Raw genomic sequence first — 226,402 nt, 5'->3', positions numbered from 1 at the left:
GCTGTCGCCGTACAAGACGCCGAGCACCAAGGGCAAGCAGGTCTTCAACGCCCAGCAGATGTCCGACGAGCTCGGCGTGCTGCAGCAGATCCCGGCGCACGCCGAGAACACCCTGCGCAACGGCCGTGAGGCCGCCGCCAAGAGTGGCTCGTGGGAGTACAAGGAGGGCAACGGCGACGCCTGGTTCGTCGGTGGCATCCCACAACTCGCGGCCACGGTCTGGGTCGGTGGCGCCAAGGACAAGGTCGAGTTGACCGAGTCCGGCGGCGGCAAGATGTTCGGCTCGGGCACCCCGGCCGCGATCTGGGAGAAGTTCATCAACACGGTGACCGCCGAGCTCAACTGGGACAAGGAGAGCTTCCCGACCCGGGTGAAGGGCGGCGACTCGTCGCTCGGTAACGGTGTCGCCCCGGTGGTCGTCACCCAGCCGACCGAGGACCCGAACCAGAGCGCGATCTGCCAGCAGTTCCCGACCCTGGACGTCTGCGGCGGCACCAGCTCGGACGACAGCGACGACTCGGACGACAGCGACGACGACAACAGCAATAACAACAACAACGGTAATAACAACGGCGGTAATAACAACGGCGGTAACGGCGGTTGACGCCTGACCCAGGCCGATGACGGCGCCCACCTCTTCGCGAGGTGGGCGCCGTTCTCTTTAGACCCAAGGGCGGGCAAACTCCACACTCCGAGGTTCATGCGGCATGATGCCAAGACATGAGCACGCAACCGTCCACCGAACGGCCAGACGCCCCGAACGCGACCTCGGACGGTTTCGTGCGGGGACTGTCGCAGTTCATCGGCGGGCCGCTCGGCTCGCACGCGACCCGGCCCGACGCCCGGCCCAACCGCTTCTGGACCGCGCCACGCATCATCATGGCTCTGACCTGCATGATCCTGGCGTTCTCCTGGGTGCAGAAATCGCCCTGCATGAGCGGCGACTGGCAGAAGAACATCCAGTACACCCGGTACTGCTACACCGACGTGCTGGCCCTCTACTACGCCGAGGGGCTCAGCGACGGCCAGGTGCCGTACGTGGACCACCAGGTGGAGTACCCGGTCGTCACCGGCTACTTCATGGGCGCCCTGGGCCTGCCGGTGCACTGGTACGGCGAGCAGCACCCGGAGATCAACCAGGGCAGCTGGTTCTACAACGCCAACGCGCTGGTCCTCTCCCTGCTCGCGGTCGCCACCGCGGCGGTGATCCTCGCGCTGCGGCGACGACGGCCCTGGGATGCGGCGATCTTCGCGCTCTCGCCGATCGTGCTGGTCACCGCCACCATCAACTGGGACTTCCTGGCGATCGGGCTGGCCGCCATCGGCCTCTACCTCTGGGCCCGCCGGCACCCGGTCTGGGCCGGGATCTTCCTGGGACTGGGCGCCGCCGCGAAACTCTGGCCGCTGTTCATCCTCGGCCCGTTGCTGGTGCTCGCGCTCCGGCAGGGCAGGGTGATCCCCTGGCTCTCCTCGTTCGTCGCCGCCGCGATCACCTGGGGCGTGGTCAACTTCCCGGTGTACTACTGGTACCACGAGAGTTGGCTGCGGTTCTTCCGCCTGAACTCGGAGCGCCCGATCGACTGGGGCACGTTCTGGTACATCGGGCGTTACCTCGACGGCAAGTGGATGAGCGGCACCGACGGGGACCAGGGCGTCTTCCAATGGCTGAGCAACAACATCCCCACCCTCAACATCGTCACGTACGCCCTGTTCGGCCTCTGCTGCCTGGGCATCGTGATCCTGGGCCTGCTGGCGCCGAAGCCGCCGCGCCTCGCGCAGATGGCGTTCCTGGTGGTCGCCGCGTTCCTGATCTTCAGCAAGGTCTGGTCGCAGCAGTACGTGCTCTGGCTCGTCCCGCTGATCGTCATGGCCCGCCCGAAGTGGGGCGCGATCATCGCGTGGACGGTGGCCGAGATCGGGTACCTCGCCGCGTTCTACGCCGAGCTGATCGGTGCGGGCGGCAAGTCGGTGATCCCGGAGGGGACCTTCGTCCTCGCCTCCACGGCGCGCGTGGTCACCGTGGCGATCCTCTGCGGCCTGGTGATCCGGGAGATCTGGAAGCCCGAGCTGGACGCCGTCCGCCAGACCTACGCCGGTGACGACCCGGACGCCGGCGTGCTGGACGGGCCGGACGCGGGCTGGGTGACCCGGTTCCGCAACAGCTTCGGCTTCGGTCTGGAGAAGAAGAAGCCGGTCGAGGACGAGCCGGAGCCGGCCGTCCTGGTCTAGAGCAACGGCAGAAGAGACAGCGGGCCGTCCCCCTCTCGGTTCTCGAGGGGGACGGCCCGCTGTCTCAGTTCAGGTGGAAGACCACCGCGTCGGTGAGGTCCTCGCGCCGGATCCCGAGCAGGTCGACCGGGATGTCCCCGGCCCGCTCCCACGGCGTGCCCGCGACCTCGGTACGCAGCAGCAGCACCGTCCCGATCCCGACCGAGCGCAGGTACTCGATGCTGGCCGTGTCCGGGAACGAGGCCACCTTCGACCGGAGCTCGGCCTGCCGGGCCTCCGCGACCGTGCCGCCGCCGTTCGCCACCTGGGGGTAGGTGGAGGTCGACCAGAGCTGCACGACCGGGTCGGTGAGCGAGCCGGTCGGCAGGACCAGCATCGGCCCGCCCACGGTCCGCATCGCCTCCGGCTGGGTGGGCACCACCGGGTGGGCGGTCGCGCTCCAGCCCTCCAGGAGCACCAGCAGGAGAGGCACGAGCGTCGCCATCCGCAGCCACGGCCCGGGCCACGGCGGGACGCGCTGCTCGGCGAGACGCCACGCGCGCCCGACGAAGTCGTCCACCGCACCGGCGGCCAGGATCGCCAGCAGCAGCGTCACCCAGAGCATCAGGCGCCCGGAGATCCGCAGGTCGAACGAGGCCGGCAGGTGCCCGAAGAGCGGCAGGTAGGTCCAGCGGCCGCCCGCGAACGTGGTGCCCAGGGTCAGGATCACCGCGGCGGCCAGCCCGAGCAGCAGGACCAGCCGCTGCCGCAGCCGCCAGATGGAGAAGAGCAGGCCGGCCAGCGCGAGGGCGTAGAGCACGAAGCCGGGGAGCAGCGACTGCTCGGCGGCCCAGCCCAGCGAGGTGCGGGCGGTCTCGTGCGCGGAACCCCAGATCCGGGACTCGGCCGGGCCGATCAGCAGGCTGCGCACCGGCGGCGAGAAGAAGTCGGTCTCCGTGCCGCGGGTGGCCGAGTCGGGGACGCGCAGGTAGGGGATGGCGATCACCGCGCCCACCCCGGCGAAGATCAGCGCGCCGAGCACGTCGGCGGTGATCAGGCGCCACCCGAGGACCGGCTTGACCCTGGTCGTCCGGCGGGCGAACCAGCGCCGCCCGCCCGCCGAGTGCCGGGCCGGCGCCCCGCGCTCGCGCTCGCGTCGGCGCCGGCGTCGGCGGAAGCGCTTGATCGGGACCGCGATCAGCAGGAACACCAGGATTCCGGCGAGTACGTACGCGAACGGCAGCCCGAGCGAGAACCCGAGGCTCAGCTGCCAGGTCGCGAGGAGCCAGCCGAGTACCGCCCAGCCGGTGCGGCGGCGGCGCGGCCGGAAACCGTACCGCAGGGACCAGCCGTGACCGCGCGCCAGCATCGCCAGGGCCAGCGGGATCGCACCGGCCGAGACGATGTCGAGGTGGCCCTCCTGGGCAAGCCTCCAGGGCGCGTACGCGAACGCCGCCGCGGCCACCGCCGCGCCGGTGCGCCGGGCGCCGAGCTGACGTACCAGGGCGTACCCGCCGATCAGCAGCAGCGCGTGCGCGACCACGTAGAGGATGTTGTACCGCAGCACCGCCGCGTCCGGACCGTCGCCGATCATCCCGAACAGCGCGTACCCGAGCAGACTGTCGCCGTACGCCGAGCTGTCGGTGACCGGGTAGTACGCGTTCGACTGCCAGAGCAGCACCGGGTCGGTCCGCAGTACGTGCCCGAGCCAGGAGATCTGCCACGCCTGCCGGGCCGGGTCGCCCAGGTCCTGCGGGAGGGTGTGCAGCGGGTACCGCAGGGCGGGCCAGCTCATCAGCACGGCGAGCACCGCGCCGGCATACGTGACCAGGGCGTACTCGTGGATCAGCGCACGGCCGACGGCTCGCAGCCCGCGCCGGATCCGGCCGGGCTGCTGCTCGGGTGTGGTGGCGAAGGCCGTCCAGGGGTCGACCGGCACGCCCTCGGGCCGTTCGTCCGGCAGCTTCCCGGCGGCGGTCGCGGTCTCCTCAGGCTTCTTGCTGGTGGACGTATCGGACGTATCCGATGAGCTCGATGTGCCCGCCGCGGCCTTCGCCGTGGCCGAGATGTCCGTCGTGGGTTCGGCCTCGACCGGCGGACTGTCCACCTTGTCCGAAGTTCCGTCGACGGTCCGCGGCGGCTTTCGCCCGAAAAGTCGGAATCTCCGCTTCCCTGATGGGCGGGACGGCGGCGGTGCCCCGTGTCGTGGCGACTCGGGAACCGCCCGTTCCTCCACCGAGGAGCCCGCTGTCGAAGCCGACCGCGAACCGCCTGGTTCGCCGCCTGCGGGCACGGACGATTGCGACTGCTCGGTCATGACCCTCCCCCGGTCGCCGGTGCGTCAGGTGCCCGCCCGCTCCCGCAGAAGGGCGATGTCGGCGGCCTGCCCCGCCACGCCGCCCGGCGTCTCCACAATGGCGGGAGCGCCGGAGGCCCGGATCGCGGCGACCACCAACTCGGGGTCGATCTTCCCACTACCGAGGTTGTCGTGCCGGTCCTGGCCCGAGTCGAAACCACCCTTCGAGTCGTTGGCATGGATCAGGTCGATCCGTCCGGTGATCGCCTTCACCCGGTCGACGATGCCGGTCAGATCCTCGCCGCCGGCGAACGCGTGGCAGGTGTCCAGGCAGAAGCCCGCGCCGAACGAACCCACCGCGTCCCAGAGCCGGGCCAGATCGTCGAAGCGGCGGGCGCACGCGTTGTCCCCGCCGGCGGTGTTCTCGATCAGGACCGGGATCGGGAGACCGCCTTCGCTCTCCGCGTACTCGAAGGCCTTCTTCCAATTGAGGAAACCGGCACTGAGGTCCGCACCGGCGCCGACGTGGCCGCCGTGCACGATCAGGCCCTTCGCACCGATCTCGGCGGCCGCCCTGGCGTGCGCCACCAGGAGCTTGCGGCTGGGGATCCGGATCCGGTTGTTCGGTGAGGCGACGTTGATGATGTACGGCGCGTGGATGTAGATGTCGACCTCGGCGGCCCGGAGTGCGGCCGCGTCCTCCCGCGGTTGGGGCGTCTTGTACCCCTGTGGATCGGTGAGGAAGAACTGCACCGCCTCGGCGCCGCGGGCGGCGGCCTCGGCCAGCGGTTCGGCGGGATCGACGTGGGCTCCGATGCGCATGGGACGAGCCTACGACGCCGGTCCGACAGTTCTGCCGGGCGTCACCGGCCTCCCCCGCGTCTCGTTAGCCCCGTCGATCACGTTTGACCGATACCGGTCACGGCCGGTGGCGAACTGGGGGATGGGGCATGTCGCGGCGGTTCCGATGGCGGGTGGCGGCGCTGGTGGCGAGTGGGCTGATCTTCGGCGGGCCGCTGCTGACGAGCGGGACGGCCAGTGCCGACCAGTTCGAGCCGGGTGAGCGCCGGGTGAACTTCGACGGCGGCGGGGTCTTCGGGCTCTCCTGCGACTCGACGCCCGAGGTGGAGTCGCTCACCGTTCCGCCGCGCAGCGTGGTGCACATGGTCAACCGCACCGGCCGCCCGGCGCGACTGGAATTGGCCGGTACCCCACAGGGGATCATTCCGGACAACGGCACCGCCGAGGTGTTCTTCCGCCGCGGCGTCACCTCGGTCCTGCTCGACCCGGACTGCTCGGACGACGACGACGCGGTCCCGTTGATGGTCACCGCGTCCCCGTCGGCCGCCGAGGCACCCTCCGACTCCGTGCCCTCCGACCTGCTCGGCACCCCCGCACCCGCGAAATCCCTGCTCCCCGACCCGCTCGCACCACCCGTCACCCGCTCACACCGCCCACGTTCAAAACCTTCACACCCCATCAAGACCTCCTCCCGTACGCCCACCGCACCCGCCTCCTCGCCGGCGACGCCGCCGCCGAGCTCGCCCGCCGCGCGGGAGAGCCTGGCCGCCGCGGTCCCGACGACGATCCCGCCGGTCGCGGCCGCCCCGCTCTCCGGGCCGTTCTCGGTGCCGGAGGAGGGCCAGCCGCTGAGCGAGGCCACCGAGCCGGTCGCCGCCGTCGCCTCGATTCGGGAGGGCCGCCCACTCGGGATGCTCGGGATGGTCGCGGTGGTCTGCCTCCTCGGGGTGTCAACCGCCGCTATTCGGGCAATCGTGTCGCAACGTGCATCACGGGCAAATTTGGCGTAAGCTCTTCTTCGAAAGCTCCGCGGGGCGACCGCGTCCACCTCATCGGTGTGGTCGTTCCTCCCCAGGTCCCACCCAACGAACCGGACCGGACGCCCCGCGGCTCTCCCCGGCGAAGACCCCGTCCACGGACGGGGTCTTCGTTTTGGGCCAGTGGCACCCGGGTGGGTATGCTGGCTCGGTTCGCGGACTGTTCGCCGTGGGGCACTGTGTCTCCCACGGCTTTCTTCTGCGTACGACACAAGACCTCCTGCCACGGAGAGACCGTGGCCGTTTAGCCCACAGGAGGTGAATGTCTTGCGTCATTACGAACTGATGGTGATCCTCGACCCTTCGCTCGAGGAGCGCACCGTCGCACCGTCGCTCGACCAGTACCTGAACGTGATCAGGACCGCGGGTGGCTCGGTGGAGAAGCTCGACGTCTGGGGCCGCCGCCGGCTCTCGTTCGAGATCAACAAGAAGGCTGAAGGCATCTACGCGGTCGTCGACCTGCAGGCGACGCCCGAGGCCGTGGCCGAGCTGGACCGTCAGCTGCGGCTGAACGAGTCCATCCTGCGTACCAAGGTCATCCGTCCCGAGACCCGCTGAGGCGTTTTTGTCAGGGGGTCCTGAGACCCTTTGTCACAACGACCTATGCGGCGAGGAGAAGTTCAATGGCAGGCGAAACCACCATCACGGTCATCGGCAATCTGACCGATGACCCTGAGCTGCGCTTCACCCCGTCGGGTGCGGCGGTCGCCAAGTTCCGCATCGCTTCGACGCCGCGGACCTTGGACCGGCAATCGGGCGAGTGGAAAGACGGCGAGCCACTGTTCCTCGCGTGCAACATCTGGCGTGACGCCGCCGAGCACGTCGCCGAGTCGCTGCAGCGTGGCGCTCGGGTGATCGTGCAGGGCCGGCTGCGCCAGCGGTCTTACGAGACCCGCGAGGGAGAGAAGCGCACCGTCTACGAGCTCGAGGTCGACGAGATCGGCCCGTCCCTGCGCTACGCCACGGCCAAGGTGCAGAAGGCGAACCGGTCCGGCGGCGGGGGTGGCGGCTTCGGCGCCTCCGGTGGTGGCGGCAACCGGCAGCCCAGCAACGGTGGCGGCGGCGGTCGCGGTAACAGCGACTTCGACGACCCGTGGGCGACGGCTGCTCCGGCCTCCAACAGCGGCAACCGCTCCGGCGGTGGCGGCAACTCCTCGTTCGACGACGAGCCTCCCTTCTAAGCCCTCGGGCTTTCTTCGCCGCCGGGCGGTGTGCCGCCCGGCGATGATCACGATCAGGAGTTAGAGAGCAATGGCTAAGGCTGCTGCGCTTCGCAAGCCGAAGAAGAAGGTGAACCCGCTCGACAAGGACGGGATCACCTACATCGACTACAAGGACACCGCGCTGCTGCGCAAGTTCATCTCCGACCGCGGCAAGATCCGTGCCCGCCGCGTCACGGGTGTGACCTCCCAGCAGCAGCGACAGATCGCCCGCGCGGTCAAGAACGCCCGCGAGATGGCGCTCCTGCCGTACACGGCCACGGCGCGCTGAGGAGGATCACGAACATGAAGATCATCCTCACGCAGGAGGTCTCGGGCCTCGGTACCCCCGGCGACATCGTCGAGGTGAAGAACGGCTACGGCCGCAACTACCTGCTCCCGCAGGGCTTCGCGATCCTGTGGAGCAAGGGCGCCGAGAAGCAGGTCGTCGTCATCAAGCGGGCCCGTGAGGCCCGTGAGATCCGCGACCTGGGCCAGGCCACCGAGGTCAAGGGCCAGCTCTCCGGCCTCAAGGTCACCCTGAGCGCCCGTTCCGGCAACGGCGGCCGCCTCTTCGGTTCGATCACCCCGGCCGAGATCGTCGACGCGGTCAAGGCCGCCGGCGGCCCGGCCCTCGACCGTCGTCGTCTCGAGCTCCCGGGTCACATCAAGACCACGGGCTCGTACAACGTCCAGGTCAAGCTCCACCCCGAGGTGACCGCCACCTTCCCGGTGAACGTCGTCGCCGCCAAGTAACACCCAGCTCCACCTTCCAGGCGCGCCAGGCTCCGGCTTGGCGCGCCTGTGGCGTACCCGCCTATCCCCGCCGCCCGGCGCCTCGCGCCCGCCACTCGGCCACTCACGCCTCTTGCCCGCCGCCCGGCCACTCACGCCTCGCGCCCGCCACTCGGCCGCCCTCGGGCCCGCCGCCCGGCTACCCGTGCCTCGCGCCCGCCACGCGGCCGCCCTCGGGCCCGCCGCCCGGCTACCCGTGCCTCGCGCCCGCCGCCCGGCCGCCTGGTCCCGCGTCTCGGCCTCGTCTTCGTCGCTGCCGGGCGCGCTGCCGGCGGGAAATCCCCACGCCACGGTGGATGGCGGGCCGGCGTGGGGAGCTCGGTGCCGCAGCGAACCGGAACCCCACGCGTGAGGCCCGGCCGGTCCGCCGGCGGGGGTCAGCTGAGGCTGTTGCCGGTGATGGCGGAGGCGAGCACCGTGGCGAGGCCGCCGCCGACGACCGCGGCGGCCAAGCCGACGCTGGCGGCCTTCCACGCGCTGGTGGCGAAGCGGAGGCCGACCGCCACCAGGATGCTCAGGGCCAGCGAGATGCCGAACTCGGGGGCCGCGCCGGCCAGGGTCTGCAGGGCGTGCGTGCGCTGACCGCTGTTGAGCAGCAGGATGCCGAGGACGAAGAGGACGACCGGGACGCCGTACCAGACGACCGTGTAGCCGACCGCGGCGAGCGGGCCGCCGGTGGACTCCTCTTCCTCGTCGTCGTCCGGGTCGAGCAGGTCGTTGGGCTGGCCGGCGGCGGCGAGAAGTCCGGAACTGACCGGCCGGCGCTCATAGGCGCCGCTGCTCTCGAAGAGCGCGCTGCTGACACCGCGGCGCGGCGGCCAGGAGGTGTCGACCTCCTCGGGGGCCTGCTCAGGCGCGCGGACCGAAGCGGCCGCCGTAGCCGTCGCCGGGCTCGCTACGGAACCGGGAGCGGGGGCCGCCATCACCGAGGTCGCGCTCAGTGCCAGATTGTCCGTACCCCCATTGACCGCGGCTGAGCCGCTCGGCCGAAAAGGGGGGAAGTCCGAGGTGCTGAATCGTTGTGGCGTGCCGTCGGTGGGTGGAGCGCCCTGTGCCATCTCGCGGCGCCAGTCGTCGGCGCCCGGGGCGGAACGGTAGGCGCTGCCGCTGACCGGGGCGACGCCGCCGTTCATCGGGGCGGTGCCGGTCAGGTCGTTGCGCCAGTCGGCACCGTTGGCGGGTGCCGCGGCCGTGAGGTCGTTGCGCCAGTCCGCGCCAGCCGCGGGTGCCGCGGCGGTGAGATCCCCGCGCCAGTCGGCGCCGGCCGCGGGGGCGGTGCCGGTGAGGCCGCTGCGCCAGTCGGTGCCGTTCATCGGGGCACCGCCGGGGGAGGCGATGCCGCTGACCGGGCTGATGTCGGTGGAGGTGCCGGCCGGGTTGACGTTGGCCCGGTAGGCCGCGCCGGAGACCGGGCTCGCGCCGGGTGCCTGGCCCATGGCCGTACGCCAATCGGAGCCGCTCTGTCCGGGAGCGGCCATGCCACTGACCGGGGCGGCGCCGGGGCCCTGTGCCAGCTCGCGGCGCCAGTCGGAACCGCCCTGGCCGGGGGAGGCGATGCCGCTGACCGGGCCGGCGTCGGGGGAGACGCCGGAACGGTACGCCGCACCGCTGACCGGGGTGTTCCCGGGCGGGAGCGGTGCCGCGGGGGTGACGTTGGCGCGGTACGCCGAACCCGACACGGGCGCGGTGCCGCCGACGTTGGCGCGGTACGCGGCGCCGCTGACCGGGCTGGCCGTGGCGCTCGCCCGGTAGGTCCCGTTGTCCGGGCCGCCGCCGTTGCCGCGCCAGTCGTCGCCGTTCTGGGCGGAGCCGCCGCGCCAGTCGCCCTCGGGGGAGCCGCCGCTGCGGTAACCGGCCGATCCGCCGCCGCCTCCGGGGTTCCACGAACCGGTGTCGTAGCCGGCACCGCCGTACGGCGCCGCGGAACGCCAGTCGCCCTGACCGCCGCGGGCACCGCCGCCACCGCCACCACCGGGAGGCGGCGGGTCGTCGTCACGCTCGCGGCGCTGGGTCGCGTACGGATCCTGCTCGTCCTCGGGCCGGGGCCAGTCGCCCGCGGGTAACTCCCGCTGCGCGGGCGGGTAGCCGCCCGGCGAGCGCAGGTCGGTGTCGCCCCACGGGGACTCGTCGGCGGGCCGGCGGCCGTTGCCGCCGGCAGGGAGCTCACGCTGCTGGTACGCCTGCTGCTCGTACGCCTGGCGCGGGGACGGCTCCTGCTGCTCCGGACGGCGGCCGGAACCGCCGGCGGGCAGCTCACGGCGGGGCTCGGGCTGCCGCGGGGAACCTCCGGCCGGCAGCGCGCGCTGGACGCCGGTGTCGTACGCGGGACGCTCCTGCGGCTCGGCCCGGCGACCGGGCTGCTCGCCGTAGCCGCCGCGACGCGGGTCCTCCGGCTCGGGCCACTGCTGGCCACGGCCGGCGGGCAGCTCGCGGGGCGGGTTCTGGCGCGGCGGGAGCGGTCCCTGGCGCCAGCCCTCAGCCGGGTACCCCTCCTCGGGCCCGGGGCCTCCACGGCGGCCCTGACGGCCCTGCCGGGGCTCCTGCTGCGCGCGCCAGTCGTCCGCGGAGATCTGTTCGTCGCCGGGTTCGAGGGCACGGCGACGGCCACCCCCGCCGTTCGGCGCCGGGGGGTAGCCGCGCGGGGCCTCGTCCGCGTACGGGTCCTGAGCCGCCCGGGCCGGACGGTAGCCGTCGGGCTCCGGTGCACCGGAGCGCCACGAACCGGTCTCGGACGGGCTGGGCATGGCACTGCGCGGACCGGGCAGCTCGCCGTTCGACCAGCCACCGCCGCTGCCGGGCATGGGTCCGCCGGGCGCGCCGCCCATCGGGCCGGTCTCCTCGCGACGGCTCCGGCGGCCACCGGACGACTGCTGCTCCACCGGCTCGGTGGCGCCGCCCTCCTGCTTGGTCGCCTCCCGGCGCGCGGCCTCGGCCCGCCAGGCGAGCACCCGCGGGTCGTCGTCGGCGCGGCTCCACTGGCCGGTGTCCGGGTCGCGGGTCCAGTTGCTGGTGTCCGGCTCGGCGTCCCACGAGGAGGTGTCCTCGCGCCAGTTCGTCGGGTTCGCGTTGTACCGCTGCGGCTTGCGCGCCCGCCGGCCGGCGCCGTCTCGCGGCTGCTGCTCGCCGGGACCGCCGCGCTGCTGCTCGGGCACACCGCCGCCGCGGGACGGCTGCTCCATCCCACTGCGGGGCTGCTGCGCCATGCCGCCGCGGGAGGACTGGTCCATGCCGCCGCGGGGCTGCTGCTCGACCATGCCGCCGGAGGCGGCGCCGTCGTACCGGATCCGGCCACTCGCGGCGGGGGACTCCGGCTCGGCGGACCTGCCCTGGCGGCTGTCGTTCGGGTTGACCGGGCGCTGACCGGGACGGATCGGGGTGGCGCCGCCGAGGTCGCGCGACGGACCGTCGAACGACCGGCGGCCGCCCCGGGTGTCCTCGAAGCGCTGAGGATCGTCGGCGTACCGCCCGGGTGACTCGGAACGACCACCCCAGGACGGGCCGGGGGCGCCGTAACCGGGCGCGGGCGAACGCGGGACGGGCGGCATGCTGCCGGTGTCGGTGTGCCGGGCCCAGTTGTCCGAGTCCGCATCCGCACCCCAGCCGGAGCCACCCATCGGGGCGGCGTCGGGCTCGGGTGCGCGGCGGCGCCCGGGACGGGACGACCACGAGTCGGCGTCCCGGCGCCAGGCGGCCCGGTCGTCCTCGCGGACGAAGTGCCGGCCGTCGTCTCGCGGGGACTGCCAGCCGGGGCCGTCGGAGCGTTCCCAGCCGCCGACGTCGGTGGTGTTCTCGCCCGGCGTACGGCGCGCCCAGCCGCCGCTGGAGACCTGGTCGGTGGCCCAGCTGGGCTTACCCGACTCGCCCGGGGCGGGGCTGTTGGAGGCCGAGGGCGACCAGGGCTCGGCGGCCGGCGCGGAGCGCTGCCACGAGCTGGACTGCTGCTGCCACGAGGGCGGCTGCTGGGCCGGCTCCTGCTGCTGCCAGGACGGGGTCGGGCTGGACGGCTGCTGCCACGACGGGGTGCTCGAGCCGCCCCAGGTCTGCTCGACCGGGGTGGTCGCGGAGCGGCCGGTGTCGGCCGAGCGCTGCCACGACGGCGTCTCCGGCTCCTGCTGCCGCCAGGACGGGGTCGGGCTGGACGGCTGCTGCCAGGAGGGTGTGTCGGAGCCGCGCTCGGTGGACGAGGACCAGCTGCTCGACGGAGTGTCCCGGTAGCTCTCGGTGCCCGCCGCCGGGGTCGGCCAGGACGTGCCCTGGATCGCCGGGCGGCCGCCGGGGGACGCGTCGTACTCCTGCTGTTCCTGGTCGCCGTTCCACGCCTCGGTGGTGGAGCGCCAGACGTGCGATCCGGTGGACGAACGCCACTCGGTGGTCTGCCGCCAGCGGGCGCCGGTCGCGCGCCACTCCGCGGTCTGGCTGCGCCAGCCCACACCGTCCGGGGGGAAGGTGGGACGGCCGGTGGACGCGACGTCGGACCAGCGGTTGCCCGCCGGCTCGATCTCCTGCCCACCGCCGCCGGAGTACGGCTCCACCTCGCCGCTCTGCTGCGCCCAGGCGTCCGCGCGGCGCTGCCACGTGAGTGCCTCGGGGCTCGGCGCCATGCTGCCGGTGTCGGTCAGAGCGGACCAGCGGGTGCCGGATTCGTCGATCTCCGGTTCCCGGGTGGGCCAAGGGTCCGCAGCGCGCCTGTCGCGCGACATGCGGGCACCGTAGTCCCACTCCCGTTGGTCCACCTGAAAAGGGTGACGTGCCTGAGACGGAACCGCAACGCCTCACAGCGACAGCTTGCTCACCCGACTCGGTATTTCCGCTGATCCATCTGCCTTTCTGCCTTCCACAGGTCGGGCCGAGAAAAGTGCTGATGACAGCCTCCTCACAGAAGTTGTCCACATGGTGTGCACAGGCCTACCCACAGGAATGGCCGAGATGTCCACAGGTTGTCCCAAGACTCGTCCACCGAGGCAGTTGGGCAGGTGGCAGCCAGGTTCGTAGAGTGGTCCCGCCTTACGTACGGACTTTGATCGACGGGTTCTGCTGAAGTCGGACCCCGATCGGCCGAAGTGACCTACCCGGGTTGTTCGATCGTGACGGCGACAGTGCCAGTGGAGGGGGAGTCCCGGTGTCGATCACCGACGACGCGCGGCCGGAGCCCCGGCCCCCATCTCAGCCGTCCGGCGGACCCCCGGGGGGTGACGGCGGCGGCAAGAAGTCCGGCCCGCCCGGTGGCGGTGGTGGCGGTGGCGGCGGTGGTTACGACAAGGCCCCGCCGCAGGACGTCGGCGCCGAGCAGGGCGTGCTCGGCGGCATGCTGCTGTCCAAGGACGCCATCGCCGACGTGGTCGAGATCCTGAAGACCAACGACTTCTACCGCCCGGTCCACTCGACGATCTACGACATCATTCTCGATCTGTACGGTCGTGGTGAGCCCGCCGACGCCCTCACCGTCGCGGCGGCGCTGGCCGACTCCGGCGACCTGGGCCGGATCGGCGGTGTGCCGTACCTGCACACACTGATCGAGAGCGTGCCGACCGCGGCCAACGCCTCCTACTACGCCCGGATCGTCTCCGAGCGGGCGATCCTGCGCCGCCTGGTCGAGGCCGGCACCAAGATCGTGCAGCTCGGGTACGGTGCGAACGGCAACGGCGGGCGTGACGTCGACGACATCGTCGACCTCGCCCAGCAGGCGATCTACGACGTGACCGAGAAGCGGGTCAGCGAGGACTTCGCGGCCCTGGGCGACATGCTCCAGCCCACCCTCGACGAGATCGAGGCGGTCGGCGCGTCGGGCGGCGTGATGCAGGGCGTCCCGACCGGCTTCCAGGACCTGGACCGCCTGCTCAACGGCCTGCACGCCGGCCAGCTGATCATCGTGGCCGGCCGTCCCGGTCTGGGGAAGGCACTGGCGTTGGACACCCCGTTGCCGACTCCGGTGGGCTGGACGACGATGGCGAACGTCGAGGTCGGTGACCTGCTCCTCGATGCCGATGGCCGGCCGACCACGGTGACGGCGGTCAGTCCGATCATGGACGAGCGCCCCTGCTACGAGGTCGAGTTCTCGGACGGCAGTGTGATCGTGGCCGATGCGGAGCACCGATGGCTGACGCAGACCCGCAAGTCGCGGCGGTCGTCGGCCCCTGGCGAGGTCGTGACGACCGAGGAGATCTTTGCCACGTTGCGTACGGAAACGGCTGACCGCCGGCTGAATCACTCCGTGGTCAACGCCGGTGCGCTCCAGCTACCTGAGCGGGATCTCCTGATCCCGCCGTACACACTCGGCGCCTGGCTTGGCGGCGGGCATGCGGATGGGGCACGGCTGACCAGCGCCGACCCGGAGATCGCCGCCTATGTCGAGGCTGACGGTTTCGTGGTCCGCCCTTCCGGCCCGATGCTGTACACGATCCAGGTGCCGGAGCCTGAACCGTTGGATGAGCGGATCTGCGTGGCGTGCGGGTCGGCGTTCGTTCCACGGGCATCGAGTGTGTTGACCTGCGGCGGCAGTTGTGGGCGGACGAAGGCCTCGACGGTGATCCCCCGTGAGTCGCCGGCGTGCGTCAGCTGTGGCACGGTCACCGCGGCGACAGCCAACGGCGGTATCCGGTGTTCTGGCTGCCATTCCCGTTTCGGGACGGTGACAGGGCTTCTGCGTGAGGCCGGTGTGCTCGCCAACAAACACATTCCGGTTGACTACCTACGGGCCTCCGAGACCCAGCGACGTGCTCTTCTGGCCGGTCTGCTGGACACCGACGGAACCGTGACCTCGACCGGTAATGCCCAGTACTGTTCGACCTCGCAGGCACTTGCCAACGATGTTTTCGAGCTCGTCGTGAGCCTGGGGTACCGCTGCACGATCACTACCAAGGCAGTGCATGGCCGCAGGCCGGAGACCTCGACGGCGTACGTTCTGAACGTCACCACCGACGACCAGGTCTTCCGCCTGCATCGGAAAAATCTCGCGCACAAGGAGCGCCTGCGGGGCAACGGCGTTCGCACCGGTGCCAGGTTCATCGTTGACGTACGGCCCGTGGTCAGTGTTCCGGTCAAGTGTGTCTCTGTGGACAATGCCAACCACCTCTATTTGGCCGGTCGCGCCATGATCCCCACTCACAACTCCACGGTAAGTATGGATTTCGCCCGTAATGCGGCGATTCAGAGCGGCTGTGCCAGTGCGATCTTCTCGCTGGAAATGAGCAAGATCGAGATGGTGATGCGACTGCTCTCCGCCGAGGCGCGGGTGCCGTTGCACACCCTCCGGTCCGGGCAGCTCTCCGACGACGACTGGACCAAGCTGGCCCGGCGGATGGGCGAGATCAGTCAGGCCCCGATCTTCGTCGACGACACGCCCAACATGAACCTGATGGAGATCCGGGCCAAGGCGCGACGGCTCAAGCAGCGCCACAACCTGCGCCTCCTGGTGATCGACTACCTCCAGCTGATGTCCTCGCCGAAGAAGACCGAGAGCCGTCAGCAGGAGGTCTCCGAGCTCTCCCGGGGCCTGAAGCTGCTGGCCAAGGAGATCGAGTGCCCGGTCATCGCGGTGAGCCAGCTGAACCGTGGTCCCGAGCAGCGCACCGACAAGCGCCCCCAGCTCTCCGACCTGCGTGAATCCGGCTGCCTGACGGCCGCGACGCGGGTGATGCGGGCGGACGACAACAGCGAGACGACACTGGGTGAGCTGCTGGCCGGCGGCTATCGGGACATTCCGGTCTGGGCACTCAACGAGCGCCTGCAGTACACGGTCCGCACGATGACGCACGTCTTCCCCAGCGGGCACCGGCCCGTCTACCGGCTCACCCTCACGTCGGGCCGGGAGATCGAGGCGACCGCCAACCATCCGTTCCTGACCTTCGGTGGATGGAAGGCTCTGGGCGATCTCGCGGCCGGGGACCGTCTGGCCGCGCCGCGTCACGTGCCCCCGCCGTTGCTGATCCGTCCGTGGGAGGAGGCGGAGGTGGTGCTCCTGGCGCACCTTCTCGGCGACGGTTCGTTCGTTCGGCGCCAGCCGCTGCGGTACGCGAGCGGCGACGAGCTCAGCCTGACGGCGGTGGCCGAGGCCGCGAAGCACTTCGGTGTGACCGCGGTCCGCGACGAGTACCCGGCCGCCCGGGTGACCACGCTACGCCTTCCCGCGCCGTACCGGCTGGCTCGCGGGCGCCGCAATCCGATCACCGAGTGGCTCGACGGCCTCGGTCTGTTCGGGCTCCGCTCGCATGAGAAGTTCCTGCCAGAGAAACTCTTCGCGCTGCCGAAGGAGCAGGTCAAGCTCTTCCTGAAGCATCTGTGGGCGACCGACGGTTCGGTGACGGTCAACAAGGCCGGCACGGGCGGCCGCGTCTACTTCTCCTCGACGAGCCGCCGGATGCTGGAGGGCGTGTCCCGCCTTCTCCTGCGGTTCGGCATCACCGGCCGCCTCCGTGCCGTTGCGGTCAAGGAGCAGCGCCCTCAGTTCACCCTCGACGTCTCGGGCCGGGACGACCAACTTCGGTTCTTGCGGGAGATCGGCGTGTTCGGTGCCCGCGCCGAGCAGTGCGATCGGCTCCGGACGGTCCTGGAGTCGTCGCGGAGCAACACGAACGTGGACACCGTGCCGCGCGAGGTCTGGGGCGATGTCCGGCGGATCCTGGTCGACAAGGAGATGTCGCACCGAGAGTTCGCCGAGGCCATCGGCACCGAGTTCTGCGGCAGTGCCCTGTGGACGGGTGCACCGAGCCGGCAGCGTCTGGCACGCATCGCCGACGTACTCGGGAACGCCGACCTGGAGCTCCACGCCACCAACGACGTCTTCTGGGATGAGATCAAGTCGATCGAGTATGTGGGCGAGCAGGACGTCTTCGACGCCACCGTGATGGGAACCCACAACTTCATCGCGAACGGCATCGCGACGCACAACTCGATCGAGCAGGACGCCGACGTGGTGATCCTGTTGCACCGTGACGACTACTACGACAAGGAGTCACCGCGGGCGGGTGAGGCGGACTTCATCGTCGCCAAGCACCGTAACGGCCCGACCGATACGGTCACCGTCGCCGCCCAGCTGCACCTGTCCCGCTTCGTCGACATGGCCATCTGAGTTCGGCACGGCCATGTGAGTTCGACATGGCCGCCTGGGTTCGGCACGGCCATGTGAGTTCGGCACGGCCGCCTGGGTTCGGCACGGCCATGTGAGTTCGGCACGGCCATCTGGGCTGGCATGGCCCTGTGAGTGGCGACCGCCACGCCGGGCCCCCTCCGGCGGTGGCGGGACGCATCCCGGCGATCGCGTGGGCGGACGCGGCCGGGGATACGGGGGGGAGCGATCAGGCCGCCTCGTCGTCGGACGGGCGGTGGTTGGTCACCAGGTGCTCGACCTGGCGGTGCTTGCCGGCCGACGCGTTCTGCACGGTCTCGACGATGACCCGGGCCAGGGTGTCGACGTTCCACTCCCGGCAGGCCGTCTCGTCGAGCCGGAGGCCGACCAGGTCACCGTCGGCGTTCACGGTGGCGTGGACGGCCCCGTCCGGGGAGGCCGCGCTCACCTGCATGGTGGCCAGGCTCCGCTGCAGTTCGTCCACTCCGGAGCGTAGTTCCTCATATCGGCCGTAAACGTCTTCGAGGTCGTTGCGCAGCGCCTGATCCGCCACGCCATCAGCAGTTTCAGTCACGGTTCCTCCTCCGTTCGCCGTGACAGGGGCGTCGTGACAATACCCAAGATCCGCGACGTTGCGTATTCTGTCGACTTCGTAACGCAAACGTAAAAAGAGCCTTATCGAAATAGCTCGCTCTACAGTGACGGGAAGACTCCGTCTGGTGATCACTGTGCGTGAGTAGCGCCACGGATCGCCGATCCGGGTAACCGGCCGGCGAGACAGCCGACCAGCGGAAACCCGGAGCGCGCCGCCGCCGACCGGAACGGCGCCGGCGCGGGATTCCAACGCTGCGCGATCGGCCCCGGCCGGGGTCTCCCGCTCCGTCCACTCGCACGGAGCCGTCACGCCGTCCCAGTGGTCGGGCAGCCCGCCGAACCCGAGCAGACCGGGCCACGCCGACCGGCGGGGACACGCCCGCGGGAGAGACCGGGCGGGCGGCGAAGCAAGAAGGCAGCGCGGCCATCGCCACGCTGCCTTCGTATCCCGGACCGTCAGCGGTCGGTGCGAGCGGTCCGTCCGGGGTTTGCGGACGAGTCAGTCGGTGCGAACGGTCCGTCCGGGGAGGGCGGACGAGCGGCCCGGAGCACGCCGGCGTCGTCCGCGAGGACGGTCAGTCGAAGAGGTTGTGCAGGAAGCTGCGCCGGCGGTAGTGGCCGTGGTGGCGGTAGTGACCGTGATGCCCGTAGTGCACCGCCGGTGCCGGCGGATAGTGCGGTGCCGGCGTGTGGTGGACCGGCGCGCCGTAGGCCGGCGGCGGCGGGGGCGGCGGCACGTACCCGTGCTGCTGGGGGTGCTGCTGGTGCTGCTGCGGCGGAGGCGGCGCCGAGCTGCGGCTGCTGCTGTTGAAGGTGGCCTCGGCGGCGAAGAGTTTCTCCAGCTCGCCACGGTCGAGGAAGATGCCGCGGCACTCCGTGCACTGGTCGATAGTCACGCCGCTGCGCTCGTAGACCCGCATCTCACCGTGGCACTTGGGACACGTCATCTGCATCTCAATGACGGTACAAGGCGGTGTCATCCTGTGGGCTGGAAGTACCTGTGTGGTTGCTGAGGACCGGGGGTGGATGACCGGAGCGCGGGTGACCAGAGCAGCAGCGCGGCCGGGTAGAGCAGGTAACCGAACCGGGTGGTGGGCATCAGCAGGATCGCGGCGAGCAGGCCGTACCCGCAGATCAGCGCGGCGGTGGCGGCGGTCCGGGGCGGGCGGCGCAGCAGGTGGACGCCGATCGCGAGGGCGGCGCCGACCAGCAGGGCGGCGGCGAGGAGGCGGCCGCCGGGCAGGTTCTGCGCGATCAGATAGCCCGGAAAGGGTGACTGCGCGGGACTGGTGACCAGGCCGTGGCCGAGCGGGAAGCGCAGCACGTTCTCGATCAGCGCGTCGGCGTTCACCAGTAGGGGCGGCAGCAGCGCCAGCACCGGCAGGCCCAGTGCGAACGGCAGGTAGCGGCGGCCCCTCCCGGAGACCACGGCCAGCACCGCCAGGACGGCCACCACCGGGAAGGCGAAGAGCTTGGCCGAGGCCGCGACGCCGACCGCCACGCCCGACCAGCCGAAACGCCCGATCGCGGCGAGGGTCAGGGCGAGCAGGCAGAGCGCCAGCACCGGGATGTCGTCCCCGCCGGTCGCCAGCGTCAGCGCGGTCACCGGCAGCACGGTCGCCGCCTGCAGCGCCCGCACGACGGCCGGGGACGGCGTGACCCCACCCGCCGGGACGCCGGAACGCGAGGACCACGCCAGCAGTGCCCGTACCGAGAAAAGCAGTGTGAAGAGAGTGGTGAGAGCGAACCAGACCCGAGCATCCGTCCAGAAATGATCACCGGCGAGCGCCCGCGGCAGGCCGAAGACCGCCATACCGGGCTGGTAGGGGCGGTAGCCCGTCAGCCGGTCGTCGAGAGGCAGTGCGGCGATCTCCGCACGGCTCAGATAGGGCGTTCCGGTCTCCAGCAGCGACCGGCCCATCTCCTCGACGACCAGGACCTCCTCCTGTGCCCGGTCGGTGCGCCCGGCGGCACGCTGCACCGCCTCGACGTTCAGGGGAAGAGCCGCGACCGAGGCCCAGGTCAGCCAGGTCAGCGCGAGGCGAGCTCGGTCCCTGGTCAGTGGGCTTTCCGGTACGCCGAATCGCCGCACCATCATCTGACCGAAAACCACCGCCGCCGCGAGGAGGTAGCCCGCTCCCGCGATCGTCCCCCACGCCCGATGCGGCAGGAGGGTCGACGTCCCCGCCGTGACCAGCGCGAAGACCGCCGAGACCAGATACAGCCCGAGATCCGCAGCCAGCCCACCCGCCGCCCGGTCGACCCGCCGCAGCAGCCGGACGGCCGGGCCGCCGGTGGGGGGAGAGCCGGCCTGGTCAGCCGCGGTGGAGGCGGGGGTGGAGTCGGCCGCGTTCGTCACGCGGGCAAGTGTGGCAGAGGCGGTCGTCCCGCCCCGGCGGCCCGGCGTGCCGGCATCCGGACGACGGACCCCACCTCGTGCAGGGCCGTGGCCAGCACACCCGGCCGGCCCCCGGATCCGCGCTGCAGGGTGCTGAGCAGGCGTACCGCGGAGTGCGGCCGGGCGAAGAGGTGCCCCTGCCCGGCGACGCAGCCCAGCTCCCAGAGCGCCCGGCGCTGCGGCTCGCTCTCCACGCCCTCGGCGACCACCGTGAGATGAAGGTTCCGGGCGAGGTCGACGGTGGTGCGGACCACGGCGGCCGCCTCCGCCGAGGTCTCCACCGCGGCGACGAACTCCCGGTCGATCTTGAGTTGGTGCACCGGGATGCGGGAGAGCACCGAGAGCGACGAGACGCCGGTGCCGAAGTCGTCGATCGCCAGCCGGACGCCGGCGTTGCGCAGCTCGGCCAGGGTGCGCTCGACGACGTCGACCTGACTGATGGTGAGCGTCTCGGTGAGCTCCAGCACCAGCCGGTGCGCGGGCACGCCGTGCTGCTCCAGCCGGGCCAGCACGGCGCGCGGGAAACCCGGGTCGAGCAGGCTGCGCGGCGACACGTTGACCGCGACCGGTAGGTCGAACCCGCCCTCACGCCAGGCCTGCATGGCCCGCAGCGACTGCTCCAGCACCGCGTCGACGAAGGCCGGCAGCTGACCGGAGCGCTCCACCGACTCCAGGAACCGCATCGGGTCGACGCTGCCCTGCTCGGGGTGGTGCCAGCGGGTCAGCGCCTCGGCCGAGACGACCTCGCCGCTGCCCAGGTCGACGATCGGCTGGAAGTCGACGGTGAACTCGTGCTCGCTGACCGCGCGGCGCAGCTCGCCGGGGAGCAGCAGCCGCTCGACGTCCGCGGTGTCCCGCGCGTGCGCGTAGAGCATGGTCGGCTCGCCGGCGCGTTTCGCCTGGTACATGGCGATGTCGGCGCGGCGCATCAGCTCCTCGACGCTGCCGGTGCCGGCGGCCAGGGCGATCCCGCCGGCCGCCTCGACGGTGAGCGTCATCCCCTCGACCTCGATGCCGGGCTCCAGCGCGCCGAGCATGCCGGCCGCCCGGTGCCCGGCCAGCGCCGGGGTGGGCAGGCCGGTGAGCAGCACCGCGAACTCGTCGCCGCCGAGCCGGGCGACCAGGTCGCCGGGGGTGGCGGCCTTGCTCAGCCGCCGGGCCACCTCGCGGAGCACGTCGTCGCCGGCGGCGTGGCCGAGCGTGTCGTTGACCTCCTTGAAGTGGTTGAGGTCGATCAGCAGCAGCGCGACCAAGCCGTCGCTGCCCGCGTCGGAGCAGAGCGCGGTGGCCCGGTCGTAGAGGCGGCGCCGGTTGGCCAGCCCGGTGAGCGGGTCGTGCGCGGCGGCGTACGCGTTCTCCTCGGCGATCCGCGCGAGTTCCGCGTACGCCAGGGCGTTCCGGATCGCGGTGCAGACGGCCGACGCGAAGGTCCGGAGTTTGTACTGCTCCACCTCGGTGAGCTTGACCGCGCCGCCGAACCGTAGCCGGAGCAGCCCGACCCGGACCCCGCCGTCGTGCGCGACGAGGTCCACAGTGGTCTCGTCCGGCGGCATCGGTGCCGCGATCAGCCGCCCGTCGAAGAGGATCCGCTTCTCGGTGGCCCGCACCGTGCGCCCGGCGTTCGCCGCGTGCAGGTCGATGGCGGCCTCGACGGCGGAGAAGATCTGCGCGGCGCGGGTCGCCGCGGAGTGCAGCACCTGGGTGAGGTCGACGGCGTTGAGCTCGTCGGTGGCCTTGGCCAGGCGCTGCCACGACTCGCGCTCCTCACGGGTCCTGGCGCTGCGGGACTGCCACAGGTGCATGCAAGCCACAACGAGCGGGGCGACGAGCAGAAGTAGCACGTTCGCGTCGGTGGAGAGCACCCAGAGGACCAGCAGGCTGGCGGCGAGCTGGCCGAGGAAGCCGATGACCTTGCCGATCCAGTGCCGCCGGGCCGCCTGCATGATGCTGGTCCGGGTGTCGGTGGCCAGCACCGGCAGGAAGGCCATCTGGTCGACGAGGGTGAAGACGGCGAGCGCCGCGACCACCGTGATCGCCGGGACGTCGGGGTCGGTGAGGACCGGTTCGACCCCGGAGACGAGGAAGACCGCGGCGGCGGCGGCACTCGTCAGGGCCGCCTTGCCCGCGGCGAACGCGGTCTTCAGGGTCCCGGCGCGGGCCCAGATCTTGAGCCCGGTGATCGCGGTGATCGAGCAGAGCAGCACCCAGGGGGCCGGCACCAGGGCCAGGCCGACCAGTACCGGGATCTCGTCCCAGGCGAGACTGTCCAGGCTGGACCGGACGCGGACCGAGATGCGGAGCCGGTAGGCCGCGATCATCGCGAGGCAGAGCACCGTCAGCACGATGACGGGCGGCGCGGGCTCGGGGTGGCGGTGTGCCCACCCGATCCAGGCGGCGGACGCGCCGACCCCCAACACGACGACGAGACCGATGAGCAGCCGTAGCTGCCGATCGGTCGCGTCGTCGTTGGTGCCGGTCTCAGGCATGGTGTCCTTGTCGCCGAACGCAACTGAGCCGTCGCTCAGGGTTCAAGGCTATTCATCTGCGCCGTTTCGCGCATCCCTGTCTTTTTTAGCCCCAGTCACTGCTACCGCGCATGGCGATTTCTCCTCATCCTCCGCGCTTGTGGGTTTCGCCCGATCGCTCGGGTCGTTCCACTAACGACGTTGTGCATCAGTGCGTCGCGACAGGACGGAACGTTAGGCGCGGATCGGCCCGATTTCCAGTAGATCGTGTCGTTATGCGCATAATGCGGAAAGGCACCGGAAGTCAGTTACCGACAGTTTCCGAATGGCAACTGAAAGCAATGGAAATGATTGTTTCGATTTCTATTTTCATTGCCACCGGATCGACCGCCGGATCAGCCACCGGACCGGCCCTGAGCAGTGGCGGGACTGTACGAAGCCGGTGTGGACAAAGTGTGAAGCCAATCGGGCCCACATGCGAACGCGCTACCCCCAAAGGCTCTATAAGCTCCCGGTATGCCCGAGGAAACACACCTCACACATGTCGACGAGACGGGCGCGGCCCGCATGGTTGACGTTTCCGCCAAGGCGGTGAGTGACAGGCGTGCGATCGCCGCCGGAGTGGTGCGCACCACCCCCGAGGTGATCGCCCTGTTGCACGCCGACGAACTGCCGAAAGGCGACGCGCTGGCGGTCGCCCGGCTCGCCGGGATCATGGGTGCCAAGCGCACCCCGGACCTGATCCCGCTCTGTCACCCGATCGGCCTGCACGGCGTCCGGGTCGAGCTGGAGCTGACCGGGAGCACCGTGGAGATCACCGCGACCACCAAGACCGCGGACCGGACCGGCGTCGAGATGGAGGCCCTCACCGCGGTCGCCACCGCCGGCCTCGCGATGGTCGACATGATCAAGGCGGTGGACCCGGCGGCCAGCATCGAGGCGGTCCGGGTGCTGCGCAAGGAGGGCGGCAAGACCGGTCTCTGGGTACGCCCGGCGGACCGCCCGTGAGGGCCCGGGTGATCGTCGCCTCGAACCGCGCCGCGGCCGGGGTCTACGCCGACACCAGTGGCCCCCGCCTGGTCGCCGGCCTCCGCGAACTGGGCTGCGAGGTGGGCGACCCGGTCGTGGTCCCGGACGGCGACCCGGTGGCCGTGGCCCTGCGCGCCGCGGTCGCCGACGGCGTGGACGTGGTCCTGACCAGCGGCGGCACCGGCGTCACCCCGACCGACCGGACGCCGGAGGCCACCCGCGGGCTGCTCGACTTCGAGATCCCGGGCATCGCCGAGGCGATCCGCGCGTACAGCCGGGACCGGGTGCCGGCGGCGGCCCTCTCCCGAGGGCTGGCCGGGGTCGCCGGGCGCACCCTGATCGTCAATCTGCCCGGGTCCACCGGCGGGGCGAAGGACGGGCTGGCCGTGCTGGGCCCCCTGCTCGCCCACACGGTCGACCAGATCCGGGGCGGCGACCACTGATGGCTAGGCTCGACAACCGTGAGCTCTGACCAGAACGTCCCGGTCGGCTGGGACCAGGCGCGTGACGTGGCATACCGGGCGGGCGCGGCCGCGGCGACCGGGGCCGAACGGATCCCGCTGGCGCTGGCCGACGGGCGTACCCTCGCCGAACCGCTGCGCGCCCTCACCGACCTGCCGGCCTTCCCCACCTCCAGCATCGACGGCTGGGCGGTGCGGGGGACCGGGCCGTGGCGCCCGGTGGGCCGGGTGCTCGCCGGGGGCACGCCGCCGCCGCTCGCCGCGGATGGCACCTGCGTCGAGATCGCCACCGGCGCGATGGTCCCGGAGAACACCATCGCCCTGGTCCGGATCGAGGACTCGGCGACCGAGGCGGACGGGCGGATCAGCGGCGAGCCGCGCCACCCGCTGCCGGTGCCGGACTGGCGGATGCCCGGCGAGGAGGCCCGCGAGGGCGAGGAACTGCTGCCCGCCGGGACGGCCGTCGACCCCGCGGTGATCGGCGTGGCGGCCACCTGCGGCTATGAGGCTCTGCACGTACGACCGGAACCCCGGGCCGCCCTCCTCGTCTTCGGCGACGAACTGCTGACCGCCGGTCCCCCCGGTGGAGGGCGGGTCCGTGACTCGCTGGGCCCGCAGATCCCCGGCTGGCTCCGCCGGCTCGGCGCGACCGTGGAGACGGTGACCGGCCCGGTCAAGGACACCCTGGCCGCGCACACCGAGGCGATCCGGGCCGCGCTGGAGACCGCCGACCTGATCTGCACCACCGGCGGGACCATGCACGGCCCGGTCGACCACCTGCACCCGGCGCTCGCCGAACTCGGCGCGGAATACCTGGTCAACACGGTCGGCGTACGCCCGGGCTTCCCGATGCTGCTGGCCCGGATCCCCGGGACGGACGGGCGGCCGAGGTTCCTGGCCGGCCTGCCGGGCAACCCGCAGTCCGCGGTGATCGCGCTGATCTCGCTGGTCGCGCCGCTGCTGGCCGGGCTCGCGGGACGCCCGCTCGGCGACCTGCCCCGGGTGGAGGCGGGCACGGCGGTCCGCGGCCGGGGCCGGGACACCCACCTGGCGCTGGCCCGGCTGGACGCGACCGGCCGGGTGGCGACACCGGTCGGTCACGTCGGGTCGGCGATGCTGCGCGGGCTGGCCAACGCGCACGGCTTCCTGGTGGTACGGCCGGGCGGTGCGGTCGCCCCCGGCGATCTGGTGCCGTTCCTGCCGCTGCCGCTGCTGGCCGGGGAGCGTCCGTTCACACAGGAGCGCTCATGACCACCGGAACCGTGGTGATCGCCGAGGTCGTCGACGAGTCCCTGGACCTGTCGGCACACGAGGCGGCGGTGGCGGACCGCCGGGCCGGCGCGGTCGTCTCCTTCCAGGGCGTGGTCCGCGACCACGACCACGGACGTGGGGTGACGCTGCTGGAGTACGAGGGCCACCCGTCTGCTGCCGCCGTGCTCCGCGAGGTGGCCGAGGAGATCGCGGCGGATCCCGCGGTCTACGCGGTCGCGATCTCGCACCGGATCGGCACGCTGCAGATCGGCGACGTGGCGCTGGTCGCCTCGGTCTCCACCGCCCACCGGGCCGCCGCCTTCGAGGCCTGCGCCCGGCTGGTGGACGAGGCGAAGGCCCGGCTGCCGATCTGGAAGCGCCAGGTCTTCGGCGACGGCACCGAGGAGTGGGTCAACTGTCCCTGAGCAGGCCGGCGAGGGATCCCGCCAGCAGGGCGGGCCCGAACGGGAAGGCACCGGGACGCCCGCCGATCAGCAGGCCGACCGCGAGCACGCCGCCGATCAGGTGTGCCACCGCGAGGGAGACCAGGACCGCGGGCCATCCGCCGGCCAGCCCGGTCAGCAGGGCCAGCGCGGCGCCGAGCTTCACGTCGCCGAGCCCGAGACCGTGCGCGGGGAGCAGCGCGACCGTCAGATAGCCGGCACCCACGGCTGCGGCCGCGAGCAGAGCCGGGATCACCCGCGCCGGGTGCTGCGCCGCCAGCGGCAGGCCGGCGCTGATCGTCAGCACGGTGACGAGGGCGTCCGGCAGCCGCAGGCAGCGCAGGTCGACCACGGCCAGCAGCACGCCGACCGGGACCGCGGGGAGCAGGACCAGCCGCTCGGGGACGGTGCCCAGCACACCGGCCGCGACGGCGGAGCAGACCACGGTCACCCCGCGCCGGGCTCGTCGCGCCGGTGCCCAGCGGTCCGCCAGGCGGGGAAGGACGAGTCCGGCCGCGGCACCGAAGACCGCTGACATGATCACCAAGGAGGACGACACGGGGGTGGACCGTAACGGTTTGCGTCCTGGGGCGGTGGTCTGGCTGTGGACGGCGCGATTCCGGCAGGGCCGCCGTCCGCTGCGCACGCTACCGTGACAGGCAGCAAAGAGGAGGATTCCCCGATGTCCCACAACGGCCCTTATTCCGGCCCGCCCTGGAGTGGGCGGCCCGAGGAGCCGTACGCGGAGCCCTCCGATCCCTGGGGTGAGCACGATCCGGGCTGGCAGTCGCAGATCCCGCACCAGCCCTCGTGGAACGCCCCGCCGCCGGCCCCACCCGCTCCCGCCCCGGGCACTGGTCCCGGTACTGGCTCCGGCCCGCGTCGCGGCTTCGCGATGGGTGCCCTCGTCGCGGTGATCAGCGTGCTCGTCGGCGGCGGACTGGCCACCACGGTCTGGTTCCTGGTCGGCCGGGACAAGCCGGCGGAGACCCCGGCGGCGGTCGCGACCACCACGGGGGTGACCGGCCCTCAGCCCCGGACCAGCGAGGACGCGCGGTTCGCGGCGAAGGGCCAGTGCGTACGCAACGAAGGGTCCAACACCGAGCCGGAGCTGCGCATCGTGGTGTGCGCGGCGAACACCTACGAGGTGTTGAAGCGGATCGACGGCAAGACGACCGGGGAGAAGGACGCGGTGTCGAAGTGTGCCCAGGTGACCGGGTACACGAAGTGGTACTACTACGACACCGAGTACGACGACGTGGATTTCGTGCTTTGCCTGCGCGAGTACCAGCCGCAGTGACAGGCTGAATGCCCGAACAGATGTTCGACTCTGCGCGACCGCTAGGCGACTCTCGGTTGCTCTAGCTCGCTCTAGCGTCTGAGCTAGACAACCTTAGAGCGACATATCGAGCCGTCTCTAGCATTCGTCCTAGACGGCCCGATACGGTGCTACGTCATGGATCCGGTGCGGAACCCGTACGCCCCCGGCGCCGGTCAGCGCCCACCCGAGCTGGCCGGGCGCAACCGTGAGCTGGACGCCTTCGACGTGGTCCTGGAGCGCGTCGCCCGCGGCCGCCCCGAGCGCAGCCTGGTCCTCACCGGCCTGCGCGGCGTCGGCAAGACCGTGCTACTCAACACGCTGCGCTCGGCGGCGATCGGCCGGCTCTGGGGCACCGGCAAGATCGAGGCCCGGCCGGACCAGTCGCTGCGCCGCCCGGTCTCCGGCGCGCTGCACATGGCGATCCGCGAACTGGCCCCGCACCACCGCGACCCGGACCGGGTGGACGAGGTGCTCGGCGTGCTCAAGGCGTTCGCGCTGCGGGCCAACGAGCCCAACGGCAGGATCCGGGACCGCTGGACGCCCGGCATCGACGTACCGCCGGCGCGCGGCCGGGCCGACTCCGGCGACATCGAGATCGACCTGGTCGAGCTCTTCACCGACGCCGCCTCGCTCGCCACCGACGTGGGCACCGGGATCGCCCTCTTCATCGACGAGATGCAGGACCTGAGCGCCACCGACGTCTCCGCGCTCTGCGCCGCCTGCCATGAACTGTCGCAGCTCGGGGCGCCGCTGATCGTGGTCGGCGCCGGGCTGCCGCACCTGCCGGCGGTGCTCTCCGCGGCCAAGTCGTACTCCGAGCGCCTCTTCCGGTACCAGCGGATCGACCGGCTGGACCGGGAGGCCGCCGACCTCGCGCTGGGCGTGCCGGCCGAACGGGAGGAGGTCGACTACGACGCCGGGGCGCTCGACCTGCTCTACGAGAAGTCCGGCGGATATCCGTACTTCGTGCAGGCGTACGGGAAGGCGACCTGGGACCATGCGCCGCAGTCGCCGATCACCGCCGACGACGTCACCATGGCCGCGCCCGAGGCGGAGAGCGAGCTCGCGGTCGGCTTCTTCGGTTCCCGGTTCGAGCGGGCCACCCCGGCCGAGCGGGAGTACATGCGGGCGATGGCGGCGCTCTCCAACGACCCCGGCAACGACATGGACGCCGCGGTGCCGACCTCGGACATCGCCACATCGCTGGGTCGCAAGCCGGCCAGCCTCTCCCCGGCCCGGGACGCCCTGATCAAAAAGGGACTCATCTACTCGGGCGAACGGGGCACGGTCGCCTTCACGGTGCCGCACTTCGGCCGCTACCTCCGCACGCAGCCGGTGTAGCCACCCGGTTACGGGTATAACGGGACTCATGAAGCCGGTTCGCACCGCAGCTCGGGCCATGCTCGCGTCGATCTTCGTGGTCAGCGGCGTCAAAGTGCTGATCAGCCCCGGTGAGGGCCGGATCGCGGCGGCCCGCAAGGTCACCGATCACGTCACGCCGCTGCTGGAGCGGGCCGACCCGCGCCTGCCCACCGACCCGGCGACGCTGGTCCGGCTCAAGGCCGCCGCCGACGTGCTGGCCGGCCTGGCCCTGGCCACCGGCCGGTTCAGCCGTCCCGCCGCGGCGGTGCTGGCCGCGGGCCTGGTGCCGACCACGATCGTGGGTCACCCGTTCTGGGCCGCCCCGCCGGACCAGCGTGCCAACCAGCAGAACCACTTCCTCAAGAACCTCGGCCTGCTCGGCGGCCTGCTGCTCGCCGCCGCCGACACCGAGGGCCGCCCCGGCCTCCGCTACCGCGCATCGCATGCGGTCTCGGCGCAGCAGCGCTCCCTCACCGACGCGGTCGACCGTTCCCAGCGCTCGGTCAAGGACGCGGTGGACCGTTCGCAGCGCTCGGTCCTGGGCGCCGTGGGCCGTTCCCAGCGCTCGGTCCGGCGGGCCGTGCGCACCGCCCGGCGCGAGGCCCGCATCGCCGCCCGCGCCGCTTCCGCCGCCCGCAAACTCCCCGTCTGACGCCGCCGACGGCGGGTGCGTTTCTCCTGAACTGAGCGGCCGCCGCCCAGCGCCGCACCGGTCCGGGTCACACGCCCTGCGACGAAACGGCTCGGCCTGCCCGGGGCGCCGCGCGTGCACAGGCACGGAGGTTGGGGCGCCGCGCGTGCACAGGCACGGAGGTTGGGGCGCCGCGCGTGCACAGGCACCGAGGTTGGGGCGCCGCGCGCACACGATCGACCACGAGTAGGGGCGGCAGGCGCCCACGATCCGCGACCGTGTACTCGCACAGCCGCCAGAGGGGCACCAGAACGACCCGATCAGCGCTCGCGGACTCCCCGTCGTCCCGGCAAGCCATGATCGTGAACCCGGATCGCCCACGGCATCCCCTGCCCATCGATCGAAGACCACGAGTTTGTGCGGAATCTCCAGCCGACCTCTTCGGTGGCGCGCCCAGTCCCACGACCGGGTGCGGTTTGTCCGGATAACAACCTCTTAGGGCCATTTGCGTTAAAGCGGACGAGGGGCCGCACGGTCGTTCTGCGCCACCTAAGCTCGCTCTCGCCCGGCTACAACCCTGCCGCCGCACCCTCGGTCCGCACCCGCGCCGAGGGCCGACGACGGGCCGCGCCGTGCCCGGAGGACGAGACGGGGGTCGCGCCATGCCGGCAAACTTCATCCGCGCACTGTCCAGCCGCGCACTGTCCAGCCGCGCACTGTCCAGCCGTGTTCTTGCCAGCTGCGTTCGTGCGGGCCGCACGCTGTCCCACCGCGCCTTCCGCGCAACACCCACCCGGTTCGTGCTGATCACCCTGGGCGTGTCGCTCACCCTCGGTCTCCTCACCAGCTTCCTCCTCACGTACGACCTCAGCACGCTCGCCGTCGACCACGCCGCTGTCCGTGGTTGGCTCACCGGCGACGACCTCTACGCCTACCGCGCTCCGCGAACCCAGGCGGCCCCGTCGCTCCCGCCCGCCCTGGCGATGCTGCTCGTCCCGCTGGCGCTCGTTCCGCTCCCGGTCGCCGGCTGCCTGCTCGCCCTCACCGGCGTCGGGGCCCTCTTCCTGGCCCTGCGCGTCCTGACCACGCCACTCGCCCGGCTACTCGGCTACCCTCGACTGCTGCTCGCCCTGATCGCGACCGCCCTGGCCCTGGTAACCGAGCCGGTACGCGCCTGCCTGGGCTCGGGCCGCGCCGACGTCATCGTCTTCACCCTGGTCATCGCCGACCTGGTAGCCCTCCGCCGCGCCGACCGCTCCCGCTGGTGGCCCGCCGCCCCGCGCCCGGTGCCCCCGCAGTCCCGCGCCGCCACCCGCCGCTTCGTCAGCCTCGACATCCCCACCAGCAGCCAAGATCCAACCCCAGCCGGCTTCCGCTTCCCTGCCGCAGGGGCCCCCTCCCCCTCCCCCACCTCCGCCACTTCCCCGCCCCGACCCCCGACCCTCGACGGGGCGTGGCCGACTGCCGGGCAGCCGGGCGCGCGCTTCCCGTCCGTCCCCCTGGGCAGCCGCCTGTTCCCCTCCGGACCGGTCGCGGGCATGTGGTTCACGTTCGGGCCGCTCGCCCTTCGCCGGCCCGCGGTCACTCCCCGGGAGACACTGCGCTGTGTCGTGCACCGTCTCCAGCGGGCGTGGGCCGAGGGCGGCTGGGCGGGGGTGGGCACCGGGGTGGCCGCGGCACTGGCCATCACCCCGGTGCTCTTCATCCCGGGTCTGCTGCTGTTCAGGCGGCGGCGTGCGGGGCTGGTTGCCCTTGTTACCGCGACCTTGGTCAGCCTCGCCGGCTTTGCCGTGGCGCCTCGGGAGAGCATGTCGTGGTTCGGCACCGCTCTCTGGCAGCCCGACCACGCCGAGGCCCTGAGCACTCCGGTCAACCAGTCTCTGGCCGGTCTTCTGGCGCGCCTCTATGACGTCGCCGCTCCACCTGTTCTGGTATGGCTCTCCTTCGCAGCGCTGCTTCTGGCCGTCGGCTTCATCCGCTGCCGCACGGCGTACACGTCCGGCGATCCCGTCGCCGCTTTCACTCTGGTCGGCCTGACCACTGCCGTGATCGCACTCTCGACGACGCCCGCGGAGCTCGTCTGGTTGGTTCCGGCGGTTCTGATCCTTGTGGAGAGGGGGGTTGGGCGCTACCGGGGAGGCCCTCGAGTTTCGCGATGGGTAGCCCCCCTGGTGGGGGTGGGGGCAGCCCTGGGGTACCTGCTGTTGGTGGTCCCGGCCGGGTATCTCGTCGGCGGGAACGTCTACGCCATCGCCCTGATTCTGGTGATCACGACACTGCCGTGGCGGGATCGGGAGACGCCGGTGAAGCCGCCACGTACGCCGATCCAGCGGTCGGTCGCGATCCCGATGCCCCGAAACAGCTGACCGCCCGGCCGCTTCTGATCGCGGAGGGGGGTTCGAGTCCACGGCCGCCGTCGAAGGGGCGGTACGGGGTCACGGCGACGGGCGAAGGGGCAGAACGTCCGAGCGCTCTCCGAGCCACGGGGCACAAGGCCGATGAGTTACGAGGTCACAGGGCCGAGGCGGATCAGATCAGGCGGAGTTGGCGGTCCTTCGGGCGGCTGGGAGCGGCCTCGCCCAGCCTCTCGAACAGGCCGGAATCGATCACGTCCAGGAACGGTGTCGGAGACTGCTCCCGTTCGCTTCCGTGGCGGAACCGCTTCGCCGAGTGGCTGATGTAGAGCCGATCCTGCGCCCTGGTCAACCCGACGAAGAACAACCGGCGCTCCTCGGCGATCTCGTCGTCCGTCGGGGTCGAGCCCGGCCACCGCAGCGGCAGTAGCCCGTCCTCGCAGCCGACCAGGAAGACCACCGGGAACTCGAGGCCCTTCGCGGCGTGCAGGGTCAGCAGGTTGACCGCCTCGGCGCGCGGGTCGAGCGCGTCCACCTCCGCGCCGGTGTCCAGCTGTTGGAGCAGCTGGGGCAGGTCGTCGCCGACCCGTTCGGCGAGTGGGGTGAGCAGGTCCGCGGCCGACCAGATGTCCTCGGGCGCCAGCTGGCCGCCGTCCAGGGTGGGTGCCGCGTACCGCGGGGCCAGGGACTGCGCGGCGGACCGTACCCGAGCGCGCAGGTCGCCTCCACCGCCGGCGTGCCGGAGTTCGCGGGCGATCGCCTGGACGCCGGGCCGGTCGCGGAGGCGGTTGTGCGAGCGCTTCTGCACCGGCACACCGGCCCGGGAGAGCGCGTCCAGGACCGCCCCGGACTGCGCGTCGGTCCGGTAGAGCACCGCGATGTCCGAGAACGACAGCGAGCCGGCGTTGGCGACGCGGGAGTCCACCCGGCCCGAGTCGTGTGAGCGGTGGGAGAGGCCGCCGACCAGTTCGTCGACGGTGCGTACCACGAAGTCGGCCTCGTCGGCGACGCTGCGGGCCGGGTAGCGCCCGACCAGCGGGGCCTCCGGGTCGAGGCGGGCCGGGTCGAGGCGGCGTCCGCGTACGAGAGTGGTCGGCGCGATCGCCTGCACCGCCGCGGCCAGGATCGGCGCCGACGACCGGTAGTTGCGGGTCAGCCGGACCAGCCGGGCGTCCTCGAAGTCCTGGTTGAAGCGGAGGAAATAGCGCACGTCGGCGCCGCGGAACGAGTAGATCGCCTGGTCCGGGTCGCCGATCGCGCAGAGGTTGCCGTTCGGTGGGGAGAGCAGCCGAAGCAGTTCGTACTGCAGCTCGTCGACGTCCTGGTACTCGTCCACGAAGATCCACTGCCAGCGGCGGCGGTACCTCTCCACCATCGCGGCGTCCTCGCGGAGCAGCGCCACCGGCACGCCGATCAGGTCGTCCAGGTCGACCAGGTCCTGCTGGCGGAGCAGTTTCCGGTACGCCACGTCGTCCTCGCCGGCCTGCTCGCGGGCGGCCGCCTGCTCCGGTTCGTCGGCGATCCGCCAGCCCGAGCCGAGCCCGGCGGCCTTGGCGTTCTCCTTCAGGATGGTCAGGCCGAGCGAGTGGAACGTACCCACGGTGATGTCCTCGGCCACGTCGCCGAGCAGGGCCTCCAGGCGTTCCCGCAGCTCGGTCGCGGCCCGCCGGGTGAACGTGATGGCCAGGCAGCGCTCCGGGAAGACACCGAGCTCGGCGCAGAGGTACGCCATCCGGTGGGTCAGGGTGCGGGTCTTGCCGGTGCCGGGACCGGCCACGATCAGCAGCGGCCCGCCCGGTGCGGAGGCGGCCACCCGCTGCATCGCGTCGAGGCGGTCCAGCAGCCCGGTGCCGACCTCCTCCATCCCGGCCAGCATCGGCTCGAATGGCTCGTGCGGGCTGGGCGGCGGCGCGATCGGCGGCGGTGCCGGCTTCTCCTTCGCGGGCTTGGCCTTCGGCTTCGGGGAGTCGGCCTTGGGCGAGCTCTTGGACGCCTTCGCCGGTACGGGCGTGGGCGCCGACGAGGGGAACATGTCGAACAGCGTCTCCACCTGCGGGGCCGACGACCTGTTCCGCAGTTCGCCGGGCTCGAACAGGGTGATCACGCCGTACTCACCGTCGTACCCGGGAATGCGGTTGACCCTGCCCTGTCGCAGCCGGGTGATCGCCTCGCGGAGCTCCTCGCCGCCGGCCTTGCCGATCTCGTCGACCGGGATCTTGCGGAGGATGTCCAGTTCGGCGCCGAGCGTGGCGACCAGGTGGTTGAGCTGCGACTCGACGGTCTTCGACTTCGGGCCGACACCGTTGATCTCACCGAGGATCTCGTGCAGCTGGATCAGGTGCTCGACGTGCGTGTCCCTGGTGAAGCCCTCGGGACGGTCGGCGAGGTCCTCGACCCGGCTCAGCACGCCGACGGTCAGCGGCTTGCCGCACTCCGGGCAGCGTCCGCCGGCCTGCCGGGTGCGCTCCGGCTCCCAGTTGATCCCGCAGACCCGGTGCCCGTCGGCGTGGTACTTGCCCTCCTCGGGGAAGAACTCGAGGGTGCCGGCCAGGCCGACGCCGTCCTTGACCGCGAAGTAGTCGGGGGTGCCGGTGAAGAGCGTCGCCTCGCGGGCCAGGGCGGCGGGCGAGTGCGCGTCCGAGTTCGAGACCAGGCGGTACCGGTCGAGGCTGGAGACCCGCCAGTTCATCGCCGGGTCGGAGGAGAGGCCGGTCTCCACCGCGGTGACGTGGTCGGCCAGGTCGGCGTAGCAGTCGGCGATCGCGTCGAAGCCGGACTTCGAGCCGAGCGCGGAGAACCAGGGCGTCCAGATGTGCGCGGGGATCAGGTAGCCGCCGGCCTCCAGCGTGATCTCCAGCAGGTTGCGGGAGTCCAGGCCAAGGATGGGGCGGCCGTCGGCGGTCAGGTTGCCGATCCGGGCCAGCGCCGTGTTGATCCGGGCGGCCGCGTCGAAGTCGGGCGCGTACAGCAGGTGGTGGACCTTGCGCGTACGGTCGTCCCGCTTGTAGATCGTGGAGATCTCCACGCTGAGCATGAAGCGCGCCGGGTCGGTGGCGCTCAGCGAGCCGGGCAGCCGCTTGGTCACCGGCGTCTCGTCGCCCAGCCGGTACAGACCCGGCTCGGCCGGCTCCAGGCTCTCCCGGAGGTGCTCGAACCAGGCCGGGTGGGTGAAGTCACCGGTGCCCAGCAGCGCGATGCCCTTGCGCCGCGCCCACCAGGCGAGGTTGGGCAGCGTCAGGTCGCGACTGCACGCCCGCGAGAATCGCGAGTGAATGTGAAGGTCCGCGACGTATGTGTCCGGGGCGACCTCCACGTCACGCATCCTGTCACGGCTCTCGGTACCACCACGAATCGCCACGCTCAAACACACTTACCGATCTTGATGAGTTACGCCACGCGGAGTTCGACCACCGTGACCTGCGGTGGCGCGCCCACGCGGACCGGTGGTCCCCAGAAACCCGCACCGTTGGTCACGTAAACCGGCACTCCGTCCACCCGTCCGAAGCCGGAGACTACCGGTTGCCGCAACCTCTCGACGAGGTTGACGGGAGCCATCTGGCCCCCGTGGGTGTGCCCGGAGACCTGAAGGTCGACGCCGTAGGGCGCCGCCCGCACCGCGGCGGCCGGTTGGTGTGCCATCAGCACAACCGGCCGAGTGGTGTCCCGGTCACCCAGAGCCCTGCCGAAGTCGGCGGGATCACCGAACTCCGCCCCGCCGAGGTCGTTCACCCCGGCCAGATCGAGTCCGTCGATCTCCACCCGTTCGTTCCGGAGCGGCCGCATGCCGAGCTGGGCCACCTCCTCGATCCAGGGCGCGTACCCGGAGTAGTACTCGTGGTTACCGGTCACGAAGTAGGTGCCCCTCCGCGACTCGATCCCTCGCAGCGGCTCGGCGAGCCGTCCCAGCTCGGCGACAGTGCCGTCGACAAGGTCACCCACGACGCACACCACGTCCGCGTCCACCGAATTGATCACGCGGGTGATCCGCTCGGTGTGACCGATCCCGTTCAGCGGCCCCAGATGGATATCCGACACCACCGCGAGCCGTGTTCCGTCCATCGTGCGCGGCAGCTTCCCGATCGGGATCCGGATCCGGTCGATCCGTGGCGCCCCGAACGCCGTCCGCATCCCATGACCGGTCACGCCGGCGGCCGTCAGTCCCGCGACGATCGCCGCGCCGCGCGCCACCACGAGCCGTCGTTCGACGCCCCCGGACTTCGCCGGCTCCTCCGCCGCATCGCCGACTTCCACGGCGTTTCTTCCCGTACGCCCATCGCGCACCCACCACCGCGAGAGCCCCCACCGCGGCAATTCGATGATCACGAGCGCCAGCAGCAGGTAGAAGAACAGTCCGATCCAGACGTATCCCGGCCAGGCCAGCCACTTGAGGTGCCCCGCGCTGATCCCGATCAGCGTCGCCGAGGTCATCACGCTGAGCCCGCCGGCTACCCACGCTCCGATCCGCCGCACCCGCCGTGACCGCGAGGTGTCCCGGACGAACCGCCACCACAGGTAGCCGTGGAGCACCGCGACGATCGACTGCACCACGGCCTCGTAGGCCACCGTCGCCGCCACCGATGCTCCCTTCCCGGACGGCACCGCCCCCGCCGCAGTCCACCCATCCTGCCCGACCACGGGGCCGCCACCACGTCGGCCATGACCACCGTTGGGACAGACCCGCATCGTCCACCCGGCCAGCACCCGGCCAGCACCCGGCCAACACCCGGCCAACACCCGGCCAACACCGGGCCTGGCCCGCCCGCTCCCGTGCCGAGGCAACGGGTGCTCCCGCACGGACGGCGACCGTCAGCCCCGCGCCGGCGACGCCGGATGCTCCCGCATCGACGGCGGGTGAGGGCTTGGCAGACGTATCGGCATGGATACGACGTGACTGGTGACCCGTACCGAGGCCTCGACGGCGACGAGCACGCTCGGCTGGCGGTACCTGGTCGGAGGGACGGTCCGGTCAGCCGCCGGCGAAGGGCGGGAGGATGTCGATCGTGGCGCTCGCCGGGAGTGGGGCCCGGCGGTCGTGGCAGTTCAGCCCGTCGACCAGGAAGCTGGCGGCCTTGAGTACCAGCCCCAGCCGCTCGCCGTGGCGGTCGGTGAGCAGCTGGGCCAGGTCGTCCAGGCTCGCGGCCGTGACGGACTCGCTGGAGATGCCGTTGGCGGCGGCGCGGGCGCCGGCGAAGTAGCGGACGGTCAGCATGCGGGAGTCAGCCTCCGATGGCGGACATCGGGCGAGCGGGTTGCAGGAACGCCGGGTCGTCGATCCCGTGGCCGGCGCGTTTGCCGGACATCGCGACCCGCCACGCCTCGGCGATCTCCGCGTCCGGCGCATCGTCGCGCAGCAGTTTGCGCAGGTCACTCTCTTCCGTGGCGAAGAGGCAGTTGCGGATCTGGCCGTCGGCGGTGAGGCGGGTCCGGTCGCAGTCCCCGCAGAACGGCCGGGTCACACTGGCGATCACGCCGACCCGGGCGGGCTCGCCGGCGGCGTCGGTCCACCCCGGGACCAGCCAGGTCTCGGCGGGCGCCGTTCCACGTGAAACATCATCGGGGCGCAGTGCGTACGGCTCCAGGGCGGCCAGGATCTCCTCGGCGGTGACCATGGTGTGCCGGTCCCACTGGTGCTGGGCGTCGAGCGGCATCTGCTCGATGAAGCGGAGTTGATACCCGTGATCCAGGGCGAACTGCAGCAGGGCCGGGGCCTCGTCGTCGTTCACACCGCGCATCAGCACGGTATTGATCTTCACGGGGGTGAGTCCGGCCTCGGCGGCGGCGCGCAGGCCGGCCAGGACGTCGGCGTGCCGGTCGCGGCGGGTCAGCGTGTGGAAGCGGGCCGGGTCCAGGGTGTCGAGCGAGACGTTCACCCGGTCGAGCCCGGCGTCCCGGAGGGCCGGGGCGAGGCGGTCCAGGCCGATGCCGTTGGTGGTGACCGAGAGGCGGGGCCGCGGGTCGAGCCGTGCGGCGGCCGCGACGATGCCGACCAGACCGCGGCGGATCAGCGGCTCGCCGCCGGTGAAGCGGATCTCGGTGATGCCGAGGCGCTCGACCGCGATCCGGACTAGCCGGTTCACCTCGTCGTCGGTGAGCTGATCGGGCTGCGGCATCCACGCCAGGCCCTCGGCGGGCATGCAGTAGGTGCAGCGCAGATTGCACCGATCGGTCAGTGACACGCGAAGATCGGTCGCAACCCGGCCGAACCGGTCGGCGAGCGCGATGACTGATCTCCGGGACACCGTCACAGATCGAATCTAGCCGGTCGATGGCCCACTTGCCGCTAGGCAATTCGACCTGTGGACACCCGGTGGGCGACCGGTGGCGTGCGGTCGGCTACCAGAGTGGCGGCCGGTCGGCTGCGGAGAGCGGCGGCGCCGGCTACCGGAACGGCGGGCGGTCAGCTGCGGAGGACGGCGTCGGCGGCGGCGCGGACCGATCCGCGGTACGCCGCGCCGAAGGCCGCGGTGTGCACGAGCAGCAGGTGCAGCTGGTGCAGCGGGATGCGCGCCCGCCAGCCGTCGGCGAGCGGCCACTCCGCACGGTAGCCCGCGAGGATCGCGTCGAGGTGCGGTACGCCGCCGAAGAGCGCGAGCGTGGCCAGGTCCGTCTCCCGGTGGCCACCGTGGGCGGCGGGGTCCACGAGCCAGCCCCGGCCGTCGGCCGCCCAATGAACGTTTCCGGGCCAGAGGTCGCCGTGAATGCGCGCCGGGGGCTCCTCCGGGGCGTACCCGGAGATCTGGCTCAGAAGGCGCTCGACGGCCGTCACGTCCTCGCCGGAGAGTGCGCCGCGGTCTGCGGAGATCCGCAGATAGGGCAGCAGGCGGCGCTCCGCGAACCAGGGGGCCCAGGGACCCGCGGAGGGGGTGTTGTCGAGCGGCAGCGGGCCGATCCATCCCGGCCACGAAGCGCCGAAAGTGTCGGCACCGCCGCGATGTGTCCGGGCCAGCCCACGTCCGAAGGCCTCGGCCTGCGGCCGCGTGGCCTCACCCGGTTCGACCCATTCCATGGCGATCAGCTCGGGCAGTGCGACGATGACCTCGGGTACGGCCACCGCCCGCGCCTCGCCGAGCCATCGCAGGCCGGCGGCCTCGGAGGTGAACATGCCGTCCGGTGCCGGTGGGGAGGGCCACGTCTTCGCGAAGAGCGAGGTGCCGTCGTCGAGGGTCAGCCGGGACGCCGAACAGACGCCACCACCGACCGGCGTCTCCCGGATCCGCTGGTGCCGGAGAAATGTCGGGAGCTGCTCTGGATGCGCGCGAAGGTACGCCATGTCCACGTGGTTATCTTCCGCTTCTGGTGACGGACGTCCCAATTCAGAGGCAAAATGTCGGCATGGCCCCTGTCGCAGTGCGTTCGTACCGCCCGAGTGACCACTCCTCGGGCCGTCGCCTCTGGGGCGAACTCACCCGGCAGCACAGCGAGATGTACGGCGAGAGCGACGACGACGGCGGGGCGGGATTCGAGGAGTACCTGACCCGGCTGGACCTGAGCGGCCTCTGGGTCGCCGACCACGCCGACGACGGGGTGATCGGAATGGTCGGGCTGATCATGCGGGGCCGGGCCGGCGAGGTCGACCCGGTCGTCGTCACGGTCACCCACCGGCACAAGGGCGTGGGCCGCAAGCTGCTGCAGCACGTCGCCGCCGAGGCCAAGAAGCGGAACATGGCCTCGCTGACCATCTCGCCGTCGTCGCGCAACGTGGACGCCATCCGCAGCCTGCACGCCGCCGGCTACGACGTGGTCTCCTCGATCGAGCTCACCATGGACCTGGACCGGCACGCGCACGCCTGGCAGCAGGAGGGCCTGCAGCTGCACGAACTGCCCTTCCGGAGCTGATCCGGCCGTCCTCCACAGCCGGGCGCTCATCCACAGCCGGTCGTTGTCCACAGGCGCCGGGCGGGTGCCGCCGCGATGAGCGCCACGCTTCCGGGCATGTCAGCGACCAGCCTTAAGATCCGTACGCCCGCCGAGCTCATCGCCGTCCTGCCCTACATGATGGGCTACCACCCGAGCGACGCGGTCGCCGTGGTCGGTTTCACCGGGCATCGGGTCGACTTCGGTGCCTGCCATCCGCTGCCGCCGCCGGACTACGGCGAGCAGGAGTTGCGGGAGGCCACCGCCGCCGTCGCCCAGACGGTGTCGATGCAGGGCGCCTCCTCGGTCGTGGTGATCGGTTTCGGTCCGGCCACCCGGGTCACCCCGGCGGTCATGCGCGCCACCCGGGAGCTGCAGGCCGTCGGCGTACGCGTGGAGGACGTCCTGCGGGTCACCGGCGACCGCTGGTGGTCCTACCTCTGCCCGGACCCCGCCTGCTGCTCGCCGGAGGGGATGCCCTGCCTGCCGCCGGACAGCGTGATCGCGGCGGAGGCGACGTATCGGGGCCACGTCGCGCTGCCCCGCCGGGAGGACGTGGTCGCGCAGGTGGAGCCGGTGGCGGGGCCGGATCGGGCGGAGATGGTCGCGGCCACCGAGCGGGCCCGGCGGCGGTTCGACGAGCTGCTCGACCCGGTGCCCGCCGACCGGTACGCCAGGACCATCCGGAGCGCCGGCCGGATCGCCGTCCGCGGTGCCGAGAAGCGGTACCGGTCCGGCGGCACGCTCGACGCGGACGGGTTCGCCTGGCTCGGCGTGCTGCTGGCCGACGTGATGGTCCGGGACTACGCGCTGGACCGGGCCGGCGGGCAGGAGTGGAGCCTGCGGCTGTGGACCGAGGCGCTGCGCCGGGCCGAGCCGGTACACGTGCCGTCGGTGGCCTGCGTGCTCGGCTTCACCGCGTGGCGGGCCGGGTTCGGGGCGCTGGCCCGGGCGGCGGTGGAGCGGGCGCTCGAGACGGAGCCGGAGCACAACCTGGCCGGGCTGCTGTACAACGTGCTGGCGTACGGGCTGCCACCGCACCTGCTGCCGGAGCGCTCCCTGGCGGGGTCCCGCGGCCCGCGCTTCGGCCGCCGCCGGAAAGCCCGCTGAGCGGTCCGGGCCGCGGCCCGCCGAGCCCAGGCCGCCGAGCCCAGGCCGCCGAGCCCAGGCCGCCGAGCCCAGGCCGCCGAGCCCAGGCCGCGGCAGGACGGGCAGGCGCGGCAGGCCCAGGGCTGGGGCGGCGGGCGGGCGGCGTAGGGCGGGGTGGGTCAGACCGTGACGCGCTGGGCGCCGGCGTAGACGTTCATGGTCTCGCCGCGGAGGAAGCCGACCAGGGTCATCCCGGCCTCCTCGGCGAGCTCGACCGCGAGCGTGCTCGGTGCCGAGACCGCGGCGAGCAGCGGCAGCCCGGCCATCCACGCCTTCTGGGTGAGCTCGAAGCTGGCCCGCCCGGAGACCATCAGCACGTGCCCGGCGAGCGGCAGCCGGCCCTCGCGCAGCGCCCAGCCCAGCACCTTGTCGACCGCGTTGTGCCGGCCCACGTCCTCGCGCAGCACCAGCAGCTCGCCGACGGCGGTGAAGAGGCCGGCCGCGTGCAGCCCGCCGGTGCGGTCGAAGGCGCGCTGCGCGGTCCGCAGCCGGCCGGGCAGCTCGGCGAGGGCCCGGGCCGGGACGCTGAGGGGGTCGGCGGCGACGTCGAAGCGCGAGCGCGTCCGGATCGCGTCGATGCTGGCCTTGCCGCAGACGCCGCACGAGCTGGTGGTGTAGAAGTTCCGGCTCGGGTCGGTCACCGGCGGCGGCACCAGCGGGTCGAGCACCACGTCCACCACGTTGTAGGTGTTCGGTGTGTCGGTGCCCGCGCAGAGCTGTGCGGTGGTCACGTCCTCGGCGGTCCGGATCACGCCCTCGCTGAGCAGGAAGCCCATCGCCAGGTCGATGTCGTGGCCGGGTGTGCGCATCGTCACGGCGAGCGGCTGCTTGCGGATCCGGATCTCCAGCGGCTCCTCGGCGGCGAGCTCGTCCGGCCTCCTGCGCAGCGTGGTGGAGGCACCGAGATCTATGCGTACGACCGGTCGCCGCGTGGTGCTCCTCGCCATGGCGGAAGCCTAGTCTCCCCCCGCCCGGACGCCGAAGGCTGAGCGCGCGGTCACGCCGGTGGTCCGGTCGGGATACGGTACTCACGTGGGGGGATTTGCGGCGGTGGTCCTGGCCGGTGGTGCGGCGCGTCGGATGGGTGGTGCCGACAAGCCGACGCTCGCGGTGGCCGGGCAGTCGATGCTGACCCGGGTCCTCGCCGCGGTGCACGACGCGGACCCACGGGTCGTGGTCGGCCGGGTCTCGCCCGAGCTGCCCGTCCCGGTGCACGTGACCAGGGAGGAACCGTCCGGCGGAGGCCCGGTGGCGGCCGCCGCGGCCGGGCTCGCCCTGGTGCCCGACACGGTCACCTACACCGCGCTGCTCGCCGCCGACCTGCCGTTCCTGACCGGCGAGGCGATCGACGTACTGCGGCTCACCCTGGAGTCGGCGCCGATGGAGGGCGCGGTCTACCGGGACACCGACGGCCGGTTGCAGTTCCTCTGCGGTGTCTGGCGGACGAGGGCGCTGCGCGCGGCGATCGACCGGCTCGCCACCGCGCGCGGCGGGCTGCACGGCGCGCCGGTCCGTGCGCTGATGGATCAGCTCGGCGTCATCGAGGTCTCCTGGCGACGCCCCGGTCCACCGCCCTGGTTCGACTGCGACACCGACGACGACCTGCGTACGGCGGAGGAGTGGGCCCGGTGAACGAGCTGGAGGACTGGATCGCGGCGGCCGGCGCCGAGCTGGGCGTGCCGCCGGAGGACGTGCCGGTCACGGCGGTGCTGGACATGGCCCGCGACGTCGCGCACAACGTGCTCCGGCCGGGTGCGCCGGTCACGGCGTACCTGATGGGCCTCGCCGTGGGCCGTGGCGCCGACCCCGCCGAGGTGGCGGGAAAGGTGACGGCTTTGGCCCTGGATTGGCCGTCCCGCACCTAGGACGCACCTAGGGCGTCCACAGTCCGCTCTCGCTCGATAGGGTGACGGGAACGGAGGTGCGATCATGACGGCAGAGGGCGCGGCGGGCGAACAGTCCGAGGGTGTGTTGCTCGAGGAACCGACCACGGCCGACCTGCGGGCCAAGGTCACTCAGGCGTGGCGCGAGTTCGCGACGGCGCTGGCCGGTGTGCTGCCCGGCCTGCCGCCCGGCGCGCAGATCGACGTCACGCTGGACCCGACCGCGTCCGGTACCGGGTCCGCGGTCTACTCGGTCAGCATCCGGGTCCTGGCGGACGGCGTCATCGAGGCGCTCGCGGTCGGCAACGCGGCCCTGCCCCAGGAGTACCGGATGGACCGGGCCACGGTCGCCGACATGGTGGCGCTCGGCTGGTCGCCGCCGGGCGTGCTGGCCGGCTCCGGCGAGTCGTTCGGCCTCCGCTCCGAGCAGGACAGGTCGGCCCAGCTCGCCACGGTCGTCACCCGGACGCTGCGCGACGTCTACGGCGCCCCGCACCCGGCGTTCCTCGTCTACCTGGTCCACGACGAGCAGGACGAGCCGATCGAGGCCGCGCCCCTGGCCACCGCCCGGCACGAGCCCGGCCTCGACGCGGGTCTGAGCCTGGCGGACCTGGACGACGAGGAGGCGCTCGCCGAGGCGATGGCGGGCGTGGCGGCCGACGAGATCGTGCCGCTCGACGAGCGGGTGCGCACCGTGGTCGCGACGATGTCCAAGACCACCGTCGACCAGCTTCAGGTCGACACCGACGGCGACATCGGCATCCGGGCCGGTTCCGCCATGGTCTTCGTCCGGGTACGCGACAATCCGCCGCTGGTCGACGTCTTCTCGCCGATCCTGACCGAGGTCGAGCCGACCGAGCAGCTCTACGTGAAGCTCTCCGAGCTGACCAACCGGATGCCGATCGGCCGGCTGTACTGCGCGCAGGACACGGTCTGGGCCTCGATCCCGGTCTTCGGCCGCAACTTCCAGGCGATCCACCTGATGCTCGCCGTCCAGGTGATGACGGGTCTCGCCGACGAGCTGGACGACCGCCTGCACGGCGAGTTCGGCGGCAAGCGCTTCTTCGGCGAGGGCGACAAGCCCACCGCGCCGAAGTCCGAGAAGTCCGACGAGGACGAGGGCCACCGCCCCGGCATGTACCTCTAGCCCGGGTTCCGCGACACGGGCTGGACATCACAGCTGGGCCGCGTTCGGGATTGCGAAACGCGGCCTAGTCGGGCAGGACCGGGACCGCCGCCGGGGTGTCGACCAGGCGGGACAGGACGACCATGCTGCGGGTCGAGGTCACGAAGGATTCGGCCCGCAGTCGTTCCAGCGCCTGTTCCAGGTGACCGATATCGGCCGCCCGGAGGTGGACCAGCGCGTCCGCCTGGCCGGAGACCGTGTACGCGCCGATCACCTCGGGGTGCCGCCGCGTCGCGACCGCGATCTGTGCCGGGGTGGTCCGCCCGGTGCAGAAGAGCTCGACGAACGCCTCGGTCGTCCAGCCCACCGCGGCCGGTTCGATGACCGTGGTGAAGCCCTTGATCACCCCGCTGGCGCGCAGCCGGTCGACGCGGCGTTTGACGGCCGGGGCGGAGAGGGAGACCTTGGCGCCGATCTCCGCGTACGAAGCGCGAGCGTCGGCGACGAGCAGCGCAATGATTCGCTGGTCGACCGCGTCCATCTGCAACGATTCGCCTCCGAGGAGCAAGAATTAGAGCTGTTTGCAAAAGCGCAGCCTACCTACGCTAAATGCTCATGAGCCACCTGGAGCGTTTGCCGCGAATCCGGACATACCTTATGTGTCCGCCCGAGCATTTCACGGTCGAGTACACCATCAACCCCTGGATGGACACGACCGTCGCGGTGGACACCGTGCGGGCGCTCAAGCAGTGGGAGTCGCTCCGCGCCACCCTGGTCGATCTCGGTCACCGGGTGCACGTCCTGGACGCCCGCCCGGGGCTGCCGGACATGGTCTACTCGGCGAACGGCGCGTTCTCGGTCGACGGCACCGTCTACGGCGCGCGCTTCCGCTATCCGCAGCGCTCCGACGAGGCCGAGGCGCACCGGGCCTTCTACGCCACCGACGGCACCTGGCGGTTCGTCGCTCCGGAGCACGTCAACGAGGGTGAGGGTGACTTCGCCTACCTGCCCGCGGCGTACGGCGGACTGGTCCTCGCCGGGTACGGCTTCCGCACCGACCCGGCCGCGCACGCCGAGGCGCAGGAGGTGCTCGGCCGGCCGGTGATCTCGCTGCACCTGGTCGACCCGGCCTTCTATCACCTGGACACCGCGCTCGCCGCCCTCGACGACCGCAACGTCACCTACTACCCCGGCGCGTTCTCGGCGGCGTCGCAGCGGGTGCTCGCCCAGCTCTTCCCGGACGCGGTGCTCGCCGACCGGGGTGACGCGGAGGCGTTCGGCCTCAACCTGGTCAGCGACGGCCGCCATGTGATCCTGAACACCGACGCGACCGGGATGGGGCGCAAGGTGCGGGATGCCGGGTATCAGCCGGTGCACGTCGACCTCTCCGAGCTCAAGCGCGGCGGCGGCAGCGTGAAGTGCGCGGTCGCCGAGTTGCGCGCCTGAGAAGCCTGCACCGCGCCGATCCGCCACCGCGTTGCGGTGATTGCCGCGTTGCGGTGATGCCGCGCCGAGCTGCGTGCCTGAGGTCGTCCACAGGGCCGGACCGCGGTCGGCGATCGTCGTACCGGTGCGCAAAGATGGAGCCATGACCGACGACACCCGCACCACCGAGCACAAGGAAGACGGCTCCGTCATCGTCGTGGGCCCGGAGGGACGCCCGATGGGCACGATCGAGCCCGACGGTTCGCTCACCCCGGAGGAGCCGGGCAACCTCATCGAGCAGCCCGCCAAGGTCATGCGCATCGGCAGCATGATCAAGCAGCTGCTGGAGGAGGTGCGGGCCGCTCCGCTGGACGAGGCGAGCCGCAGCCGGCTGCGGGAGATCCACCAGCGCTCGATCACCGAGCTGGAGGACGGTCTCGCGCCGGAGCTGCGCGAGGAGCTGGAGCGCCTCTCCCTGCCGTTCGAGGGCGAGACCCCGCCGAGCGAGGCCGAGCTCCGGATCGCCCAGGCCCAGCTGGTCGGCTGGCTGGAGGGGCTCTTCCACGGCATCCAGGCGGCGCTGGTCGCCCAGCAGATGGCGGCTCGCCTGCAGCTGGAGCAGATGCGTGGCGGCGTTCCGGGTCGTCCGGCACTGCCGATGGGCACGCTTCCCGGCAAGCAGGCGGCGGCCGGCGAGTTCCACGGCTCCGCGGGTCAATACCTCTGAATTCTCCGGGTACGCCCCCGGGCGTACCCGAGCAGGGTCTTAAAGGTCGAAGACCCTGCTCAGGTACTGTGCGACGCCGTCCTCGTCGTTCGATGCCGTGACCTCGTCGGCGATCGAGCGCAGGGCGGGGTGCGCGTTGCCCATCGCGACCGCCCGGCCGGCCCAGGTCAGCAGCGGGATGTCGTTGGGCATGTCGCCGAAGGCCAGCACCTCCGGCGCGGTGACGCCCTCCCGCTCGCAGACCCAGGCGAGCCCGGCCGCCTTGGTCACCCCGGCGGCCGAGATCTCCACCAGCGCGGACGACGACGACCGGGTGGCCTCCGCGCTGTCGCCCAGGATCTTGCTGCAGAGCTCCAGGAAGTCGTCCGGGTCGGCGGTCGCGGAGCGGGCCAGCAGCTTGACGGCGGGGGCCGAGGTCAGCTCCTCCGGGGTGGCGATCACCCGGACCTGGTGGTCGGTCTCCCAGCGGATCGTCCACGCCTCCTCATGCCGGAACACCCGGCCCTCGTCGACCTCGACGGCCAGGACGATGTCCGGTACGGCCTCGCGCAGCCGGCGGACGACGTCGACCAGCAGGTCGGTGGCGAGGGTGTCGGCCCGCAGGACCTCGTCGGTGTGCGGGTCGTAGACGACGGCCCCGTTCGCGCAGACCGCCGGGAGCGGGGCCGGCAGCTGGTCGTAGAGCTGGTCGAGCCAGCGCAGCGGGCGGCCGGTCACCAGGACCACCGGCACCGGCACCGCGGCCAGGACCTCGATGGTGCGGGGGCTGAGCGTGCGGTCGCTGCGGATGAGCGTGCCGTCGATGTCGGTGGCGACGAGCCGGATAGATCGCATCACCGCGACAGTAGCCGGTCCAGGAAGACCGCCACCCCGTCCTGGTCATTGGTGAGCGTCACATCATCGGCGACGGCGAGCAGCTCGGGGTGGGCGTTCGCGACCGCGACCCGGCCCCAGCCGGCCCAGCCGAACATCGGCAGGTCGTTCGGCATGTCCCCGAAGACCAGCACGTCGGCCGGGTCGACGCCGACCGCCTCGGCGACCACGGCGAGACCGGTGCCCTTGTCCACGTTCGCCGGGCAGATCTCCACGTAGTCGAGGCCCGCCTGGGTCACCGTGGCCACGTCGGCCGGCACCACCCGGCGGGCGATCGCCAGCAGGTCGTCGACGCCCATCCGGAACGACCGGGCGAACGCCTTGATCACCTCGCCGCTGCAGCACTCCACGCGGGTCCGCGCCTCGACGGTGACCGGGTAGCGCCAGGTCGGGTCGAAGTCGCCCCAGAGCGGGGAGTCGTCGTGCTCCAGGGCCTCGAACATCACCGAGAGCGGCCCGGCCACCGACTCCATCCGGGCCAGCACGTCGGCGAGTACCCAGCCGGGCAGCCGGGACTGGCGCAGGTAGCGGGATTCGGCCTGGTCGAGCACCCAGCCGCCCTGGGCGAGCACCAGGTAGTCGGCGACCCGGATGTCGTTGCGGACCAGCGAGGTGAGGCGGGGGCCGCGCCCGGTGGCGGCCACGATCCGGATACCGGCGGAGCGGACCTTCTCCAGGACCTCGTGGGTGTACGCGGAGACGGTGTCGTCACTGCGTACCAGAGTGCCGTCCAGGTCCGTGGCGATCAGCTTGGGAAGACCGGGCTTGAGCATCGATACCTCCGAGGGTGATGAAACCCCCGCGGAGGGCGGAAGGAGAACGGTACACCCGCCTGGCTAGCAGCAGCTATGACTTCTGGTAGCCGGGCGGTTGCTAGATCGTTACTTGGCGGGCTCCAGGATCTCCCGGCCCAGGAAGGGCTGGAGAGCCTTCGGCACGCGTACCGAGCCGTCCGGCTGCTGGTGGTTCTCCAGGATCGGGATCAGCCAGCGGGTGGTGGCCAGCGTGCCGTTCAGCGTCGCGGCGGTCTGCGACTTCCCGTCCTCGTCGCGGTACCGGATGTTGAGCCGGCGGGCCTGGAACGTGGTGCAGTTCGAGGTCGAGGTGACCTCGCGGTACCGGCTCTGCGACGGAACCCACGCCTCGCAGTCGTACTTGCGGGCCGCGCTGGAACCGAGGTCACCGCCCGCCACGTCGATCACCCGGTACGGGATCTCGACCTTGGCCAGCATCTCCTCCTCCATCGCGAGCAGGCGCTGGTGCTCGGCGAGCGCGTCCTCCGGCTTGCAGAACGAGAACATCTCCACCTTGTCGAACTGGTGGACCCGCAGGATGCCGCGGACGTCCTTGCCGTGCGAGCCGGCCTCGCGCCGGTAGCAGGTCGACCAGCCGGCGAACCGGGCCGGACCCTGCGACAGGTCGATGATCTCGTTCGAGTGGTAGGACGCGAGCGGCACCTCCGACGTGCCGACCAGGTAGAGGTCGTCCGCCTCGAGCCGGTAGATCTCGCTGGCGTGCGCGCCGAGGAAGCCGGTGCCCTCCATCGACTCCGGCCGGACCAGCGACGGCGTGATCGACGGCGTGAAGCCGTGCTCGACCGCCTGCGCGATGGCGAGCTGGAGCAGGCCGAGCTGGAGCAGCGCGCCGACGCCGGTCAGGAAGTAGAACCGCGAGCCGGACACCTTCGCGCCGCGCTCGGTGTCGATCGCGCGCAGTGCCTCGCCGATCTCCAGGTGATCCTTCGGGTTCGCGATCTCGGGGATCTCGCCGACCTCGCGCAGCACGACGAAGTCGTCCTCACCGCCGGCCGGCACGCCCGCCTCGACGACGTTCGGCACGGCCAGGTGCGCGCGGCGCAGTGCCTGGTCGGCCTCGCCGGCCGCGGCCTCGGCCGCCTTCACCTCGAGAGCGATCTCCTTGGTACGCGCGAGAAGTGCCGCCCGCTCGTCCCCGGAGGCCTTCGCGACCTCTTTCCCGATGGACTTCTGCTCGCCCCGGATCGCCTCGAACCGCTGGGTCGCGGAACGGCGCTCCTCGTCGGCGCGCAGCAGCGTGTCCACCAGCTCGGGGGACTCGCCGCGCTGTCGCTGGCTGGCGCGGATCAGTTCGGGGTCGTCGCGAAGCAGACGCAGGTCAATCACGGTTGTCGAGCCTACCGGTTGGTGACCCCGTCGTTCACTCGGCTTTCGACCGCGGTGACGGTCAACTCCAACGGGGACTCCGGCAGCGGATCGTCGGATCTGCCTCGCCGCCACCGTGGTTCGTTCACCGGCTCGGTCTCGCGGCCGGCGAGCCAGAGGGCGGCCAGCGCGAGGGATACCCCGGCGAGGGCACACCAAACACCGCGTCCATATGTCACCCGAAGGTGCTCAGTGGTGAGTTCCACCGTGTAGAAGCGGGACACCAGCCGGCTCTGGTCGCCGAGCAGCCGGACCAGGGCGAGCAGCGCGGCGAGCAGGGTGCCGCCGACGGCGTACCCGCAGAGGCGGGCGTACACCCGGCCGGAGAGGGGGCCGAAGACGGCCAGGACCACCGTCGTGACCAGGAGGAGGAGGCCCACCAGATAGGCCGCGCCGAGCCCGCCGAGATCGACCAGGTCGGTCGGGAGCATCCGCGAGGAGTCCAGCTCGTCGTCGCCGAACGCCATCCCGTCCACCGTGGTGACCTGCCACTCGGAGACCAGCGAGGCGAAGGCCGCGACCCCGCCGAGCGCGGCGGTCAGCGGGGTGATCCGCCGGTCGGTGGCGAGGTCCCGCAGGAGGGTGAGGCGCGGCATGTGATCCATGATGGCCCGCGCGCGGTCGGCCTTCCAGCGCGCCACGAATGGGCTAGCGTTTCCTTCATGCCTATTCGTTCCGCTACAGCCCGCTGGGAAGGGAACCTCACCGAGGGTTCCGGCACTGTGAAGACCGGTAAGGGTGGTCTCTCCGGGAACTACTCGTTCAAGTCGCGCTTCGAGGAGGGCGAGGGCACCAACCCCGAGGAGCTCATCGCGGCGGCCCACTCCGGCTGCTTCTCGATGGCGTTCTCCAAGGGGCTCGCCGACGCGGGCTTCACGCCCACCTCGGTGGAGACCGTGGCCAAGGTGCACATGGACAAGACCGACGCCGGCTTCGGGGTCTCCCGCATCGACCTGGAGACCGTCGGCGTCGTGCCCGGCATCGACGACGCGACCTTCCAGAAGATCGCGGCGGACGCCAAGGAGAACTGCCCGATCTCGCGCCTGCTCTCGCCGGGCGCCGCGATCAGCCTCTCCGCCACGCTGTCCTGATCTCTCCTGTCCTGTCGGCACGGCCGGGTGACGGACACTCGTGCCGTGTCGGCTCATAACCGCGACACAGCATCACGAGGCACAATGGTGATCGTGCCGGTGGACATGGGTCGAGAGCGCTTCGAGGAACTGGTGGGCGAGGCGCTCGACGAGGTGCCCAACGAGTTGCTCTCCCTGATGAACAACGTGGTCTTCCTGGTCGAGGACGCCCCGCCGGACGGCAGCGACGACCTGCTCGGCCTCTACGAGGGCACCGCGCTGACCGAGCGCGGCTGGGACTACGCCGGCGCGCTGCCCGACCGGATCACCGTGTACCGCCTGCCGACCCTCAAGGTCTGCGAGTCGGAGGACGACGTGATCGACGAGGTCGCGGTCACCGTGGTCCACGAGATCGCCCACCACTTCGGCATCGACGACCAGCGCCTGCACGACCTGGGCTGGGGTTAGATTTTCCCGGAACGGATGCGCTCCAGCCAGGTGGCGGAGCCGTCGAAGTCGGTGTCGGAGAGGCCCGCGGGGGCCGGGACCGGCTCCTCGGGCTGCAGACGGTGCCGGGCGTAACTGCCCAGGAAGCGGACCTCGGCGCAGATCCGGCGCAGGCCCTGCAGCGCCTCGCCGACCCGGGCCTCGGCCACGTGGCCGGTGCAGTCCAGGAAGAAGAAGTACGTCCCCAGCTGCTCGCCGGTCGGGCGGGACTCGATCCGGGACAGGTTGACACCCCGGACGGCGAGCTCGGTCAGCACCGCGAGCAGCGCGCCCACCTGGTCGTGCCGAATCGAGACGGCCAGCGAGGTCACGTCGTCGCCGGTCGGCGGCGCGGGCGGGGCGGGGCGGGTGAGCAGGGCGAACCGGGTGACCGCGTCGGCCCGGTCGGCCACCTTCTCGGCGAGCACGGTCAGCCCGTTCTGCGGTACGCCGATCGGCGCGCAGAGGGCCGCGTCGTACTCCCCGGCGGCGGCGTTGATCGCGGCGGTCGCGTTGGAGAGCACGTCGACCACGACCGCGTCCGGCACGTTCGACTCCAGCCAGCGCCGGCACTGGGCCGAGGCCTGCGGGTGCGCCGCGATGTGCCGCAGCCCGGCGAGCGGCTTGGGCCCGTCGGCGGCGAGCACGAACTCGACCGGCAGCAGCACCTCCCGGGTGATCATCAGCGGGCTGCCGGTGACCAGCTCGTCCAGGGTGACCGGGATGGCGCCGCCCACCGAGTTCTCCAGGGGGACCAGCGCGGCGTCCACGTCGCCCGAGCGGACCGCCTCGACGGCCTCGGGCACGCTCCGGGCCGGGATGCGCACGCCCTGCTCGGCGGCGGGGAGCGTGCGCAGGGCCGCCTCGGTGAAGGTGCCCTCGGGGCCGAGGTAGGTGAAGCGCATGACGTGCAGTTTAGGCCGTCAGAAGCCGCAGGCCATGACCCGGATCCCGGCGGGCGCGCTCTGCACCCGGGAGTTGCAGACGTCGGTACCGGCCGCGACGAAGGTCAGCGTGCTGCCCTTGCCGGTGGCGACCACCATCAGCGGCTCCAGCTCGTCGGCGCTCTTGCCGGCGATCTCCACCGTGGTGAACGACCACTCACCCGAGCAGAACGGCCCGTCCTGCACCTGCAATGTCTCGTCCGGTACGCCGTCCTTCCCCTTGATCATGGTGAGGATCTCGGTGCCGGTCGGCTGGCCGGTGCACGTGGCGGCGTGCGAGGGGGTGGGCGTCGGCGTGGGTGACGTGGTGGTCGCGAGGGTGGTCGGCACCTGAAAAGTCGGATATGTCACGGTATATCCGGGAAGGGCGGTCGCGACGGCGGAGGGTGCCGCATAGGACGGCAGCGGTGGTGCGATCGGGGATGCCGAGAGGCTTCCGGCTGCGCGGGGCGCGCTGGTGGGTAGGACCTTCGGCGGCGCACCGCAGGCGCCGATCATCAATAGGGCGCCCGTGGCCAGGGCGAGGCGATGTGTGCGGGGGGACACCCGACCATGGTAGGAGCCGGACGTATCGTCAGCCAGCTATTCGATGCCCGGCGGCGGTCAGCGTGTTGACCGCCTCGGTCAGCCGTACCGTCGGCACCAGCAGATAGTCGGTGTCGAACGTGGAGAACGTGACGATGTTGACCCGGGCCTCGGCGAGCGGCCCGACCAGCGAGGCCAGCACGCCGGTCATGGCGAGCTCGAGCCCGGCGACGCGCAGACATCGCCAGGCCGTGTCGACCTCGGCCCCCTCCGGTACGCGCCCGGCCGGGCAGATGATCGAGATCTCGTCGAGGCCCCAGGTCACCGAGATGACGCTCTTGTCGTCCGGACCTGCGGTGAGGGCGCCGGGCAGGGTGGAGCCGGCCGGCAGGCGGCACACCGAGTACTCATCCGGTAACAGGTCTAGATCGAGCATGACGGCAGACTACGTTACGGATCGGTAACACCCAATGGTTGCCTCATGCGGCAAACGCCACACCGCCATGGACAAACCGGGTGTCAGTAGCGAACCGGGGACAGGAAGGTCAGCGAACCGGCCACCCGGGCGCCCGCGAGCAGCGGCGTGGAGACCGCGTCGAGGGTCAGCGGCGGCTCGCCCGGACCCGGGAGAACCCGCATCAGGCCACGGGCCAGGCGCTCGCTGCGGACCGCGAGCAGCGGCGGGATCTTGTCCGCTTCCGGTCCTTCCAGCGGCCCGGCCAGCCCGGTGAAGTCGATCAGCTCCAGCGCGGTGCTCAGCCGCTTGCCCAGCGCCTCGACCGGCTTGCCCAGGCCGAGCAGCTCGCTGCAGGACGGTGAGACGGCCAGGATCAGTCCGCTGGCGTCGATGATCAGGCAGGGCTCCTCGGCCGCGGCCACGGTGCCGGCCCAGCGCTCGACGCTGGAGACGAACTCGGCCTCGGCCGGTGTGCGTGCCTGGGGGACGAACGCTCCCGAGAGGGAGAGCTCAACATGCGCCACCCGCTCCTCCTCGCTTCCATCGCATCGACCGGGGCGCCCCGGTCTCGTCACCACGAGGCCGGAGCGCGCCGTCGACGGCGTTCGCAAGGAACGTTACCGGCGGGTCGACCGCTTGTCAGCGGCCGTCTGTCCGTTGCTGTACCAACGGTAGTCACCCGCCGGCCGGTAGGGCGCGTTGGCCCAGGTGGACGGGTTCTGAGCCACGGCTGAAAGTTTGCTCGCCGTGGCCGGGGAGAGGCGCGCACCCCCGGCGATCAGCAGCCGGTCGAGCTCCTTGTCGGTGGCGACCAGGCAGTCCTTCGGGAGGCCGTGGACGCTGATCACACCGGAGCCGACGAAGGCCAGGACCGGGGTGACGGGTACGTTCAGCCCGACCACGGCGGTGAGCGCCTTGGCGGCCCGGCGGGCGTCACGGCGCGCCTCGGCCACGTAGTTCGGGCGCTTCCCGTTGATCTGGACGACGTCCCCGGCGATCAGGACGCGGGAGCGGCCGTGGTCGGCCACGCTCACGGCGTAGACGCCGCCCGGGCCGATCGCGAGGAAGCCCGCGCGGTCGTCGGTCGGGTCGGGCTCGTAGTACGACTGGGTCATGTCGTAACGCGGCCAGTCGATGATGTGCCAGTTGGGCCCGAGGCGGTCGAGCCGGGTCAGCGCGCGGGCGCTCGCGGCTTCGACGCGGCGGGCCTCCCGGTCGGCACGGCGGCGGCGGGCCCACTCGGCGGGCGTCAGGCGCGGACCCTCGAGTGCGGGCGGACCGGACGTGAGTGCGGCTCGGGATGTCGTGGTGGGCAGGGCAGGGCGGGCGGGGAAGACAGTCACTGCGACCTCCGGCAAAAGGTCAGACGGGCTCTCTTTTCCAACTACCGTACGTGCTCGACCCCCTACGGAAAAGGTCGGGAGGTAGGAAGGAAAGAGGAAGGAAGGTGGGTGAATGCCGCATTCACGGACAACGTCTTCTTGCTAATGGCGCATCTCGCGCGGTCTACACCCACGGTTCTCAAGCTAACGCGGTAGTTCATTCGACGCATGGGCGTCCCAAGATCTAGTCATAACGTCACCACCCGATCGCGGTCGGTACGGGCTAACGTCGGACCGTGTACGTCGACAGTGAAGTCAGCCGGCTCCGTACCGTCCTGCTCCACCGCCCCGGCCCCGAACTGGCCAGATTGACGCCGAGGAACAGCGGCTCCCTCCTCTTCGACGGCATCCCGTGGGTGGGCCGGGCCCAGGAGGAGCACGACGGATTCGCCGAGGCGCTCCGCTCCCGGGACGTGGAAGTGATCTATCTCAACGATCTGATCGCCGAGACGCTGACCGTCCCCGAGGCCCGCGCCGAGCTGACCGCCGGGGTGCTGGACGATCCCCGGCTCGGCGACGCGCTGCGGGCCGGCGTCGCCGACTACCTCGCCGACCAGCCGCCCGAGGGCCTGGCCCGGGTGCTTGTCGCCGGCCTGGCACACGAGGAGATGAAGCCCAGCCCGGGCAGCCTCGTCTACGCGATGCTCGACAAGCACGACTTCGTCATCGATCCGCTCCCCAACCTGCTCTTCACCCGGGACTCCGCGGTCTGGGTCCGCGACCGGGTCGCCGTCACCAGCCTGGCGATGCCCGCCCGGCGCCGGGAGACCACCCTCACCCACGCGATCTACCGCTTCCACCCGCGCTTCGCCGGCGTGAAGCTCCTGTACGACCCCACGCTGGAACCGGTCGAGGGCGGCGACGTCCTGGTGCTCGCCCCCGACGTGCTCGCCGTCGGCGTCGGCGAACGCACCACCCCGGCCGGCGCCGAACGTCTCGCCCGCCGGGCCATCGGCGCCGGGCTCGCGCATACCGTGCTGGTGGTCCCGATCGCCCAGGAACGCGCCACCATGCACCTCGACACGGTCTGCACCATGGTGGACGTCGACGCCGTCGTCATGTACCCGAACGTCGCCCACGACCTGCGCGCCTGGACGATCACCGACACCTCGATCCGCCCGCTCCGCCCGTTCCTGGAGGCCGCCGCCGAGGCGATGGGCATCGACCACCTGCGCGTCATCGACACCGGCCTCGACCCGGTCACCGCCGAACGCGAACAGTGGGACGACGGCAACAACACGCTCGCCATCGCCCCGCGCCTCTGCGTCGCCTACGAGCGCAACATCGAGACGAACGCCCAGCTCGAGCGCGCCGGCATCGAGGTGGTCCGGATCAGCGGCTCCGAGCTGGGCTCCGGCCGCGGCGGCCCCCGATGCATGAGCTGCCCGATCACGAGAGACCCATTGTCGTAGCGGGGCGGCAGCCTTCAGTCCGTTTCAAGGGTGGCGGGAGGGCGGTTGGACGGGGTGCGGACCGTCCCTCCCGCCGAGGGCCCCTGCGGTCTTCGCCGGCCGCTGGCGCGTCCAGAGCGCTCAGCCCTCCGGGGCGACGTGCGTGAGTGGTTGCGCCCCACGCGACGACCGTGCCCACTCGAGGCCGTAGCGCGGCGCGAGGTTCTGGCTGGTGCTCAGGGGTCTCTCGCTGCGCTCGAGACACCCTGGAGCACCAGCCAGAACCTGGCAGCGCGGTACGGCCCCGGCCACGTGCCGGGCTTGCGGGTGGGTCAGCGGAGGGTGAGCTGGCGGCCGATCAGGCCCTGCTTGGCGCGGCGGGCGGCGGCGTCGAGCGGCTCGTCAACGGCGAGGGTGTCCGCGTAGCGCTTGGCGAAGTCGGCGAGCGGGGCCTCCCAGTCGGCGCCCTCCGGCTCGCCCGGGATGTCCCAGACCGGGACCAGCAGGCCGTGCGCGCGGAACATGCCGGCGAACTTGGTCTCCTCGCCGAGCAGCAGGTCGCCGGCGGCGGAGAGCCGGGCCAGCGCGTCGAGTGCCCGGTCCTCGTCGTCGGCGAGCACCCAGCGGACGTGACCCTTGTCCGGGGCGATCCGGCACCAGTAGGCGGCCTTCGCGGCGGTGAGCCGGACCGTCGGGTAGATCGAGGCGTTGGCGCGCTCCAGCGAGGCCTTGACGTTGGCGTCCTGGATCTGGTCGGCGTCGAGCCAGTACTCGAAGCCGTCGTGCATGGTCACGTCGAGCGGGCCGTCGGCGAGGATGTCCTGCAGCCGGAGACCCTCGCCGGGCAGCGACGGGACCGCGACCGGCTCGCCCGGCTCGGTACGCAACGCGGCCAGGATCGCCACGGCCAGGTCGCGGGAGACGTCACCGGACTGGACGTGCCGCTGCAGCCCGACGAAGACCTCGCCGTCGCGGCGGATCATGGCGGGCCACGCCATCGGCAGGACGGTCGACAGGGTGACCGGGCGGTCGCCGTACTCGGCGGTGATCTCGGGCTTGAGGGTCAGCGATGCCGAGGCGGCCGGGACCAGCTCACGGAGGGCGACCCATTCGGGCTCGTCGGCCAGACCCTCGAACGGGCGGGCGACGAAGATGTCCCGGACCTTGGTCTTCGGGGCGGTCTCGCGGGGCTTGCGACGCTTGCTCACGAGGAACCAGCCTAGGCGGTCTTCCCCGGCGGGTGGTGACGCGGGCCACCCTCGCCGCCCCGGCAGCCTGGTCACCTGCGGCTTCCCGGAAGCCGAACGCACCGGACGCGCGTGGCTTCCCGGGGGACGGACGCACGGGACGCGCGTGGCTTCCCGGGGGGACGGACGAGCGGGGCGTGCGTGGTCTCGCGGGCGGCGGGCGAGCAGGTCACGCGCGGGGGAAACGGACCTCGGCGATCGTGCCGCCGCCCTCGCGCGGGCGCAGCGAGACCCAGCCGTTCTGGCGCTCGACCAGCCGGCGGACGAGGTAGAGGCCGAGCCCCGCGCCCGGCTGGCGATGATCGCCGGACTCCGACTGCCAGTACCGCTCGAAGGCCCGCTCCACGTGCTCCGGGGCGATCCCGGCGCCGCGGTCGGAGACCCGGAAGCGCAGCGTGTCCTCGTCGGTGCCGGCGCAGACCTCGACCGTGGTCTCCGGCGGCGAGTACTTCTCGGCGTTGGTGGCGAGCTCGGTGAGGATGGTGGCGATCGAATCCCGGTTCCCGTACGCCTTAGGCAGCCCCTCGGGCAGCTCGCCCAGGTGCAGGCGTGCCCGGAGCACGGCGGGCAACTCGCCGACCGCCTCACGAAGCGTCCCGACGAGGTCGAACGGGCCCGCCGGGCTGGCGCCGACCGCGCCGTCGTCACTGGCCGCGGAGAGCAGCCGGTCGACCAGCCGGGCCAGCTCGCCGGCGCGGTTGCCGATCACGCGTACGGCATCGCGCCGCCCCGCATCGGTGAGCGTCTCCCAGTGGTTGGTGAGCGTGTCCGCGTACCCCTTGATCACGGTGACCGGGGTACGCAGCTCGTGGCTGGTGACCGCGACCCAGAGGTTCTGGTTCTCCTGGCCCGGGTCCCGGCCGTGCGAGGGCAGCCCGTTGGACGAGCGGTAGAGCCGCCCGACCAGCCCGGCCAGCAGCTCCAGCACGGCCTGGTGCTCGGGCTCCGGCTGCCCGCTCTCCGCGCCGAAGAAGACGTGCAGCGACCCGGCGAACCGGCCGCCCGCCTCGCACCGGGCGCCGAGCATGTGCCGCGGGTCGCCGCCCTCGATCCGGCGGGCGAACTCGTCGTTGACCGAGTCGAGCGGAACCAGCAGGGGCCGGCCGCCGCGCCGCTGGTCGTCGGGGCTCTTCACCCGGCGCCCGATCGCGGCCTCGCCGACCCCGGTGGCCGCGATGATCCGGCCGTGGCCGTCGGAGTACTCCGCGAAGCCGGCGCCGCGCGCGCCGAGCACGTCCTGGGCGAGCCGGACCAGGTGTTGCAGCACGGCGAGCCCGGTCTCCCCGGCGTTGACGCGGTCGAGGATCGCGATCTGGCCGAGGGTCAGAGCGGGGTAGTCGGGGCGGTCCGGCATGTCTGTGAGTCTGCCTCGCCCCCCGTCCTGGTGCGAATGTGTCGACGATCACATGACGGAGCGACCGGGCCGGGCGATCACCTGATCGGCCGGGTCGGCAGGAGAGCCGAGTCAAGGAGGAGGGCCGCGTCAAGGAGGAGGGCCGCGTCAGGAGGAGAGCCGGGCCAGGTGGTCCAGGACGAACTTCGGGCGATCGCTGATCACGCCGTCCACCCGGTTGCGCAGGACCAGCTCCAGGTCCGCCGGCTCGTTCACCGTCCAGACATACGTCCGGTGGCCCGCCGCCCGCATCGCCGGGAGGAGCCCGGGCCGGTTGCGGACCAACTCCACCCCGGGACCGGCGATCCGCGACCCGAACGGCAGCTTCCCCTTGCCGACCCCGGGCGGGAGGAGCTCCAGCAGGTAGACGGTGGGTATGGCGGGCGTCTTGGCGCGGATCCGGCGCAGGGCGAGCGCCGCGAACGACATCACCGTCACCTGCACCGGGTCGTCGGGCTTCGGGTCGGCGAGGCCGTACCTCCGCAGCAGTTTGATCAGCCGGCGCTCCACCTCCGCGCCGTACACGGAGGGGTGTTTGGTCTCGATCAGGAGTTTGACCGGGCGCCCGCAGCCCAGCACCGCCTCCAGCAGCCGCTCCAGGGTGAGCAGGCGGCTCAGGTCGGGCAGCTCCTCGTCGGCCGGGTAGCCGGGGTGCCAGGAGCCGAAGTCGAGCCGTTCCAGCTCGGCCAGCGTACGGCGGCTGACCAGGCCTTTCCCGTTACTGGTGCGCTTGAGTCCGCGGTCGTGCACGCAGACCAGATGCCCGTCCCGGGTGAGACGGACATCGCACTCCAGGCCGTCCGCCCCCTCCTCCAGCGCACGGAGGTACGCCCCGAGCGTGTGCTCGGGCAGCGCGTCGGCGCCGCCGCGGTGCGCGAAGACGAGCGGGCGGTATCCGGTGGTCACAACACCCGGGCCGGTTGCCCGTCCTCGCTGACCACGTCACGGCCGGCGGTCGCCCAGGACCGCATCCCGCCCTCCATGTTGCGGACGTTGTCCCACCCGTTGTTGACCAGGTAGGCCACGACCTGGCCGGAGCGCCCGCCGGACCGGCAGATCACGACCACCTCGCCGTCCTGAGGCACCTCGGCCATCCGGGCCGGGACCTCCATCATCGGCAGGTGGTGGGCGCCGGGGGCGTGGCCCGCGGTCCACTCGTCCGGCTCGCGCACGTCGAGCAGGTAGGCGTCGGGGGAGACTTGATCAGCGGTCACGCTGGGTACCTGAGGTCCGAACACGGGATTCAGCGTACGGCGGGCTCACTTCTCGGTGGCGACGACGTCCGGGTTGCTCAGGATGAACCGGTCGAGCCGATCCTGCTTGACGGCGGCGTACATCAGGGCGCTCTTGGCGGTGACGCCCTCCCGGCCGTTGGCGTTGCCGGCGAACGTCCCGTCGTTGGTCCGCAGCAGCACCATGTCGTTGGCCGCGACCTTCTTGAGGCTGAGCGCGTAGTCGGCGATCGACACGTAACCGGTGTCCACCACCAGCGACCTCCCGGCCGCCTGGAGCAATCCCGCGATCTTGACCGGGTTGGAGAGGAGGCCGGTGCGCGCCGCCTTCTTCGCCATCGCCTTGACCAGCTGCTGCTGGTGGCGCTGCCGGTCGTAGTCGCCGTTCTTCAGGCCGTAGCGCTGCCGGGCGTAGTCGAGCGCCTTCCAGCCCGCCATGTCCCGGCAGCCGACCCGGTGCACGACCGGCTTCATCGGCCGGCCGGTCCGGCGGGCCTCGGCCAGGTACATCGGCCGTCCGCCGACGTAGACCATGTGATGCGAGACGACCTGCTGGTCGACGCAGAGGTGTACGCCGCCGAGCCGGTCGATGACGCTCTTGAAACCGCCGAAGTTGATGATCGCGGCACCGTCGAAGCTGATCCCGGTCATGTTCTTCAGGGTGGCGGCGAGCAGCTGGGCGCCGCCGGTCCAGCCGCCGCCGTGCTGCGCGCCCCAGAAGAACGCCTCGGTGGCCTTCACGGTCCCGCCCGGGTAGCCGTTGCGGGGGAACGCCGGCACCGTCACCTCGGTGTCCCGCGGGATGGAGATCAGGTACGCCCGGTCGTGGCTGGCCGGGATGTGCAGGATGATGATGGTGTCCGCGTGCAGGGCGTCCTCGGCCCAGCGCTCCCGCGCGTCCACGCCCATCAGCAGCAGGTCGACCGGCCCGACCAGGTTGTCGAAGTCGGCGCCCTGGGCGACCGTCTTCGCCGCGCCCCCGGTCAGGTTCGCCTGGACGATCGTGCTGGTGGCCCGGTGGAGCAGCACCTGGCCGGCGGCGAGCGCGGAGCCTGCGGCCAGCGTCAGCACCATCCCGAGCGCGATGGTCAGCTTGGCCCAGAGCGGGGCGAACGCACGCCGGGCCGTGAGCGTCATGTAAGACCATACGGACGCTCACGACCCCGGCTGAGTGACCGGCCGGTCGTCAGTTCTTCTTAGCGTTTTCGGCGAGCCATTCCGTCATCGTGTCGGCGGCCATCGCGTCGTAGAGGGCGATCGCCTTCTCCTTGTCCGAGACCACCACCGACTGGCCGCTGATGGTCTCGCTGCCCTTGTTGGGGCTGGTGATGAAGGTGAGGTTGTCGCCGCGCAGGCTGCGGAACTGCACGACCATGTCCTCCAGCGAGAAGTCCTGGTCGACGGTGACCGCCGCGGTGACCGCATCGAGGAACGCGCTCAGCTTGGTCGGGCTGGTCAGCGTGCCGCTGCTGGCCGCCTTGTCCATGATCGCCTTGAGGAACTGCTGCTGGTGCTGCATCCGGGCGAAGTCGCCGCGGGCGAACTGCTTGCGCTGGCGCACCCAGTCCAGGGCCTGCGCGCCGTTCATGTGCATCATGCCCTTGGTGAACTTCCGGTACGGCTTGTGGATCGACGTGATGGTCTGGTCGACGTTGAGGTCCACGCCGCCGAGCGCGTCGGTGACCTCCTTGAAGCCGCCGAAGTCGATCGCCATCACGTGGTCCAGGTGCACGTCGGTCATGCACTCGACGGTGCGGACCGCCCGCGGCAGGCCACCGAAGGCGAACGCCGCGTTGATCTTGGCGCGGCTGCCGGTGCTGCACGCCGCGTTGTTGCCGCTCGGGATGTTCACCCACAGGTCGCGGGGGATCGAGACGATCTGCGCGCTCTTGTGGTCGGCCGGCACGTGCATGATCATCAGCGTGTCCGCGCGCCAGGCGTTGGCCGAGTCGGTCTTGCTGTCCGGATCCCGCGAGTCGCTGCCGACCAGCAGGATGTTGAACGCGCCGTCGACGGTCTTCTCCGGCCGCCCGTCGGTGATGTCGGCGAACGCGTCGGTCCGCTTCAGGTTCTCGTCCAGGCCGGTCAGCTTGTTGTACGCGTAGATGCCGAGCACCAGCGCGAGCACCAGCACGACCGCGCCGGCGACCAGCAGGATCCGGCCCCACTTCGGGCGCAGCCGGGGTCCCTTGCCGCCCTGGTACGAGTGGCCCCGGTCGGGCCGCGGGTAGGAGCGGTCACGGTCCCCCGGCGGCGCGGAATAGCCGCCGGACGGCGGGACGGAGGCCCGCCCGGGGGAATTGCCGCTGGGGGAGGTGGTCGCAGACATGCACCCAGATTAGGTCGGTACGGCCACCGATCCGGATTCTCGACGCGCGACGGCACGAAGGTGGGAGTCGGGGCTCCCCGTCAGGAGCCCCGAACCCACGGATCAGTGCGCCCCGTGCCCGGTCAGCGACCGGACCTCGAGCTCCGCGTACTTCTCCGGCTCGCTCTCCTTGGAGAGCACGGTGCCCAGCCAGCCGAAGAGGAAACCGAGCGGGATGGAGATGATGCCCGGGTTGGAGAGCGGGAACCAGTGCCAGTCCTGCTCCGGGAACATGGCCGTGGCCGAGCCCGAGACGACCGGCGAGAAGAACACCAGGATCACCGCGCTGGCCAGTCCGCCGTAGATCGACCAGAGCGCGCCCGAGGTGTTGAACCGCCGCCAGAAGAGGCTGTACAGGATCGCCGGCAGGTTCGCCGAGGCCGCCACCGCGAAGGCGAGGGCCACCAGGAACGCCACGTTCAGGCTCTGCGCGAAGATCGACAGGGCGATGGCGATCGCGCCGATGATCAGCGCGGCGAACCGGGCGACCCGGACCTCCTCACGCTCCGAGGCGGTGCCCCGCTTGAGCACGCTGGCGTAGAAGTCGTGCGCGGTGCTGGACGACGACGCCAGGGTCAGACCGGCGACCACGGCCAGGATGGTGGCGAAGGCGACCGCCGCGATGATCGCCAGCAGGATCGCCCCGCCGGTGTCCCCGCCGAAGTAGTCGACGCCCAGCTTCTGGGCCAGCTGTGGTGCCGCGGTGTTGCCCGCCTTGTCCTGGGCGGTGATCGCGGTGCCGCCCACCAGGGCCGCCGCGCCGAAGCCCAGAGCCAGGGTGAAAAGGTAGAACGTGCCGATGATGCCGATCGCCCAGAGCACGCTCTTGCGGGCGATCCGGGCGGTCGGCACGGTGTAGAACCGGGTCAGGATGTGCGGCAGACCGGCCGTGCCGAGCACCAGCGCGAGGCCGAGCGAGAGCAGGTCCATCTTGCTGTAGAACGTCTCCAGCCCGGTGGGCTTCTCGACGCCGTACCGCAGGCCCGGTTCGAGGAACGCGTCGCCCTTGCCGGACTGCGCGGCGGCGTCACCGAGCAGGCTGGACAGGTTGAACCGGTAGTGCGCGAGCACCAGCAGGACCATCACGAACGCGCCGGTCATCAGCATGAACGCCTTGACGATCTGCACGTACGTGGTGCCCTTCATGCCGCCGACCACCACGTACACGATCATCAGCGCGCCGACCAGGATGATCGTCCAGACCTTGGCCTGCGCCGCGGTGAGCCCCAGGAACGTCTGGTCGGCGGTGATCCCGAGCAGCAGCGAGACCAGCGCGCCGGCGCCGACCATCTGCGCGATCAGGTAGAAGATCGACACCACCACGGTGGAGACCGAGGCGGCGGTACGCACCGGGCGCTGGCGCATCCGGAAGGCCAGCACGTCGGCCATCGTGTACCGGCCGGAGTTGCGCAGGAACTCGGCGACCAGCAGGAGCGCGACCAGCCACGCGACCAGGAAGCCGATGGAGTAGAGGAAGCCGTCGTAGCCGTAGAGCGCGATCAGGCCGGCGATGCCGAGGAACGAGGCGGCCGACATGTAGTCGCCGCCGATCGCCATGCCGTTCTGGAAGCCGGAGAACTGGCGGCCGCCGGCGTAGAAGTCGGTGGCCGTCTTGGTCTGCCGGCTGGCCCAGATGGTGATGCCCAGGGTGATCGCCACGAAGACCAGGAAGAGCGTGATGGTCAGCGTCCGCGAGGTGCTGGACGTCGCCTCGGCGGCGAGAAACGGATCCGGCGTCATTCGGAGCTCCCCTCGACACCGTCGTGGATCTGGTCGGCGAGCGGGTCCAGCTTCTGGGCCGCGTACCGGGAGTAGTACCAGGCGATCAGGAATGTGGAGAGGAACTGCAGCAGGCCGAAGATCAGCGCGACGTTGACGTGGCCGATCAGCTTGATCGCCATGAAGTCCCGCGCGTACGCGGAGAGCAGCACATAGAGGGCGTACCAGAGGATGAACGCGACCGTGGTCGGGAAGATGAAGCGGCGCAGGGTGGTGCGCAGTCGATCGAATTCCTCGGAGTTCTGCACCTCGAGGTATCTCTCGGAGGATGCCGGCACTCGGATTCACCACCTTCGTGGGGGTGGGCGGACTTTCCGGCACCGTACGAAGGAAACGGCGGCCCTCCGAGCCGCCGGTCGAGGTGTGCGCTGAGTGGTGATCTGACTGCGCTCAGCGGTATCTGCCTCGATAGTGGACCAGCGGCTCCGCGGCCTCGCCGACCTCGATCGTCTCGATGACCGCCTCGACCAGCAGGGCCCAGCCGCACGGCCGCTCGGCGTCGAGGCGGCACCCGGCCCAGGTCCCGGCGTCCGCGGGTACCGGGCCGTACCCGGTCTGCCGCCACTCGCCGGCGGCGAAGAGCCCGCCCGGCGCGGGCATCAGCCCGGCGAACCGGTCGGCCAGCTGCCGGTCGGCCGGGGTCAGCGGGATCACCGCGAACCGGCCGCTCGCCGAGACCGCGTCCCAGAAGTCGCTCTCCTCGTCGATCAGCCCGAGGACCCGGCCCGGATCGCCGTCGGCGACCAGGACGGAGGAGACGGTCAATCCGGACGGGCCCGGCGTGGTCCAGAGCGTGACCGGGGCGGCGAGGCGGCCGCGGAGGCGCCGGGTCGGGGACTTCGCCGTGTCGGGGACGGCGAACGGATCGGTGGAGTGAATGCGTCCACCCGGCTCATCGGTGCTCACCCGATCATTCTCCCGTTTACAAATCCTGCACGTGGCTACCCGAATCAATTGATCAACAGCTATTTTCCTCAGAAGGTCTTTCGGAAGGGGATGCCGCATGCCCGAGCAAGCGCTGCGGCCGGGTGACGTCGTCCAGGTCGGCGTCGAGGCGAGTGTTCAGTTCGCCGGCGACCGGGCACTGACCTTCCGGGTCATCCGGGTCGACCCGCGGATCACCTACGACGGCTGGATCTGGCTGGACGGCTACGTCCTCGGTCCGGCGGGCAACGCGCTGCAGCGGCGGCGGATCTTCGTACGCCAGGCCGGGCTGCGACCGGTGCGCCCGGTCAACCCGGCGGCACCGGCAGGTCGTAACGGATCTCGAACCGCTGGCCGGCCTTGATCATCACGGTCACCTCGACCGGCCGGTCCCCGTCGGTGAACCCGATCCGGAACTGACGGAGCACCGGCACGTCACCCGGCAGCCGCAGGGCGATCAGCTCGGTCACCGTGGCCGGGCGGACCGAGACCCGGTCGATCGCGCGCCGCAGCGGATGGCCCAGCGCGGCGAGCACCGCGGGCGCGCCACCGGGCAGGGGATCCGCCTCGGTCAGGGCGCTGCCGTACGCCACCGGTAGCGGGTAGTACGACCAGATCAGCTCGGCCGGTTCCCCGTCGAGCAGGCGCACGTGATGCCGGCGTAGCACCGGCTCGTCCCGGTCCAGGCCGAGCGCCTCGGCGACCGGGGCCGGCGCGGGCACCTCGCCGACCGTGGCGGGCGCCCCGCCGGGTGGTCGGTCCGCGGCGGCCGGGATCTCGGCGGGCCGGCGGCCGGTGGTCACCACCGACCTTCCCTTGTGGCCGGTGAGCAGGCCCTCCGCCTTGAGGATGGCGAGTGCCCGGGTGACCGTCATGTTGTTGACGGCGTACCGGCGGGTCAGCGCGGCGGTGCTCGGGATGCGTTCGCCGGGGCCGATGTCGCCGGCCAGGATCTGGGCGCGAAGATCGCCGGCGAGCTGCCGTTGACGTGCTCGGATCCGGTCGTCGGGCACCTCGGGAACGGTGGCCGGCATGCCGGTGACTCCTTCCGACGAGCGAATGACGACGGGCGACGATCGGATCATCTCCCACTCACTCTCGAAAGTGGACGATCGACAGGCTGTGATCGTCATATACATTCTGTGTAATGTCGGTTGGGGGGTGGCGGATGACCGGCGACCTGCCGCGCGCGGGCGAGGTGCTCCATGTCGGGAGTGCCGCGAGTGTCCAGTTCGCGGGGGACCGCGCGCTGACGTTCCGGGTGATCCGGGTCGATCCGCGGATCACGTACGACGGCTGGCTCTGGATCGAGGGCTACGTCCTCGGCCCCTCCGGCGACGCGATCGAGCGCCGCCTGATCTTCGTCAAGCGCGAGGGAATCCGAAAAGTCCGGTGACTCAGCGCGGGGTGACCGCGGCCAGTACCTCGGGCATGCGCCGGTCCAGCAGGGCGCCGGCGAGGGTCGAGCCGATCAGGTACGCCACCGTCCCGTACCCGAGACCGAGCGGCAGGCCCACCCAGAGCCAGAGCGGCGGGAGCAGCAGCCCGGTCAGCACCACCGGCAGCGAGACGACCATCGTGCCGATCATCGCGGCCAGCGTGGGCAGACCCTTGGCCAGCCCGCCGCCGGAGGAGAGCGCGAACGGCCCGGTCGACTCGGGCAGCGCGAACGCGGCGCGCACCGAGAGCGGCAGCACCATCGCCAGCCCGGTGCCGTAGACCGCGAGCAGCGTCCCGAGCCGGGCCGGGATCATGTCCGGACGGCCGTCGAGCAGGCCGGTCACCACCGCCACGAGCAGCAGGATCGGGACCGTGAACAGGGCGTGCGCGGCGGCCCTCGAGTGCACCTCGACCCGGCCCGGCACCCCGGTGGCCAGATTCGTGGCGTACGCGCCGCCGTCGTACCCGAACTGGTTCGCCAGCGCGATCGGCGCGATCGCACCGACCACGAAGGCCATCCCGCCGGCACCGCCACCGCCGCCGTCCGTGCCGGTGATCGGGGCGAACACGCTGGCCAGAGGGAGGAAGACCCCCGCGGCGGTGAGGGTCACCAGGGTGGCGCGCCGCCGGGTCTCCCGCCACCAGTAGCGGGTCTCCCGCGCGACCAGGGCCCCGAACCGCGAGCGTGGCAGCCACCGGAACATCAGCTCGTCGACGGGTCCGCGCCCGGTCGGCCTGGCCGCGCGCGCCCCTGCGCCGGTCGCGGCGCCGAGCATGGCCCGCTCCAGCGTCCGCCCCCACCACCAGAGAAGACCGGAGACCGCCACGATCAGGATCAAGAGCTTTGCGGGTACGGCCCACAGCCGCCCCGCCGCCACGTCGAGGCCGACCGAGTACGGGGCGCCGAGCGGGGTCCAGCCGGCCACCTCCGCGATCGCCGCCGCGCTGTCCCAGTCCGCGCGGTCCACCAGCCCGAGCAGGAGCAGCTGGAGCGGACCGACCGAGGCGGCCACCAGGGCCAGCAGGATGGTCGCCGTGTCCCGGGCCCGCCGCCCCCGCAACGCCGTGGCGAAGGCGCTGGTCACCGCCCGGCTCAGGGCCACGCAGAGGAGCAGCCCGCCGACCACTCCGGCCAGTTCCGTCAGCGCGGCGCCGGGCCCGCCGAGCCGGGCCGCGGTGTCCACCATCCCGGCCGTCGCGCAGAGGGTGGCCAGCGCGGGCAACCCGACCAGGGCGGCCGTGCCGAGCCCGGTGATCAGGGTGCGCCGGGTCAGCGGCAGCAGCGCGAACCGGGCCGGGTCGAGCGACTCGTCGACGCCGAAGAAGAGCAGCGGGAGGAAGAGCCAGCCGAGCACCAGCAGCCCGCCGCCGAACGGCAGCAGCATGCCGGCCACCCGTGGGTTACCGAGCATGCCGGGCAGCGCGAAGACGGCGTACCCGACGACGGCCAGGAAGGAGGCGGCGGAGGCCCCGAGCACGAAGAGCACCACCCGGGCGGGGCGGCCGCGCAGCCCGTTCCGGGTGATCCGCAGCTTGAGCCGGACGAACGCGGTGACCGGCACGCTCCCGGCGCCCGCCACCCGGTCCGCCGCGGCGCCCGTCGTTTCCGCCGCGGCGCCTGTCGGGTCCGTCTCGGGGGTCAGAGCCACGCCAGCTCCGAACCGGTCGCCACCCGGCCGCCCACCACCTGCACGAACACGTCCTGCAGCGCACGCTCGCCGCGGACCTCGGCCAGCGTGCCGTGCATCCGCAGCACGCCGTCCGACATGATCGCCACGTGTGAGCAGAGCCGTTCGACCACCTCCAGCACGTGGCTGGAGAAGACCACGGTGCCGCCGCCGGCGACGTACCGCGCAAGGATGTCGCGGATCAGCGCCGCGGAGACCGGGTCGACCGCCTCGAACGGCTCGTCCAGCACCAGCAGGCGCGGGGCGTGCAGCAGCGCGCAGGCCAGCCCGATCTTCTTCTTCATCCCGGCCGAGTAGTCCACCACCAGGGTGCGGTTGCCGACGCCGAGCTCCAGCACGTCGAGCAGATCCCGGGCACGCTGGTCGACCACCTCGGGCGGCATCCCACGGAGCAGGCCGTGGTACCCGAGCAACTCCGGGCCGCTCAGCCGGTCGAACATCCGGGCGCCGTCGGGGAGCACGCCGACCAGGGCCTTCGCCGCAGCGGGGGCCTGCCAGACGTCGTACGAGAGAAGAACGGCCTGACCGGCGTCGGGCCGCAGCAGGCCCACCGCCATGGAGAGGGTGGTGGTCTTGCCGGCGCCGTTGGGGCCGAGCAGCCCGAAGAAGGACCCGGCCGGCACCTCCAGACTGACCTGGGAGACCGCGAGCTTGGTATCGAAATGCTTGACGAGACCGCGCAGCGACATGGCCGCGGCCGGCTCGCCCGAGCGTTGCGCCGGCACCGTCATGGCCCCGAACTTAACCGTAGGCCAGGTCGGGAGCCAGCATTGTCACCGTGATCCGGGTGTCCCGCGATCCCGCCAGACATCGCGGGGCACCCGGTCCGGTGGTCCTGGCTCGGCTCTTCGTCGGCGGGGACTCAGCCGACTCGCTCGATCACGGCCCGCCGGATGAGGAACTTGCCCGGCTCGCGGACCTCCTCGAAGGCCGCGTTATTGAGCAGCACGCAGCTGCCGGAGGTGGTCTGCACGGTGACCGTGATGCTCTTGCCGTTGTCCAGGTTCGTCACCTTCAGCACGGTCCCGAGGGGGAACGTCCCACTGGACGCGAACGGCTCACCCGCCTCGCCGGAGAGGGTGACGGTGGAGCCCTTGCAGACCACCTCGCCGGCTCCGGTCCCCGACGCGTCGCCGTTGCCCGCCGCGCTGCTCGTCGCGCTCGTGGTCGGCGCGGCGGTCGCGGTGGCCGTCGCGGTCGGTGCGGTGGTCGCCGGTGTCGTGGTGGGTGCGGTGGTCGCCGGGGCCGCGACCTCGCCGGTGCACCCGGCCTGCCGTCGCTGCAGGTTGATCAGGTCGACCACGGCCTGCCGGTTCGCGAGTACGGCGTCGGTCTGCGCGTTCGGGTGCGCCCGCTGATCCGCCATGAAGTCCAGCGTCTCCTGGAGCGACCGATCCAGCCCGTCGCAGGTGGTCGACGCGTTGCTCATCCCGGTGCCGACCGCCAGCGCCCCACCGGCCAGCGCCGCGACGACCGCCCCGATCATGATCTTCCGGTTGCGCCCGCTGAACCCGGTGCCGGGCCGCCGGTAGCTTCTCCGTGGTCTCATGCCGGGGTCTACGGGCCGTGTTCCTTAAGAGGCCGGGGACCGTACCTTAAAGATCCTTAAATGCGCAGCGACTCGGGAGCGTGTAGCCGCAGCATCGTCGCGCCCACGTCGGGCGGGACGCGACGGCTGGTGACCAGCGAGCCGATCACCATGACCAGGAAGGCGAGCGGCACGGTCCAGGCCGCGGGCTGGGCGACGAGCGGGGCCAGGGCGCCGGGCAGGGGCGGACCCAGGACCGTGACCAGCACCGACGCCATCGCGGCGCCGCCACCGGCGATGATCCCGGCGGTCGCGCCGACGTCGGTGAGGCGGCGCCACCAGATGCCCAGCACCAGCAGCGGGCAGAAGCTGGACGCCGCGACAGCGAAGGCCAGCCCCACCACCCGGGAGACGTCCATCTCGGACAGATCGAGGGCCAGCACCACCGGTACGGCCGCCGCCAGCACCGTGGCCAGCCGGAAGTCCCGGACCGAGCCGGCCCGCCCGGGGCGCAGCACGTCCGTGAAGATCACCCCGGCGACGCTGGTCAGCAGGCCGGACGAGGTGGAGAGGAAGGCGGCCAGCGCACCCGCGGTGACCAGCGCCCCGAGCAGCCGTCCCAGGTGACCGCCGCCCAGCGCCGCCTCCGGGAGCAGCAGCACCACCGCGTCGGTACGCCCGGTCATCAGCAGCTGGGGCGTGTAGATCCGGCCGAGGACGCCGTACAGCGTGGGCAGCAGGTAGAAGAGCCCGACCATGGCGAGCACGACGAGGGTGGTCCGCCGGGCCGAGGCGCCGTCCGGGTTCGTGTAGAAGCGGACCAGCACGTGCGGCAGTCCCATGGTGCCCAGGAAGGTGGCCAGGATCAGCGAGTACGTCCCGAAGAGCCCCGAGTCGTGGCCGGGCAGCAGCCAGTCCGCGCCGAACCGGGCGTCCACGGTGCTCACCCGCGGCACCCGCTCACCCGCCGCGAAGTGCAGCGTCTCGCCCGCCTCGACCGGGCGTACGCCGTCCAGGACCGCGTCCCGCTGCACGGTCACCGTGGTCGCGGCCGGGAAGACGGCCCCGCCCGGCGGCGTCACCTGCGGTCGCCCGTCGGCCTGCCACTGCAGGATCAGGAAGAGGATCGGTACGGCGAGGGCGGTGAGCTTCAGCCAGTACTGGAACGCCTGCACGAAGGTGATCGCCCGCATCCCGCCGAGCGCCACGTTCGCCGTCACCACCGCGCCGATCAGCAGCGCGCCCCAGCGGTACGAACCCCCGGTCACCGTGGCGAAGGTCAGCCCGGCGCCCTGGAGCTGCGGCAACAGGTAGAGACAGCCGATGAAGAGCACGAACACGGTGGCCAGCCGGCGCAGCCGGGACGAGCGCAGGCGTATCTCGCAGAAGTCCGGCAGGGTGAACGCGCCGGAGCGTCGCAGCGGTGCGGCGACGAAGAGCAGCAGGGCGAGGTACCCGGCCGCGAAACCGACCGGGTACCAGAGGACCTCGACGCCGTACCGGAGGATCAGCCCGGCGACGCCCAGGAAGGACGCGGCCGAGAGGTACTCGCCGCTGATCGCGGCGGCGTTCCAGGACGGGCTGATCGAGCGGGACGCGACCAGGAAGTCCGATGTGGTCCGGGCGAAACGGAGGCCGTACACCCCGATCGCCACGGTGACCAGGATGACCACGACCAGGCCGGGGACCAGGTACGGGTTCATTGCCCGGGTCGCCGGATGACGGCGGCGAAGTCCTGCTCGTTGCGCTCGGCCCAGTGCACGTAGGCGGCGCCGACCAGGACCAGGAACGGGAAGGAGAGCACGCCGAGCAGCAGCCACGGCAGGTGCATCCCGAAGACCGTGACCGTGCCGACCGCGGGCGCCACCGTGAAGAGCAGCGGCAGCGCCCCGAGGCCGGTCACCACCACCAGTGAGAGCCGGAGTGCGAGCGCGAGCTGCGCCCGGACCAGGCCCTTGACCAGCGCCTCGCCGACCGGGGTCTGCTCGGCGAGGTCGGTCCGGGCCGGGTCGGCCGGACCGCGCCGGGCGGCGACCTCGGCCAGCACCACCCGGATACGCGGTTCGTCGGCCATGTCCGGCAGTCTCGCCGCCCGTACGGGAATGTCAATACCGGTCGTCGCATTGACCGGAACTGATCTTGGCGTGCTCCGCGATCACCTCGCGGGCGGTGCGCCGGCCCAGGTTCCAGCCGCGCCAGTCGTCGGCCTCCATCGCCTGGCCGATCGCGGTGAGCACGCAGGCCCGGTCGGCCGGATCGGCGATCGTCGCGATCTCCGGCGCCGCGTCCGGGGAGAGCGTGCTCAGGTATCCGAGGTCGAGCCGGTCGGCCGGGCGGCTCACCTGGTCACGGGCGATCATCGCGTCCGGGTTCGCCCCGGCCAGCCCGAGCAGGGCCAGGACTCCGGCCGCGATCGCCACCCGGGGCAGCCACGGCGCCCGGATCCGCAGGCCGGCGCCGAGCACCAGCAGCAGCACCAGCCCGAACCAGCCCTCGCAGAGCGCCACCAGCAGTCGCATCCGGGTCAGCCCGTACGTCTGCGTGTAGACCGACATCCGCTGCATCGCCGACGCCACGACGACCAGGGTGAGCACGGTCAGCGCACCGAGGATCAGCCGGAGGGCGCGCCGGTCGCCGGCCGACTCGCGGGGCGCCCAGCGGGCCGCGCCGGCGAGCACCACCAGGACCAGGCCGGTGACGAAGCAGAGCTGCCAGAAGCCGCCACGGGCGTACTCGGCGTAGGTCAGCCCGGCGGTCTTCAGGACGTGCTGTTCGCCACCGAAGAGGACGGTGAGCTGGACCCCGACGAAGACCGTGAAGAGCAGGACCAGGAGCCCCAGGGGTACGGCCCACTCCAGCCGCCGGACCGGGCGGCCCCGGGTCTCGTCCAGCGAACTCAGCTCGGGCGGCGCGGCGCGGAGGAAGGCGGCGCCGCCCAGGAGTGCGGTGGTCACCCCGGCCACGAAGACCCAGCGGACCACCACGTCGGGGCGGAGATCCGGCAGCAGACCGGTGAAGAGCTGGGCGAACGCCGCGTCGGCCGAGGCGAAGAGCAGTCCGAAGACGATCAGCAGCGCGACCGAGACGGCGGCGGTGGCGATCACCCGGACCGGGGTGCCGCCGCGCCGGGACTCGCGGACCCGGTTCAGGCCACGGGTCAGCCAGGGCAGCGCCCGCAGGGTGGCGAACGGGGCCAGCAGGTAGGTGGCGGCGGCCGCTCGCAGGGACCGTCCCGGGCCGATCGCCAGCACGCCGGTCAGGGTCGCGGTCAGGACGCAGAGCGCGAAGAGCCACTCCGCCGACCGGAACGTGCCGACGGCGAGGAGCGCGACGGTGGCCGTACTCCAGAAGAAGCGATCGCGGTGTGCTCGCGCGGCCGGAGGCGGGACCAGTGGCGGCACCGCGCTCCGCTTCCGGCCCGCGGCCGCCACGATCAGGGCGATCGTGGCGGCCAGTGCGGTGACCAGCCAGCCGAGGCCGGCCCGGTCGAGCGGCAGGCCGAGCGCCGCGACCACCGCGGCGGCCGGGATCGCGACGAGCGCGGCGGTCGGCGCCGGACGTCCCGGACCGGGCCAGGAGTGACCGAGAACGGTCAACGGCGGCGGCGGGCCCTGCACCGGCCCACGGGGGATATACCCCTTTTGTTCCGGCGAGAGAGCTGGGGGTGCCGAGGACATGTCGGTTCCTCTCGAGATTTAGAGCGGGAGGTGCACGTGGATGTGGCAGCCGCTCGGGCCGCCGTCGGGGTCGACCACGGCGATGGTGCCGTCGTGCAGCCGGACCACCCAGCGGGCGATGGCCAGGCCGAGACCGGTGCCGCCGCCGGTGGCGCGCTCGCCCCGGGTGAAGCGTTCGAAGACCCGTTCCCGCTCGGCGGCCGGGATGCCGGCGCCCTGGTCGGTCACGGCGAAGAGGACCCGCTCGTCGCGGCGCTCGGCGCGGACCGTGACGACGCCGCCGGGCGGGCTGTGCCGGGCCGCGTTGTCCAGCAGGTTCGCGAAGACCTGGTGCAGCCTTTCCCGGTCGCCGGGGAGCACCAGTTCCGGGGCGCTGACCGCGAACGTCACCCGGTGGCCGATGCCGTCCGCGGTCACCGCCGCCTCCCGGGCCACCTCGGCCAGGAACGCCGTCACGTCGATCAGCTCACGCCGCATCGGCACCACACCGGCGTCCAGCCGGGACAGGTCGAGCAGGTCGGTGACGAGCCGGCTGAGCCGCTGGGTCTGCGCCAGCGCGGTGCTCATCGTGGCGGGTTCGGCCTCGGCCACGCCGTCGACGATGTTCTCCAGCAGGCCCTGGAGTGCGGTGATCGGCGTACGCAACTCGTGCGAGACGTTGGCGATCAGCTCGCGCCGCTGCCGCTCCTCGGCCGCCAGGTCCGCGGCCATCTGGTTGAAGGCCGCGGCGAGCTCGCCCACCTCGTCCCGGGAACGGGTGCTGATCCGGCGGCTGTAGTCGCCCCGGGCCATCGCGCGGGCGGCGACCGTCATCTCCCGCAGCGGGATGGTCGCGCCGTGCGCCATGACCTGCAGCGTCACCAGGCCGAGCGCGGCGGCGATGGCGATCCAGACCACGTCGACCCGGTAGTAGTCGATGCTCCAGAGGAAGACCAGCAGGCCGACGCCGCCGGCGAAGCCGAGGGCCAGCGAGAGCTTCGCCTTGATCGACCGGATCGGATCGAGGGGACGGGGCAGCCAGGCCGTCATCCGCTCGATCGGCTCCATCATCGGCCGGCCTCATTCCCGCGGTCGGCCTCATGCTTGCGGTCGGCCTCCAGGGCGTAGCCGACGCCGTGGATGGTCCGGATCAGGTCGGCACCGAGCTTGCGGCGCAGGCCCTTGATGTGGCTGTCCACGGTCCGGGTGCCGGAGGCGTCGGCCCAGCCCCAGACGTCGGCGAGCAGCCGCTCCCGGGGCAGGACCGTGCGCGGCCGCCCGGCCAGGTGCACCAGCAGATCGAATTCGGTCGGGGTGAGGTGCGCCTCGACCCCGGCGCGAAGCACCCGCCGCTCCGCCTGGTTGATCTCCAGGTCGCCGAGCCGGATCGTCGGCCTCGTCGTCTCGGGCGCCCTGTCCATCTTGTCCACCCGGCGCAGCAGCGCGTGCACCCGGGCGGCCAGCACCCGCATCGAGAACGGCTTGGCCATGTAGTCGTCGGCGCCGACGGCGAGCCCGACCAGCTGATCCGTCTCGTCGCCGCGGGCGGTGAGCATCAGGATCGGCACCGGGTGCTCGGCCTGGATCCGGCGGCACACCTCGAGGCCGTCGAAGCCGGGGAGCATCAGGTCCAGCACGATCGCGTCCGGGGGTGTCCGGCGGGCCGCTTCGACCGCGCCCGGCCCGTCGCCGACGACCTGCACCAGGAATCCCTCGGCACGCAGCCGGGCGGCCACCGCGTCGGCGATCGCCCGCTCGTCCTCGACGACGAGAATCCGCCGCTGTCGGGTCGTCTCCATGCCCGCTCCCTCCGTCGCCAGCAGCCTAAAGATCCGGTGCGGAGGGCTGGCGGCGGAGTTGTGAACGAACTGTGCAGAAGACCTCTCGAAACTCACAGGACATTCATAGCCATCACTGTGATGGTTACCAATATCCTCAGCAAAGTCGTTGACAATATTGGCGCTGATCAATGACTAACGTCCCGTCCCCTCATCACAGGAGTCGGCAAGTGAGAACCAGCATCCGCAGAAAAGTCCTGGCCGCGGTGGCTTCCGTAGCCCTCGGGGTCACCGGTGCCACCGTCGTCGGCACCGGACCCGCCGCAGCGGCCGACGACACCGGACCCGCGATCGTCGCCGCCGCGAACGCGTTCCTCGCCACGCTCACCACCGCTCAGAAGGCGGACGTGCTCTTCGACTGGTCCAACACCACCCAGAAGACCCGCTGGTCGAACCTCCCGGAGGGCCTGTACACGCGGGACGGCCTGATGTGGGGCGACCTGACGACCGCCCAGCAGACCGCGTGGCTGGCGCTGATGCAGGTCACCCTGAGCACCGAGGGGTACAACCGGGTCCGCGCCGAGTGGGCCGCCGACGACCTGCTCTCCGGCAGCGGGTACGGCCAGGAGTACTACTGGGTCGCGCTGATCGGCAGCCCGTCGTCGAGCACGCCGTGGCAGTGGCAGTGGGGTGGCCACCACGTGACGGTCAACGCCACGGTCTCCGGCAGTGAACTGGCGCTCTACCCGAGCTTCATCGGCGCCCAGCCGGCCAGCTACACCTCCGGCAGCACCACGGTGAAGCCGCTCGGCGACATCTGGACCGACGCGTACGCGCTGCTCAGCTCGCTGACCACCGCGCAGAAGGCGACCGCGGTGGCGGGCAGCACCTACATCGACCTGCTCTACGGGCCGGGCGAGGACGACCGGGCGCCGCTCTACGAGGGCATCCCCGGCAGCTCGCTCACCACCGCGCAGAAGGCGCTGCTGTTCACCCTGGTCAGCGACTACGGCGACCTGGCGAACGCGGAGGACGGGGCGGCCCGGCTGGCCGAGCTCGAGGCGACCCTCGACCAGACCTACTTCGTCTGGTACGGCCCGACCACCAACGTCGGCCGCTCGTACTTCCGGGTCACCGGCCCGCGGGTGATCGTCGAGTACTCGCCGCAGGCGCTGGGCGGTGCTCCGGCGAACCACATCCACGGGATCTACCGTGACCCGGAGAACGACTACGGAGCCTTGATCACCGGATGACGACCACGGCCCTAGGCCGCGTGCGAAGGGCGTCAGCCTGGCTTCTGGCGCCCTTCGTTGCGGTGATCCTCATCCTGCTGCCATCCGGCCCGGCGTCCGCGCATCCGCTCGACATCTCCTGGCAGACGACCTACCTCACGCTCACCCCGGGGCAGGTCACCGTCGAGGTCAAGATGTCGGTCGGTGCCCTGGTCGCGCCCTCGTTCATCAAGGCCCTGGACACCGACGGGAACAAGAGCTTCGACGATGCGGAGGGTCAGGCGTACGCGAAGAAGGTCTTGGCGAAGTTGACCCTGCGCATCGACGACGCGGTGGTCGCGCTGACCGGCACGCCCGAGCTCGAGATTCCGGAGTACGCCCAGAGCGTGGCCGGGTACGGCGTCCTGCGGATCACGCTGACCGTGCCCGCCGCGGCCGCCACCGGCACACACACGCTCTACTACCGCAACGACTTCGTGCCGGAGAAGCCGCGCTACGAGGTCGCCGTGTTGCCCGCCAAGCGGTCGCCGATCACCGTCGCCACGCAGGACCGGGACGAGGAACAGCGCCGGGTCTCCACGTCGTTCACGGTCACCGGGCTCGCGAGTGCCGCACCGGTTGCGGCGTCGGAACCGGACAGCGACGCGAGCAGCGACTGGAGCGTCGAGCACCTGCTCGAACTGCTCCGGAACCCGGCACATTCGGTCTGGATCGTCGTGCTGGCGATCGGGCTGGCGGCGGCGCTCGGCGCGTTCCACGCCCTGACCCCCGGCCACGGCAAGACGATGATGGCGGCGTACCTGGTCGGCACCGGCGGCCGGATCCGGGACGCGCTGGTGCTCGGCGCCTCGGTCACCACCGCGCACACCGCGTCGGTGATCCTGATCGGCGTCACGGCGTTGCTGGCCAGCCACTACGCCCTGCCGCAGGTCCTGGTCCCGACCCTGGAGGCGATCTCCGGCCTGCTCGTCCTCGGCCTCGGCCTGCGCCTGCTGTGGCAGCGTCGCGCGGTCCTGCCCTGGTCACGAACACCGGCTCTGTCTCTCGCCCACTCCCACGCCCACTCCCACGCCCACTCCCACTCCCACTCCCACGCCCATGCCCACGCTGGTGCGGGCGCTCACTCCCACGGCTCGCACTCCCATTCGCACGGCCCCGCCGATCATGACCACGGCCCCAGCCATGACCACGGCCCCGCTGGGCATGCGCACGGCTCTCCCGGCCATGCGCACGGCTCTCCCGGCCATGAGCATGGGGCGGGGCGGAATGGGTTGGGATCGGTCATCGCGATGGGTGTCTCGGGTGGTCTCGTGCCCTGCCCCGAGGCTCTCGGCGTGATGATCCTGGCGATCGGTCTCGGTCAGGTAGCCGTAGGCCTCCTGCTGATCGTCTCGTTCAGTGTCGGTCTCGCCGCGGTCCTGGTCACGATCGGTGTCCTGCTGGTCCAGGTCCGGCAGCGTGCCGTGGTCCCGGAGCGTTTCCGCACCGCCCGTTCCCAGCGTGTCCTTCAGTCGCTGCCGGTCATCAGCGCGCTGGTGATCGTGGTACTCGGCGTCGGCCTGGTCATCCGCACCGCCACCACGCTCACCGGTTGACCCACACCCCGCCCGCGCCGCTCGGCCCGGGTCGATCCCGCGCGACGCCCGTGCCCGCTCCGGCAGGCACCGCGCGTCCCGCTCCTGGCTGGTCCTCGGGGGTGCGTCAAGGCCCGCGATGCACCCCTGAAGACCAGCCGAGGGTGGGGCGAGCCTGTGGATAACTCTGTGGAGAAAGCTGTGGGCCTGTGGATAAGCGTGTGGATTAACGGGTCCAATCGTGCTTGGCGGCGCGGATCAGACGGTCCTTCAGCTCCCTCGTGTGCCGGCGGGAGACCGGGAGCTCGACGCCGTCCACCGCCACGACGTACCCGGAACCGGTCAGCCGCAGCTCGGTGACCAGGCGCAACTGGACCAGGTAGGAGCGGTGGATCCGGACGAAACCGGCATTCGCCCAGCGCTCGGCGAGCGTGGCCAGCGAGACCCGGACCAGGTGTGAGGCGTCCGCGGTGTGCAGCCGGGCGTAGTCACCCTGTGCCTCGACCCAGCGCACCGACGAGCGGGGCAGCATCCGGGTGGTGCCGGCCAGCTCGACCGGGATGGCCGGCTCGTCCGCGGGCGCCGCGGGTACCGGGGCCGAGCGCGACCCGGCGACCCGGCGCAGCGACTCGCCGAGCCGTTCGGCGCGGACCGGTTTGCGGACGTAATCGGTCACACCCAGGTCGAACGCGTCCACCGCGCCGTCGTCGTACGCGGTCACGAAGACGATCGCCGGCGGATGGGCGAACCGGCGCAGGATGCGGGCCAGCTCCATCCCGTCCAGCCCGGGCATCCGGACGTCCAGGAAGACCGCGTCGACCTCGGTGTCCCGGAGTACCCGCAGCGCCTCGGTCGCGTCGCCGGCCCGGTGCACGTGCGCCACCCGGCCGTCCGCGTTCAGCAGGTAGGCCAGCTCGTCCAGGGCGGGAGGCTCGTCGTCGACCGCGAGCACGACGAGCGTCATGCGCGGACCTGAGGATGGAACTTCGGCACCCGCATGCTCACTTTCGTCCCCGCGCCGGGCGCGGTCTCCACGACCAGTCCGTGATGGTCGCCGAAGACCGACCGTAGCCGCTCGTCCACATTGACCAGGCCGACATGCTGCCCGTCCTCGCCGTCCGTGCTCTCCCGGATGGCGGGTCCGAAGACCGCGGGGTCCATGCCGACCCCGTCGTCCTCGACGGTGATGTGACATTCGGCACCCGCGTCACGAGCTTCGATGCTCACCATACCGACGCCGGGCTTGCGTGACAGCCCGTGCCGGACCGCGTTCTCCACCAGCGGCTGCAGGCAGAGGAAGGGCAGCCCGACCGGCAGTACCTCCGGCGCGATCTGCAACCGGACCTGCAGGCGGTCGCCGAAGCGGGCCCGTTCGATGGTGAGGTACCGGTCGATCGAGCGCAGCTCCTCGGCGAGTGTGGTGAACTCGCCGTGCGCCCGGAACGAGTACCGGGTGAACTCGGCGAACTCCAGGATCAGCTCGCGGGCCCGTTCCGGGTCGGTGCGGACGAACGAGGCGATCGCGGTGAGCGCGTTGTAGATGAAGTGCGGGCTGATCTGTGCCCGCAGCGCCCGGACCTCGGCGCGTGCCAGTCGTTCCCGCGAGGAGTCCAGCTCGGCGAGCGCCAGCTGCGATCCGGCCCAGCGCGCGGCCTCCAGTGTGGCCTGCACCAGCCCCGGTGCGGGTTGATCGTCGGCGACTGCGACCAGCACCGCCTGCGCCGCACCGTCCGGCCCGGGCAGCGGCGCCACCACCGCACCGCGAACGGGACAGTCCACCCGATCACAACCAAGATCAACACTATTGAGTACGACGGATCGACGCGTCCGTAGGGCACGGTGCGCCGCGGCGGTCACCTGTTCCGCGTGGTGCCCGCCCCTCCCGTCGTACGCGAGACACCGCTCACCGTCCGCAATGGCCAGACCGATCGCACCCACCAGCGTCCGCAGATGCCGGGCTGCCTTGGCCGCGGTGGCCGGGGTGAGCCCGGCTCGCAGCGGCTCCGCGGCCAGCGACGCGGTGTGCAGCACCTCGTAGGTGGCCCGCTGCATCGTGGTGGCGATCCCGCGCCGCGCCCGCAGGCGCAGCACCGCCGCGACCGCCCCACCGAGCGCCGCCAGCACGGCCACGACGGCCAGCACACTCCCCACCTGCCCCACCACGGCCCCGATCCTGTCGCGTCCCCGCCTTTTCCGCCACGCCCCAGCCCGGCCCCGCGAGACCGTCCCCCGTCACGGCCGTAGCGCGCTCCCGGTCTTGGCTGGTGCTGAGGGGTGTGTCGAGCGGAGCGAGCCACCCCTCAGCACCAGCCAGAACCTCGCGGCGCGCAACGGCCTGAGCCACGCACGGACCTCGCGTGGGGCGCGACCACTCACGCACGCCGCCCCGGAGGGTCCCGCGTCCTGGACGCGCCAGCGGCCAGCGGGACCCGCAGGGGCCCTCGGCGGGAGCAGCGGTCTGAAGTCGCCACCCCGCTACGACAGGAAAAACGGCCTGCGACCGGGGAGCAGTCGCAGGCCGTCGGTGGGGTGAGAAACGGTCAGTAGGCGCCCTTGCGCTTGAGGACGACCCAGATCGTGCGCCAGAGGATCGAGAGGTCGTAGGTGAGGGACCAGTTGTCGACGTAGTAGAGGTCGAGCCGGACCGCCTCGTCCCAGGAGAGGTCGGAGCGGCCGGAGACCTGCCACAGGCCGGTGATGCCGGGGCGGACGAGCAGGCGGCGGCGGACGTCGCCCAGGTAGTCGCCGTCGTCGGCGGGGAGGGGACGTGGGCCGACCAGCGACATCTCGCCCTTGAGCACGTTGATCAGCTGGGGCAGCTCGTCGAGCGACGTCGCGCGCAGCTTCTGGCCGAAGGCGAAGATGCGCGGGTCGTGCTTCATCTTGAAGAGCATGCCGTCGGACTCGTTGAGCTCCTCCAGCGTGGCCTTGCGCTCCTCGGCGTCGACATACATGGTCCGGAACTTCCAGACCTTGAACGTACGCCCGTCGTGACCGACCCGGGTCTGCCGGAAGAAGACCGGGCCGGGGTCGGAGAGGCGGATGCCGAGCGCGATGACCGCCAGGATCGGGCTGATCAGCGCCAGGCCGATGCCCGCGGCGACCCGGTCCAGCAGGTTCTTGGTGAGCCAGCCGGGACCGGAGAGGGTGGGCTCCTCGACGTGCAGGAGCGGCAGGCCCTCGATCGGCCGGATGTGCACGCGCGGGCCGGCGATGTCGGTGAGCTGCGGCGCGACCACCAGGTCGACGCCGGTGCCCTCCAGCTGCCAGGCCAGACGGCGCAGCTCGCCGGGCTCGGCGCTGGCCGAACCGCAGACCGCGATGGTGTCCGCACCCACCTCGCGGACCAGCGAGAGCACGTCGCGACCTGCGTAGACCGGCACGGGCGTCTCGATGCCCCGGGCGGCCGAGAAGCCGTCGGTGAGGTGGATGGCGACCGGGATCAGGCCGGCGGCCGGGCTGCGGGTGACCGCCGTGTAGACCTCGAGGGCCTCCGGCAGCGTGCCGACCAGGACCATCCGGTGTGCGCCGTGGCCGGTACGCGCCCGGGCCAGGTGCAGCACCTGACGGGCGACCACCCGGCAGAAGAGGATGAAGAGAAGGGCGCTGAGCGACACCGCGGCGACCGTGCCCCGGGAGAGGCCGGTCTTGGTGGCGAAGGCGAGCAGCGAGACGGCGGCGACCACGGTGACCGAGGTACGCACGACTCGCTTGAACTCCTCGCTACCCAGCCCCAGGTAGCGTCGGTCATAGGTGCCGTTGGACCAGAGCAGGAGCAGCCAGCCGAGAGGCAGAACCACGTAGGCGAAGAAGCTGAAGAGTTCCGGCCCCTGCAGGAAGAGCCAGGACTTGTCCAGGAAGCCGCTCCGCGACTTCTCCAGGAACGCGTCGGCGATGGAGCTCGCCGCGAGCGTGGAGAGGATGTCGAGGATCACCAGAACGAACGTGTACGGCCGGTGCCAACGGGAAAGCCTGCGGTGCTGACGGGTCCACGCGGAGCGGGGAACACCGTTGTTCGGTGGCGGTGGTTGTTGCTCCTGCCACTCGAAGCTCTCATACCGCACGGGCGTGCTCCGGCTGCTGTCGGTCGTTGGGCGATGCAGGCTAGTCGTCACTTCGCCTACGTCCTCCCGCATCCGGAAAAAGATTACGCACCGCCACGACCTCGCGACCGTCGGCGGGTCCGCCGATACCCGTTCGCGTCACAACGGTGTCCAGGGACCGGGCCACTATACCGATGGATCCTCAGGAACGTAGGTGACGTTGTGGTAGCAATCCCAGTGTGTACGTTCCGTGATTGATCGGTGGCGATGATTACCGCACCAGCTTCGACAGACGGCGATCGGCGAGCGGCTTCCCGCCGGTCTGGCAGGTCGGGCAGTATTGCAGGCTCTTGTCGGCGAACGACACCTCTCGCACGGTGTCGCCGCAAACGGGGCAGGGAAGGCCGGTTCGTGCGTGTACCCGCATCCCGGCCCGTTTCTCCCCTTTCAGCGTCGCCGCCCTCTGTCCGACGGACCGTTGCACGGCGTCGGTCTCCACTTCGCGCATCGCCTCGTACAACGCGGTCACCTGGTCGTCGGTGAGCTTCCCGGTGAGGGCGAACGGGGAGAGCTTGGCCACGTGCAGGATCTCGTCGGAGTACGCGTTGCCGATCCCGGCGATCACCTCCTGATCGGTGAGCACGCCCTTGACCTGTCCGTTCCTGGTCTTCAGCCGGTCGGCGAACTCGTCGCGGGAGACGGCGAGCGCGTCCGGGCCGAGCCGGGAGACGCCGGGCACCTCGGTCGCCGGGTCGCGGACCAGGTACGCCGCCAGCGACTTCTGGGTGCCCGCCTCGGTCAGGTCGAACCCGGAGCCGTCGTCGAGCCGCATCCGGATCGCGATCGGCCCGCTGCCCGGCTTGAGCGGCGCCGGCGACTTGAAGGCGTCCCGGTAGTGCAGCCAGCCGGCCCGGGCCAGGTGCACGACCAGGTGCACCTCGGGGCCGATGCCGATGTCGAGGAACTTGCCGTGTCGCCCGGCGCCGGAGACCGGCAGGCCGGTCATCGCGGACGGGGCGGGGTCGAACGTCTTGAGCGCGGCGAACGACGCCACCTCGAGCCGCTGCACGGTGTGGCCGACCGCACGCTCACGCAGGTAAGCCGCGAGCGCCTCGACCTCGGGGAGTTCGGGCACCAGTCCACGGTAGCGTTTGTCGCGTGCGAGGAGTGAGCGCAGCGAGCCCCGCAGTCCGCGACCATTAGGCTCACCTCGTGAAGGTGGTGGTTGCGCACAACCGGTACCGCGAGGCGATCCCCTCCGGTGAGAACGTCATCGTCGACACCGAGATCGAGCAGCTCCGCGCTGCGGGTCTCGAGGTCGTCCCGTTTCAGCGGAGCTCGGACTCGATCGGCGACATGCCGCCGCTCGGCAAGGCCCTTCTGCCGATCTATCCGATCTATGGGCTCGAAGCGCAGAAGGAACTAGAAAAGCTGATAAAGGCGGAAAAGCCGGATGTGCTGCATCTGCACAACCCTTACCCGCTGCTCTCCCCCTGGGTGATCCGGACGGCGCACAAGCACGGCGTTCCGGTGGTGCAGACCGTGCACAACTACCGGCAGGTCTGCTCGTCGGGGCTCTACTTCCGGGACGGCCACAACTGCCACGACTGCCGTGGCAAGCTCGTCGGCTGGCCGGCGGTCAAGAACCGGTGCTACCGGGGCTCCGCGGCGCAGAGCGCGATCATGGCCACCACGCTGGCCGTGCACCGGCCCACCTGGCGCTCGGTGGACCGCTACATCGCGCTCACCGACAAGATCGCCGCGCACCTGACCGACTACGGCATCCCGGCCGAGCGCATCGTGATCAAACCCAACGGCCTGCCCGATCCGGGTGCGCCGACTCCGCTCGGGGAGGGTTTCCTGTACGGCGCCCGGCTCTCCCCGGAGAAGGGGCTGGATCTCCTGCTGGACGCCTGGCGACGGCACCCGGACGGCGCGAACGGCACGCTGCGGATCGCCGGGGACGGAGAGCTCCGCCCCCTCGCCGAGCGGGCCGCCGCCGAGCGGGGCGACGTGACCTACCTGGGCCCGCTGGACCGGGCGCAGATGATCGCGGCGCGCCACGCCTCGGCGGTGGTGATCGCGGCGCCGACCTGGGAGGACGTGCTGCCGACGGTGATCCTGGAGGCGATGTCGGCCGGGCGGGCGGTGCTGGCCACGGCGGTCGGCGGGATTCCGTACATGGTGGGCGAGGGGCCGGCTGCGGCCGGCTGGCTGGCGCGGCCGGACGCGGAGTCGCTGGCCGCGGCCCTGCCGGTGGCCCGGGCCGGCGCGGCGGTCGCGGCGACGGCGGCCCGCGAGCGGTATATGCGACACTTCCATCCGGATGTGCTCACTGACCGTCTTGTCGGGGTATACCGGGAGATGGTCAAGGATTCACAGCGCACGCCAAGGTGAATCTTGACCGCGGCGGGGAACATTCGCGCACGTGATATCCCGTCGTGGTCTTCTGCTCGGTTCCGGCGCGCTCGTGGTCGGTGGGGGTGCCGGTTATGCGCTCGGCCGCATTCCCGGTGAATCGGAGAAATCCGTCGCTGACGTCGCGGTGGCGAGGAAATTCCGCTCCCGCCCCGACCTCGACACCCTGCCGGACGTCACCATCACCACGCCGGCGGACGGCACGGTGCCCGGCTCGATCCTGCTGACCCCGTTCCTCAACACCACGCTGCGCGGCCCGCTGATCGTGGACGAGGCCGGCTCGCCGATCTGGTTCAAGAAGGTGCCCGACCCGGCCACCGTCGCCGTCGACTTCAAGGTGCAGAAGTACCGGGGGAAACCGGTGCTGACCTGGTGGGAGGGGACCATCGGGGGTACCGGCGGGCAGGGCGTGGGCCAGGGCGAGTTCGTCATCGCGGACTCGTCGTACCGGGAGATCACCCGGGTGCGAGCGGCGAGCAGCGAGCAGGCCGACCAGCACGACTTCGTGATCACCGAGAAGAACACCGCGCTCTTCTGGGTGTACGACCCGATCGCGTACGACCTCTCCGGAAAGGGCGGCCCCAGCGACGGGGTACTGCACGACGGGCTGCTCCTGGAGATCGACATCGCGACCGGTGCGAAGGTCTTCGAGTGGCGGTCCAGCGAGCACGTCTCGATCGACGAGTCGTACGCGCCCCTGTCCACCGGCGACTCCGCCCACCTGCCCTACGACTACCTGCACCCGAACTCGGTCGACGTGGACACCGACGGCCACCTGATCCTCTCGGCCCGGCACACCTGGACCGTCTACAAGGTCCACCGGACGACCGGCGAGGTGCTCTGGCGGATCGGCGGCAAGAAGTCCGACGTCACCGTCGACGACCGGACCGCGTTCTCCTGGCAGCACGACTTCCGGCGGCGCTCGGACGGCAGCTACAGCGTCTTCGACAACGGCGCCGGGGTGACCACCGAGAAGGAGTACTCCCGCGGCCTGATCTTCACGCTGGACGAGTCGGCGAAGACCGCGACGTTCGTGGCCGAGTACATCCACCCGCAGAAGCTCTCGGCGCCGACCCAGGGCTGCTTCCGCGAGCTCTCGGACGGCGGGTCGTTCGTCGGCTGGGGGCAGATGCCGTACTTCACCGAGTTCGCCGCGGACGGGACGGTCCGCCTCGACGGCCACCTGCCGCTGGACAACCAGTCGTACCGGGCCTACAAGGCGGACTGGGCCGGTGTGCCGCTGGACCAGCCGGCGCTCGGCGTCCGGGTCGAGGGCGAGCAGACCCTCGTCGACGTCAGCTGGAACGGTCACACCGGCGTCGCGACGTGGCGGATCCTCTCCGGTTCCCAGCCCGGCGCCCTGGCTGACAAGGTCGAGGCGGAGCGCACCGGCTTCGAGACCGAGATCACCCTCACCACGGTCCCGGAGTACGTGATGGCGGAGGCCCTGGACGCCACCGGCAAAACCCTCGGCTCTTCCTCCGCCATCCCCATCCGCGTCTAGCCCGCGTTCCCCCTCGATCTTGGCAAGTTCCGGCCGGAATGATGGGCGAGACTTGCCAAGATCGGGGAGGGGTCAGCCCTTGAGGGCGGCGCGGCCGGTGAAGGCGATGCTGGCGGCGAGGAAGCCGCCGTTGATCAGGGTGAAGAGGGCGACGAACCAGACCGTCCACTGGGGAGCGACGAGCAGGATCAGGCCGGCCAGGGCGATCACCGCGCCGTAGTCGCGGACCAGCTTGATCGCGCGGACCAGCGGGGAACGGCTGGTCACCATGCTCGACGCCTGGCTGCCGGACTGCATCACCGAGGTGACCAGGTTGACCATCCAGGTCGCCGCGAACGCGGCCAGCAGCCAGGCCGGGGTGTCCGGCTCCTGCGCCTTGGCGGTCGCCGACAACGCCGCCACCAGGGCGGACTGCACCGCGACGTCGCAGAGCACGTCGAGGCGGCCGCCCGCCGGGCTGGCCTGTCCGGTCACCCGGGCGAGCTGACCGTCGGCGCAGTCGAACGCGTACGCCAACTGCCAGCCGATCAGGGCGACCAGGCCGATCAGCGGGCCCCACACCGTGCCGTCCTGGACCGCGCCCGCGGTCGCCACCACCACGAACGAGGCCGCGCAGCCCAGGCCGAGGTTGAAGATGGTCAGCACGGTGGGGCTGAGCCGGTTCTTGTACGCGAAGACCGAGATCCGCGAGCCGATCCGCTGGCTGACGGCCTCGCTGAAGAGACCGCCCCCACGGTTCACCGCGTAGTACTCGGCAGCGGTCGGGATGTGATGACCCTCAGTGGGCTGCAATGGCGTTCTCATATTCGGTGAGTCTCTGCCGGATCTCGTCCTGCGACATCGCCAGGTGTTCCAGGATGGTGTAACGGTCGGGACGCGTCCGGGGTGCGAACTCCACCGCCCGCGCGAACTGGTCGGCGTCCAGGCCGACGTCCCCCGGCGTGCGCGGCAGGCGGTGCCGGGCCAGGCAGGCGGACATCTGCACCAGCCGGCGCTGATCGCCCCGGAGGAAGGTGCAGAAGAGCGCGCCCAGACCGGCCAGCTCGCCGTGCGAGGCGGTGTCCGGGAAGAGCGAGTCGATGGCGTGCATGATCTCGTGGCACCCGCCGCTGGAGGGCCGGCTGCTGCCGCAGACGGCCATCGCCAGCCCACTGGAGATCAGCGACTCGGCCAGCACGGTGACGAACGCGTCGTCGGACATGTCGCCGGGCATGGTCAGCATCGCCTCGGCGCCCATCCGGGCCAGCGAGGCGGCGAGGCCGTCGACCGGCTCGCCGCGCACCTCACGGGCCAGCTCCCAGTCGGCCAGTGCGCTGATGTTGCTGACCACGTCGCCGATGCCGGCCCGGTTGACCCGGTCCGGACCGCTCTCCACGAAGTCCAGGTCGACGATGACGCCGAACGGGATGTGCACCCCGTACGACCCCTTGATGCCGTCGTTGACCAGGCTGGCCACCGGCGAGGCGATGCCGTCGTTGGCCAGGCTGGTGGCGACCGAGACCATCGGCAGACCCCAGCGGCTGGCGGCGTACTTCGCGGTGTCCACGGTCTTACCGCCGCCGATGCCCACCACCGCGTCGTAGTGGCCGGTGCGCAGCTTGTCGGCGAGCTCCAGGGCGGAGTCCAGGGTGCCGCCGGTGGTCACGTAGACGTCGGCGGAGCGCAGCGACGGGCGCAGCAGATCGACGATCCGCTCGCCGATGCCCGTGCCGACCACGACGGCGACCTCGCCGCCGGACGAGATGCGCCCGTCGGCCAGGATCCGGCCGAGGTCCGCGACCGCGCCCCGCCGCACCTCGATGTGCAGCGGGGTCTGGACGCTACGGGCTAGTAGCGGCATGCGATCTCCCGGGCCTTCGCCAGGTCGTCGTGGTTGTCGACCTCGACCCAGGAGACCTCGCCGATCTCGGCCGCGCGGACCTCGCCACCGCGGTCCGCGTACACTTGGAAGCCGTCCTCGTAGTACTGGTCGGGGTTGGTCTCCCAGGTCGTCTTCAGCGCGTCGGCCAGGGCGGACGCGGCCGAGGAGTCGATGATGTTGGCGCCGATGTACTCGCCGTACGCGGTCGCCGGATCCATCAGCTTGGTGATGCTGGTGAGCTGCCCGTCCGCGTTGAAGATGGTCTTCATCTCCTCGTCGGCCAGCTTCTTGACCGTGTCCACGGCGAGCAGGATGCTCGGGCCGCGGTTCGCGAGCAGGGTGTTCTCCACGCTGATCGGGTGCACGGTGTCCCCGTTGACCATCAGCACGCCGGCGTCGAAGTAGTCCCGGGCAAGCCAGAGCGAGTACGCGTTGTTCCACTCCTCGGCCTTGTCGTTGTGCACCAGGGAGATCGTGACGCCGTACTTCTCCTCGAAGCGCTCCTTGCGCTCCTCGACCGCGTTCGCGCAGTAGCCGACGACGATGGTCACGTCGGTCAGCCCGGCGGCGGCCAGGTTGCGCAGCGAGATATCCATGATCGTGGTGTCCCCGTCGACCGGGACGAGGGCCTTTGGCAGCGTGTCCGTGTACGGGCGCAGGCGACGCCCGGCTCCGGCGGCGAGCACCAGACCGATCATTGGAGTGGATCCTTCCGAGCGAAAGACGATGTGCCCCGGCAGGATACCGGCCGTTCACGTACCGACGGCTGAGAGCGGGCCATGAGAAAATGGTATAGAGGCGGCTCGTAAGCTGGTGGGTATGACCGCTGAGCAGCTCATCTCGTTCGCCCGTGGGGCCCCGTCGCTGGACATCGTCGACGTCGAGGGGCTGAAGGCCGCCGCGGTGCGCGCCTTCGACGCCGACCCGGCCGGCGTGACCGCTTACGGCACCTCCGTCGGATACCTCCCGCTGCGCAAGTGGATCGCCGACAAGCACGGTGTCTCCGCCGACCAGGTCATCGTGACCAACGGCTCACTGCAGGCCGACGCGTTCCTCTTCGGGCATCTGGTCAAGCCCGGCGACGACGTGATCGTGGAGAAGCCCACCTACGACCGCACGCTGCTCAATCTGCAGAACCTCGGCGCCAAGGTGCACCAGGTCACGCTGCAGCAGGACGGCATCGACGTCGACGAGCTGCGCGCGCTGCTGGAGTCCGGGATCCGCCCGAAGCTGGCGCACATCATCCCGAACTACCAGAACCCGGCCGGCCTCACGCTCTCCGAGGAGAAGCGCCGGGCGCTGCTCGCCCTGGCCGCCGAGTTCGAGTTCCTCATCTTCGAGGACGACCCGTACGTGGACATCCGGTTCCGCGGCGAGGCGCTGCCCTCGATGCTCTCGCTGGACACCGAGAACCTGGTCGTGCACGCGTCCAGCTTCACCAAGACGGTCTGCCCCGGCGTCCGCGTCGGCTACCTGGTCGGCCCGGCCGCGCTGATCGACGCGATCGCGAAGAAGGCGACCAACCTCTACATCTCGCCCGGCATGGTCTCCGAGGCGATCGTGCACCAGTTCTGTGTCTCCGGCGACATCGACAAGGCCATCCAGACGGTCAGCACCGCCCTCGGCGAGCGTGCCCGGGTCCTCGGCGAGTCGATCCGCAAGCACATCCCCGGTGCCACCTTCACCGAGCCGGACGGCGGGTACTTCCTCTGGGTCGACCTGCCCGCCGACGTCGATGTGGACAAGCTCTTCCCGGTGGCCATGAAGAAGGGCGTCGCCATCGTCAAGGGCAGCGACTTCCTGCTCGAGGGCGGCCGGAGCTCGGTGCGCCTGGCGTACTCCGCGGTCACCGTCGACCAGATCGACGAGGGTGTCCGCCGGCTCGCCGAGGCCATCGAAGAAGTCCGCGGCTGAGTTCGCCGTCGAGGTTTGCCGCCGAGCCCGCCGGGGCATCACCCTGGCGGGCTCGCTGAGCCCCACTCCGCCGGGTGGGCGCCGGATCTGTTCCCCCGCCGATCTTAGGGCGCCCACCCGACGTGTAACCCGCCTGACGAAGTAGCCTCGGGTGGCTACCGGGGGAGGTTGGGTATGAGCGAGCGAGAAAACGGCGCGTGGAGTGCCGGCCGGCCCCTGTCGAAGGCGTGGGCCGCGGCCCGGGCGATGAACCGTTTCCGCCTCGCCCCGGACAGCCAGGACGACTCCGCGTCGCAGGACGGCACCGCGGTCGTGGACTGCGGCGTCTACCTGAACGGCGAGCGGATGCCCGGTGCGTACACCCCGGACCAGGCGCTCGCCGAGGCCGGCCGGCGCGATGGCGCGTTCGTCTGGCTGGGCCTGCACGAGCCCTCCGAGAAGGAGATGGCGGCGATCGCGCACACGTACGGGCTGCACGAGCTCGCCGTGGAGGACGCGGTCAAGGCCGAGCAGCGGCCCAAGCTGGAGCAGTTCGGCGCGGTGCACTTCCTGGTGCTGCGGACCGCGCGCTACGTGCCGCACCAGGAGCTGACCGAGAGCTCGCAGGTGGTCGAGACCGGTCAGATGATGATCTTCATCGGCGAGCGGTTCGTGATCACCGTCCGGCACGGCGACGCCTCCGAGATGACCCCGGTCCGCGCCGACCTCGAGTCGGGCCGGGCCAACCTGCTGGAGCAGGGCTCGTGGGCGGTGGCGTACGCGGTGACCGACCGGGTGGTGGACAACTACCTGGAGGTGGCCGAGCAGGTCGAGGCCGACCTCGACATCATCGAGGAGGGTGTCTTCTCCCGGGACCGGACGGCGCCGATACAGCAGGTCTACCAGCTGAAGCGGGAGCTCGTGGAGTTCCGCCGGGCGGTCGTCCCGCTGCAGCGCCCGCTCTCCGCGATCATCGCGAGCCAGGGCGTGGTGCCCAAGGAGATCCGGCGCTACTTCCGCGACGTGCAGGACCACCTGACGCGTACGGTCGAGCAGGTCTCCTCCTACGATGACCTGCTCAACTCGATCCTGCAGGCCCGGCTCGCCCAGGTCACCGTCGACCAGAACAACGACATGCGCAAGATCGCGGCGTGGGCCGGTATCGCCACGGTCTGGACCGCCGCCGCCGGCGTCTACGGGATGAACTTCGAGTACATGCCGGAGACCCACTGGCAGTACGGCTACCCCGGCCTGATCGCCATCCTCTCGATCATCACGGTGGTCCTCTATCGCGCCTTCCGCCGGAACGGCTGGCTCTGACGCCCGTCCATCCATCGCGCCTTCCGCCGGAACGGTCGGCTCTGGCGCCCGCCCATCGGTGAGACTATCGATGGGTGTCGACCGATGCGCTCACCGCTGAGCGGCTGGCCGGCGCCCTGGTCGCGCACGACGCCGATCCGCCGCGCCCGCCGCTGCGCCATCCCGCAGCGGTGGCGATCACCGGGCTGCTGATCGCCGCGCTGCTGGCCGCTGCCGCCGCGACGTACGGCCTGGTCACCGGCATGGCGTTCACCTCGGCGACGGATACCGGCGCGATCCTGCTGGACCGCGGCTCCGGTGCGCTCTACGTCTTCCGGGAGTCCGACCACCGCCTGCATCCGGTGCCCAACTACGTCTCCGGCCTGCTGCTCGCCACCGGCGCGCATCCGCGGGTCCGCATCGTCCCGGCGGCCAAGCTCGCCGCGGTGCCGCTGGGCGAGCCGCTCGGTATTCCGGGTGCCCCGGACGTGCTGCCGCCGGCGAGCGCCCTGCTCACCGGTGATTGGTCGGTCTGCACCGCGGGCGCGCGGGGCACGGTGCTGGTCGGCGTCCCGCCGTCCGGTGGCACGCCCCTGGCGGGCGGTCTGCTGGCCCGCGATCCGGCCGGCCGGACGTCCCTGATCTATGCCGGTCATCGCTACCCGGTGTCGTCCGACCGGGTGACGGCCGCGGCGCACGCTCCGTGGCCGGTAGCGGCCGCGTGGCTCGCCGCCCTTCCGGCGGGCTCGGGCCTTCCGGCCCCGTTTCCGCAGCTGGTCGGTGGTCCGGCGAGTGCCTGCGTGTCCCGTTCCGCGGAGTTTGCGACCGTACGCGTGAACGCCGCGTTCCCCGTCGGGCGCGACGGCGTCGTGGTGCCGCGCGGTGCCGGGGCGGTGGTGGCCGACGAGCACGGAACGGTGAACCTGGTCACCGACGCCGGGATCCGGTACCCGCTGGCGAGCCCGGACCTGCTGTCCCGGCTGGGCTACCCCGGTGTCCGGCCCACGACCGTGCCGGACGGGCTGCTCTCCCGAATACCGGCCGGCCCGGCCCTGGACACCGCCAAGGCCGGGTAGCCGGAAGCCGCCGTACCGGCGGTCACTTCTTGTCGGACGGCCTGCTGTCGGACGACCTGCTGTCGGACGGCCTGGCCTGGTTGGCCTGGTCGGTGGCGGTGCCGTTGGCGGTGGTGTACACGGTCGGCTCCAGCGGCTCGAAGGCCGCGTCGTCCGCACCGACCACCGGCGGGTTGGGCGCGGCGTCGTACTCCTCCCACTGCGCCTGGGTGCGGCGGCGGGCGACGTACGCGGCGCCGACGCCGAGCGCGGTGCCGAGCAGCGCGTAACCGGCCAGCTTCCCGGCCCGGCCGCCCCGCTTGCGGCCGATCGCCTTCTCGGCCTTGCGCTGCAGTCTCCCGGCCCGCTTCGCGGCCTGGTGCTGCATCTTCCGGGCCTGCTTGCGCTCCGCCTTGAGCTGCCGCCGGGTGGCCTCACGGCCGTTGCGGCCGGCCTGGATCACGCTCTCCGTGGTCGTCGCGACCAACGGGGTCAGCGCCGCGAGCGCGCTGTCCCACCCGCTCGACGCGGCATCCTTGGCCTTCTCGGCGGCCGGCTGGACCCGGTCCTTGGCCGCGTTGATCCGCGGGCCCACGGTCGCGCTGGTCTCGCTCGCGGCGATCGACGCCGCGCGCTTGAAGTGGTCGACACTCTGGCCGAGCTCGTCGCGCATCTTCGCGTTCCGCCGCCGACGGCGCATCGTTGCGAACACCGGTGCTCACCTCCTGTGGCTCTCCGGGCTCATGCTTGCCCAGCTCATGTTGCCCTCTCCGGTACCCCCGCGCGGCCGGATCAGACACATGGGGGAGGATCCGAAGTGACGACAACCGTTCCCAATCAACGCAGACGGGAGTACCCGTGGCCGAGACGATTTACGCCACCCTGCACACCAACCACGGTCCGATCCGGCTTCAGCTCTTCCCGGACCACGCTCCGGCGACGGTGAAGAACTTCGTCGGGCTGGCCGAGGGGACCAAGGAGTACACCGACCCGCGTACCGGTCAGGCGGGCAGCGGTCCGTACTACGACGGCACCATCTCGCACCGTGTGATCGCCGGCTTCATGGTCCAGATGGGCGACCCGACCGGCACCGGCCGCGGCGGTCCCGGCTTCCAGTTCGCCGACGAGTTCCACCCGGAGCTCGCCTTCGACCGGCCGTACCTGCTGGCGATGGCGAACGCCGGGCCGGGCACCAACGGCTCGCAGTTCTTCATCACCGTGGGCCCGACCCCGCACCTGAACCGCCGGCACACCATCTTCGGCCAGGTCTCGGACGAGCAGTCGGCGAAGGTCGTCGACTCGATCGCGACCACCCCGACCGGCCCGGGCGACCGCCCCCGCGAGGACGTCGTCATCGAGCGCGTGACCATCGAGCGCTCCTGACCTCTCCGGGTAACCTTGCGGCATGAGTGAGGCGCCTTCCACGTCCCCGGTGTGCTATCGCCATCCGGAACGGGAGACGCTGCTCTCGTGCAGCCGTTGTGAACGGCCCATCTGCACCTCCTGCATGAACGACGCATCGGTCGGCCATCAGTGCCCCGACTGCGTCCGGGAGGGACAGCGCGGCCAGCGGCAGGCCGTCACCGCATTCGGTGGCAACCTCGCCGCTGGCCGGGCCGGTTACGCGACGAGGGCGATCATCGGGGTCAACGTCCTGGTGATGGTCGCCTCGGTGATCCTCGGCGGCCCGAAGGCGATCGCCGGGGCCGGCGGCTTCTTCGGCCTGCTCGGCAACGGCACCTCGCTGACCGACGCCGGCGAGGTGCTCGGCTGGGCGTACTACGCCGACCACTCCGTGCACGGCATCGCCGAGGGCGAGTGGTATCGCCTGTTCACCGCGATGTTCCTGCACTACGGCGTGGTGCACCTGCTGCTCAACATGATGGTGCTCTGGCAACTGGGCCGCTATCTCGAGACGGTGCTCGGCCCGATCCGGTTCACCGTGCTCTACCTGCTCGCCGGTCTCGGCGGCAACGTGGCGTGCTACGTCTTCCAGGCGCCCAACCAGGCTTCGGCCGGCGCCTCCACGGCCACGTTCGGCCTGATGGCGGCGATGTTCGTGGTGAACCGGCGGCTCAAGCTGGACGTCACACAGCTGATCCCGCTGCTGGTGGTCAACCTGATCTTCACGTTCAGCATGTCGCAGATCTCGAAGGCCGGTCACGTGGGCGGCCTGGTGTTCGGCGCGATCACGGCCGCCGTGCTGGCGTACGCGGGCACCGCGAAGAACCGGACGATCCGGCAGGCCGTCGGTTGCGCCCTGATCCTGGCCGTGCTGATCGGCGCCGCCGTCTGGCGGACCAGCGACATCCTCGGCTGACGATCCGGCTCCCTGGGGTGGCCCCTCTCCCCACGCGCCGTCCCACCAAGGTCCACATCGATTCGTGATCTTCCATCGTCTGGTGGACGCCACGGGGCGGTCCGGGCTCACGATCATGCCGGGCCGGGCCGGACCGGGCCGGACCGGGCCGACGGGGCCGGGCCGGGCCGGGGGCGGGCCGGGCCGGGGCGACGGGAATCCACAATGGCCGACCGAGTCGTTCTGGCGCCCCTATGACGGCTGCACGAGCACACGGTCGCGGATCGTGCACACCCACCGCCCCTGATCACCCTTGATCGCGTGCACCCGCCGCCCTTCTCGCGTTGTTCGGGTGCGCGGTCCGCCCTTCACGCGGGACAGGGTGTGGTCGATGGCGGCCGTTCACTACCGAAGCAACGCGCCCTCGGGGGCGGATTCGTCAGGCGGCGCGGAGGTCGGAGAGTTCGGTCACCACGTCCTCGGGCAGGGCGCCCAGATCGTGCGCGCTGAAGAGGTAGACCGCGTCGCCCGTGTCGATCTCCAGCAGCTCGCTGCGCAGACCCCGGCGGGTGTTGCGCTCCACGCGCACCCGTTCCACCGCCGACCAGGGCAGATGCCGGCGGCGGGCGAACCCGGTGACCACCGTGACGCCGTCGTGGTCCGCGGTCAGCCGGATCGGCACCAGGACGTCCCGCAGCGCCCAGCCGGCCAGCCCGGCGGCGATCAGCCCGGCCAGCACCCAGCGAACCGGGTCGTTCACGGCGAATGCCGCGGCCAGCACCAGGACGGCGACCGTTCCCATCAGCTTCGTGACCGGAAGGACCGGCTTGACGCGCCACTGCATCCGAACACTATGACAGGCGCCGGCCGGCCGCCCGATCGCCGGAGGAATGGTCGACGAACTCCGGAGGCGCCTCTGAAATTACCTATTCAGGCAGGTCAGCCCGATGCCTCCGCCGTTCACAACCCGTTAAAGATGTCATGGACGTCTTCTCGCGTACGTTCCTCCCCGCCGCCACCGACGCCGGCGCGGTCATCCCCGGCCGGCACGCCCCGATCGTCGAGCGGTGCGTCGAGGAGGACGACCCGGTCGTGCTGGCCGCCCGCTGCCAGCGCCCGGAGACCCCGCTCGCCGGGGAGTATCTCCTGCTGCTGACCCAGCGCCGGCTGGTGGTCATCCGGGAGACCCCGGTCCTGCACCGGCTGAGCCTGCACCTCAACGTGACCCTGCGGCGGCTGAGCAACGTGAGCTGGCGGCCGGAGCTGAGCCGCCCGGTTCTGGAGCTGGCCGTGACCGCGGTGGACGGGGTGCGCGAGCGGTTCCGGATGCGCTGCGGCGACACCGGGACGGTCTGGCGCCACGAGCAGACGCTCCGTGAGATCTTCCTGGGCGAGCGCGCCCCCGTCCCGGCCTGATCCCCACCTACCCGGCGCGATCCCGTTCGGCCCGATCCTTCTCGGTCACCTGATCCTTCTCAGTCCGCATAGCCCAGGAAGGCGCCGATCGACCGGCGGAGTCCCGCCTCGTCGAGGCCGTGTTCCCGGGCGTGGTCCCGCCAGTTCCCGTACCGCCGGACCTCGGCGTGCCCGACGCCGAGGTGGAGGGCCCGGTGCGGCACGCCGCCGAGCGCCTCGGCGACCGGCCGGGCCGAGGTCCCGGCCAGGTACGGCTCCACCACGACCACCTCGGACCCGGCGAGCGCCCGCAGTCCCTCGGTGTCCCACGGCCGGGGCGTGTTGGTGTACGCCACCGTCACGTCCATCCCCCGGGTCGCCTCGAGCACCGGGTCGAGCATCGGCCCGACCGCGACCACCAGCGGCCCGCGCCGTGCGTGCCCGCCGGGCCGCCCGCCGTCCGGACCGCCCTGCGTGATCACCCGGAGCCGCCCGCCGTCCGGGTGGGCCCGCGCGTTCTCCTGCACGGAGAGCCGGACGTAGACCCGGTCGTCGTGCCGGGCCGCCGCGCGCAGCATCGGCGGCACCTCGTCGCGGTGGCCGGGCACGTGCACGGTCCAGCCCTCCAGCGTGTCCAGCAGCGCGACGTCGCCGGGGGACTGGTGTGTGTACCCCTCGGCCGCCGCGTCGTAGGAGGCGCCGATGCTGACCAGCACGGCGCCCGCGTCCTGGTGGCCGAGATCGAGCTTGATCTGCTCGTACGCCCGGTCCAGCAGGAAGGGGGCGTACGAGTGCAGGAAGGGCCGCAGCCCGGTGAGCGCGAGCCCGCCGCCCACGCCGACCATCAGGCCCTCCCGGATGCCGACGTTGAAGGCCCGCTCCGGGTGCCGGCGGATGGCCGGTGCGAAGACGTCGGCGGAGATGTCGGCGAGCACCAGCGCGGTCCGCGGGTCCTCGTCGAGCAGCGCCGTGGTGGTGTCGACGAACGTCTGCCGCATGTCAGTGCTCCTTCTTCTCGACGGTCGCGACGACCAGGTGCGGATGTCCGGTTCGCGCCCAGAGCCCGGCCTCGATCTCGTCGTGGTCGTGCCCGTCCACCAGCGAGACGGTCCACCCCGGGAACCGCGCCGCTACCCCTGCGGACAGTCCGGCGCGCGGCTGGCTGGTCTTGGCGGCAAGCTGCGGGTCTTCGCCGGTCCAGGTCGGCGCCCCGGACCATCCGTCCGGCCAGCCGTGGGTGGCGGACTGGTTGTCGATCACGATCGCGGTGATCGGCAGGCGGATCGCGGCCGCGTACGCGATCCCCTCGTGGTTCGAGCCCTCGTCCAGTTCGGCGTCCCCGAGCAGCACGAACGTCCGGGTCTCGACGAACCCCTGGGCGCGCAGGCCGAGCGCGGTGCCGATGGCCAGGCCGAGCCCGTGCCCGAGCGATCCGGTGCCGGCCTCGACGCCGGGGATCAGCACCCGGTCCGGGTGGTGGCCGAGCGGGCTGTCCCAGCCGCCCAGGTCGTCGAGCCAGTCCTCCGGGATGAAGCCCTTCTCGGCGAGGACGGCGTAGTACGCGGCCGGCCCGTGCCCCTTGGAGAGGAAGAACCGGTCCCGGTCCGGCTCGTCCACGGTCTCCGGGGTGATCCGGAGGACCCGGTCGTAGAGGACCCGGAGCACGTCCAGGGTGGAGTGCGCGCTCGGGGAGTGCTTCTCGTCACCGGTGATCCGGCGCAGCGTCGTGACGGTCATGGGGATAGAGTGCAATGTGAAGTTAACTTCAACTCAAGCTTTCCGCCGAGGAGATCGATGGACACCCTGAGCATCGGCGAGCTCGCCGCGCGGAGCGGCGTCGCGCCCTCCGCCTTGCGCTACTACGAGCGCGAGGGGCTGCTGCACGCCGCGCGTACCGGGGGCAACCAGCGGCGATACGAGCGCGCCGACCTGCGGCGGGTGGCCTTCATCAAGATCGCACAGCAGGTCGGGGTCTCGCTGGAGGAGATCCGCGAGGCGCTCGCCGAGCTGCCGGAGAACCGTACGCCCACCAAGGCCGACTGGTCGCACCTCTCCAGTCGCTGGCGGCACCGGCTGGACGAGCGGATCGCCGTGATGGAGCGCCTCCGCGACCAGCTCACCGGCTGTATCGGGTGTGGCTGCCTGTCGCTCCAGCGGTGCAAGTTGATAAACCCCGACGATCAGCTCGCGGTCCGTGGCACCGGCCCCCAGATGATCCTCAACCCGCCCGGGGCGTGACCGATCTGTTTCGCGACCCGCGAAGTCGCCTCGCTCAGGAGACATGCCGTGCCCGCGTTCCGCACCGCCGCCGCTCTGGGCGCCGTCCTCGCCGCCGGGCCGATCGCCGTCCTGGACGCGCCGCCCGCGTACGCCTCCGGCACCCCGGCCGCGGGCGTCTACCGGCTCACCGGAACGAGCCGGCTCCCCGGCCAGGCGATCACGCTGACCGAGCTCTCGCTGACCGGCAACGCCGACGACAGCCTGCAGAATCGCCAGATCCACTGGGGTGACGGCGCCAGTGAGTCCCTCGGCGACGGCAGCCGCGCGACGCACCGCTACCGGGTCCCGGGCGCGTACCGGGTGACGATCTGGCTGACGGACATGGACGGCGACAGCATGGGCACCTTCCCCGCCGGCGACACGGTCACGGTGCTCCGGGTACGGAAACGGCCGGGCACCCGTGTCGGATGCCCGGCCGCAACGCCGTCCGGAGCTCGCCCGGTCAGCTCACGAAGTCCTGGGTCATCCAGGTGAGGCCGTCGTCGGCGCGGATCACGCTCAGGCCGATCCGGGTGAAGCTCGAGCTCAGCAGGTTCTTCTTGTGGCCGTCGTCCGGGGCGACCTCGGCCAGCATGCCGTCGGTCAGTCCGTTCGCGGCGGCCAGGATCGCGGCGTCGTCGGTGCCGCTGGAGCCGTAGCCGATGTTCTCACCGACGCCGCCGAAGGTGACGCCCTGAGCGCTGAACCGAGTGCCGAGGTCGCCCTCGCCCGAGCACTGGTGCTCCAGGCCGCAGCCGTTGATCATCAGCTGGTTGTGCAGCGCCGACGCCTTCGAGAGGTTCTCGTCCAGGGTCAGCGCCTTCAGGCCGGCGCTCGTCCGGGCGGCGTTGATGTGGGCCAGCAACTGGTCGATCACCGTTCCGCCGGTGACCACCCCGTTGGTGACCGTTCCCCCGTCGCTCGTCTCCTCGTCGCTCGGCTGCTCGACGGCCGGTTGCTCACCGCCGTTCGTGGTGGTGATGGGCGTCAGCGTCCAGGACTGGTTCTCCTGGCCGTCCGGGTTGCAGTCCCAGATCTGCAGCGCCGCGCCGTCCTCGGTGCTCTCGTCCTTGACGTCCAGGCACCGGTCGGAGAGCGGGTTCCGCAGCATCTTGCCGTCGAGCACCCACTCCTGGGCCGGGTTGTCCTCCCGGCACCAGGCGAGCTGGACCTTGGTGCCGTTCTTCGTCTCCGCCATCGCGACGTCCAGGCACTTGTCCATCACCACGAGCCAGCCGTCGCCGCCCCAGGTGAACGACTGGGCGACGTTGCCGTCACAGTCGTGCATCTGCATGGCCAGGCCGTCGGCCGAGATCGCGTTCGGCACGTCGACGCACCGGCCGCCGCCGCCCTTGATCGTGAACGGGCCGTCGATCGTGCCCTCCTGACCCTCCTGGCCCTCCTCGCCGGAGGTGTCGTCGACCAGGTTGCCGTCGTTGTGGAAGGTGACCACCACGTCGCCGCAGTGCGGGCAGCTGAACCGGGCCTCGTTCCCCTCCACCGTGTCGCTGCCCGCCCAGAGCACCGCGCGCGGCCCGTAGGTCTGCAGCGCCTCGACGTAGTCGGTCTCCTCGGCCGGCTTCGGGTTGACGCAGTTGATCCGGTCACCCTTCGCCGAATCCTTCTTCGCGTACGCGTCCGGGCAGGCCGCCAGCAACTGCCCGCCGGAGCAGTCCATGTGTACGCACGTCCCCGCCGCGGTGGAACTGGTCACGCCCGGGGTGTCGATGGTGATCGCCAGGGAGACCGCCTTGGCATAGCTGACGTCGTACCGCGGCGCCCGGGCGTCGCCCTGGTCGAAGGTGAACTCGGTCAGGCTGGCCGGCTGCGCCTCGGTGCTGCACCGGTCCTCGAGGTTGCCGCAGTCGCCCACCTGGCAGTGGAACGTGCTCCCGGACTCGCCGGAGCACCGCTGCCGGGCGAAGAACGTGCCCCGCCAGAACGCCGGTGAGCCGCCGTCCGGGATGGTGATCGTGGCCTTCTCCCCGGCGGCTAGCTTCGGCAGTCCGGTGATCTGCGTCGAGCCGTCGTCCTCCATGGTCGAGCCGATCCAGAGCGTCTCGCCGGTGGAGTTGACGAAGGTGACCTTCTCGCCGGAGACCGCGCTCGAGATGGTCGACATCCCCACGATCAGGCCGAGCGTGACCACCAGGACGGAGGCGGCCACGATCAGGCGGTTCATCCACGGCGGTAGACGGAGAAGAAGGTTCATATCGCCTCACAGTTGATCGCGGGAGCAGCGAGGTGCGGGGAACGGCGATGAGCACCTCGAAACGGGTGACCGGTCTACGAGACGGACACCACACCGGTTCAATGCGACGGCGTACCGGAAAGAAGATCTTCTTGAAGGTGGGCGACTCCGGGGTGGTACGGCGCACGGCTGCCGCCGCCGGGCGGCAGCCGTGCGCCGATGAGATCGACCTCTAGTGGTGGATCACCGGATCTGCTGGGTCTCGCAGGAGACGAAGGTGTCGGTGGAGTAACCGTCGCAGAGGTCGGTCGCGTCACCGCCGTCCAGCAGGGTGGTGCCGTTCCAGGTACGCAGGGTGTCGTTGCCGGCCTCGCCGTAGAGCTTGCCGTCGCCGTCGAAGGCCACGATCTCGTCGTTGCCGCCACCGCCGTGGATGACGTCGGTGCCGCCGGAACCCCAGATCGCGTTGGCGGAGGCGTTGCCGGCCAGCCGGTCGTCGCCGGTGCCGCCGTAGATGTCCTCGACGTCGGCGCCGACCGTGTCGTGCTCGCCGGAGATCCCGTCGTCACGCGACGCGCCGTCCAGGTCCACACTGATCGACTTCGTGTAGCTGGTGTACTCGACGGTGTCCCGGCCGGAGCCGCCCAGCAGGACGTCGGCCGCGGTGTGGGCGGAGTCGTAGTCACCCTGGAGGTTGTCGTTACCGGCGCCGCCCTCGAGGCGGTCCGCACCGAGCGAGCCGTAGAGGACGTCGTTGCCGTTGCCGCCGTACAGCCGGTCGTTGCCGGCGGCGCCCTGCATCAGGTCGTCGCCGTTGCCGCCGTAGAGGACGTCGGTGCCCTTGCGGACGATCGGATCGACGCACTCGGAGCCGCCGGTGACGTAGTCGTCGCCGTCACCGGCGGAGACGTAGTCGGCACCGTCGCCGGCGACGATCGTGTCGTTACCGGCGTTGCCGTAGACCTTGTCGTCGCCGGGGACCTTGTCGCAGCCCTCGTCGGCCTGCAGGTAGTCGGCCTTGGGGCCGCCGACGAGCTTGTCGCTGCCGGATCCGCCGTAGGCGCTGATCGGCAGGTTGCTCTTGTTGGTGATGGTGTCGCTGCGGTCGTAGGTGTAGGCCAGGACCCGGGTGGGCGTCTTGGTGGTCTTGCAGCGGACCTTGGTCTTGTCGCCCTTGACCCGCTTGCAGCCCTTGCCGGGCGTGATGGCCACCCGGTCGTCGATGGTCACCGTACGACCGGAGCGGGTGATGACGACCTTGTTCTTCACCCCGTAGGCCGCCTTGAAGGTGACCTTGCTGGTGCCCGCCGTGGCGCGACCCGCGCTGGAGGCCTGGGCCGGGCTGGCGACCGATCCCACGGCGGCGATGACGAGAAGTGCGATACCGGCCCGGAGCGAGCCGGCGGTGACTGGCTTCAAACGATCCCCCGATCTCGAAGTCTGCGGCGCAGTATAGAGAGTGGACGATCATGGGGGCGCGCGGGTTTCCCCAGCATCGGCACCGGTCGGTACAACCGTGTTCCGGCTGCCGGGGACCGTCCTGAACGCGGAGAGGCCGTGACCCGAAGGTCACGGCCTCTCTCGTCGACGTGCGGGTGGTTACTTCACCACGGTGCAGGTCTGCAGGGTCTCGGCGTTGAGGTCCGGCTTGGCGGCGTTGCGGCCGATCGCGGTCTCGATCCGGTTGATGGTCGCGAACCGCTTGCTGGCCAGCGGGCCGAGGATGGCGTTCTGCACGAAGTTCGCGCCGCCCTGGCCGACCGTGGACTCCAGGCGGGCCTGGGACTCGGCGATCTGGGTGTCGAGCAGTTCCAGGTTGCGCTGCACCTCGGCGGCGGCCTGCGACGGGATCGCCACGTTGATGGTGACGTCCGGGCAGCTGATCTTGCCGGCCGAGGCCGCGATGGCGGCGGCGTCAGCGATGTCGAAGTCGGTGCCCTGCGCCTCGGCGGTGCCGCTGGTGATCACCTTGCAGGTCTGCAGGGTCTCGGCGTCGAGGTCCGGCTTGGCGGCGCGGCGGCCGATCGCGGTCTCGATCCGGTTGATCGTGGCGAACCGCTTGCTGGCCAGCGGGCCGAGGATGGCGTTCTGCACGAAGTTCGCGCCGCCCTGGCCGACCGTGCTCTCCAGGCGGGCCTGGGACTCGGTGATCTGGGTGTTCAGCAGCTCCAGGTTGCGCTTGACCTCGGCGGCGGCCGACTCCGGCACGTCCACGTTGATGACGAGCGCCGGGCAGCTGATCGTGCCGACGGTGCTGTTCGCGGCGGTGCCCGAGGAGGACGAGCCGGAGGAGGACGACGCGGCGGACGAGGAGGTCGCGCTCGGTACGGCAGTCGGCTGGGTGGCCGACGCGGCGCCGCTCTCGTTCAGCGTGCAGGTCTTGAGGCCCTCGGCGTTCAGGTCCGGCTTCGCGGCGTTACGCCCGATCGCCGTCTCCATCCGGTTGATGGTCGCGAACCGCTTGTCGGCCAGCGGGCCGAGGATCGCGTTCTGGATGAAGTTGGGGCCGCCCTGGCCGACCGTGCTCTTCAGCCGGGCGTTGGCCTCGTTGATCTGGGTGTTGAGGAGCTGCAGGTTGCTCTGCACCTCGGCCTGGGCCTGGGAGGGCACCGCGACGGTGATCTTCACGGCGGGGCAGTTGACCGTCGGGACCGCCTCGGCGGCGGAGGCGACGCCGAGACCGACACCGACGATGGTCACCGCGACCCCGGCGACGGCACCGATCTGCCAACGGCGCGCGTTGCTGCGGGACTTGTTGAACCGGGACCTATACATTGGGACCTGCGCCTTCCCCTATGCCTTGACCAAGCTGGCTACGGCTGGCAATACGGGAGCGCTCCCATGGTCGGATCAACGAGCACCGGAAGATTTTTTCTCCGGGGTGCCGTCGAGTGCCCGACCGTCGACATCCCCCATGTCACTGCGGCGGGAGCCCATCGAAACCGCCGCAGTGACATGGTCCGGTGCGAGGGTCAGCCGATGGTCCGGCAGTTCATCGGGGCGTCCTCCGCGCCGCCGGTCTCCTCGACCAGCGTGAACCCGACCGTCTCCATGGCCGGCGCGCTGGTCGCGGTGCCGGTCGGGGTGCCGGCCTCGCCGAGCTGCCGGTCGTGGCCGTCGAGAGCGACCTCCCGCCGGCGCCTCCGCCACCACGACACCCGGACGTTCAGGGCGGTGCGCACCACCCACGCGGCCGGCGCCGGATGGCGGCTCACCTTCGCCCAGGAGGATCAGGCTCGGGCGTACGCCTCCGCGACCAGGTCCTCGGCCTGCGCGCGATCGCCCGTACCCGCGAGTACGGCGCGCAGACGGTCGTCCCTGGAGCGCTGGTAGAAGTCCGCGAAGTCCTTCCGTTCTCGTTCCACGCCGAGTACACGTACCGGCGCCCCGATCCATTTACCGGCGGCGTGAGAGTGGCGCTCGTCACTCGATTCATGAATGCGCCTACGTAGCGACGCTGCGGTATCGATCTACGATTCGCTGATCCACCCGCGCGGTCGGTTCGGGCCGCTCAGGTGGTGTTTCTTCGACCCGGGGGACTCATCAGTGCACGCTGCTTCATCAATCCCTGCGCGCCGGCGGCTCGTCGGCGCGGCGACCGCATTCACGGTGATATTCGGCGGGGTCCTCGTGGCTCCGGCCGCGGCGCTGGCCGACTCCAGCAGGACCCTGTCGATCAAGTCGGTCGGCGACATGATCGTCGACGGCGTACACAAGCTGGTCTTCGTCAGCGATCCCACCGGTAACAAGGTCGTGGCGACGACCTATGACGGCACGCCGGTCGCCAGTCAGATCGTGGCCGACCCCACGAACCTGGCCCTCTCCGCCGATTCCGGGCAGCTCTACGTGGCCTCGCCGGACGGTCTGGCGATCGTCGCGCTGGACACCGCGACCCTCGCGCAGACGGCGAAGTACTCGGTCGGCAGCCAGGTCTACGACGTGGCCGTCGCCGCCGGGAAGATCTGGTTCACCAGTGGCAGCAGCCTCGGGGTGATCGATCCGGCCGCGGAGACGCCGGCTCCCGTGCTGACGAAGATGGACGACTGGAGCGGCAGCACCGAGCTCGCCGCCGGGTCCGCCGACTCGAACCGGTTGGGCGCCGCCGGATACGGCTACGTCTCCATCCTCGACGTCTCGGACGGCACGCCGCAGGTGGTGGGCTACTCGAGTGCCGACTCCGCCTCGGTCGCCGACATGGCGATCTCCCCGGCCGGCGACCGTATCGCCACGGTCACCCCGGGCGACTATGTGGTCACGGTTCGGGACGTCGAGAATCTGTCCGCCGTCACCAGGCTCGCCATCGAGGCTTACCCAGAGGCTGTGGACATCGCCACCGACGGCACCATCGTCGGCGGCAGCTTCTCCTGGTACGACCCGGACCTGCACGTCTTCACGGCCGCCGGTGAACTGGTCCGCCAGTACGACATCCCCAACACCGGGAACTCCAGCGGCGCCGACGAGCTGCAGCGTCGCGGCGTGGCCTGGGAGCCGGACGGCAGCCGGCTCTTCGCCGTCTCGGTGAACACGTACGGGACCTACTCGCTGCGGACCTACACCGAGCCGAAGAAGTCGCTGCCGGCACTCACGCTCTCCGGGCCGTCGTCGGCGACGCGTGCCAAGTCGCTCACCGTCTCCGGGACGCTGACCGCCTCGGTGGGGCTGCCGGCCGGCACGGCGCTGAGCGTCACCCGTACGGACCTGGAGTCGCCCTCCGGCAAGGCGCTCGGCACGGTGACCACCTCGGCGAGCGGCAAGTTCTCCTTCGCCGACACTCCGCCGGCCGGCGGCACGGTGAAGTACCGGGTCTCCTACGCGGGGGACGGCTCGCACGCGGCGGTGGCGGCGACGAAGTCGATCGCGGTCTCCCGGGCGGCCACCACGCTGACCCTGACCAACAACGGCAAGATCTACAAGTACGGGACCACGGCGTCGTTCACGGCACATCTGGGCTCGACGTACAAGAGCCGGACCGTGGAGATCTGGATCGACCCGTACGGCTCCGACCAGGGCAAGCGCCTCCTCAAGCGCGCCGTGGTGAACAGCAAGGGCAACGTGTCGGCCGGCGTGAAGCTGACCCGGAACGCCGCGGTGACCGCGACCTTCACCGGCGACGCGCGGACCGCGCCGAAGACGGTCAAGTCCGTCGTCTACACCACGGTCAACGTCTCGCTGAAGCTCTCGAAGTACTACAAGACCGCCAAGATCGGTTCGACCAAGTACCGCTACTACCACAAGAAGACGACGGCGAAGTTCACCGCGAAGGTCACCGCCCACTCCGGGCGGAAGGCGTACTTCCAGGTGCAGATCTACTACCAGGGCAAGTGGCGTAACTGGGGGGACGCGTACGCCACCACCTCCAACGGCAGCGCCGCGGTCGTGCTCGACGGCTCGGGCGTGGCCGGGTACCGCATGCGGGTGCGCGCGGCGTACCGCAAGGGCGGCTCGGGCGACAGTCTGAACTACACGACGTACACCGCGTATTCGTACCTGATCTTCAAGTAGGTCCGGCTTTCCGGCACACCGGCCGGCATCCCCTTCGGGATGCCGGCCGGTGCCATTACCTACATCGATCTCGTGTGAATGCGGCCGGTTTCGGTGCCCGGATTAACGCCATTCTCGTCGATTCAAGGAATGTGCCACTTGGGTGAAAAGCCCCACCCGGTGCGATGGTGGAGGCGGTGAAGTTCCTGCTCAGAACCGGCTGCCCCCCACGGATCTAATTGATCATATACGATTGCTGTGCACTCGCTGTGTACGTTTTGGATAGTGGGCCGTTTACCGTGCCGCAATCAGTCGGAAAGGACTTGTTCGCATAGATGCCGATCAGTAACGTGGCGTTTCGGGAGCGAATGATCGCTCCGCGTCACTATCTGAGGAGAGCGGTATGCGTAGAGCAACACGGGGGGCGCTCGGAGCTATCGCGGTGGGGGCGACCGTCCTGGTCGCGCCGGTGCTGACCAGCAGCCCGGCCCTGGCCCACGCCGCCTGCGGCACGACCGTCAGCGACAAGGACAGCCGCAGCTGGCCCACGGGGGCCGACTCTGCACGTGAGCGCACCGGCTCCAGCAGTGTGAGCAGCACCAACTGCACCATCCTGGGTGTCGCCTACTCGTCGAACGTGCTGGACTACCACTGCTACACGGTCGGCAACGACGGGTACACCTGGACCTACCTGCGGAACGACACCACCGGCATCTCGGGGTGGTCTCGTGACGACCTGCTGCCCTCCAACGGCAGCCTGGTCTGGTGCGGTTTCTGATCATCGAGGATTCACGGAGGGCCCGCCGGTGCACCGGCGGGCCCTCCGCTCATCGGCCCGACGGCTCGGTGTTCGGCGGCCCGCCGTCCAGGGGCCCGATGGCCGGCAGGGTCACCGTCATCGTGGTGCCGGACCCCGGCCGGCTCGCCGCCGAGATGGTGCCGCCGTGATTCGTGACGATCTGCCGGGTGATCGCGAGCCCGAGCCCGCTGCCGCCGCCGGCCCGTCCCCGCGCCGGGTCCGCGCGCCAGAACCGGTCGAAGATGTGCGGCAGATCCTCCGCCGCGATGCCGGTGCCGGTGTCGGACACGCTCACCCGGCCGCCGGGCGGCTCCTCGCGGACGGTCAGCGTGACCGAGCCGCCGGGCGGCGTCGCCACCAGGGCGTTGCGGATGAGATTGCCGAGCGCCTGCCGGAGCCGGTCCGGGTCGCCGAGCACCAGCACCGGCCCCGCGGCGTCGACGAGCAGCGCCACGCCCGACGACTCGGCGTGCGCCGCGTGGCTGAAGCGGCACGTCTCGGCCAGCTCCCGGAGATCCACCTCGGTCCGGTGCAGCGTCATCGCCCCGGCCTCGGCCATCGCCAGGTCCTGCAGGTCGTCGACGACGCGCTGCTGCAGCAGCGCCTCCTCGTGCAGCGACGCGATCAGCTCCGGGCTCGCCGGCAGCACCCCGTCCTTCATCGCCTCCAAATACCCGCGCAGGTTGACCAGCGGCGTGCGCAGCTCGTGGGCCACATCGGCGACCATCCGCCGCTGCCGCTCCTCGCTGCGCTGCAGTGACTCGGCCATGGCGTTGAAGGTGCGGCCGAGCTCGGCGAGTTCGTCGTTGCCCCGTACCGGGACCCGTTCGTCGAGCCGGCCCTCGCTCAGCCCGCGGGACGCCCGGGTCAGCGCGGCGATCGGGCGGAGCACCCGCCGGCTCAGCAGGAGCGCGCACAGCACGGCCGCCGCCGCGACGATCGCCGCGGTCACCGAGACGGAATCCCCGGGCAGCGTCGGCGGCTCCTCGTCCTGGGCGCCGACGTAGACCTGCACCGGCTGCGGTGCGAAGGCCGCGGTCTGCTCGATGAAGACGCGCTGCAGGCAGTCGGACTTCGCGCTCTCGGCCATCGCCGCACAGGGACGGACCAGCGTCAACAGCTGCGCTCCGGTCGCCTTACCCTGCGGCTCCATCGCGCTGTGGCACTTCTCCGCCGCGGGGTGGTCCGGATCGGCCGCGACCGAGAGTGGCACACCGTACAGTGGCTGTTCGGCGCGTACCGCCGCGCCCGCGGCGGTCAGGCAGGCGGCATCGCGCAGCGCGCTCCGGTACCGCGCCGTCGCCACCAGCATGGTCTTGGCGAGCCCCTCGGCGTTCGCGTTCGCCGGCAGGCGGAGGGACGGCCGGGGGTCGACGAGGGTGGGCAGGCCGGTCGTGGGCCGGGCCTCCTGCCCGGCGAGCAGGTCGGAGTCGGCCAGCACCCCGCCGGTCTCGGTCACCACCCGGATCCGTTCCTCGGTACGCGCCGACAGGTCGCTCACCCGGGTGCCCACGCCGTCCCAGGTCCCGAAGCTTCCGTACTCGGCGAGGCCGGTGGTGATGGAGGCGAGTTCGTCCTGGTCGGCGGTGACCGTCGCGGTGAACTCCCGGGACGCCTGCCGCAGCGTCAGCCAGCCGGTGGCCACCGTGGCGGTGACGGCGATGAGCATGGTCATCAGCAGCACCCGGAGCCGGAAGCTCATCAGGCCCGCTCCGGCATCCGGTACCCCCGGCCGTACACGGTCTGCACGTAGACCGGGTTCGCCGGGTCGTCCTCGATCTTGCGGCGCAGGTTCATCACGTGCGCGTCCACCGTACGTTCGACGATGTACCGGTCGAAGCCGAAGGCACGGTCGATGATCTGTGCCCGGCTGAACACCCGGCCCGGTTCGGCGGCGAGCGCCCGCAGGATGCCGAACTCCTTCGGGGTGAGCGGGACGAGCTCACCGCGTACCCGGGCCTCGAACCGCGCGGCGTCGATCACCAGGTCGCCGACGGTCAGCACCTCCGGCTCGGCGGCGATCCGGCCGGTGCGGCGCAGGAGCACGCGGACCCGGGCGGTCAGCTGGCGAGGGCTGTACGGCTTGGTCACGTAGTCGTCGGCGCCGAGTTCGAGGCCGAGCAGGATGTCGTCCTCGGTGCTGCGCGAGGTGAGCAACATGATCGGGACATCGGATTCGGCCCGCAGGACCCGGCAGACGTCGAGCCCGTCCATGGCGGGCATCATCACGTCCAGGATCACCAGATCGGGGGCGTTGCTCCGGCACCGCTCGAGCGCGGTCCGGCCGTCCGCCACCACCTGCACGCTGTGGCCGTCGCGTTCGAGATAGACCCGGAGCAGCTCGGACTGCTTCCGGTCGTCCTCGGCGATGAGTATCCGCGCGCCCAACGCTTCCCCCTCGGTCGTGCCAGCGTCGTGGTAGGACGGTCACGGCGAGGCTACCGGCGAACGGCCGCCGCCCGCCGTCCCGGTGCTCGATGAAATGAACGGCCATCGCACAGCTTCTTCATCGAATCTTCATAGCCTCCGCCATAGCCTGGCCCGGCTTCGTCACACCCGGTCCCGATCCAAGGGTCCCGATCCAAGGAGATGGCATCGTGCCGATTTCAGCAGCAGCCCGCGCGATGGCCGGCGCGGCGGCGCTGGTGTTCGTCCTCGCCGGCTGCGGCGGCCAGGACGAGACGCCGACGGTCGCCTCGGCCGGTGGCTCCCCCGCGGCCGTCGCCACGGGGGACGCCGTGACCGAGTACGTGGAGGGCGTGCGGAAGTACACGACGTGCCTGCGCGCCGAGGGCGTGGAGGTCAGCGACCCGGACGCCACCGGGAAGTACGAGTTCAGCGGCGACCCCAAGGTGTTCAAGCGCGACCCGAAGTTCCAGCAGGCGCAGGTCAAGTGCTCCAGCCTCCTCCCGTCCGTGCCGCAGGGCCTGGAGGAGAAGCCGACCCTGACCGCCGAGGAGATCCAGGCCCGGGTCCAGTACGCGAAGTGCATGCGGGAGAACGGCGCCGCGGACTTCCCGGACCCCGGAGCGGACGGATCGTGGCCGGACTCCGCGGACGGCAAGCCGGTCTGGGACCAGAGCGCCCCCGCCGCCGCCAAGGCCCAGGCCGCGTGCGCCTCGATCATCGGAGCGCCGTCCAGCACCGGCGCCGCGCAGGGCTGATACGCGGCGAGTCGCTGTCCGGAACCGGCGCGTCGTCGGCCGGGATCGGTGCGTCGTTGGCCGGGATCGGTGCGTCGTTGGCCGGGATCAGTGCGTCGTTGGCCGGGATCAGTGCGTCGCTGTTCGGGATCGGTGCGTCGCTGTTCGGAATCGGTGAGGAGAGACACGGGTGAGCACGGTGGACGGTTCGGGCGTGGGCGGGCGGCGGCGACGTCGCCGGGTTCGGGCCTGGGCGATGGCGGGTGCCGGCACGGTGGTCCTGGCGGTGGCGGCGGTCGCCACCGTCGGCCTCGGCACCGGCCGCTCCGAGGAGCCGGTGGCGGACCCGCGCGTGTTCGCCACCACCCCGATCACCCGGGGCGACCTTGTGGAATACACCGTTCTGGACGGTACGGTGGGCTTCGGCGACGCGGTGCCGATGCGGTGCGAGTCCACCGGGGTCGTCACGTGGATCGCGCCGACCGGCACCGTGGTGCGGCGCGGTGAGCCGCTGCTGCGCGTCGACGACCAGCCGGTGGTGCTGTTCTACGGCAGCCTGCCGATGTTCCGCGCACTCGGTCTGGTGGCCGCCGAACCGGAGGCCACCGCCGAACCGGAGGCCGACGACGCCGAGTCGTCCGACAGTGACAAGTCATCCGACAGTGACACGGCGACCGCCGATGAGCCGGCGGCCGCCAGCGAGCCCATGTCCGGCAACGACGTGAAGCAGTTCGAGAAGAACCTGCACAGCCTCGGCTACCGCGGGTTCACCGTGGACGACACCTTCACGGCGTCCACCGCCCAGGCGGTGAAACGGTGGCAGCGCGACCTCGGCAGGGAGCAGACCGGCCGGGTCGAACAGGGCGATGTGGTGTACGGGTCGGGCGCGCTGCGGATCGCCCAGCACTCGGTGCGGATCGGTGCGCCGGTACCCGGCGACGTACTCACCTGGACCGGGACGAAACGCGTCATCACCGCCACCGCGGAGCAGGCCGACGCCGCCTGGGCCACCGCCGGTGCCAAGGTGACGGTGGTGCTGGCCGACGGGACGCCGGTCGCCGGCACGGTGGACCGGGTCGGCGCGGATGCCACCGTCGCCGATACGGGAAGCGACACCGCCAAGGCGGCCGGATCGGGCGACGGCGGCGGCACCGCCACCCAGGTTCCGATCACGGTGTCGGTCGGGAAACAGGACGCGCTGGAGGACGCCGGCGACGGCGCCGTCGAGGTGCGCCGCGTCGCGAAGGAGCGCCGGAAGGTCCTGTCCGTGCCGGTCAGCGCACTACTCGCGCTGGCCGAGGGCGGGTACGGGCTGGAGGTGGTCGACGGCGCCTCCTCCCGGATCGTCGCGGTCACCGCGGGCATGTTCGCCGACGGGCGCGTCGAGATCACCGGTACCGGTCTCGACGCCGGCATGAACGTACGGATCCCGCAGTGAACGCCGTCGTCGAGCTCGAGTCGGTCACCAAGACGTACCCGGGCGGGGTGACCGTGTTGCACGGCATCGACCTCACCATCGCGCCGGGCGAACTGGTCGGCATCGTCGGCCCGTCCGGCTCCGGCAAGTCGACCATGCTGAACCTGCTCGGCACGCTCGACCGGCCCTCCACCGGGACGATCCGGATCAACGGGCACGACGTGGCCGGACTGCCCGACCGGGCGCTGTCCGCGCTGCGCGCCACCACGATCGGCTTCGTCTTCCAGCAGTTCCACCTCTCCGGAGGTACGTCGGTGCTCGACAACGTGGCCGACGGGCTGCTCTACTCCGGCGTACCGCTGCGGCATCGACTGCGCCGGGCGGAGGCGGCGCTCGTCCGGGTCGGACTGGCCCACCGGCTCGACCACCTGCCGCACGAACTCTCCGGCGGCGAGCGGCAGCGGGTGGCGATCGCGCGCGCCGTGGTCGGCGAACCCGCCCTGCTGCTCGCCGACGAACCGACCGGGAACCTCGACTCGTCCTCCGGTGGCACCGTGCTGGAACTGCTGCGCGAACTGCACGAGACGGGCACCACCGTCGTGGTCATCACCCATGATCAGGAGGTCGCTGCCCGGTTGCCGCGGCGCGTCGAGCTACGGGACGGGCGGATCGTCCGGGACAGCCTGCTGGAGGCGTACCGATGAACGCTCTGCCCCGGACCCGCCGGCTGCCGCTGGCCGACATCGCTCGTCTCGGCGCGGTCGGGCTGCGGTCCCGGCCGCTGCGGGTCTTCCTCTCCGCGCTGGGCATCGCGATCGGGATCGGCGCGATGGTCGCCGTCGTCGGCATCTCCACCTCCAGCCGCGCCGAGCTCGAACAGACCCTGGCCAAGCTCGGTACGAACCTGCTGACCGTCAGCCCGGGACGGACCGCCTCCGGGGCGGCCGCCGAACTGCCGGTGGAGGCCACCGCGATGGTCGGGCGGATCGGCCCGGTCGAGTCGGTCGCCGCCACCGGGCAGGTGGACGCGTACGTCTACCGCAACGAGTTCATCCCGGCGGGTCAGACCAGCAGCGTCGTGGTGCTCGCCGCGGACCAGGAGCTGCCCACGACCGTCGGCGCCACCATGCACACGGGTTCCTGGCTGAACCCGGCCACCGGCAGATACCCGGGAGTGGTGCTCGGCTCCCGGGCCGCGGTACGCCTCGACCTGATGACGCCGGGCACCCGCGTCTGGCTCGGCCACCGCTGGTTCTCCCTGGTGGGAGTCCTGGACCCGGTACCGCTGGCACCGGAACTGGACAGCGCCGCCCTGATCGGGTGGGAGGCCGCCGAGACGTACGCCGGTTTCGACGGCCATCCCACCACCGTGTACGCACGCGCGGTGGAGGAGCAGATCGCCGCGGTACGGGCGGTGCTCGGCCGTACCGCCAACCCGCAGGCCCCGAACGAGGTGACCGTCTCCCGGCCGTCCGACGCGCTCGCCGCCAAGCAGGCGACCGACGCGGCGCTGACCGGCCTGCTGCTCGGGCTCGGCGCCGTCGCCCTGCTGGTGGGCGGGGTCGGCGTGGCCAACACCATGGTCATCTCGGTGCTCGAACGGCGTACCGAAATCGGTCTTCGAAGGTCGTTGGGCGCGACCCGGCGGCACATCCGGGTGCAGTTCCTCACCGAGTCGCTGATCCTCTCCGCGATCGGCGGCGGTGGCGGGATCCTGCTCGGCGTCGTGGCCACCAGCGGGTACGCGCTGATGCAGGGGTGGGCCCCCGGGGGGGCCCCCGGGGCCCCACTGCCGGAGGTCTCGCCGCCACCCTGGTGATCGGCGCGATGGCGGGCCTGTACCCAGCGCTCCGGGCCAGCCGGATGGCCCCGGCCGAGGCGCTCGCCACCGCCTGACCTTGATTACCAGGGTTGGAAGGTCTCGCAGGAGATCAGGGTGACCTTGTCGTACGCGCCGCTGCACAGGTCGTTCTCCGTGCCGCCGTCGAGAGAGCTGACACCGTAGTAGGCGTAGAGGCTGTCGTTGCCCGCCTCGCCGTAGAGCGCGTTGTCGCCGTCCGAGCCGAGGAGTTCGTCGTTGCCGCCGCCGCCGCGGATGACGTCGTCGCCGTCGAAGCCGTTGATCTCGTTGGCCGACGCGTTGCCGGTCAGGCGGTCATCGCCCGAGCCGCCTTCGAGGCGTTCGACGTCGGCGCCGACGGTGTCGTGCTCGCCCGCCACCCCGTCGTCGCGGGAGACGCCGTTCATCGAGATGGTCAGCGGCTTCGTGTAGCCCTGGTAGCCGACCAGGTCACGGCCGCTGCCGCCGAGAATCACGTCGGCGTAGAGCTTGTGGTCGTCGGGGTCGCCGTACAACTGGTCGTCGCCGGATCCGCCCTCGATCCGGTCCGCGCCGTACCAGGCGTTGAGGAAGTCGTTGCCGCCGTCGCCGTACAGCCTGTCGTTACCGATGTCGCCGAAGAGGTCGTCGTTGCCGTTGCCGCCGTGGATCTCGTCGTTGCCGTCGCGATCGGGCACGCTGATGCAGTCGCTGCCGCCGAGGACCCGGTCGTTGCCGTCACCCGCGGAGACGTAGTCCGACCCGTCACCGGCGTAGATGAGGTCGTTGCCGCCCTTGCCGTAGATCCGGTCCTTGCCGGCCGCCCGGTCACAGATGTCCTCGCCGTTCAGGACGTCGGCCTTCGGACCACCGACGATCTTGTCGTTGCCGGATCCGCCGTACGCGATCAGCTTGAGGTCGCTCTTGTCGACGACCGAGTCGTCCCGGTCGTAGAGGTTGACGACCACCGTGGTCGGCGTCTTCTTGGTCTTGCAGCGGACCCTGGTCTTGTCGCCCTTGACCTGCTTGCAGTTCTTGCCGGGCTTGACCGCGACCCGATCGTCGATGGTGACGGTCCGCCCCGAGCGGGTGATCACCACCTTGTTCTTGACCTTGCTGTCGGCCGAGAACGTGACCGTGGCGCCGCTCGCGGTCACCCACCCGTAACTCGACGCCTCAGCGGGCCCGGCGACAGCCGTGACCGCGACGGTGGTGGCAGTGGAGAGAAGAAGAGTCGCCCAGACTCTGCGTGACATCGAAAGATCCCCCGATCTGGATACCGTCCGCATGATAGAGGCTCTTCGACGTGACCATGACCGCCACGCTCAGACGTACGGGGGTGTGCCGGGAAAACATCTGATCCATAGAGCGACTCCGGCTGAAAGGCATCTGGCCGAGAGGCTCTACCGCGTTGCTGACCCGCGGGGCGGGTGCGTGGCAGAATTGGTCTGTCACCGGTGAGGGGTTTGGATGAGTGTGGCGCTGTTGGAGCATCCGGGCCTGTGGAGTGAGGAACAGTACTTCGCACTCGGCGAGACACTCAACCGGATCGAGTTGATCGACGGAGGGCTGTGGGCGAGCCCGGTACCGAACAAACCCCATCAGGACATCTCCTTCCTTCTGATGGTCGGCATCCGTCCGGCGGCTCGAACCGCCGGTCTGCGGGCGTACGAGGCAGCCAACGTCCGGCTCGGCACCGACCGCATCGTCATCCCCGACCTGGTGGTGGCCGACACCGATCCCAAGGGCGGTGTGATCGAGGCGGCGGAGGTCGCCTTGATCTGCGAGATCGTCTCACCAAGCAACGCCGCGAACGACCGGTTACTCAAGATGCAGTTCTACGCCGCCGCTCGAATCGACTGGTACCTGTTGGTCGAGCCGGACCTCGCCGACTTCGAGTCAGTGACCCTGCGCCTGTTCCGCCTTGAGGACCAGCACTACGTCGAACACGTCACGGTGCCTTTCGGTGACACCCTGACCCTCGATACACCGTTCCACTGCGAAATCGACACTCGAGATCTCCTCGACCGGTAATCCGACCGGGTGCGGCCCTGGCCGCCCCAGCGCATGCTGGTGCGACTCGGGACGCAAGTACAAGAAGTGCTGCGCGGCGCCGGCCCAGGAAGCGACGCGTCCGCGGATCTGACCGGAACTCGTCGATGCGCACTGAGCTGCGGTAGCCGGAGGCCGATCTGTGGCTGCCCGCCCAGCTGACGATAGCCCTATCCGGTCCGCACGGCGTTCGGCGCGAAGTTGATCATTTGGAGGCTTACCAGGCCGGTAGGTCCCAGTAGGCGATGGAGGGAACGGCCGTGGCCGAGCAGATGGCCGAGTTCGTGCGCCCGACCGAGCGGTACGCGGCCGACGACGTGCACGCGGTGCTTCGGCTGTGTGACTCCGGGCGGCTGCGGTGCAGCGAGAAGACCCGCCGTCCGGCAGCAGCCACCGTGGTCGAGATCGCCAAGGTCCTGTCCGCGGGGGACTTCTACCCGGACGAGCCGATCGCCGCGTTCGCTTGGCCTCTGCTCGTGCAGGCCGGTGGCCTCGCCGAGATCACCGGCGGGAAACTTCAGCTGACCGCGAAGGGCCGGGCCGCCCTCGATAAACCGGCCGCCGGCATCGTGCGGGCGTTGTGGCGGTCGTGGCTGACCAGAGGGCTGATCGACGAGTTCAGCCGGGTGGAGAACATCAAGGGCCAGCGTGCCGCCAACGTGCTCACCGCGCCGAAGGCCCGACGGCAGAAAGTGTCCGAGGCGCTGGCCGCCCAGCCCGCCGACGAGTGGGTGGAGGTGGACGACCTCTTCGGCCGGATGAAGCAGACCGCCTGGTCGCCGCGGGTCGCCCGCAGCGAGCGGGCGCTGTGGAAGCTGTACCTGGAGGATCCGCAGTACGGCAGCCTCGGCTACGCCGGGTTCGGCGATTGGGAATTGTTGGAGGGCCGCTACACCCTCGCCGTGCTGTTCGAGTACGCGGCGACGCTCGGCTTGATCGACGTCGCCTACGACAAGCCGGCCGGTGCTCGCGACGACTACCACCAGAACTGGGGTGCCGATTACGTCGACGCGCTCAGCCGATACGACGGGCTACGGGCAATCCGCCTCAACGGTCTCGGCGCCTACGTACTCGGCATCCACGAGCAATACACACCGCCAGAACCAGAAGCGCCCGGCCGTACGGTGAAGGTCCTGCCCAACCTCGACATCGTCGCCGTCGGCAGCCTGACCCCCGCCGAAATGCTGATCCTGGAAAGCTACGCACAACGAACCGGGGACCACGTCTGGACGGTCAGCCGAACCACTCTGCTCGCCGCCGTCGATGCCGGGCGGCAACCCGGCGACCTCAGGGTGTTCCTGACGGCTCGTGCCGCGCAACCCGAACTGCCCGGCACTCTGTCGACGCTGCTGGACGAGATCACCGAGCGGGCCGGGCGGCTCACCGACCTCGGGCAGGTACGCCTCATCGAGTGTGCCGACCCGGCGCTGGCCACGCTGATCAGCCACGACCGGAAACTCCGGACGCTGTGCAAGCTGATCGGCGACCGGCACCTGGCCGTCTCCGTCGACCGGGAGCCGGACTTCCGGAGGGCCTTGACCACCCTTGGCTATGCCGTATCGCCCGGCGTCGTGCGCCGGACCGGATGAACGGCCACGAAACTGCTCCGGCCGAGGCGTCACCACCATCGCGTCAGCCCTACTCAGAATCTCCTACCTGGGAACGGGTGCTGGTCGGCTTGAGCTGCGCGCGGACCGCGTGGAAGCCCGAGTCATCGCCGAGGTGGAAGAAGATCCGCCCATCGAGCGTGCCGTCCTCGGCGAGGGCCGCCCAGCCACGACCGGTGACCCCACTCCTCGACACCAGTGGACGACGGCTCCTCTACAAGCAACCCCGGCTGATCCTCGGCAGAAGCCCACCGGAACTCCTCGAAGAACTCCCACACCTGCTTCCAGCGGACCTTAACGTCCGTCTCACGGGAAAGACGATCGGCGAGAACGGCCAGGGTCATCGGCTGATAAGTCATGGCTGGGCGCGCATTTCCACGATGGATCGACATCCGAACGACACGCGATCACCCACCGATCACCGGCGCCCATATCATGGGACAACACGGCCCGAAAATGGGAAACGAAAGGGCTGTGACCTCGATAATCGCAGGTCACGGCTTTGATCGTTAAGTGCGCCCGAAGGGACTCGAACCCCTAACCTTCTGATCTGGTGCGCCGTGAGGCGCTGTTGTTCGAGTGGAGGTGAAAGACCGCCACCGTCTTCCTGTCGCAGCAGGTGGGCGTAGCTGAGGGCAGCCTGGTCCGGGTGGTGCCGGAGTGGGTGGGAAGCGGCCCTGACAAAGCCGGGGCGTGCCAGCACTGCCAGATGGTGCGGGTCCGGCGAGCGAGACGAAGAGGAGTACGCGAGGAACCGGCGTTATTACGTCCCTTAATGGGTTACCGGCTCGAACCTGGTGGATCAGGGCCGGACGACGGTGATTCCCCGAGGTCTCGGGGAGCTTCTGGGCTGGATTGGATTGCTGGTCCGGGAGGCGGTGGGGAAGGCCTGCGGCGTACCCATCGCGAGGGCCGTCAGGGGCAAAGTCGGGCTCCTCCTTCGACGAACGAACAGCAGTGAACACGGGAACCACCCGGCCACGACTCCCGGACCGTCCGCATCCTGCGGGCCGGTCCGGGATAGGCGCACCGACCGCCGATACGGGTCGGGTGGGGCGGAGCCGCCGTAGTACTCCGAGCCGGGGAAAGCCCGGTGCATGGGGAAGGGCGGCAGCGGTTACGCGAAGGGATGGATGCTGTAATGCCGCAAGACGCGCCGCCGAACGGCGACGCCCGACTGGACGTGAGTCCGGTTGATCGGGTAGCGGAGATGCAGGCCAAACTTCATCGTTGGGCGGCGGCCGATCCCGGCCGCCGGTGTGATGACCTGTTCAACCTCGTGCATGACCCGGCGACGCTGATCATGGCGTTCGACCGGGTCGCCGGTAACCGGGGAGCCCGCACTCCCGGCGTCGACGGCCTGACCGCCGCCGACGTCGAGGAGTCGATCGGGGTTCCCGGGTTCCTGACCGACCTGCGTGCCCAGTTGAAGGCGGGCACGTTCCGGCCGCTGCCGGTGCGGGAACGCAAGATCCCGAAACCCGGCGGGTCGGGCAAGGTCCGCAAGCTCGGTATTCCGACCGTGGCGGACCGGGTCGTGCAGGCGGCGTTGAAGCTGGTGCTGGAACCGATCTTCGAGGCCGGTTTCGAGTCGGTCTCCTACGGGTTCCGGCCCAAGCGGCGGGCCCAGGACGCGATCGCCGACATCCACCAATACGGCACCAACGGGTACCGGTGGGTGCTCGACGCGGACATCGAAGCGTGCTTCGGCTCCATCGACCACACCGCGTTGATGGACCGCGTCCGAGCCAGGGTGACCGACAAACGCGTGCTGGCGCTGGTGAGATCGTTCCTCAAAGCTGGGATCCTCACCGAACTCGGTGACCGGCGGAACACGCACACCGGCACGCCGCAGGGCGGCATCCTGTCGCCGCTGCTGGCCAACATCGCGTTGTCGGTGCTCGACGAGCATCTGACGGCGCCGTGGAAACCGGGCGGGACGATGTCGACCAGCGGACGCCGTAACTACCGGCGCAGCCGTGGGTTGCCGACGTGGCGGCCGGTCCGTTACGCCGACGACTTCGTGGTCCTGGTCCACGGAACCCAGGACCACACGACCGCGCTGCGCGAGGACGTCGCCGCCGTGCTCGCTCCGCTGGGTCTGCGCCTGTCGCCGGCCAAGACGCGGATCGTGCACCTCAGCGACGGGTTCGACTTCCTCGGCTTCCACATCCAGTGGCAGCGCAAGCGAGGCTCGAACCGGTGGCATGTGTACACGTTCATCGCCGCCCGGCCGATCCGGTCGCTGAAGGCGAAGATCCGAGCACTGACCCGCAGGACATCACAGCAGGACCTGAGATCCGTGCTGACCAGGCTCAACCAGGTCACGCACGGCTGGGCCAACTACTTCCGGCACGCCGTCGCCAAGCACACCTTCCACACCCTGGACCGGTTCGCCTGGCGGCGGTTGATCACGATGCTCATGCACCGGCACCGCTGGAACTGGAAGGCCGTCCGTAAGCAGTTCACCACGCCGACCGGCCGGTGGCTGCCCATCACCGCGGACGGGACCGCGCACCAGCCGATCGCGGCCACCCCGGTGACCCGCTACCGGCAACGCACGATCCCCAACCCCTGGCCTACACCCGACAACGCCTGACGACAGCAACCGTGGAGAGCCCGTTGCGCGGAAACGCGCACGGCGGGTTCGGCGAGCGGCCTGGAGAAACGGACCAGCGGCAACGCGGCACCGCGCTCCAGGCCGACTCAACTAGACAGCGCCGCAATCAGAAGAGCTCAGCGTCATGTCGATCACCACTGACGACCTACCATTGCACCCTATTTGAGAGCATTCAAAGCCCATCAAGGCCGTGTTCCAGATTGCGGGATCACAGATTACGATGGCGCACCAACCCCGGCCTCGTGGTCGCGCGGGGACATGCGGGGCAGCCACCTATCGGCGATGGCGTCGAGTCAGGCACTCGATGAGTGGGTGGAACAGGCGAGCTGGGGCCCGATGGCACGCAGCTCGCATCCATGACGACGCCCATTTAATCGGCAAAGGCCAATTACGCCTCCCTGGTGGAGGTTCAACGGAACAGCCGGCCGGCGCCCGGGGCGTCGCCGCGGGTTCGGCGCTGGTCAATCGGAAGGCGCCGCCGTTTCCGGCTTGCCGCCAGGATGCTGTCGCTGTGTGTCGGAGGTGGGTTCGAACCGGAGGTGCCGGTCGCGGATGGTGCCGTGGCGGAAGGTCTTCGCGTCGGTGCGGTAGTCCATCGGCATCAACCAGGGGGCCGCCATGCCCTGTTTCGGTAGTCGGCTGATCGCCCGCTGGATGTAGCCGGCCTCGAAGTCGAGCAGTGGCCGGGTCGGGAAGTCGCCGTCGGGCAGTTCCGGTACGACCATGTCGAAGCCGTGGGTGTCCATCTCGTCCATGAGGCGGGCGAGATGCTGTGCGACGAGACCGATCTTCAGGGTCCAGGAGATGGTGGTGTAGCCGATGGCGAACGCGGTGTTGGGTAGTCCGCTGAGCAGCATGCCGCGGAAAGCGACCCGCTCGGTGATGTCGATCGGCCGGCCGTCGACGGTGAGCCTGATGCCGCCGAGGGGCAGCAGGTTCAGCCCGGTCGCGGTGACGACGATGTCGGCGGCGAGTTCCGCGCCGGACTCCAGCCGGATCCCGCCCGGGGTGAACGTGGCGATCCGGTCGGTGACCACCGAGGCTGACCCGTTGCTGATGGCTTTGAACAGGTCGCCGTCCGGGACCAGGCAGAGCCGCTGGTCCCACGGGTCGTAGGGCGGGTTGAAATGCACGTCGACCGGATATCCGGCGGGCAGGCTGCGCACCGTGATCGCTCGGATGACCTTGCGGACCGCCTGTGGAAAGCGGCGGGACAGCTGGTAGACCGCGCGGTTCTGAACGAGGTTCTTCCAGCGGGCGAACGCGTGCCCACGGCGCGGGCCGAGGATCCGTTTGCCGAGGTCGGCGATGGGATCGCCGGACGGCAACGGCAGGATGTAGGTGGGGGTGCGCTGCAACATGGTCACGTGGGCGGCGTCCGGCGCCAGCGCGGGCACGAGGGTCACGGCGGTGGCGCCGCTGCCGATCACCACGATGTCACGCCCGGTGGGGTCAAGGTCTTCAGGCCAGGCTTGCGGGTGTACGACCTGGCCACCGAACGTCTCCACGCCTGGCAGGTCGGGGGTGTAGCCGGCGGTGTAGTCGTAGTAGCCGGTTGCGATGAACAGCCAGCGGGATCGGAACTCGGTGCTGCTCTCGCCGGTGTCGGCCGTGACCGTCCAGTGCCGGTCGGCGGTGGACCACGAGGCGTTGCGGACGTGATGGTCGAGGTGGATCGAGCCGCTCAGGTCGTACTCGATGATGGTGTCTTTGAGGTAGTCGAGGATTGACGAGGCGGGGGCGATGGCCCGCTTGTCGAGCCAGGGCTTGAATTCGTAGGCGAAGGTGTAGAGGTCGGAGTCGGAGCGGATGCCGGGGTAGCGGAACAGGTCCCAGGTGCCCCCAATGGCTGCCCGGCTCTCCAGGATCGCGATCGTGGTGCGGGGCCGGTCGCGGCGCAGGGACGCCGCAACACCGATGCCGGACAGGCCGGCCCCGATGATCAGTATGTCGAAGACTTCGGTGGTCATTGGCCTGCTCCGCGGGCGTCAGAGGATCGGACGGTCCTCGAGGGGGACTCGCGCCGACTCCAGGAACCGGCTGACGAGGTTGAAGTAGCTGACGCAGAGGATCAGCTCGGTGGCTTTACGGACGTCGTACCGCTGAATCAGGTCATGGAGGAGGTCGTCGCGGAGCCGGACGTTGCGGGTGATGTCCTCGGCAACCGCCAGGACCAGGCTCGCCTCCGGATCGAAGCCCTCCGGTGCTCCCGCGGCGCGGACCCGGTCGATCTCGTCGTCGGTGAGGCCGGCCAGGCGGCCGATGCGCTCGTGCTGCTCGCGCTCGTAGGTGGAGCCGGTGACCGTAGCGACGCGCAGGATCGCGAGCTCGCGCAGGCGGCGGTCGAAGGTGCTCTGCAGCAGCACCGACCCGGCCAGTTCGAGGAACGGTTTGAGGCTGGCCGGGGCGTTGGCGACGGCGCGGAAGATGTTGGCGTCCGGGACGCCGCGCAGCAGTTTGCGTTCCCGTTCGGTGAGCTGGTCGTCGGTGCGCAGGGGGATGGCGGGTGTGCTCACGGGCGTTCCTTCGTCACATGTTGCGGATGGGCTTCGTGCCGTCCCAGCCAGCCGAGGATTTGCGGATGAAGTCGAAGACGGCTTTCTTCGGGCCGCTGACGTCGGAGATCTCCACGACGGTGCCGGGGTGCGCCTCGGTCTGGAAGTAGGCGAACCGGCCGTGAGGGCCGCCGGTGGTGCCCTCGTGCCCGACGACGTAGCCGAGGTCGATCGCGGTGGCGTAGAGGTCGGCGAAGTCCTCGGTCCAGTAGCTCATGTGCTGCAGTCCCTCGTGTCCGGCGGCGAGGAAGTCCCGGTACATCGAGGGTGCGTCGTTGGTCGGCTGGATCAGCTCGATCTGCAGGTCGCCACTGTTGGCTAGGGCGACGCTGATTCGGGCGTCCGACGGTTCGCCGCGGTACCGGAAGTCGCCGAGTGCCATGTCGTCGAAGAAGAACCAGGGGCCGACGCCGAGCGTGCCGGCCCAGTGGTGCATGGCGGTGTGGATGTCGCGGACCACGTAGCCGTTCTGCCGGACCGCGCCGAAGATGCGGCTCATCCGAGTCGCGCCTTGTCGAAGAAGGTGGGCATGTCCTTGGCGAGCTGGAGGTCGCCCTCGACGGAGAGCCGGCCGGCGAGGAAGGCCTGGACGCCGTCGAGCTCGCCGCGCAGCACGGCGATCAGATCGTCGTCATCGGCGGTGAGGGTGACGTCGGGGTCGTCGGCGATCCCTTCCTGAACGGTAACCGTGCCTTTGCCGAGCACGACGGTGACCGGGGTGGAGACCTGCAGTTGCACGGTGCCGGTCACGCCGTCGGCGGCGACGGGGTCGAAGGCGGCCGGCAGGGTGGCGAGGAACGCGAGTACGGACACGGGAAGCCCTTCAGCAGATGTTTCGTGGCGGTTAAAAACATACGGCGTATATATTTAGCGCCGCAAGATACCGACGGCGTAGATTTATGGCTGATCGGAGAGGATGGCCGCATGACTGCCGCACGCCGCGGGCGCCCACCAGCGGGTGCCGAGACACTGTCGCTGCACCGGGTGCTCACCGAAGCGCTCGCGCTCATCGACGAGAAGGGCCTCGAAGCAGTCAGCATGCGTCAGGTCGCCACCCGGCTCGGCGTCAATCCGATGAGCCTGTACAACCACGTCCAAGACAAGGACGACCTACTCAAAGGAGTGGCCGGCCTGCTGCTCGCGAAGATCGAATACCCGGAGGAAGGCTTGGAGCCACGGGTCTCCCTGGAAGCCCTGGCCCGGAGCTTTCGCGCGGCGATGCTGCTGCATCCCACGGCAGCCCCGATCGTGCTGACCCGTCAGCTGCCGCCCGAGGTGATCCTGCGCCCCATCGAGGCGGTCGTCGGGCCGATGCTCGCCGCTGGACTGTCACCGCAGCGAGCCGTTCACGCGCTGCGGGCGACGCTCGCCTTCACCATCGGCACTCTGCTGCGCGAGGTCAACGTGGCCCCCACCGTCGGCGTCCTGGGCGAGCCGAACGTGGCGAGGCGGCAGGGTGAGCTCGAGGCCACCGGCCTGCCCGCCACTGCCGCGGCAGCTCCCTACCTGGCCAGGATGGACCACGAGAGCGAGTTCGAGTTCGGCCTCGCTCTGCTGCTCGACGGGCTCTTCCGCTTCCGCACCTGACGCCCGATCAGCCCGCAGTTTCCGCTTGGTCAAGGAACGGTACGTACCGACAGCCTGACCATCGCACGCGAATCGTACGGTTTCCACCGATTTCGATCTCGGGTGGCCGTCGCGATCCCCATGGCCGGGTGCTGACGGACGGAAGGAAGGGCTGCCGTGTCGGCCACCGGTGCCGCGTTCATGCCCTGCCACTGATGAGCACCGGCAGCAGGGTATCGACGACGGGGGCGGTGCGAACGCCGGGCGCGTCCTCGAGCTCACCGATCTCGATGCCGACGATCTCAGAGGCGCTCATGGCGAGGGCGGCGTCATGCAAGTCATCGAGACCGAGGCCACCGGGAACCCGGTAGTCGGTGGGCACGATGCCGGGCTCGAGGACGTCGCAGTCGATGTGTACGTACACCGGGCGTCCGGCGATCGCACTGCGCAGGCGTGCTGCCAAATCGGGGCCAGGCCCGACCAGGGTGATCACGCCCTCGTCGATCAGGCGCTGTTCGGGCGGGTCGATGTCACGGGTGCCGCACAGGATGGTGTTCTCGGGCGTCAGTCCGGCCCCGAACCCGGAGTCCCACATCCCGAGAGGCCCGCTGAGCGCCAGGCCGCCGAGGTAGCCGGTGCCGCTGCTCTGCGGGGTGTTGAGGTCAGCGTGCGCGTCGAACCAGACGACCACCGCGTCCGGGCGGTGCCGGGCCACTGCCGGGAGGGTGGCCAGTGCCACCGCGCAGCGGCTCAGCGCGGTGATCGGGAAGGCTCCGGAGCGCATCAGAGCGTCGAAGTGTTCCGCCATGGCCCGCAGGTCCTGCCGCGCCGCGGAAAGCTCGGCGTCCCATTTCGCATTGAGGGCCGGCTGTGGTGAGCCGACGACGATCGGCTTCTGTCCTGTCCGGGTGGCGAGGTCGGCGGCCAGCAGGCCCGAGGCACGCATGGCTCGGTCGTTGTGGTCGCCGGCGCGGCCGGCGAAGTGCGTGACGGCGGTGGTACGAGTGACGGTCATGTCTTGACGCTATGATCCGGCAAAGTGGTCAATCAATGTGCATAAGGAGCAAAGTAAGCTGGTCCGAACAGCAGATTGTTGGCTCTCGGGAGGCGATGTGCATGATTGATGACCTCGATCACCGGCTCCTGTCGTTGTTGCGGCATGACAGTCGCACACCGGTCGCGGTGCTGGCCCGGGAACTCGACGTGAATCGGTCGACGGTGACCGCCCGGATCGAGCGGTTGCGCGAGACAGGGGTGATCGAAGCGTTCACGGTTCGCCTGAGCAACGACGTCGACCGCGATGCCGTCCGAGGCCTGACCACCGTGAAGATCGAGCCGAACCGCGGCCGCGACGTGGTTCGGGCCGTGCGGGGCTACCCGGAGGTTGAGAACCTTTACTCCACCGTCGGCGCCTGGGACCTCGTCATCGCAGTGCGAACGGTGTCGCTGTCACAGTTCGACCTGGTGCTGGAACGCATTCGGGGTCTGCCGGGCGTCCGGGACACGCAGACCAGTCTGCTGTTCAACTCCCTTACCGAGCCCGGCTGACCCCGCCGCCGGAGGCGGGTCAGTGTTCCCGGCCGGCGGAGGCGCTGGACAGCGCGGCCGACATACGGCCGACCGCGTCGCGCAGGATCGCCGGTGAGGTGGCAAAGTTGATCCGGACGAAACCGGCGCCGCCGGTGCCGTAGGCGTGACCTGAACTCAGTGCTACCCGGCCACGATCCAGGAACAGCTTCGCCGGGCCGGCGATGTCGGTGACCGCCAGCGGTAGTCCGGGTTGCTGCACCGCATGCAGGCCGAGACCGCGACAATCGAGCCAGCCGAGGTAGGTCGCCTCGGGCCACATCAGGGACAGCCCGGGAAGCTGCTCGGCAACGAGCTCCGACAGCAGCGCCCGGTTCGCATCCAAACCGCACAGCAGCGCGTCCAGCCATGCCTGGCCGTGCTCGAAGGCGGCGGTATGCGCGATGACGCCCACGTGACTCGGCCCGTGACCGACCTCCTCCGGCAGCCGATTCAGGTCGTCGGCAGCGCCCGGCCCCGCGATCAGCAGTGCCGCTTTCAGCCCGGCGAGATTCCAGCCCTTCGAAGCCGAGTGCAGCGCGAACGCGTCCCCGGCGCCGGGCACTGTCAGGTAGGGAACGAACTGCGCCCTCGCCAGGACCAATGGTGCGTGGATCTCGTCGGCGACAACCCTTACGCCGAACGTCCGGGCCAGCGCGGCGAGGGCAGCGAGCTCGCTTCGGGTGTGCACGGCACCGGTCGGATTGTGCGGATTCGCCAAGAGCAGCACCGTCCGCCGTGAGATCCTCTGCGCCGCAGCAAACGCCTCCCGCAATGCGGCCAGGTCAAGCCGGCCGGCAGGGCTGAGCGGAGCCTCGATCACCGTTCGGCCGCCGTGGGTGACGAAGGCATAGAACGGCGGATATACCGGCGGGCAGACCACGACGGCATCGCCCGGCCGAGTGACCAGCCGCAGTGTCTCCACAATGCCCACCATCACGTCCGGGACGACCGCCGTTCGGTCGATGTCGAGATCGCGCCAGTCCCACCGGTCCGCGGCGAAGGCCGCGAACGCACGGGCGTACGCCCGGCCGCTGGGATAGCCGGTGTCACCGGCCGTCACGGCCGCATGCACGGCGGCGGCAACCGGCGGAGCCAGCAGTACGTCCATCTCGGCAACCCATAGCGGCAGAACGTCTGCCGGATGGGTCGTCCACTTGATACTCGTCCGGGTGCGTAACTGTTCCAGGCTCAGCTGCGTCAGCGGATTCGCGGCCAGATCATCAACGAAACCGGGCATGTCATGACGGTATATGAATCAACGAGCAATGATTTCGCCTTCTTTGCCATATAGCCGCCGCCTAGAGCAAAAATGGAAGACATGGACGCGATTGACCGCAAAATACTTGCCCTGCTGCAGGCGGACGGCCGGCAGACCCTCACCGAACTCGCCGACCGGGTCAGCCTGAGCGTGTCTCGTTGCCAGCGACGCCTGCGGGATCTGGAGCGCGACGGCGTCATCCGCGGGTATCACGCCGCGGTCGACGCCGTCGCGCTCGGCCTCGGCTTCGAGGTTCTGGCTTTCGTGTCCCTGCTACAGGCCGGCCCGGACACCCTCGCCGACTTCGATGCTGCGGTGTCCGCCGTACCTAACGTCGTGCAGGCACAACGCCTTTTCGGCGACCCCGACTACCTGCTGCGTATCGTCGCCGCCGACCTCGCCGCGTACCAGGGTCTCTACGACACGACGCTGGTCCGGCTGCCCGGGGTACAGCGCATCAACTCCACCATCGTCATGAAACAGGTCGTCAAAAGCTCGCCCGCTGCCGACCACGTCATGACGTCACAGGAAGTCCCGCACGCTCGACGAAGGGACCCCGTTCGCCGGGTCCGTTGGGAGGCTAGGGATCCGGGCACCTACCGCGCCTCGAACAGGTCCTCGAGCATCGCCTGCGACCGCGCCGGCAGTACCTCAGCCGGGAAGTAACGCTGGCACAACTCCAGGGCCGCGTCGATTGTCGTGACGCCGACGATCCCGGCGAGTGATCGCAGGTCTTCCTCATCGCGGGTGCGAGCGGCGAACGCCTTCATCGCGAACACATGCTCCGGCGAGGCCGCCATCACCCGGATCCCCGGGTGATCGAAGACCTCACGCTTGCCGGCGTCGTGCTGGGTGGAGACGTAGGTGCTGGCCTGCTCGTTCAGCCACCACGGCGGCAGCCCCAACGCGGCAGCCACATTGCGGGCCTCCTCCAGCACAACACCGTGCGGCACAAAGACGGCATCCACGTCCCGGGTCACCCGCTGCGCGTCGTAGGCCAGCGCCATCGCCGCACCACCAACGATGAACAGATCCGCCACCACGCCTCGACGGACCAGCCGGTCACCGAGCGCCGCGAACGCCCGCTCCAGGTCGGCCCGCCCAAGCAGGCCATCGTCGCTCACGCCGCCTCAAGATCGCGCGCGGACAGATACACCCCATGTTTGCGGAACGCGGCCGGTGCCGACACCAAGGCTTCCATCCGTTTCGACCGCAGCGACGACGGGAACCACGGCGTTACCAGTACCCTGCCCCGCGACCACGACGGCGGCGCCAGATCCAGCCCGGCGGCCAAGTGCTCGGCCATCGCCGCCAGGAGCACGTCCCACTCTGCGTCGCCGGTGGATGGCGGCTCCTCCGAAAGCAAGCCCGGCTGGTCCTCGACGGGAGCCCAGCGAAACTCCTCGAAGAACTCCCACACGTGCTTCCACCGGACTTTCACGTCTGGTTCAAGGGAAAGACGGCCAGCCAGAACGGCCAGGGTCATCGGCTGATAAGTCATGGCTGGGCGCGCATTTCCACGATGGATCGACATCCGAACGACACGCGATCACCCACCGATCACCCAGCGCCCACATCATGGGACAACACGGCCCGAAAACGGGAAACGAAAAGGCCGTGACCGCGATAATCGCAGGTCACGGCCTTGATCGTTAAGTGCGCCCGAAGGGACTCGAACCCCTAACCTTCTGATCCGTAGTCAGATGCTCTATCCATTGAGCTACGGGCGCTCTCTCTTGGTGCTAAGCCAGCATACACACCCGGCTTTCGCGCGGAGACTCCGGGATTCGAACCCGGGATGGGCGGTTAACCCAAACCGCATTAGCAGTGCGGCGCCATAGACCAGACTAGGCGAAGTCTCCCCGGTGTCCCCTGAGGGCCACCGAGGGTTGAGACTACCGGACACCCCGAGTGCTGCACAAAGAGGTACCCAACCGGCACGCCCAGGATCTTCCGCACGCGGCGCCAACAGGTGAAACGTGCCCGTTGCGGCTAGGCTGCGTCGGATGGAGGACAAGCCGCGCCGCGAGACGCCGCGGGCACGTGATCCGAAGGCCGCGTTCAGTGCGCCGGAGCAGCCGCATGCCGATGAGCCGGGGCAGCGCCGCGGAGCGCCCCCGGCCGTGACCTTCCAGCCGCCGTCGACCGGGCAGGGTGCCGAAGGTCACTCTTTGAAGGCTCCTTCCGGTACGCCGCCCGAGCCCGCAGAAGCACCGGCCCCGCCCGTGCCGCCCGCCCCGCCCACAAAGCGGGCACCGCGAGCGCGCGTGGCCAGGCCCGCGGAGCAGCTGGACGCGACGGCCGCCGAGCCCGCGACGGCCGCCGAGCCCGCGACGGCCGCCGAGCCCGCGACGGCCGCCGAGCCCGCGAAGGCGACCCCGCCGGTGAAGAAGGCGACGCGGGCGAAGGCCGTGGCGAGGCCGGCAGAGGAGCAATCCGCAGAAAAAGCGGAGAAACCGGTCAAGCGGACCCGGAAGGCGGCACCCGCCAAGGCCGTGGTGCCGCCAGTCGAGGCCGTGGTGCCACCCGCTGAGGCTGCGCCGTCGCCCGCGATTCCCGTCCAGCAGGTTCGGGCGCTGGAGACCGAGGCCGAGCCGGAGACCGAGCCGGTTCGGCTTTCGGGGGGCGGGGTCCTCGCCGTCGACCAGCTGCTCGCTGATCTCTGGCCGCGGATTCTGGCCGATCCCCGCTCCGCCCCGGAGCTCCTCGCCGGTGCGGCCGTCCCGGCTCTCGGCCCGCGGGCGCGGAGCTGGGCCGACCGGATCCGGGTCACCTACCCCACGGCCACGGGGCCGGCCCTGGCCCGGCTCGCGACGGCGACCTTCACCCGCTCGGCGGAGCGCCGCAGTGTGCTGAGTGCGGTCTCCGGCCCGTACGCCGCAATCGCTCTGAGCGTGACGGCCGCGCTCACCCAGGCGGAACTGGTGTTGCACCTGGCCGCGGCCTACGGTCTCGATCCGGCCGATCCGCGCCGGGCCGAGGAGATCCTGAAGTGTGTGCGGTGGCGTGTCCCGGGAGCGACCTGGGCGGCGCTGCGGGTGGCCGATCGTTTCCTGCCCGGGGCCAGCCTGCTCGGTGCGGCGCTGACCGGGCGGAGTGCGGCGGAGTCGGTGGCCCGGCGTGCGAACCGGTACTACGCGGAGATCTTCAACCAGGTCAGCAGGGAGTCCGGGAGCAGGGCGTAGCCGACGAAGGCGGTGATGTCGAGCAGGCTGTGCGCCACGATCAGCGGCATCACCCGCCTCGTCCGCAGGAAGAAGAGCGCGAAGACGACGCCCATGATCGCGTTGCCGACGAAGGCGCCGAAGCCCTGGTAGAGGTGGTACGAGCCGCGGAGCACGGCCGAGCAGGCGATCAGCCACACCGGGGAGAGGTTCAGCGCGCGCAGCCGGGTGATCAGGTAGCCGACGACCACGACCTCTTCGAGTACGGCGTTCTGGACCGCGGAGAGGATCAGGACGGGCACGGTCCACCAGTACGAGTTCAGCGCGCTCGGCACGATCTGCGCGTTGATGCCCAGCCGCAGGGCCGCGTACACGAGAAGCAGTCCGGGAATCCCGATGCCGGCGGCCAGGCCGAATCCCCAGCCGAGATCGAAGCGGGGCCGGCGGTAGTCGATGCCGAGCTCGCGACTCGGCGAGGTGTGATCCCGCCAGAGCAGGTAGAGCGCGAGGGCCACCGGGATCAGATCGAAGAAGATGCCCAGGATCTGGTACGTCAGGTCCAGGTACGGCCGGGGCGAGACGCTGGCGTTCAGCGTGGCGGTCTGCGCGGCGAGCGGCTTGCCGGCGGTGAGCTTCGCGGTGAGCGAGACGATCGAGTAGATCGCCGATTGGCCGAGTGACAGCAGCAGGACGACGGCGATTTCGACGGCGTACACCGATCGGGTGGACTGCTGCTTCTCGAGGGTCACGCGGGTAACTGTAGCCAGGCACAAATCGACCATTTCGGCAAGCGACGCGCCGGGTCGGGTGACGAGTCGCACTTTTGGTGCGTCATGTTCCTGACTGTGCTGACCACCCTGAATCCATGGGAGACCTCGCACGTCTGCTCAAGGAGAGCTGGAGCCTCGTCGAGGAGCATCAGGACAAGGTCGCAGGCTATTTCTACGCGCGCATCTTCCTGTCGTATCCGGGTCTCCGGGATCTCTTCCCGGTGCAGATGGATCTGCAGCGCACGCGCCTGCTCGGGGCGATCGTGACCGCGGTGCAGACCCTGGAGGACCCGGAGCGGTTCGACGAATACCTACGGGCGCTGGGACGCGATCATCGCAAGTTCCACGTGACCCCGGAGCACTACGAGGTGGTGGGCGGAGCGTTGATCGAGGCCATGCGGGCGCACGCGGGTCAGGAGTGGGGCGTCGAGTACGACCAGGCGTGGGCGGACGCGTACGCGGTGATCGCGTCGAAGATGCTCGCCGGGGCGGACGCCGACGCCAATCCGCCGTACTGGTACGCCGAGGTGGTGGCGCACGAGCGGCGCGGACCGGACATCGCGGTCTTCACCGTGCTGCCGCTGCAGCCGCTGGAGTACCGGGCCGGCCAGTACCTCAGCCTGGAGGCGACCCGGTACCAGCCGAGGCTGTGGCGCACCTACTCGCCGGCGAACGCGCCCCGCCGGGACAACACCCTGGACTTCCACGTACGCGCACTCGGCGCGGGCTGGGTCTCCAGTGCCCTGGTCCGCAAGCTCCGGGTGGGCGACATGATCAAACTGGCCGCGCCGATGGGCACGATGACGCTGGACCGAAGATCGACCCGGGACGCCGTGTTCGTGGCCGGTGGCACCGGTCTGGCCCCGATCAAGTCGCTGCTGGAGGAGCTCACCCGGTACAACCGGACCCGGTGGGTGCACGTCTTCTTCGGTGCGCGTACCCGGGAGGACCTGTACGACCTGGCCGACCTGAACCGGCTCGCCGCCCGCTACCCGTGGCTCTCGGTGGTGACCGCGTGCAGCGACGACCCGACCTTCCCCGGCGAGCAGGGCAACATCTCGGACGTGGTGGCCCGGTACGGCCCCTGGCAGGAGCACGACTTCTTCGTCTCCGGTACGGGCCAGATGGTCCGCGCCACCCTGAAGACGCTGGCCGAGCTGCAGGTCCCGTCGATTCGGGTGAAATATGACGCTTTCAATGAATAAAAATCAGTAATCCCACGGGCGCCCGGTGTGCTGGTACTGGGCGACCGGGACCAGCTTCGAGTCCGCCTCCATCCGGTCGACGTAGAGCCGTCCCTCCAGATGGTCGATCTCGTGGCTGATCAGCCGGGCCAGCGCCCGCTCGAACCGGGTGACCACCCGCGTCCCGTCGAACCGGGCGTGCTCCACGTCGATCCGGAGCGGGCGGGCGACCAGGCCCCGGTAGTCGAAGAACGACAGGCAGCCCTCGTACTGCTCGTCGCAGTCGGTGGACTCGCCGACCACCCGGGGGTTGAGCAGCACCACCGGCTCGGTGTCGCGCTCGGGTGGGCGTACCACAGCGGCGGCCACCGCCAGGCGGATCTGCGGGGCGGCCAGGCCCACCCCCTTGCTGAAGTCGTGCAGGTCCTCCAGCTGGGAGAGCGAGGTGAGCAGCCGGGTCACCGCCGCGCGGGCCGCGGCACCCTCCCGGGGCAGCTGGAAGTGCCGGGCGCGCTGGCGGAGCAGGTCGGAGCCGCGTTGCACTATGCCGATGCCGCGCATCCGGTGCGAGGCGCGCGGCGGGTCCAGGTTCTCCGGCGGGCCGACCTCGTCGTACTTCGGGGCGTCCGGGCCGCGGAAGCGCCACTCCAGGCGGTAGCGCGCGTTCAGCAGCGGGGCGTCGGTGGACCACTCGAAGATCGCCCGGCCCTCCCGGGTGCCGCGCTCGACCGGGGTGCGCACCGGGACCTCGGCGGCGAGTGAGGCCTCGACACCCCAGACGACCGGCTCGAAGCGCTCCGGGAAGTTCAGGCGTACGGTCAGCGACCGGGTGGGCAGCCGCATGGCCCGCTGGAACCACTGGCCCCACTTCTCCTCGCCGACCGTGTACGCGTACTCGATGGTCGTACGCTCGCCGGGGTAGAGGGGGAACTGGCCGCGCTCGTTCGCGAAGAGCAGCCAGAGCTCCTTGGCCGCGTCCCGGTCCAGCTTCACCCGCCAGAGCATCGGCTCGGCCGCCCCGCCCTCGCCGGCCACCGCCTCGACGTCCAGATCCTCGAAGGTGAGCGGGTTCTCCCGGTGGTGCCGGTTTGAGCCGGCCGGGTCGTGCGGGTAGCGGTCGACCGAGATCTTCACGAGGTACCGGGTCACCGGCTCGACACCGGCGTTGTAGAGCGCCCGCCGGATCCGGCACCGGTACGCGCCGCCGATGTACTCCAGCTCGGCGACCTCCTGCTCGACCACCAGCCCGGTACCCGGGGGCAGCCACTGCACCGGCACCGGCGGGTCGCGGTGCAGGGTCGTCCCGCGGGCGTGGCGGAGTTCGTCGTACTCCTGGAAGCGCTGCCAGATGGCGCCGCCGGCACCCAGCACCGCCTCGGCCCGGCGGGCGAAGTCCTCGGTCGGCTTGTGGCGCCGTCCCTCGACATGGCTGACGTAGGAGGGATCGAAGCCCATGCGCGCGGCAAGCTGCTTCTTGGTCATTCCGCGCTCGACCCGCCATTGCGCAAGCGCCGTAACGAACTGATCTGCGGCCCGTTCAATGGGCGAGGTGGTCATCACGGATGTCCCCTTCGCGACGGCTCCTTCAGTGTCGCCGGAGCCAGTGTCCACAAGGGGCTACTAGCGAGTTGCCGACAGAAAGCTTGACGAATCCGCCAACATCGCGACGCTACGTTAGGTAATCATTGCGGTGGGTATTCATCCGAATTGCCCGGCCCGAGAGGTTGGTTAGGCTACCCTTAACCGAGTACGGTGTGTCGTCATGGACGACCGGCAGTCAGGCGCTGAGGTGAGGAAGCGGTGACTTCGTGACCATCACCCTGGAACTCGCCGGCTCCCGTCGATCCGACGAGCCGCTGGCCCCCGTCACCGCCACCCTGGCGGCGATGTTCGGCGCCGCGCAGCCGCCCGCCCTGCACCCCGGCTTGATCGTCTCCGACCTGGCCGGATGGGCCCCCGCGGGCGATGGTCCGGACGCGCTCCTGCAGTCCGCGAGCCGCCGGTTCAAGGCGCCACCACACGCCTCCGCCGCGCTCGCGTGGAAGGCCTACACCTACTGGTCCGCCCTCCCCGCGGTGCTCGGCTGGGCCTCCGCCCGCCGGGTCCCGTTGCTCACGGGCGGTAACTCAGTGATGAACTTCGACGCCCCCGACGCGTTGATCACCCTCGGTATCCGCCGGGACGCCCCGGTCGCGGTCCTCCCGTCCGACCCGATCGCGCTCAGCGGCCATCCGGCGGTGCGGGTGGTCCCCGACGAGGAGGCGCTGCTGGCCGAGTTCCGCCGCACCCTCTTCGACGAGCACCTCTCACCGCTGCTGGAGGCGATCCACTCCCGGGTCCGGCTGGGCCGGCGGCCGTTGCTGGGCTCGCTGGCGTCGGGGATCGCTCTCGGGGTGCTGCGCTCGGCCGATCACCTGCCCGGCTCCTCCGCGGAGTCGATCGACCGCTTGCTCGGGGCCCTGGAGATCCGCGATCTGATCGATCTGGCCCCGGATGCGCAGGGCAAGCTCGAGGTCCGCCGGAAGACGTGCTGCCTGGCCTTCACCATGCCGGCCCCCAAGCTGTGCCCCGGCTGCTGCATCAAACGCTGACCCTCGTCCGGTACGCCCTACCGCCTACCCGGCGCCCGCCGGGCGCCGCGATCGGTCGCGGCCCTCGGACGGCGATCGGGGGTGCCACCGCTGCGCGATGACACCCCCGACGGCGAGGAAGCGGACCGGACTCAGCCGGCCGAGTCCGCGGTGACCTCGGCGTCCGGGTCGTCGACCAGGTTGCGGACGTCCCACATCCAGACGCCGCCGGTCCAGGTCGGGCGGAAGCCGACCAGGTCGGAGAAGGTGCGCAGGATTTCGATGTCGTGCGTCTGCGGGGTGAGCACCACCACGCCGGCCTTCCAGAAGCGCAGGTCGGCCAGGGTCATCTCGCGCCGAGTGTCGTTGATCGTCGGCGTCGGGTTGCCCTGCTTGATCGAGGTGATCAGGCCGCTGGTGGGGCGCCACGGCGGTGCGAAGGTCGCGGTACGGTCCTGCGGGTTCTGCGGGTCCTCGTTCGGCAGCAGGGCGTACGCGCCGGCGATCCGCATGTCCTGCCCGGTGTACGCGCTCCACCGCAGCGGGTCCGAGTAACTGGAGTCCGGCAGCGGCAGGGTGACCACGGTGTGGTCGTCGTCCACGTACTGCTTCCAGGTGCCGGCGGTGACGAACTCGGGAACCGCGTCCATCTTCACCGTCTCGAGCGGGGTGGGCGCGAGCGGTACCAGCGCCATCGCCACCGCGGTGATCATCGCGACCCGGACCGGCCCGCGGGACTGCGGCTGGGCCTTGATCAGGTCGGCGGCCCGCTGGCAGCCGAGGGCGAGCACGATGGCGATCACCGGTGCGATCGCGAGCGCCCAGCGGGTCGGCACCGCGGAGTCGAGGATCGGCAGGTGGTGCAGGATCGACCAGAGGCCGGACACGCCGGTGTTGACGCCGTTCAGCGTGATCTTCGGGCCGAGCGACATCGCGGCGAAGAGGATCGCGACCGCGCCGAGCGTGACCACGACCGCGGTCCGCCGCATCCAGATGATCAGGCCGAGGAAGAGGATGACGAGGCCCCAGCCGAAGAAGGAGTTCTGTTCGGCCGGGTTCTGTGCGAGCCGGGCCGCCACGTCGGCGTTTCCGGCCGCGGACCGGCTGGAGTAGGCGACGAAGGCGCCGAGGTCGGAACCGAAGTTCCGGACGTACAGGGTGAGGCCCTGGTAACTCTGCGGTCCGAAGAACTGCACGCTCAGCGGGTACGCCAGGACGCCCAGCGCGACCACACCGGCGACGGCGAGACCGCGCAGGAAGGCCAGGGATTCGCCGCGGTGCTGCTTGCGCCGGACCACGGCCATCACGACGCAGAAGACGCCGAGGCCGACCGCGGTCATGAAGAGGATCTCGAGGTTGATGAACGCCTGCCAGACGAGCAGGCCGGCGAGCATCAGGCCGTTGCGGATCGCCTTACCGGGGACGCGGAGCTCCAGGGTGCGCCAGATGATCAGCGGGACCAGGAACTGCGAGACGATGTTGGGGTGCCCGCCAGCGTGCGAGACCATGCTCGGCGCGAAGGTGGCGAAGAGCGCTCCCACCCAGGCGGCCAGCCGGGAGCGCACGAAGCGGCGCGAGAGCACCAAATACCACGAGCAACCGGTTAATGCCAATGCGCCGGTGAGAAATACGTTGAACGCCACATGAGGGCCGAACAGAAGAGTGATCGGCGTCAGTGGCAGGGAAACGGCCAGCACCGAGGTGTTGGCCATCATGTTCACCCCATCGGGGTAATTCATGCGATCCGAGAAGAACGGATAGACGCCATCTGTGAGCACGCGCGCACCGTGCGCCAGCATCCACTCGAAGAAAGCCTGATCCTGCGGATCGTCCCGCAACTCATGATCAAGATTGAGCCACAAGGGCGCCGTGACGAAGAGCGCAACAGCTAGGAAACTTGCTATTGCCAGCACGTCCCGCCAGACCAGCACGCGCCACAGAGGACGGCGCCCGGCAGGCTGCACGGCCTGCTCATCGGTGTTTTCCTCGGCGGGCGCGGGAGAGGTCGGCGCGTCCGTCGTGACGCCTTCGCGGAGGGCGCGAAGTTCCGCGTCCAGGTCCTCGGGGGACGTCAGTTGACGGGACGGCAGAACGTTCTCGCCGGCCGACTGGCCTGTCGAGTCAAAACCGGTAATCGTCATAGCATCGGCGAGCCTAACCGAGGTGGGGAAGAGTTCCGTAGTGAGCGCCCGATGCGTGATAGAGCCGATATGTACGCGTGTTTTCATCGTGTCCCACCAAGGCTGTCCACAGGTTGGACCGGTGTGACCGAACCCATCCGACTACCCGAAGCGCGTATGTCTCAATCAGGCCAAAAAATCGGCGGGACCCGGCTCTCAACTTTCGGATAGCGGCTTCAGATGGTTAACTTCACCGGTCCCGCTGTCAGCGCAGATCGGCAAGATGAGGGAACCTCACCTATGGCAGACATCACTGGAGACCAGCGGATCCAGTCCGAAGTGCTCGAGGGCCTGGCCACGGCCGTGAACCACCGTCGGTGGTTCGTCGAGCTCGCTCTCCCATACCTCGGGGAAAACCCCATCGAGATCGGCAGCGGCCTCGGTGACTACGCGATCGAGTGGGCCGAGCACCTCCCGCGGTTCACCGCGACCGAGGCAGACCCCGACCGTCTCGTTCAGCTCAAGGAGCGGATGGCGGAGCACCCGAACATCGACGTGCGGCAGATGCTCCTGCCCGCGCAGGACGCCGCCGGCGAGTTCAGTGCGGCCGTCTCCTACAACGTGCTCGAGCACATCGAGGACCACGTGGGCGCGCTGCGGAGCATGAAGGACCTGGTCCGCCCGGGTGGCCGCGTGATCATCATCGTTCCGGCCTTCATGTTCGCGATGAGCCAGGTGGACATCGCCACCGGGCACATCCGCCGCTACACGAAGAAGACGCTGGGCGGTGCGTTCACCGAGGCCGGCCTCGAGATCGAGAAGATCCACTACGCGAACGCGCTGGGTCTGATCGGCTACTACGGCGCGACCAGCATCTTCAAGCTCGCGCCCAAGGAGGGCCCGATGGTGAAGGTGTACGACTCGGTCGTGCTGCCGATCACCAAGGCCGCCGAGAGCGTGGTGAAGCCGCCGTTCGGCCAGTCGGTCTTCTGCGTCGGCCGGGTGCCGGCCTAACCCGCAAGCCGGGTACGGGGGGCTGTAGGCGTACACAAAAAGGAAGCGTGACCACAGCGGGAAGCGCGACCGCAGACAGCTTTGACGAAGGCCGCCGGCACTTGCCGGCGGCCTTTTCCTGTTTTCCCGTACGCAGCCTCGGGCCGGCGCCCGAGCCGGACCGCCGTCGGGGGCGGGCGGATCCCGGGCCGGACCGCCGTCGGGGCAGGGTCCCGGACCGGCGGCTGGAGCTCAGCCCCGTACCTGGAAGGTGGGCCGGATCGTGGCCCGTGCCAGGGTGTGGAAGGCCAGGTTGAAGCCGACGTAGGCCGGGGTGGCGTCCGGCGTCACCTCGAGCCGGTCGACGTCGATCGCGTGCACCGCGAAGACGTAGCGATGCGGTCGATCGCCGGGCGGCGGCGCGGCGCCACCGTATGCCTGCTCGCCGTAGTCGTTGCGGACGCAGAATCCGCCCTCGGGCACCGGGTCGACGCCGCGGCCGAGCTCGGTCACCGTGACCGGCAGGTTGACCAGCACCCAGTGCCAGAACCCGCTGCCGGTCGGCGCGTCCGGGTCGAAGCAGGTCACCACGAAGCCGCGGGTGTCGTCGGGGAAGCCCGACCAGGAGAGCTGCGGCGAGAGGTTCTTCCCGCCGGCGCTGGGGTGCGCGAAAAGCTCGTCGATCGGCTGCCCGTCCGTCACGTCCGCGCTGGTCACCGTGAAGGACGGGACCTGCGGCAGCAGATCGTACGGATCGGGGGCCGCGGCTCGGTCAAGGCTCATGGGATTCCTCCGGCGGCGTGCTGGCGATTCGGCCTCGTTGCCCACGATGACCAGACACTAACCGGAAGACATGTCCTGCAACTTTCGCGGCGATTGCGCCACGCCGTCACCCGAACGAGTAAACGCACAGGTGGTGCGCATCGTCCGAGCGCTCCCGGGGCATAGTTCTGTCAGACATCCGACCGGGTGCGCGCGGCAGAGATCCCCGTGCCTGGTCGCGATCGGCGTAGCGAGCCGGCATCCCTCCGTGTGGGTGCCGGCTGCTGCGTATCCGGATCATTCGGACGGCTCACTCCTGGATGCGGGCGACCCGCAGACCCCGGTAGATCTTGCGGTAGACGACGCCGGTGCGATGGTTACCCGCGTCGATCATCATCCCCTTGCCCATGTAGATGCCGACGTGCCCGCTGCCGACCACCAGGTCGCCGGGCTCCGCCTGGGAGCGCGGGATGGACCGGGTCTTCGCGGCCTGGGCGCCGGACGAGTGCGGCAGACTCATCCCGGCCTGCGCGTACGCCCGCTTGGTCAGCCCCGAGCAGTCGAACCCGTCGAGGCCCTCGCCGCCGTTGACGTACCGCCTGCCGAGCTGGGACCGGGCGTACTCGATGACCGCGCCCATGTTCCGCCCGCGCTGGCTGCTCAGCGGCCGCACCGTGGTGCGCCGGTCGCTCCGGCCCGCCGCCGAGACCCGCCGCTGGGCGACCTGAACCCGGCGCGGCTGCCTCACCGGCTGCCTCTCCAGTTGCCTCTCCGGTTGCCGAGCGTCGCTCTCCGGCGAGCCGCGGCCCTCGGAGCGTTCCTCCGCGCGCCGCCAGGTACGGATGTCGCGCAGGTCACGGGCCACTCGACGGTCGGCGGACCGAACCACCCGGCCGATCGAACGTTCGGTCTCGGCCACGCGATCGGTCTCAGCCGCGCGGGCGGTCTCGGCCACGCGATCGGTTTCGGTCGCGCGGGCGGTCTCGGGGCCGGTCGCTGCGGGACGGACCCGGAACCGGACGGCGACCGGACGGGACGCGATCGGCGCGGCCACCGGCCGGGTCGTCGCCGGGCGCTGGCCGGCGGCTCGCCGCTGCATCGAACGATTGGCCCGCTGGGCGGTCGCCTGTCGCTCCTGGAAGATGCTCTCCGGCGCGCTCTCCCGCGCGCCGCTCCCCCTCGCGCCGGTCTCGCTGAGCCCGGGATGGAGGCTGAACCCGGGATGGAGGCCGGCCTCGGGATGGGGGCCGGGCTGGAGAAGGCCGGCGGGCCGGTCCGGAGCCGGCTCAGTGCTGGTGACGGCCTCCGCGGACTGCTCGGCGGGGTCTAGGGCCGGTGCGATGACGGCCAGCGCGATGGCGCCCGCGGTGAGCACCCGGCGGGTGGACGGACGGTGCAGTGTTGCCTCCGAAATAGGCCCGGGGCACTCACGCGAATCCCATCCTCAGCGCGGCGATGGTGCGATGCCGCGCTATTGCCGCCGTTGAGGACTGGCAATGGGAACCCGGACGACTGTTCTTATTCCGTGGACCATGCCAGCACACCTGGAATTGCTTTGTGGTCAGATTCGAATAATTGGGCTCCCGATCTCGATCCGATAAACGCGAAATTTCAGTGCGCCTCCGGCAACGGCATCCGTACGGTCGAACCCGACGATCCGTCGCGCATCGAGACCTCGGTGAGCTGGGCCTTCCTCGGCACGTCGAACGGCAGGACGCCCGCGACGGAAGCGCCCGGATCGATCTCGTCGAGCAGGCTGGTGCCCCGATCGTTGAGAAAAACCGCGGCCTGTTCGGCGACGGCGTAGGCTACGCCGTCGGTGTCGTAGACGCGCTGTGCGGCACTGTCGAACAGTTCCGGTTCGATGCCGGTGTTGGTCACCCGTACGCCGAGCAGACAGAACTGACCGACGGCGCGCTCCTGAACGCCGTCCGGGCCGATCGAGCGTACGCCGCACCGCAATCCGGTCACGGTGAATGCGAACTTCCCTGCGGCAGGGCCGAGCGGCGGGTCCTCGGGGAGGCCCCGGACGACCGTGGTCGGCGAGTAGGCGCGGTCCGCGGTGACGACCGCCCAGATGCCGAAGATGACGAGCACGAGGGCGGCCAGGATGCCACCGCAGATCCAGATCCGGGTACGCGACGCCAGGGTCCAGTCCTCGTCGTACGGATCCTCGTGCCGAGCGTGCGCGGCCCGGTGCGGTGTGTACGTCACGGTGTCCCCCAGCCGTCGGATGCGCAGCGCGACCGGGGCCCGGCCGCGCTGTTCGTCCATGCTGGGTTCGTCGCGCCCACACCCGAGCGCGACTCGCCGCAAAAGCGACTTTATCGGTCATAAGACGCACGTAAGATTCACCCGATCGGGTGACTATGCCTGCAGCAGGATCTTGCCGAGATGATCGCTCGACTCCATCAGCCGCTGCGCCGCGGCCGCCTCCGGCAGCGGGAACGTGGTGTGGATGATCGGCTTCACCAGTCCCGCCGCGACCAGTGGCCAGACCTGCTCGCGGACGCCCGCGACGATCCGCGCCTTGTCGGCGAGCGGCCGCGCCCGCAGCGAGGTGGAGGAGATCGTGCCGCGCTTGGCCATCAGCGCGCCCAGGTTCAGCTCGGCGTTCGCGCCGCCCTGGAAGCCGATGACGCTGATCCGGCCGTTCACCGCGAGCGCGTCCAGGTTCCGGGCCAGGTACTTCGCCCCGATGATGTCGAGCACCACGTCGGCGCCCCGGCCCTCGGTGAAGGACTTCACCTCGGCCACGAAGTCCTGCGACCGGTAGTCCACGGTCAGCGCGGCACCCAGCGCCCGCAGCCGCTCATGCTTGTCCGTACGGGCCGTGACCAGCACCGTCGCGCCCAGGGCCGCGCCCAGCTGGATGGCGAACGTGCCGATCCCGCTCCCGCCGCCGTGCACCAGGAACGTCTCACCGGGCCGCAGCCGGTCGTGGTCCACCACGTTGGACCAGACCGTGCAGGCCACCTCGGGCAGGCTCGCCGCCTCGACCAGCGAGAGCCCGGCCGGCACCGGCAGCAGCTGACCGGCGGGCACCGCGACCTTCTCGGCGTACCCGCCGCCGGCCAGCAGCGCACAGACCCGCTCGCCGACGTGGTGCCCGGTGACGCCCTCGCCCAGCGCGCTGATCACCCCGGAGCACTCCAGCCCCGGATAGGCCGGCGCGCCCGGTGGCGGCGGGTAGTGCCCCTGCCGCTGCAGCACGTCGGCCCGGTTCACCGCCGCGGCGGTCACCTCCACGACGACCTCGCCGGCGGCCGGCTCCGGGTCCGGCACCTCGGCCCAGACCAGCTCATTGCTCTCGATCGTGATCGCGTACATACGATCGACTCTGCCGCACCGATCCGACGCGTCCGGTTCCGGGTGGCGTCTGGCAGACTGGACGGCACTGGAGGGCTCGCCTAGTGGCCGATGGCGCCGGTCTTGAAAACCGGTATGGGGAAACTCATCGTGGGTTCGAATCCCACGCCCTCCGCTCCAATGAGCAGCAAAAACCGCCGCTGACCAGGGATAACCCGGGTCAGCGGCGGTCATCGTAGATCATCGGACAGTCTCACTCGATCTCACCGGGGACCGCACGATCTCAGTCGTCGCGACCATAGTGCGACCACGAGACCGACCGGCCGTGCGTCATGCTGCTGACGGGTACTGCCTGCTCAGTGCCGCTTCGATGCGGTGGCGGGCCGCCTCGTCCTGCCCCTCGATGGACCCCCTCAGAAGCATGTGCACGCTATGTCCGGCCCGCTCCGTGACCTCAGTCGCGGGCGCGCCGGCGTTGAGTTGCAGCGACACGCACGGCGTTCGTGGGTCGACATCCAGAGCCTTGCGTAACGTCAGCCTCGACCCGTGGCGGATCGGGAAGATCATCGCCGCCGCGATGGCCATCCGCCACATCGAGCACGACCGAACCACGTGACCTTCAGTGGTCATCTCCTTGCTCGAGCAACCTCATTGTCATGATCATGACAAACGGTTGATTCGGCGATGCCGCCGTTGATCAGGGGGTTCATGCGTGGTCCTATCTGGACAAACAGTGGACAGTCTCCCCCGTCTCCGTCCTATTCGCGGATGCTAATTTGTCGCCGCGCATCATGGCGCTCCTGCTGCGAGTTTCGTGGCGGCACTGTTCGTCCTGCGGAGGCTATGCATGTCCCGGCCTGGTGACTGGTGGGTGCTGGATCTCGACGACGATCCGACGCCCGGCGATACCGGCCGGATACTCTCGTTGAGCAAACGATTCCTCGACTTCGCCGACGTGGCCGACCAGGCCCGACGCTCGGTGGCCTCGCTGCAGAGCGACGACGGCGTGCTGTCGTGGGTCGGAACGTCCGGGGATGCCTTCCGTGAGGAGTTCGGCGACTTTCCCGGCCAGCTTCAGAAGCTCTACGACTCGCATCAGATGGCCGGTGACGCCCTGGTCGCCTACGCTCCCAAGTTGTCCACGGCCCAGGCGCAGGCCGATCGGGCACTGGCTGACGGGCGTACCGCCCGGGACCTGCTCACCAGCCTCGCCCCCCAGGTCGATACGGCCACCTCGGAATCGGTTACCAGTTCCCAGCGCGCCGACCAGGTTCAGCGCTCCCAGTCGGGGGCGTCCGCCCCCGACCCCGAGCAGGTACGCCAGGCCCTCCGGGACGCCACGACCGCCCAAGACCACCTGACCGCACTCCAGGGGCAGGTCAACACCGCCCAGCAGGCGCTCGACACCGCCAAAAGCCTCGCCGATCAGGCCCGGCAGTTGCGCGACACGGCAGCGGACGAGTGCGTCAAGAAGATCCATGAAGCCTCCGATGCCGGCATCAAACCCCGCTCCTTCTGGGAGAAACTCGGCGATTTCTTCTCCACCGTGTGGGATGGGATCTGCGAAATCGCCAAATGGGTCGCGCTCGTCGCCGGCGTCATCGCACTCATCATCGGTGGGCCACTGGCCTGGGTCGCTTTCGGTGCCGGAGTCGTTCTCCTGGTCGATGTGTTCATCGATATTGCTCAGGGGGAATTCAATCTCCTCGAACTGGTCTTCGCTATCCTCGGGGTCATTCCCGCGATCAAGGGGCTGACCTCCCTGGCCAAGTTGTCCGAGCTGTACCAGAAAGGCGGCCTGGCCGAAATCGGCAGAGCGGCCTTGAACGGCCTGAGGAATATGGTCGTCGACGCCGCCAAGGCGCTCGGGTTGCGGGGAGGCAGGACCGCGACCGGGGCACTGGACGACATCGAATCGGTGGCCGCAATGGACGACCTCGACTCGGTGGCCGTGATGGACGACCTCGACTCGGTGGGAAGTGCCGACTGGCTGGGCGACACCACCTCGGTGCTGGACGACATCGATCGGCAGGCGCTGCGAAACTACACTACCAACCTCGGGTGTAGTTGGATCAATGGTTATCTAAGAGGAAACCCCGAATTATCAGGTAGTTTCGCCGAGTCGCTTCGCCTCCCGCAGAGGGCCGACGAGATCTCCACCGCCCTGGCGAAGCTGCCGTCGACACCCGGGGTCACATACCGGGGGGCCACGTATAGTGACGAATTACTCGCGAATTACAACGTGGGGCAGATCGTTACCGAAAGGGCATTCACCAGCACTTCGGCTGATATTCTCGTTGCCGACAACTTCAGTGGTAATACGCTCATAACGATCACGGGTCGCAACGGCAAGGAAATCAGCGGGTTCTCCGATTTCGCGCACGAATCGGAAGTCCTCTACGACAAGGGAACACAGTTCAAGGTTATCGATAAGGTCTTCGATGAGGAGAGCCAGCGATGGCTTATCACGATGCAGGAGGTATGAGGTGGACGGGAACCCGCAGTGGGAACCACTCACTGACGAGGAACGCCGTGAGGCGGAACGGGTCCGTCAACATACGCTCGAGCAGCTCCGCGAGGCCAGCACGCGGCCGAAGCCCCCGGCACGCGACCGGCGTCGTTTCAACGAGCCACTCGGCCTTGACGCGGATGGGAACTTGCAGCCCCCTCTGACCAGGGAGGAAGCGGAGCACAACGAGGCGGTGCGCCGCCGTGCACGAGGTGAACCTGATCCAGAGTAAGTGAACACGCGCGATCCGGGCGGCATCCGGATGGGCGGAACAGCCTGATCGCAGTCATCCGCGCGGATGGCGCCCGTACCGCCCGTCGCGGGCGTACGCGATCAGTTGCGAGGCCGGTTGCGGTTTGGTGGCGAACCCCGGATCACCTCGGTCGCCGGCCACGTCGCGCCGTTGGGGTGCAGGGCGCCAGACGAACGAGGGGTAAGTGTATGGAGCGGCACAACGATGGATGACCGGCTGACCGTCGATCTCGACGGTCTGGAGGAGTTCGCGAATCAGCTGGACGGCATTCGCACCACGATGAGCGACGCCCACCACTGGATGCGGGAGTCCGACGACGATCTCGGTGGAAACGACGTCGCCGGGGCGATCGACAAGTTCGAGTCGCACTGGAGCGACGGCAGATCGCAGGTGGACAAGAACTGCGAACGCCTGGTCAAGCTGACCCGGCAGGCGGTGGACAACCTCCGCAAGACCGACGAAGAGCTGGCCAAGCAACTGCGTGAGAAGGACGGCTGAGACGACATGGCCCAGGCTGCCACCGGGTTCTCCATCACGGTGCCCGACAACTGGTTCGAGATAGACGTTCACCCCGACACCCGCAACGGCGCCATCAACACCCTGGTGACAGAGCGGATCGCGGGTATGCCCGAACTGTGGGAGCACCGCACCGCCATGGTCCGCGCCCTGCGCCGGGCCGCACGGTCCGCCCACGCCAGCGGCGCGGCCTACTGCGGCGTCATGGTCGAAGGATTCGGCGGCGCCGTGCTCACCGCCGGCATCACCGTCTCCATCGTGGACGCGCCGAACGGTGAGACCGGAGCACCGGCGGTCATGCGCTACCTGAAAGCCATCCCCAACCGCGGCGACGGCACCCCATGGCGGCAGGTGGAACAGGCCGATCTGCCACAGGTCGGACCGGTGGCCCGCACCCGGGGACTGGAAGACGTGGTGGCACCCGACGGCGCCGGCTGGATCCGTTCCGTGTTGATGCAGACCTTCGTGCCGTTCCCCGGCCCGATGTCGGATCGGGTCGCCCTGATCACCGGAAACTCACCGATCGTGCAACTCGAGGCCGAGCTGCACGACCTCTTCGACGCGATCACTTCGACGTTTCGCTTTCACACCACCAGCTGAGCGGGCCGCCGGGTGACCCGGTTCGATACGGCCTTCTCCGCCCTCTAGAAAGGCATCACCATGCCCAACGTGAATGTCACCTTCCAGGAGATGCGCGACGCGGCGCACAAGCTCACCCACGGCAAGGAGGAAATCCTTTCGCAGCTCCACCAGCTCCAGACCATGGTCAACGGACTGGTCAACGGCGGTTACGTGACCGACGCCTCGAGCAAGCAGTTCGAGCAGTCCTACCAGGAGTTCAACACCGGGGCGCAGAAGATGGCCGAGGGGCTCGAAGGGATGGGCAAGTACCTCACCGCCGCTGCCGACACCTTCCAGCAGGCAGACCACGAGCTGGCGAACGCGCTGCGCCAAGGGTGAGCCCGCGGCCGTGACGAGGGGATGACCCGCGCGGTGTCGGCCAGAGCCGTCGCAGGCTCTGGCCGACACCCGTCACTGTCCCGGTGCCGCCCGGTTCACAGCGGCACCTGCACCACCCGGGGCTCACTGCCGTCCCCCAGATTCACCAGGGCCCGGCCGGGCATGACCGGTTGGCCCACGGCGGTCCGCTCCAGGCGCAACCCGATGAGATCCCCGTCGGTACGGTTCTGCGGCGACAGCAGCGCTCCCCGGCGGGCCTTGCGCGCATCCACCAGCCAGCCACTGAAACCGACGGTCAGGTCCTCGGGATCGCCGGCGAGCGCGATCGCGGCCTGGCCGGAGTCGCCGCCCCGCAGCACCGCCCGCAGCTCGCCACTGGCGGCGGTGTCCCGCAGGTTCGCCGCATCGTCGATGACGATGAGGACCCTGCCCCGGGCCCGGCCGAGCGCCGCCGTGAACGCCTCCGCGGTGACGTCGACGCCGGTGAACACCTCCAGCACGCCGGGCGTACCGGCCAGTGCCCGCAGCGGGGACGCCAGCGGGGCGAGGACAAGCACCTCGCGACCGGACTCGAGGGCCGAGCGGGCCATCGCGGCGAGCAGGGTACTCCGACCGGACTTCCCGGGGCCCCCGATGGCGAACGCCGGGACGCCGGCCGCGAGATCCACGCCGACGGCCGACAGCTCGTCCCCGCCGACCCCCACCAGTACCCAGCCGGGGCCGGCGTGCGGATCCCGCAGCGCCCAGGCGTCCGCGAACGACACCTGCGTGGGCAGTTCCCCCAGCCGGAACGGCCGCTGCGAGGCCGGGACGTCGGCGTCCCGTACCCGGGCGCGCTCAGCGATCTCAACCAGGACCGCGGCCTGGGCCGGGCCGGCCGGGTCCGGGTCGAGCAGCGCGACCTGGACCTCGATACCGGTCTCGGACCGGAAACCGCGACCGTTGGGGACCTGTTCCGGCAGGTCGCGCGGGCGCAGCCCGATCAGCGACGCGTCGGCGCGATCAGCCAGCCGCAGGGCGATCTTCTCCTCGGAGAGGGTCGAGATCCGCCCCATCAGCAGCGACCGGTCACCCGTGATCACCAGGTGGACGCCGACGCTGGCACCCTCGCGCATCAGGGTGAAGATCTCGTCGGTGAGGGTCCCGGCGTCCAGCTCGCCCAGCGACGTGGTGAAGCCCTCCCACCGGTCCAGCAGCAACAGGATGTGCGACAGCCGCTGCTCGGGCGGGGCCGAGGCACGCTGTTCGGTGACGTCGGCCCAGCGGCCGGCCGCCAGCACCTGCTGGCGCCGGCGGACCTCCTCCCCGAGGGTTCGGATCAGCCGCACCGCCCGTTCCACCTCGGTCCGCTGGACCACCGCACCGCAGTGCGGCAGCCGTGCCAGCGGGAGCAGCGCGCCGTTGCCGCAGTCCAGCCCGTAGAGGTGGACGTCGGCACTGGAGTGGTGGGTGGCCAGCGAGCCGGCGATGGTCCGCAGCAGCTGGGAACGACCGGAGCGGGGGGCACCCGCCACCAGCAGGTGTCCGAAGCTGGCCAGGTCCAGCGCCGCGGTCCGGCGGGTCTGCAACGCCGGCAGGTCGTCCAGGCCGTACGGTGCGGGTCGCAGATCCTGCCCGTCCCAGGGCGGCGATGCCAGATCGGCGAGGCTCAGCGAATCCGGCAGCGAGGGCAGCCATGGACTGTGCTGCTGCGGCACGCCGGCAAGGATCGCCGCCTGTTGCAGGGCAGCCACCAGGATCTGCAGGTCGGTGCTCTGCTCGGGCTCGACCCGGCGGGTCGTCGGGGCCGCCTCCAGTGGCTGGGCCAGCTCGGCCCAGCCCACCTCCTGGATCCTGGGCGGGGGCAGCTCGGCCTGGCCCGCGCCGATCCGGCGACCGCCCACCCTGCTGGTCTGGAACGGCACCAGCGAGGCATGGCCCAGCCGGGCGAAGGCCCGCCCCGGCGTGCTCTTGGAGATTCTCGCCGAGTCCGGGGCGTTGATCACATCCTGGCTCTCCGCGACATCGGTCACCCGCAGCGCGATCCGCAGGTTGGTGTTCGCCCGGATCTCCGGTGAGACCACCCCGCCGGGGCGCTGCGTCGCCAGGATCAGGTGAATGCCGAGCGACCGGCCGCGCTGCGCGATGTTCACCACGCCGGTGACGAAGTCGGGCAGGTCCCGTGCCATGGAGGCGAACTCGTCGATGACGATCAGGAGCCGGGGGAGGGGCGCCCGGCCGGGTGCGGTGGCCGCGCCCCTGGTGTAGTCCTCGATGTCCTTGGCCCCCGCCGCGGCGAGCAGGTGCTCGCGCCGGCGCAGCTCCGCCGAGAGCGATTCGAGGGCCCGGCGGACCAGGTGTTCGTCCAGGTCGGTGACCATGCCGACGGTGTGCGGCAGGTCCACACACGAGCCGAAGGCGCTGCCGCCCTTGTAGTCGACGAGGACGAAGGTCATCGCGTCCGGGCGGTTGGCCACGGCGAGCGCCGCCACGATGGTCTGCAGCAGCTCGGATTTGCCGGCGCCGGTGGTGCCGGCGATGAGGCCATGGGGACCGTCCCGGCGCAGGTCGATGGCGAACGGCCCATCGAACGACTCGCCGATGACCGCCGCCGTGGTCCGTCCCTCGATCCCCCAGCGGGCGACGATCGCCTGCGGTGAAGGCGGGTCGAGGTCGAGTACCTCCAGCAGCCGGCTCGAGCCGGGCAGTGCCGCGTCGTCCTCGTCGATGCTGACATCCCGGATCGGAGCCATCGCCCGGGCGAGGCGCTCGCACCCGGCCGGCTGGGGGAAGTCGCCCCGCACCCCGACGATCTCGGCGGCCCCGGCTTGGGCCACCCGGAGGCCGCTGCTGTCGAGCACGGTCACGGCCCGGCACTCGCCCGGGAGCAGTCGTTCGCTGGCGTCCAGGCACAGCGCGTACACCCCGACGGCCGGGCCGTCCCGCAGCAGCCGGGCAACACCGGGCAGGGAGCGCAGCCGCCGTGAACCGTCGAGCACCACCACCACGTCGGGTTCACGGAAGCCGGCTGACCCGGTGTCCCGGCGGATGGCCGCGCGGTGGTCGACCATGTCCAGCAGCGCCGCCACCCGCCTGCCCACCGACTCGGCGTCCACCCCGACCAGTACCGCCAGCCCCTGAGCCGCTCCGGCCCGGCAGTGCGGCAGCCACCGTACCCAGTTCCAGCTCTCCTGACCGGCCGGGCCGGCGAGCACGACGATCTGGATGTCGAGCGGGCTGTGCAACGTCGCGATCTGTGCCACGGCCCACCGTCCCAGTGCCTGTGCGGTGCCCTCCGGGCCGGCGAATCCGATCACCCCGCACTCGGCCAGCGGCAGGGTCACCGGCACGTTCGACAGGGTGCGCGGGGCCTCCGGCCGCCCGGACGGGTCCCGGGTGGGTTCGTCGACGACGATCGCGGAGGGCAGATCGGCCGTTCCCACCCGCAGGTGGAGCCAGTCCGGGTCGTACTTGCGACGCTCCCACAGGCGAGACCGGGGGCCTGTCGCGATCACGTACAGCGCAGCCGGATCGGGGCAGGCCGCCCGCCTGGCCATGGTCTCCCGTTCCATCGCCGCGGTCACCTCGGCCTCGATGGAGGCCTTGTGCTGCTCGTACTCCCGAAGCTCAGCGGCGTACGAGCGCCGGCCGTTCCGGCGCTGGACCAGATGGTTGGCGATTACCGTCACCGGGCTGAGCAGGGCGAACAGCAGCATCGCCCGCGACCCGGTCACCAGCATCAGGGCGACCGAACCGACTACCGGTATGAGTGCCGCCAACCACGGCAGGGGGGAGCGGCGGGGCTCGCCCGGCCGCGCCGGGAACGCGAACCGGTTCTCCCGGATCGGTTCCTGGATCCGGGGCGGCCGGTTGTAATCCAGCCCGGAGCCGTCCGAGGAGGGCTGCAGCGCCGCGTCAGGGCGCCGGTACGGGGCCAGCTCCAGCACGCAGTCACCAATGGTGACCTGCTGACCCGGGTGCCATTCGGTGCGGGAGTCGATCGGCGATCCATCCACCGTGGCGGGCACCAGGGGGCGCAGCCAACAGCGCGCACTGGCGTTCACGTCCAGAGCCGCCGCGATCGCGGGCAGGCCGGAATCGTCGACCGCCACCCAGCTGCCCGGCTGGCTGCCAAGCTCGCCGCTGCCGATCCCGACCCGGTGCACCGTCCCGGCTGCGGCACCCGCCACCACCCGGATCTCCAGCAGGCCGGGGGTCTCGACCGGGACGAGCCCGGTGGGTCGGCCAAAGCTGATCACCGAACCGTCGCGGATCGGGGAGTCGGCGATGGTAGCCGCCGGATCGACCGGCCGGTCGTCGACGTAGATGGTCTCCGCGGCGACCCGAACCCCCGAACGGTCGCCCACATCGCGGAACAGCCTCCGCGCCGCGTGTCCGACATCCGACACCCCGCACCGGTCGTCGGCGTCGAGTGCGACGTCGGCGTGGTCGCCGGACAGGGAATCGACCAGGGTAAGAAACGCGCGCACGCATGTCTCCGTAGCTGTGGAATTGTGGTTCATCGCCGGGTGGCTATGGGGGACACGACGCCACCATTACCCAAATCGATATGCTAGATCATGTCTGTCAACGGAATTGAAATCTCCCTGAGGGGAATCGTTGTATCGCCTTCGTGGTCCAGCTACGACCAGCCCAGACCGTCCCGGCCTTTTGACCCGACTGCGCGGTAAGGGCGCACGCCAGGACGTCACCGGACCGGTCACGTCCTTCGACGCCGCCGCGGTCGGCACCGTCCACCATGCGCTGCGTGTCCTGGCGACCGGCGCCGCCCGGGCGTCTCGCTCATGCCCTCCGGTCTATGCCATCCTGCTGGAACCCGAACGGATCCAGCTGCGTCTGGCTGCTGTGGATGATGATCCGCCCGAGCCGTGGCAGGTCGAGGACGGCGGTCTGAGCTGGAGCGCTCCCCTGCACCGGCTGGAGTCCGCGGCGATCGACGAGGCCATCGCGGTGACCCCGCGACGGCTGGTCACGCTGGGCGTGGACGGTGACGCCGCGGTGTTTCTGGACCTGGGGCAGGCCGACGGCCTGATCGGGCTCTCCGGTGAGCCGGAGCCGCTGCGCCGGCTGGTGTCGGACTGGACCACCGCCCTGGTCGGCCAGCAACCGGCGGGGGCGGCCAGGGTTCTCTTGGTCGGGCTCGAACCACCGGCTGTGGCCGGTCCGGTCTCCTCTGCTGTCGCCTGTACATCTACTGTGCTCGAGGCCATCGCTGAGATGGAACGCGGCGGTGACACGGTGACGCCGTCCGCTGACCGATCACCGGTCTCCGGGTTCACCGGCTTCCCGGAGCCGTCCGGGGTGCTGGTGCTCGGGTCCCCTCCTGGCGGCCCGGAGGCGAGCAGGCTGCAGGCGCTGGTCACCCGGGACGAGGGATGGGCGGTGGTGGTGCTCGGCGGGTACGAGGGGGCCCGGTGGAATCTGACCCTCCAGCGAGACGGTCGGTTCGACACCGGCACTCTCGGCCTGATGTCCACACCGGAGACGGTCTCGGTCCCGGCTCCCGGCGTCGACCACGTCAGACGTTCCACTATGGACTCCAGTGATCCGTCGCCACGAGAGCGGGGCAGGTCCTGGGCTCGTTGGTTGGTTCCGGCGGCAGGCACGGTCGCCCTGGTGGCGGCGGTGGCCATCGTCGCCGCGGTGCTCCCCATCCGGTCCGAGCAGCACAACGCCGCCGACGCCGCCGCAGCGGTTCATGTCACGACCCCGTCGAATGCTCCTTCGGCAAGGGGCAGTGCCCCGGCCGGCGGCACCAGTTCCGGCACCCCGGCCGGTGGCGCCACATCCGGCACCCCGGCCCCGGGCGGCGGCAGATCCAACAACCCGGCCCCGGGCGGCGCCACTCCCGGTACCCCCGACGTGAGCGGCTCCGCTGCCACGTCGCCGACGGCGTCCGCCTCGAGTGGGGCCAGTGCCGAGGCGACGACCGATGTCGTCACCGGACCGACCGGGCAGATCGTCGGTAAGGACGATAAATGCATCGGCCTGGCAAACGGCGAGGTGTCCAGCGGGACCGCCGTCGATGTGTACTCCTGCGTGAGCGGCTCCACACAGAAATGGACCATCGCGACGGACGGCACCATCCGTAATTCCGGCATGTGCATGGCAGTCGCCAATGGCAGCACCTCCGACGGCGCCGCGGTGCAGATCCGTACCTGCAACAACACCGCCGCCCAGCAGTGGGTCTACAACTCCAGTTACGACCTGCTGAATGCCAAGGCCAACAAGTGTCTCGACATGACGGGCAATTCCTCGGACAACTACACATCGGTGCAGATCTGGACCTGCACCGGAGGCGCCAACCAGAAGTGGATCATCCCGAGCTGATGGGTTCGAATCCCACGCCCTCCGCTGCTCAGGTGTGCTGCAGCAGGCGCAGGGCCAGGGCCGGGCAGCGGCTCACCGCCTCGCGGGCCGCGCCCTCCAAGCCCGCGGGCACGTCGGGCTCGGCGGCGCCGGATCGCGGCACCGGGTAACCCCAGTCGTCCTCGGTCAGCACCTCGGGCAGGAGTTCGGCGCAGAGGCCGCGGCCGTCGCAGGCGGTCCAGTCGATGTGCAGGCGGGTCGTCACCACGAAACCTCCGTCGCCAGGCAGTGTCCCGAGAGGTGCGCGGTGACGTCGGCCTCGAAGGCGCGCATCGCGCTGAGGATCAGCCGGGCGGTGCCGTCCGGGTGACGGCAGGCGCCGCGGCCGCTGACCAGCCGGGCCAGGCGTTCGACCTCGGCGGCCAGCCCGGGCCGGGATCGGCGGCGGGCCAGGTCGGCGAGGGTCTCGGCCATCCGGGGCAGGCCGTTGACGCAGGGGCCGCACTGTCCGGCGACCTGACTCGCCAGGTAGTTGGCGATCCGGGCGGTCTCGACCAGTCCGCACGAGCCGGCGGGCAGTGCGACGATCACACCGGCGCCGGGGGAGGCGCCGTACGGCGAGAGCGCGGCCCGGCTCACCGGGAGCGCGGGGTCGGCCGGCACCCAGCCGCCGTGGTATCCGCCGATCAGCATGGCCTGCACCCGCGACGTCGGCCCGCCGGCCGCGGTGATCAGCTCGCCGAGCCCGACGCCGTAGCCGGCCTCGACCACGATCCCGGGACGGTGCACCGCGCCGCTGATCGTGGCGAGGAAGGTGCCGGGCTCGTCGACGGTGCCGGCGGCGCGGAACCAGCCGGGGCCGTACCGGGCGATCAGGGCCAGATGGGCGAGCGTCTCGACGTTCTGCACCAGGGTGGGCGCGCCGCCGACGCCGGATTCGGTGATCCGGATCCGCTTGTCGGCCGGGACCGCGCCGTGACCGGTGACCGCACCGACCACAGCGGACTCCTCGCCGGAGACGAACGCGTCCGGGGCGGCGTGCAGCCCGACCGGCAGATCGTCGCGCCGGTCGCGCAGCACCGTGCGGATCCGGCCGAGCGCGTCGGTGGGTGCGTAGAAGTGCGCGGTCTTCGCTCCGGTCGCCCGGGCCACCAGCTGCAGGCCGTCCAGGATCAGGTTCGGGGCGGCGGCGAGCAGCGCCTTGTCCTTGCCGGCGGCGGGCTCGCCCTCGGCGGCGTTCGCGATCACCACGGCCGGGCGCCCTGCGCCGGCCACCGCGCTCAGCTTGCGCCACACCGGGAAACCGGCGCCGCCCCGGCCGGTGATCCCGGCGTCGCGGGCCATCGCGATGATGTCGGCGCTGCTCAGGGCGGGCATCGGCTCGTGCCGGCCGTCGCCGGCGAGCAACCGCTGCTCCACCTGGGCGACGGGAGTGGTCATCATGCTGGTCATGACTCCTCCTTCACAGTCTCAGGGGGTCTTGGAGAGCAACCGGGGTGCGACCCGGCGGTCCATCCGGGCGGGGAAGCGGCCGAAGGTGGCCGACGTACGCCAGACCACCGCGCCCGCCACCACGGCGACACAGCTCAGCGAGATCGCCCAGAGCCACCAGGTGCCGGAGTCGCTCCCGGCGCCGAGTCCGTGTGCCAACGCGATCGGCCAGCACAGGTAGGCGAACCAGTGCACCGCCCGCCAGGCCTTCGCGCCGATCCGGTGCCGCAGTAGGCTGGTCACCACGATCGCCAGGATCAGGTCCAGGCCGACCGTTCCGAGCCCCTGCCAGAACGGGCTGTAGTCGCCGATGAACGGCACCACCAGATCGACCACCCGCAGGTTCGCGTACGTGTCGAAGAGCAGCGCCACCACGTGCCCGACCAGGAAGGCCACGCTGAGCAGGGCGGCGTTCCGGTGGATCAGGTTGACCGCGAAGCGGGGCAGCACGAACGCGGTCTGCCCGGACCGGGCCCCGATCCCGAGCGCGACCACCACGGTCAGCAGGACCAGCGAGACGACCCCGCTGCCCCGCGCGAAGTACCAGAGCGCGTCACTGCTCATTGTGGCCACCCGCCCATCCGCAGGACGTGCATCCCCGGTGTCACCAGGCGGCTCGGCACGGTGCCGAGCAGGGCGGGGGCGCCGTGGCCGCGGACGATCGCCGCGGTGCTCAACGTGTTCGCCCGCAGGCAGGTGAAGGCCGCGACCGACACCGTCCGCCAGACCGTGGGGGCCGGCTTCCCGGTCGCCGGGTCGACGATGTGGTGCAGCAGCTCACCGGGGCGTCCCCAGGTGCGGCCCGCGGTGCTCGACGTGGCCAGCGCCGCGCCGCCCGGCAGCCGGATCGTGCAGGCCGGATCGCCGGGCCGGTCCTGGACCAGCACCTGCCAGCCGTTCTCCGGTGCGGGTCCGGCGGTGGCGATGTCCCCGCCGAGGGCGACCAGCACCCCGGTGCCGAGACGGTCCGCGATCCGCGCCGCGGCCCGGTCGGCGGCGACCGCCTTCGCGGTGGCGCCCAGGTCGAGCTGCACCCCGTGCGGGACGGTCAGCTCCCGGCCGCGCAGCTGCACGGCACGCCAGTCGGGTGCCGGGAAGACCCGGACGCCGGGACCGACCACCCGGCCCGCGAGCTGGGCGAAGTCCCGGTCGTAGCCGAGAGCGCAGAGCGCGCCGCCCACGGTCGGGTCGACCGCGCCGTCGGTGTCCCGGGCCGCGCCCAGCGCGGCGCCGACCAGTTCGGCGAGCAGGGAGCTGATGCGTACCGGCCGTCCGCCGGCCCGGCAGACCTCGCGTAGCTCGGAGTCGGGACGGAACCGGCTGCACGCACGGTCCACTGCGGAGAGTTCCGCCTGAAGCAGGTGCGAGGCCTGGCCGAGGCGGGCCGGATCGGTCACCACCAGACGGGCCACGGTTCCCCAGACCTCCCACTGCGCGGTGTCCGGGCCGACCGGAAGCGTTTCGACGAGCGGCATCTCAGGATCCCCCCGAGGTCGCCTGCGAGCCGCTGCCGCTGCTCCCGCTCGAGATGGTGGGCGAGTCGGACGACGAGGACGAGGACGACGAGGTCGAGGAGGAGGAGGACGACGAGGAGGAGTCGGTGGAGGTCGAGGCCGTGGTCGTGGTCGACGACGTCGACGAGTCGGACGCGTACGCCGCGGCGCCGATGCCGACCGTGGCCGCCACACTCGCCACGACCAGGGCGCCGGTCACCAGAGTGGCTCGACGGCGCCCGATATCCCGCTGCATGTGGTCCCCCTTCACTAGGTCCTGGGGGAAGCGTGCGCGGGAAGTCTCGCTCCGCCCTTTGCGAACCCTGTGCGGTCCTGATGTGACTCAGGTCACTCCGAGATGGAGCAACGGATCTTGCCGGGCGGCGCCACCACCGTACGAGAGAAAGCTTTTCCCCGCAGGTGAACGCTCCCCCAAGCGTTGCTGGAAGGAACCCCATGAACAGCGCCGAAGAAAGCGCCGCGACACCGAAGAACCGGAAGCGGAAGGTCGCCCTGGCCGCCGGAATGGCCGTGGTCGTGGCCGGTCTCGGAACGGTGGCGGGGGTGTCCTTCGCGGATGCCGACTCCGCCTCCACCGCCGGATTCTCCGATGACTTCGAGGACGGTGACACCGCCGGCTGGACCAAGTCGGGTGGCACCTGGTCGGTCGTCGACGACGAGACCAAGGTCCTCAAGCAGGCCAAGACCGGCGCCACGCTGGCCCGGCAGTTCGCCGGCCTGACCGACTGGACCGACTACACGGTCCAGGCCCGGGTCGAGCCGCTCGCGGTCGCCTCGGGCGGCTACGCCGGCATCGTGGCCCGCTCCACCAGCGCGACCAGCTTCTACCGGCTGGCGCTGACCGGTGCGAACAAGGTCGTGCTGGAATCGGTCAAGTCCGGCACCTCGACGGTCCTCGGAAGCGCCGCGCTGACCGTCACCGCCGGTGAGTCCTACACGCTGGGCCTGGCCGTCAGCGGCACCACGCTGACCGGTTCCGTCAACGGCGCCCCGGTGGTGTCGGCGACCGCGAGCACGTTCAGCAAGGGCCGGATCGGCGTGCAGACCTACGACGCGACGGCCGAGTTCGACGACGTCGTGGTGGGCACCGGAACCGCGACGGCCACCACCTCGCCGACGGCTTCAGCGAGCGCGACGGCCACGTCATCCCCGACGGCCACGGCGAGCGCGACGGCGACCAAGACGGCGACGGCGACGGCCACTGCGACCGCGACCGCCACCGCCACCGCGACGTCGACCGCGAGCACCGGCGACTTCGAGAGCAGCCCGATCGGCTTCGGCGAGGGCACCACCGGCGGAGCCGGCGGCGAGACCGTCACGATCACCTCGCTCGACCAGCTGATCGAGGAGGCCGCCTCGGACGACGCCAAGATCCTGCAGATCTCCAGCATCATCAGCGGCAGCGGCGACGACCAGGTCGTGGTCTCCTCCAACAAGACCATCGTCGGCATCGGCGACAACGCGGGCCTGACCGGCGCCGGCTTCTTCATCAAGAAGGCCAGCAACGTCATCATCCGCAACCTGAAGATCTCGTTCGCGCAGGCGCCGACCGACCTGATCGCCGCGCAGAAGTCGGACCACATCTGGATCGACCACAACGAGCTCTTCAACGACACCAGCCACGACAAGGACTTCTACGACGGCATGGTCGACCTGACCCACGCCACGGACTTCGTCACGGTCTCCTGGAACTACCTGCACGACCATTTCAAGGGCTCGCTCGTCGGCCACAGCGACAGCAACGCCGACGAGGACACCGGCCACCTGCGGGTCACCTACGCGCACAACTGGTTCGACAACGTCGCGTCCCGCCTGCCGCGCCTCCGGTTCGGCACCGCGCACATCTACGACAACCTCTTCACCAACGCGTCGACCAGCGGCATCCACTGCCTGATGGGCGCCGAGTGCCTGGTGCAGAACAACGTCTTCGTCGACGTCAAGCTTCCGGTCTGGACCACCGAGGACTCGGACGAGGACGGCTTCGCGGTCATCTCCGGCAACGACTTCGGCGGCGAGGAGCCGGTGATCACCCAGACCGGCACGTTCACCACCCCGCCGTACTCGGTCACCCTCGAGCCCGCCTCCGAGGTGACCGCCCTGGTCAAGGCCGGCGCGGGCGTCGGCAAGATCTGATCTTCCTGCATGCGGACGCCGAGCGGATCTCTTCCGCTCGGCGTCTGCCTTTTCCGGTACGCCCGATCCTGCTCCGTGCGTACGCAAAAGGCGGTGTTGTTTTCTTGACTTGATCCAGAAAAGCCGACAGACTCTGCGCCGCGCTCCGCAATCCCGAACCCAGCCTCTGGAGGACTTCGTGGCCGACGAACTCGCCGCACAAGAACACGCGGCGCGACAGGGCAAGTGCCCGGTCGCGCACGGCTCCGCGTCCCACGGAGGCCGGGCGAACCGTGACTGGTGGCCGAACGCGCTGGACCTGACCGTCCTGCACAACAACCCGCCGGCCGGCAACCCGATCAAGGGCTTCGACTACGCCGCGGCGTTCCAGGCCCTCGACCTGGCCGCGGTGAAGGCCGACATCGCCGAGGTGCTGACCACCTCGCAGGACTGGTGGCCCGCCGACTACGGCCACTACGGCCCGCTGATGATCCGCATGGCGTGGCACAGCGCCGGCACCTACCGGATCTTCGACGGCCGTGGCGGCGGCTCGACCGGCGAGCAGCGGTTCGCGCCGTTGAACAGCTGGCCGGACAACGGCAACCTGGACAAGGCCCGCCTGCTGCTCTGGCCGGTCAAGAAGAAGTACGGCCAGGCGATCTCCTGGGCCGACCTGATGATCCTGGCCGGCAACGTCTCCCTGGAGTCGATGGGCTTCGAGACCTTCGGCTTCGGCGGCGGCCGTGAGGACGTCTGGGAGCCCGAGGAGATCAACTGGGGCAACGAGGACACCTGGCTGGGTGACGAGCGCTACAGCGGCGACCGCGAGCTCTCCAGCCCGCTCGGCGCGGTGCAGATGGGCCTGATCTACGTCAACCCGGAGGGCCCGAACGGCAACCCGGACCCGCTGGCGTCGGCCCGTGACATCCGGGACACCTTCGGCCGGATGGCGATGAACGACGAGGAGACCGTCGCCCTCATCGCCGGCGGGCACACCTTCGGCAAGACCCACGGCGCCGGCCCGGCCGAGAACGTGGGCGCCGAGCCCGAGGGCGCGCCGATCGAGCAGCAGGGCCTGGGCTGGAAGAACAGCTTCGGCACCGGCGTCGGCGGCGACGCGATCACCAGTGGTCTGGAGGGCGCCTGGACGCCGACCCCGATCACCTGGGACAACTCCTTCTTCGAGACCCTCTTCCAGTACGAGTGGGAGCTGAGCGAGAGTCCGGCCGGCGCCAAGCAGTGGGTGCCGACCGACAAGTCCGCGTTCACCACCGTGCCGGACGCGCACGACGCCGAGAAGACCCACCCGCCGGTCATGCTCACCTCCGACCTGGCGCTGCGGCTCGACCCGATCTACGGCCCGATCTCCCGCCGGTTCTACGAGAACCCGGAGGAGTTCCGCCTCGCCTTCGCCAAGGCCTGGTTCAAGCTGACCCACCGTGACATGGGCCCGATCGCCCGCTACCTCGGCACCGAGGTCCCGTCCGAGCCGCTGATCTGGCAGGACCCGGTCCCCGCCGTCGACCACGCGCTGGTCGGCCCGGCCGAGATCGCCGAGATCAAGGCCGCCGTGCTCGCCTCCGGCCTGACCGTCTCCGAGCTGGTCGCCACCGCGTGGGCGTCCGCCTCGACGTTCCGCGGCACCGACAAGCGGGGTGGCGCGAACGGCGCCCGGATCCGTCTCGCCCCGCAGAGCGGCTGGGAGGCGAACGACCCCGACCGGCTCGCCACGGTCCTCGGCACCCTGGAGAACCTGCGTACCCAGCTCAGCGCGGAGATCTCCCTCGCCGACCTGATCGTGCTGGCCGGTTCCGCCGCCGTCGAGAAGGCCGCCGCGGACGCCGGCGTCACGATCGAGGTCCCGTTCACCCCCGGCCGCACCGACGCCACCGAGGCGCAGACCGACGTCGAGTCGTTCGCCGTGCTGGAGCCGACCCACGACGGCTTCCGCAACCACCTCGGCAAGGGCCACCGCCGCCCGACCGAGGCCCTGCTGGTCGACCGCGCCCAGCTGCTCACCCTGACCGCGCCCGAGCTGACCGTCCTGGTCGGCGGCCTGCGCGTGCTCGGCGCCAACACCAAGCAGACCCCGCACGGCGTCTTCACCGCCACCCCGGGCGTGCTGACCAACGACTTCTTCGTCAACCTGCTCGACTTCGGCACCACGTGGTCCCCGGTCTCCGAGGAGGGCGAGCTCTTCGAGGGCCGCGACCGCACCACCGGCACGGTGAAGTGGACCGGCACCCGGGCCGACCTCATCTTCGGCTCCAACTCCATCCTCCGGGCCCAGTCCGAGGTCTACGCCGGCGACGACGCCAAGTCCAAGTTCGTCACCGACTTCGTCGCCGCCTGGGTCAAGGTCATGAACCTCGACCGCTTCGACGTCTGACCTGCGGGTCCGACCGCCAGACACGGGCAGCGAACTGCGGGGCACCCTCTCCGGGGGGTGCCCCGCAGTTCTGTTTGCCCGTGACTCGTGGCGGGACGGATCGGTCAGAGGGGCTTCGCGACCGAGACCTTCTCGCCGTACGCGGAAAGCTTCATCGTCACGTCGCGGGAGTACGCCGGGTAGTCGGCGGACTTCTTCTGGTCGACCTGGTAGGCGAACTCGGTGATCTTGCCGTCGGCGACCTGGACGGTTCCGGTCACGTTGTCGGCGGTGAAGGTGTAACCGCCGGCGGTCTTGGTGACCGTGCCGGCCTTCTTCAGGGACTGCAGGATCGAGGACGGGTCGGAGGCGGTCACCGACGGGACGTTGTCGTCACCGCAGAGCATGAAGTCGGCGACCGTGCCCCGGCCCCGGTCCACCCAGTGCACGGTGTCCTTGCTGATGTAGTGCTCGCCGGAGACCAGGCGTGCCTCGACGTGACCGCTCTTGATCACACCGGTCTTCTGCCCCGGGTCGACCGCGCCCTTGCAGGTGGTGGTGACGTGGTCGATCTGCCAGTCGGCCAGGGTGAGCGTGGCGTCGATGGTGAACGCATAGGTGGAATCCGCGGTCGAGGTCGCCGCGGCCGCCAGCTCCATCGCGGGCGTGGCGGGAGCGGGAGCGGCGGCGGTGGTGGTGGAGGGGGAACCGGTGGACGCGCCGGGGGCGAGGGCGACCCCGACGACGCCGGCCAGGGCCAGCGCGGCGACACCGGCTCCGGCCGCGCGGTTGCGGGCGCGGCGCCGGGTGCCCGCCTTGATCAGCGCGTCCACCGGGGGAGCGCCGGCGTCGGAACGGGCCGCCCAGTCGTGCAGGGAGGTCTTGAGGTCAGTCACGGAAGTGCCTTTCTCAGTACGCGGTGAGCAGGGACGACTCCGCGCGCAACTTGGCGAGGGCGCGGGAGTGGGTGGATTTGAGGGCGCCGACCGAGCAGCCCATGACGGCCGCCGCGTCCTTCTCCGACAGGTCTTCGAAGTAGCGCAGCACGATCACGGCACGCTGCTGCCGGGGCAGCCGGAGCACGGCGCGCTGGAGGGCGTCGTTCGGTTCGACCGGCACGGCCCGGCCGTCCTGGCGGTCCGGCGCCTCGGCGACCGGCTCCTCGCGACGCCAGCGGCGCCAGCGGCTGACGTTGCCGTTGACCAGCATGCGCCGCAGGTACGCGTGGGGGTCGCCGTTGCGCGCCACGCGCTTCCAGCGGGTGTAGAGCTTGACGAGGCTCTCCTGCAGGAGCTCCTCGCCGTGTTGCCGGTCGCCGGTGAGCAGGCGCGCCGTCCACAGGTAGCGGCTCCAGCCGGCCGCGACGAAGGCGGTGAAGCCGGCGTCGGTGGTGTCCGTCGGTTCGCTTCGGAAGGTCACACGGCTTACACGCCGGCGCCCACCCCGAGGTTTACCGCGCGATCAGAGAAGTTTCCCGGTGCCGTTTCGCCAGCGGGTACGCCGCCAGCGCGAGCCCCACCGTCCCCACGGTCCACCACACCGCGGTCATCCCCTCGTCGCGGAACTGCTCCACGGTGGCGAAGAGGATCACCGCGACCAGCGGTACCGACATCAGCGTGATGCCCGCCCAGCCACCCGGGATCCGGAACGGCCGGGGCAGGCCGGGGGCCTTGCGGCGCAGTGCGATCAGGGCCGCCAGCTCCAGCAGCAGCGTGATGTTGGTGAGGAAGACGTCGACCACGACGAGGTTCTGGAAGCTGCTCATCGAGAAGATCGCGTAGATCACCGAGCAGAGCACGATCGAGACGACCGGCGTACCCCAGCGGCGGTGCCGGCGAACCAGGACCCGAGGCACCCAGCCGTCCTCGGCGAGGATGAACGGGATACGGGAGTTCGACATCAGCAGCGAGGAGTAGAAGCCGATCGCCGAGGCCATCCCGCCGATGGTGATCAGCCAGCCCAGCCAGGAGCCGCCGAGCGCCTGCCCGACGTCGACGAACGACCCGTCGTCCCAGCTCTCCCAGCCGCCGGCGGCCAGCGCGCCGAGGACCGGGATCACGTACGCGAGGACTATCAGCCCGATCGAGATGAAGAGTGCCCGGGGGATCGTCTTCCGCGGGTTGTGGATCTCCTCGGCGACCGTGGAGATGCTGTCGAAGCCGCAGTAGTTCCACATGACGATCCAGAGCCCCGCCGCGAACGACCCCCACACCGAGGTGTCCGGGGCGCTCAGCGGGGTGACCGGGTTGATGTGGTGGCTGAAGAGCTGCGGGATGCCCCACGCCGCCAGGATCGCGAACGGCACCACCGCCACCACGATGAAGAAGAGCGCGCTGTCCCCGACGGCCCGCGCGCCCCGGATGTTGAGCAGGGTGAGCGGCAGGACCACGCAGAGGACGCCGAGCAGCCAGTGCAGGTCCAGGTGGATCGGGCCGAGGTCGAACAGTGGTGTCGCGCCGTCCTCCGCGGCACCGAAGAGCCGGGCGAGGTAGTCGGCGAACATCACCGGGTAGACGGCCATGTCGACCCAACTGGTGATCCAGAAGAGCGCGCCCTCCTGGAATCCCCAGAACGACCCGAGCCCCTGCTTGACCCACTGGTAGACGCCGCCCTCCTGGGGCAGCGCGGTGGAGAGCTCGGCGGTGAAGAGGGCGACCGGCAGGCTGTAGACCAGGGGTGTCACCAGCAACAGGATCATCGCGATGCCCGGTCCGGAGGAGCTGAGCAGCGGTTCCAGCCCGTACGCGCCCCCGGAGACGCTGAAGAAGATGAGCGCGACGAGTGGTGCCAGCGTGACCTTTGAGCGGAACTGGTGATCCGTGGTCATGTGGCGTCCCTCCGTGCGGTCCGGACGTATGATGCCCGCTCGGTCGCCCGAAGGCTAGGGAAAACGCAATATTTCCCACTGATTCCGTTGCTCATTGCATCTTGAGTCAAGGAATCCGTTGTAACAGAACAATAATGCTCATGAATCCGTACGTGGGAAAAAGGGGTTGGGGTGGCGGTCGCACGATAGGGTGCACCAAGATCGACACAGGGTGATCCGGGGGAGGCCGATCGTGGTGACGGACATGGATTCGATGGTGGCCGACCGCCCCAGGCGGCGGATGGACGCGGTGACGGCCGCGTCGATCGTGCTCACCGTCGACGCGGTGGTCTTCCTGATGGTGGCGCTGATCGGCGCGCCCTTCCTGATGTTCCTCTTCGGCGATGAGCTCGGCACCTGGTCCCGGCTCGGCCCGCTGGTCGGCGTCTGGGTGATCGCCGGCGTGCTCGGGGTGGCCTGTGGGGTGAGCTCGGTCCTCTTCGTCGCCCGCAGCGCGGCCAGTGCGCGCCCGGTCGGCGTCGCGTCCGCCGTGGCGACCGCGGTGGCGATCGGCGTGCTCGCGGCGGTCTCGGCGGCCGGCCAGCCGGCCCTCGCGGCGGTGGGCGCGCTCTTCGCGGTCGCCAACCTCACGGCCGCCGGAGCCCTCGCGACCGCCAAGCCTCCACTCGATGTCGAGCCCTCGCCCGCGCCTTCACTCGATGTCGAGCCCTCGCCCGCGCCTTCACTCGAGCCCGCGCCGTCGTTCGAGACCGAGCCCGTGCCGTCGTTCGAGACCGGGGCTGTGGCGGAGGCGGATCCCGTCGTGATCGCTTCGCGGCTCCGGTATCGCGGCCCGGCCGCCCTCCGCACGATGGAGGGTGTGCGGCTGCCCCGCCGGGCCCGGGTCACCGCCCACCGCTGCCGATGTTCATGATCGAACTCTGCCCATTCGGTCGGTGACGTCGAAACGGTCCCGTTCTAGGCTCCGAGCCATGCTTTCCGTGCGCAATCGCGTTCTCGCCGCCCTCCTGGTCGCGGCGCCCGCCGCCGGGATCCTGGTCGGCTCGCCCGCTCAGGCCGTCACCACCTCCACGATCACCGTCAAGTCGGTCTCGGTCAGCCCGAGCTCGCTGACCCTTGGCACGGCGAAGTGCGCCAGCGTCGCCTTCAGCGCGACGCTGAGCGATGTCCTGCCGACCGACGGATACGCCTACACCGGGGTGGGCGTCGACGTCTACGCGCCCGGCGCCGGTGACGACGACGACACGGTCGCCAGCGTCGAGTTCGCCCAGGTCGGCTCGACCGCCACCTACAAGGGAACGACGAAGATCTGCGGCAAGTCCGGCGCCGGCAAGTTCGAGGCGCTCGTCTACGGCGTGCTGGTACCCACCACCGCGACCACCGACGACGACTTCGAGATGACCAACATCGTCACCAAGACGATCACGGTCAAGCGCCCGTCGACGCTGAGCCTGAACGCCAGCCCCGAGCCGGTGAAGAAGGGCAAGAAGCTCACCGCCAAGGGCACCCTGAAGATCGACGGCAAGGTGCTCTCCGGCGCCAGCGTGAAGATCTACTTCCAGGCCAGCGGCTCGAAGACCTGGACGCTCAAGGGCACCGCGACCACCAGCAGCAAGGGTGTCTACACCAAGAAGTTCACCGCCACCAAGACCGGCACCTGGAAGGCCGTTTACGCCGGAACCGCCACCAAGGTGAGCGCCTCCGCGACCGACGCCGTCAAGGTCACGAAGTAACAGCTTCCGCCGGGGTGGCCGTTCTCCGGTCACCCCGGCTTTTTTACCGTACGACCCCAAGCGGTCCACGAATTCTTGTCGTACCCCAGCGGTAGCGTCCGCCACAGTAGAGCCGGCGCGACGACGGGGGTTGACGAGCATGGATCAGCAGCAGGTCAGCGATCTGTTGAACGGCGACTTCGCGGCGCTCTGCGGCCTGGTCGTCGCCGAGGCCACCGGTCAGGTCTCCGGTCCGGTGCGGCAGGCGCTGCGCTCACCCCGCTGGGTGGAGGACTGGCGTGACGCCCTGCTCGCCGCCGAGTCCGAGCTTCAGGTCGCCGTCTTCTGCGCCGACCCCGACCGCCCCGACGCCGACGGCGACCGCGCCGCCCTCGCCGCCGTCCGGGCCCGCCTCTTCGCCGCCCGCGACCTGGTCAAACGCCGACGCCGCGAGGTGCTGGCCGACCCCGGCCACGCCGACCCGGCGACCCGCCGCGCGACCGAGGAGCTGATCCGCCGCTACCGTGCCGACTTCGCGCTGCTCCTCTCCGCGGAGCTCGCCACCGCCGGCCACACCCCCGACCTGCTCGACCGCCTCCCGCAGCGCCCACCCGAGCTGGCCCGCTGGGCGCTGCGCCACGACGTCGAGAGCGTCCCCCGCCCGTCCGCCCGGGTCCGCGAGCTGGCCGCCCTCTCCGACGCAATGTTCCTGCAGGTCGTCGACGAGGACGTGCGCTGGTCCCCGGAGGAGCCGGAGCTCACCCATCCTCTCCTGCTCGACCGCTGGGAACGCGCCCTCAGCGACCTCGCCGAGATCGCCACCGGCATCCTCGGCATCCCGCTCTGGCCCCTGGCCGGCATCACCGACACGGACCTGACCCACATCCCACCCGGCGACGACGACCGCACCACCCGCTTCCGCCTCCTGGTCCGCATCCGCCAGCGCTGGCTCGAGCAGGGCATCCACACCCGCCGCCTCCGCTACCGCATCGAACACTGGCGCAACCGCCACGTGATGACGGCGAGAGAGGCCGCCCGGTCCCACCTGCGCCAGACCCACCTCTACGAGTACTCCACTCTCCTCACCCCCGCTGCCACCGCGTCTGCCCCTGCCGCCCCCGCGTCCACTCGCGTTGCCGCCGTGCCTGCCCCCGCCGCCACGCCCGCACGCGCCGTTCCCCCTCGCCCCACGCCTGCCGTTGCCGCTGTCCCGGCCGTTGCCGGGTCGGTGTCCGCGCCGGTCCCGTTGCCGGTCGAGTTGATCGACTTTCGGGATCGGGTGCGGGAGCTGGGCTGGACGGCGACCATCGGCCAGGACCCCGGCGGCGAACTGCGGCTGAACGCCACCCTCGGCCAGACCGCGACTATCCGCCTCGTCCTGCCGCCCGGCGACCCGAGTCGTGCCGGCCGTCTGCGGGTGCGTTTCCGGATCGCCGGTCAGGCCGGCTGGACCCCGCTGCCCGGCCTCGCCGACGCCCTGACCATGGCCGCGCAGCCCGCGTTCGAGCTGCCCGGATATGCCGAACGCCTCCGCTCCACCCTCCCCATCGCGGTGACCCGCAACCTGCCCACCGAGCTGCTCGACTTCCGCGACCGCCTCCGCGACCTGGGCTGGGACACCGGCATCAGCCGCGACGGCGCCGAGATCCGCCTCGACGCCACCCGAGGCCTCACCGCGACGATCGGCGCGTCCTTCCGCCGCAAACGCGACAGCCTCGGCCACCCGGGCATCTGGAGCCGCAGCAACCTCTCCATCTACGTGACGGGTCAGGCCGGCTGGACCGCACTTCCCACTGTGGACCAGGCCCTGGAACTGGCCGCCCTCCCACCCGACGAGCTGTCCCGCCGGATCCGCCACTATCGCCACGCCATCCCGGCACTCCCCCCACGCCGCACCACTCCGATCAGAATCGCCGGCTGAGCGGAGTGGCCTGCCAGCAGAAGCCCGCGATCACTGTCCGAGTCTTCTGGGGCCCCTATAGCGCAAGGCCGCGCGGTCAAGCGTTTCCGGGTACCGGCAACACCCGTTCCTGCGATCGGCGCGCGCACGATGCGACCGGCGACGGCGGGACGTGGATCTTCCTGGCTGGCGGTCGGCGGACCCGGCGATCTCCGTGCGTGGGGTTACTCTGCGGATCGGCGTGCTGACGGGAGGTTCTACCCTGCGGGTATGGCATTCATCAGCATGAGTTCGCGGTCTCGGCGGCGGCGGGCGGCGGCGCCGCTCAGTGTCACGGTTGACGTCGTGCCGCCGGAGCGGGCCGGGCGGGTGCCGGCGCTGTATGACATGGCGGTGCCGGCACTGGCCGCGGTGCGGATCGTGCCGTTGCTGGCGGTGCTGAATGCCGGTGCGGAGCGGCTCGTCGTGGTGGGGAGCACCCGGGTGGTGGTGCACGACGACCTGCGGACGACGCTGATGGTGGTGGTCCGCGGGCTCTGGATCACCGATGTCGGGGACAGCCCGGCCGGGCCCACCGCGACGAACTGGCGAGTGGAGCTGGCGGACGATCGCCTCGTCGACCTTCTCGAGACGGCGGTGCGAGCGGTGCCGTACGGCGGCTGGCCGGACCCGGAGGGACTGGCCACCGAGATCGCGAAGGCGCATGCGGAGAGCGCCCGCAACCGGATCCGGGAGCTGCGAGTCTTCCGGTACGGCCTGGAACACCTGCTCGGCAGCAACCTGCGCGGCAGCACCCACCGGCTGGAGAGCATCCTCGCCGACGTGGTCGAACTGTCCAGTCTGGTCGGCCGGGCCGCCGACGAGGCCCGGGAAGCCGTCCGGGGCGGCATGAGCGTCTGGGTCACGAACCCGGCCGCGTACCACGCCCAGCGGCGGCTGCAGGACACGGCGCTGCCGAAGCGGCCGGGTGCGCGCCGCGCGGCCCGGGCGCCGTGGTTTCCGATTCTGGACGCCGGCATCCGGCAGTGCCACGGGATGGAGACCGAGGCCTGTGCCGAGGCGCCGCTTCTGCACAGCCTGCTCAACGCCGCCTCGACGATCGCGGTCACCCGGGAGGCCAAGGCGCAGGAGACGTTCAACATGGTCGCCGCCGTCGGTGGCGTGATGTTCGGTGTGCCCGCGCTGATCCTCTCGCTCTACGACGCCTCGGACATCCTTCCGCTGCGCTTCGAGAACGCGGTGGTCCTGGCGCCCCTGGCCATAGCCGGCCTGGTCGCCGCCCTGATCGCGGCGCTGCTGCCCGGGCGTGGCCGTACCGGAAAGATTCGCCGTTTCTCTGTCGCCCTTGCCGCCGTGCTGGCGATGCTGCTGATTCTGATCAGTGCGGGAGTGCTGGTGACACCGGGTCAGTAGACGTCGCGGACGTAGCGCTTGTCCGAGGTCAGCTGTTTCAGGTACGCCGTGGCCGCCTCCGGCGAGAGGCGGCCGTGGTTGACCGCGATCTCGTGCAGCGCCCGGTCGACGTCCTTGGCCATCCGGCTGGCGTCGCCGCAGACGTAGAGGTGGGCGCCGTCCTTCAGCCACGACCAGAGCTGGGCGCCCTGTTCGCGCATCCGGTCCTGGACGTACACCTTGGCCCGCTGGTCGCGGGAGAACGCCAGGTCGAGACGGGTCAGGGTGCCGGACGCGGAGAGCGACGCCAGCTCCTGCGCGTAGTAGAAGTCGGTCGCGCGCCGCTGTTCGCCGAAGAAGAGCCAGTTCGCACCGGAGGCGCCGGTGGCCTGGCGTTCCTGGAGGAAGCCGAGGAACGGCGCGACCCCGGTTCCCGGACCGATCATGATCATTGGGGTGGCCGGGTCGGCGGGCGGGCGGAAGTGCGGCGTCCGCTGCACGAAGAGCGGCACCTCGCCGTCCAGGACGGCGTCGGCCAGGTGGGTGGAGCAGACGCCCTTGCGGGCACGCCCGGAGCGGCTGTCGAAGCGGACCACCGAGACGGTCAGGCTGACCAGCGACGGGTCCACCAGCGGCGTCGAGCTGATCGAATACAGCCGTGGCTGGAGACGCTTCAGCACGCCGGCCCACTCCTGGGCGCCGGCGCGCACGCCCTGTTCGGCGATCAGGTCGACGGCCTGCCGCCCCCACGACCACTTGGCCAGCTCGCCCTTGTTGTCCGGGCGCATCAGGGTCTTGAGCTGGGTGTCCCCGCCGCGGTCGGCGACGAAACGGAGCAGGTCGGTGGTGATGCGGGTGATGTCCAGGTGGCGGGAGAGCGCCTCGCCGAGCGGCACCGGGCCGATCCGGTCGAGCTCGACGAGGGAGTCGAACGGGAGACCGGTCGCGGTCAGCCACTCGGTCACCAGGTCGGGGCAGTTGACCGGCCAGACGCCGAGCGCGTCGCCGGCGGAGTACTCCAGCAGGCCGCCGGTGTCGAAGGTGAAGCGGCGCACCTCCTTGGCCGAGCCGGGCCCGCTGAGCAGGCGGTTCCCGACCAGGGCGGAGGTCAGCGGCGCGGCGCGGGTGGGCGCGGGCTTCTCCACGAACGACGACGAGAGCGCCGAGACGACCGATTCCAACCAGCCGGCGGCGGTGTCCTCGAAGTCCGGCTCGCAGTCGGCGCGCGGTGCCATCCGAACCGCGCCCAGCTCGGCGAGCCGCTCGTCGAGGCGACGGCCGTGTCCGCAGAAGTCGTCGTAGTTCGAGTCGCCGAAGGCGAGCACCGCGTACCGGCGGCCGTCCAGGCGGGGCGCCGCGTCGCCGGCGATCGACTGCCAGAACGCGGTGCCGTTGTCGGGTGCGTCGCCGTCGCCGAACGTGCTGGTCACGATCAGCAGGTCGGCGCCGGGATCGAGCAGGTCGGCCGCGGTCCCGTCCATGCCGCGGATCGTCACCCCCCGCCCGGTCGCCGCGAGCCGTTCGCCCAGCCCGCGCGCGAAGTCCTCGGCGTTCCCGGTCTGCGACGCCCAGAGGATCTGCAGCCGCGGACCGCTCGCCTCCGCCGTCTTTTCCAGAGCCTTCTCCGGTACGGGCGAGAACACCCCCGCCAGCAATCCGTTGACCCACATGGCCGTGGCCGGATCGAACGGCGCGTTGCCCGGCAGCACCGGGGCGTCCGGGCGTACCGGCGGCAGTCCGGCGAGGAAGCCGGCCAGGTAGCGGCGCTGCCCGTCGCTGAGTTCCGGCGGTGCCGGGTCGAGTCCGAGCATGCCGTGGATCGACGAGACGGGGGACTCGACGGGCGCGGTGGCCACGGTGGCGACCCTGGTCAGCGAGACCGCGCAGACCTTCAGCTCCGGCTGGAAGGAGAGCGGGTCGACGGCGTCGCTGGTCACCGCGTTGACGCTGACGTACTCGCCGAAAAGGTCGTTCCAGTGGAACGGGGCGAAGCAGCCGCCCGGCATCACCCGGTCGGTGAGCACCGCGGGCAGCACCGCCCGCCCCCGCCGTGAGGCGATCTCCACCTGGTCGCCCTCGGCGATACCGAGGAACCGCGCGTCGGCCGGGTTGATCTCGACGAACGGGTTCGGGTTGAGCCGGTTGAGCTTCTCCACCCGTCCGGTCTTGGTCATCGTGTGCCACTGGTGCTGGAGACGGCCGGTGTTCAGCGTGAACGGGAAGTCGTCGTCGGGCATCTCGGCCGGGTCGAGGTGGGGGCGGGCGTGGAAGACCGCGCGGCCGTTCGGGGTGGCGAACCGCAGTCCGCCCTCCGCGGTGCGGTACCGGATCGGGTTGCGGGACGGCCCGCCCGGCGCGGCGGGCCACTGGACCGGGCCGTCGGCGAGCCGCTCGTAGGTGACGCCGCGCAGGTCGTAACCGGTCATCGGGTTGGTGAACAGTTTGATCTCGTCGAGGATCTGCTCGGCTGACTCGTACGCGAAATGGGAAGCGAAACCCATCTCGGCGGCGACCCGGGCGATGAGCTGCCAGTCGGGGAGCGACCCGCCGGGAGCGGAGGCGACCGGTCGTGTCCGGGTCAGCGAGCGCTCCGAGTTGATCATGATGCCGTCGGTCTCCGCCCACATCGCGGCCGGCAGCACGATGTCCGCGTACGCGTTCGTCTCGGTCTCCGCGTAGGCGTCCTGGGTGACGACCAGTTCGGCGGCCTCGAGACCGGCGATCACCGTCTTCCGGTTGCCGACCGAGGCGACCGGGTTGGTGCAGACGATCCAGCAGGCCTTGATCGTGCCGGCCGTCATCCGCTCGAACATCTCGATCGTGCCCCTGCCGACCTCGGTACGCAGCGTCCCGGCCGGCACCCCCCAGATCCCCTCGGTGAGTTCGCGGTCCGCCGGCACCAGCACCGATCGTTGTCCGGGCAGGCCGGGGCCCATGTAGCCCATCTCGCGCCCGCCCATCGCGTTGGGCTGCCCGGTGAGCGAGAACGGTCCGCTCCCGGTCCGGCAGATCGCGCCGGTGGCGAGGTGGAGGTTGCAGATCGCGTTGGTGTTCCAGGTGCCGTGGGTGCTCTGGTTGAGGCCCATGGTCCAGAGGGTGACCCAGTTCGCGGCGCCGTCGATCCACTCGGCGGCGGTCCGGACGTCCCGTTCGTCGAGCCCGGTCAGCTCGGCGACCCGCTCCGGCGGATAGTCCGCGAGCAGGTCCGGCATCGCGTCCCAGCCGTCGGTGTACGCCTCGATGAAGTCCTTGTCCTTCTCCACCAGGTGCAGCAGCCCGTTGAGCAGCGCGAGGTCGGCGCCCGGCCGGATCTGCAGGAAGAGGTCGGCCTTCTCGGCGGTGGCGGTCCGGCGCGGGTCCACCACGATCAGCTTGGCGCCGGCCTTGACCCGGTCCATCATCCGCAGGAAGAGGATCGGGTGGCAGTCGGCCATGTTCGCGCCGATCACCAGGAAGACGTCGGCGTGGTCCAGGTCGTCGTACGACCCGGGCGGCCCGTCGGCGCCGAGCGAGAGCTTGTACCCGGTGCCCGCGCTGGCCATGCAGAGCCGCGAGTTCGACTCGATGTTGTTCGTCCCGATGAAGCCCTTGACCAGCTTGTTCGCGAGGTACTGGGCCTCCAGCGTCATCTGGCCGGAGACGTACATGGCGAACGAGTCCGGCCCGTGCTCGTCGATGATCGCCCGCAGCCGCCGCGCGGTCTCGGTGATCGCCTCGTCGACGCCGGACGGCTGCAGGGCGGCGCCGCGCTCGGTGCGGGTCAGCGCGGTCGTCGCCCGGCCCGGGGCGGCGAGCAGGTCGCCGGTGGTGGCGCCCTTCGTGCAGAGGCGGCCGCGGTTGGCGGGATGGTCCCGGTCTCCGGACGCCTTGCGGCCCTGGATGTCGAAGACGATCCCGCAGCCCACGCCGCAGTACCCGCACACGGTTCGCACAGCGGTGACATCGGCGGCCACAGGCGGTCCCTTCGCGTAGTCGTCGTCAGACCACGCTAGAAACCGGCGGTTACCGGGTCGTCACCCCGTCATGCTTCCGGGGTTTCCCGAACCTCACGACGGCCGGGCGGGGCTTGTGCGCTCTTTGACAGCTCGCGCACCCGCCCCGCCCGGGGAAGATCGGGACGATCAGCTCACGTAGACCCAGGCGCGGACACCGGACGCGAGGGAGAGCAGGATCCGGTGCTGGACGCCCGCGTGCCGCTTGTCGGTCGCGGCCAACTCGTCCTCGGTCAGGTCGAACACCGTGCCGGGGACCTCGTCCGCGTCGACGTCGGTCTCCACGACGCCGGGTGTCTCCGCCTCCTGACGTGCGTATCCGGTGAGCGCGTCCGCCCGGCCTTCCAGCTCCCTTCCGAAGTTCGCCCGCTGCACCGCGGGATCCTGCAGGGTGCCGTACGAGAAGAGCAAAGGCATGCGGATGATCCTGCCCGCCTACGCTGTGTGGTCCGGACCTGGATCCCGGTTTCTAGGATCCGGCCTGATAGACGTGCGTACCGGCCACATAGGTCGCCTCTACCTTCAGTGCGCCGATCTCCGCGGACGGGACCTCGAACGGGTCCCGGTCGAGCACCACGAGGTCGGCCACGTTGCCGGCCCGCAGGCTGCCGCTGTCGTCCCGGTGGTTCACGTACGCGCTCCCCGCGGTGTACGCGGCCAGGGCGGTGCCCAGGTCCAGCCGCTGCTCCGGGTAGAAGACCTTCCCGTTCTCGCCGGGCACCGTCCGGTTCACCGCGACGTGGATGCCCTCGATCGGGTTCGGGCTGCTCACCGGCCAGTCGCTGCCCGCGGCCAGGGTCGCGCCGGCGCGCAGCAGATCGCCGAAGGGGTACTGCCAGGCGGCCCGCTCGGCGCCGAGGAACGGGATGGTCAGCTCGTCCATCTGCGGCTCGTGCGCGGCCCAGAGCGGCTGCATGTTCGCGGTCGCGCCGAGCCGGCGGAAGCGCGCGATGTCGTCCGGGTGCACCACCTGCAGGTGGGCGAGGTGGTGGCGGGTGTCCTTGAAACCGTTTCTGGTACGGGCCGTCTCGATCGCGTCCAGGGCCTCGCGGACCGCGCGGTCGCCGAGCGCGTGGAAGTGGACCTGGAAGCCGAGCGCGTCGAGCTCGGTGACGTACCCGGGGAGCAGCGCCGGGTCGACGAAGCTCAGGCCGCTGTTCGGCGTCGGGCAGCCGCAGCCGTCCAGGTAGGGCGCGGTCATCGCGGCGGTGAAGTTCTCCGCCACGCCGTCCTGCATGATCTTGATGGTCGAGCAGGTCAGCCGGCCAACGGTGAGCAGTGCGCGCTGCTCGACCAGGCCCGGGATCTGCTCGGCGCCGCTGTCCCGGTCCCACCAGAGCGAGCCGGTCACCGACGCGGTCAGCCAGCCTTCGTCCGCCGCCTTCAGGTACGCGTCCGCCGGGTCCGGGTACCCGTTCGTGCCGCGCAGCATGGCGTCCTGCCAGCCGGTGATGCCGAGCGAGTGCAGCAGCGTCTGCGCCCGCCGGAGCCCGGCGACCAGCTCGGCCGGGGTGCTCTCCGGGATCAGCCGGTTGACCAGGCTGACCGCGCCCTCCTGCAGCGCGCCGACCGGGTTCCCGTCGGCGTCCCGGTTGATCACGCCGTCCGCCGGGTCGGTGGTGTCCCGGGTGATCTCCGCCCTTCTCAGCGCGGGCGAGTTGACCCAGGCGCCGTGATGGTCCCGGTTGGTCAGGTAGACCGGACGATCCGGCACGATCCTGTCCAGCAGCTCGGCCGTCGGCACCCCGCCCGGGAAACTCTCCATCGACCAGCCACTGCCGGTGATCCACTCCAGGTCCGGGTTGCTTCTCGCGTACGAGTCGATCCGGCGCAGGTACTCGTCCAGGTCGGTGGTGCCGGTCAGGTCGCACTGGCCCATCTCGACCCCGCCGAAGACCGCGTGGATGTGCGCGTCCTGGAAGCCCGGGATCAGCGCCCGGCCCCGCAGGTCGACCACCTCGGTCTTCGGGCCGCGCAGCTCGCTCAGGTCATGGCCGACCGCGAGGATCCGGCCGTCGCGGACGGCGAGCGCGGTGGCCCGGGAGCGGGCCGGGTCGACGGTGAGCACCGGGCCACCGGTGAAGATCAGATCGGCGGTCATGCGAGTTCCTTGATCTTGGTGAAATAGGGGGAGCGGCGGTGCCACTTGGCCACCGCGGCGGCGATCAGCCCCAGGGCGATGATGACCACCGGCATGGCGAGATTGAACCAGCCGTTCTCCACGTCGAGGGCGAAGCCGTCGCTCAGCGTCGCGTAGTAGAGCGCCAGGTAGGCGCCGAGAGCGAGCAGGGCCGTACCGGAGAGAAGCGGGACGACCACCGCCTTGACGCCCTCCACCGGGTCGGTCCGCAGCAGGTCGCGGAAGCGGACGGCGGAGGCGACCGCGGTGAGTCCGTAGTAGATCGCGACCAGCAGGCCGACCGTGTTGACCGCGGCCAGGATCGCCTCGTTGAGCTTGGGGAACGCGAACTCCAGCAGGGCGACGAAACCGGCGATCGTGGCCATCACGACGGTGCCCGCCGCCGGGGTGCCACGGTGGCTCATCCGGGACCAGATCGGGCCGAGGTTCCGGTCGCGGCTCATCGCCAGGGTGAGCCGGGCGGTCGGGATCACGCCGGCCTGCACCGAGGCGATCGCCGAGAACATGAGCGCGAGCAGCGGCAACGACGCCCAGGGCTCGCCGGTCAGCTGCGCGGCGTAGTAGCTGAGCCCCTCGGCGCCGTGCTCGGCCAGCTCGTCGGTGGGGAGCACCCGCTGGAAGGCGATCGCGCCGAGGACGAAGAGGCCCAGCATGGTGAAGAGCGCGATGTACCCGCCCTTGGCGGCGTCCTCCGGGTTCCTGGTCTCCTCGGTGACGCTGAACGCCGAGTCCCAGCCCCAGTAGAAGAAGACCGCCAGCACCAGGCCCTGCGCCAGCGCCGCGCCGGAGTGGAAGGCGAACGGGTTGAGCCAGCTCAGCGAGAAGGGCTGATCGCCGGCGACCAGACCCCAGCCGCAGAAGACGATCAGGACGGCGTACTCGAAGATCAGCAGGTATTTCTGGAAGCGGGCCGCGTGGCCGACGCCGAGGATCGCGGTCCAGGTCACCACGGCGAGCACGACCAGGCCGATCAGGGTGCTCTGCGCGGTCGAGTTCGGGTCCAGCCCGTGCAGGCCGAACTTCGCCACCGTCTGGATCAGCAGCGAGCCGCAGATCGAGGTGGTGTACGCCAGGAAGACCACGGTGCCGGCGATCGGGATCCAGCCGGCCAGGAAACCCAGCCAGGGGCCGAGCGTGCTGCCGACCCAGGTGTACCCGGCGCCGCAGTTCGGCTCCGAACGGTTGAGACGGGCGTACGCACCGGCGATGCCGAGCATCGGCAGGAAGGCGAGGATCAGCAGGATCGGCACCTGGCGGCCGGCGATCCCGGCGAGGACGCCGGTGCCGATCGCGATGCTGGTGGTGGCGGCGGTACTGGAGGCGGCGATGACGACACCGTCGACGACGCCGAGCGATTTGGGCATGGGTTCGGTCATCAGCCGGCTCCTCTGCGCTGTGGTGGCAGTGATTCCACTTCCTCTGAACACTGATGTCAACGGTGTTCACAACGTTGTTTCATTAGGATGGGCGGATGGCGAAGCGAGAGCGTGGATCCCTCACCCGGTCGGAGATCGTCAAGGTCGCCCTGGAGCTGGCCGAGGCCGAGGGCGGCGAGGCGCTGACCTTCCGGCGGCTCGGCCCGGCGCTCGGGGTCGCGCCGACCGCGGTGCTGCGCCACTTCCGGGACAAGGACGAACTGCTCCTGGCGATCGGCAACCAGCTGCTGGAGACCGCTCTCGCCGAGGTCGACCCGGCGGAGCCGGACTGGCGCGAGCGGATCCGGGCGCTGTCCCGCGCGACGCGGCGGGCGTTCGTGGCGCATCCGCGGGTGGCGGTCCTGGTGGCCACCCGGACCCTGCGGCAGGAGGCCGAGTTCCGGGTCGTCGAGCTGATCCTCGGCGCGATGGCGCAGGCCGGTCTGCGCGGGCGGGAGGCGGCCAGCCTCTACCGGGTCGTCGCCGACACCCTGCTGGCCTGGACGGCGTTCGAGGCGACCGTGCACGCGGTCGGCCTCGACGTGATGCGCAAGGACGGGCTGGCCTGGGACCGGGAGTACGTGGTGCTGCCCGCCGACCGGTACCCGCGCATCCGCGAGGTGGCGCCGTACCTCAGCGAGGTCGACCGGGAGGACCAGTTCGAGTTGGCGCTCGAACTGGTCCTCGACGCGGTCGCCGCGCGCGGGTCAGCTGGGCGAGTGGACTGACAGGAACGCCTTGGCCATCGCCGAGGCCACGTCGGCCGGATCGGTGGCCGCCACCGCGGCGCCGCCGGTCGCCTTCGCCATGCTGGTCAGCGCGTCCATGTCGGCGTCCGCGCCGTAACCGACCGCGATGATCGGAACCGGACGGGACGAGTCCTGCCCGGCGTTGAGCTTCGCCAGGAAGTCGGCGTTGCTCATCGCGAAGCGCGAGCCGTGGTCCTGGCCGTCGGTGAGCACCACCACCAGGGTCACCGTGCCGGTTCTGCTCTCCGCCCGCATGGCGTCCTCCCCGTCCAGTACGGTCTGGTACAGCGGGGTGCCGGCGTCGTCGACCGCGGTGTACCGGCCGATCTGGGTGGCCAGGGCCTCCCGGCGGGTCTGCGTGCCGACCTTCCCGTTGATCGGGCCGTACGACAGTGCCTCGGTGTACGCGGGGCTGCTCGCCGACGGGGTGGCGAAGTACCACAGGCCGATCGAGGTGTCCTCGCCGAAGACCGAACTGGCGCTCGCCCCGGTCTTGCGCAGCAGTGCCGCCTTGGTGGTGTATCTCCCGCCCTTCGCCTTGATCGCCTGGTTCATCGAGCCGGAGCCGTCGATCAGGAGCAGGACCTGGGCCTTCTCCGCCCTGTACGAGGACCACTGGAGGCTCATGGTCAGCACGTCGTCCGGTGTCGAGGGCGTGGCCAGTGCCCCGGACTGCGCGCTGGTGCGGAAGCCGGCCTCGGTCAGCCCCTCGTCGGAGATCGCCTCCCGGAGATCCTCGGCCAGCGCGGTGTCCGCGTTCTCGCCCATCGCATACGGATAGTCGGCGCCCACCGCACCGTCGGCCGGAACCGCGCCGCTGAGCGTGACCACGTGCCCGGCCTTCTGATACGCCGTCAACTGCTGCTCGGTCACCGGGAAGACCCCGACGTCCTGATTCCCCTCGGCGGCCGCGTCGAGCAGTTTCGCCGGGTCGGCGGTCGCGTCCGTCAGCCGGCTGCGCAGGGCCAGCGCCTGCAACTGGGCGATGCCGTCGTCGGCGGTGGTCCGGTTCATCGCCTGATGGATCGCGTAGACCGAGAGCATGCCGACCGAGTCGTGCAGCGGGTCGGCCATGCTGATCGTGGTGAGCTTCTGCGTGGCCGCGGCGCTCACCAGGACGGCCCAGGAGGTCTTCCCCTTCTTCGCGATCCCGGTCATGACGGCCTCGGGGCCGGCGAGGACGATCGGCGAGTGGGCGAGCGGCGCGCCGTCGGTCCGGAACGTGTACCCGTCCACCGCGGCGATGGAGACCCAGAGGGAGCTGGACGGGATCCACACGTCCGGCGACTTCTGCTTGAGGCCGGACTCGGTGGTGCCGGGCTCCTCGGCGGTCACCTGGATCGGCCCGCAGCTGCTGCCGCCGTTCACCGAGGTGGCGGCGGCCTGGACCACCGCGGCGATCTCCGGGGCCACGACGACCCGCAGTCGCACGGTGCAGCCGTCGCTCACGATCGCGGTCGGCTGAGGGTGGGTGTATCGCCACGATCCGACCCCGCCACCGGCGAGGAGCAGGAGGAGGGCGACGAATGCGGCGATGCGGGGCCGGCGGCGACCACGCATCCGATGCCGTCCGGGACGCAGCGGGTCGTCCTCGGTCATATCCCGATCCGTATCGGAAGGGAAAGAGTGGTTGACATGCCCACCAGGACGAAGTCGGGCCTCGGCCGACTCACGTCGGCCTTATTCTTCACACGAAGTTAACCGCTCGATGTCAGCAGAAATCGGCCTTGTTCCGGAGCGCGTCTTCAGCATACGCTGCCAGCAGCAGGAAAGCGCTTTCCTATCCTCGGAGGACCCGCATGGCAACGCGCAGATCGATCGGTATTGTGATCAACGGAGTGACCGGCCGGATGGGATACCGGCAGCACCTGGTCCGCTCCCTGCTCGCCATCCGTGAGGAGGGCGGCGTACTGCTGCCGAACGGTGACCGGATCTGGCCGGAGCCGATCCTGGTCGGCCGCGACCCCGACAAGCTGGCGGCCATCGCGGCCCAGCACGGTCTCACCGAGTGGACCACCGACCTGGACGCGGCCCTGGCCCGCCCGGACGTGGAGATCTACTTCGACGCGCAGGTCACCTCGCGGCGCGAGAAGGCGATCCGTCAGGCGATCACCGCCGGCAAGCACATCTACACCGAGAAGCCGCTCGCCGAGAGCTCCGCGGCCGCCGTCGAGCTGGCCGAGCTGGCCGAGGCGGCCGGCGTCCGCAACGGCGTGGTCCAGGACAAGCTCTTCCTGCCCGGCCTGCGCAAGCTGAAGCGCCTGATCGACGGCGGCTTCTTCGGCCGGATCCTCTCGGTCCGCGGCGAGTTCGGCTACTGGGTCTTCGAGGGCGACTGGCAGACCGCCCAGCGCCCGAGCTGGAACTACCGCAGCGCCGACGGCGGCGGCATCGTGATGGACATGTTCCCGCACTGGAACTACGTGCTGGAGGAGCTCTTCGGCGCGGTCCGCACCGTGCAGGCGACCATCGCCACGCACATCGAGACCCGGGTCGACGAGCGCGGCGAGGAGTACACCGCCGACGCCGACGACGCCGCGTACGGCATCTTCGAGCTGGAGGGCGGCATCGTCGCCCAGATCAACTCCTCCTGGACGGTCCGGGTCAACCGGGACGAGCTGGTCGAGTTCCAGGTCGACGGTACGCACGGCTCGGCCGTGGCCGGTCTGCGCCAGTGCAAGATCCAGCACCGGGCCACCACGCCGAAGCCCGTCTGGAACCCGGACCTGCCGCTCTCCGGCAAGTCGTTCCGCGACGAGTGGTCCGAGGTGCCGGACAACGAGGAGTTCGACAACGGCTTCAAGGTGCAGTGGGAGGCGTTCCTGCGGCACGTCGTCGCCGGCGAGGCGTTCCACTGGGACTTCGCCTCCGGCGCCCGCGGCGTCCGGCTCGCCGAGGCCGGTCTCGAGTCGGCCCGCGACGGCCAGCGGATCGAGCTGTCCTGACATGGCGACCGTGAACCTGCCGGGCGGGCGGTCGCTCGCCCTCTCCGGCCGTGCCGCCTGGGCGAAGCCCGCCGGGCCGCCGACCAGCCGCATCGCCTACGCCGCCGCTCACGTGGTGGCCGACCCGACCGCCGAGAACGCGCCGGGCGAGCCCGCGGTCCTGGACTGGGAGACCACCCTCAAATTCCGCCACCACCTCTGGTCGCACGGCCTCGGCGTGGCGGAGGCGATGGACACCGCCCAGCGCGGGATGGGTCTCGACTACGCCGCGACCAAGGAGCTGATCCGCCGGAGCGCGGCCGAGGCCGACTCGGTCGGCGGCCGGATCGTCGCCGGTGTCGCGACCGACCAGCTCGCGCCGGGCCCCGTGTCTTTGGAGCAGATCCGGGTGGCCTACACGCAGCAGCTGGCGGATGTCGCTGAGACGAGCGCCGTCCCGGTCCTGATGTGTAGCCGCCACCTCGCTGCCGCCGCCTCGACCGCCGACGACTATCTCGGCATCTATGTCGATTTGTTGGAAAAATCAGACAAGCCGGTCGTGCTGCACTGGCTGGGCACCGCCTTCGACCCCGCGCTCGAGGGCTACTGGGGCTCGTCCGACGTGGACAAGGCCACCGAGACGCTGCTCGAGCTGATCAACGCCAACCCGGCCAAGGTGGACGGCGTCAAGGTGTCGCTCCTCGACGCCGACCACGAGATCGGTCTGCGGCGCCGGCTGCCCGAGGGCGTCCGCCTCTACACCGGCGACGACTTCAACTACCCGCAGCTGATCCGCGGCGACGAGCAGGGCTACTCCGACGCGCTGCTCGGCATCTTCGCCGCGATCGCGCCGGCCGCGGCCGCCGCCTTCGCCGCGCTCGACCGGGGTGACCTGGACGAGTACGACCGGATCTTCGCCCCGACGGTCCCGCTCTCCCGGCACATCTTCAAGAAGCCGACGTTCTACTACAAGACCGGCATCGTGTTCCTCGCCTGGCTCGCCGGGCACCAGGACCACTTCACCATGGTCGGCGGCCTGCAGTCCGGCCGCTCGGTGCCGCATTTCGCCACGCTGATCGAGCTCGCCGACGCCGCCGGCCTGCTGCCCGACCCGGATCTGGCCGCGGCCCGCGCCAACAGGTTCTTCGAGGTGATGGCGGGATGAGCCGCTTCTCTTTCAACCAGATCACCGCCAAGCACTGGGAGCTGACCGACATGGTCAAGGGCCTGGTGGAGAGCGGCGTCGACAAGGTCGCCCTCTGGCGCGAGCCGGTCGCCGAGTACGGCCTGGAGCGCTCCGCCGCCCTGGTCCGGGACGCCGGTCTCGAGGTCACCACGCTCTGCCGCAGCGGCTTCTTCCAGGCCGACGGCTGGCTCGACGACAACCGCCGGGCGATCGACGAGGCCGCGGCCCTGAACACCAAGGTCCTGGTGCTGGTCTCCGGCGGTCTCAAGGAGGGCTCCAAGGACATCGCCGGGGCCCGGCAGCACGTCGCCGACGCGATCGCCCAGCTCGTCCCGCACGCGGCCGCCGCCGGGGTCACCCTGGCGATCGAGCCGCTGCACCCGATGTACGCCGCCGACCGCTGCGTGATCAACACCTGGGACCAGGCGATGGCGATCGCCGAGCAGCACCCGGTCGGCCAGGTCGGCGTCACGGTCGACACGTACCACCTCTGGTGGGACGACACCGCGCTGGAGAAGATCGCGGCGGCCGGTGAGCGCGTCGCGATCTACCAGCTGGCCGACTGGATCACCCCGCTGCCGGCCGGCGTGCTGACCGGGCGCGGCCTGCCCGGCGACGGCTGCGTCGACATGCGCTCGTTCCACGAGGCGGTCGCCAAGACCGGGTACACCGGCCCGATCGAGGTCGAGGTGATGAACGAGGAGCTCTGGCAGCTGCCGGGCCGGGAGATCCTCGCCAAGACGATCGCCGGGTACCAGAGCATCATCTGATATCCCCTGGTCACCGGTTCGCGGTCAACGGCGCCCGCGACCCGGTCCGGCCGACTCCCACGGTTGCGTCCCCAGCGTCCAATGCAGCCGTGGGAGTCGGCCGGAAGTGTAGTTAAGGCGGTCCTCAAGTCTTCAAATGCCGCTGACAGGAAGCACCGAGGGAACTCTCAACAACCCTGTGAACGATCCGTTCACATGTCGGTAAAGGTGCTGTACATCGCCGGGTGGGGTCGCAGCGGAACGACGATCGTCGACAACATCCTGAATTCACACGACTCGGTCTTCTCCACCGGGGAGCTCTTCTACCTGTGGCGCCGCGGACTGGTGCAGCGCCGCAAGTGCGGTTGCGGCAAGCAGGTCGCCAACTGCCACCTGTGGCGGGAGATCCTCGACCACGCGTACGGCGACTCCCCGCCCGACCCGCGTGAGCTGACCGAGCTGCAGCGCCGGGTGACCCGGGTACGCCGTACCCCCGCACTGATCGGCAGCCCGCTCTCCAGCGAGGCCAACGAGTACCGCCGGATCATGACCCGGCTCTACCACGCGATCGCCGACGTGACCGGCGCGAAGCTGATCGTCGACTCGTCCAAGGTGCCCTCCGGCGCGGCCCTGCTGCCGCAGATGGGCGGGGTGGAGCCGTACCTGCTGCACATGGTTCGCGACCCGCGCGCGGTGACGCACTCCTGGATGCGGGTGACCGAGCAGCCGGACCGCGGCAAGCCGGCCGTGATGGATCAGCACAACCCGGCCGACAGCACCATGCACTGGCTGGTCTGGAACACCTTCTCGGAGCGGTTGGCCCGCACGTACCCGAACCGCTACCTGCGCCTGCGTTACGAGGACTTCGCCCGCGCGCCGCGCGCCACGATCGACGAGCTCTTCGCCTTCACCGGGGTCGCTCCGCTGGAGGGGCCGTTCCTGGACGACACCACGGTGATGCTGCAGCCGAACCACACGGTCTCCGGCAACCCGAGCCGGTTCCGGACCGGGGAGATCACGCTGCGGGCCGACGAGCGGTGGCGCAAGGAGCAGCCCCTCGGCCCCCGGCTGGCGGTGACCGCGATGGCGCTGCCGCTGCTCCACCGCTACGGCTACCGCGTCTCCGTGGGGGCCTGAGAACCGTTCTGGCTGGTGCTGGGGGGTGCCTCAAGCGAAGCGAGGTACCCCCCAGCACCAGCCAGAAGAGCGGGCGGTCAGCGGCGTTTGCCCTGGGCGGCCCGGAGCTCGACCAGCAGGCCGTCGCGGTCGGTGAGGACGGCACCGAGGATCCGGCGGCCGGCGGCGAGCAGATCGGCCACGTCGGGGGTGCTCAGGGCGTACATGACCAGGGCGCCGTCCCGGAACGAGGCCACTATCCCGGCCCGGCGCAGGACGCTGAGCTGCTGGGACAGGTTGGAGGCCTCGACGTCGATCTCGGCGAGCAGGTCGCGTACCGGCTTCGGGCCGTCCTGCAGCAGCTCCAGGACACGGATCCGCACCGGATGGCCGAGCGTACGGAACATCTCGGCCTTCGCCTGATACAGCGGCACTGACACGGCGCGCCCTCCCCTGATAGTTCGCACCGTCCAACGGCGTCCATCGGCTTCCGGTTACGCGCTGTCATGAGCATTTTCGGAGTTGCGGAAGTCTTCAACTCACTCGATCGTCCCATCAAACCTCGCACCGGGACGTCTGTCCGAACCGGACAGAATGTGCGACCTGTTTCGTCATCGGTCGGTGACCCTCGATGAGTCTCAGCAAGGACTTGGAGGAGCCCGAAGATGCCGGACATGGACGTAGCCCTCAAGGACGCGATGCAGATCGACGGCGCGATCGGCGCCGCCCTGGTGGACCGCAGCAGCGGGATGGCACTGGGGATCGCCGGCGGCGACCGGAACTTCGACCTGACCGTCGCGGCCGCCGCCAACACCGAGGTGATCCGCGCGAAGATGCGCACGATGGAGATGCTCGGCCTGCGCGAGGACGTCGAGGACATCCTGATCACGCTGGACTCGCAGTATCACCTGATCAGGCCGCTGACCGGGCGGTCGGGGCAGGGCCTCTTCCTGTACCTCGCGCTCTACAAGGAGCGGGCCAACCTGGCGCTGGCCCGCCACCAGCTGAAGCGGATCGAGGAGAACCTGGACATCTAGCCGGCCTTCGCGGCCCGCCACTCGTCGGCCAGCATGGCGAAGTCGAGCTCGTTGCTCCACTCGCCCTTGAACAGCTCGTTCTCCACCAGGCGTGCCTCCAGCCGCATGCCGAGGCGCCGGGCGAGCTGGGCCGAGGCCTCGTTGCGTTCGTCGATCCGGGCGATCACGCGATGCAGGCCGAGCTCCTCGAAGCCGAGCCGGAGCATCTCCCGGGCCGCCTCGGTGGCGTAACCGTGGCCGCTGAACTCGGGGTTCAGCACCCAGCCGACCTCGCCGCCGAGGTGTTTCCGGCTGTGCCAGAAGAGGATCACGTCGCCGACCAGCCGCCCGGTCCCGGCGTGCTCGACGCCCAGGGTCAGCGACTGGCCCTCGTCGGTCAGCACGGTGGCCGCCCAGTACGTGGTCAACCGGTCGGCGATCACCGCGGCGGTCATCGGCTCGAACGGGACGTACCGGCAGACCTCGGGCAGGCCGCGGTACGCGAGCAGGGCGTCGGTGTCGGCGTCCGTCAGCGGGCGCAGCAGCAGGCGCTCGGTGCGGATCGGGTACTCGGGGCGCAGTTCGACCAGAGGCACGACGATCATCCTGCCATCCGCTGACCGGATTCGTACATCAGTTCGAGTTATCCACAGGCTGTGCACACAGCCTGTGGATCAGGCTCGGTGGTTGATCAGGCCTTGTCGTTGATCAGGCCTTGTGGTTGATCAGGCCTTGTGGCGGCGGTTCAGGAAGAGCCAGGCGCCGGGGAGCAGCCCGGTCGCCAGCGCGATCTTGAGGAAGTCGCCCATCAGGTACGGGACCAGGCCCTTCATCACCGCGGTCGGCAGGTCCATCGTGGTCGCCAGGGCCAGCCACGGGACGCCGAACAGGTAGATCAGCACGTTGGCGAAGACCATCAGACCGATCGTGTACCACGGCCGACGGTCCGCGCCGAGCGCCGCGAACTGCCCGACGATGGCGGCGGCGACGATGAATCCGACCAAGTAGCCGGCGGTCGCGACCGGCCAGCCGGAGGTGCCCCCGGCGAACCACGGGACGCCGAGCACGCCGGCCGCCGCGTAGAGCAGCATGGCGGTCGCGCCGCGGGCCGGGCCGAGCACCGCGCCGGCGAGCAGCACGGCGAAGGTCTGCCCGGTGATCGGGACGGGGGAGCCGTACACCGGAATGGCGATCTGAGCGGCCAGACCGACGAGGCCGGCGGCCCCCACGGTCAGCACCACATCACGAACCGCCGAGCGGCCCCAGGCATCGGCCAGCACGCCGGTGGGGCGTCCGGGCACCACAGCGCCGAAAACGTCAGTCACCACGACCTCCTTGCAGGCACTCTATGGCTGGAAGATCACGGCCCGGCGTCGTATCGCCGTGGTCCGCGCCACAGGGAGCGTCACCGTATGGTGACGCTCCCCGCGACTGATCGCCAGAGGGATCGATGTGTCAGAGGGTGAGCGTCCAGGTGTTGATGGTGCCGGTGTCACCCGAGTAGACGTCCTGCGCCTTGAGGCTCCAGGTGCCGTTCGCCGTCTCGCTCGAGAGGTTCACCGTGTAGGTGGTGTCCACGTTGTCGGTGCTGTCGCTGGAGCTGCTGCTCTTCAGCGCGTACGTCGAACCGTCCGGCGCGACCAGGGTCAGCACCAGGTCACCGCGGTAGGTGTGCACGATGTTGACGTACACCGTCGAGGTGGACGACGCGGCCCGGGCGCAGCCGCTGATCGTGATCGAGCTGGTCACGGCCGAGCCGGCGTCCGGGATGGCGACGTCGGTGCCGTTGGTGCCGGTGCAGCTGGCCGGGGCCGAGGTGGTGGCCGTCGCGGTGGGCGAGCTGGTCGCGGTCGGCGAGGTGGTCGAGCTGGCGGTGCACGTCGGGTCGGCGGTCTGCGCCGGGACGCTCACGCCGGTCCACGCGGCCTTGACCGTGTTGAAGAGCGCGCAGGTGGTGTCCAGGGCCTTGGCCGCGGTCAGCGTCCAGGTGCGGTACTTCAGGTACGACGAGCTGCTGGTCTTCATCAGCATCGCGTTGTACATGATCTTCGTGGCGGTCTGGATGCCGACGCCGGTGATGGTGCCCGAGCCGCTGCACAGGGTGCTGGTCGGCTGTCCGTTCGTCGGGTTGGTGCCCTCGGCGAGCAGGTAGAACCAGTGGTTACCGGGGCCGGCTGCCGCGTGCACCTCGTCGGAGGCGGTGCTGCTGGAGTAGCAGTTGTCGTCGCCCAGGGCCGACGGGTTGTACATGTTCCGGATCGCGCCGGAACCCACCAGGTTGACCTCCTCGCCGACCAGGTAGTCGGGGGCGTCGTTCGGGTTGTTGGCGTACGCCTCGGTGGCCGCGCCGAAGACGTCGGCGACGAACTCCTGGGTGTTGCCGTTCGAGATGCCGCCCGGGGTGTTGTCGTCGATGCCGTGGCCCAGCTCGTGGCCGACCACGTCCGCCGAGGCGATCCACTGCGACGAGGTGTTGTAGCCGATCTGCACCTGGGTGCCGTCGTAGTACGCGTTCTGGTCGGCCAGGCCGACGCGGATCGGCCAGGCGCCGCCGCTGCTGCTGAAGCCGGAGCGGCCCAGCCAGCTGGAGAGCATGGCCTTCTCCTTCTGCGCGACGTAGAGCGCGTCGACGCAGCCGGTCTCCTTGCTGGTGCCCACGCCGGTGCCCCAGGCGTTGTCGGTGCCGCTGAAGACCGTGTTGGTCGACGCGTCCTGACAGCTCAGGGTGGTCATGTTCGGGTCCTTCAGGCTGTACGTGCTGCCCGAGAGGGTGGTGTCCAGGCTGACCGAGCCGTTGATCCAGCCGGTACCGGTGCCGGTGGCCTCGGTGACGTTCTCCTTGGTGCCGAGGACGTCGCCGGTGAGCGCGTCCACGTCGACGGTGAGGCGGCTGATGCCACTCTCGCTCGTCCCGTTGACGATCGACTCCCAGGCCAGCTTCGCGGCGCCGTCGGTGGCGTCCACGATCAGCTTCGTGCTCTCGACGTTCTTGACCGTCTTGAGCTGGGCCTTGGCGATCGCGGCCGACGCGGCGGCACTCAGCTTCGGGGTGGTGCCGAGCTCGCCGATCGGGGAGTTCTGCGCGACCGAGGTGAACTGGGTCTGGCCGGTGCCGTCGGTGACGACGACGAAGTCGCCACCCTTGACCGTCAGGCCCTTGTACGTCCGGTCGTAGGGGACGAACTGCAGGTCGCCGTCGCTCGAGATCACCGGGTGCTGCACGAACGCCTCGTCGGCGCTGGCGTGCAGGGCGGCCGGTCGGGCCGCTACCAGGGCGGACGCGGTGCGGGCCGCGGCCGCGGCGGGTGCCACGGGGTCACTCGGCTGGGCGGTCGCCGGTCCGGCGATCGCCACGGCCGCCGAGGCTGCCGCGGTTGCGGCGGCCATGGCGACGACAACGGGGGTACGGGATTTCACGGGAGCTCCTATCCCCGCCCGAGGGGGTGCCGGGCGGGATCGGCCGTCCATCCATCCATGGACGGCGGGTCACCTCCAGATGACTTGAAGTGAGACGCTAAGCATCGACGATCGTCACCGAAACGGGGAAAACCCTTGTTGTCCCCTCTGTGGCATATGACCGCGTTGTTACAGGCTGTGTTACGAGCCGATTTCGTTGACCTCGGCGAACGGCGCGTCGTTCCACCAGATCGCCCGGATGATGAAGCTGTGGTTGGTCTCGTTGAAGTAGACCGCCAGATCCGCGGGATCACTCTGCGTCTTCTCGACCGTGTACCCGTCGGCGGGCGTCGCGGTGACGAGCGAGACCACACCTTCGCTGGTCATCCTGATGACGGCCTGTCCACCCTCGACGGTGAACGACCGGACGTACGTCCGCACGCCGTCGTCCCCGGTGGTGACCGTCCAGCCGTCCTCGGTGGTGGTCGCCTTCGATGGCGCGGGCTTCTTCGTGGTGGGCTTGGCCGTCGTCGGCTTCTCCGCCGGTGGGGAGGTCTTCGCCGTGGTGGCCGCCGGGCGCGGTGTGGACGTGGTAGTGACCGGGGTCACCACCTCGGCGGCCGCCGGGACCTGGTCGATGTCCGGGAGCGTGCCCACGTCCGGCCGGGCCGCGTTCAGCACGGGGAGCAGCGCCACCCACGAGAGCACGATGCTGCCCGCGGTCGCCGCGAACCACCCGGCCACCGGCAGCCACCTGGAAGATCGCACGGAGCCCATCCTCTCACCGCACCCTATGGTGTACGCCATGGCGCTGATCCTGTTGGTCGAGGACGACCGCATCATCACGGCCGCACTGACCCGTGCGCTGACCGAGGCCGGCCACGTCGTACGCCCGGTCGGGCAGGCCGCCCAAGCGCTGAAGATCGTCACCCAGGAGCGGCCGGACCTGGTCATCCTGGATCTCGGACTGCCCGACATCGACGGCACCGACGCGCTGCGGATGATGCGGACCGTCTCCGACGTCCCGGTGATCGTGGCCACCGCCCGCCGCTCGGAGGCGGACATCATCGCACTGCTCAGCGCGGGCGCCGACGACTACGTGACCAAGCCGTTCTCCGGCGGCCACATCCTGGCCCGGATCTCGGCGGTGCTGCGGCGCGCCCGGACCACCACCGAGCAGGTGCCGAACACCATCACCGTCGGCGAGCTGGTGATCAAGCCACGGCAGCGCCGGGCCGAGCTCCGCGGCGAGCCGCTGCAGCTCACCCGCCGCGAGTTCGACGTGCTGGCTTACCTGGCGGAACGGGTGGGCCAGGTGATCAGCCGCCGCGAGCTGATGAACCAGGTGTGGAACCAGGCCCGGATCGGCGAGGAGCAGACCATCGACGTGCACATCTCGTGGCTGCGCCGCAAGCTCGGCGAGACGGCCGCGAAGCCGCGCTTCCTGCACACCGTGCGGGGCGTCGGCGTGATGATGATCGACCCCCAATGAGGTGGGCACAGTGAGATGGGCGCTCAACCGGCTCGCCCTCGCGATCACGTCGATGGTCGCGCTCGCCTTCCTGGTCCCGCTCGCCGTCGCGATCTACCAGATCGCCCACGACCGGGCGATCTCCGAGGCACGCCAGCAGGCCACCTCGATGGTCACCGTGCTGGGTGTGAACGCCGACCCGACCGCGCTCACCAATGCGGTGGCCAGCACCGCCGCGGGCAGTACGGGCATGCTCGCCGTACACCTTCCGGGTCTCGATCCGATCGGCGTCTCGCACCTCTCGCCGGAGACGGTGGACCGGGCGGCACAGCAGCGCCGGTCGGCGACCGCCTCGGCCGAGGGCGGCGTGGCCTATCTGCAGCCGACGGTGCTCACCGACGGCCGTACCGTAGTGGTGGAAGTCTTCGTCACCGACAGTGAGATGCGACGTGGCGTCTGGTCCGCATGGTTGGCCCTTGCCGGGTTGGCCGTGGTGCTGATCGCCGGCTCCACCCTCTTCGCCGACCGGCTCGGCGCCCAACTGGTCCGCTCCACCCGGCAGCTCGCCGAGGCCAGCCGCCGTCTCGGCGCGGGCGAACTGGGCGAGCGGATCGAGCCGACCGGGCCGCGGGAGCTGCGCGACGCGGCGCAGGCCTTCAACGGCATGGCCGGCGACCTGCGGCGCCTTCTGGATCGAGAGCGCGAGCTGGCCGCCGACCTCTCCCACCGCTTGCGTACGCCGCTGACGGGCCTCCGCCTCGACGCGGAGGCGATGCCGCCCGGGCCGATCGCCGACCGGATGCGCCAAGCCTGTGACCTGCTGGACGAGGAGCTGGAAGCGATCATCACAGGCACCCGGCTCGGCGTGCAGGCGACCGTCGACGAGAGCTGCGACCTGGTCGAGGTGCTCGCCGACCGGCTGGCCTTCTGGTCGGTGCTCGCCGAGGACCAGGAGCGCCCGTGGGAGGTGGTCGGCGGGGACCGCCCGGTGATCCTGCCGATGTCGCACAGCGAGGTGATCCTGGTGGTCGACGCGATGCTCGGCAACGTCTTCTCGCACACCGAGGAGGGCGTCCCGTTCCGGGTCACCGTCTCTCCGGAGGGACTGCTCGTGGACGACGGCGGCCCGGGCATCCCCGATCCGGCGATGGCCGTCCAGCGTGGATTCAGCGGAGCCGGCTCGACCGGTCTGGGGCTGGACATCGTGCGCCGGGCCGCGGAGACCCTGCGCGGCGAGCTGGTCGTCGGGCGCGGTCCGCTCGGTGGCGCCCGGGTCGGTTTCGTCCTCGCCCGGTTTTGAGGCGGGTTTTCGGTCGCCTTAAGGCCCCGTTATGGCAGCCCTTCATAGCGTTACGCCTCGTAACCGGCTGAAGGAGAGCTCCATGCGCAGGAAGATCGCCTACCCGCTGGCCACCCTCGGGATGGTCGCGTCCACCGTGGCGATCGCGTCGCCCGCGCTCGCGCACGGCTACGTCTCGTCGCCGCCGAGCCGGCAGGCCCTCTGCGCCGCCGGTGAGGTCGCGGACTGCGGCGCGATCCAGTACGAGCCGCAGAGCGTCGAGGCGCCGAAGGGCTCGAAGGAGTGCAACGGCGGCAACGCGAGCTTCACCGTCCTGAGTGACGAGTCGCGGAGCTGGCCGGCCACCTCGGTGAGCGGCAAGGTCACCTTCAACTGGGTGCTGACCGCCCGGCACCGGACCGCGAGCTGGGTCTACTACGTCGACGGCACCCAGGTCGCGTCCTTCGACTACGCCAACGCGATCCCGGAGGCGACGGTCAGCCAGACCGTGGACCTGAGCGCGTACTCCGGTGACCACACGGTCCTCACGGTCTGGAACATCGGCGACACCGCGAACGCCTTCTACAGCTGCGTCGACCTGAACATCAACGGCTCCGGTTCCGCTACCTCATCGCCTTCGCCGTCCCCCTCGGCCTCTCCTTCCTCGTCCCCTACGGCCACCGTCTCCGCGTCCCCTTCCGCTTCCGCATCCCGTTCCGTCTCTTCTGCCTCGGCCGGTGTTGCCGCATGGGCCCCGGGAGTCTCGTACAAGACCGGGGACAAGGTGACCTACCAGGGCACCACCTACCAGTGCCGCCAGTCGCACAGCTCGATCCGCAGCTGGGAGCCGTCGATCTACACGCTCGCGCTCTGGCTCCCGCTGTGAAGCGCGCCCTGGTAGCCGTCTCCCTGGTCCTCCTGCTGGGGGCCTGCGGCACGTCTGTTTCCGATCCTTCCGCTTCCGATCCTTCCGCAGAGGCCGCGCCCACGGTGTCGAGCGCCGCGGAGATCGCCGCCGGGTCGACCTACAACGACACCGACGTGATGTTCCTGCAGATGCTCGTCGACCACCAGCAGCAGGGCCTGGAGATGGTCGCCATCGCGGCGGACCGGGCCACCCGGGAGGAGGTCGTCGACCTCGCCAAGGCGATCGACGCGACCGAGACCGACGAGCTCACCATGATGACGTCCTGGCTGACCGAGTGGCAGAAGGCGACCACCGTCGACAAGCGGGTCAGCCTGCACGCCGACCACGGTGGACTGCCCGGCACCGACGACGAGTCCATCGCCTCGCTGAGGACGGTCGAGAAGGCCGACTTCGAGACGGCGTTCCTCAACCTCTTCCTCGCGCATCAGCACAACGCCGTGGAGATGGCCCAACTCGAGCTCGACAAGGGCGCGAACGAGCAGGCCACGGCCTTCGCCGAGCGGGTCAAGGAGTCCCGCGCCGACCAGGTACAGCAGATGCTGAGGCTGCTCAACGGCTGAGGCATTCGGGTGGTCCACCCCTCGGGAGCGGGGTGGACCACCGTTTTCAGTGCTTAGGTCTGCTTTGTGCAGATCATCGGATTCTCCCTGGCCCTCCTGCTCGCCTGGGGTAACCCCGGCTACGACGCGGAGAACAGCTACTACAACCCGCACGAATCGGTCATCGGTACGCTGAAACAGCGGTGGCGGGCCCCGCTCCGTGACATCGAGGCGAGCTGCTCCGGTTTCTCCGCCCCACTCGTCGCCGGCGACCGGGTCTTCGCCACCGACCGGCGCGGCGTCTCCGCCTACGACGCCACCAGCGGCGATGTGCTCTGGCGGTTCGACTGGGATCCCGCCGACGACAACGACACGCCGACCATGGCCGTCGCCGACGACCTGCTGATCCTCGTCAACGGCGACTGCAACTCGGCCAGCGATCCGGACGGCCGCCTGACCGCGCTCGACGTCGCCACCGGTGACCTCCGATGGGCCCTCGGCCAGGACGTTCCCGCCTACTCCGCGGTCGTCGACAAGGGCGCCGTGGTCGTCTCCGGATACTCCGACTCCGACGGCGACGGGATCTTGGCATATTCGGTCACCGACGGCCACCTGCTCTGGCACCGGACCGGCGTCGTCTCCACCGAGGTCTCCGCCGACGGCGTCCTGCTGACCACCGCGACCGACGGCTACGGCACGCCCACCGGCAGCACCGCCGCCGTCCGGATCACCACCGGCCGCACCGTCTGGACCAGCCGGAACACCTGGCTCGCCCAGGCCGCCTCGCCCTCCTCGGACACCTTCTACGTCTCGGGGAGGGTGGTGTCCGCCGGCCCGCTGCTCGCCGTCGACGCTCGTACCGGCAAGGTCCGTTGGTCCGCTTCCTCGCAGGCCAGCCCCTTGATCGCCGCCGACGGGGAACGCGTCTACCGTGCCGAGGGCGCCCGCGTCCAGGCCCTCGACGCCCACACCGGCCGCCTGATCTGGTCACACACCCTCGCGGCGCCGTCCCTCCAACCGACCGTCGCCGGCGGCCTCCTCTACACCGGCAGCACCGTCCTCCGCAGCGCCACCGGAGTCGCGGCAGCCCCCTCCCGCCCCGGCTTCGTTGTGATCACTTCCGGACACCTTTTCCAAGTCAACGGCCCAAACCTCACTGCTTTCTCCCGTACGCCGTGAGCGCGCGGTAGCAGGTGGGTAGTACTGAAACGATAGGGCTCGCGCTCCGCTGTGCCCGGGCCGAACAGGGAGACGACGTCGAGAGCCGGCGTCGTTCTTCTGTTCGGGGGTATCGCGGCTTTGGCTCCGATGTTCGCGCCGTTGCGGGAGCGCAACTACCGATGGTGGGCGGCCGCCGACCTGGTCTCGGTCACCGGCAACTGGATGCAGGTGCTCGCGCTGAACTGGCTGGTCCTGACCGCCACCGGCTCGGCCACCGCGATGGGCGCGGTCCTGATGCTCCAGGCGCTTCCGGTGCTCCTGCTCGGCAGCTGGGGCGGGGTGCTGGCCGACCGGATCCCCTCGCGTCCGATGCTGATCGCCTGCCAGGCCATCCGCGGCCTGCTCGCGCTCTCCCTGGTGATGGCGTCGCACCACTGGCTCGTCTACGCCGTGGCGCTGGCCTCCGGCGTCATCGGCTCCTTCGAATCCCCGGTCCTGGGCCGTTTCGGTTCGGCCCTGGTCCCACGCGAGTCCCTCGGTTCCGCGCTCGCTTTCGGCTCGATCCTGAACTCCGCCGGCCGCATCGGCGGCATGGCCCTCGGCGGCATCCTGGTCGGCGTGGCCGGCCCGTCCCCGCTCTTCGCCATCAACGCCGTCTCCTACCTCGGCGTGATCGCCGCCCTGCTCGCCATCCGCACCGGCGACATGCAGCAGCTCGCCGCCCCCGCATCCCGTTCCGAGGGCGGAGCGATGGCCGGTTTCCGCTACCTGGCCCGCCAGCCGGTGATCCTGATCGTGCTGGCCCTCTTCTTCGTGCTCAGCTCCCTGGGCCGCAACTACCAGATCTCCATGGCCGCGATGATCTCCGGCCCCCTGCACGGCACCGCGGCCTCCTACGGCCTGATCTCCACGGTCTTCGCCATCGGCGCCGTCACCGGCGGCCTCCTGCTCGCCGGCACCGGCCGCTCCACCCTGCGGGTGCTGGCCGCGACCGCGTTCACCATCAGCGTCCTGCAGTTCTGCGCCGGCCTGGCCCCGACCATCCTCGGCTTCGCCGCCCTGATCCTCCCCATCGCCGCCGGCGCCGTCATCTTCGACACGGTGGTGGGCACCCGCATCCTGCTCGACACGCGCGAGGACATGCGCGGCCGCGTCCTGGCCAGCACCAACATCGTCACCGCCCTGGCCGCGATCGTCGGAGCCCCCTCGATAGGTTGGCTCTGCGACACCCTCGGCGCCCGAGGCGCCCTGATGCTCGGCGGCGCGATCACCACCACCGCGGTGCTCGTCGGCGTCACGGCCCTGGCCAGGGCGAAGAGTCGCTCCCTGACCCTGCCGTCCCTGCTGGGGCGTCCCGCTCAGCAGCCCGCCTGACGTTCTGGCTTCACGATGCCGCCCGCCGTTCTCGGTTGGGCGGCATCGTCGTCACTGCTTCTCGTCCTCTTGCAGACGGTTCGGCCGCTTGGCAGCCCACTCTCGAATATCGGACGTCCGCCAGATTCGCCCCACCGCCAGATGAGCAATCGGGGCGGGGAAGTTGGGCCGCTCGACGAGCACCGCCACACGCTGGCGGGAGACGCCCAGGTAGTCGGCGATCTCAGCAGCAGCCATGACCTCTTCCATCATCTCCGATCCTTCACAGATTAAGCATGTCTAACTGACATCTGAGTGGTTGTCATAGTGACAACCACGTGGCATCGTCGATGTGACGAGAGATGCCCGCGACTGGCTTCCAGCATCGATCGTCGCAAGCCCACCCAACCGGCGATGAAGGAAGTGCGCGATGACCACATCGGATGAAGATCCCGTCTGGCGGATTGCCGTGCAGGTCGCCGACTGCTTCTCGCAGGGTGGTTACGCCTTCGTTGAGGACGACATGATCGACTCGCTCGCCGCGACGCTGCGCACCTTCCTTGAACGGGCGGGAATCTCGACGAGTGACGACGTGACGGACCTCCGAGAGTGACCGATATCAACCATGAAACGAAGTTTCGTCTGATTTTCATAGAAGTGATGAGTGCAGCCTGATCGTGGTGCGGAACGGGCCCGACCGGAACCGTTCCGCACCACAGTGCTCGAGTCAATCCTCGCCCGGGCGGAGTTCACTCCGCCTGGTGGTTCGGGGAGGGCGGGCAACAGGAGAAGATGGTATCGATCTTTCCAATGTCCACGGATGAGTATGTTCAGTACACTTGCGATCCGACAGATTCGCTCCAAGTCGACGCGAGAGTGGGGACTCGGTTCATGGCTCAGGTAGATGCTTCAGCATGGGACGATGACGAGGATGAGGAGGAAACTGGCGAGACGGTATCGTCAGATGACGTAACTCGTGCCGTTGTAACTGATACTGACTGGACTGCTGAAACGATTCTCAGTCAGCTGAAGCGCGGTAATATTCAACTGAACCCAAGATTTCAGCGTCGTGATGCGTGGGATAGGCCACGGAAGAGCAGATTTATCGAGTCTCTTATCCTCGGCCTTCCTATTCCTCAAATTGTATTAGCTGAAGATAAAGTCCGGCGAGGTAAGTTTATTGTCCTGGATGGCAAGCAGCGACTCCTCGCTCTGCGGCAATTCGCCGTGGGGTCAACGTTTGCAGCGGACGAGGGCGACGGGTTCAAGGGTTATCCTCTATCGGGCCTTGAAGTACGTCAAGACCTGAAGCTCATGACGCTTAAGAAAATGGAAGATGACGACAGTCGCGCCGATGATTTAAACGCATTTTTGAACGAAACAATTCGTACGGTTGTTGTGCGACGGTGGCCGAGTGAGCAGTTTCTTAACCTCGTATTCCTTAGGCTAAATACAGGTAGCGTAAAGCTGTCCCCGCAGGAGCTCCGTCAGGCGCTGCATCCTGGTGGCTTCACTGACTATATCGACGACGCTGCGACTGATAGTCTGCTTCTTCGTAAAGCTCTGCGTATTAAAAAGCCGGACTTCCGGATGAGGGACGTTGAAATCCTCCTTCGATTCTTTGGTTTCCAGTTCTATGTCGAGGAATATACTGGAAATCTGAAGCTATTCCTGGATCGAACGGCAAACGATCTCAATGCTGCATGGGTCGAACGGTCTGAAGAAATTGAAGAGACCGGACGAAAGTGTGACGCTGCTATTGAGGCGACCTTCGAAATTTTCGAAGAAAATGCCTTCTTTAGATGGTCTGGCGGGCGCTACGAGGGGCGTTTTAATCGCGCAGTCTTCGATATCATGGCGTTCTACTTTGCGAAAGATGAGGTGCGAGAAGCTGCTCTTGTGAAGAAGAATGCGGTCGAAGCAGCCTTCAAAGATCTCTGCGAAAATAGCCAAAAGTTCGTGGAGTCTATCCAGACAACGACGAAGACGCCAACGGCTACTCATCGCCGCCTTTCGCTCTGGGGCGAGGCGCTTGAAAAGGCCGTTGGAATCGATGTGGGAACGCCTGGATTTGAAGACAACCGGATCGTTCTCTAGGTGGCCCGGATGACATCGCTCAGGTTTGATGAACTGCAACAGAGGCTGGAAGATCTTCGCAGGCACTTCCTGCCCGTTGAATTCGATGAGACTGGAACCTACGACGACGTTGTCTACGAGCATGCTCGGGCATTTAGGGTGCTGTCGCATGCCGAGTTCGAGGCGTTCATCGAAGATCGCGCTCTTTATGTTTTGAACGAAGACTTTCGAAGGTGGGAGGATTCTGGCGTGACATCGCTAAGTTTGCTGGCTGCTGTTGCGTTCCGGGAATCCGTTCATGCTATGCCAGAGTCATTGAACGATGCGATTCAAAATAAGAGGAAATATCCGAGCCTGGAAGACAGAATCAAGGCCGCAAAAAATGACTTCAGCACTTACGTGCGCACCCGGAACCACGGTATCAGAGAGAAGAACCTAATCAAGTTGCTGATGCCTTTGGGCTTCTCTGAAATCGATCTCGATATAACCTGGGTGGCGGCTACAGATGCTTGGGCCATGGAGCGAGGGAAGGTTGCGCACGCGTCTGGAAAGATGCAAGTTCGACCCGATCCGCAGGTTGAATGGAAGACGGTGAATACAATTCTCAAGGGATTTCGGGATATTGATGAGATGATGAGTCGGCGTATCAACTAGTTTCGGCTGAATGGGTGGAATGTGCAACGTGATGGAGACTCTCAAAATCTACTCGCCGCTTTGTTGGTAATTCGGGATAAAGTTCCCGATGCTGGCATCGCCCACTTTCAAAGCTCCGACCAAGGTTATGTTGGCTTCATCCTTTCAGATCTGGAGTTGCGATCGGGGGAGAGTCTTGCGGAGGTGGATCCGGACAGGTTGGCCAACGTCGCTGACGATATATGGCCGCTGGTGTCGGCGATTGGCTGGGACGGAGTGATGGGTGAGGATAAATTGGGTGATAGTCGACTGGCGTTATGAAAAATGTGGGTGCGGCGGCAGTTGCCTATGCAGTGGCCACCCGGGCCGCATGGAAGATGTCTGCGGGGAGCGGGTGCGTTAGCTTCCAGATGATCCGCATCGGACGGTCGCCGGAGTGCTCGATGTAGGTCATCGGGCCCGCGTACAGGTAGGGCGGCACGCCCAGGTCGCCGTCTGCGTCCTTCGTTTCACGCAGGAAGAGGTGCACCGTCGATCCTTTGCCGACATGGTTGATGTAGCGCTGGCCGGTCTTCGACGATGTTGATGTGGTGCTCTGTGACTCCCACTGGAACAGGCTCTCGGTGATCGCTCGGTCCTGGTACATCGTGCTGGGCGAGTAGTGCCGCTCAGTCTTGGTCAGCGTCACGAAGAAGATGTCGGCCTGCTCCTCAGAGAGCCATTTCACGCCCTCGCGAATGTTGGGCTCGGCCATACCGAAGGCGGCGCACACCTCGTTTCGGGTGTACCGCGCGTGGACGCGAAGCGGGTTCTGCCCGTCCGGATCGAGTCGTTCGGTGACCCGCTGGATGCGTTCCTCCAGAACGTCTGCCATCTGCAGCAGCTCGTCGCGGCGTTCGGGCAGCGCGGCCAGCCGGGCCAGCCCGGCGGAGTCGGCGATGCTGCCCCAGAGGCTTTGCCGCATCATGGCGCCGAGCCGTCCGGGCTGTTCCTGCCCCTGGGCGAGGGCGCGGAGGGCGTGCACCCGATCGAGATCATCGAAGTGAAGGATCCGGCCAAGGGCCACGCTGAGCGCCGGATCATCGTGGGCTCCCGCAGGGACCAGGCCCGCGTCGGCGCGCAGGCCGGTCCAGCCACGTCCGGTCTTTCGGCGGTAGACATCCTCGATCTCGAATCCCGTCTCCTCGAGGTAATGCGCCAGGGAGGCCTGCGGCATCTGTCGGAGTTCGGCGATCATGTCGCGTCGAGGCAACCGGAGCATCTGCCGGACGTTGGCCAGCACGATTTCCTTCGCCACCCGGTCCAGTTGGATGTGGCATCCGGGCGGTAGTACCGGAAAATCGTCGGCGACATCCTCGACGATCCGACGTCGGGTGGCACCGGTCAGTGCCCGGTACCGCTGGTCGAACCGGAAGTTGGCGTGCTGGTTGCCGATGAAGTCGAGGACCGTGAGGTACGGCTTGTCGTCGCTGAGTCGAAGACCGCGGCCGAGTTGCTGAAGGAAGATCGTGGCGCTCTCGGTCGGACGCAGCATCAGCAACGTGTCGACGGTGGGGAGGTCGATGCCCTCGTTGAAGAGGTCAACGGTGAAGAGTGTTCGAAGATCACCGCTCTGTAAGCGCGAGATGGCGGTCTGCCGCGCGTCCCTGCTGATTTCTGAGTGCACGGCCATCGCCGAGATTCCTGCGGCCACGAACTGCCGAGCCATGTAGTCGGCGTGGCCGATGCTCACGCAGAAGCCGATGGCCCGCATCTGGGCCATATCCACCTTGTCTTTCAGCGTTTCGAGGACGATGCCGACCCGAGCATCGTTGCCGGCGTAGACCCGCTCCAACTCCGCATCGGTGTAACCGCTGCCGCGCTTCCACGCGAGTTGTCGCAGGTCAACGTCGTCGTGTACGCCGAAATACTGGAACGGCGAGAGGAGCTGGCGTTCCAGTGCTTCCCAGAGGCGCAACTCCACGGCGGTGTGCCCGTCAAACCAGTGGCGGATGTCCTGCTCATCGGTTCGCTCCGGGGTCGCGGTGAGGCCGAGCAGAATGCGTGGCCGGAGTTTGCCGAGGATCCTGCGATACGTCGACGCCTCCGCGTGGTGGAACTCATCGACGACCACCACATCGAAGGTTTCCGGGTCGATGCCGTCGAGGTCGAACCGATGCAGCGACTGCACCGAGGCGAAGACATGACGCCATTGCTCGGGCCGTTCCCCGTTAACAAACATCTCGCCGAAGGCGCCGTCGCGCAGGACATGCCGGAAGACGCGCCGGCTCTGGGTCAGGATGCGCTCCTGATGAGCGACGAAGAGCAGCGACTGGAGACCGCTCTGCCGGAGCCGCCGGTAGTCCAGAGCGGCGACCACCGTCTTGCCCGTACCGGTCGCCATGACCACCAGGTTGCGGTGCCGGTTGTGCACCTTTCGCTCGCTGTCCAGCCTCTCCAGAATCTCCTGCTGGTACGGGTACGGATGCACATCGACGGTGGCGATGTCGACGTCGAGGTCGTTCGGCTCGACACCGGATTCATGCCGGAGCGCCGTGGTGAGCCGGTCGTGAATCGCCTTGTCAGCCGGGTCGTAGCGCTCAAAGGAGGCATCGTTCCAGTACTCCTCGAAGGTGTACTGGAACATCTGTAGAACTGAGGGCTGCTCAACCTGGGAGAGCCGAACGTTCCACTCCATGCCGTCGACCAGAGCGCTCTTGGAGAGGTTGGAGGACCCGACGTATGCCGTACTCACTCCGGTGGAGCGGTGGAACTGCCAAGCCTTCGCGTGCAGGCGGGTAGTCCGCGTCTCGTAGGAGATCCGAATATCGGCTCCCATCTCGACCAGCGCATCGAGTGCTGCCTGCTCGGTCGCGCCCATGTAGGTCGTGGTGATGATGCGAAAGCGACCGCCACGCGCGATCAGTTCGCGTACCGCATCACGGATGAGCAGGACGCCGCGTCGCTTGATGAACGCGCACAGCAGGTCCACGCTGTCCGCGGAGGCCATCTCTTTGACGACTTCGGTGCCGATGCGTGGCTGGTTGCGTCCGTTGGTGAGCAGCGCGCCCACCGAGAGCGGAATCCCCGGGCGATCCGGGAACCGAACCTCGCGAGGTGCGGGTGGGCGGGCCACCACGGCCGTCAGGGCCTCGGCTGGTGTGGTGAGGAGGTCCTCGTCGAGAACTGCTCTCGGTGCTGCCTCAGCAATGGCGGTGGCAATCCGGTTTGTGAGCGAGAGTTGGTTGGCGAGGCGATCCGGACCGTCGCCGCTGACCGCCTTCAGTGCCCGTCTCGCCAGGTCAGCGATGTGGCGGGCGAGAACCTCGTGTGAGTCAGCTGGGTCCAGAGTGTCGCGAGCGATCAGATCGGCATCGATGCCATTGAGATGGCTGGCGAGGCGGCGGGTGACCACGTGGTCGTAGACACCGTGGGCTAGTTCGGTCACGACCGCAAGATAGCGGGAAGGTGTGACAGAGGGCTGGCCTTCTGGGCGCCGGGGACCTGCGACGAGCCAGGTTCGATAGCGTGAGTTGTACGCACGCCGGTACGACCTAGGGGAACACGTGGAGCTGTTGCACTCCGGCAAGGTTCGGGACGTCTACGCGGACGGTGACGACCTGCTGCTGGTCGCCTCGGATCGGATGTCGATCTTTGACGTCATCCTTCCCACACCCATTCCGGACAAGGGCAAGATTCTCACTCAGCTGTCGCTCTGGTGGTTCGACCAGCTTGGGGACGTCATTCCGAACCATGTCGTCTCCTCGACGGATGTGCCGAGCGAGTGGGAAGGGCGGGCGATCCGGTGTGAGCGCCTGGACATGGTCATGGTGGAGTGCATCGCGCGGGGGTACCTCGCGGGGTCGGGGCTCAAGGACTACCAGCGGGTTGGGGCGATCTCCGGGGTGCCGCTTCCCGAGGGGCTCGTGGAGGCGTCCAAGCTGCCGGAGGCGATCTTCACGCCGAGCACCAAGGAAGCCGTCGGTGCGGGGCATGACGAGCCGATGACCTTTGAAGAGGTTGAGGCCAAGGTCGGGGAGGACCTCGCGGAGGAGCTGCGGCGGGTGACGCTGAAGATCTACCGGCGTGGGTCGGAGATCGCGGCGGCGCACGGGATCATCATCGCGGATACCAAGATCGAGCTGGGGATCGCGAAGGACGGGACGCTGAAGCTCGGGGATGAGCTGCTCACGCCGGACTCGTCGCGGTTCTGGTCGGCGGACGAGTGGGCGCCGGGGAGCGTGCCGCGCTACCTGGACAAGCAGGTGCTGCGGGACTGGGCGACCAAGGAGACCAGTTGGGATCGGACCGAGCCGGGGCCGGAGCTGCCCGAGCACGTCGTCGAGGCGACCCGGGCCCGGTATGTCGAGGTCTACGAGCGGCTGACCGGGGACCGCTGGAGCTGACCGAAGGCCCGGCGGGGAACCGCCGGGCCTCAAAAAAAGTCAAGAAAAGATCAGGCCCACTGTACGGCGGTGTCGGGCGAGAGGCGGGGCAGGCGGTCGCGCCACGGGTTCTCGCCGGGATGGCCGAGGTTGACCACGGCGAGTGACCTGAAGCGGCCGTCCGGGAAGAACTCGGCGTCGACGCCGGCCTTGTCGAAACCGGTCATCGGGCCGGCGAAGAGGCCGATCGAGCGGGCCGCGAGGATGAAGTAGCCCGCCTGCAGGGCGGCGCTGAACGTGCCGTCGGAGATGCGCTTTGCGGTGTTGCCCTCGAAGACGTCCTTGAGGCCGGCGCCGTGCGGGAAGACCTCGGGGATGAACTCGTGGAACTGGGTGTCCAGGGCGAGGACCGCGACCACCGGCGCGCTCTCGGACTTGGCCCGGTTGCCCTCGTTGAGGTGCTTGATCAGGCGCGCCTTGCCGTCGGCGGTACGCACGTAGAGCACCCGCAGCGGCTGCGTGTTGGCCTGGGTGGGCGGCCACTTCGCCAGCTCCCAGATCTCCTTGAGCTCCTCGTCGGTGACCGGGGTCGCCGAGAAGTTGGAGGTGGTCCGCGCGTCGGTGAAGAGCAGGGCGCGGGACGCCGCGTCGAGGGAAGAAAGGGTATCCACTTCTAAAAAGCTAGTAGCTCGACATCCGAAAGCACGGGCGGGAGCCGCGTGAAGTCAATCACCGCAGGGAAAGCTAAGGATCGAGGTGCTCCGACGCCCAGACCGCGATCTGGCCCAGCGCCGGCATCAACGCCTGGCCGGCCGGGGTGAGGGCGTAGGAAACGGACACCGGCGGACCGGCGTCGACGTCGCGGACGATCAGCCCGACACCGGCCAGACAGGACAGACGGTTCGACAGCACCGAGTCGCTGATGCCGTCGATCATCCGGGAGAGCTCGCGGAAGCCGGCCGGGCCCGGCTCGAGCGCGCCGAGCAGGGCGGCGTTCCAGCGGCGGCCGAGGAAATCGAAGGCGCGGGAGAGTGCGGCGTCCTTGTGGGCGCATCGGGAGGACGGATGGGGGCGCCGGACGGACGGGTCCACCGCTGTCATCGATGCGAAGCCGCTGTCATAGATGCAAAGCTACACGTCAGCGGCGAACCGCCCGGGGCGCCGACATACGATGATCAGGTGGATTACGGTCACCAGCTGCGGTTCGGGACCTTCCTGACCCCGGCCAACCAGGACCCGGACGGCGTGGTCATGCGCGCGGTGCTCAGCGAGCAGCTCGGCTACGACCTGGTCACCTTTCAGGATCATCCGTACCAACCGGGCTTCCTGGACACCTGGACGCTGCTGAGCTGGGCGGCGGCCCGGACCGAGCGGATCACCCTCGCCGGGAACGTGCTGAACGTGCCGATGCGCCCGGCGCCGGTGCTCGCCCGGGCGGCGGCCAGCCTGGACCTGCTCTCCGGCGGGCGGCTCGCGCTCGGTCTGGGTGCCGGTGGCTTCTGGGACCCGATGGCCGCGATGGGCGTGACCCGGCGTACTCCCGGGGAGTCGGTGGCGCAGCTCGGCGAGGCGATCGACGTGATCCGCGAGCTGTGGCGGGCGGGCGAGCGGAAGCCGCTGCGGTACGACGGGAAGTACTTCCAGCTCAACGGGCCGAAGCGGGGTCCGGCGCCGGCGCATGACGTACCGATCTGGCTGGGCGCGTACGGGCCGCGGATGCTGCGGCTGGTGGCGCGGAAGGCGGACGGCTGGCTGCCGTCGCTGGCGTACCTCAAGCCGGGCGCGCTCGCCGAGGGCAACACGATCATCGACGAGGCGGCGACGGCCGCGGGGCGTGATCCGCGGGAGATCCGGCGGTTGCTCAACGTGAGCGGCGATCCGGCGAAGTCGCCCGGGCAGTGGGTCGAGGAGCTTCTCCCCCTGGTGGTCGAGGACGGCGTCGGCACCGTCATTCTCGGCACCGATCATCCCGCTGAGCTGGAACGATTCGCGGCCGAGGTGATTCCCGCGCTGCGCGAGGCGGTGTCCCGCGAGCGCGCCGCCAGCGGAGTGGCGACCGGGCCGGTGCGGGGGATCGCGGCTCTGGCGCAGCGTCGTGAGGGCATCGACTACGACGGGCTTCCGGATTCGCTCGCGGCCGTCTCCATCGAGCCCGGCGATTTCGGGTACGCCCGGGTGCGCTCGACCTACATGCGCGGAGGCGCTCCGGGACTGGTGCTGCAACCCCGGGACGTGCCGCAGCTGCAGGAGGCGCTCGCTTTCGCCCGCGAGCAGGTCGCCCGCGAGCAGGTCGCCCGCGAGCAGGTCGGCCGCGAGCAGGTCGTGCTGTTGGGGATCCGTTCGGGTGGCCACGGCATCAGCGGACGGTCCACGAACGACGGCGGCATCGTGATCGACGTCGGCGGGTTCGACGAGATCACCGTGCTCTCCGAGGCGGAGCGCCTGGTCCGGGTCGGCGCCGGCGCCCGCTGGAAGGAGGTGGCCGCCGCGCTCGCCCCGCACGGATGGGCCCTGAGCAGCGGCGACTACGGCGGTGTCGGGGTCGGCGGCCTGGCCACCGCGGGCGGCATCGGCTGGCTGGCCCGCGAGCACGGCCTCACCATCGACCGGATGCGGGCCGCCGAGATCGTCCTCGCCGACGGCACCGCGATGCGCCTCAGTGATGAGGAGAACCCGGACCTGTTCTGGGCGGTCCGCGGCGCCGGCGCGAACTTCGGCGTGCTCACCGCGTTCGAGTTCCAGGTCGACGAGGTCGGGCCGGTGGGTTTCGGGCAGTTCGTCCTGGACGCCACCGACGGCGCCGGGCTGCTGGAGCGCTGGGGTGCCGCGATGGAGGCCGCCCCGCGCGACGTCACCACGAATCTGATCATGGGACCGCCCCGGCGGGGTCAGGCCCTGGCGCAGGTGTACGGCGTGGTGGACTCGGACGACCCCGACACGATCATCGAGCGGTTCACCCCGATCGCCTCGGTCGCGTCCCTGCTCGACCAGCAGGTGCAGCTGGTTCCGTACGCGGGGGTGATGAACGTGCCGGACGCGCCGCACGACGGCCAGGGCGATCCCGCCGTCCGATCAGGACTCATCACGCATCTGACGCCGGAGTTCTGTGCCGCCGCGGCCCGGCTGATCGCCTCGGGGATCGTCTACTTCTTCCAGATCCGGTCGGTCGGGGGCGCGGTCGCCGACGTGCCGGCCGAGGCGACGGCGTACGCGCACCGGTCGGTGAACTTCTCGGTGGTGGCCTTCGGCGCGTCCCGTGCCCGCCTCGACACGGCCTGGGACGAGATGGCCCATCACTTCGAGGGCTTGTACATCTCCTTCGAGACGGATCTGCGCCCGGAGCGGATCGGGGAGGCGTGGCCGCCCGCGACCCTGGCCCGGCTACGCGATCTCAAGCGCCGGTACGACCCCGGAAACCTGTTCCGGGACAACTTCAACATCAAACCCGAGGAATAGCCGGGCTCCGACCGTACGGGAGAAGCGGTGTTGATCTGTTGATCTATTGACGGCCAGCGGTCGCCGGCTCGGAGAAGGCCGGCACCGTGGTCTTGCAGGCGCCACAGCTCAGTTGCTCACCGCACGCGGGGCACCAGTCGTTGGTGCGGCGGAGGTACCACCCCAGGGCGACGCCGGAGAAGAGGCTGAGCAGGCCGACGATCGCGGAGACGGTGACCGCGCCGGTCATGCCGTGGACTTCCGGTCGGCCAGGGGCTTGCGGCGGGCGAGGTAGAGGCCGCGGTAGTCGAGCGTGGGGTCGTCGTCGTGACGCGACGTCACGTAGGGGGCGGTGAAGGTGTCGACGCCGGTGCCGAAGTGGGCGCCCGGGCGGTACGTCACGGTCACCGCGCGCGGGGAGGCGGCCTCGATCACGCCGGCCCGCCAGCCGTCGCGGTAGACCCAGACCGGGTCGGCCGGGCGGTAGCTCTCGGCCGGTGCCACATCGGCCGGGTCTCGCTGCGGGGGCGCGATGGTCGGCGTGGTCGCCATCCAAGTCGACATGAGGGGATGCCTCCAACCTCTCGGGCCGGCGTCGGGGGGCAAACAAGACGTCGACCAACTGAACGCATCAACCGAGCAGCCGAAGTTTTCGGCACGCTGTGTCATCAGTCGGTACGTGTCTGTCAGCTATCATGCTCGTCATCAAGTGCGTCCGCAAGGCCGGATGCACGTGCATCTGAGCGCGCATCTGTTTCGGGACTAAGCTTGTGCAGGTTTCGCGGCGGACGATCTCCGCTCTAGGATGCAGTGGACTGCGATCCGGTAGTCACGAGGCGACGAGGAGTCAAGTGAGCGCGGGAACGCAGGAGGAGGCGCCGGGCGGCGGCCCGACCGTGCTGCGCATTCTGCTCGGCTCACAGCTCCGCAAGCTGCGGGAGTCGAGGGGGATCACCCGCGAGGCGGCGGGTTACGAGATCCGCGCCTCGGGGTCGAAGATCAGCAGGATGGAGCTCGGGCGCGTCAGCTTCAAGGAGCGTGACGTCGCGGACCTGCTGACCATGTACGGCGTGGTCGACAGCGAGGAGCGCGAGCAGCTGATCGCGCTGGCCCGGCAGGCGAACAACCCCGGGTGGTGGCAGCACCTCAGTGACGTGCTGCCCGGGTGGTTCCAGTCGTACCTGGGACTCGAGGCGGCGGCCTCGTTGATTCGTACCTATGAGATCCAGTTCGTCCCGGGCTTGCTGCAAACGCCCGAGTACGCACGTGCTGTGATCATGCTCGGCCACGCGGGCGCGAGCGCCGAGGAGATAAACCGCCGGGTGGACCTCCGCCGGCAGCGGCAGCAGGTCCTCACGCGCGCGGGCGGTCCGCAACTGTGGGCGGTCATCGACGAGGCGGTGCTGCGGCGCCCGATCGGCGGTGTCGACGTGATGCGGGCCCAGATCGAGGCGCTGATCGAGGCCTCGAAGCAGCCGAACGTTCGTCTGCAGATCATCCCGTTCCAGGCGGGCGGGCACGCGGCCGCCGGTGGTCCCTTCGCGATCCTGCGATTCCCCGAGCCCGAGCTCCCCGACGTGGTGTATGTGGAGCAGCTGACGAGCGCGATCTACCTCGACAAGCGCGAGGACGTGGATCAGTACGCCATGGCGATGGAACGAGTCTGTATCGACGCGGAGCCGCCGAATCACACGCCGGAGATTCTCGGCAAGCTCCTGAACGAGGTCGGTCGGCCGATCTAGACCGGCCTTCGCCCGGGTCCTGACGCTGAGCGATGGACCCGGCACAGCAAAAGGTCCGGCCGGTGGGTGTGGAGTACCCACCGGCCGGACCTTTTCTCGTTTTGCGGCCAGTGGTCGCGCTTAGCGGCCCCCGGCCCAGGCGGCAGGGTCGCCGGCTCAGGCGACCAGGTTGTCGAAGTCCCCGTCGCGGACGCCGCCGAGGAAGGCCACGATCTCGGCCCGCGTGTAGATCAGCGCGGCACCCTCGGGGTCGCGGGAGTTGCGCACGGCGACGTCGCCACCGGGCAGGACGGCACATTCCACACAGTTGCCACTCGGGTTGCTGCGACGGCTCTTCTGCCAGGTGACGTTCTGCAGCTCGCCGGCTGGCATGCCGTTGACCACGTAGGTCATGTCCAAGCTCCCTTGGTAATCCCGGGTCGCCGATCGATCCGGGTTGTTGTCTCTCACGTGCCTATTTGTGGCGGGGATGCAGATGCACGTGCATCTGGCCTTGCGTAGTCACGTGATTTTGAGCATGATAACGCACGTACCTCCCCTAGCGGGGGTCACGGAGGGTGACATCTTTAGGTGATGGGTCGGTCGCGGAGCGACGTCTGCGGCCTCAAGCGCAAGGCTCCCCTGGCGGGGGGCGTCCGAGCGAGAGGTGACGAACGTGTCGATTCCGAACATCGGCCCGGAACACCCCGGTTCGAGTGGCCTCGGCGCGGTGAGCACCACGCGCCGGGGCAACCCGCCTCCGGTCTATCGCGACAGGCCCGTCACCTCTGACGTGCTCGCCGCGTCGGTCCGGGCCAGCGTGGTGACACACCGGTTCGGGGGAGTCCGATACGCACTGAGCCGGCCCGGCGGTACGCCCACCGCGGAGCCGCAGGCGAGGGAGGGTGAGTCCGACGCGCGCGAGTGAACTCGTCAGCTGCTACGGCCTGCGGCCGGCCACCCACCCGCACGCCCGGTCGCGGTGGAGCACCGCCGCGCCGCGGATCCGTGACTCGGTGCTGCGCCCCAGCGGCCCGCGCTGGCCGGTGCACGAGTTCGCCGAGTCGGACTACTGCTACGGCATCGGCCCGATCCGGATGCGCCTGGTGCGTGTGGACTGGCACCAGCCGATCCCACACGAGGGGGACGTCTGGCTCGGGGTCCGCGGCATCGTGATCGACCGCTTCGGCGGCGAGGGCCCGGTCCGGGAGCTGTTGATTCGCGCGGGACGCGTTCCGGTCCCGCCGGCCTGTCGAAGGCCGCGCATGAGGGTGTCGCGGAGTACACCCGTCTGAGACGCCGGGTGGGCGGTCTGGTTCCCCGTGCTGGACCGCCCACTCGGTCTTCCACCAGCGTTGTCGCGGTTCTCGTCGGTCCCGCCGGGGCGGGAGGCGGGACCGGCAAGTGCCGCGGCAAACAGCTCGGCGCAGGCTTTGGACGCCGTTTTAGGCTTGCGGGCCGTTGTTTAAGGCTTGCGGGCCACGCCTGACCAGTAGTACGCGGCCTCCGGGTCGGTGGAGGGCTCGTCGGGGCGCCAGGCGGAGACCGGGACCAGGCCCGGCTCCAGCAGCTCCCAGTCGCCGAAGAAGCGCTCCACCTGCTCGCGATCCCGGGCGACCAGGGTCAGCCCGGCGTCGGTGGCGGCCTTGACCGCGGTGGACATCTCGCCCGGGTTGAAGTCGCCGGTCGGGTGGGTGATCGCCAGGCAGCTGCCGGAGGGCAGCGCGTCACGCAGGGCCGCGACCGTCGCCCACGGGTCGTCCTCGTCGGCGAGGAGCATCAGGATCGCGATCAGGGTGAGGCCGACCGGCTGGGTCAGATCGAGGGTGGCCAGCAGCGTCTCGTCGCCGAGGATCGACTGCGGGTCGCGCAGGTCGGCCGAGATGTACTCACCGCGGCCGTCCGGGTGACTGACCATCAGCGCCCGCGCGTGCACCAGGACGATCGGGTCGTTGTCCACATAGACCACCCGGCTGGACGGGTCCAGCTCCTGGGCGATCTCGTGCAGGTTGGGCCGGGTCGGAATGCCGGTGCCGACGTCCAGGAACTGGCGGATGCCCTGCTCCTTGACCAGGTCGCGGGTCGCCCGGTGGATGAAGCGGCGGTTCTCGCCGGCCATGAAGCGCAGGTTCGGGATCGCCTGGATCATCGCCTCGCCGACCGCGCGGTCCACCGCGAAGTTGTCCTTGCCGCCGAGCCAGTAGTCGTAGATGCGGGCGGAGTGCGGCACGTTGATGTTGACTCCGGGCGGTGCCACCTCGTCCTGCACGTCTGTCTCCCCCTGCCGGTCTATGTTCCGACACCGACACTAGTCGCAAGGATCGACCGGTCTCACCCCTGCGTCACGCTGCCGTGGCTGTTCCGGCGCTCCGGTGGAGGTCGATCGTCGAGACCACGCGATCACGTCCGCCGTGCTTGGCAGCGTACAGATGACTGTCCGCAGTGGACAGTAGGCGGGGCTGGGAGCGCACCGGTGTGTCGCAGAGCCCGGCCACGCCGATGCTCACGGTGACCGGGAGGTCGCGGGTCAGCGAGGTCCAGGGGTGGCGGCGTACGGCGTGGCGGATGTCCTCGAGCACGGCCGCGGCCCGGGGCAGGCCGGTGCCCGGGAGGACCACGAGGAACTCCTCGCCGCCCATCCGGGCCACGAAGCCGTCCGGGCAGACCCGGTTCACCTCGCGGGTGAGCAGGTCGGCGACCCGGACCAGCACCTGGTCGCCGATCGCGTGCGAGAACCGGTCGTTGATCTGCTTGAAGTGGTCCAGGTCGACCATCGCCACGGAGAGCGCCGGGTCGGCGTCGATCAGGGCGGGGAGCTGCTCGTCCACGAAGCGCCGGTTGCGCAGGCCGGTGAGCGGGTCGCGGCGGGCCTGCTCGCGGAAGCGCTCGGCCTCCTCGCGGGCCTCCCGAGTCTCGAACATCGCCTGGCGGGTCCGGGTCCGGGCCTCGCGCTGCAGCGACTGGAGGTTCTGATACTCGGTGAAGAAGAGCTTGTGCGTCGCGAACGCCGTGGCGAAGTCGCCCCGGGCGGCGTGCAGCTCGGACTGCTCCTGGTGCACGCGGACCAGCATCTCGCCGAGACCCCGCTCCTCGCAGAGCCGTCGGGAGGTGTCCAGGCTCGCCTGCGCCCGGTCGTACGCCCCCAGCCCGCGCTGTGCCTGGGCGAGGTGCACCAGGTACTCCGGGAGGGCGTCGGCGTCGTCGTGGTGGCCCTCGCCGTTGCGCGCGATGCAGAGCAGCAGGGTCTCCTCGGCGGTCGCGTACTGCCCGTTGCCGACCTGGATGGCGCCGAGGGTGTCCAGGTACGCCGGCTCGAGCGGGATGCCGCGCTCGGCGGCCAGCTTCTCCATCCGCTCGGCGGTGGTCTGCGCCTCGTTCTGGTCGCCGCTGTCGAACTCGTTGAACGCCCGGTTGTTGAGCAGGCAGATCAGGGCCGGCGAACCGTACTGCACGGCCAGCTCCTCGGCCTGGCTGTAGCGGGCCCGCGCCTCGTCCATCGAGCCGGCCGCCCAGAACGCGTCGGCGAGCTTGGTCCGGTGCCAGATCCGCATGTGATCGGTGGCGGCGTCGCCGAGCAGCTCGACCGCGAGCAGCGACTGCTCCAGGGCCTGCTCCGCGTCGCCGAGGTGCTGGTGGATCGCGGCCCAGACCAGATGGGTGCGCGCCTGGAGGCGGCGCTCGCCGTGCTCGGCGGCCCACTCGTAGACCCGCCAGATCTGGTCGGCGGCGGCCGCCACGTCGCCGGCGCGCATCCGCATGTGGATCTGGCAGAGGCGGGCCCGGACGGCCAGCAACTCGTCACCGAGGACGCGCGCGGCCCGTTCGATCTCCAGCGTCTGTGCGAGCACGGCACGGGCGTTCCAGGCCCGTTCGTCCTCGATGTCGAGAAGAATGGCCGACAGCCCCTCGGCGTCCATTCCGTCTCCCTCCAGCAGTGAAGATCAGCTCTGCGTGCACCGAGACTAGCTCTGGGTGAGCACGCTTAGCTCCTGTCGGCCGGGTGACCTGAATCGCCCAGGTTTTTCCGCAGAAAAAACAGGGCGGCTCCCGAACCGGGAGCCGCCCTGACTTCTGGAGAGGGAAGGACGAGGCCTTACTTCGCGGTGGTGGCCAGCTCGGGCTCCGCGGCGGCGGCCGGGGCCAGGTCGACGGTCGACCGGAGCTTGGCCGGCTTCATCGCGACCGCGGCGATCACGCCGACCACCCCGACGGCGGCCGAGATCAGGAAGATGTGGCCGGTGGCGTCGCCGTACGCGACCCGGACCATGTGCTGGATCGCCTCCGGCAGGCTGCTCAGGTTGAGCACGCTGATCCCGGAGCTCGCCGAGCTCGACGTCGCCGAGCCCGAGGCGGCCAGCTGGGTGGTCATCGAGTCGGCCACCCGGTGGGCCAGCACCGCGCCGAGCACCGAGACACCGATCGTGCCGCCCAGCGAGCGGAAGAACGCGATGGTCGAGCTGGCCGCGCCGATGTCCTTGAGCGCCACGGTGTTCTGCACGGCGAGGACCAGGTTCTGCATCGACATGCCGACGCCCGCGCCGACCAGGAACATGCCGCCACCGACGTACCAGAGAGAGGTGTCGTGGTCGAGGAAGGAGAGCGAGGCGAAGCCGGCGACCAGGATGACCGTGCCGGCCACCACGTACGGCTTGATGTTGCCGCTCTTGGTGATCAGGCGGCCGGCCACGGTCGAGGCGAGCGCCAGGCCGAACATCATCGGGATGGTCAGCAGGCCGGCCTCGGTCGGGCTGTAACCGCGGCCGATCTGGAAGTACTGGCCCAGGAAGACCGCGCCGCCGAACATGGCCATGCCGACCGAGAGGCTGCCGAGGATGGCGAGGGCGGTGGTGCGCTGGCGGACGATCGGCAGCGGCACGACCGGCTCGGCGGCCCGGGACTCGACGAAGGTGGCGAGGCCGAGCAGCACCACGCTGGCGCCGACCATCGCGAAGGTCTGCCAGGAGACCCAGGCGAACGAGTCGTCGACGAACGAGACCCAGATCAGCAGGACGCTGACGCCGGCCGCGATCAGTGAGGCACCCAGGTAGTCGATCTTGACGTTCTCCCGGCGCATCACCGGCAGGTGCAGGGTCTTCTGCAGCACGATCAGCGCGACGATCGCGATCGGCACACCGACGAAGAAGCACCAGCGCCAGCCGAGCGAGCTGTCCACGATCAGGCCGCCGAGCAGCGGGCCGGCCACCGTGGCGAGGCCCATCACGCCGCCGAGGTAGCCGTTGTAGCGGCCGCGCTCGCGGGGCGGGATCATCGCGGCGATCGCGATCTGGACCAGCGCCTGCACGCCGCCCATGCCGAGACCCTGGAAGGCCCGGGCGGCGATCAGCTGCTCGGTGTTCTGGGTCAGGCCGGCGATGATCGAGCCGAGCACGTAGACCACGATCGAGATCTGGACCAGCGTCTTCTTGCTGTACAGGTCGGCGAGCTTGCCCCAGATCGGGGTGGTGGCGGTCGCGGTCAGCAGGGTCGCGGTGACCACCCAGGTGTACTGGGTCTGCGAGCCGTTCAGGTCACCGATGATGGTCGGCAGCGCGGTGGAGACGATCGTCGAACTGGACATCGCGACGAAGAGCACGAGCAGGAGGCCGGAGAGCGCCTCCATGATCTGCCGGTGCGTCATCGCCCCGGGTTCGGTACGGGTGGTGGTTGGGGCGCTCATCGCGCTGCCTCCAGTTCGGATGCGTGGGTGTGCTGGTCGATGAGGTCGCGGGCGAAGCGCTGGAGCGCCGCCGCGAAGTCGGTGACCTCCTGAGGGGTCCAGTCGTGCAGCGCGTCGGTCAGCCGGCTCTCGTAGTAGCCGTGCGCCGCGCCGAGGACCGCGTACCCCTCGTCGGTCAGGTGGAGCGTGCTGGCCCGGCCGTCGGCGGGGTCCGCGCACCGGGTCACGAGACCGGCGCGGACCAGGGCGGCGACCGCGCGGCTGATGGTCGACGGGTCGAGCACCGAGTCGGCGGCGAGGTCCTTGGCGTGGCAGCCGGCGTCGCCGTGCGCGCGGATCGCCGCGAGGACGCCTACGGTGCCGACCGGGACGGAGGTGAAGGCCGGTGGCCGGCTCTGCTTGAGCAGGCGGATGGCCTTCAGAACCTCGTGCATGGTGGCCAATAGTTCGTGCCGTTCGGTGCTACCCGGGTGCGACATGGGCGCTCCTTGGTTGTGCTTGCTGCATACAACTATCGACCGAGGGTTGCCCACTGTGCAAACTTTCCCGCTGGGAAGTGATGCAGGTCGCCGGTAAGCTCAGCGCATGAGCGCGATCACGTCCGATGCCGAGCCGGGCCTGCGGGAGCGCAAGAAGGCGGCGACCCGCCAAGCCCTGCACGAAGCCGCGGTGCGCCTGCTGATGGAGCACGGCCCGGAGAAGCTCACCGTCGAGGCGATCGCCGACGAGGCCGGCGTGTCACGGCGAACGTTCTCGAACTACTTCGCCAACAAGGACGAGGCGCTCTTCCACGGCGAGGTCACCCGGATGCGGCAGCTCGCCGCGATGCTCCGGAGCCGTCCGGCGGAGGAGGCGCCGTGGGCCGCCCTCTGCGCGGCCGCCGAGGACTTCTGCCGCCAGGTCGGCGAGCTCGACCCGGAGTGGTTCGCCCGCAGCCGGATGATCCGTGCGCACCCGTCGCTCCTCGCGGCGCAGATCCAGACCTTCGCCGCGATGGAGCGCGAGCTCTCCGCGGAGGTCGCGGCCCGTCTGGGGCCTTCCGAGACCTCTCCGGTACGCGCACGGCTGATGTCGGCGACGTTCCTGGTGGTGCTCCGCGTCTCGCTGACCATCTGGCTGGAGCACCCGGCGGACGTGCACTACTGGGACCTGGCCCGCGAGTCGCTCGCCGAGGCGGGCCGCGGGTTCGCCTGACCCGCCACACGACGAAGAGCGGCCCCGGGGAGCGGATCCCCGGGGCCGCTCTCGCTTGGCGGCCGGAAGGTCGGTGTGGGTCAGCCGGTGAAGCCCGCGAAGATCTTGGAGAACTCGAAGGCGGTCTGGCTGATGTTGGTGCACTGGAACAGGGCGCCCGAGCAGGCGTTCTTGTCGCGGTGCATCTCCCAGAACGAGACGAACCCGACGTGGTTGGTGTTCGCGAAGGTGACCAGGTCCTTGGCGTCGCTCTGGGTGAAGGTGCCGCTGTCGTCGTTCCGGCCGATCATCGGGGTGACGCCGACCATCGTGAAGGCGGCCGCGTCGCTGTTGCCGTAGATCGACTTGATCTGGTCCTTGGTGGATTTCACCGCGGCGATCGCCAGGTCACCGTAGTCCTGGCCGGAGCGGCCGTAGTCCATCGCCATGATGTTGACCAGGTCCAGGTCGACGCCGGCGCTCTTGGCCGACTTCACCACGCCGAGGCCGTCCGCGGTCAGCCCCTCCGGCAGCACCGGCAGGGTCAGCGAGATCTTCAGGCCCGGGTTGGCCTTCTGCAGCGCGGCGAGCGCGGTCGAGCGGCGGGCGATCGAGGCACTGTCGGCCACCGCCGCGCCCTCGATGTCCAGGTCGATGTAGTTCAGGTCGTACGCGTCGACGACGGCCTGGTACTCGGCCTGCAGGGCGGTGGCCGAGGTGCACGCCGAGGCGAGCTCGATGCCGGTGGCGCCGCCGAACGAGACCTTCACGTCGCCGCCGGCCGCCCGGACCGCGCTGATCTGGTCGGCGAACTGCTTCTCCCGCGGGTCGTACGCGCCGAACCAGCTGGCCTTGCAGCCCGAGCTGGTGACGAAGGCCAGGCTGAAGGACTTCACGTCGCCGCCGGCGGCGAGCGAGGAGAGCGTCGTGGCGCCGCTTCCGAGCAGACCCATGTCGACGTACGGGGCGACCAGGACGCTCGACGACGACCCGCTGGTGCTGGTCGCGGTCGCCGTCGCGGTGGCGGTCGCGGTCTTCGTGGCGGTGGCCGTCGCGGTGGCGGTCGCCGTCGCGGTGGCCGTGGCGGTCTTGGTGGCGGTGGCGGTGGCGGTCGCCGTGGGCGTGGCGGTCGCGGTCCTCGTGGTCGTGGGGGACGTGGTCGCGCCCGCGCCGCCGGTGCAGGACGCGCCGTTGATCGTGCAGCTGGTGGGGCTGCCGCTGCCGCTGACGATGAATCCGAAGTCGACGGTCGCGCCGGGCGCGATGCCGCCGTTCCAGCTCGCGTTCGTCGCGGTCTCCACCGAGCCCGCCGTGGTGATCGTGGTGTTCCAGAAGCTGCCCAGCTTGGCGGTGGTGGGCAGGCCGAAGACGAGCTGCCAGCCGTCGACCGTGGCGCCGGTGCCGTTGGTGATCGTGTAGTGCCCCTGGTAGCCCGTACCCCAGTCGCTGTCCTTGGCGAACGAGGCGGTGAGGCTGCCGGTGCTGGTGGTGGCAGCGACCGCCGCGCCGATGCCGCCGCCGACCGCGAGCAGGGCGGCCGACGAGTAGATGGCGAGCCGCAGACGGCTGCGTTGCATAGCGGGGACTCCGATCGAGGGGGAATTCGACGGAGCCGATCTTTCTGGGTGGATGGCTTAACGTTCTCCGGTAGGAGCCTTAAACATCCTTAAATGTCGTTCACCGGGTCGCGAGACCGCCGACGACCAGTGCCAGCTGGCGGCGCCAGGCGTGCGGGTCGGCGGCGTGCTGGGTCACCCCGGCGTTCGCCATCATCACCAACCAGAGGTCGTGCCGGGTGAAGTCGGAGCGCAGCCGGCCGGCTCGCTGGGCCCGGGTGATCACGTCGGCGGCGCGCTGCTGCACGGTGGCCCGGAGCGCGGCGAGCCGTTCGTCGTCGTCGAAGTCGGTGGTGACCAGCAGCTCCGCCAGCCCGCGGTCGGTGGCCTGCAACTCGCAGACCCGGGTGAGGTATCCGATGAAGGCGGCCCACGCGTCGGGGTGCTCGCAGGCCTGGTCGGCGAGGCGGACCGCGGCGGTGAGGTGGCTGGCGAAGACCTCGGCGATCAGGTGGCGACGGCTGGGGAAGCGCCGGTACAGGGTGGCGTTGCCGACACCGGCCCGGCGCGCGATCTCGTCCAGGGACGCGTCGAGTCCCTGCTCGGCGAAGACCTCGCGAGCCGCGGTGAGTAGGGCGGCTCGGTTCCGTCGGGCGTCCGCACGCAGCCGGGTGGCCATGCGCCACAGAATACGACGTTCTGGGGGAAAGATTCCGCAGCGATGCTACGGTCCCCCACGATCTTGAAAAAAGGTGTGGGAGGTACGGCTGTGCAACAGAATTCGCTGAACGTTCCGGCGGCTGACGGGCTCGCCGACGCGTACTTCGTGAAGCCGGACGGCCCCGGGCCGTTCCCGGCCGTCCTGATGTTCATGGACGCCTTCGGTGTCCGGCCGCGGATGCGGGAGATGGCCGACCGGGTGGCCGAGCGCGGCTACGCGGTGCTGTTGCCCAACCTCTTCTACCGGAGCGCGGCGAGCCCGCTGATCGACCCCGAGGAGCTCACCGACCCGGAGCGCCGCGGCGCCGCGTTCGCGAAGCTCGGCCCGATGATGCAGGCGCTCACCGCGGACCGGCTGGTCGCCGACGCCACGGCGTACCTCGACTTCCTCGCCGCGCAGGAGGGCGTCGCCGCCGGTCCCGCCGCGGTGATCGGCTACTGCATGGGCGGCCGCAACGGGCTGATCGCGATCGCGGCGCTGCCCGGGCGGATCACCGCGCTGGGCAGCTTCCACGCCGGCCGGGTCGTCACCGAGGACCCGGGCAGCCCGCACCTGGCGGTCGGCTCGATCACCGGCGAGGTGTACTTCGGGCACGCCGACAACGACGGCTCGATGACCCCGGACCAGATCAAGGCGCTGGAGGAGGCGCTGGCCGAGGCCGGCGTGACCTACACGTCCGAGCTGTACGAGGGCGCCCCGCACGGCTTCACCATGTCCGACACCGCGATGTACCACGAGGAGGGCGAGAAGCGGCACTGGGCGGCGGTCTTCGCCCTGCTGGAGAGGGCCCTGCCCACCATCAATTGAGGTAGAGGCCGGGGAAGAACCGGTCGATCGCGGTGACGTCGTAGACGTGGCGTACCTCGTTGATCCGGTTCTCCTCGACGCCGAGGAACTCCACGAGCCTCGCCGTGCCGAACGGCCCGGCGAGGTCGTAGATCAGCGCGGAACCGTCGATCGCGTCGGTCCGCGCGACCACCGTGACGCCGTCCGCGAAGGCCGCGACCCGGTGCAGCACCTGAAGCATCTCCTCGTCGTCGACCGGGGCGTCGAAGTTCCACTCGACCTCGACGTCCACGGTCATCAGCTTCCGGGCCGAGGCCAGGTCGTCCGAGGTCCAGGATCGGACCCAGAAGTCCACGACGTCCACGATGGTCTCCCTCTGATCAGCCGTTGAGTACGGCGTCGGCGCTGACGAAGGAGTACCCGGCCGCCTTGATGCCGGTGATCAGCTCCTTCAGGTAATCCGTGCCGAGGTACGGGTGGTAGAAGAAGCTGGCCAGCCCGTCCCGGACCACCAGGTTCCGTTCGGCCGAGGCGATGATGTCGGCGGGCAGCCGGACCGGGTGGTTGTTGAACGCCTCCGGCTCGACGTTGCCGATGTTCTCCGGTACGACCACCGACCCGTAGACGTCCCGCACCGGGTACGGGAAGAACTGCCCGAACTGCCGGGTGTAGTCGTACTTCCCGCCGGCCAGCACCCCGGGGAAGTAGAGCCCGCGGTCGTAGCGCTTGCCGAAGAGGGTGTCGACCGCCCGGTAGTCGGCGGGACCGGCGGCGTAGTGCGGGAACTCGAAGATCTTCGGGGCGCCGAGGCCGGTCGCCGTGAAGAGCGCGCCGGCGGCGACCATCCGGCTGGTCGCCCACGTCGTGGAGTCCTCGGCGACCGGGCCGTCGTAGATCACGTTGTCGTTCGCGTCCACGTGCGCCCGGTAGAACTCGAAGTCGTTCGCGCTGACCCCGTCGTACGGGTTCGCCACCGAGCCGTACTGGTGCGTGTAGCCGTGCATGATCAGCGTGCCGCCCTTGGACCGGGCGTACCGGAGGGCGGCGACCACCTTGGGTTTCGAGGCGAGCGTGTAGTCCTGGGCCTTGCCGTTGCCCACGCCCTTCGGGTCCCGGAAACGCGGGTAGACGGCGATGCTGAACGGCACGTTCTGCGCGGCCAGGTAGTCGACGGTGGCGCGCAGCGCGTCCGGGTCGGCGTCCGGGCCGACGTCCTCCAGCCGGATCAGGGCCCGGTGCCGTTCGCGGCCGCCGTCGCCCAGGGTGTCGAAGAGCAGGTCGGCGAAGGCCAGGTAGCGGTCGTCGTGCGAGACGTACGCGTACGGGATCTCGCCGATGTAGGTCAGGTTGCCCGCGGTGACCGCCCAGGGGAACGTGGTGCCGTCCGCGCGGACCGCGGTGGCCAGCGTCGTGACCTTGGTGTCGTCGCTGATCGCCAGGTTCATGATCCCGGCCTTGTTGTCGCTGCCCCGGGTCAGCTTCCGGCCCTTGTAGCGGACCTCGGTGACGTCGGCGAAGTCGAACGCGCCGCTGGCGAAGCCGTACCTCGCGGTGAAGCCGTCCCGGGCGGCGAGCTGCCAGATGTTGTCGTAGACCCAGGTCACCGGTTTGCTGGTGGCGAGCACGTCGGTCAGGAACGCGGCGGGCAGCGGTTCGTCGTACGTGGACCCGAGGTAGACCACCGCGGTGTACGCGTCCAGGTCACCCGACCTGTACCCGGACACCGGCGCCGCGGCCCAGGAGCCGAACCGGGAGGCGAGGTTCGCGGTCTGGGTGGCGTAGACCTCGCCGAGCCAGCCGTACTCGCCGGTGGTGTCGTAGAGGACCAGGGTCTTGGCGCTGCCGGCACCGGGCCCGCCCTTGCCGGACTTGGCGCCGCCGTTGGTCGTGGTGGTCGCGGCGTCCGCCTCGACCGTGTTCAGCCCGACGGCGGCGATCGCGGCGGCCGCGGCGGTGGTGGCACCGGCGGCGAGCAGGGTCCGGCGGGAGATCGTGGAGGCGAACATCAGGCGACCGCCTCGATCTCGTTCACCGTCGCACCGGTGACCGGCATCGCATCGGGCGCGGTGGCGAGGCCGAGCAGGGCCGCGGTGGCCTGCGCGGTGCGTTCGGCGGCGTGCCCGTCGCCGTACGGGTTGCCGCCCGCGGTCATCGCGTCCCGGCGTACCCGGCTGTCCAGCAGCGCGGACGCCTCGGCGACGATCCTCTCGGTGTCCGAGCCGACCAGCTTGGCGCAGCCGGCGTGCAGCGACTCGACCCGCTCGGTGACGTCCCGCAGCACCAGGGCCGGCACCCCGAACGACGGGGCCTCCTCCTGGATGCCGCCGGAGTCGGTGAGCACCAGGTACGCCTCGGAGAGCAGCCGGGCCAGGTCCGGGTAGGGCAGCGGGTCGGTGACGGTGACCCGGTCCAGCCCGGCCAGCGCGGCGTCGACCTGGGCGCGGACCGCGGGGTTCGGGTGGCTCGGCAGGACCACGTCGATGTCCGGGTAGCCGGCGACCAGGCGGCGGACCGAGGCCAGGATCCGGTCCAGCGGCTCGCCCCACGACTCGCGGCGGTGCGCGGTGACCAGGACCAGGCGGCGGGTGCTGCCGGACCGGGCCGCGGCGACGGCCGGGTTCTCGAACGGCAGCTTCAGGGCGGCGACCGCGAGCGTCGCGTCCACCACGGTGTTGCCGGTGATCAGCACGTCGGACGCCGGGATCTTCTCGTCCAGCAGGTTCATCGCGGCGAGCGGGGTGGGCGCCAGGTGCAGGGACGCGACCTGGGCGACCAGACGCCGGTTGCCCTCCTCCGGGAACGGCGACTCCAGGTCACCGGAGCGCAGGCCGGCCTCGAGGTGGACGACCGGGATGCGCCGCCAGAACGCGGCGAGCGCGCCGGCCAGGCTGGTGGTGGTGTCGCCCTGGACGATCACGGCGGCCGGGGTGCGTACCGACCAGAGCTCGTCGAGCTGCTGGATCATCACGGTGAGCAGCTCGGCCTGGGTGCCGGAGGCGCGGTCGACGTGCAGGGTGATGTCCGGTTCCAGGCCGAAGGCGGTGAGCGCCTGGGTGACCATCGTGGGGTGCTGGCCGCTGGCGAGCAGGACCGGGGTGAGCAGACCGGCCCGGCGCATGGCGACGGCGACCGGGGCGAGCTTGACGGCCTCGGGGCGGGTGCCGCCGATCAGGTGTACTTCGCGAAGAACTGTGCTCTTTTGAAGGGACATGGTCTTCCTCCGGGGGAGTGAGGGAAGGGGTGCCTGTGTGGGCTCAGGCAGCGAGTGCGAGGGGCTCTTCGGCGAGGCGTTCGGTCTTGGCCCAGGCCGAGCGGCCGCTGGCCTGGCGACCGATGGCGCGGTACGTCGCGGCCAGGCCGAGGAGCAGGAACGCGGGGTAGGCGAGGGCGGCGACCAGCATCCGCGGCATCGCCTCGTCGCCGCGCTTGTGCTTGTGGACGAGCGCCCAGACCAGGCCCGGGAAGGTGGTCACCACCAGCCAGACGCCGAGGCTCTCGGCCAGCGCCGCCCAGGTGGGCAGGACGGCGATCGGGTGACCGATGGTCAGCCCGGCGGCACCGGCCGCGCCGGTCACCAGGAGCAGCACGGTGACCGCGGCGTTGGCCCAGGGCGAGACCAGGTAGTGCAGCATCTCGACGAGGCTGGTGCGGCCGATGTTGCCGGAGGCGAAGAGTGAGCCGAGATAGCGGGCGCACTGGATGTTGCCCTGCGCCCAGCGGGTCCGCTGCCGGGTGAGCCGGCGGATGTCGACCACCGCCTGCTGGGTAACCGCGGCGCGCGAGGTGTAGCGGATGGCCACGCCGGAGAGGTGCATCCGCAGGCCCAGCTCGAGGTCCTCGACGAGGCAGCTGGACCAGGGTGCCGAGCCGAGGGCGAGCAGCGTGGAGAGGCGGCTGAACTGGCCGTTGCCGCCGAGGCCGACGGTGTCCAGCGCGTCGCGCATGTTCTGGCAGGCGTCCACGATCGCGCCGAACTCCAGGTCCTGCACCGCGCCGAGGAGCCGGTTGCGGTTGCGGATGCGCACCTGGACCTGGACCGCGCCGACCGCGGTGTCGCCCATCAGCCGGCCGACCTCGACCAGGATGTTGTCGCTGCCCTGGCCGTCGCCGTCGATGATGCCGAGGACCACGTGCTCCGGGCGGACGCCGTCCAGGGCGGTGCGCTGGGCGATGAAGCGGTAGGCGGCGTTCAGCGCCTCGCCCTTGCCCTGGCGGGCTTCGGGCAGATCACGGCGCATGATGTGCAGGCGCGGGTGGTCGATGGCGGCGAGCACTTCCGGCGTACGGTCGTCCGAACCGTCGTCGACCACCAGGACCCGGGTCAGGGTGCCCGCCGGGCCGCGGAGCCGGAGCGCCGCGGTGACCGTGTTGGCGACGACCGCCTCCTCGTTGAGCGCCGGCACGATGATCCAGAAGTGCCGGGGCCGTCCACCGCCGCCGGCGAGTGCCCGGTTGACGACGGCGGCCCGGTGGATGCCGCGGTACCGGACCGCGAACCAGACCAGGATGACAGTGGAGAGCGGCCAGGCCAGCAGGACCGCGTACCCCGCGATCGCGATGAGCCAGCCGTTCGATGCGGACATCGCCATCCCCCGTCCCAGTCACTTGGAGTGAGAATCCCGGAGTGCGGTGGGCCGCGCTCCCGGACGTAATAGGACATTAAGGTGCTACGGAGCGTCACTCAAGGGTGGCGAACGGGTTGGGGTCGGAGAGTGTCCGAAAGGGCCATCCCAGACATCTCAGGCGGCGCTGACCGGGCGAAACGGGACGCGAATCGCCCGATTCGTAGGGGTTGGCAGCTAATTCGGGGCGCAATGGAGCGACTGCGGAGCGTAGTTATACGGCGCGAAGTCGATCGGTTACGGAAAGTGAAGAAGCGGCCACCCTGAGGGCGGCCGCTCCGGGGAGTGACGGGTCGTGACGGGAGTGCCGGGTTACTGCTGGGTGTTGTCGAGCAGGGTGGGGTCGTTGCGCAGCATGGCGGCGAGGCGGCGGGCGGCCTGCTCGGTCTCCTCCGGGCGCTCGGCCTGGAACGGGATCGGGTTCGCCAGCGGCTCCAGGGTGGGCCGGGGCTCCGGCGGCGCCGTCGGCTCGGCGTGCTGAGCAGTGAACGGCGCCGGGGCGGCGAACGGCGGCTGCTCGGGGTGCTGCAGCGGCGGCGCGTACGGGCTGTGCTGCTGCGGTGGAGCGTACGGGGAATGAGAAGCGTGCGGAACGGCCGGAGGAGGCGCCGCGGCGAACGGGTGCGGTGCCGGGGTAGCCGGCGGGGCCGAAGCCGGAGCCGGAGGCGCCGAGCGCGGCGCCGAGACGAACGGGCGCTCCGCGGTCGGGGGTTCCGGGGCCGGTTCGTGGTACTCGTAGTCGGTCGGGCCGAACCGATCCTGGTCGTCGTGACTGCCCCGGGGCGGTGGCGACGACGGCGGCCGGACGGGAGGCTGGTAGGCGTCCTCGACCGGCTCGTCGGGATCGATGTCGAAATCGGCGTGCCGCGGCGCGGTCTCCCCGGCCACCCGGTTCGCCACCCGATTGTCCGCGTTCACCTGGACCACGCCGTCCACGAACGCGAAGTGCAGCAGCACCGGGTCGCCGGCGCCCTCGACGCCGACCGTGACCCCCAGATGGGGGTTGCGGGAGACCACTCCCGCGATCGCCTCGACCAGCTCGGTCACCGCCGGCGGAGTGCTCGGGCTCTCGCCGGTGGCGCGCCTCCGCAACTCGTCGCGGCGGGCTAGCTTGTCGAGCGCGTCGTCAAGTCCGCCTCGCACGTCCCTGTCCTCATTCCTCGCGCGGTCGCCCGGTTACCCACTCTGCCCCTTCCCGGGCCTTTTTGGGAATCCTGTGAACCGGGCGACCCGCCGCACAATCTACGACTTCATCCGGATCGCCTTGTCGAGTGCCTGGTCGAGCACCACGAGCAGGGCGTCCCGGACAGAAGCACGGAAACGGGCGTCGAAAGAGATCACCGGAACGTCATCGCGTACGGCGAGAGCCCAGCGGACCTCGTCGAGGTTGTAGCCCATCTCGCCGTTGAACGTGTTCACGCCGACCACGAACGGCAGGCCGGCCCGCTCGAAGTAGTCGACCGCGGGGTAGCAGTCGTCGATGCGGTTGGTGTCCACCACCACGAGAGCGCCGAGCGCGCCCTTGACGAGGTCGTCCCACATGAAGGCGAACCGGGTCTGGCCCGGCGTGCCGAAGATGTAGAGCTTCAGCGTCTGGTCGATGGTGAGGACGCCGAAGTCCATCGCGATCGTGGTGGTGGTCTTCATGGTGGCTTGGCCGGGGTTGTCGATGCCCACCGACGCGGAGGTCATCTCGGCCTCGGTGGTCAGCGGGGAGATCTCCGAGATGGCGCCGACGGTCGTCGTCTTACCCACCCCGAAGCCGCCGGCCACGATGATCTTTACCGGGACCGGCGCCTTCTTGGGCGCGGGTGCGCCGGGTATGCGCGCGGTACCGACGACGCGGTTAGCTGATGGATCGAAGTCCACGGATCACTCGCATGATGGTCTCGGGGTCGGGGGTGTCGTTTTCCAGCACGTGGACGTCCACCTGACCGGTGGCGCGCAGGTCCCCGACCAGGATCTGAACCACGCCCAAATGCAGTTTCAAGCGCGCGGAGATCTCGGCGACAGAGATCGGGCTCTCCTGACAGAGAGACACGATCGCCCTGGTTTCCGGAGAAAGCCGGGACGGCGGCGCACCCTGCACCACCGTCACCTGAGTCTCCATACCGATGTCGGGGTCTCCTCCATCGGTCCGCCCGGCCGTGATGACGAACGGGCGCAGAGTGTTGGTCGATGTCTCGACCGGCGGGTTTTCCCCGGTGGGGGTGTATCCGCCGGTCGAGTGCTTCGGACCGGATTGCAGGAAGGGCCGGACTCCGGGGCGCGCCGGAGCAACCGGTTCGTCGGGGTCCGGGTAGGTCATTGCTGAACGGCGTTCTTCAGCTCGGCGATGAGGCGCGGGCTCAGGGCGCCGCCGGCCCGCGTCGCGAAGAGCGTCATCTCGTACGCCAGGGTGCCGAGGTTCGCGGTCCGGTCGGCGATCACGCCGAGCACCGAGCCGGCGCTGATCGCGGTGACCAGGAGGTACCCGTCGGCCATGTCGATGATGACGCGGTTCAGCGCGCCCAGCCGGTACCAGCTGGCGGCACCACCCGCGAGGCTGGTCAGACCGGAGACGACCGCCGCGAGACGCTCGGCGTTGGGCCGGTCCTTGATCGCGGACATCGCCATCAGCAGACCGTCCGAGGAGACAGCGATGGCCTCGATGACGCCCGCTGTACCGGACGTGAAGGAGTCGAGCAGCCAGTTGAAGGTTTTGGCTTCGGCGCTGAGCTGACTTTGCGCGGTGGGGTAGGGGGAAGTCATCGCGGTTGTCCCTCGTGTTGTGGCTGAGTTTCATTCAGAGCGAGTGCGACGCCGTACTCGAACTGATCCATCAGTGCTCGGGCCGCCTCCGGGTCCAACTGGGCCGGAGCCGGCGGGAGGATCGGTTGGTGTGGCTCGTCGCGGGGCAGGGTGGCGCCCGGTACGCGACGAGTCAGACCGCCACCGCCGTTGGTAGGCGGTGCGGGCGGAGCCGGGACGGCCGCCGGCGCTGGCGTGTCCCACTGCGGCTGCTGTACGGATTCGGGGGCGGGGACGTTCCACTGAGCCGTGGGGGTCGGCTCGGGGATGTTCCACTGAGCGGCCGGAGCGGGCTCCGGGATATTCCACTGCGTCGCCGGAGCGGGCTCCGGGACGTTCCATTGTGGCGCGATCGGCGCCGGCATCGCCACCTCGGCGTTGCCCGTGTCCCACTGCGACTGGGCACGGCTGACGCCGTCCTCGAACGCGTCGAACGCGGCGCGGGCGGCCAGCGCGTCGTCCTGCGACGGCGCCGGGGCGTGCTGCTTGGGACCGGAGTCCGCCGGCAGCTGGCTGCCCGGGACACGCCGGCGCAGCGGGGCGCCGGCGTTGTCCGGCCGGGGCGTCACGACCGGCTCCGGCGCGGCCGGCATCGCGGTCGCGGCGGCCGAGTAGCCGTTGTCGTGCGAGTAGCCCGAGCCGTTCGAGTAGCCGTTGTCGCCGCCGCGCTGCTGCGGTGCGGGCTCGGGGTAGCCGGCTGCGGCCATCGGCGCCTCCACGGCGGCGGGGGCCGGAGTGTTCCAGACCGGCTGAGCGGGGACGACCGCCGCCGGCTCGTTCCACACCGGCGCGGTCGGCTGTGCGGAGGGCAGCTCCGGCAGTGCGGCCGGGACGCGGCCGGCCACCGGGATGCCCGAGTCGTACGGGTGCGCCGGCTCCGGCTGGCGGTACGGCGAGCTCGGCTCCTGGTACGCGATCCCCGGCGAGTACACCGGCTCGGCGTCGTAGACCGGCTGACCGGCGTACGGGTCGGACTCGACCGGGCGGCCGGCGACCGGACCCGGGCCGAACGCGTTCCAGGACGGCACCGACTCCAGCGTCCGGGTGGCCCGGTTCAGCACGTTCGGGTCGAACGGCTGCTGGCTGCCGGGGACGGTCCGGACCGCGGTGCTGGCGATCGCCACCTCGGCGGTGTTGCCGCGCAGCGCGCCGCTGATCGAGGAGACCGGCGCGTTCACCGGCGCGGCCGGGTACTGCGCCGAGACCGGCTGGACGATCCGCTGGGAGGTCTCCGGCGGGGCGAGCTGCGGAGCGGACATGGCGACCGGGGCCGCCAGGCTCTCCACCCGGGCGATCAGGTGCTGCGGGCTCAGGTCGATCCAGGCCGTGACACCGCCGTCCGGGGTGTCGGTGAGGGTGATCTCGATGCCGTGCCGGCGGGCCAGACGGCCGACCACGAAGAGGCCGAGAACCTCGGTGGGCGCCAGATCCAGGCGCTCACGGCGGGTCAGCCGGGCGTTCTCCTCGGCCAGTCGCTCCGGGGCCAGGCCCAGGCCGTGGTCGATGAGGGCGACCCGGGCGCCGCCGCGCAGCTCCTCGGCGGAGACCGTGACGGTGGTGTGCGGCGGGGAGAACGTGGTCGCGTTCTCCAGCAGCTCGGCCAGGAGCAGGGTCAGGTCGGCCAGGACGGCCGGGACCACGACGATCTCCTCCGGGATGTCCACCTCGACGCGGGTGTAGTCCTCGATCTCACCGAGGGCGAGGCGTACCACGTCGGAGAGGGGCAGCGGTGCCATGTGCTCGTTCGCACCGGCGCCACCGGAGAGCACGACCAGCGCGGACGCGTTCCGGCGCAGACGGCTGGACATGTGGTCCAGGCGGTACAGCTCGCGGAGGCGGTCACTGTCGGTCTCCCGGCGTTCCAGGGAGTCGATCAGGGAGAGCTGACGACCGACCAGGTTCTGCGTACGCCGTCCGACGTGCCCGAACATCTGGGCGACGTTGCGGCGGCCGAGCACCTGACGCTCCACCAGCCGGGCGGCGGTGGTCTGCACCCGGTCGAACGCGCGGGCCAGGTCGCCGATCTCGTCCTGGGCCTCGACGTCGACCGGGTCGAGGCGGATCGGGCGTACCTGAGCCTCGGCCTCGTCGTCGGCCACCCGCTCGAGCTCGGCCTCGGCGGCACGGGCGATGCGGTCGGCGGAGACGGTCAGACGGCGCAGCGGCCGGGCGACCGCACGGGCCATGAAGATCGAGAGCGTGACCACCAGGATCAGCAGCAGCAGCGCGCCGCCACCGATGAAGGACGCCTGCCGGATGGCGCTCTCCTGGTTGTTGGTCACCGTGATGTCCACGTCCTTGGCCACGCGCTTCTCGACGAAGCCACCGAGGACCATGACGGACTGCAGCGACGGGAAGAGCCGCTTGATCTGGAGGTTGGCCAGCGCGGTCGTCGGGTTGCTGGAGAGCGCGTTGGTGAACTCCGAGCCGACCCGGGACTGGAACGCCTCCTGGGTGCTCAGGTAGAGCTTGTACTGCGAGTCGGTGAAGTAGCCCTTGGACGACGTGATGATCGCGGTGACCTGGGCGAACGTCGAGGAGAACTCGCTCAGCAGCAGGCTGCTGGTCTTCGGGTTCGACTTGTTCACCACGGCGATCGCGAGGTAGCAGGCCGCCTGGCTGATCAGGTCGTCGGAGCGCATCGAGCGTTCCAGGGCGTACACCTGCTGGCCGACGCCGGTGGTCAGGTCGGCGTGGTCGCTGAGCCCGAGGCCGTCGATGATCGGCGTGATCACGTTGGTGAAGTCGTCGACGACGTCGGGCGCGGTGATCGAGTAGCTGAGCACGTTGGCCCGGGTGCTGTTCAGCTTGCCGGCCAGGATGACCGCGCGGCGCAGCGCCGACGGCAGCTCGATCTCACTGTTCAGCAGGCCGGCGACCTTGTCGGCCGCTTCGGCGCTCTGCACCACCAGGGTGGGCTTGTCGACCAGGCCGAGCCGGAAGCCGACCGAGAGCAGACGCTCCTCCTGCAGCTCCAGGATGGCCGAGCTGACCCGGGTGGCCAGCTGGACGGTGTCCGAGGTGGCGCCGGCCGTACGGGCCGCGTCGATACGGTTGTAGATGATCGGCACCGTCAGCGCCAGGACGCCGAGAAGGGGCACGAGTACCAGCAGGGCGAGCTTGCCCAGGATGCGGAACTTACCGAAGAGCACCGGAACGCTCCCGCCCGTTGGCGCCGTCACCGTAGTTGGGGATGTCGCCGTACGCCGACGACGGCTGCCCGTACGTGCCGCCGCCGGACGGCTGTGCCGCGGCGCGGTCGGCCTGCACCGAGACCTCGCGGGACGGGTCGTTCGAGGTGGCGCCCGGCCCGCCGGTCTGGCGGCCGCGGCCGCGGGACCAGACGGTGGCCAGGAAGACCAGGATCACCGCGACGCCGAACAGGGCGTACGCCTCGAACTGCCGGTAGGTCAGCGTGTCCGACCGGTCGTCGAGCAGACCGGAGATCTCCTTGAGGGTGACGCCGGAGAGTGCGTTCAGTGCGGTCTGCAGCGTGCTCTGCGCGGTCACCAGGGTGGAGACGTCGGGATTGCCGCCCGGGTTGGCGCCACGGTTGGCGGCCTCGACACCGCGGCGGAACGAGTCGAGGTTGCTCACCAGGTTGCCGCTGAGGGTGGAACTGCTGGTGTCGTCGACCGCTTCCTGCAGGTTGTCGGTCAGCTCGTTGACCGACTCGGTGACCAGCTGGACGGCGGTGCCGAACTTGATCCGGAGGGCGGCCTGCTGGCTCTTCTTCGCGGCGGCGAGCATGTTCGCCAGGTCACCCATCTGGCTGACCATGGTGACCGTCTCCGGCATCTCGACCGCGGCGGTCTGCTGCAGGAACCAGATGTCGGCGTCGGGGTCGCGGTTCAGCCCCGAGCTCTGCCGGACCGCCTCGTAGAGCGCGAGGGTCAGGTCGGCGACCTCGACGTGCTCGGTGAAGATGGTGTTCGAGTCGCCGGTCACCTTGGGCAGCTTGGCGATCTTGGCAGCCAGGTCGCTCCACCGCTGCTTGGTGCCGAGCGTGTCACCGAGGCGCTCGTCGACGCCCTGCACGCGGGAGACCGCGGCGGTCAGCGAGGCCGGCTCGGCGGCGACGCCCTGCAGCGCCGAGGACTGCGACTCGGCGAGGGCGCTGATCAGGGGCGACAGCGCGGTGAGGTACTCGACACCCTGCTGCTCGAGCTTGATGTCGTCCCGCTGGTTCGAGTTCTCCTCCAGGACACGCAGGAACAACGCTGCGGTCGGCAGCAGGACCAGAACCGTCAGCACCACCGCGAGGGCGGAGCGTAAACGGGTTCGCCGGCTGTTCACCGAGACTGACATTGCTTTCGTCCTCCGCCATGCACACACGCGATGGGCCATTGGGTGGCTACGGAAAGTAGCCGTGCGGGCACACCGATCCGGGTCAATCTATCCGAGAAATCCTCAAGTAACCCCTTTCCAAGGGTCAGAGTTCGCTCGGCTGATCGGGGGATACGCGGCTTTGCGCACCTCGCTGTACCCGGTTCGGGCTGTGGTGGGCATCACGAGCCCGAGGGGGTTCCGGTAACTGAGTGGCAAGTGCCGCGCAGATGGTATCCACACCATGGGCGGGACGTGAATATGAGTTCTACTTCGGATTCGTTACATTCGCGCCACGCCGATATCCACGCAAGGTGCCTGGCCAATCGCGCTGCGGCAACAAATCACGCAGCGTATTTGATCCAATACAAAAAGACGGGCCTCTCCGTCCCGATTTCAGACAAGAGAGGCCCGAATGACTCAAATTCTGGCGAGTGCCTTCCGGAGCGGATCGAGGCCGAGCGAGCCCAGGTTCAGCGCGTCCCGGTGAAAGCTCTTGAGGTCGAAATCACTCCCTTTACGAATCTTTGCGTCGTCGCGTGCCTGGAGCCAGATTCGCTCACCGACCTTGTACGAGGGCGCCTGCCCCGGCCAGCCGAGGTACCGCTTCCACTCGAAGCGGAGCACCTCATCCGGCATCCGGGTGTGCGCCCGCAGGAACTCCCAGCCCAGCTCCGGGGTCCAGCGCTCGCCCGGGTGGAAGCCGAACGGGTTGTCCCGGGGGACCTCCAGTTCGAGGTGCATGCCGATGTCGACGATCACCCGCGCCGCCCGGAGCGCCTGGCCGTCCAGCATGCCGAGCCGGTCGCCCGGATCGGTGAGGTAGCCCAGCTCGTCCATCAGACGCTCGGCGTACAGGGCCCAGCCCTCGCCGTGGCCGGAGCACCAGCAGAGCAGCCGCTGCCAGCGGTTCAGCAGGTCGGCCCGGATCAGGCTCTGACTCACCTGCAGGTGATGCCCGGGTACGCCCTCGTGGTAGACCGTGGTCACCTCGCGCCAGGTGGAGAAGGTCTCCTGCCCCTCCGGTACGGCCCACCACATCCGGCCCGGGCGGGAGAAGTCCTCGCTCGGCCCGGTGTAGTAGATGCCGCCGTCGCTGGTCGGGGTGAGGCAGCACTCCAGCTTCTGGGCCGGCGGCTCGATGTCGAAGTGCTTGCCGTTGAGCTCGGCGACGGCCCGGTCGGAGAGGGCCTGCATCCAGTCCCGGAACGCCTCCTTGCCGGGGATGTTGCGGGCCGGGTCGGCGTCCA

Annotated in this window: 211 protein-coding genes, 3 tRNA genes and 2 pseudogenes (2 of these 216 only partly in view); 94 read left to right on the top strand and 122 right to left on the bottom strand. The window is 70.2% G+C overall.

Annotated elements, in window-relative coordinates:
• Both AB0M08_RS01600 and AB0M08_RS01595 read left to right on the top strand, forming a co-directional pair.
• Nucleotides 1-604, top strand: the 3' portion of a protein-coding gene (locus AB0M08_RS01600; RefSeq protein WP_364486633.1) for a transglycosylase domain-containing protein. Its footprint begins 2,105 nt before the window's first position; 604 of the gene's 2,709 nt are visible here — the last part of the coding sequence; the start codon falls outside the window, past its left edge; it ends in the stop codon at nt 602-604.
• Nucleotides 605-720: 116 nt separating this feature from the next.
• Nucleotides 721-2,229, top strand: a complete 1,509-nt coding sequence (locus AB0M08_RS01595; protein WP_364486630.1) for a glycosyltransferase 87 family protein — start codon at nt 721-723, stop codon at nt 2,227-2,229.
• Nucleotides 2,230-2,293: 64 nt separating this feature from the next.
• Here AB0M08_RS01595 and AB0M08_RS01590 read toward each other — a convergent pair whose 3' ends face one another.
• Both AB0M08_RS01590 and AB0M08_RS01585 read right to left on the bottom strand, forming a co-directional pair.
• Nucleotides 2,294-4,315 (bottom strand): hypothetical protein, encoded by a 2,022-nt coding sequence (locus AB0M08_RS01590; RefSeq protein ID WP_364486627.1) that lies wholly within the window; start codon nt 4,313-4,315, stop codon nt 2,294-2,296.
• Nucleotides 4,316-4,549: 234 nt separating this feature from the next.
• Nucleotides 4,550-5,326 carry a deoxyribonuclease IV gene (locus AB0M08_RS01585; RefSeq protein ID WP_364486624.1) on the bottom strand — a complete coding sequence of 259 codons (777 nt, stop codon included), beginning with the start codon at nt 5,324-5,326 and terminating at the stop codon, nt 4,550-4,552.
• Nucleotides 5,327-5,454: 128 nt separating this feature from the next.
• Here AB0M08_RS01585 and AB0M08_RS01580 point away from each other — a divergent pair, with 128 nt between their 5' ends.
• The 5 genes from AB0M08_RS01580 to rplI all read left to right on the top strand — a co-directional run bounded on the left by AB0M08_RS01580 (nt 5,455) and on the right by rplI (nt 8,297).
• Nucleotides 5,455-6,315: a hypothetical protein gene (locus AB0M08_RS01580; RefSeq protein WP_364486621.1), complete on the top strand. Its 861-nt coding sequence runs from the start codon at nt 5,455-5,457 to the stop codon at nt 6,313-6,315.
• A gap of 294 nt (nt 6,316-6,609) precedes the next feature.
• A complete protein-coding gene (rpsF, locus tag AB0M08_RS01575; protein ID WP_014448192.1) occupies nt 6,610-6,900 on the top strand; it encodes a 30S ribosomal protein S6 in 291 nt (96 codons plus the stop codon).
• A 65-nt stretch (nt 6,901-6,965) separates the two neighbouring features.
• Entirely contained in the window at nt 6,966-7,523 is a 558-nt protein-coding gene (locus AB0M08_RS01570; protein ID WP_364486618.1) for a single-stranded DNA-binding protein, read from the top strand.
• A gap of 70 nt (nt 7,524-7,593) precedes the next feature.
• Nucleotides 7,594-7,833 carry a 30S ribosomal protein S18 gene (gene rpsR / locus AB0M08_RS01565; protein ID WP_007073789.1) on the top strand — a complete coding sequence of 80 codons (240 nt, stop codon included), beginning with the start codon at nt 7,594-7,596 and terminating at the stop codon, nt 7,831-7,833.
• Nucleotides 7,834-7,847: 14 nt separating this feature from the next.
• A complete protein-coding gene (rplI, locus tag AB0M08_RS01560; protein ID WP_364486615.1) occupies nt 7,848-8,297 on the top strand; it encodes a 50S ribosomal protein L9 in 450 nt (149 codons plus the stop codon).
• A 416-nt stretch (nt 8,298-8,713) separates the two neighbouring features.
• On the opposite strand, the gene AB0M08_RS01555 is transcribed toward rplI, so the two are convergent.
• Entirely contained in the window at nt 8,714-13,036 is a 4,323-nt protein-coding gene (locus AB0M08_RS01555; RefSeq protein WP_364486612.1) for a hypothetical protein, read from the bottom strand.
• A gap of 419 nt (nt 13,037-13,455) precedes the next feature.
• Between AB0M08_RS01555 and AB0M08_RS01550 the strand changes: the two genes are divergently transcribed.
• Nucleotides 13,456-17,403, top strand: a complete 3,948-nt coding sequence (locus tag AB0M08_RS01550) for a replicative DNA helicase (protein WP_364486609.1) — start codon at nt 13,456-13,458, stop codon at nt 17,401-17,403.
• 226 nt (nt 17,404-17,629) lie between these two features.
• Here AB0M08_RS01550 and AB0M08_RS01545 read toward each other — a convergent pair whose 3' ends face one another.
• The 4 genes from AB0M08_RS01545 to AB0M08_RS01530 form a co-directional block, all read right to left on the bottom strand.
• Nucleotides 17,630-17,974: a YbaB/EbfC family nucleoid-associated protein gene (locus AB0M08_RS01545; protein WP_364486605.1), complete on the bottom strand. Its 345-nt coding sequence runs from the start codon at nt 17,972-17,974 to the stop codon at nt 17,630-17,632.
• Between the two features lie 595 nt (nt 17,975-18,569).
• A complete protein-coding gene (locus AB0M08_RS01540) occupies nt 18,570-18,947 on the bottom strand; it encodes a zf-TFIIB domain-containing protein (protein WP_364486602.1) in 378 nt (125 codons plus the stop codon).
• Nucleotides 18,948-18,970: 23 nt separating this feature from the next.
• A complete protein-coding gene (locus AB0M08_RS01535) occupies nt 18,971-20,269 on the bottom strand; it encodes a glycosyltransferase 87 family protein (RefSeq protein ID WP_364487113.1) in 1,299 nt (432 codons plus the stop codon).
• 80 nt (nt 20,270-20,349) lie between these two features.
• Nucleotides 20,350-22,878: a bifunctional diguanylate cyclase/phosphodiesterase gene (locus AB0M08_RS01530; protein ID WP_364486599.1), complete on the bottom strand. Its 2,529-nt coding sequence runs from the start codon at nt 22,876-22,878 to the stop codon at nt 20,350-20,352.
• A gap of 495 nt (nt 22,879-23,373) precedes the next feature.
• On the opposite strand from AB0M08_RS01530, the gene moaC reads away from it, so the two are divergent.
• The 4 genes from moaC to AB0M08_RS01510 are packed head-to-tail and all read left to right on the top strand — an operon-like array spanning nt 23,374 to nt 26,023.
• Entirely contained in the window at nt 23,374-23,865 is a 492-nt protein-coding gene (moaC, locus tag AB0M08_RS01525) for a cyclic pyranopterin monophosphate synthase MoaC (RefSeq protein ID WP_364486596.1), read from the top strand.
• On the top strand, nt 23,838-24,329 hold the full coding sequence (locus AB0M08_RS01520; RefSeq protein ID WP_364487110.1) for a MogA/MoaB family molybdenum cofactor biosynthesis protein: 492 nt from the start codon (nt 23,838-23,840) through the stop codon (nt 24,327-24,329). Before moaC ends, AB0M08_RS01520 begins: the two co-directional genes overlap by 28 nt.
• Nucleotides 24,330-24,347: 18 nt before the next feature.
• Complete coding sequence (locus AB0M08_RS01515) at nt 24,348-25,598, top strand: molybdopterin molybdotransferase MoeA (protein WP_364486593.1); 1,251 nt, start codon at nt 24,348-24,350, stop codon at nt 25,596-25,598.
• Nucleotides 25,595-26,023: a molybdenum cofactor biosynthesis protein MoaE gene (locus AB0M08_RS01510; protein WP_364486590.1), complete on the top strand. Its 429-nt coding sequence runs from the start codon at nt 25,595-25,597 to the stop codon at nt 26,021-26,023. The genes AB0M08_RS01515 and AB0M08_RS01510 overlap by 4 nt, the downstream gene beginning before the upstream one ends.
• Here the strand turns inward: AB0M08_RS01510 and AB0M08_RS01505 are convergent.
• A complete protein-coding gene (locus AB0M08_RS01505) occupies nt 26,010-26,600 on the bottom strand; it encodes a prepilin peptidase (RefSeq protein ID WP_364486587.1) in 591 nt (196 codons plus the stop codon). The genes AB0M08_RS01510 and AB0M08_RS01505 overlap by 14 nt on opposite strands.
• Nucleotides 26,601-26,723: 123 nt before the next feature.
• Between AB0M08_RS01505 and AB0M08_RS01500 the strand changes: the two genes are divergently transcribed.
• The 4 genes from AB0M08_RS01500 to AB0M08_RS01485 all read left to right on the top strand — a co-directional run bounded on the left by AB0M08_RS01500 (nt 26,724) and on the right by AB0M08_RS01485 (nt 31,721).
• Complete coding sequence (locus tag AB0M08_RS01500; protein WP_364486584.1) at nt 26,724-27,341, top strand: hypothetical protein; 618 nt, start codon at nt 26,724-26,726, stop codon at nt 27,339-27,341.
• A 156-nt stretch (nt 27,342-27,497) separates the two neighbouring features.
• Nucleotides 27,498-28,703 (top strand): ATP-binding protein, encoded by a 1,206-nt coding sequence (locus AB0M08_RS01495; RefSeq protein WP_364486581.1) that lies wholly within the window; start codon nt 27,498-27,500, stop codon nt 28,701-28,703.
• 28 nt (nt 28,704-28,731) lie between these two features.
• A complete protein-coding gene (locus AB0M08_RS01490) occupies nt 28,732-29,376 on the top strand; it encodes a DoxX family membrane protein (protein WP_364486578.1) in 645 nt (214 codons plus the stop codon).
• A gap of 779 nt (nt 29,377-30,155) precedes the next feature.
• On the top strand, nt 30,156-31,721 hold the full coding sequence (locus tag AB0M08_RS01485; protein WP_364486575.1) for a glycosyltransferase 87 family protein: 1,566 nt from the start codon (nt 30,156-30,158) through the stop codon (nt 31,719-31,721).
• Nucleotides 31,722-31,884: 163 nt separating this feature from the next.
• Here the strand turns inward: AB0M08_RS01485 and AB0M08_RS01480 are convergent, their stop codons facing one another.
• The 5 genes from AB0M08_RS01480 to AB0M08_RS01460 all read right to left on the bottom strand — a co-directional run bounded on the left by AB0M08_RS01480 (nt 31,885) and on the right by AB0M08_RS01460 (nt 38,985).
• On the bottom strand, nt 31,885-35,031 hold the full coding sequence (locus tag AB0M08_RS01480; RefSeq protein WP_364486572.1) for a UvrD-helicase domain-containing protein: 3,147 nt from the start codon (nt 35,029-35,031) through the stop codon (nt 31,885-31,887).
• 65 nt (nt 35,032-35,096) lie between these two features.
• On the bottom strand, nt 35,097-36,284 hold the full coding sequence (locus tag AB0M08_RS01475) for a metallophosphoesterase (RefSeq protein WP_364486570.1): 1,188 nt from the start codon (nt 36,282-36,284) through the stop codon (nt 35,097-35,099).
• Nucleotides 36,285-36,675: 391 nt separating this feature from the next.
• Nucleotides 36,676-36,918: a MoaD/ThiS family protein gene (locus AB0M08_RS01470; protein ID WP_364486568.1), complete on the bottom strand. Its 243-nt coding sequence runs from the start codon at nt 36,916-36,918 to the stop codon at nt 36,676-36,678.
• A 7-nt stretch (nt 36,919-36,925) separates the two neighbouring features.
• The gene (gene moaA / locus AB0M08_RS01465) at nt 36,926-37,954 is read right to left on the bottom strand and encodes a GTP 3',8-cyclase MoaA (RefSeq protein WP_364486566.1); all 1,029 of its coding nucleotides are present in this window, start codon (nt 37,952-37,954) and stop codon (nt 36,926-36,928) included.
• Nucleotides 37,955-38,106: 152 nt separating this feature from the next.
• Entirely contained in the window at nt 38,107-38,985 is an 879-nt protein-coding gene (locus AB0M08_RS01460; protein ID WP_364486564.1) for a fructosamine kinase family protein, read from the bottom strand.
• A 56-nt stretch (nt 38,986-39,041) separates the two neighbouring features.
• Between AB0M08_RS01460 and AB0M08_RS01455 the strand changes: the two genes are divergently transcribed.
• Together AB0M08_RS01455 and AB0M08_RS01450 are read left to right on the top strand one after the other, a co-directional pair.
• Nucleotides 39,042-39,545, top strand: a complete 504-nt coding sequence (locus AB0M08_RS01455) for a GNAT family N-acetyltransferase (protein WP_364486561.1) — start codon at nt 39,042-39,044, stop codon at nt 39,543-39,545.
• A 96-nt stretch (nt 39,546-39,641) separates the two neighbouring features.
• A complete protein-coding gene (locus tag AB0M08_RS01450; protein WP_364486559.1) occupies nt 39,642-40,673 on the top strand; it encodes a DUF4192 domain-containing protein in 1,032 nt (343 codons plus the stop codon).
• 158 nt (nt 40,674-40,831) lie between these two features.
• On the opposite strand, the gene fdhD is transcribed toward AB0M08_RS01450, so the two are convergent.
• On the bottom strand, nt 40,832-41,659 hold the full coding sequence (fdhD, locus tag AB0M08_RS01445; protein WP_364486556.1) for a formate dehydrogenase accessory sulfurtransferase FdhD: 828 nt from the start codon (nt 41,657-41,659) through the stop codon (nt 40,832-40,834).
• An 85-nt stretch (nt 41,660-41,744) separates the two neighbouring features.
• On the opposite strand from fdhD, the gene AB0M08_RS01440 reads away from it, so the two are divergent.
• The 3 genes from AB0M08_RS01440 to AB0M08_RS01430 all read left to right on the top strand — a co-directional run bounded on the left by AB0M08_RS01440 (nt 41,745) and on the right by AB0M08_RS01430 (nt 43,742).
• Nucleotides 41,745-42,344, top strand: a complete 600-nt coding sequence (locus AB0M08_RS01440; RefSeq protein WP_364486553.1) for an NTP transferase domain-containing protein — start codon at nt 41,745-41,747, stop codon at nt 42,342-42,344.
• Complete coding sequence (locus AB0M08_RS01435; protein ID WP_364486550.1) at nt 42,341-42,577, top strand: DUF6457 domain-containing protein; 237 nt, start codon at nt 42,341-42,343, stop codon at nt 42,575-42,577. The genes AB0M08_RS01440 and AB0M08_RS01435 overlap by 4 nt, the downstream gene beginning before the upstream one ends.
• A 64-nt stretch (nt 42,578-42,641) precedes the next feature.
• Nucleotides 42,642-43,742, top strand: coding sequence for a hypothetical protein (locus tag AB0M08_RS01430; protein ID WP_364486547.1), 1,101 nt, complete (start codon nt 42,642-42,644; stop codon nt 43,740-43,742).
• A gap of 64 nt (nt 43,743-43,806) precedes the next feature.
• On the opposite strand, the gene AB0M08_RS01425 is transcribed toward AB0M08_RS01430, so the two are convergent.
• Entirely contained in the window at nt 43,807-44,268 is a 462-nt protein-coding gene (locus AB0M08_RS01425) for an Lrp/AsnC family transcriptional regulator (protein ID WP_364486544.1), read from the bottom strand.
• Between the two features lie 62 nt (nt 44,269-44,330).
• Between AB0M08_RS01425 and ddaH the strand changes: the two genes are divergently transcribed.
• Nucleotides 44,331-45,167 carry a dimethylargininase gene (gene ddaH, locus AB0M08_RS01420; protein ID WP_364486541.1) on the top strand — a complete coding sequence of 279 codons (837 nt, stop codon included), beginning with the start codon at nt 44,331-44,333 and terminating at the stop codon, nt 45,165-45,167.
• A gap of 142 nt (nt 45,168-45,309) precedes the next feature.
• The gene (locus AB0M08_RS01415) at nt 45,310-45,873 is read left to right on the top strand and encodes a bacterial proteasome activator family protein (RefSeq protein ID WP_364486538.1); all 564 of its coding nucleotides are present in this window, start codon (nt 45,310-45,312) and stop codon (nt 45,871-45,873) included.
• 39 nt (nt 45,874-45,912) lie between these two features.
• On the opposite strand, the gene AB0M08_RS01410 is transcribed toward AB0M08_RS01415, so the two are convergent.
• The 4 genes from AB0M08_RS01410 to AB0M08_RS01395 all read right to left on the bottom strand — a co-directional run bounded on the left by AB0M08_RS01410 (nt 45,913) and on the right by AB0M08_RS01395 (nt 49,522).
• Nucleotides 45,913-46,707 (bottom strand): HAD family hydrolase, encoded by a 795-nt coding sequence (locus tag AB0M08_RS01410; protein WP_364486535.1) that lies wholly within the window; start codon nt 46,705-46,707, stop codon nt 45,913-45,915.
• Complete coding sequence (locus AB0M08_RS01405) at nt 46,707-47,519, bottom strand: HAD family hydrolase (protein WP_364486532.1); 813 nt, start codon at nt 47,517-47,519, stop codon at nt 46,707-46,709. The genes AB0M08_RS01410 and AB0M08_RS01405 overlap by 1 nt, the downstream gene beginning before the upstream one ends.
• A gap of 108 nt (nt 47,520-47,627) precedes the next feature.
• Nucleotides 47,628-48,887: a serine--tRNA ligase gene (gene serS / locus AB0M08_RS01400; RefSeq protein ID WP_364486529.1), complete on the bottom strand. Its 1,260-nt coding sequence runs from the start codon at nt 48,885-48,887 to the stop codon at nt 47,628-47,630.
• Between the two features lie 11 nt (nt 48,888-48,898).
• The gene (locus tag AB0M08_RS01395) at nt 48,899-49,522 is read right to left on the bottom strand and encodes a hypothetical protein (protein WP_364486526.1); all 624 of its coding nucleotides are present in this window, start codon (nt 49,520-49,522) and stop codon (nt 48,899-48,901) included.
• 66 nt (nt 49,523-49,588) lie between these two features.
• On the opposite strand from AB0M08_RS01395, the gene AB0M08_RS01390 reads away from it, so the two are divergent.
• Complete coding sequence (locus AB0M08_RS01390; RefSeq protein WP_364486523.1) at nt 49,589-50,017, top strand: OsmC family protein; 429 nt, start codon at nt 49,589-49,591, stop codon at nt 50,015-50,017.
• A 93-nt stretch (nt 50,018-50,110) separates the two neighbouring features.
• Nucleotides 50,111-50,464, top strand: a complete 354-nt coding sequence (locus AB0M08_RS01385; protein WP_364486520.1) for a metallopeptidase family protein — start codon at nt 50,111-50,113, stop codon at nt 50,462-50,464.
• Here AB0M08_RS01385 and pheA read toward each other — a convergent pair.
• From pheA to AB0M08_RS01360, 5 genes are all read right to left on the bottom strand, one after another.
• Entirely contained in the window at nt 50,461-51,387 is a 927-nt protein-coding gene (pheA, locus tag AB0M08_RS01380) for a prephenate dehydratase (RefSeq protein ID WP_364486517.1), read from the bottom strand. The genes AB0M08_RS01385 and pheA overlap by 4 nt on opposite strands.
• A gap of 18 nt (nt 51,388-51,405) precedes the next feature.
• The gene (locus AB0M08_RS01375; protein ID WP_364486514.1) at nt 51,406-51,972 is read right to left on the bottom strand and encodes a hypothetical protein; all 567 of its coding nucleotides are present in this window, start codon (nt 51,970-51,972) and stop codon (nt 51,406-51,408) included.
• 28 nt (nt 51,973-52,000) lie between these two features.
• Complete coding sequence (locus AB0M08_RS01370) at nt 52,001-52,387, bottom strand: ACT domain-containing protein (RefSeq protein ID WP_364486511.1); 387 nt, start codon at nt 52,385-52,387, stop codon at nt 52,001-52,003.
• Between the two features lie 83 nt (nt 52,388-52,470).
• Nucleotides 52,471-52,932: a hypothetical protein gene (locus AB0M08_RS01365; RefSeq protein WP_364486508.1), complete on the bottom strand. Its 462-nt coding sequence runs from the start codon at nt 52,930-52,932 to the stop codon at nt 52,471-52,473.
• Nucleotides 52,933-53,025: 93 nt separating this feature from the next.
• On the bottom strand, nt 53,026-53,751 hold the full coding sequence (locus tag AB0M08_RS01360) for a hypothetical protein (RefSeq protein ID WP_364486505.1): 726 nt from the start codon (nt 53,749-53,751) through the stop codon (nt 53,026-53,028).
• A 275-nt stretch (nt 53,752-54,026) separates the two neighbouring features.
• On the opposite strand from AB0M08_RS01360, the gene AB0M08_RS01355 reads away from it, so the two are divergent.
• A complete protein-coding gene (locus AB0M08_RS01355; protein WP_364486502.1) occupies nt 54,027-55,202 on the top strand; it encodes an arginine deiminase in 1,176 nt (391 codons plus the stop codon).
• Nucleotides 55,203-55,513: 311 nt separating this feature from the next.
• Here AB0M08_RS01355 and AB0M08_RS01350 read toward each other — a convergent pair whose 3' ends face one another.
• From AB0M08_RS01350 to AB0M08_RS01310, 9 genes are all read right to left on the bottom strand, one after another.
• A complete protein-coding gene (locus AB0M08_RS01350) occupies nt 55,514-56,389 on the bottom strand; it encodes a DUF5926 family protein (protein ID WP_364486500.1) in 876 nt (291 codons plus the stop codon).
• Nucleotides 56,390-56,597: 208 nt separating this feature from the next.
• On the bottom strand, nt 56,598-57,782 hold the full coding sequence (locus AB0M08_RS01345) for a HAMP domain-containing sensor histidine kinase (protein ID WP_364486498.1): 1,185 nt from the start codon (nt 57,780-57,782) through the stop codon (nt 56,598-56,600).
• A 147-nt stretch (nt 57,783-57,929) separates the two neighbouring features.
• Nucleotides 57,930-58,727: a glycerophosphodiester phosphodiesterase family protein gene (locus tag AB0M08_RS01340; protein WP_364486496.1), complete on the bottom strand. Its 798-nt coding sequence runs from the start codon at nt 58,725-58,727 to the stop codon at nt 57,930-57,932.
• The gene (locus AB0M08_RS01335) at nt 58,724-59,059 is read right to left on the bottom strand and encodes a rhodanese-like domain-containing protein (protein ID WP_364486493.1); all 336 of its coding nucleotides are present in this window, start codon (nt 59,057-59,059) and stop codon (nt 58,724-58,726) included. Before AB0M08_RS01335 ends, AB0M08_RS01340 begins: the two co-directional genes overlap by 4 nt.
• Before the next feature lie 21 nt (nt 59,060-59,080).
• A complete protein-coding gene (locus AB0M08_RS01330) occupies nt 59,081-60,190 on the bottom strand; it encodes an LCP family protein (RefSeq protein ID WP_364486490.1) in 1,110 nt (369 codons plus the stop codon).
• A gap of 49 nt (nt 60,191-60,239) precedes the next feature.
• The gene (locus AB0M08_RS01325) at nt 60,240-61,382 is read right to left on the bottom strand and encodes an LCP family protein (RefSeq protein ID WP_364486487.1); all 1,143 of its coding nucleotides are present in this window, start codon (nt 61,380-61,382) and stop codon (nt 60,240-60,242) included.
• 102 nt (nt 61,383-61,484) lie between these two features.
• Entirely contained in the window at nt 61,485-63,161 is a 1,677-nt protein-coding gene (locus tag AB0M08_RS01320) for a cation acetate symporter (RefSeq protein WP_364486484.1), read from the bottom strand.
• Complete coding sequence (locus AB0M08_RS01315) at nt 63,158-63,484, bottom strand: DUF485 domain-containing protein (RefSeq protein ID WP_364487107.1); 327 nt, start codon at nt 63,482-63,484, stop codon at nt 63,158-63,160. The genes AB0M08_RS01320 and AB0M08_RS01315 overlap by 4 nt, the downstream gene beginning before the upstream one ends.
• 106 nt (nt 63,485-63,590) lie before the next feature.
• A complete protein-coding gene (locus AB0M08_RS01310) occupies nt 63,591-64,154 on the bottom strand; it encodes a flavin reductase family protein (RefSeq protein WP_364487104.1) in 564 nt (187 codons plus the stop codon).
• A 49-nt stretch (nt 64,155-64,203) separates the two neighbouring features.
• Between AB0M08_RS01310 and AB0M08_RS01305 the strand changes: the two genes are divergently transcribed.
• The gene (locus tag AB0M08_RS01305) at nt 64,204-64,488 is read left to right on the top strand and encodes a hypothetical protein (protein WP_364486481.1); all 285 of its coding nucleotides are present in this window, start codon (nt 64,204-64,206) and stop codon (nt 64,486-64,488) included.
• Here the strand turns inward: AB0M08_RS01305 and AB0M08_RS01300 are convergent.
• Complete coding sequence (locus tag AB0M08_RS01300) at nt 64,433-65,158, bottom strand: GntR family transcriptional regulator (RefSeq protein ID WP_364486478.1); 726 nt, start codon at nt 65,156-65,158, stop codon at nt 64,433-64,435. The genes AB0M08_RS01305 and AB0M08_RS01300 overlap by 56 nt on opposite strands.
• Nucleotides 65,159-65,292: 134 nt before the next feature.
• On the opposite strand from AB0M08_RS01300, the gene AB0M08_RS01295 reads away from it, so the two are divergent.
• Entirely contained in the window at nt 65,293-65,520 is a 228-nt protein-coding gene (locus AB0M08_RS01295; protein WP_364487101.1) for a hypothetical protein, read from the top strand.
• A gap of 1 nt (nt 65,521) precedes the next feature.
• Here AB0M08_RS01295 and AB0M08_RS01290 read toward each other — a convergent pair whose 3' ends face one another.
• From AB0M08_RS01290 to AB0M08_RS01255, 8 genes are all read right to left on the bottom strand, one after another.
• Nucleotides 65,522-67,144: an ABC transporter permease gene (locus AB0M08_RS01290; RefSeq protein WP_364487098.1), complete on the bottom strand. Its 1,623-nt coding sequence runs from the start codon at nt 67,142-67,144 to the stop codon at nt 65,522-65,524.
• Between the two features lie 59 nt (nt 67,145-67,203).
• The gene (locus AB0M08_RS01285; RefSeq protein ID WP_364486475.1) at nt 67,204-67,983 is read right to left on the bottom strand and encodes an ABC transporter ATP-binding protein; all 780 of its coding nucleotides are present in this window, start codon (nt 67,981-67,983) and stop codon (nt 67,204-67,206) included.
• Nucleotides 67,984-68,114: 131 nt separating this feature from the next.
• Complete coding sequence (locus tag AB0M08_RS01280) at nt 68,115-68,801, bottom strand: hypothetical protein (RefSeq protein ID WP_364486472.1); 687 nt, start codon at nt 68,799-68,801, stop codon at nt 68,115-68,117.
• 56 nt (nt 68,802-68,857) lie between these two features.
• Nucleotides 68,858-70,483 carry a cation acetate symporter gene (locus AB0M08_RS01275; protein WP_364486470.1) on the bottom strand — a complete coding sequence of 542 codons (1,626 nt, stop codon included), beginning with the start codon at nt 70,481-70,483 and terminating at the stop codon, nt 68,858-68,860.
• On the bottom strand, nt 70,480-70,854 hold the full coding sequence (locus tag AB0M08_RS01270; protein ID WP_364486467.1) for a hypothetical protein: 375 nt from the start codon (nt 70,852-70,854) through the stop codon (nt 70,480-70,482). Before AB0M08_RS01270 ends, AB0M08_RS01275 begins: the two co-directional genes overlap by 4 nt.
• Before the next feature lie 31 nt (nt 70,855-70,885).
• Nucleotides 70,886-72,397: a DUF4173 domain-containing protein gene (locus AB0M08_RS01265; protein WP_364486464.1), complete on the bottom strand. Its 1,512-nt coding sequence runs from the start codon at nt 72,395-72,397 to the stop codon at nt 70,886-70,888.
• A gap of 78 nt (nt 72,398-72,475) precedes the next feature.
• The gene (locus tag AB0M08_RS01260; protein ID WP_364486461.1) at nt 72,476-73,507 is read right to left on the bottom strand and encodes an ATP-binding protein; all 1,032 of its coding nucleotides are present in this window, start codon (nt 73,505-73,507) and stop codon (nt 72,476-72,478) included.
• Nucleotides 73,504-74,235 (bottom strand): response regulator transcription factor, encoded by a 732-nt coding sequence (locus AB0M08_RS01255; protein ID WP_364486458.1) that lies wholly within the window; start codon nt 74,233-74,235, stop codon nt 73,504-73,506. Before AB0M08_RS01255 ends, AB0M08_RS01260 begins: the two co-directional genes overlap by 4 nt.
• A gap of 209 nt (nt 74,236-74,444) precedes the next feature.
• Between AB0M08_RS01255 and AB0M08_RS01250 the strand changes: the two genes are divergently transcribed.
• Complete coding sequence (locus tag AB0M08_RS01250; RefSeq protein WP_364486455.1) at nt 74,445-75,467, top strand: DUF3500 domain-containing protein; 1,023 nt, start codon at nt 74,445-74,447, stop codon at nt 75,465-75,467.
• Nucleotides 75,468-75,529: 62 nt separating this feature from the next.
• Nucleotides 75,530-77,041, top strand: a complete 1,512-nt coding sequence (locus tag AB0M08_RS01245) for a hypothetical protein (RefSeq protein WP_364486452.1) — start codon at nt 75,530-75,532, stop codon at nt 77,039-77,041.
• Between the two features lie 205 nt (nt 77,042-77,246).
• Here AB0M08_RS01245 and AB0M08_RS01240 read toward each other — a convergent pair whose 3' ends face one another.
• The 4 genes from AB0M08_RS01240 to AB0M08_RS01225 all read right to left on the bottom strand — a co-directional run bounded on the left by AB0M08_RS01240 (nt 77,247) and on the right by AB0M08_RS01225 (nt 82,198).
• Entirely contained in the window at nt 77,247-77,984 is a 738-nt protein-coding gene (locus tag AB0M08_RS01240) for a LytTR family DNA-binding domain-containing protein (protein WP_364486449.1), read from the bottom strand.
• Nucleotides 77,981-79,183, bottom strand: coding sequence for a histidine kinase (locus AB0M08_RS01235; RefSeq protein ID WP_364486446.1), 1,203 nt, complete (start codon nt 79,181-79,183; stop codon nt 77,981-77,983). The genes AB0M08_RS01240 and AB0M08_RS01235 overlap by 4 nt, the downstream gene beginning before the upstream one ends.
• Nucleotides 79,184-79,560: 377 nt before the next feature.
• Nucleotides 79,561-81,156, bottom strand: a complete 1,596-nt coding sequence (locus AB0M08_RS01230) for a sugar transferase (RefSeq protein WP_364486443.1) — start codon at nt 81,154-81,156, stop codon at nt 79,561-79,563.
• A 178-nt stretch (nt 81,157-81,334) separates the two neighbouring features.
• Complete coding sequence (locus AB0M08_RS01225; RefSeq protein ID WP_364486440.1) at nt 81,335-82,198, bottom strand: DNA-formamidopyrimidine glycosylase family protein; 864 nt, start codon at nt 82,196-82,198, stop codon at nt 81,335-81,337.
• A gap of 77 nt (nt 82,199-82,275) precedes the next feature.
• On the opposite strand from AB0M08_RS01225, the gene AB0M08_RS01220 reads away from it, so the two are divergent.
• Entirely contained in the window at nt 82,276-83,460 is a 1,185-nt protein-coding gene (locus AB0M08_RS01220) for a glycosyltransferase family 4 protein (RefSeq protein ID WP_364486438.1), read from the top strand.
• 31 nt (nt 83,461-83,491) lie between these two features.
• On the top strand, nt 83,492-84,985 hold the full coding sequence (locus tag AB0M08_RS01215; protein WP_364486435.1) for an arylsulfotransferase family protein: 1,494 nt from the start codon (nt 83,492-83,494) through the stop codon (nt 84,983-84,985).
• Between the two features lie 72 nt (nt 84,986-85,057).
• On the opposite strand, the gene AB0M08_RS01210 is transcribed toward AB0M08_RS01215, so the two are convergent.
• Genes AB0M08_RS01210 through AB0M08_RS01200 form a run of 3 tightly spaced genes read right to left on the bottom strand, consistent with a single transcriptional unit; the run spans nt 85,058 to nt 87,544 of the window.
• Nucleotides 85,058-85,789, bottom strand: coding sequence for a CDP-alcohol phosphatidyltransferase family protein (locus tag AB0M08_RS01210; protein WP_364486432.1), 732 nt, complete (start codon nt 85,787-85,789; stop codon nt 85,058-85,060).
• Entirely contained in the window at nt 85,764-86,825 is a 1,062-nt protein-coding gene (locus AB0M08_RS01205; protein WP_364486429.1) for an iron-containing alcohol dehydrogenase family protein, read from the bottom strand. Before AB0M08_RS01205 ends, AB0M08_RS01210 begins: the two co-directional genes overlap by 26 nt.
• A complete protein-coding gene (locus AB0M08_RS01200; protein ID WP_364486426.1) occupies nt 86,813-87,544 on the bottom strand; it encodes a phosphocholine cytidylyltransferase family protein in 732 nt (243 codons plus the stop codon). Before AB0M08_RS01200 ends, AB0M08_RS01205 begins: the two co-directional genes overlap by 13 nt.
• 121 nt (nt 87,545-87,665) lie before the next feature.
• Between AB0M08_RS01200 and AB0M08_RS01195 the strand changes: the two genes are divergently transcribed.
• From AB0M08_RS01195 to AB0M08_RS01185, 3 genes are all read left to right on the top strand, one after another.
• Nucleotides 87,666-88,760, top strand: coding sequence for a PLP-dependent aminotransferase family protein (locus AB0M08_RS01195; protein ID WP_364486423.1), 1,095 nt, complete (start codon nt 87,666-87,668; stop codon nt 88,758-88,760).
• A 174-nt stretch (nt 88,761-88,934) separates the two neighbouring features.
• On the top strand, nt 88,935-90,059 hold the full coding sequence (locus tag AB0M08_RS01190; protein ID WP_364486421.1) for a magnesium and cobalt transport protein CorA: 1,125 nt from the start codon (nt 88,935-88,937) through the stop codon (nt 90,057-90,059).
• Between the two features lie 74 nt (nt 90,060-90,133).
• On the top strand, nt 90,134-91,114 hold the full coding sequence (locus tag AB0M08_RS01185; RefSeq protein ID WP_364486418.1) for a type VII secretion protein EccB: 981 nt from the start codon (nt 90,134-90,136) through the stop codon (nt 91,112-91,114).
• 22 nt (nt 91,115-91,136) lie between these two features.
• Here the strand turns inward: AB0M08_RS01185 and AB0M08_RS01180 are convergent, their stop codons facing one another.
• Nucleotides 91,137-91,805 (bottom strand): hypothetical protein, encoded by a 669-nt coding sequence (locus tag AB0M08_RS01180; protein ID WP_364486415.1) that lies wholly within the window; start codon nt 91,803-91,805, stop codon nt 91,137-91,139.
• A 146-nt stretch (nt 91,806-91,951) separates the two neighbouring features.
• Between AB0M08_RS01180 and AB0M08_RS01175 the strand changes: the two genes are divergently transcribed.
• Together AB0M08_RS01175 and AB0M08_RS01170 are read left to right on the top strand one after the other, a co-directional pair.
• Complete coding sequence (locus tag AB0M08_RS01175; protein ID WP_364486412.1) at nt 91,952-92,476, top strand: peptidylprolyl isomerase; 525 nt, start codon at nt 91,952-91,954, stop codon at nt 92,474-92,476.
• Between the two features lie 22 nt (nt 92,477-92,498).
• Nucleotides 92,499-93,413 (top strand): rhomboid family intramembrane serine protease, encoded by a 915-nt coding sequence (locus tag AB0M08_RS01170; protein WP_364486409.1) that lies wholly within the window; start codon nt 92,499-92,501, stop codon nt 93,411-93,413.
• A 418-nt stretch (nt 93,414-93,831) separates the two neighbouring features.
• Here AB0M08_RS01170 and AB0M08_RS01165 read toward each other — a convergent pair whose 3' ends face one another.
• A complete protein-coding gene (locus AB0M08_RS01165; RefSeq protein ID WP_364486406.1) occupies nt 93,832-94,236 on the bottom strand; it encodes a PH domain-containing protein in 405 nt (134 codons plus the stop codon).
• Nucleotides 94,237-94,373: 137 nt separating this feature from the next.
• Here AB0M08_RS01165 and AB0M08_RS01160 point away from each other — a divergent pair, with 137 nt between their 5' ends.
• On the top strand, nt 94,374-94,808 hold the full coding sequence (locus tag AB0M08_RS01160; RefSeq protein ID WP_364486403.1) for a hypothetical protein: 435 nt from the start codon (nt 94,374-94,376) through the stop codon (nt 94,806-94,808).
• A gap of 59 nt (nt 94,809-94,867) precedes the next feature.
• On the opposite strand, the gene AB0M08_RS01155 is transcribed toward AB0M08_RS01160, so the two are convergent.
• Nucleotides 94,868-95,785 carry a transketolase gene (locus tag AB0M08_RS01155; protein WP_364486400.1) on the bottom strand — a complete coding sequence of 306 codons (918 nt, stop codon included), beginning with the start codon at nt 95,783-95,785 and terminating at the stop codon, nt 94,868-94,870.
• A 1-nt stretch (nt 95,786) separates the two neighbouring features.
• Nucleotides 95,787-96,524, bottom strand: coding sequence for a thiamine pyrophosphate-dependent enzyme (locus AB0M08_RS01150; protein ID WP_364486397.1), 738 nt, complete (start codon nt 96,522-96,524; stop codon nt 95,787-95,789).
• A gap of 57 nt (nt 96,525-96,581) precedes the next feature.
• On the opposite strand from AB0M08_RS01150, the gene soxR reads away from it, so the two are divergent.
• Together soxR and AB0M08_RS01140 are read left to right on the top strand one after the other, a co-directional pair.
• Complete coding sequence (gene soxR, locus AB0M08_RS01145) at nt 96,582-97,025, top strand: redox-sensitive transcriptional activator SoxR (RefSeq protein ID WP_364486395.1); 444 nt, start codon at nt 96,582-96,584, stop codon at nt 97,023-97,025.
• 48 nt (nt 97,026-97,073) lie between these two features.
• Complete coding sequence (locus AB0M08_RS01140) at nt 97,074-97,541, top strand: hypothetical protein (RefSeq protein ID WP_364486392.1); 468 nt, start codon at nt 97,074-97,076, stop codon at nt 97,539-97,541.
• Here AB0M08_RS01140 and AB0M08_RS01135 read toward each other — a convergent pair.
• The 5 genes from AB0M08_RS01135 to AB0M08_RS01115 form a co-directional block, all read right to left on the bottom strand.
• Nucleotides 97,510-99,258: a ricin-type beta-trefoil lectin domain protein gene (locus AB0M08_RS01135; protein WP_364486390.1), complete on the bottom strand. Its 1,749-nt coding sequence runs from the start codon at nt 99,256-99,258 to the stop codon at nt 97,510-97,512. The two genes, AB0M08_RS01140 and AB0M08_RS01135, sit on opposite strands and share 32 nt — an antisense overlap.
• A gap of 222 nt (nt 99,259-99,480) precedes the next feature.
• Nucleotides 99,481-100,656, bottom strand: coding sequence for a calcium-binding protein (locus AB0M08_RS01130; RefSeq protein WP_364486387.1), 1,176 nt, complete (start codon nt 100,654-100,656; stop codon nt 99,481-99,483).
• 180 nt (nt 100,657-100,836) lie between these two features.
• Nucleotides 100,837-102,012 (bottom strand): hypothetical protein, encoded by a 1,176-nt coding sequence (locus AB0M08_RS01125; RefSeq protein ID WP_364486384.1) that lies wholly within the window; start codon nt 102,010-102,012, stop codon nt 100,837-100,839.
• A 197-nt stretch (nt 102,013-102,209) separates the two neighbouring features.
• Nucleotides 102,210-102,452 (bottom strand): hypothetical protein, encoded by a 243-nt coding sequence (locus AB0M08_RS01120; protein WP_364486381.1) that lies wholly within the window; start codon nt 102,450-102,452, stop codon nt 102,210-102,212.
• 15 nt (nt 102,453-102,467) lie between these two features.
• Entirely contained in the window at nt 102,468-102,602 is a 135-nt protein-coding gene (locus AB0M08_RS01115; RefSeq protein ID WP_364486378.1) for a hypothetical protein, read from the bottom strand.
• A 265-nt stretch (nt 102,603-102,867) separates the two neighbouring features.
• On the opposite strand from AB0M08_RS01115, the gene AB0M08_RS01110 reads away from it, so the two are divergent.
• The gene (locus tag AB0M08_RS01110; RefSeq protein ID WP_364486375.1) at nt 102,868-104,739 is read left to right on the top strand and encodes a hypothetical protein; all 1,872 of its coding nucleotides are present in this window, start codon (nt 102,868-102,870) and stop codon (nt 104,737-104,739) included.
• Between the two features lie 382 nt (nt 104,740-105,121).
• Nucleotides 105,122-105,496: a hypothetical protein gene (locus tag AB0M08_RS01105; RefSeq protein WP_364486372.1), complete on the top strand. Its 375-nt coding sequence runs from the start codon at nt 105,122-105,124 to the stop codon at nt 105,494-105,496.
• A gap of 49 nt (nt 105,497-105,545) precedes the next feature.
• Here the strand turns inward: AB0M08_RS01105 and AB0M08_RS01100 are convergent, their stop codons facing one another.
• Both AB0M08_RS01100 and AB0M08_RS01095 read right to left on the bottom strand, forming a co-directional pair.
• On the bottom strand, nt 105,546-107,219 hold the full coding sequence (locus tag AB0M08_RS01100) for a HAMP domain-containing sensor histidine kinase (protein WP_364486369.1): 1,674 nt from the start codon (nt 107,217-107,219) through the stop codon (nt 105,546-105,548).
• The gene (locus tag AB0M08_RS01095; RefSeq protein ID WP_364486366.1) at nt 107,219-107,905 is read right to left on the bottom strand and encodes a response regulator transcription factor; all 687 of its coding nucleotides are present in this window, start codon (nt 107,903-107,905) and stop codon (nt 107,219-107,221) included. The genes AB0M08_RS01100 and AB0M08_RS01095 overlap by 1 nt, the downstream gene beginning before the upstream one ends.
• Nucleotides 107,906-108,114: 209 nt before the next feature.
• Between AB0M08_RS01095 and AB0M08_RS01090 the strand changes: the two genes are divergently transcribed.
• The 4 genes and pseudogenes from AB0M08_RS01090 (at nt 108,115) to AB0M08_RS01075 (ending at nt 111,973) form a co-directional block, all read left to right on the top strand.
• On the top strand, nt 108,115-108,681 hold the full coding sequence (locus AB0M08_RS01090; RefSeq protein ID WP_364486363.1) for a hypothetical protein: 567 nt from the start codon (nt 108,115-108,117) through the stop codon (nt 108,679-108,681).
• A gap of 169 nt (nt 108,682-108,850) precedes the next feature.
• Nucleotides 108,851-110,098: a peptidoglycan-binding domain-containing protein gene (locus tag AB0M08_RS01085; protein WP_364486360.1), complete on the top strand. Its 1,248-nt coding sequence runs from the start codon at nt 108,851-108,853 to the stop codon at nt 110,096-110,098.
• Entirely contained in the window at nt 110,095-110,781 is a 687-nt protein-coding gene (locus AB0M08_RS01080; RefSeq protein ID WP_364486357.1) for an ABC transporter ATP-binding protein, read from the top strand. Before AB0M08_RS01085 ends, AB0M08_RS01080 begins: the two co-directional genes overlap by 4 nt.
• Nucleotides 110,778-111,973 (top strand): annotated as a pseudogene (locus AB0M08_RS01075) (ABC transporter permease). Before AB0M08_RS01080 ends, AB0M08_RS01075 begins: the two are co-directional and overlap by 4 nt.
• A 6-nt stretch (nt 111,974-111,979) precedes the next feature.
• Here AB0M08_RS01075 and AB0M08_RS01070 read toward each other — a convergent pair.
• A complete protein-coding gene (locus AB0M08_RS01070; protein ID WP_364486354.1) occupies nt 111,980-113,152 on the bottom strand; it encodes a calcium-binding protein in 1,173 nt (390 codons plus the stop codon).
• A 214-nt stretch (nt 113,153-113,366) separates the two neighbouring features.
• Here AB0M08_RS01070 and AB0M08_RS01065 point away from each other — a divergent pair, with 214 nt between their 5' ends.
• From AB0M08_RS01065 to AB0M08_RS01055, 3 genes are all read left to right on the top strand, one after another.
• Complete coding sequence (locus AB0M08_RS01065; protein ID WP_364486351.1) at nt 113,367-113,930, top strand: Uma2 family endonuclease; 564 nt, start codon at nt 113,367-113,369, stop codon at nt 113,928-113,930.
• Complete coding sequence (locus AB0M08_RS01060) at nt 113,881-114,042, top strand: SEC-C metal-binding domain-containing protein (protein WP_364487095.1); 162 nt, start codon at nt 113,881-113,883, stop codon at nt 114,040-114,042. Before AB0M08_RS01065 ends, AB0M08_RS01060 begins: the two co-directional genes overlap by 50 nt.
• Before the next feature lie 166 nt (nt 114,043-114,208).
• Complete coding sequence (locus AB0M08_RS01055; RefSeq protein ID WP_364486348.1) at nt 114,209-115,537, top strand: helicase-associated domain-containing protein; 1,329 nt, start codon at nt 114,209-114,211, stop codon at nt 115,535-115,537.
• Between the two features lie 49 nt (nt 115,538-115,586).
• On the opposite strand, the gene AB0M08_RS01050 is transcribed toward AB0M08_RS01055, so the two are convergent.
• On the bottom strand, nt 115,587-115,751 hold the full coding sequence (locus AB0M08_RS01050) for a hypothetical protein (RefSeq protein WP_364486345.1): 165 nt from the start codon (nt 115,749-115,751) through the stop codon (nt 115,587-115,589).
• A gap of 945 nt (nt 115,752-116,696) precedes the next feature.
• Here AB0M08_RS01050 and ltrA point away from each other — a divergent pair.
• Complete coding sequence (ltrA, locus tag AB0M08_RS01045) at nt 116,697-118,154, top strand: group II intron reverse transcriptase/maturase (RefSeq protein ID WP_364486342.1); 1,458 nt, start codon at nt 116,697-116,699, stop codon at nt 118,152-118,154.
• 482 nt (nt 118,155-118,636) lie between these two features.
• Here the strand turns inward: ltrA and AB0M08_RS01040 are convergent, their stop codons facing one another.
• From AB0M08_RS01040 to AB0M08_RS01025, 4 genes are read right to left on the bottom strand one after another with little or no spacing between them, the layout of a single operon-like run.
• The gene (locus AB0M08_RS01040) at nt 118,637-120,145 is read right to left on the bottom strand and encodes an NAD(P)/FAD-dependent oxidoreductase (protein WP_364486339.1); all 1,509 of its coding nucleotides are present in this window, start codon (nt 120,143-120,145) and stop codon (nt 118,637-118,639) included.
• An 18-nt stretch (nt 120,146-120,163) separates the two neighbouring features.
• Nucleotides 120,164-120,691 (bottom strand): carboxymuconolactone decarboxylase family protein, encoded by a 528-nt coding sequence (locus AB0M08_RS01035; protein WP_364486336.1) that lies wholly within the window; start codon nt 120,689-120,691, stop codon nt 120,164-120,166.
• A 13-nt stretch (nt 120,692-120,704) separates the two neighbouring features.
• A complete protein-coding gene (locus AB0M08_RS01030; RefSeq protein ID WP_364486333.1) occupies nt 120,705-121,229 on the bottom strand; it encodes a VOC family protein in 525 nt (174 codons plus the stop codon).
• Nucleotides 121,226-121,543 (bottom strand): SCP2 sterol-binding domain-containing protein, encoded by a 318-nt coding sequence (locus tag AB0M08_RS01025; RefSeq protein WP_364486330.1) that lies wholly within the window; start codon nt 121,541-121,543, stop codon nt 121,226-121,228. Before AB0M08_RS01025 ends, AB0M08_RS01030 begins: the two co-directional genes overlap by 4 nt.
• Nucleotides 121,544-121,654: 111 nt before the next feature.
• Here AB0M08_RS01025 and AB0M08_RS01020 point away from each other — a divergent pair, with 111 nt between their 5' ends.
• Nucleotides 121,655-122,317, top strand: a complete 663-nt coding sequence (locus AB0M08_RS01020) for a TetR/AcrR family transcriptional regulator C-terminal domain-containing protein (RefSeq protein WP_364486327.1) — start codon at nt 121,655-121,657, stop codon at nt 122,315-122,317.
• 178 nt (nt 122,318-122,495) lie between these two features.
• On the opposite strand, the gene AB0M08_RS01015 is transcribed toward AB0M08_RS01020, so the two are convergent.
• Entirely contained in the window at nt 122,496-123,311 is an 816-nt protein-coding gene (locus AB0M08_RS01015; RefSeq protein WP_364486324.1) for an arginase family protein, read from the bottom strand.
• Between the two features lie 101 nt (nt 123,312-123,412).
• Between AB0M08_RS01015 and AB0M08_RS01010 the strand changes: the two genes are divergently transcribed.
• On the top strand, nt 123,413-123,844 hold the full coding sequence (locus tag AB0M08_RS01010) for an Lrp/AsnC family transcriptional regulator (RefSeq protein WP_364486321.1): 432 nt from the start codon (nt 123,413-123,415) through the stop codon (nt 123,842-123,844).
• Between the two features lie 19 nt (nt 123,845-123,863).
• Here AB0M08_RS01010 and AB0M08_RS01005 read toward each other — a convergent pair whose 3' ends face one another.
• Nucleotides 123,864-125,102, bottom strand: a complete 1,239-nt coding sequence (locus tag AB0M08_RS01005; RefSeq protein WP_364486318.1) for an aminotransferase class I/II-fold pyridoxal phosphate-dependent enzyme — start codon at nt 125,100-125,102, stop codon at nt 123,864-123,866.
• A gap of 81 nt (nt 125,103-125,183) precedes the next feature.
• Here AB0M08_RS01005 and AB0M08_RS01000 point away from each other — a divergent pair, with 81 nt between their 5' ends.
• Entirely contained in the window at nt 125,184-125,789 is a 606-nt protein-coding gene (locus tag AB0M08_RS01000; protein WP_364486315.1) for an Lrp/AsnC family transcriptional regulator, read from the top strand.
• On the opposite strand, the gene AB0M08_RS00995 is transcribed toward AB0M08_RS01000, so the two are convergent.
• The 4 genes from AB0M08_RS00995 to AB0M08_RS00980 all read right to left on the bottom strand — a co-directional run bounded on the left by AB0M08_RS00995 (nt 125,720) and on the right by AB0M08_RS00980 (nt 126,985).
• Nucleotides 125,720-126,247 carry a DUF6036 family nucleotidyltransferase gene (locus AB0M08_RS00995; RefSeq protein ID WP_364486312.1) on the bottom strand — a complete coding sequence of 176 codons (528 nt, stop codon included), beginning with the start codon at nt 126,245-126,247 and terminating at the stop codon, nt 125,720-125,722. The genes AB0M08_RS01000 and AB0M08_RS00995 overlap by 70 nt on opposite strands.
• Nucleotides 126,244-126,624: a hypothetical protein gene (locus AB0M08_RS00990; protein WP_364486309.1), complete on the bottom strand. Its 381-nt coding sequence runs from the start codon at nt 126,622-126,624 to the stop codon at nt 126,244-126,246. Before AB0M08_RS00990 ends, AB0M08_RS00995 begins: the two co-directional genes overlap by 4 nt.
• Before the next feature lie 156 nt (nt 126,625-126,780).
• Nucleotides 126,781-126,853 (bottom strand) — tRNA-Arg (locus AB0M08_RS00985).
• A gap of 42 nt (nt 126,854-126,895) precedes the next feature.
• Nucleotides 126,896-126,985 (bottom strand) — tRNA-Ser (locus AB0M08_RS00980).
• A gap of 405 nt (nt 126,986-127,390) precedes the next feature.
• Between AB0M08_RS00980 and AB0M08_RS00975 the strand changes: the two genes are divergently transcribed.
• Complete coding sequence (locus AB0M08_RS00975) at nt 127,391-128,308, top strand: hypothetical protein (RefSeq protein ID WP_364486306.1); 918 nt, start codon at nt 127,391-127,393, stop codon at nt 128,306-128,308.
• Here AB0M08_RS00975 and AB0M08_RS00970 read toward each other — a convergent pair.
• Nucleotides 128,257-129,069 (bottom strand): CPBP family intramembrane glutamic endopeptidase, encoded by an 813-nt coding sequence (locus tag AB0M08_RS00970; protein WP_364486303.1) that lies wholly within the window; start codon nt 129,067-129,069, stop codon nt 128,257-128,259. The genes AB0M08_RS00975 and AB0M08_RS00970 overlap by 52 nt on opposite strands.
• 83 nt (nt 129,070-129,152) lie before the next feature.
• On the opposite strand from AB0M08_RS00970, the gene AB0M08_RS00965 reads away from it, so the two are divergent.
• Nucleotides 129,153-130,262, top strand: a complete 1,110-nt coding sequence (locus AB0M08_RS00965; protein WP_364486300.1) for a globin domain-containing protein — start codon at nt 129,153-129,155, stop codon at nt 130,260-130,262.
• Between the two features lie 3 nt (nt 130,263-130,265).
• On the opposite strand, the gene AB0M08_RS00960 is transcribed toward AB0M08_RS00965, so the two are convergent.
• Nucleotides 130,266-131,798: a peptide deformylase gene (locus AB0M08_RS00960; protein WP_364486297.1), complete on the bottom strand. Its 1,533-nt coding sequence runs from the start codon at nt 131,796-131,798 to the stop codon at nt 130,266-130,268.
• A 329-nt stretch (nt 131,799-132,127) separates the two neighbouring features.
• On the opposite strand from AB0M08_RS00960, the gene AB0M08_RS00955 reads away from it, so the two are divergent.
• The gene (locus AB0M08_RS00955; RefSeq protein ID WP_364487092.1) at nt 132,128-132,832 is read left to right on the top strand and encodes a hypothetical protein; all 705 of its coding nucleotides are present in this window, start codon (nt 132,128-132,130) and stop codon (nt 132,830-132,832) included.
• 131 nt (nt 132,833-132,963) lie between these two features.
• Here the strand turns inward: AB0M08_RS00955 and AB0M08_RS00950 are convergent, their stop codons facing one another.
• Entirely contained in the window at nt 132,964-134,394 is a 1,431-nt protein-coding gene (locus AB0M08_RS00950; protein WP_364486294.1) for a hypothetical protein, read from the bottom strand.
• Nucleotides 134,395-134,454: 60 nt separating this feature from the next.
• Here AB0M08_RS00950 and AB0M08_RS00945 point away from each other — a divergent pair, with 60 nt between their 5' ends.
• Nucleotides 134,455-134,703, top strand: coding sequence for a hypothetical protein (locus AB0M08_RS00945; RefSeq protein ID WP_364486291.1), 249 nt, complete (start codon nt 134,455-134,457; stop codon nt 134,701-134,703).
• 528 nt (nt 134,704-135,231) lie between these two features.
• On the top strand, nt 135,232-135,945 hold the full coding sequence (locus AB0M08_RS00940) for a methyltransferase domain-containing protein (RefSeq protein WP_364486288.1): 714 nt from the start codon (nt 135,232-135,234) through the stop codon (nt 135,943-135,945).
• 231 nt (nt 135,946-136,176) lie between these two features.
• On the opposite strand, the gene AB0M08_RS00935 is transcribed toward AB0M08_RS00940, so the two are convergent.
• The 4 genes from AB0M08_RS00935 to AB0M08_RS00920 form a co-directional block, all read right to left on the bottom strand.
• Nucleotides 136,177-136,707, bottom strand: a complete 531-nt coding sequence (locus AB0M08_RS00935; RefSeq protein ID WP_364486285.1) for a YbhB/YbcL family Raf kinase inhibitor-like protein — start codon at nt 136,705-136,707, stop codon at nt 136,177-136,179.
• Between the two features lie 289 nt (nt 136,708-136,996).
• A complete protein-coding gene (locus AB0M08_RS00930) occupies nt 136,997-138,061 on the bottom strand; it encodes an NlpC/P60 family protein (protein ID WP_364486282.1) in 1,065 nt (354 codons plus the stop codon).
• Nucleotides 138,062-138,297: 236 nt separating this feature from the next.
• The gene (locus AB0M08_RS00925) at nt 138,298-138,960 is read right to left on the bottom strand and encodes a DUF4352 domain-containing protein (protein ID WP_364486279.1); all 663 of its coding nucleotides are present in this window, start codon (nt 138,958-138,960) and stop codon (nt 138,298-138,300) included.
• A 93-nt stretch (nt 138,961-139,053) separates the two neighbouring features.
• A complete protein-coding gene (locus tag AB0M08_RS00920; RefSeq protein ID WP_364486276.1) occupies nt 139,054-140,016 on the bottom strand; it encodes an NAD(P)H-quinone oxidoreductase in 963 nt (320 codons plus the stop codon).
• A gap of 69 nt (nt 140,017-140,085) precedes the next feature.
• On the opposite strand from AB0M08_RS00920, the gene AB0M08_RS00915 reads away from it, so the two are divergent.
• The 6 genes and pseudogenes from AB0M08_RS00915 (at nt 140,086) to AB0M08_RS00890 (ending at nt 144,233) form a co-directional block, all read left to right on the top strand.
• A tRNA-Ser gene (locus AB0M08_RS00915) sits at nt 140,086-140,170 on the top strand.
• A gap of 333 nt (nt 140,171-140,503) precedes the next feature.
• Nucleotides 140,504-140,611, top strand: a pseudogene (locus AB0M08_RS00910) (IS5/IS1182 family transposase); the annotation flags it as partial.
• Nucleotides 140,612-140,866: 255 nt separating this feature from the next.
• Nucleotides 140,867-142,480 (top strand): ADP-ribosyltransferase, encoded by a 1,614-nt coding sequence (locus AB0M08_RS00905; protein ID WP_364486273.1) that lies wholly within the window; start codon nt 140,867-140,869, stop codon nt 142,478-142,480.
• Nucleotides 142,481-142,961: 481 nt separating this feature from the next.
• Complete coding sequence (locus AB0M08_RS00900) at nt 142,962-143,255, top strand: hypothetical protein (RefSeq protein ID WP_364486270.1); 294 nt, start codon at nt 142,962-142,964, stop codon at nt 143,253-143,255.
• A 6-nt stretch (nt 143,256-143,261) separates the two neighbouring features.
• The gene (locus AB0M08_RS00895; RefSeq protein ID WP_364486267.1) at nt 143,262-143,873 is read left to right on the top strand and encodes a hypothetical protein; all 612 of its coding nucleotides are present in this window, start codon (nt 143,262-143,264) and stop codon (nt 143,871-143,873) included.
• Between the two features lie 60 nt (nt 143,874-143,933).
• Entirely contained in the window at nt 143,934-144,233 is a 300-nt protein-coding gene (locus tag AB0M08_RS00890) for a WXG100 family type VII secretion target (RefSeq protein WP_364486264.1), read from the top strand.
• 95 nt (nt 144,234-144,328) lie between these two features.
• Here AB0M08_RS00890 and AB0M08_RS00885 read toward each other — a convergent pair whose 3' ends face one another.
• Nucleotides 144,329-148,702, bottom strand: a complete 4,374-nt coding sequence (locus AB0M08_RS00885; RefSeq protein WP_364486261.1) for an FtsK/SpoIIIE domain-containing protein — start codon at nt 148,700-148,702, stop codon at nt 144,329-144,331.
• A gap of 181 nt (nt 148,703-148,883) precedes the next feature.
• On the opposite strand from AB0M08_RS00885, the gene AB0M08_RS00880 reads away from it, so the two are divergent.
• Complete coding sequence (locus tag AB0M08_RS00880; protein ID WP_364486258.1) at nt 148,884-150,563, top strand: RICIN domain-containing protein; 1,680 nt, start codon at nt 148,884-148,886, stop codon at nt 150,561-150,563.
• Nucleotides 150,564-150,591: 28 nt separating this feature from the next.
• Here AB0M08_RS00880 and AB0M08_RS00875 read toward each other — a convergent pair whose 3' ends face one another.
• The 5 genes from AB0M08_RS00875 to AB0M08_RS00855 are packed head-to-tail and all read right to left on the bottom strand — an operon-like array spanning nt 150,592 to nt 153,782.
• On the bottom strand, nt 150,592-150,810 hold the full coding sequence (locus AB0M08_RS00875) for a ferredoxin (RefSeq protein WP_364486255.1): 219 nt from the start codon (nt 150,808-150,810) through the stop codon (nt 150,592-150,594).
• Nucleotides 150,804-151,994 carry an NADH-ubiquinone oxidoreductase-F iron-sulfur binding region domain-containing protein gene (locus tag AB0M08_RS00870; protein ID WP_364486252.1) on the bottom strand — a complete coding sequence of 397 codons (1,191 nt, stop codon included), beginning with the start codon at nt 151,992-151,994 and terminating at the stop codon, nt 150,804-150,806. Before AB0M08_RS00870 ends, AB0M08_RS00875 begins: the two co-directional genes overlap by 7 nt.
• Nucleotides 151,995-152,012: 18 nt before the next feature.
• Nucleotides 152,013-152,597 (bottom strand): ferric reductase-like transmembrane domain-containing protein, encoded by a 585-nt coding sequence (locus AB0M08_RS00865; RefSeq protein ID WP_364486249.1) that lies wholly within the window; start codon nt 152,595-152,597, stop codon nt 152,013-152,015.
• A complete protein-coding gene (locus AB0M08_RS00860) occupies nt 152,594-153,508 on the bottom strand; it encodes an FAD:protein FMN transferase (protein WP_364486246.1) in 915 nt (304 codons plus the stop codon). The genes AB0M08_RS00865 and AB0M08_RS00860 overlap by 4 nt, the downstream gene beginning before the upstream one ends.
• A 1-nt stretch (nt 153,509) precedes the next feature.
• Entirely contained in the window at nt 153,510-153,782 is a 273-nt protein-coding gene (locus tag AB0M08_RS00855) for a hypothetical protein (protein ID WP_364486243.1), read from the bottom strand.
• A gap of 200 nt (nt 153,783-153,982) precedes the next feature.
• On the opposite strand from AB0M08_RS00855, the gene AB0M08_RS00850 reads away from it, so the two are divergent.
• Nucleotides 153,983-155,680, top strand: coding sequence for a polysaccharide lyase family 1 protein (locus AB0M08_RS00850; RefSeq protein WP_364486240.1), 1,698 nt, complete (start codon nt 153,983-153,985; stop codon nt 155,678-155,680).
• A 178-nt stretch (nt 155,681-155,858) separates the two neighbouring features.
• Nucleotides 155,859-158,048, top strand: coding sequence for a catalase/peroxidase HPI (gene katG, locus AB0M08_RS00845; protein ID WP_364486237.1), 2,190 nt, complete (start codon nt 155,859-155,861; stop codon nt 158,046-158,048).
• A 104-nt stretch (nt 158,049-158,152) separates the two neighbouring features.
• Here katG and AB0M08_RS00840 read toward each other — a convergent pair whose 3' ends face one another.
• The 3 genes from AB0M08_RS00840 to AB0M08_RS00830 are packed head-to-tail and all read right to left on the bottom strand — an operon-like array spanning nt 158,153 to nt 160,854.
• On the bottom strand, nt 158,153-158,923 hold the full coding sequence (locus tag AB0M08_RS00840) for a hypothetical protein (protein ID WP_364486234.1): 771 nt from the start codon (nt 158,921-158,923) through the stop codon (nt 158,153-158,155).
• Nucleotides 158,924-158,936: 13 nt separating this feature from the next.
• The gene (locus tag AB0M08_RS00835) at nt 158,937-159,446 is read right to left on the bottom strand and encodes a SigE family RNA polymerase sigma factor (protein WP_364486231.1); all 510 of its coding nucleotides are present in this window, start codon (nt 159,444-159,446) and stop codon (nt 158,937-158,939) included.
• 31 nt (nt 159,447-159,477) lie between these two features.
• Nucleotides 159,478-160,854: an APC family permease gene (locus AB0M08_RS00830; protein ID WP_364486228.1), complete on the bottom strand. Its 1,377-nt coding sequence runs from the start codon at nt 160,852-160,854 to the stop codon at nt 159,478-159,480.
• A 244-nt stretch (nt 160,855-161,098) separates the two neighbouring features.
• Between AB0M08_RS00830 and AB0M08_RS00825 the strand changes: the two genes are divergently transcribed.
• The 4 genes from AB0M08_RS00825 to AB0M08_RS00810 all read left to right on the top strand — a co-directional run bounded on the left by AB0M08_RS00825 (nt 161,099) and on the right by AB0M08_RS00810 (nt 165,879).
• Nucleotides 161,099-161,767, top strand: coding sequence for a hypothetical protein (locus AB0M08_RS00825; RefSeq protein ID WP_364486226.1), 669 nt, complete (start codon nt 161,099-161,101; stop codon nt 161,765-161,767).
• A gap of 58 nt (nt 161,768-161,825) precedes the next feature.
• Entirely contained in the window at nt 161,826-162,587 is a 762-nt protein-coding gene (locus AB0M08_RS00820; protein WP_364486224.1) for a hypothetical protein, read from the top strand.
• Between the two features lie 139 nt (nt 162,588-162,726).
• Nucleotides 162,727-164,487, top strand: a complete 1,761-nt coding sequence (locus AB0M08_RS00815; protein ID WP_364486222.1) for a hypothetical protein — start codon at nt 162,727-162,729, stop codon at nt 164,485-164,487.
• A gap of 249 nt (nt 164,488-164,736) precedes the next feature.
• Entirely contained in the window at nt 164,737-165,879 is a 1,143-nt protein-coding gene (locus tag AB0M08_RS00810) for a hypothetical protein (RefSeq protein ID WP_364486219.1), read from the top strand.
• On the opposite strand, the gene AB0M08_RS00805 is transcribed toward AB0M08_RS00810, so the two are convergent.
• The 4 genes from AB0M08_RS00805 to AB0M08_RS00790 form a co-directional block, all read right to left on the bottom strand.
• The gene (locus tag AB0M08_RS00805; RefSeq protein WP_364486217.1) at nt 165,873-169,811 is read right to left on the bottom strand and encodes a bifunctional nitrate reductase/sulfite reductase flavoprotein subunit alpha; all 3,939 of its coding nucleotides are present in this window, start codon (nt 169,809-169,811) and stop codon (nt 165,873-165,875) included. The genes AB0M08_RS00810 and AB0M08_RS00805 overlap by 7 nt on opposite strands.
• 168 nt (nt 169,812-169,979) lie before the next feature.
• Entirely contained in the window at nt 169,980-170,267 is a 288-nt protein-coding gene (locus AB0M08_RS00800) for a gamma-glutamylcyclotransferase family protein (RefSeq protein ID WP_364486214.1), read from the bottom strand.
• A gap of 52 nt (nt 170,268-170,319) precedes the next feature.
• Nucleotides 170,320-171,951: an amidohydrolase gene (locus tag AB0M08_RS00795; RefSeq protein ID WP_364486211.1), complete on the bottom strand. Its 1,632-nt coding sequence runs from the start codon at nt 171,949-171,951 to the stop codon at nt 170,320-170,322.
• On the bottom strand, nt 171,948-173,366 hold the full coding sequence (locus tag AB0M08_RS00790) for an APC family permease (RefSeq protein ID WP_364486209.1): 1,419 nt from the start codon (nt 173,364-173,366) through the stop codon (nt 171,948-171,950). The genes AB0M08_RS00795 and AB0M08_RS00790 overlap by 4 nt, the downstream gene beginning before the upstream one ends.
• A gap of 95 nt (nt 173,367-173,461) precedes the next feature.
• Here AB0M08_RS00790 and AB0M08_RS00785 point away from each other — a divergent pair, with 95 nt between their 5' ends.
• A complete protein-coding gene (locus tag AB0M08_RS00785; protein WP_364486206.1) occupies nt 173,462-174,133 on the top strand; it encodes a TetR/AcrR family transcriptional regulator C-terminal domain-containing protein in 672 nt (223 codons plus the stop codon).
• On the opposite strand, the gene AB0M08_RS00780 is transcribed toward AB0M08_RS00785, so the two are convergent.
• Nucleotides 174,113-175,753 (bottom strand): substrate-binding and VWA domain-containing protein, encoded by a 1,641-nt coding sequence (locus AB0M08_RS00780; RefSeq protein WP_364486203.1) that lies wholly within the window; start codon nt 175,751-175,753, stop codon nt 174,113-174,115. The genes AB0M08_RS00785 and AB0M08_RS00780 overlap by 21 nt on opposite strands.
• Nucleotides 175,754-175,953: 200 nt before the next feature.
• On the opposite strand from AB0M08_RS00780, the gene AB0M08_RS00775 reads away from it, so the two are divergent.
• The 4 genes from AB0M08_RS00775 to AB0M08_RS00760 all read left to right on the top strand — a co-directional run bounded on the left by AB0M08_RS00775 (nt 175,954) and on the right by AB0M08_RS00760 (nt 180,150).
• Nucleotides 175,954-177,099 carry a Gfo/Idh/MocA family oxidoreductase gene (locus AB0M08_RS00775; RefSeq protein ID WP_364486200.1) on the top strand — a complete coding sequence of 382 codons (1,146 nt, stop codon included), beginning with the start codon at nt 175,954-175,956 and terminating at the stop codon, nt 177,097-177,099.
• A 1-nt stretch (nt 177,100) separates the two neighbouring features.
• On the top strand, nt 177,101-178,243 hold the full coding sequence (locus tag AB0M08_RS00770) for a dihydrodipicolinate synthase family protein (protein WP_364486197.1): 1,143 nt from the start codon (nt 177,101-177,103) through the stop codon (nt 178,241-178,243).
• The gene (locus AB0M08_RS00765) at nt 178,240-179,034 is read left to right on the top strand and encodes a sugar phosphate isomerase/epimerase family protein (RefSeq protein WP_364486194.1); all 795 of its coding nucleotides are present in this window, start codon (nt 178,240-178,242) and stop codon (nt 179,032-179,034) included. The genes AB0M08_RS00770 and AB0M08_RS00765 overlap by 4 nt, the downstream gene beginning before the upstream one ends.
• Before the next feature lie 195 nt (nt 179,035-179,229).
• Nucleotides 179,230-180,150 carry a sulfotransferase gene (locus AB0M08_RS00760; protein WP_364486191.1) on the top strand — a complete coding sequence of 307 codons (921 nt, stop codon included), beginning with the start codon at nt 179,230-179,232 and terminating at the stop codon, nt 180,148-180,150.
• Nucleotides 180,151-180,227: 77 nt separating this feature from the next.
• Here AB0M08_RS00760 and AB0M08_RS00755 read toward each other — a convergent pair whose 3' ends face one another.
• On the bottom strand, nt 180,228-180,569 hold the full coding sequence (locus tag AB0M08_RS00755) for a metalloregulator ArsR/SmtB family transcription factor (protein WP_364486188.1): 342 nt from the start codon (nt 180,567-180,569) through the stop codon (nt 180,228-180,230).
• Between the two features lie 225 nt (nt 180,570-180,794).
• Between AB0M08_RS00755 and AB0M08_RS00750 the strand changes: the two genes are divergently transcribed.
• Nucleotides 180,795-181,166: a hypothetical protein gene (locus AB0M08_RS00750; protein ID WP_364486185.1), complete on the top strand. Its 372-nt coding sequence runs from the start codon at nt 180,795-180,797 to the stop codon at nt 181,164-181,166.
• Here AB0M08_RS00750 and AB0M08_RS00745 read toward each other — a convergent pair.
• From AB0M08_RS00745 to AB0M08_RS00730, 4 genes are all read right to left on the bottom strand, one after another.
• Complete coding sequence (locus AB0M08_RS00745; protein WP_364486182.1) at nt 181,163-181,750, bottom strand: GNAT family N-acetyltransferase; 588 nt, start codon at nt 181,748-181,750, stop codon at nt 181,163-181,165. The two genes, AB0M08_RS00750 and AB0M08_RS00745, sit on opposite strands and share 4 nt — an antisense overlap.
• A gap of 120 nt (nt 181,751-181,870) precedes the next feature.
• Nucleotides 181,871-182,470, bottom strand: a complete 600-nt coding sequence (locus AB0M08_RS00740) for a biotin transporter BioY (protein ID WP_364486179.1) — start codon at nt 182,468-182,470, stop codon at nt 181,871-181,873.
• A gap of 130 nt (nt 182,471-182,600) precedes the next feature.
• Nucleotides 182,601-184,562: a M4 family metallopeptidase gene (locus AB0M08_RS00735; RefSeq protein ID WP_364486176.1), complete on the bottom strand. Its 1,962-nt coding sequence runs from the start codon at nt 184,560-184,562 to the stop codon at nt 182,601-182,603.
• Nucleotides 184,563-184,742: 180 nt separating this feature from the next.
• A complete protein-coding gene (locus AB0M08_RS00730; RefSeq protein WP_364486173.1) occupies nt 184,743-185,318 on the bottom strand; it encodes a DNA mismatch repair protein MutL in 576 nt (191 codons plus the stop codon).
• Between the two features lie 28 nt (nt 185,319-185,346).
• Here AB0M08_RS00730 and AB0M08_RS00725 point away from each other — a divergent pair, with 28 nt between their 5' ends.
• From AB0M08_RS00725 to AB0M08_RS00700, 6 genes are all read left to right on the top strand, one after another.
• A complete protein-coding gene (locus AB0M08_RS00725; RefSeq protein WP_364486170.1) occupies nt 185,347-186,033 on the top strand; it encodes a response regulator transcription factor in 687 nt (228 codons plus the stop codon).
• 10 nt (nt 186,034-186,043) lie between these two features.
• The gene (locus AB0M08_RS00720; RefSeq protein ID WP_364486167.1) at nt 186,044-187,312 is read left to right on the top strand and encodes a HAMP domain-containing protein; all 1,269 of its coding nucleotides are present in this window, start codon (nt 186,044-186,046) and stop codon (nt 187,310-187,312) included.
• An 82-nt stretch (nt 187,313-187,394) separates the two neighbouring features.
• Nucleotides 187,395-188,177: a lytic polysaccharide monooxygenase gene (locus tag AB0M08_RS00715; RefSeq protein WP_364486164.1), complete on the top strand. Its 783-nt coding sequence runs from the start codon at nt 187,395-187,397 to the stop codon at nt 188,175-188,177.
• A complete protein-coding gene (locus AB0M08_RS00710) occupies nt 188,174-188,779 on the top strand; it encodes a DUF305 domain-containing protein (RefSeq protein WP_364486161.1) in 606 nt (201 codons plus the stop codon). Before AB0M08_RS00715 ends, AB0M08_RS00710 begins: the two co-directional genes overlap by 4 nt.
• 66 nt (nt 188,780-188,845) lie before the next feature.
• Nucleotides 188,846-189,937, top strand: a complete 1,092-nt coding sequence (locus AB0M08_RS00705) for a PQQ-binding-like beta-propeller repeat protein (protein ID WP_364486158.1) — start codon at nt 188,846-188,848, stop codon at nt 189,935-189,937.
• Between the two features lie 129 nt (nt 189,938-190,066).
• Entirely contained in the window at nt 190,067-191,293 is a 1,227-nt protein-coding gene (locus tag AB0M08_RS00700) for an MFS transporter (RefSeq protein ID WP_364486155.1), read from the top strand.
• A 51-nt stretch (nt 191,294-191,344) separates the two neighbouring features.
• Here the strand turns inward: AB0M08_RS00700 and AB0M08_RS00695 are convergent, their stop codons facing one another.
• A complete protein-coding gene (locus AB0M08_RS00695; protein ID WP_364486152.1) occupies nt 191,345-191,545 on the bottom strand; it encodes a hypothetical protein in 201 nt (66 codons plus the stop codon).
• Nucleotides 191,546-191,702: 157 nt separating this feature from the next.
• On the opposite strand from AB0M08_RS00695, the gene AB0M08_RS00690 reads away from it, so the two are divergent.
• The 4 genes from AB0M08_RS00690 to AB0M08_RS00675 all read left to right on the top strand — a co-directional run bounded on the left by AB0M08_RS00690 (nt 191,703) and on the right by AB0M08_RS00675 (nt 194,302).
• Nucleotides 191,703-191,885 (top strand): hypothetical protein, encoded by a 183-nt coding sequence (locus AB0M08_RS00690; protein ID WP_364486149.1) that lies wholly within the window; start codon nt 191,703-191,705, stop codon nt 191,883-191,885.
• Between the two features lie 278 nt (nt 191,886-192,163).
• A complete protein-coding gene (locus AB0M08_RS00685) occupies nt 192,164-193,369 on the top strand; it encodes a DUF262 domain-containing protein (RefSeq protein WP_364486146.1) in 1,206 nt (401 codons plus the stop codon).
• A gap of 9 nt (nt 193,370-193,378) precedes the next feature.
• Nucleotides 193,379-194,002: a HEPN domain-containing protein gene (locus AB0M08_RS00680; protein WP_364486143.1), complete on the top strand. Its 624-nt coding sequence runs from the start codon at nt 193,379-193,381 to the stop codon at nt 194,000-194,002.
• A 21-nt stretch (nt 194,003-194,023) separates the two neighbouring features.
• On the top strand, nt 194,024-194,302 hold the full coding sequence (locus tag AB0M08_RS00675) for a hypothetical protein (protein WP_364486140.1): 279 nt from the start codon (nt 194,024-194,026) through the stop codon (nt 194,300-194,302).
• A gap of 25 nt (nt 194,303-194,327) precedes the next feature.
• Here the strand turns inward: AB0M08_RS00675 and AB0M08_RS00670 are convergent, their stop codons facing one another.
• Entirely contained in the window at nt 194,328-197,408 is a 3,081-nt protein-coding gene (locus AB0M08_RS00670) for a DUF3427 domain-containing protein (RefSeq protein WP_364486137.1), read from the bottom strand.
• A gap of 118 nt (nt 197,409-197,526) precedes the next feature.
• Here AB0M08_RS00670 and AB0M08_RS00665 point away from each other — a divergent pair, with 118 nt between their 5' ends.
• Nucleotides 197,527-198,366 carry a phosphoribosylaminoimidazolesuccinocarboxamide synthase gene (locus AB0M08_RS00665; protein WP_364486134.1) on the top strand — a complete coding sequence of 280 codons (840 nt, stop codon included), beginning with the start codon at nt 197,527-197,529 and terminating at the stop codon, nt 198,364-198,366.
• Nucleotides 198,367-198,416: 50 nt separating this feature from the next.
• On the opposite strand, the gene AB0M08_RS00660 is transcribed toward AB0M08_RS00665, so the two are convergent.
• A complete protein-coding gene (locus AB0M08_RS00660; protein WP_364486131.1) occupies nt 198,417-199,016 on the bottom strand; it encodes a malonic semialdehyde reductase in 600 nt (199 codons plus the stop codon).
• Nucleotides 199,017-199,089: 73 nt separating this feature from the next.
• The gene (locus tag AB0M08_RS00655; protein WP_364486128.1) at nt 199,090-199,446 is read right to left on the bottom strand and encodes a helix-turn-helix domain-containing protein; all 357 of its coding nucleotides are present in this window, start codon (nt 199,444-199,446) and stop codon (nt 199,090-199,092) included.
• Nucleotides 199,447-199,524: 78 nt separating this feature from the next.
• Here AB0M08_RS00655 and AB0M08_RS00650 point away from each other — a divergent pair, with 78 nt between their 5' ends.
• Entirely contained in the window at nt 199,525-201,801 is a 2,277-nt protein-coding gene (locus AB0M08_RS00650; RefSeq protein WP_364486125.1) for an LLM class flavin-dependent oxidoreductase, read from the top strand.
• Between the two features lie 43 nt (nt 201,802-201,844).
• Here the strand turns inward: AB0M08_RS00650 and AB0M08_RS00645 are convergent, their stop codons facing one another.
• Together AB0M08_RS00645 and AB0M08_RS00640 are read right to left on the bottom strand one after the other, a co-directional pair.
• Nucleotides 201,845-202,030, bottom strand: a complete 186-nt coding sequence (locus AB0M08_RS00645; RefSeq protein WP_364486123.1) for a hypothetical protein — start codon at nt 202,028-202,030, stop codon at nt 201,845-201,847.
• Entirely contained in the window at nt 202,027-202,344 is a 318-nt protein-coding gene (locus tag AB0M08_RS00640; protein WP_364486120.1) for a hypothetical protein, read from the bottom strand. Before AB0M08_RS00640 ends, AB0M08_RS00645 begins: the two co-directional genes overlap by 4 nt.
• Nucleotides 202,345-202,631: 287 nt before the next feature.
• On the opposite strand from AB0M08_RS00640, the gene AB0M08_RS00635 reads away from it, so the two are divergent.
• The gene (locus AB0M08_RS00635; RefSeq protein WP_364486117.1) at nt 202,632-203,522 is read left to right on the top strand and encodes a helix-turn-helix transcriptional regulator; all 891 of its coding nucleotides are present in this window, start codon (nt 202,632-202,634) and stop codon (nt 203,520-203,522) included.
• Nucleotides 203,523-203,678: 156 nt separating this feature from the next.
• Here the strand turns inward: AB0M08_RS00635 and AB0M08_RS00630 are convergent, their stop codons facing one another.
• Nucleotides 203,679-203,915: a DUF397 domain-containing protein gene (locus AB0M08_RS00630; protein ID WP_364486114.1), complete on the bottom strand. Its 237-nt coding sequence runs from the start codon at nt 203,913-203,915 to the stop codon at nt 203,679-203,681.
• A gap of 262 nt (nt 203,916-204,177) precedes the next feature.
• Here AB0M08_RS00630 and AB0M08_RS00625 point away from each other — a divergent pair, with 262 nt between their 5' ends.
• Complete coding sequence (locus AB0M08_RS00625; protein WP_364486111.1) at nt 204,178-204,429, top strand: hypothetical protein; 252 nt, start codon at nt 204,178-204,180, stop codon at nt 204,427-204,429.
• Nucleotides 204,407-204,796, top strand: a complete 390-nt coding sequence (locus AB0M08_RS00620) for a hypothetical protein (RefSeq protein WP_364486108.1) — start codon at nt 204,407-204,409, stop codon at nt 204,794-204,796. The genes AB0M08_RS00625 and AB0M08_RS00620 overlap by 23 nt, the downstream gene beginning before the upstream one ends.
• 170 nt (nt 204,797-204,966) lie before the next feature.
• Here AB0M08_RS00620 and AB0M08_RS00615 read toward each other — a convergent pair whose 3' ends face one another.
• The 4 genes from AB0M08_RS00615 to AB0M08_RS00600 form a co-directional block, all read right to left on the bottom strand.
• Entirely contained in the window at nt 204,967-205,770 is an 804-nt protein-coding gene (locus AB0M08_RS00615; protein WP_364486105.1) for an SAM-dependent methyltransferase, read from the bottom strand.
• Nucleotides 205,771-205,843: 73 nt separating this feature from the next.
• Nucleotides 205,844-207,418 (bottom strand): diguanylate cyclase, encoded by a 1,575-nt coding sequence (locus tag AB0M08_RS00610; protein WP_364486103.1) that lies wholly within the window; start codon nt 207,416-207,418, stop codon nt 205,844-205,846.
• 176 nt (nt 207,419-207,594) lie between these two features.
• Nucleotides 207,595-209,178: an MDR family MFS transporter gene (locus tag AB0M08_RS00605; RefSeq protein WP_364486100.1), complete on the bottom strand. Its 1,584-nt coding sequence runs from the start codon at nt 209,176-209,178 to the stop codon at nt 207,595-207,597.
• The gene (locus AB0M08_RS00600) at nt 209,175-209,657 is read right to left on the bottom strand and encodes a MarR family winged helix-turn-helix transcriptional regulator (RefSeq protein WP_364486097.1); all 483 of its coding nucleotides are present in this window, start codon (nt 209,655-209,657) and stop codon (nt 209,175-209,177) included. The genes AB0M08_RS00605 and AB0M08_RS00600 overlap by 4 nt, the downstream gene beginning before the upstream one ends.
• Nucleotides 209,658-209,763: 106 nt before the next feature.
• Here AB0M08_RS00600 and AB0M08_RS00595 point away from each other — a divergent pair, with 106 nt between their 5' ends.
• On the top strand, nt 209,764-210,372 hold the full coding sequence (locus AB0M08_RS00595; protein ID WP_364486094.1) for a TetR family transcriptional regulator: 609 nt from the start codon (nt 209,764-209,766) through the stop codon (nt 210,370-210,372).
• An 80-nt stretch (nt 210,373-210,452) separates the two neighbouring features.
• Here AB0M08_RS00595 and AB0M08_RS00590 read toward each other — a convergent pair whose 3' ends face one another.
• Both AB0M08_RS00590 and AB0M08_RS00585 read right to left on the bottom strand, forming a co-directional pair.
• Nucleotides 210,453-211,928: a cellulose binding domain-containing protein gene (locus tag AB0M08_RS00590; RefSeq protein ID WP_364486091.1), complete on the bottom strand. Its 1,476-nt coding sequence runs from the start codon at nt 211,926-211,928 to the stop codon at nt 210,453-210,455.
• Nucleotides 211,929-212,028: 100 nt separating this feature from the next.
• On the bottom strand, nt 212,029-212,586 hold the full coding sequence (locus AB0M08_RS00585; RefSeq protein WP_364486088.1) for a helix-turn-helix domain-containing protein: 558 nt from the start codon (nt 212,584-212,586) through the stop codon (nt 212,029-212,031).
• Nucleotides 212,587-212,676: 90 nt separating this feature from the next.
• Between AB0M08_RS00585 and AB0M08_RS00580 the strand changes: the two genes are divergently transcribed.
• Nucleotides 212,677-213,435: a dienelactone hydrolase family protein gene (locus AB0M08_RS00580; RefSeq protein WP_364486085.1), complete on the top strand. Its 759-nt coding sequence runs from the start codon at nt 212,677-212,679 to the stop codon at nt 213,433-213,435.
• Here AB0M08_RS00580 and AB0M08_RS00575 read toward each other — a convergent pair.
• The 11 genes from AB0M08_RS00575 to AB0M08_RS00525 form a co-directional block, all read right to left on the bottom strand.
• A complete protein-coding gene (locus AB0M08_RS00575; RefSeq protein WP_364486082.1) occupies nt 213,428-213,778 on the bottom strand; it encodes a hypothetical protein in 351 nt (116 codons plus the stop codon). The genes AB0M08_RS00580 and AB0M08_RS00575 overlap by 8 nt on opposite strands.
• A 16-nt stretch (nt 213,779-213,794) precedes the next feature.
• On the bottom strand, nt 213,795-215,420 hold the full coding sequence (locus AB0M08_RS00570) for a polysaccharide deacetylase family protein (RefSeq protein WP_364486079.1): 1,626 nt from the start codon (nt 215,418-215,420) through the stop codon (nt 213,795-213,797).
• Entirely contained in the window at nt 215,420-216,625 is a 1,206-nt protein-coding gene (wecB, locus tag AB0M08_RS00565; RefSeq protein ID WP_364486076.1) for a UDP-N-acetylglucosamine 2-epimerase (non-hydrolyzing), read from the bottom strand. Before wecB ends, AB0M08_RS00570 begins: the two co-directional genes overlap by 1 nt.
• 43 nt (nt 216,626-216,668) lie before the next feature.
• A complete protein-coding gene (locus AB0M08_RS00560) occupies nt 216,669-217,997 on the bottom strand; it encodes a glycosyltransferase (protein WP_364486073.1) in 1,329 nt (442 codons plus the stop codon).
• Between the two features lie 351 nt (nt 217,998-218,348).
• A complete protein-coding gene (locus tag AB0M08_RS00555; protein ID WP_364486070.1) occupies nt 218,349-219,179 on the bottom strand; it encodes a hypothetical protein in 831 nt (276 codons plus the stop codon).
• 99 nt (nt 219,180-219,278) lie between these two features.
• Nucleotides 219,279-219,905 carry an ATP/GTP-binding protein gene (locus tag AB0M08_RS00550; protein WP_364486067.1) on the bottom strand — a complete coding sequence of 209 codons (627 nt, stop codon included), beginning with the start codon at nt 219,903-219,905 and terminating at the stop codon, nt 219,279-219,281.
• The gene (locus AB0M08_RS00545; RefSeq protein ID WP_364486064.1) at nt 219,883-220,344 is read right to left on the bottom strand and encodes a DUF742 domain-containing protein; all 462 of its coding nucleotides are present in this window, start codon (nt 220,342-220,344) and stop codon (nt 219,883-219,885) included. The genes AB0M08_RS00550 and AB0M08_RS00545 overlap by 23 nt, the downstream gene beginning before the upstream one ends.
• On the bottom strand, nt 220,341-220,787 hold the full coding sequence (locus AB0M08_RS00540; protein WP_089295051.1) for a roadblock/LC7 domain-containing protein: 447 nt from the start codon (nt 220,785-220,787) through the stop codon (nt 220,341-220,343). The genes AB0M08_RS00545 and AB0M08_RS00540 overlap by 4 nt, the downstream gene beginning before the upstream one ends.
• Complete coding sequence (locus AB0M08_RS00535) at nt 220,784-223,978, bottom strand: ATP-binding protein (protein ID WP_364486060.1); 3,195 nt, start codon at nt 223,976-223,978, stop codon at nt 220,784-220,786. Before AB0M08_RS00535 ends, AB0M08_RS00540 begins: the two co-directional genes overlap by 4 nt.
• A complete protein-coding gene (locus AB0M08_RS00530; protein ID WP_364486057.1) occupies nt 223,965-225,080 on the bottom strand; it encodes a hypothetical protein in 1,116 nt (371 codons plus the stop codon). Before AB0M08_RS00530 ends, AB0M08_RS00535 begins: the two co-directional genes overlap by 14 nt.
• 492 nt (nt 225,081-225,572) lie before the next feature.
• On the bottom strand, nt 225,573-226,402 hold the end of the coding sequence (locus AB0M08_RS00525) for a DUF885 domain-containing protein (RefSeq protein ID WP_364486054.1). It continues 841 nt past the right edge of the window; 830 of the gene's 1,671 nt are visible here — the last part of the coding sequence; its start codon lies beyond the right edge, outside the window; the stop codon is at nt 225,573-225,575.

Origin of the sequence: Actinoplanes sp. NPDC051851, assembly GCF_040681165.1 — a bacterium.
GTDB lineage: Bacteria > Actinomycetota > Actinomycetes > Mycobacteriales > Micromonosporaceae > Actinoplanes.
This window is presented reverse-complemented; position numbering and strand designations above follow the sequence as displayed.

What these genes read in the sequence shown, in the direction of transcription:
- AB0M08_RS00900 (WP_364486270.1), top strand. Translation starts at nt 142,962, where the DNA reads ATGGATGACCGGCTGACCGTCGATCTCGACGGTCTGGAGGAGTTCGCG.
- AB0M08_RS01320 (WP_364486484.1), bottom strand. Translation starts at nt 63,161, where the DNA reads ATGACGCCGGATCCGTTTCTCGCCGCCGAGGCGACGTCCAGCACCTCG.
- AB0M08_RS01470 (WP_364486568.1), bottom strand. Translation starts at nt 36,918, where the DNA reads ATGCTGACCGTCCGCTACTTCGCCGGCGCCCGCGCCGCCGCCAACGGC.
- AB0M08_RS01415 (WP_364486538.1), top strand. Translation starts at nt 45,310, where the DNA reads ATGACCGACGACACCCGCACCACCGAGCACAAGGAAGACGGCTCCGTC.
- AB0M08_RS00690 (WP_364486149.1), top strand. Translation starts at nt 191,703, where the DNA reads ATGACCACATCGGATGAAGATCCCGTCTGGCGGATTGCCGTGCAGGTC.
- AB0M08_RS01150 (WP_364486397.1), bottom strand. Translation starts at nt 96,524, where the DNA reads ATGACCGTCACGACGCTGCGCCGGATCACCGGTGACGAGAAGCACTCC.
- AB0M08_RS01455 (WP_364486561.1), top strand. Translation starts at nt 39,042, where the DNA reads ATGGCCCCTGTCGCAGTGCGTTCGTACCGCCCGAGTGACCACTCCTCG.
- AB0M08_RS01580 (WP_364486621.1), top strand. Translation starts at nt 5,455, where the DNA reads ATGTCGCGGCGGTTCCGATGGCGGGTGGCGGCGCTGGTGGCGAGTGGG.
- ddaH (WP_364486541.1), top strand. Translation starts at nt 44,331, where the DNA reads ATGCTCATGAGCCACCTGGAGCGTTTGCCGCGAATCCGGACATACCTT.
- AB0M08_RS01570 (WP_364486618.1), top strand. Translation starts at nt 6,966, where the DNA reads ATGGCAGGCGAAACCACCATCACGGTCATCGGCAATCTGACCGATGAC.
- AB0M08_RS01165 (WP_364486406.1), bottom strand. Translation starts at nt 94,236, where the DNA reads ATGCAGTGGCGCGTCAAGCCGGTCCTTCCGGTCACGAAGCTGATGGGA.
- AB0M08_RS00775 (WP_364486200.1), top strand. Translation starts at nt 175,954, where the DNA reads ATGGCAACGCGCAGATCGATCGGTATTGTGATCAACGGAGTGACCGGC.
- AB0M08_RS01285 (WP_364486475.1), bottom strand. Translation starts at nt 67,983, where the DNA reads ATGACGGTGCCGGCGCAACGCTCGGGCGAGCCGGCCGCGGCCATGTCG.
- AB0M08_RS00730 (WP_364486173.1), bottom strand. Translation starts at nt 185,318, where the DNA reads ATGGGCTCCGTGCGATCTTCCAGGTGGCTGCCGGTGGCCGGGTGGTTC.
- AB0M08_RS00935 (WP_364486285.1), bottom strand. Translation starts at nt 136,707, where the DNA reads ATGAGCCTTGACCGAGCCGCGGCCCCCGATCCGTACGATCTGCTGCCG.
- AB0M08_RS00765 (WP_364486194.1), top strand. Translation starts at nt 178,240, where the DNA reads ATGAGCCGCTTCTCTTTCAACCAGATCACCGCCAAGCACTGGGAGCTG.
- AB0M08_RS00605 (WP_364486100.1), bottom strand. Translation starts at nt 209,178, where the DNA reads ATGAGCGCCCCAACCACCACCCGTACCGAACCCGGGGCGATGACGCAC.
- AB0M08_RS00960 (WP_364486297.1), bottom strand. Translation starts at nt 131,798, where the DNA reads ATGACCACCTCGCCCATTGAACGGGCCGCAGATCAGTTCGTTACGGCG.
- AB0M08_RS01430 (WP_364486547.1), top strand. Translation starts at nt 42,642, where the DNA reads ATGACGGCAGAGGGCGCGGCGGGCGAACAGTCCGAGGGTGTGTTGCTC.
- AB0M08_RS00895 (WP_364486267.1), top strand. Translation starts at nt 143,262, where the DNA reads ATGGCCCAGGCTGCCACCGGGTTCTCCATCACGGTGCCCGACAACTGG.
- AB0M08_RS01195 (WP_364486423.1), top strand. Translation starts at nt 87,666, where the DNA reads ATGACCGCTGAGCAGCTCATCTCGTTCGCCCGTGGGGCCCCGTCGCTG.
- AB0M08_RS01325 (WP_364486487.1), bottom strand. Translation starts at nt 61,382, where the DNA reads ATGTCTGCGACCACCTCCCCCAGCGGCAATTCCCCCGGGCGGGCCTCC.
- soxR (WP_364486395.1), top strand. Translation starts at nt 96,582, where the DNA reads ATGGACACCCTGAGCATCGGCGAGCTCGCCGCGCGGAGCGGCGTCGCG.
- AB0M08_RS01020 (WP_364486327.1), top strand. Translation starts at nt 121,655, where the DNA reads ATGACTGCCGCACGCCGCGGGCGCCCACCAGCGGGTGCCGAGACACTG.
- AB0M08_RS00780 (WP_364486203.1), bottom strand. Translation starts at nt 175,753, where the DNA reads ATGACCGAGGACGACCCGCTGCGTCCCGGACGGCATCGGATGCGTGGT.
- AB0M08_RS01330 (WP_364486490.1), bottom strand. Translation starts at nt 60,190, where the DNA reads ATGACGCTCACGGCCCGGCGTGCGTTCGCCCCGCTCTGGGCCAAGCTG.
- AB0M08_RS00850 (WP_364486240.1), top strand. Translation starts at nt 153,983, where the DNA reads ATGAACAGCGCCGAAGAAAGCGCCGCGACACCGAAGAACCGGAAGCGG.
- AB0M08_RS01105 (WP_364486372.1), top strand. Translation starts at nt 105,122, where the DNA reads ATGCGTAGAGCAACACGGGGGGCGCTCGGAGCTATCGCGGTGGGGGCG.
- AB0M08_RS00970 (WP_364486303.1), bottom strand. Translation starts at nt 129,069, where the DNA reads ATGGTCGATTTGTGCCTGGCTACAGTTACCCGCGTGACCCTCGAGAAG.
- AB0M08_RS01280 (WP_364486472.1), bottom strand. Translation starts at nt 68,801, where the DNA reads ATGAGACCACGGAGAAGCTACCGGCGGCCCGGCACCGGGTTCAGCGGG.
- AB0M08_RS00760 (WP_364486191.1), top strand. Translation starts at nt 179,230, where the DNA reads ATGTCGGTAAAGGTGCTGTACATCGCCGGGTGGGGTCGCAGCGGAACG.
- AB0M08_RS01450 (WP_364486559.1), top strand. Translation starts at nt 39,642, where the DNA reads ATGTCAGCGACCAGCCTTAAGATCCGTACGCCCGCCGAGCTCATCGCC.
- AB0M08_RS01190 (WP_364486421.1), top strand. Translation starts at nt 88,935, where the DNA reads ATGAGCGAGCGAGAAAACGGCGCGTGGAGTGCCGGCCGGCCCCTGTCG.
- AB0M08_RS00585 (WP_364486088.1), bottom strand. Translation starts at nt 212,586, where the DNA reads ATGGCCACCCGGCTGCGTGCGGACGCCCGACGGAACCGAGCCGCCCTA.
- AB0M08_RS00715 (WP_364486164.1), top strand. Translation starts at nt 187,395, where the DNA reads ATGCGCAGGAAGATCGCCTACCCGCTGGCCACCCTCGGGATGGTCGCG.
- AB0M08_RS00800 (WP_364486214.1), bottom strand. Translation starts at nt 170,267, where the DNA reads ATGCCTTTGCTCTTCTCGTACGGCACCCTGCAGGATCCCGCGGTGCAG.
- AB0M08_RS00795 (WP_364486211.1), bottom strand. Translation starts at nt 171,951, where the DNA reads ATGACCGCCGATCTGATCTTCACCGGTGGCCCGGTGCTCACCGTCGAC.
- AB0M08_RS00725 (WP_364486170.1), top strand. Translation starts at nt 185,347, where the DNA reads ATGGCGCTGATCCTGTTGGTCGAGGACGACCGCATCATCACGGCCGCA.
- AB0M08_RS00545 (WP_364486064.1), bottom strand. Translation starts at nt 220,344, where the DNA reads ATGACCTACCCGGACCCCGACGAACCGGTTGCTCCGGCGCGCCCCGGA.
- AB0M08_RS00945 (WP_364486291.1), top strand. Translation starts at nt 134,455, where the DNA reads ATGAGGGCCGAACAGAAGAGTGATCGGCGTCAGTGGCAGGGAAACGGC.
- AB0M08_RS01390 (WP_364486523.1), top strand. Translation starts at nt 49,589, where the DNA reads ATGCCTATTCGTTCCGCTACAGCCCGCTGGGAAGGGAACCTCACCGAG.
- AB0M08_RS01155 (WP_364486400.1), bottom strand. Translation starts at nt 95,785, where the DNA reads ATGCGGCAGACGTTCGTCGACACCACCACGGCGCTGCTCGACGAGGAC.
- AB0M08_RS01410 (WP_364486535.1), bottom strand. Translation starts at nt 46,707, where the DNA reads ATGCGATCTATCCGGCTCGTCGCCACCGACATCGACGGCACGCTCATC.
- AB0M08_RS00965 (WP_364486300.1), top strand. Translation starts at nt 129,153, where the DNA reads ATGGGAGACCTCGCACGTCTGCTCAAGGAGAGCTGGAGCCTCGTCGAG.
- AB0M08_RS01030 (WP_364486333.1), bottom strand. Translation starts at nt 121,229, where the DNA reads ATGAGCCGCATCTTCGGCGCGGTCCGGCAGAACGGCTACGTGGTCCGC.
- AB0M08_RS00865 (WP_364486249.1), bottom strand. Translation starts at nt 152,597, where the DNA reads ATGAGCAGTGACGCGCTCTGGTACTTCGCGCGGGGCAGCGGGGTCGTC.
- AB0M08_RS01540 (WP_364486602.1), bottom strand. Translation starts at nt 18,947, where the DNA reads ATGCAGATGACGTGTCCCAAGTGCCACGGTGAGATGCGGGTCTACGAG.
- AB0M08_RS00600 (WP_364486097.1), bottom strand. Translation starts at nt 209,657, where the DNA reads ATGTCGCACCCGGGTAGCACCGAACGGCACGAACTATTGGCCACCATG.
- AB0M08_RS01305 (WP_364486481.1), top strand. Translation starts at nt 64,204, where the DNA reads ATGCCCGAGCAAGCGCTGCGGCCGGGTGACGTCGTCCAGGTCGGCGTC.
- AB0M08_RS01395 (WP_364486526.1), bottom strand. Translation starts at nt 49,522, where the DNA reads ATGCCGCGCCTCACCCTCCTGCGGGACCTCGCCACCGACCGGCGGATC.
- AB0M08_RS01170 (WP_364486409.1), top strand. Translation starts at nt 92,499, where the DNA reads ATGAGTGAGGCGCCTTCCACGTCCCCGGTGTGCTATCGCCATCCGGAA.
- AB0M08_RS00560 (WP_364486073.1), bottom strand. Translation starts at nt 217,997, where the DNA reads ATGTCCGCATCGAACGGCTGGCTCATCGCGATCGCGGGGTACGCGGTC.
- AB0M08_RS00790 (WP_364486209.1), bottom strand. Translation starts at nt 173,366, where the DNA reads ATGACCGAACCCATGCCCAAATCGCTCGGCGTCGTCGACGGTGTCGTC.
- AB0M08_RS01275 (WP_364486470.1), bottom strand. Translation starts at nt 70,483, where the DNA reads ATGAACCCGTACCTGGTCCCCGGCCTGGTCGTGGTCATCCTGGTCACC.
- AB0M08_RS00940 (WP_364486288.1), top strand. Translation starts at nt 135,232, where the DNA reads ATGGCAGACATCACTGGAGACCAGCGGATCCAGTCCGAAGTGCTCGAG.
- AB0M08_RS01530 (WP_364486599.1), bottom strand. Translation starts at nt 22,878, where the DNA reads ATGCCTGAGACCGGCACCAACGACGACGCGACCGATCGGCAGCTACGG.
- AB0M08_RS01065 (WP_364486351.1), top strand. Translation starts at nt 113,367, where the DNA reads ATGAGTGTGGCGCTGTTGGAGCATCCGGGCCTGTGGAGTGAGGAACAG.
- AB0M08_RS00990 (WP_364486309.1), bottom strand. Translation starts at nt 126,624, where the DNA reads ATGACTTATCAGCCGATGACCCTGGCCGTTCTGGCTGGCCGTCTTTCC.
- AB0M08_RS00700 (WP_364486155.1), top strand. Translation starts at nt 190,067, where the DNA reads ATGTTCGCGCCGTTGCGGGAGCGCAACTACCGATGGTGGGCGGCCGCC.
- AB0M08_RS01345 (WP_364486498.1), bottom strand. Translation starts at nt 57,782, where the DNA reads ATGCCGGACCGCCCCGACTACCCCGCTCTGACCCTCGGCCAGATCGCG.
- AB0M08_RS00750 (WP_364486185.1), top strand. Translation starts at nt 180,795, where the DNA reads ATGCCGGACATGGACGTAGCCCTCAAGGACGCGATGCAGATCGACGGC.
- AB0M08_RS01205 (WP_364486429.1), bottom strand. Translation starts at nt 86,825, where the DNA reads ATGCCGCTACTAGCCCGTAGCGTCCAGACCCCGCTGCACATCGAGGTG.
- AB0M08_RS00570 (WP_364486079.1), bottom strand. Translation starts at nt 215,420, where the DNA reads ATGTTCGCCTCCACGATCTCCCGCCGGACCCTGCTCGCCGCCGGTGCC.
- AB0M08_RS01370 (WP_364486511.1), bottom strand. Translation starts at nt 52,387, where the DNA reads ATGCTCGATCTAGACCTGTTACCGGATGAGTACTCGGTGTGCCGCCTG.
- AB0M08_RS01405 (WP_364486532.1), bottom strand. Translation starts at nt 47,519, where the DNA reads ATGCTCAAGCCCGGTCTTCCCAAGCTGATCGCCACGGACCTGGACGGC.
- AB0M08_RS00745 (WP_364486182.1), bottom strand. Translation starts at nt 181,750, where the DNA reads ATGATCGTCGTGCCTCTGGTCGAACTGCGCCCCGAGTACCCGATCCGC.
- rpsR (WP_007073789.1), top strand. Translation starts at nt 7,594, where the DNA reads ATGGCTAAGGCTGCTGCGCTTCGCAAGCCGAAGAAGAAGGTGAACCCG.
- AB0M08_RS01040 (WP_364486339.1), bottom strand. Translation starts at nt 120,145, where the DNA reads ATGACCACCGAAGTCTTCGACATACTGATCATCGGGGCCGGCCTGTCC.
- AB0M08_RS01070 (WP_364486354.1), bottom strand. Translation starts at nt 113,152, where the DNA reads ATGTCACGCAGAGTCTGGGCGACTCTTCTTCTCTCCACTGCCACCACC.
- AB0M08_RS01230 (WP_364486443.1), bottom strand. Translation starts at nt 81,156, where the DNA reads ATGCGGGAGGACGTAGGCGAAGTGACGACTAGCCTGCATCGCCCAACG.
- AB0M08_RS01125 (WP_364486384.1), bottom strand. Translation starts at nt 102,012, where the DNA reads ATGTATAGGTCCCGGTTCAACAAGTCCCGCAGCAACGCGCGCCGTTGG.
- AB0M08_RS01500 (WP_364486584.1), top strand. Translation starts at nt 26,724, where the DNA reads ATGTCCCACAACGGCCCTTATTCCGGCCCGCCCTGGAGTGGGCGGCCC.
- AB0M08_RS01005 (WP_364486318.1), bottom strand. Translation starts at nt 125,102, where the DNA reads ATGCCCGGTTTCGTTGATGATCTGGCCGCGAATCCGCTGACGCAGCTG.
- AB0M08_RS00540 (WP_089295051.1), bottom strand. Translation starts at nt 220,787, where the DNA reads ATGACTTCCCCCTACCCCACCGCGCAAAGTCAGCTCAGCGCCGAAGCC.
- fdhD (WP_364486556.1), bottom strand. Translation starts at nt 41,659, where the DNA reads ATGGCGAGGAGCACCACGCGGCGACCGGTCGTACGCATAGATCTCGGT.
- AB0M08_RS01270 (WP_364486467.1), bottom strand. Translation starts at nt 70,854, where the DNA reads ATGGCCGACGAACCGCGTATCCGGGTGGTGCTGGCCGAGGTCGCCGCC.
- rplI (WP_364486615.1), top strand. Translation starts at nt 7,848, where the DNA reads ATGAAGATCATCCTCACGCAGGAGGTCTCGGGCCTCGGTACCCCCGGC.
- AB0M08_RS01495 (WP_364486581.1), top strand. Translation starts at nt 27,498, where the DNA reads ATGGATCCGGTGCGGAACCCGTACGCCCCCGGCGCCGGTCAGCGCCCA.
- AB0M08_RS01135 (WP_364486390.1), bottom strand. Translation starts at nt 99,258, where the DNA reads ATGAACCTTCTTCTCCGTCTACCGCCGTGGATGAACCGCCTGATCGTG.
- ltrA (WP_364486342.1), top strand. Translation starts at nt 116,697, where the DNA reads ATGCCGCAAGACGCGCCGCCGAACGGCGACGCCCGACTGGACGTGAGT.
- AB0M08_RS01210 (WP_364486432.1), bottom strand. Translation starts at nt 85,789, where the DNA reads ATGAGAACGCCATTGCAGCCCACTGAGGGTCATCACATCCCGACCGCT.
- AB0M08_RS01010 (WP_364486321.1), top strand. Translation starts at nt 123,413, where the DNA reads ATGATTGATGACCTCGATCACCGGCTCCTGTCGTTGTTGCGGCATGAC.
- AB0M08_RS01000 (WP_364486315.1), top strand. Translation starts at nt 125,184, where the DNA reads ATGGACGCGATTGACCGCAAAATACTTGCCCTGCTGCAGGCGGACGGC.
- AB0M08_RS00925 (WP_364486279.1), bottom strand. Translation starts at nt 138,960, where the DNA reads ATGGACGAACAGCGCGGCCGGGCCCCGGTCGCGCTGCGCATCCGACGG.
- AB0M08_RS00680 (WP_364486143.1), top strand. Translation starts at nt 193,379, where the DNA reads ATGACATCGCTCAGGTTTGATGAACTGCAACAGAGGCTGGAAGATCTT.
- AB0M08_RS00810 (WP_364486219.1), top strand. Translation starts at nt 164,737, where the DNA reads ATGGCATTCATCAGCATGAGTTCGCGGTCTCGGCGGCGGCGGGCGGCG.
- AB0M08_RS00955 (WP_364487092.1), top strand. Translation starts at nt 132,128, where the DNA reads ATGTTCGGCGCCGCGCAGCCGCCCGCCCTGCACCCCGGCTTGATCGTC.
- AB0M08_RS00870 (WP_364486252.1), bottom strand. Translation starts at nt 151,994, where the DNA reads ATGACCAGCATGATGACCACTCCCGTCGCCCAGGTGGAGCAGCGGTTG.
- AB0M08_RS00815 (WP_364486222.1), top strand. Translation starts at nt 162,727, where the DNA reads ATGGATCAGCAGCAGGTCAGCGATCTGTTGAACGGCGACTTCGCGGCG.
- AB0M08_RS00820 (WP_364486224.1), top strand. Translation starts at nt 161,826, where the DNA reads ATGCTTTCCGTGCGCAATCGCGTTCTCGCCGCCCTCCTGGTCGCGGCG.
- AB0M08_RS00830 (WP_364486228.1), bottom strand. Translation starts at nt 160,854, where the DNA reads ATGACCACGGATCACCAGTTCCGCTCAAAGGTCACGCTGGCACCACTC.
- AB0M08_RS00890 (WP_364486264.1), top strand. Translation starts at nt 143,934, where the DNA reads ATGCCCAACGTGAATGTCACCTTCCAGGAGATGCGCGACGCGGCGCAC.
- AB0M08_RS01160 (WP_364486403.1), top strand. Translation starts at nt 94,374, where the DNA reads ATGGACGTCTTCTCGCGTACGTTCCTCCCCGCCGCCACCGACGCCGGC.
- AB0M08_RS01240 (WP_364486449.1), bottom strand. Translation starts at nt 77,984, where the DNA reads ATGACGCTCGTCGTGCTCGCGGTCGACGACGAGCCTCCCGCCCTGGAC.
- AB0M08_RS01100 (WP_364486369.1), bottom strand. Translation starts at nt 107,219, where the DNA reads ATGAGCTTCCGGCTCCGGGTGCTGCTGATGACCATGCTCATCGCCGTC.
- AB0M08_RS00630 (WP_364486114.1), bottom strand. Translation starts at nt 203,915, where the DNA reads ATGACCTACGTGGTCAACGGCATGCCAGCCGGCGAGCTGCAGAACGTC.
- wecB (WP_364486076.1), bottom strand. Translation starts at nt 216,625, where the DNA reads ATGTCCCTTCAAAAGAGCACAGTTCTTCGCGAAGTACACCTGATCGGC.
- AB0M08_RS00860 (WP_364486246.1), bottom strand. Translation starts at nt 153,508, where the DNA reads ATGCCGCTCGTCGAAACGCTTCCGGTCGGCCCGGACACCGCGCAGTGG.
- AB0M08_RS00595 (WP_364486094.1), top strand. Translation starts at nt 209,764, where the DNA reads ATGAGCGCGATCACGTCCGATGCCGAGCCGGGCCTGCGGGAGCGCAAG.
- AB0M08_RS01555 (WP_364486612.1), bottom strand. Translation starts at nt 13,036, where the DNA reads ATGTCGCGCGACAGGCGCGCTGCGGACCCTTGGCCCACCCGGGAACCG.
- AB0M08_RS00685 (WP_364486146.1), top strand. Translation starts at nt 192,164, where the DNA reads ATGGCTCAGGTAGATGCTTCAGCATGGGACGATGACGAGGATGAGGAG.
- AB0M08_RS01300 (WP_364486478.1), bottom strand. Translation starts at nt 65,158, where the DNA reads ATGCCGGCCACCGTTCCCGAGGTGCCCGACGACCGGATCCGAGCACGT.
- AB0M08_RS01490 (WP_364486578.1), top strand. Translation starts at nt 28,732, where the DNA reads ATGAAGCCGGTTCGCACCGCAGCTCGGGCCATGCTCGCGTCGATCTTC.
- AB0M08_RS00645 (WP_364486123.1), bottom strand. Translation starts at nt 202,030, where the DNA reads ATGACCGGCGCGGTCACCGTCTCCGCGATCGTCGGCCTGCTCAGCCTC.
- AB0M08_RS00655 (WP_364486128.1), bottom strand. Translation starts at nt 199,446, where the DNA reads ATGACAGCGGTGGACCCGTCCGTCCGGCGCCCCCATCCGTCCTCCCGA.
- AB0M08_RS01510 (WP_364486590.1), top strand. Translation starts at nt 25,595, where the DNA reads ATGACCACCGGAACCGTGGTGATCGCCGAGGTCGTCGACGAGTCCCTG.
- AB0M08_RS01595 (WP_364486630.1), top strand. Translation starts at nt 721, where the DNA reads ATGAGCACGCAACCGTCCACCGAACGGCCAGACGCCCCGAACGCGACC.
- AB0M08_RS01585 (WP_364486624.1), bottom strand. Translation starts at nt 5,326, where the DNA reads ATGCGCATCGGAGCCCACGTCGATCCCGCCGAACCGCTGGCCGAGGCC.
- AB0M08_RS00590 (WP_364486091.1), bottom strand. Translation starts at nt 211,928, where the DNA reads ATGCAACGCAGCCGTCTGCGGCTCGCCATCTACTCGTCGGCCGCCCTG.
- AB0M08_RS00695 (WP_364486152.1), bottom strand. Translation starts at nt 191,545, where the DNA reads ATGATGGAAGAGGTCATGGCTGCTGCTGAGATCGCCGACTACCTGGGC.
- AB0M08_RS00785 (WP_364486206.1), top strand. Translation starts at nt 173,462, where the DNA reads ATGGCGAAGCGAGAGCGTGGATCCCTCACCCGGTCGGAGATCGTCAAG.
- AB0M08_RS01255 (WP_364486458.1), bottom strand. Translation starts at nt 74,235, where the DNA reads ATGGAGACGACCCGACAGCGGCGGATTCTCGTCGTCGAGGACGAGCGG.
- AB0M08_RS01200 (WP_364486426.1), bottom strand. Translation starts at nt 87,544, where the DNA reads ATGATCGGTCTGGTGCTCGCCGCCGGAGCCGGGCGTCGCCTGCGCCCG.
- AB0M08_RS01015 (WP_364486324.1), bottom strand. Translation starts at nt 123,311, where the DNA reads ATGACCGTCACTCGTACCACCGCCGTCACGCACTTCGCCGGCCGCGCC.
- AB0M08_RS00610 (WP_364486103.1), bottom strand. Translation starts at nt 207,418, where the DNA reads ATGGACGCCGAGGGGCTGTCGGCCATTCTTCTCGACATCGAGGACGAA.
- moaC (WP_364486596.1), top strand. Translation starts at nt 23,374, where the DNA reads ATGCCCGAGGAAACACACCTCACACATGTCGACGAGACGGGCGCGGCC.
- AB0M08_RS00855 (WP_364486243.1), bottom strand. Translation starts at nt 153,782, where the DNA reads ATGCAGCGGGATATCGGGCGCCGTCGAGCCACTCTGGTGACCGGCGCC.
- AB0M08_RS01480 (WP_364486572.1), bottom strand. Translation starts at nt 35,031, where the DNA reads ATGCGTGACGTGGAGGTCGCCCCGGACACATACGTCGCGGACCTTCAC.
- AB0M08_RS01295 (WP_364487101.1), top strand. Translation starts at nt 65,293, where the DNA reads ATGACCGGCGACCTGCCGCGCGCGGGCGAGGTGCTCCATGTCGGGAGT.
- AB0M08_RS00640 (WP_364486120.1), bottom strand. Translation starts at nt 202,344, where the DNA reads ATGTCGACTTGGATGGCGACCACGCCGACCATCGCGCCCCCGCAGCGA.
- AB0M08_RS01260 (WP_364486461.1), bottom strand. Translation starts at nt 73,507, where the DNA reads ATGATGGAGCCGATCGAGCGGATGACGGCCTGGCTGCCCCGTCCCCTC.
- AB0M08_RS00825 (WP_364486226.1), top strand. Translation starts at nt 161,099, where the DNA reads ATGGATTCGATGGTGGCCGACCGCCCCAGGCGGCGGATGGACGCGGTG.
- pheA (WP_364486517.1), bottom strand. Translation starts at nt 51,387, where the DNA reads ATGCGCTTCACCTACCTCGGCCCCGAGGGCACCTTCACCGAGGCGGCC.
- AB0M08_RS00770 (WP_364486197.1), top strand. Translation starts at nt 177,101, where the DNA reads ATGGCGACCGTGAACCTGCCGGGCGGGCGGTCGCTCGCCCTCTCCGGC.
- AB0M08_RS00920 (WP_364486276.1), bottom strand. Translation starts at nt 140,016, where the DNA reads ATGTACGCGATCACGATCGAGAGCAATGAGCTGGTCTGGGCCGAGGTG.